At 71.1% G+C, this 226,353-nt stretch carries 213 protein-coding genes and 1 pseudogene (2 of these 214 running past the window's edge); 113 read left to right on the top strand and 101 right to left on the bottom strand.

Going from position 1 to position 226,353, the window contains the following annotated elements; genetic code table 11:
• From BM424_RS13275 to lpdA, 5 genes are all read right to left on the bottom strand, one after another.
• Positions 1-510 carry the 5' portion of a serine hydrolase gene (locus tag BM424_RS13275; protein ID WP_093416845.1) on the bottom strand. The gene continues 570 nt to the left of window position 1, outside the view, so 510 of the gene's 1,080 nt are visible here — the first part of the coding sequence; its start codon is at positions 508-510; its stop codon lies beyond the left edge, outside the window.
• 57 nt (positions 511-567) lie between these two features.
• The gene (gene lipB, locus BM424_RS13270) at positions 568-1,314 is read right to left on the bottom strand and encodes a lipoyl(octanoyl) transferase LipB (RefSeq protein ID WP_093416842.1); all 747 of its coding nucleotides are present in this window, start codon (positions 1,312-1,314) and stop codon (positions 568-570) included.
• Positions 1,315-1,359: 45 nt separating this feature from the next.
• On the bottom strand, positions 1,360-2,247 hold the full coding sequence (locus BM424_RS13265) for a TIGR01777 family oxidoreductase (protein ID WP_093416839.1): 888 nt from the start codon (positions 2,245-2,247) through the stop codon (positions 1,360-1,362).
• A 151-nt stretch (positions 2,248-2,398) separates the two neighbouring features.
• Positions 2,399-4,129 (bottom strand): 2-oxoglutarate dehydrogenase, E2 component, dihydrolipoamide succinyltransferase, encoded by a 1,731-nt coding sequence (sucB, locus tag BM424_RS13260; RefSeq protein WP_093416837.1) that lies wholly within the window; start codon positions 4,127-4,129, stop codon positions 2,399-2,401.
• 64 nt (positions 4,130-4,193) lie between these two features.
• Positions 4,194-5,564, bottom strand: coding sequence for a dihydrolipoyl dehydrogenase (lpdA, locus tag BM424_RS13255; RefSeq protein WP_093416834.1), 1,371 nt, complete (start codon positions 5,562-5,564; stop codon positions 4,194-4,196).
• Positions 5,565-5,801: 237 nt separating this feature from the next.
• Between lpdA and BM424_RS13250 the strand changes: the two genes are divergently transcribed.
• Positions 5,802-6,152 carry an oxidoreductase gene (locus BM424_RS13250; protein ID WP_093416832.1) on the top strand — a complete coding sequence of 117 codons (351 nt, stop codon included), beginning with the start codon at positions 5,802-5,804 and terminating at the stop codon, positions 6,150-6,152.
• Positions 6,153-6,245: 93 nt separating this feature from the next.
• Here BM424_RS13250 and BM424_RS13245 read toward each other — a convergent pair whose 3' ends face one another.
• Both BM424_RS13245 and BM424_RS13240 read right to left on the bottom strand, forming a co-directional pair.
• Positions 6,246-6,746: an OsmC family protein gene (locus BM424_RS13245; protein WP_093416829.1), complete on the bottom strand. Its 501-nt coding sequence runs from the start codon at positions 6,744-6,746 to the stop codon at positions 6,246-6,248.
• A gap of 121 nt (positions 6,747-6,867) precedes the next feature.
• Positions 6,868-8,355, bottom strand: a complete 1,488-nt coding sequence (locus BM424_RS13240; protein ID WP_093416827.1) for a leucyl aminopeptidase — start codon at positions 8,353-8,355, stop codon at positions 6,868-6,870.
• Positions 8,356-8,582: 227 nt separating this feature from the next.
• On the opposite strand from BM424_RS13240, the gene BM424_RS13235 reads away from it, so the two are divergent.
• Both BM424_RS13235 and BM424_RS13230 read left to right on the top strand, forming a co-directional pair.
• On the top strand, positions 8,583-9,839 hold the full coding sequence (locus tag BM424_RS13235) for an APC family permease (RefSeq protein ID WP_093416824.1): 1,257 nt from the start codon (positions 8,583-8,585) through the stop codon (positions 9,837-9,839).
• 7 nt (positions 9,840-9,846) lie between these two features.
• The gene (locus BM424_RS13230; protein ID WP_245775811.1) at positions 9,847-10,512 is read left to right on the top strand and encodes a ribonuclease FAU-1 family protein; all 666 of its coding nucleotides are present in this window, start codon (positions 9,847-9,849) and stop codon (positions 10,510-10,512) included.
• Here the strand turns inward: BM424_RS13230 and BM424_RS13225 are convergent.
• Complete coding sequence (locus BM424_RS13225) at positions 10,505-10,801, bottom strand: hypothetical protein (protein WP_093416821.1); 297 nt, start codon at positions 10,799-10,801, stop codon at positions 10,505-10,507. The genes BM424_RS13230 and BM424_RS13225 overlap by 8 nt on opposite strands.
• A gap of 135 nt (positions 10,802-10,936) precedes the next feature.
• On the opposite strand from BM424_RS13225, the gene BM424_RS13220 reads away from it, so the two are divergent.
• Complete coding sequence (locus BM424_RS13220; RefSeq protein ID WP_093416818.1) at positions 10,937-12,040, top strand: branched-chain amino acid aminotransferase; 1,104 nt, start codon at positions 10,937-10,939, stop codon at positions 12,038-12,040.
• A gap of 48 nt (positions 12,041-12,088) precedes the next feature.
• Here the strand turns inward: BM424_RS13220 and BM424_RS13215 are convergent, their stop codons facing one another.
• The gene (locus BM424_RS13215; protein WP_093416816.1) at positions 12,089-12,505 is read right to left on the bottom strand and encodes a pyridoxamine 5'-phosphate oxidase family protein; all 417 of its coding nucleotides are present in this window, start codon (positions 12,503-12,505) and stop codon (positions 12,089-12,091) included.
• Between the two features lie 82 nt (positions 12,506-12,587).
• Between BM424_RS13215 and BM424_RS13210 the strand changes: the two genes are divergently transcribed.
• Positions 12,588-13,526: an AraC family transcriptional regulator gene (locus BM424_RS13210; RefSeq protein ID WP_093416813.1), complete on the top strand. Its 939-nt coding sequence runs from the start codon at positions 12,588-12,590 to the stop codon at positions 13,524-13,526.
• Between the two features lie 46 nt (positions 13,527-13,572).
• On the opposite strand, the gene cobS is transcribed toward BM424_RS13210, so the two are convergent.
• The 3 genes from cobS to cobU form a co-directional block, all read right to left on the bottom strand.
• A complete protein-coding gene (gene cobS, locus BM424_RS13205; protein WP_093417100.1) occupies positions 13,573-14,310 on the bottom strand; it encodes an adenosylcobinamide-GDP ribazoletransferase in 738 nt (245 codons plus the stop codon).
• A complete protein-coding gene (cobT, locus tag BM424_RS13200; RefSeq protein WP_175548082.1) occupies positions 14,310-15,353 on the bottom strand; it encodes a nicotinate-nucleotide--dimethylbenzimidazole phosphoribosyltransferase in 1,044 nt (347 codons plus the stop codon). Before cobT ends, cobS begins: the two co-directional genes overlap by 1 nt.
• Positions 15,354-15,429: 76 nt before the next feature.
• Positions 15,430-15,969 (bottom strand): bifunctional adenosylcobinamide kinase/adenosylcobinamide-phosphate guanylyltransferase, encoded by a 540-nt coding sequence (cobU, locus tag BM424_RS13195; RefSeq protein WP_245775810.1) that lies wholly within the window; start codon positions 15,967-15,969, stop codon positions 15,430-15,432.
• 172 nt (positions 15,970-16,141) lie between these two features.
• Between cobU and BM424_RS13190 the strand changes: the two genes are divergently transcribed.
• On the top strand, positions 16,142-18,229 hold the full coding sequence (locus BM424_RS13190; RefSeq protein ID WP_093416809.1) for a tetratricopeptide repeat protein: 2,088 nt from the start codon (positions 16,142-16,144) through the stop codon (positions 18,227-18,229).
• A gap of 167 nt (positions 18,230-18,396) precedes the next feature.
• Here BM424_RS13190 and BM424_RS13185 read toward each other — a convergent pair whose 3' ends face one another.
• Positions 18,397-19,653, bottom strand: a complete 1,257-nt coding sequence (locus BM424_RS13185) for a nucleotide sugar dehydrogenase (RefSeq protein ID WP_093416807.1) — start codon at positions 19,651-19,653, stop codon at positions 18,397-18,399.
• 363 nt (positions 19,654-20,016) lie between these two features.
• Between BM424_RS13185 and BM424_RS13180 the strand changes: the two genes are divergently transcribed.
• Positions 20,017-22,881 carry an AfsR/SARP family transcriptional regulator gene (locus tag BM424_RS13180; protein ID WP_139274060.1) on the top strand — a complete coding sequence of 955 codons (2,865 nt, stop codon included), beginning with the start codon at positions 20,017-20,019 and terminating at the stop codon, positions 22,879-22,881.
• A gap of 488 nt (positions 22,882-23,369) precedes the next feature.
• The gene (locus tag BM424_RS13175) at positions 23,370-23,834 is read left to right on the top strand and encodes a cytidine deaminase (RefSeq protein ID WP_093416802.1); all 465 of its coding nucleotides are present in this window, start codon (positions 23,370-23,372) and stop codon (positions 23,832-23,834) included.
• A 26-nt stretch (positions 23,835-23,860) separates the two neighbouring features.
• Here BM424_RS13175 and BM424_RS13170 read toward each other — a convergent pair whose 3' ends face one another.
• From BM424_RS13170 to BM424_RS13155, 4 genes are all read right to left on the bottom strand, one after another.
• Positions 23,861-24,061: a DUF397 domain-containing protein gene (locus BM424_RS13170; protein WP_093416799.1), complete on the bottom strand. Its 201-nt coding sequence runs from the start codon at positions 24,059-24,061 to the stop codon at positions 23,861-23,863.
• A 45-nt stretch (positions 24,062-24,106) separates the two neighbouring features.
• Positions 24,107-24,292 carry a DUF397 domain-containing protein gene (locus tag BM424_RS13165; protein WP_245775809.1) on the bottom strand — a complete coding sequence of 62 codons (186 nt, stop codon included), beginning with the start codon at positions 24,290-24,292 and terminating at the stop codon, positions 24,107-24,109.
• A 211-nt stretch (positions 24,293-24,503) separates the two neighbouring features.
• The gene (locus tag BM424_RS13160) at positions 24,504-25,643 is read right to left on the bottom strand and encodes a glycerol dehydrogenase (protein ID WP_093416796.1); all 1,140 of its coding nucleotides are present in this window, start codon (positions 25,641-25,643) and stop codon (positions 24,504-24,506) included.
• Positions 25,644-25,797: 154 nt separating this feature from the next.
• Positions 25,798-26,436 (bottom strand): DUF3043 domain-containing protein, encoded by a 639-nt coding sequence (locus BM424_RS13155; protein WP_093416794.1) that lies wholly within the window; start codon positions 26,434-26,436, stop codon positions 25,798-25,800.
• Between the two features lie 210 nt (positions 26,437-26,646).
• Between BM424_RS13155 and BM424_RS13150 the strand changes: the two genes are divergently transcribed.
• Positions 26,647-27,009 carry a HesB/IscA family protein gene (locus BM424_RS13150; protein WP_093416791.1) on the top strand — a complete coding sequence of 121 codons (363 nt, stop codon included), beginning with the start codon at positions 26,647-26,649 and terminating at the stop codon, positions 27,007-27,009.
• Positions 27,010-27,067: 58 nt separating this feature from the next.
• Here the strand turns inward: BM424_RS13150 and BM424_RS13145 are convergent, their stop codons facing one another.
• Positions 27,068-27,283 (bottom strand): RNA-binding S4 domain-containing protein, encoded by a 216-nt coding sequence (locus tag BM424_RS13145; RefSeq protein ID WP_093416789.1) that lies wholly within the window; start codon positions 27,281-27,283, stop codon positions 27,068-27,070.
• A gap of 146 nt (positions 27,284-27,429) precedes the next feature.
• On the opposite strand from BM424_RS13145, the gene BM424_RS13140 reads away from it, so the two are divergent.
• Together BM424_RS13140 and BM424_RS13135 are read left to right on the top strand one after the other, a co-directional pair.
• Positions 27,430-28,362, top strand: coding sequence for a carbohydrate kinase family protein (locus BM424_RS13140; RefSeq protein ID WP_093417090.1), 933 nt, complete (start codon positions 27,430-27,432; stop codon positions 28,360-28,362).
• Positions 28,363-28,541: 179 nt separating this feature from the next.
• Positions 28,542-29,996 carry an alpha-amylase gene (locus BM424_RS13135; protein WP_093416786.1) on the top strand — a complete coding sequence of 485 codons (1,455 nt, stop codon included), beginning with the start codon at positions 28,542-28,544 and terminating at the stop codon, positions 29,994-29,996.
• Between the two features lie 325 nt (positions 29,997-30,321).
• On the opposite strand, the gene mmuM is transcribed toward BM424_RS13135, so the two are convergent.
• The 4 genes from mmuM to BM424_RS13115 form a co-directional block, all read right to left on the bottom strand.
• Positions 30,322-31,215 (bottom strand): homocysteine S-methyltransferase, encoded by an 894-nt coding sequence (mmuM, locus tag BM424_RS13130; protein WP_093416783.1) that lies wholly within the window; start codon positions 31,213-31,215, stop codon positions 30,322-30,324.
• An 80-nt stretch (positions 31,216-31,295) separates the two neighbouring features.
• Positions 31,296-32,192, bottom strand: coding sequence for a sugar ABC transporter permease (locus tag BM424_RS13125; RefSeq protein ID WP_093416781.1), 897 nt, complete (start codon positions 32,190-32,192; stop codon positions 31,296-31,298).
• Positions 32,192-33,109 carry a carbohydrate ABC transporter permease gene (locus tag BM424_RS13120; protein ID WP_093416778.1) on the bottom strand — a complete coding sequence of 306 codons (918 nt, stop codon included), beginning with the start codon at positions 33,107-33,109 and terminating at the stop codon, positions 32,192-32,194. Before BM424_RS13120 ends, BM424_RS13125 begins: the two co-directional genes overlap by 1 nt.
• Before the next feature lie 2 nt (positions 33,110-33,111).
• Entirely contained in the window at positions 33,112-34,341 is a 1,230-nt protein-coding gene (locus BM424_RS13115) for an extracellular solute-binding protein (protein WP_093416776.1), read from the bottom strand.
• Positions 34,342-34,531: 190 nt separating this feature from the next.
• On the opposite strand from BM424_RS13115, the gene BM424_RS13110 reads away from it, so the two are divergent.
• From BM424_RS13110 to BM424_RS13100, 3 genes and pseudogenes are all read left to right on the top strand, one after another.
• Positions 34,532-35,554, top strand: a complete 1,023-nt coding sequence (locus tag BM424_RS13110; protein ID WP_093416773.1) for a LacI family DNA-binding transcriptional regulator — start codon at positions 34,532-34,534, stop codon at positions 35,552-35,554.
• A gap of 90 nt (positions 35,555-35,644) precedes the next feature.
• Complete coding sequence (locus BM424_RS13105) at positions 35,645-37,201, top strand: glycoside hydrolase family 13 protein (RefSeq protein ID WP_093416771.1); 1,557 nt, start codon at positions 35,645-35,647, stop codon at positions 37,199-37,201.
• A 68-nt stretch (positions 37,202-37,269) separates the two neighbouring features.
• Positions 37,270-37,788: pseudogene (locus tag BM424_RS13100) on the top strand (M23 family metallopeptidase); the annotation flags it as partial.
• A gap of 249 nt (positions 37,789-38,037) precedes the next feature.
• Here the strand turns inward: BM424_RS13100 and asnB are convergent.
• On the bottom strand, positions 38,038-39,966 hold the full coding sequence (gene asnB / locus BM424_RS13095; RefSeq protein WP_093416766.1) for an asparagine synthase (glutamine-hydrolyzing): 1,929 nt from the start codon (positions 39,964-39,966) through the stop codon (positions 38,038-38,040).
• A gap of 237 nt (positions 39,967-40,203) precedes the next feature.
• On the opposite strand from asnB, the gene ctaC reads away from it, so the two are divergent.
• The 3 genes from ctaC (at position 40,204) to BM424_RS13080 (ending at position 42,026) form a co-directional block, all read left to right on the top strand.
• Positions 40,204-41,139 (top strand): aa3-type cytochrome oxidase subunit II, encoded by a 936-nt coding sequence (gene ctaC, locus BM424_RS13090; protein ID WP_175548063.1) that lies wholly within the window; start codon positions 40,204-40,206, stop codon positions 41,137-41,139.
• Between the two features lie 42 nt (positions 41,140-41,181).
• Positions 41,182-41,580 (top strand): cytochrome c oxidase subunit 4, encoded by a 399-nt coding sequence (locus BM424_RS13085; RefSeq protein ID WP_093416763.1) that lies wholly within the window; start codon positions 41,182-41,184, stop codon positions 41,578-41,580.
• A gap of 161 nt (positions 41,581-41,741) precedes the next feature.
• On the top strand, positions 41,742-42,026 hold the full coding sequence (locus tag BM424_RS13080) for an Lrp/AsnC family transcriptional regulator (RefSeq protein ID WP_093416761.1): 285 nt from the start codon (positions 41,742-41,744) through the stop codon (positions 42,024-42,026).
• Position 42,027: 1 nt separating this feature from the next.
• Here the strand turns inward: BM424_RS13080 and trpD are convergent, their stop codons facing one another.
• From trpD to BM424_RS13065, 3 genes are all read right to left on the bottom strand, one after another.
• Positions 42,028-43,062 (bottom strand): anthranilate phosphoribosyltransferase, encoded by a 1,035-nt coding sequence (trpD, locus tag BM424_RS13075; protein ID WP_425442005.1) that lies wholly within the window; start codon positions 43,060-43,062, stop codon positions 42,028-42,030.
• 172 nt (positions 43,063-43,234) lie between these two features.
• Positions 43,235-43,642: a hypothetical protein gene (locus BM424_RS13070; protein ID WP_093416755.1), complete on the bottom strand. Its 408-nt coding sequence runs from the start codon at positions 43,640-43,642 to the stop codon at positions 43,235-43,237.
• 118 nt (positions 43,643-43,760) lie between these two features.
• Entirely contained in the window at positions 43,761-44,198 is a 438-nt protein-coding gene (locus BM424_RS13065) for a hypothetical protein (RefSeq protein ID WP_245775808.1), read from the bottom strand.
• 86 nt (positions 44,199-44,284) lie between these two features.
• Here BM424_RS13065 and ctaE point away from each other — a divergent pair, with 86 nt between their 5' ends.
• The 5 genes from ctaE to BM424_RS13040 all read left to right on the top strand — a co-directional run bounded on the left by ctaE (position 44,285) and on the right by BM424_RS13040 (position 49,084).
• Positions 44,285-44,896, top strand: a complete 612-nt coding sequence (gene ctaE, locus BM424_RS13060; RefSeq protein ID WP_093416752.1) for an aa3-type cytochrome oxidase subunit III — start codon at positions 44,285-44,287, stop codon at positions 44,894-44,896.
• Positions 44,897-44,984: 88 nt separating this feature from the next.
• On the top strand, positions 44,985-45,791 hold the full coding sequence (qcrC, locus tag BM424_RS13055) for a cytochrome bc1 complex diheme cytochrome c subunit (RefSeq protein ID WP_093416750.1): 807 nt from the start codon (positions 44,985-44,987) through the stop codon (positions 45,789-45,791).
• The gene (qcrA, locus tag BM424_RS13050; protein WP_093416747.1) at positions 45,788-46,918 is read left to right on the top strand and encodes a cytochrome bc1 complex Rieske iron-sulfur subunit; all 1,131 of its coding nucleotides are present in this window, start codon (positions 45,788-45,790) and stop codon (positions 46,916-46,918) included. The genes qcrC and qcrA overlap by 4 nt, the downstream gene beginning before the upstream one ends.
• The gene (gene qcrB / locus BM424_RS13045; protein ID WP_093416745.1) at positions 46,915-48,567 is read left to right on the top strand and encodes a cytochrome bc1 complex cytochrome b subunit; all 1,653 of its coding nucleotides are present in this window, start codon (positions 46,915-46,917) and stop codon (positions 48,565-48,567) included. The genes qcrA and qcrB overlap by 4 nt, the downstream gene beginning before the upstream one ends.
• A gap of 91 nt (positions 48,568-48,658) precedes the next feature.
• Positions 48,659-49,084: a PPOX class F420-dependent oxidoreductase gene (locus BM424_RS13040; protein WP_093416743.1), complete on the top strand. Its 426-nt coding sequence runs from the start codon at positions 48,659-48,661 to the stop codon at positions 49,082-49,084.
• Positions 49,085-49,172: 88 nt separating this feature from the next.
• Here BM424_RS13040 and BM424_RS13035 read toward each other — a convergent pair whose 3' ends face one another.
• Positions 49,173-50,888: a DEDD exonuclease domain-containing protein gene (locus BM424_RS13035; protein ID WP_093417082.1), complete on the bottom strand. Its 1,716-nt coding sequence runs from the start codon at positions 50,886-50,888 to the stop codon at positions 49,173-49,175.
• A 76-nt stretch (positions 50,889-50,964) separates the two neighbouring features.
• On the opposite strand from BM424_RS13035, the gene BM424_RS13030 reads away from it, so the two are divergent.
• The 3 genes from BM424_RS13030 to BM424_RS13020 all read left to right on the top strand — a co-directional run bounded on the left by BM424_RS13030 (position 50,965) and on the right by BM424_RS13020 (position 55,144).
• Entirely contained in the window at positions 50,965-52,326 is a 1,362-nt protein-coding gene (locus tag BM424_RS13030; RefSeq protein ID WP_093416740.1) for an NYN domain-containing protein, read from the top strand.
• A 384-nt stretch (positions 52,327-52,710) separates the two neighbouring features.
• Positions 52,711-53,757 (top strand): C40 family peptidase, encoded by a 1,047-nt coding sequence (locus BM424_RS13025; protein ID WP_245775807.1) that lies wholly within the window; start codon positions 52,711-52,713, stop codon positions 53,755-53,757.
• Positions 53,758-53,854: 97 nt separating this feature from the next.
• Entirely contained in the window at positions 53,855-55,144 is a 1,290-nt protein-coding gene (locus BM424_RS13020) for a hypothetical protein (protein ID WP_245775806.1), read from the top strand.
• Positions 55,145-55,356: 212 nt separating this feature from the next.
• Here the strand turns inward: BM424_RS13020 and BM424_RS13015 are convergent, their stop codons facing one another.
• Positions 55,357-57,165 carry an AMP-dependent synthetase/ligase gene (locus tag BM424_RS13015; protein ID WP_093416737.1) on the bottom strand — a complete coding sequence of 603 codons (1,809 nt, stop codon included), beginning with the start codon at positions 57,163-57,165 and terminating at the stop codon, positions 55,357-55,359.
• A 262-nt stretch (positions 57,166-57,427) separates the two neighbouring features.
• On the opposite strand from BM424_RS13015, the gene BM424_RS13010 reads away from it, so the two are divergent.
• From BM424_RS13010 to BM424_RS12990, 5 genes are all read left to right on the top strand, one after another.
• Entirely contained in the window at positions 57,428-58,216 is a 789-nt protein-coding gene (locus BM424_RS13010) for a metallophosphoesterase family protein (protein ID WP_093416735.1), read from the top strand.
• A gap of 89 nt (positions 58,217-58,305) precedes the next feature.
• The gene (locus BM424_RS13005) at positions 58,306-58,746 is read left to right on the top strand and encodes an SRPBCC family protein (RefSeq protein ID WP_093416732.1); all 441 of its coding nucleotides are present in this window, start codon (positions 58,306-58,308) and stop codon (positions 58,744-58,746) included.
• Between the two features lie 8 nt (positions 58,747-58,754).
• Positions 58,755-59,972 carry an ArsA family ATPase gene (locus BM424_RS13000; protein ID WP_093416730.1) on the top strand — a complete coding sequence of 406 codons (1,218 nt, stop codon included), beginning with the start codon at positions 58,755-58,757 and terminating at the stop codon, positions 59,970-59,972.
• A gap of 6 nt (positions 59,973-59,978) precedes the next feature.
• Positions 59,979-60,335 carry a hypothetical protein gene (locus BM424_RS12995; RefSeq protein WP_093416727.1) on the top strand — a complete coding sequence of 119 codons (357 nt, stop codon included), beginning with the start codon at positions 59,979-59,981 and terminating at the stop codon, positions 60,333-60,335.
• Complete coding sequence (locus BM424_RS12990; RefSeq protein WP_093416725.1) at positions 60,329-61,243, top strand: ROK family protein; 915 nt, start codon at positions 60,329-60,331, stop codon at positions 61,241-61,243. Before BM424_RS12995 ends, BM424_RS12990 begins: the two co-directional genes overlap by 7 nt.
• A 24-nt stretch (positions 61,244-61,267) precedes the next feature.
• Here the strand turns inward: BM424_RS12990 and BM424_RS12985 are convergent, their stop codons facing one another.
• Positions 61,268-61,750, bottom strand: coding sequence for a hypothetical protein (locus BM424_RS12985; protein ID WP_093416722.1), 483 nt, complete (start codon positions 61,748-61,750; stop codon positions 61,268-61,270).
• Positions 61,747-62,508, bottom strand: a complete 762-nt coding sequence (locus tag BM424_RS12980; RefSeq protein WP_093416720.1) for an alpha/beta hydrolase — start codon at positions 62,506-62,508, stop codon at positions 61,747-61,749. Before BM424_RS12980 ends, BM424_RS12985 begins: the two co-directional genes overlap by 4 nt.
• 244 nt (positions 62,509-62,752) lie before the next feature.
• On the opposite strand from BM424_RS12980, the gene BM424_RS12975 reads away from it, so the two are divergent.
• The 5 genes from BM424_RS12975 to BM424_RS12955 all read left to right on the top strand — a co-directional run bounded on the left by BM424_RS12975 (position 62,753) and on the right by BM424_RS12955 (position 67,397).
• Positions 62,753-63,499: a lysophospholipid acyltransferase family protein gene (locus tag BM424_RS12975; protein WP_093416717.1), complete on the top strand. Its 747-nt coding sequence runs from the start codon at positions 62,753-62,755 to the stop codon at positions 63,497-63,499.
• A gap of 45 nt (positions 63,500-63,544) precedes the next feature.
• Positions 63,545-64,045 (top strand): polyadenylate-specific 3'-exoribonuclease AS, encoded by a 501-nt coding sequence (locus BM424_RS12970; protein WP_093416715.1) that lies wholly within the window; start codon positions 63,545-63,547, stop codon positions 64,043-64,045.
• A 154-nt stretch (positions 64,046-64,199) separates the two neighbouring features.
• A complete protein-coding gene (locus tag BM424_RS12965; RefSeq protein ID WP_093416712.1) occupies positions 64,200-65,225 on the top strand; it encodes a 6-phosphofructokinase in 1,026 nt (341 codons plus the stop codon).
• A gap of 157 nt (positions 65,226-65,382) precedes the next feature.
• The gene (locus BM424_RS12960; protein WP_093416710.1) at positions 65,383-66,828 is read left to right on the top strand and encodes an MFS transporter; all 1,446 of its coding nucleotides are present in this window, start codon (positions 65,383-65,385) and stop codon (positions 66,826-66,828) included.
• Between the two features lie 95 nt (positions 66,829-66,923).
• A complete protein-coding gene (locus BM424_RS12955; protein ID WP_093416707.1) occupies positions 66,924-67,397 on the top strand; it encodes a PPOX class F420-dependent oxidoreductase in 474 nt (157 codons plus the stop codon).
• 139 nt (positions 67,398-67,536) lie between these two features.
• Here BM424_RS12955 and BM424_RS12950 read toward each other — a convergent pair whose 3' ends face one another.
• Positions 67,537-67,761 (bottom strand): hypothetical protein, encoded by a 225-nt coding sequence (locus tag BM424_RS12950; protein WP_093416705.1) that lies wholly within the window; start codon positions 67,759-67,761, stop codon positions 67,537-67,539.
• A gap of 93 nt (positions 67,762-67,854) precedes the next feature.
• Between BM424_RS12950 and BM424_RS12945 the strand changes: the two genes are divergently transcribed.
• Both BM424_RS12945 and BM424_RS12940 read left to right on the top strand, forming a co-directional pair.
• Complete coding sequence (locus BM424_RS12945; protein ID WP_175548062.1) at positions 67,855-69,045, top strand: helix-turn-helix domain-containing protein; 1,191 nt, start codon at positions 67,855-67,857, stop codon at positions 69,043-69,045.
• Positions 69,046-69,204: 159 nt separating this feature from the next.
• Positions 69,205-70,590 (top strand): class II 3-deoxy-7-phosphoheptulonate synthase, encoded by a 1,386-nt coding sequence (locus tag BM424_RS12940; RefSeq protein WP_093416700.1) that lies wholly within the window; start codon positions 69,205-69,207, stop codon positions 70,588-70,590.
• 52 nt (positions 70,591-70,642) lie between these two features.
• Here the strand turns inward: BM424_RS12940 and mptB are convergent, their stop codons facing one another.
• Both mptB and pknB read right to left on the bottom strand, forming a co-directional pair.
• Positions 70,643-72,208 (bottom strand): polyprenol phosphomannose-dependent alpha 1,6 mannosyltransferase MptB, encoded by a 1,566-nt coding sequence (gene mptB / locus BM424_RS12935; RefSeq protein WP_093416697.1) that lies wholly within the window; start codon positions 72,206-72,208, stop codon positions 70,643-70,645.
• A 208-nt stretch (positions 72,209-72,416) separates the two neighbouring features.
• Positions 72,417-74,411 carry a Stk1 family PASTA domain-containing Ser/Thr kinase gene (pknB, locus tag BM424_RS12930; RefSeq protein WP_093416695.1) on the bottom strand — a complete coding sequence of 665 codons (1,995 nt, stop codon included), beginning with the start codon at positions 74,409-74,411 and terminating at the stop codon, positions 72,417-72,419.
• A gap of 147 nt (positions 74,412-74,558) precedes the next feature.
• Here pknB and BM424_RS12925 point away from each other — a divergent pair, with 147 nt between their 5' ends.
• A complete protein-coding gene (locus tag BM424_RS12925) occupies positions 74,559-74,924 on the top strand; it encodes an Rv2175c family DNA-binding protein (protein WP_175548061.1) in 366 nt (121 codons plus the stop codon).
• Between the two features lie 48 nt (positions 74,925-74,972).
• Here BM424_RS12925 and BM424_RS12920 read toward each other — a convergent pair whose 3' ends face one another.
• The 4 genes from BM424_RS12920 to BM424_RS12905 all read right to left on the bottom strand — a co-directional run bounded on the left by BM424_RS12920 (position 74,973) and on the right by BM424_RS12905 (position 78,857).
• Positions 74,973-75,395, bottom strand: coding sequence for a PPOX class F420-dependent oxidoreductase (locus BM424_RS12920; protein ID WP_093416692.1), 423 nt, complete (start codon positions 75,393-75,395; stop codon positions 74,973-74,975).
• 116 nt (positions 75,396-75,511) lie between these two features.
• Positions 75,512-76,972: a phytoene desaturase family protein gene (gene crtI / locus BM424_RS12915; RefSeq protein ID WP_093416690.1), complete on the bottom strand. Its 1,461-nt coding sequence runs from the start codon at positions 76,970-76,972 to the stop codon at positions 75,512-75,514.
• Positions 76,973-76,976: 4 nt separating this feature from the next.
• Positions 76,977-78,095 (bottom strand): polyprenyl synthetase family protein, encoded by a 1,119-nt coding sequence (locus BM424_RS12910; protein WP_245775805.1) that lies wholly within the window; start codon positions 78,093-78,095, stop codon positions 76,977-76,979.
• A 99-nt stretch (positions 78,096-78,194) separates the two neighbouring features.
• Entirely contained in the window at positions 78,195-78,857 is a 663-nt protein-coding gene (locus tag BM424_RS12905; protein ID WP_093416687.1) for a DUF3153 domain-containing protein, read from the bottom strand.
• Between the two features lie 110 nt (positions 78,858-78,967).
• Between BM424_RS12905 and BM424_RS12900 the strand changes: the two genes are divergently transcribed.
• A complete protein-coding gene (locus BM424_RS12900; protein WP_093416685.1) occupies positions 78,968-80,650 on the top strand; it encodes a DUF885 domain-containing protein in 1,683 nt (560 codons plus the stop codon).
• Positions 80,651-80,813: 163 nt separating this feature from the next.
• Here BM424_RS12900 and BM424_RS12895 read toward each other — a convergent pair whose 3' ends face one another.
• On the bottom strand, positions 80,814-81,374 hold the full coding sequence (locus tag BM424_RS12895; protein WP_093416682.1) for a GNAT family N-acetyltransferase: 561 nt from the start codon (positions 81,372-81,374) through the stop codon (positions 80,814-80,816).
• Positions 81,375-81,635: 261 nt separating this feature from the next.
• Between BM424_RS12895 and BM424_RS12890 the strand changes: the two genes are divergently transcribed.
• Genes BM424_RS12890 through BM424_RS12880 form a run of 3 tightly spaced genes read left to right on the top strand, consistent with a single transcriptional unit; the run spans position 81,636 to position 83,440 of the window.
• Positions 81,636-82,106, top strand: coding sequence for an SAV_6107 family HEPN domain-containing protein (locus tag BM424_RS12890; protein WP_093416680.1), 471 nt, complete (start codon positions 81,636-81,638; stop codon positions 82,104-82,106).
• A 22-nt stretch (positions 82,107-82,128) separates the two neighbouring features.
• Positions 82,129-82,863 (top strand): maleylpyruvate isomerase N-terminal domain-containing protein, encoded by a 735-nt coding sequence (locus BM424_RS12885; protein WP_245775804.1) that lies wholly within the window; start codon positions 82,129-82,131, stop codon positions 82,861-82,863.
• Between the two features lie 58 nt (positions 82,864-82,921).
• Positions 82,922-83,440: a GNAT family N-acetyltransferase gene (locus BM424_RS12880; RefSeq protein WP_093416674.1), complete on the top strand. Its 519-nt coding sequence runs from the start codon at positions 82,922-82,924 to the stop codon at positions 83,438-83,440.
• 3 nt (positions 83,441-83,443) lie between these two features.
• On the opposite strand, the gene BM424_RS12875 is transcribed toward BM424_RS12880, so the two are convergent.
• On the bottom strand, positions 83,444-88,009 hold the full coding sequence (locus tag BM424_RS12875; protein ID WP_093416672.1) for an ATP-dependent helicase: 4,566 nt from the start codon (positions 88,007-88,009) through the stop codon (positions 83,444-83,446).
• Positions 88,010-88,043: 34 nt separating this feature from the next.
• The gene (locus BM424_RS29730) at positions 88,044-88,166 is read right to left on the bottom strand and encodes a hypothetical protein (protein ID WP_281248770.1); all 123 of its coding nucleotides are present in this window, start codon (positions 88,164-88,166) and stop codon (positions 88,044-88,046) included.
• A 37-nt stretch (positions 88,167-88,203) separates the two neighbouring features.
• Between BM424_RS29730 and BM424_RS12870 the strand changes: the two genes are divergently transcribed.
• Positions 88,204-88,398 (top strand): DUF3046 domain-containing protein, encoded by a 195-nt coding sequence (locus tag BM424_RS12870; protein WP_093416669.1) that lies wholly within the window; start codon positions 88,204-88,206, stop codon positions 88,396-88,398.
• Between the two features lie 3 nt (positions 88,399-88,401).
• On the opposite strand, the gene BM424_RS12865 is transcribed toward BM424_RS12870, so the two are convergent.
• The gene (locus BM424_RS12865) at positions 88,402-89,148 is read right to left on the bottom strand and encodes a DUF4383 domain-containing protein (protein WP_093417069.1); all 747 of its coding nucleotides are present in this window, start codon (positions 89,146-89,148) and stop codon (positions 88,402-88,404) included.
• Positions 89,149-89,425: 277 nt separating this feature from the next.
• Between BM424_RS12865 and recA the strand changes: the two genes are divergently transcribed.
• The 4 genes from recA (at position 89,426) to BM424_RS12845 (ending at position 92,728) form a co-directional block, all read left to right on the top strand.
• Positions 89,426-90,481, top strand: coding sequence for a recombinase RecA (recA, locus tag BM424_RS12860; protein WP_093416666.1), 1,056 nt, complete (start codon positions 89,426-89,428; stop codon positions 90,479-90,481).
• Between the two features lie 17 nt (positions 90,482-90,498).
• The gene (locus BM424_RS12855) at positions 90,499-91,128 is read left to right on the top strand and encodes a regulatory protein RecX (protein ID WP_093416663.1); all 630 of its coding nucleotides are present in this window, start codon (positions 90,499-90,501) and stop codon (positions 91,126-91,128) included.
• 195 nt (positions 91,129-91,323) lie between these two features.
• On the top strand, positions 91,324-92,019 hold the full coding sequence (locus BM424_RS12850) for a hypothetical protein (protein ID WP_093416660.1): 696 nt from the start codon (positions 91,324-91,326) through the stop codon (positions 92,017-92,019).
• Positions 92,020-92,071: 52 nt separating this feature from the next.
• Positions 92,072-92,728 (top strand): HAD family hydrolase, encoded by a 657-nt coding sequence (locus BM424_RS12845; RefSeq protein WP_175548060.1) that lies wholly within the window; start codon positions 92,072-92,074, stop codon positions 92,726-92,728.
• Positions 92,729-92,824: 96 nt separating this feature from the next.
• Here the strand turns inward: BM424_RS12845 and eda are convergent, their stop codons facing one another.
• Entirely contained in the window at positions 92,825-93,448 is a 624-nt protein-coding gene (gene eda, locus BM424_RS12840; protein WP_175548080.1) for a bifunctional 4-hydroxy-2-oxoglutarate aldolase/2-dehydro-3-deoxy-phosphogluconate aldolase, read from the bottom strand.
• A 41-nt stretch (positions 93,449-93,489) separates the two neighbouring features.
• Entirely contained in the window at positions 93,490-95,334 is a 1,845-nt protein-coding gene (edd, locus tag BM424_RS12835; protein WP_093416654.1) for a phosphogluconate dehydratase, read from the bottom strand.
• A 179-nt stretch (positions 95,335-95,513) separates the two neighbouring features.
• On the opposite strand from edd, the gene BM424_RS12830 reads away from it, so the two are divergent.
• The gene (locus BM424_RS12830) at positions 95,514-96,107 is read left to right on the top strand and encodes a substrate-binding periplasmic protein (protein WP_175548059.1); all 594 of its coding nucleotides are present in this window, start codon (positions 95,514-95,516) and stop codon (positions 96,105-96,107) included.
• 56 nt (positions 96,108-96,163) lie between these two features.
• Here the strand turns inward: BM424_RS12830 and BM424_RS12825 are convergent, their stop codons facing one another.
• The 4 genes from BM424_RS12825 to BM424_RS12810 form a co-directional block, all read right to left on the bottom strand.
• Positions 96,164-97,036 carry an amino acid ABC transporter permease gene (locus BM424_RS12825; RefSeq protein ID WP_093416648.1) on the bottom strand — a complete coding sequence of 291 codons (873 nt, stop codon included), beginning with the start codon at positions 97,034-97,036 and terminating at the stop codon, positions 96,164-96,166.
• The gene (locus BM424_RS12820; RefSeq protein WP_093416645.1) at positions 97,033-97,683 is read right to left on the bottom strand and encodes an amino acid ABC transporter permease; all 651 of its coding nucleotides are present in this window, start codon (positions 97,681-97,683) and stop codon (positions 97,033-97,035) included. Before BM424_RS12820 ends, BM424_RS12825 begins: the two co-directional genes overlap by 4 nt.
• An 83-nt stretch (positions 97,684-97,766) precedes the next feature.
• Complete coding sequence (locus tag BM424_RS12815; RefSeq protein ID WP_245775803.1) at positions 97,767-98,642, bottom strand: glutamate ABC transporter substrate-binding protein; 876 nt, start codon at positions 98,640-98,642, stop codon at positions 97,767-97,769.
• Positions 98,643-98,709: 67 nt separating this feature from the next.
• Entirely contained in the window at positions 98,710-99,438 is a 729-nt protein-coding gene (locus tag BM424_RS12810) for an amino acid ABC transporter ATP-binding protein (protein ID WP_175548079.1), read from the bottom strand.
• A gap of 278 nt (positions 99,439-99,716) precedes the next feature.
• On the opposite strand from BM424_RS12810, the gene miaB reads away from it, so the two are divergent.
• A complete protein-coding gene (gene miaB, locus BM424_RS12805; RefSeq protein WP_093416637.1) occupies positions 99,717-101,201 on the top strand; it encodes a tRNA (N6-isopentenyl adenosine(37)-C2)-methylthiotransferase MiaB in 1,485 nt (494 codons plus the stop codon).
• The gene (locus BM424_RS12800; RefSeq protein WP_245775802.1) at positions 101,198-101,641 is read left to right on the top strand and encodes an Rv2732c family membrane protein; all 444 of its coding nucleotides are present in this window, start codon (positions 101,198-101,200) and stop codon (positions 101,639-101,641) included. The genes miaB and BM424_RS12800 overlap by 4 nt, the downstream gene beginning before the upstream one ends.
• A 57-nt stretch (positions 101,642-101,698) precedes the next feature.
• Here BM424_RS12800 and BM424_RS12795 read toward each other — a convergent pair whose 3' ends face one another.
• Positions 101,699-103,024, bottom strand: coding sequence for a DUF349 domain-containing protein (locus BM424_RS12795; RefSeq protein WP_093416632.1), 1,326 nt, complete (start codon positions 103,022-103,024; stop codon positions 101,699-101,701).
• Positions 103,025-103,356: 332 nt separating this feature from the next.
• On the opposite strand from BM424_RS12795, the gene BM424_RS12790 reads away from it, so the two are divergent.
• From BM424_RS12790 to BM424_RS12770, 5 genes are all read left to right on the top strand, one after another.
• Positions 103,357-104,067, top strand: a complete 711-nt coding sequence (locus BM424_RS12790; protein WP_093416628.1) for a class III extradiol ring-cleavage dioxygenase family protein — start codon at positions 103,357-103,359, stop codon at positions 104,065-104,067.
• Between the two features lie 29 nt (positions 104,068-104,096).
• Positions 104,097-105,008, top strand: coding sequence for a tRNA (adenosine(37)-N6)-dimethylallyltransferase MiaA (gene miaA / locus BM424_RS12785; protein ID WP_093416625.1), 912 nt, complete (start codon positions 104,097-104,099; stop codon positions 105,006-105,008).
• 9 nt (positions 105,009-105,017) lie between these two features.
• A complete protein-coding gene (gene dapF, locus BM424_RS12780) occupies positions 105,018-105,860 on the top strand; it encodes a diaminopimelate epimerase (protein ID WP_093416623.1) in 843 nt (280 codons plus the stop codon).
• 250 nt (positions 105,861-106,110) lie between these two features.
• Positions 106,111-107,484, top strand: a complete 1,374-nt coding sequence (gene hflX, locus BM424_RS12775; protein ID WP_245775829.1) for a GTPase HflX — start codon at positions 106,111-106,113, stop codon at positions 107,482-107,484.
• Positions 107,474-108,508 carry an NHL repeat-containing protein gene (locus BM424_RS12770; protein WP_093416618.1) on the top strand — a complete coding sequence of 345 codons (1,035 nt, stop codon included), beginning with the start codon at positions 107,474-107,476 and terminating at the stop codon, positions 108,506-108,508. Before hflX ends, BM424_RS12770 begins: the two co-directional genes overlap by 11 nt.
• A 61-nt stretch (positions 108,509-108,569) precedes the next feature.
• On the opposite strand, the gene lexA is transcribed toward BM424_RS12770, so the two are convergent.
• A complete protein-coding gene (gene lexA, locus BM424_RS12765; protein WP_093416615.1) occupies positions 108,570-109,280 on the bottom strand; it encodes a transcriptional repressor LexA in 711 nt (236 codons plus the stop codon).
• Positions 109,281-109,530: 250 nt separating this feature from the next.
• Here lexA and BM424_RS29460 point away from each other — a divergent pair, with 250 nt between their 5' ends.
• The 4 genes from BM424_RS29460 to BM424_RS12745 all read left to right on the top strand — a co-directional run bounded on the left by BM424_RS29460 (position 109,531) and on the right by BM424_RS12745 (position 114,399).
• Complete coding sequence (locus BM424_RS29460; protein ID WP_245775801.1) at positions 109,531-110,004, top strand: LysM peptidoglycan-binding domain-containing protein; 474 nt, start codon at positions 109,531-109,533, stop codon at positions 110,002-110,004.
• 260 nt (positions 110,005-110,264) lie between these two features.
• Positions 110,265-110,756 carry a transcriptional regulator NrdR gene (gene nrdR, locus BM424_RS12755; protein WP_093416612.1) on the top strand — a complete coding sequence of 164 codons (492 nt, stop codon included), beginning with the start codon at positions 110,265-110,267 and terminating at the stop codon, positions 110,754-110,756.
• 176 nt (positions 110,757-110,932) lie between these two features.
• Complete coding sequence (locus tag BM424_RS12750; protein ID WP_093417062.1) at positions 110,933-113,758, top strand: vitamin B12-dependent ribonucleotide reductase; 2,826 nt, start codon at positions 110,933-110,935, stop codon at positions 113,756-113,758.
• Positions 113,759-113,958: 200 nt separating this feature from the next.
• On the top strand, positions 113,959-114,399 hold the full coding sequence (locus BM424_RS12745; RefSeq protein ID WP_139274059.1) for a hypothetical protein: 441 nt from the start codon (positions 113,959-113,961) through the stop codon (positions 114,397-114,399).
• 62 nt (positions 114,400-114,461) lie between these two features.
• Here BM424_RS12745 and BM424_RS12740 read toward each other — a convergent pair whose 3' ends face one another.
• Complete coding sequence (locus BM424_RS12740) at positions 114,462-115,739, bottom strand: aspartate aminotransferase type Ic (protein ID WP_093416607.1); 1,278 nt, start codon at positions 115,737-115,739, stop codon at positions 114,462-114,464.
• Positions 115,740-115,938: 199 nt separating this feature from the next.
• Between BM424_RS12740 and BM424_RS12735 the strand changes: the two genes are divergently transcribed.
• On the top strand, positions 115,939-116,679 hold the full coding sequence (locus BM424_RS12735) for an SDR family oxidoreductase (RefSeq protein ID WP_093416604.1): 741 nt from the start codon (positions 115,939-115,941) through the stop codon (positions 116,677-116,679).
• On the opposite strand, the gene BM424_RS12730 is transcribed toward BM424_RS12735, so the two are convergent.
• A complete protein-coding gene (locus BM424_RS12730; protein ID WP_093416601.1) occupies positions 116,666-116,959 on the bottom strand; it encodes a hypothetical protein in 294 nt (97 codons plus the stop codon). The genes BM424_RS12735 and BM424_RS12730 overlap by 14 nt on opposite strands.
• Positions 116,960-117,107: 148 nt before the next feature.
• On the opposite strand from BM424_RS12730, the gene BM424_RS12725 reads away from it, so the two are divergent.
• Both BM424_RS12725 and BM424_RS12720 read left to right on the top strand, forming a co-directional pair.
• On the top strand, positions 117,108-118,889 hold the full coding sequence (locus BM424_RS12725; protein WP_093416599.1) for a Xaa-Pro dipeptidyl-peptidase: 1,782 nt from the start codon (positions 117,108-117,110) through the stop codon (positions 118,887-118,889).
• 191 nt (positions 118,890-119,080) lie between these two features.
• A complete protein-coding gene (locus BM424_RS12720; protein WP_139274058.1) occupies positions 119,081-120,181 on the top strand; it encodes a DUF4192 domain-containing protein in 1,101 nt (366 codons plus the stop codon).
• Positions 120,182-120,207: 26 nt separating this feature from the next.
• Here the strand turns inward: BM424_RS12720 and galE are convergent, their stop codons facing one another.
• The 3 genes from galE to BM424_RS12705 all read right to left on the bottom strand — a co-directional run bounded on the left by galE (position 120,208) and on the right by BM424_RS12705 (position 123,107).
• Entirely contained in the window at positions 120,208-121,170 is a 963-nt protein-coding gene (gene galE / locus BM424_RS12715) for a UDP-glucose 4-epimerase GalE (RefSeq protein WP_093416593.1), read from the bottom strand.
• 66 nt (positions 121,171-121,236) lie between these two features.
• Positions 121,237-122,415 (bottom strand): galactokinase, encoded by a 1,179-nt coding sequence (galK, locus tag BM424_RS12710; RefSeq protein ID WP_093416590.1) that lies wholly within the window; start codon positions 122,413-122,415, stop codon positions 121,237-121,239.
• Positions 122,412-123,107 carry an iron-dependent transcriptional repressor DtxR gene (locus BM424_RS12705; RefSeq protein WP_093416588.1) on the bottom strand — a complete coding sequence of 232 codons (696 nt, stop codon included), beginning with the start codon at positions 123,105-123,107 and terminating at the stop codon, positions 122,412-122,414. The genes galK and BM424_RS12705 overlap by 4 nt, the downstream gene beginning before the upstream one ends.
• A 122-nt stretch (positions 123,108-123,229) precedes the next feature.
• Here BM424_RS12705 and BM424_RS12700 point away from each other — a divergent pair, with 122 nt between their 5' ends.
• From BM424_RS12700 to BM424_RS12680, 5 genes are all read left to right on the top strand, one after another.
• The gene (locus BM424_RS12700; RefSeq protein WP_093416585.1) at positions 123,230-124,081 is read left to right on the top strand and encodes a sulfurtransferase; all 852 of its coding nucleotides are present in this window, start codon (positions 123,230-123,232) and stop codon (positions 124,079-124,081) included.
• An 86-nt stretch (positions 124,082-124,167) separates the two neighbouring features.
• A complete protein-coding gene (locus tag BM424_RS12695; RefSeq protein WP_093416582.1) occupies positions 124,168-125,343 on the top strand; it encodes an acetoin utilization protein AcuC in 1,176 nt (391 codons plus the stop codon).
• 12 nt (positions 125,344-125,355) lie between these two features.
• Positions 125,356-128,031, top strand: coding sequence for a bifunctional acetate--CoA ligase family protein/GNAT family N-acetyltransferase (locus BM424_RS12690; RefSeq protein WP_245775800.1), 2,676 nt, complete (start codon positions 125,356-125,358; stop codon positions 128,029-128,031).
• An 80-nt stretch (positions 128,032-128,111) separates the two neighbouring features.
• Positions 128,112-128,993 (top strand): alpha/beta hydrolase family protein, encoded by an 882-nt coding sequence (locus BM424_RS12685; protein ID WP_093416580.1) that lies wholly within the window; start codon positions 128,112-128,114, stop codon positions 128,991-128,993.
• A gap of 165 nt (positions 128,994-129,158) precedes the next feature.
• Positions 129,159-129,569, top strand: a complete 411-nt coding sequence (locus BM424_RS12680) for a hypothetical protein (RefSeq protein WP_245775799.1) — start codon at positions 129,159-129,161, stop codon at positions 129,567-129,569.
• Between the two features lie 191 nt (positions 129,570-129,760).
• Here BM424_RS12680 and BM424_RS12675 read toward each other — a convergent pair whose 3' ends face one another.
• On the bottom strand, positions 129,761-131,416 hold the full coding sequence (locus BM424_RS12675; protein ID WP_093416574.1) for a fumarate hydratase: 1,656 nt from the start codon (positions 131,414-131,416) through the stop codon (positions 129,761-129,763).
• A gap of 191 nt (positions 131,417-131,607) precedes the next feature.
• Between BM424_RS12675 and BM424_RS12670 the strand changes: the two genes are divergently transcribed.
• Positions 131,608-132,315, top strand: a complete 708-nt coding sequence (locus BM424_RS12670) for a tyrosine-protein phosphatase (protein ID WP_093416572.1) — start codon at positions 131,608-131,610, stop codon at positions 132,313-132,315.
• Positions 132,316-132,548: 233 nt separating this feature from the next.
• On the opposite strand, the gene BM424_RS12665 is transcribed toward BM424_RS12670, so the two are convergent.
• The 3 genes from BM424_RS12665 to BM424_RS12655 form a co-directional block, all read right to left on the bottom strand.
• Positions 132,549-133,520 carry a sigma-70 family RNA polymerase sigma factor gene (locus tag BM424_RS12665; RefSeq protein ID WP_093416569.1) on the bottom strand — a complete coding sequence of 324 codons (972 nt, stop codon included), beginning with the start codon at positions 133,518-133,520 and terminating at the stop codon, positions 132,549-132,551.
• A 297-nt stretch (positions 133,521-133,817) separates the two neighbouring features.
• Positions 133,818-134,243: a D-aminoacyl-tRNA deacylase gene (gene dtd / locus BM424_RS12660; protein ID WP_093416565.1), complete on the bottom strand. Its 426-nt coding sequence runs from the start codon at positions 134,241-134,243 to the stop codon at positions 133,818-133,820.
• Positions 134,240-135,754, bottom strand: a complete 1,515-nt coding sequence (locus BM424_RS12655; protein ID WP_093416562.1) for a N5-glutamine methyltransferase family protein — start codon at positions 135,752-135,754, stop codon at positions 134,240-134,242. The genes dtd and BM424_RS12655 overlap by 4 nt, the downstream gene beginning before the upstream one ends.
• 123 nt (positions 135,755-135,877) lie before the next feature.
• On the opposite strand from BM424_RS12655, the gene BM424_RS12650 reads away from it, so the two are divergent.
• Together BM424_RS12650 and BM424_RS12645 are read left to right on the top strand one after the other, a co-directional pair.
• On the top strand, positions 135,878-136,435 hold the full coding sequence (locus BM424_RS12650) for an isochorismatase family protein (RefSeq protein WP_093416560.1): 558 nt from the start codon (positions 135,878-135,880) through the stop codon (positions 136,433-136,435).
• A gap of 64 nt (positions 136,436-136,499) precedes the next feature.
• On the top strand, positions 136,500-137,078 hold the full coding sequence (locus BM424_RS12645; protein WP_093416556.1) for an HhH-GPD-type base excision DNA repair protein: 579 nt from the start codon (positions 136,500-136,502) through the stop codon (positions 137,076-137,078).
• 85 nt (positions 137,079-137,163) lie between these two features.
• Here the strand turns inward: BM424_RS12645 and atzF are convergent, their stop codons facing one another.
• From atzF to BM424_RS12620, 5 genes are all read right to left on the bottom strand, one after another.
• A complete protein-coding gene (gene atzF / locus BM424_RS12640) occupies positions 137,164-138,792 on the bottom strand; it encodes an allophanate hydrolase (protein ID WP_093417057.1) in 1,629 nt (542 codons plus the stop codon).
• 69 nt (positions 138,793-138,861) lie between these two features.
• Positions 138,862-142,425, bottom strand: a complete 3,564-nt coding sequence (uca, locus tag BM424_RS12635; protein WP_093416553.1) for an urea carboxylase — start codon at positions 142,423-142,425, stop codon at positions 138,862-138,864.
• On the bottom strand, positions 142,418-143,044 hold the full coding sequence (locus BM424_RS12630; RefSeq protein ID WP_093416550.1) for an urea amidolyase associated protein UAAP2: 627 nt from the start codon (positions 143,042-143,044) through the stop codon (positions 142,418-142,420). The genes uca and BM424_RS12630 overlap by 8 nt, the downstream gene beginning before the upstream one ends.
• Positions 143,041-143,871, bottom strand: coding sequence for an urea amidolyase associated protein UAAP1 (locus BM424_RS12625; RefSeq protein ID WP_093417054.1), 831 nt, complete (start codon positions 143,869-143,871; stop codon positions 143,041-143,043). The genes BM424_RS12630 and BM424_RS12625 overlap by 4 nt, the downstream gene beginning before the upstream one ends.
• An 11-nt stretch (positions 143,872-143,882) precedes the next feature.
• Positions 143,883-145,352, bottom strand: a complete 1,470-nt coding sequence (locus BM424_RS12620) for an amino acid permease (protein ID WP_093416548.1) — start codon at positions 145,350-145,352, stop codon at positions 143,883-143,885.
• 173 nt (positions 145,353-145,525) lie between these two features.
• Between BM424_RS12620 and BM424_RS12615 the strand changes: the two genes are divergently transcribed.
• Positions 145,526-146,176: a TetR/AcrR family transcriptional regulator gene (locus tag BM424_RS12615; protein ID WP_093416545.1), complete on the top strand. Its 651-nt coding sequence runs from the start codon at positions 145,526-145,528 to the stop codon at positions 146,174-146,176.
• A 100-nt stretch (positions 146,177-146,276) separates the two neighbouring features.
• Here the strand turns inward: BM424_RS12615 and BM424_RS12610 are convergent, their stop codons facing one another.
• Complete coding sequence (locus tag BM424_RS12610; RefSeq protein WP_093416543.1) at positions 146,277-146,948, bottom strand: lysophospholipid acyltransferase family protein; 672 nt, start codon at positions 146,946-146,948, stop codon at positions 146,277-146,279.
• A gap of 137 nt (positions 146,949-147,085) precedes the next feature.
• Here BM424_RS12610 and BM424_RS12605 point away from each other — a divergent pair, with 137 nt between their 5' ends.
• Both BM424_RS12605 and BM424_RS12600 read left to right on the top strand, forming a co-directional pair.
• Positions 147,086-147,433: a DUF3099 domain-containing protein gene (locus BM424_RS12605; RefSeq protein WP_093416540.1), complete on the top strand. Its 348-nt coding sequence runs from the start codon at positions 147,086-147,088 to the stop codon at positions 147,431-147,433.
• Positions 147,434-147,505: 72 nt separating this feature from the next.
• Positions 147,506-147,757 (top strand): DUF3039 domain-containing protein, encoded by a 252-nt coding sequence (locus BM424_RS12600; protein ID WP_093416538.1) that lies wholly within the window; start codon positions 147,506-147,508, stop codon positions 147,755-147,757.
• Between the two features lie 27 nt (positions 147,758-147,784).
• On the opposite strand, the gene BM424_RS12595 is transcribed toward BM424_RS12600, so the two are convergent.
• Positions 147,785-148,876: a YihY/virulence factor BrkB family protein gene (locus tag BM424_RS12595; RefSeq protein ID WP_245775798.1), complete on the bottom strand. Its 1,092-nt coding sequence runs from the start codon at positions 148,874-148,876 to the stop codon at positions 147,785-147,787.
• A gap of 322 nt (positions 148,877-149,198) precedes the next feature.
• On the opposite strand from BM424_RS12595, the gene BM424_RS12590 reads away from it, so the two are divergent.
• Both BM424_RS12590 and BM424_RS12585 read left to right on the top strand, forming a co-directional pair.
• Positions 149,199-150,968 (top strand): DEAD/DEAH box helicase, encoded by a 1,770-nt coding sequence (locus BM424_RS12590; RefSeq protein WP_093416533.1) that lies wholly within the window; start codon positions 149,199-149,201, stop codon positions 150,966-150,968.
• 185 nt (positions 150,969-151,153) lie between these two features.
• On the top strand, positions 151,154-152,365 hold the full coding sequence (locus tag BM424_RS12585) for a cysteine desulfurase-like protein (RefSeq protein ID WP_093416531.1): 1,212 nt from the start codon (positions 151,154-151,156) through the stop codon (positions 152,363-152,365).
• Between the two features lie 72 nt (positions 152,366-152,437).
• Here BM424_RS12585 and BM424_RS12580 read toward each other — a convergent pair whose 3' ends face one another.
• From BM424_RS12580 to ppgK, 3 genes are all read right to left on the bottom strand, one after another.
• Entirely contained in the window at positions 152,438-152,623 is a 186-nt protein-coding gene (locus BM424_RS12580) for a DUF7455 domain-containing protein (protein ID WP_093416528.1), read from the bottom strand.
• Positions 152,624-153,105: 482 nt separating this feature from the next.
• The gene (locus tag BM424_RS12575) at positions 153,106-154,488 is read right to left on the bottom strand and encodes an RNA polymerase sigma factor (protein ID WP_093416526.1); all 1,383 of its coding nucleotides are present in this window, start codon (positions 154,486-154,488) and stop codon (positions 153,106-153,108) included.
• Positions 154,489-154,911: 423 nt separating this feature from the next.
• Positions 154,912-155,673 carry a polyphosphate--glucose phosphotransferase gene (gene ppgK, locus BM424_RS12570; protein WP_093416523.1) on the bottom strand — a complete coding sequence of 254 codons (762 nt, stop codon included), beginning with the start codon at positions 155,671-155,673 and terminating at the stop codon, positions 154,912-154,914.
• An 87-nt stretch (positions 155,674-155,760) separates the two neighbouring features.
• Between ppgK and BM424_RS12565 the strand changes: the two genes are divergently transcribed.
• The gene (locus tag BM424_RS12565) at positions 155,761-156,564 is read left to right on the top strand and encodes an inositol monophosphatase family protein (RefSeq protein WP_245775797.1); all 804 of its coding nucleotides are present in this window, start codon (positions 155,761-155,763) and stop codon (positions 156,562-156,564) included.
• 117 nt (positions 156,565-156,681) lie between these two features.
• Here BM424_RS12565 and cei read toward each other — a convergent pair whose 3' ends face one another.
• Positions 156,682-157,383: an envelope integrity protein Cei gene (cei, locus tag BM424_RS12560; RefSeq protein ID WP_217649688.1), complete on the bottom strand. Its 702-nt coding sequence runs from the start codon at positions 157,381-157,383 to the stop codon at positions 156,682-156,684.
• Positions 157,384-157,863: 480 nt separating this feature from the next.
• Here cei and BM424_RS12555 point away from each other — a divergent pair, with 480 nt between their 5' ends.
• Positions 157,864-158,163: a DUF4193 domain-containing protein gene (locus BM424_RS12555; protein WP_093416518.1), complete on the top strand. Its 300-nt coding sequence runs from the start codon at positions 157,864-157,866 to the stop codon at positions 158,161-158,163.
• Between the two features lie 139 nt (positions 158,164-158,302).
• On the opposite strand, the gene BM424_RS12550 is transcribed toward BM424_RS12555, so the two are convergent.
• The gene (locus tag BM424_RS12550; protein WP_093416515.1) at positions 158,303-158,812 is read right to left on the bottom strand and encodes a DUF3093 domain-containing protein; all 510 of its coding nucleotides are present in this window, start codon (positions 158,810-158,812) and stop codon (positions 158,303-158,305) included.
• A 24-nt stretch (positions 158,813-158,836) separates the two neighbouring features.
• Here BM424_RS12550 and dut point away from each other — a divergent pair, with 24 nt between their 5' ends.
• From dut to BM424_RS12530, 4 genes are all read left to right on the top strand, one after another.
• Positions 158,837-159,331, top strand: coding sequence for a dUTP diphosphatase (dut, locus tag BM424_RS12545; protein ID WP_093416513.1), 495 nt, complete (start codon positions 158,837-158,839; stop codon positions 159,329-159,331).
• Between the two features lie 4 nt (positions 159,332-159,335).
• Complete coding sequence (locus BM424_RS12540) at positions 159,336-159,965, top strand: DUF3710 domain-containing protein (protein ID WP_093416510.1); 630 nt, start codon at positions 159,336-159,338, stop codon at positions 159,963-159,965.
• Positions 159,966-160,141: 176 nt separating this feature from the next.
• Positions 160,142-160,519 carry an OB-fold nucleic acid binding domain-containing protein gene (locus tag BM424_RS12535; RefSeq protein WP_093416508.1) on the top strand — a complete coding sequence of 126 codons (378 nt, stop codon included), beginning with the start codon at positions 160,142-160,144 and terminating at the stop codon, positions 160,517-160,519.
• Positions 160,516-161,223, top strand: coding sequence for a DUF3159 domain-containing protein (locus tag BM424_RS12530; RefSeq protein WP_093416506.1), 708 nt, complete (start codon positions 160,516-160,518; stop codon positions 161,221-161,223). Before BM424_RS12535 ends, BM424_RS12530 begins: the two co-directional genes overlap by 4 nt.
• 38 nt (positions 161,224-161,261) lie before the next feature.
• Here the strand turns inward: BM424_RS12530 and BM424_RS12525 are convergent, their stop codons facing one another.
• Positions 161,262-161,927, bottom strand: coding sequence for a potassium channel family protein (locus BM424_RS12525; protein ID WP_093416503.1), 666 nt, complete (start codon positions 161,925-161,927; stop codon positions 161,262-161,264).
• Complete coding sequence (locus BM424_RS12520; RefSeq protein WP_093416501.1) at positions 161,927-162,592, bottom strand: potassium channel family protein; 666 nt, start codon at positions 162,590-162,592, stop codon at positions 161,927-161,929. The genes BM424_RS12525 and BM424_RS12520 overlap by 1 nt, the downstream gene beginning before the upstream one ends.
• Before the next feature lie 234 nt (positions 162,593-162,826).
• Here BM424_RS12520 and BM424_RS12515 point away from each other — a divergent pair, with 234 nt between their 5' ends.
• Both BM424_RS12515 and BM424_RS12510 read left to right on the top strand, forming a co-directional pair.
• Complete coding sequence (locus tag BM424_RS12515) at positions 162,827-164,854, top strand: APC family permease (RefSeq protein WP_093416498.1); 2,028 nt, start codon at positions 162,827-162,829, stop codon at positions 164,852-164,854.
• Positions 164,826-166,067, top strand: coding sequence for a class I SAM-dependent RNA methyltransferase (locus BM424_RS12510; RefSeq protein WP_093416495.1), 1,242 nt, complete (start codon positions 164,826-164,828; stop codon positions 166,065-166,067). The genes BM424_RS12515 and BM424_RS12510 overlap by 29 nt, the downstream gene beginning before the upstream one ends.
• Here BM424_RS12510 and BM424_RS12505 read toward each other — a convergent pair.
• Positions 166,064-167,485: an ATP-binding protein gene (locus tag BM424_RS12505; RefSeq protein ID WP_093416492.1), complete on the bottom strand. Its 1,422-nt coding sequence runs from the start codon at positions 167,483-167,485 to the stop codon at positions 166,064-166,066. The two genes, BM424_RS12510 and BM424_RS12505, sit on opposite strands and share 4 nt — an antisense overlap.
• A gap of 156 nt (positions 167,486-167,641) precedes the next feature.
• Here BM424_RS12505 and BM424_RS12500 point away from each other — a divergent pair, with 156 nt between their 5' ends.
• Positions 167,642-168,526 (top strand): hypothetical protein, encoded by an 885-nt coding sequence (locus BM424_RS12500; RefSeq protein ID WP_093416490.1) that lies wholly within the window; start codon positions 167,642-167,644, stop codon positions 168,524-168,526.
• Positions 168,523-169,653 carry a hypothetical protein gene (locus tag BM424_RS12495; protein WP_093416487.1) on the top strand — a complete coding sequence of 377 codons (1,131 nt, stop codon included), beginning with the start codon at positions 168,523-168,525 and terminating at the stop codon, positions 169,651-169,653. The genes BM424_RS12500 and BM424_RS12495 overlap by 4 nt, the downstream gene beginning before the upstream one ends.
• Here BM424_RS12495 and BM424_RS12490 read toward each other — a convergent pair.
• Genes BM424_RS12490 through BM424_RS12480 form a run of 3 tightly spaced genes read right to left on the bottom strand, consistent with a single transcriptional unit; the run spans position 169,650 to position 171,653 of the window.
• A complete protein-coding gene (locus tag BM424_RS12490; protein ID WP_093416485.1) occupies positions 169,650-170,822 on the bottom strand; it encodes a WXG100-like domain-containing protein in 1,173 nt (390 codons plus the stop codon). The two genes, BM424_RS12495 and BM424_RS12490, sit on opposite strands and share 4 nt — an antisense overlap.
• 10 nt (positions 170,823-170,832) lie before the next feature.
• Positions 170,833-171,141: a WXG100 family type VII secretion target gene (locus tag BM424_RS12485; protein ID WP_093416482.1), complete on the bottom strand. Its 309-nt coding sequence runs from the start codon at positions 171,139-171,141 to the stop codon at positions 170,833-170,835.
• Positions 171,141-171,653: a YbaB/EbfC family nucleoid-associated protein gene (locus BM424_RS12480; RefSeq protein WP_175548057.1), complete on the bottom strand. Its 513-nt coding sequence runs from the start codon at positions 171,651-171,653 to the stop codon at positions 171,141-171,143. The genes BM424_RS12485 and BM424_RS12480 overlap by 1 nt, the downstream gene beginning before the upstream one ends.
• 242 nt (positions 171,654-171,895) lie before the next feature.
• Here BM424_RS12480 and dxs point away from each other — a divergent pair, with 242 nt between their 5' ends.
• The 3 genes from dxs to BM424_RS12465 all read left to right on the top strand — a co-directional run bounded on the left by dxs (position 171,896) and on the right by BM424_RS12465 (position 175,747).
• Complete coding sequence (gene dxs / locus BM424_RS12475; RefSeq protein WP_093416477.1) at positions 171,896-173,812, top strand: 1-deoxy-D-xylulose-5-phosphate synthase; 1,917 nt, start codon at positions 171,896-171,898, stop codon at positions 173,810-173,812.
• Between the two features lie 112 nt (positions 173,813-173,924).
• The gene (locus BM424_RS12470) at positions 173,925-174,611 is read left to right on the top strand and encodes a response regulator transcription factor (RefSeq protein WP_093417049.1); all 687 of its coding nucleotides are present in this window, start codon (positions 173,925-173,927) and stop codon (positions 174,609-174,611) included.
• Positions 174,612-174,613: 2 nt separating this feature from the next.
• Positions 174,614-175,747: a sensor histidine kinase gene (locus BM424_RS12465; RefSeq protein WP_093416474.1), complete on the top strand. Its 1,134-nt coding sequence runs from the start codon at positions 174,614-174,616 to the stop codon at positions 175,745-175,747.
• Positions 175,748-175,840: 93 nt separating this feature from the next.
• Here BM424_RS12465 and BM424_RS12460 read toward each other — a convergent pair whose 3' ends face one another.
• The 5 genes from BM424_RS12460 to BM424_RS12440 all read right to left on the bottom strand — a co-directional run bounded on the left by BM424_RS12460 (position 175,841) and on the right by BM424_RS12440 (position 182,630).
• The gene (locus BM424_RS12460) at positions 175,841-177,937 is read right to left on the bottom strand and encodes a 3-hydroxyacyl-CoA dehydrogenase NAD-binding domain-containing protein (RefSeq protein ID WP_093416470.1); all 2,097 of its coding nucleotides are present in this window, start codon (positions 177,935-177,937) and stop codon (positions 175,841-175,843) included.
• Positions 177,934-179,175, bottom strand: coding sequence for a thiolase family protein (locus BM424_RS12455; protein WP_175548056.1), 1,242 nt, complete (start codon positions 179,173-179,175; stop codon positions 177,934-177,936). The genes BM424_RS12460 and BM424_RS12455 overlap by 4 nt, the downstream gene beginning before the upstream one ends.
• Before the next feature lie 356 nt (positions 179,176-179,531).
• Positions 179,532-180,785 (bottom strand): ribonuclease D, encoded by a 1,254-nt coding sequence (locus BM424_RS12450; protein WP_425442003.1) that lies wholly within the window; start codon positions 180,783-180,785, stop codon positions 179,532-179,534.
• Between the two features lie 97 nt (positions 180,786-180,882).
• Positions 180,883-181,599 (bottom strand): response regulator, encoded by a 717-nt coding sequence (locus BM424_RS12445; protein WP_093264979.1) that lies wholly within the window; start codon positions 181,597-181,599, stop codon positions 180,883-180,885.
• Between the two features lie 431 nt (positions 181,600-182,030).
• The gene (locus BM424_RS12440; RefSeq protein ID WP_093416462.1) at positions 182,031-182,630 is read right to left on the bottom strand and encodes a DUF3000 domain-containing protein; all 600 of its coding nucleotides are present in this window, start codon (positions 182,628-182,630) and stop codon (positions 182,031-182,033) included.
• 220 nt (positions 182,631-182,850) lie between these two features.
• On the opposite strand from BM424_RS12440, the gene hemE reads away from it, so the two are divergent.
• Genes hemE through hemQ form a run of 3 tightly spaced genes read left to right on the top strand, consistent with a single transcriptional unit; the run spans position 182,851 to position 186,081 of the window.
• Positions 182,851-183,936: a uroporphyrinogen decarboxylase gene (hemE, locus tag BM424_RS12435; RefSeq protein ID WP_093416460.1), complete on the top strand. Its 1,086-nt coding sequence runs from the start codon at positions 182,851-182,853 to the stop codon at positions 183,934-183,936.
• The gene (gene hemG / locus BM424_RS12430; protein WP_093416457.1) at positions 183,936-185,381 is read left to right on the top strand and encodes a protoporphyrinogen oxidase; all 1,446 of its coding nucleotides are present in this window, start codon (positions 183,936-183,938) and stop codon (positions 185,379-185,381) included. Before hemE ends, hemG begins: the two co-directional genes overlap by 1 nt.
• Before the next feature lie 4 nt (positions 185,382-185,385).
• Entirely contained in the window at positions 185,386-186,081 is a 696-nt protein-coding gene (gene hemQ, locus BM424_RS12425) for a hydrogen peroxide-dependent heme synthase (protein WP_093416455.1), read from the top strand.
• Between the two features lie 56 nt (positions 186,082-186,137).
• Here hemQ and msrB read toward each other — a convergent pair whose 3' ends face one another.
• Positions 186,138-186,554 (bottom strand): peptide-methionine (R)-S-oxide reductase MsrB, encoded by a 417-nt coding sequence (gene msrB / locus BM424_RS12420; protein WP_093416452.1) that lies wholly within the window; start codon positions 186,552-186,554, stop codon positions 186,138-186,140.
• 68 nt (positions 186,555-186,622) lie between these two features.
• The gene (locus BM424_RS12415) at positions 186,623-186,916 is read right to left on the bottom strand and encodes a hypothetical protein (RefSeq protein ID WP_093417047.1); all 294 of its coding nucleotides are present in this window, start codon (positions 186,914-186,916) and stop codon (positions 186,623-186,625) included.
• A gap of 136 nt (positions 186,917-187,052) precedes the next feature.
• Here BM424_RS12415 and BM424_RS12410 point away from each other — a divergent pair, with 136 nt between their 5' ends.
• Entirely contained in the window at positions 187,053-187,823 is a 771-nt protein-coding gene (locus tag BM424_RS12410) for a DUF4389 domain-containing protein (RefSeq protein WP_093416450.1), read from the top strand.
• Positions 187,824-188,098: 275 nt separating this feature from the next.
• Here BM424_RS12410 and BM424_RS12405 read toward each other — a convergent pair whose 3' ends face one another.
• A complete protein-coding gene (locus BM424_RS12405; protein ID WP_093416447.1) occupies positions 188,099-189,655 on the bottom strand; it encodes an alpha/beta fold hydrolase in 1,557 nt (518 codons plus the stop codon).
• 271 nt (positions 189,656-189,926) lie between these two features.
• On the opposite strand from BM424_RS12405, the gene BM424_RS12400 reads away from it, so the two are divergent.
• Positions 189,927-190,850: an EamA family transporter gene (locus BM424_RS12400; protein ID WP_245775796.1), complete on the top strand. Its 924-nt coding sequence runs from the start codon at positions 189,927-189,929 to the stop codon at positions 190,848-190,850.
• 13 nt (positions 190,851-190,863) lie between these two features.
• On the opposite strand, the gene BM424_RS12395 is transcribed toward BM424_RS12400, so the two are convergent.
• Genes BM424_RS12395 through BM424_RS12355 form a run of 9 tightly spaced genes read right to left on the bottom strand, consistent with a single transcriptional unit; the run spans position 190,864 to position 195,750 of the window.
• A complete protein-coding gene (locus BM424_RS12395; RefSeq protein WP_245775795.1) occupies positions 190,864-191,760 on the bottom strand; it encodes a 2-dehydropantoate 2-reductase in 897 nt (298 codons plus the stop codon).
• An 11-nt stretch (positions 191,761-191,771) separates the two neighbouring features.
• Positions 191,772-192,875: an ATP-dependent DNA ligase gene (locus BM424_RS12390; RefSeq protein ID WP_175548054.1), complete on the bottom strand. Its 1,104-nt coding sequence runs from the start codon at positions 192,873-192,875 to the stop codon at positions 191,772-191,774.
• Positions 192,875-193,477, bottom strand: a complete 603-nt coding sequence (gene amaP, locus BM424_RS12385) for an alkaline shock response membrane anchor protein AmaP (protein ID WP_093416442.1) — start codon at positions 193,475-193,477, stop codon at positions 192,875-192,877. Before amaP ends, BM424_RS12390 begins: the two co-directional genes overlap by 1 nt.
• Entirely contained in the window at positions 193,474-194,010 is a 537-nt protein-coding gene (locus tag BM424_RS12380) for a DUF6286 domain-containing protein (RefSeq protein WP_093416440.1), read from the bottom strand. The genes amaP and BM424_RS12380 overlap by 4 nt, the downstream gene beginning before the upstream one ends.
• 3 nt (positions 194,011-194,013) lie before the next feature.
• Positions 194,014-194,379 (bottom strand): Asp23/Gls24 family envelope stress response protein, encoded by a 366-nt coding sequence (locus BM424_RS12375; protein ID WP_093416437.1) that lies wholly within the window; start codon positions 194,377-194,379, stop codon positions 194,014-194,016.
• A complete protein-coding gene (locus tag BM424_RS12370; protein ID WP_093416435.1) occupies positions 194,376-194,558 on the bottom strand; it encodes a hypothetical protein in 183 nt (60 codons plus the stop codon). Before BM424_RS12370 ends, BM424_RS12375 begins: the two co-directional genes overlap by 4 nt.
• A 31-nt stretch (positions 194,559-194,589) precedes the next feature.
• The gene (locus tag BM424_RS12365) at positions 194,590-194,856 is read right to left on the bottom strand and encodes a hypothetical protein (RefSeq protein WP_093416432.1); all 267 of its coding nucleotides are present in this window, start codon (positions 194,854-194,856) and stop codon (positions 194,590-194,592) included.
• A gap of 43 nt (positions 194,857-194,899) precedes the next feature.
• Complete coding sequence (locus BM424_RS12360) at positions 194,900-195,202, bottom strand: hypothetical protein (RefSeq protein WP_093417036.1); 303 nt, start codon at positions 195,200-195,202, stop codon at positions 194,900-194,902.
• A 35-nt stretch (positions 195,203-195,237) separates the two neighbouring features.
• Positions 195,238-195,750: an Asp23/Gls24 family envelope stress response protein gene (locus tag BM424_RS12355; RefSeq protein WP_093416430.1), complete on the bottom strand. Its 513-nt coding sequence runs from the start codon at positions 195,748-195,750 to the stop codon at positions 195,238-195,240.
• A 267-nt stretch (positions 195,751-196,017) separates the two neighbouring features.
• Here BM424_RS12355 and zapE point away from each other — a divergent pair, with 267 nt between their 5' ends.
• Complete coding sequence (zapE, locus tag BM424_RS12350) at positions 196,018-197,049, top strand: cell division protein ZapE (protein ID WP_093416427.1); 1,032 nt, start codon at positions 196,018-196,020, stop codon at positions 197,047-197,049.
• A 232-nt stretch (positions 197,050-197,281) separates the two neighbouring features.
• Here the strand turns inward: zapE and rocD are convergent, their stop codons facing one another.
• Both rocD and BM424_RS12340 read right to left on the bottom strand, forming a co-directional pair.
• Positions 197,282-198,508 carry an ornithine--oxo-acid transaminase gene (rocD, locus tag BM424_RS12345; protein WP_093416424.1) on the bottom strand — a complete coding sequence of 409 codons (1,227 nt, stop codon included), beginning with the start codon at positions 198,506-198,508 and terminating at the stop codon, positions 197,282-197,284.
• 113 nt (positions 198,509-198,621) lie between these two features.
• A complete protein-coding gene (locus tag BM424_RS12340; protein WP_093416422.1) occupies positions 198,622-200,247 on the bottom strand; it encodes a serine/threonine-protein kinase in 1,626 nt (541 codons plus the stop codon).
• Positions 200,248-200,477: 230 nt separating this feature from the next.
• Between BM424_RS12340 and BM424_RS12335 the strand changes: the two genes are divergently transcribed.
• From BM424_RS12335 to BM424_RS12320, 4 genes are all read left to right on the top strand, one after another.
• Positions 200,478-201,986 (top strand): sugar ABC transporter ATP-binding protein, encoded by a 1,509-nt coding sequence (locus tag BM424_RS12335; protein ID WP_245775794.1) that lies wholly within the window; start codon positions 200,478-200,480, stop codon positions 201,984-201,986.
• Positions 201,979-202,989 (top strand): ABC transporter permease, encoded by a 1,011-nt coding sequence (locus BM424_RS12330; RefSeq protein WP_093416417.1) that lies wholly within the window; start codon positions 201,979-201,981, stop codon positions 202,987-202,989. The genes BM424_RS12335 and BM424_RS12330 overlap by 8 nt, the downstream gene beginning before the upstream one ends.
• A gap of 32 nt (positions 202,990-203,021) precedes the next feature.
• Entirely contained in the window at positions 203,022-204,026 is a 1,005-nt protein-coding gene (locus tag BM424_RS12325) for a sugar ABC transporter substrate-binding protein (protein ID WP_093416414.1), read from the top strand.
• A 270-nt stretch (positions 204,027-204,296) separates the two neighbouring features.
• A complete protein-coding gene (locus BM424_RS12320) occupies positions 204,297-205,106 on the top strand; it encodes a serine hydrolase (RefSeq protein ID WP_139274057.1) in 810 nt (269 codons plus the stop codon).
• Here the strand turns inward: BM424_RS12320 and BM424_RS12315 are convergent.
• Positions 205,090-206,280 carry a low temperature requirement protein A gene (locus BM424_RS12315; RefSeq protein WP_245775793.1) on the bottom strand — a complete coding sequence of 397 codons (1,191 nt, stop codon included), beginning with the start codon at positions 206,278-206,280 and terminating at the stop codon, positions 205,090-205,092. The two genes, BM424_RS12320 and BM424_RS12315, sit on opposite strands and share 17 nt — an antisense overlap.
• A 345-nt stretch (positions 206,281-206,625) precedes the next feature.
• Between BM424_RS12315 and BM424_RS12310 the strand changes: the two genes are divergently transcribed.
• Complete coding sequence (locus BM424_RS12310; RefSeq protein WP_093417030.1) at positions 206,626-207,486, top strand: 3-hydroxybutyryl-CoA dehydrogenase; 861 nt, start codon at positions 206,626-206,628, stop codon at positions 207,484-207,486.
• 91 nt (positions 207,487-207,577) lie between these two features.
• Here BM424_RS12310 and BM424_RS12305 read toward each other — a convergent pair whose 3' ends face one another.
• Complete coding sequence (locus BM424_RS12305; RefSeq protein WP_093416409.1) at positions 207,578-208,228, bottom strand: GntR family transcriptional regulator; 651 nt, start codon at positions 208,226-208,228, stop codon at positions 207,578-207,580.
• A 115-nt stretch (positions 208,229-208,343) separates the two neighbouring features.
• On the opposite strand from BM424_RS12305, the gene BM424_RS12300 reads away from it, so the two are divergent.
• The 3 genes from BM424_RS12300 to BM424_RS12290 all read left to right on the top strand — a co-directional run bounded on the left by BM424_RS12300 (position 208,344) and on the right by BM424_RS12290 (position 211,949).
• Positions 208,344-209,525 carry a CaiB/BaiF CoA transferase family protein gene (locus BM424_RS12300; RefSeq protein WP_093416407.1) on the top strand — a complete coding sequence of 394 codons (1,182 nt, stop codon included), beginning with the start codon at positions 208,344-208,346 and terminating at the stop codon, positions 209,523-209,525.
• The gene (locus BM424_RS12295; protein WP_093416404.1) at positions 209,522-210,715 is read left to right on the top strand and encodes an acyl-CoA dehydrogenase family protein; all 1,194 of its coding nucleotides are present in this window, start codon (positions 209,522-209,524) and stop codon (positions 210,713-210,715) included. Before BM424_RS12300 ends, BM424_RS12295 begins: the two co-directional genes overlap by 4 nt.
• Positions 210,716-210,788: 73 nt before the next feature.
• Positions 210,789-211,949, top strand: a complete 1,161-nt coding sequence (locus BM424_RS12290; protein WP_093416401.1) for an MFS transporter — start codon at positions 210,789-210,791, stop codon at positions 211,947-211,949.
• 7 nt (positions 211,950-211,956) lie between these two features.
• On the opposite strand, the gene BM424_RS12285 is transcribed toward BM424_RS12290, so the two are convergent.
• Positions 211,957-212,760, bottom strand: coding sequence for an SAM-dependent methyltransferase (locus BM424_RS12285; protein WP_093416398.1), 804 nt, complete (start codon positions 212,758-212,760; stop codon positions 211,957-211,959).
• Between the two features lie 180 nt (positions 212,761-212,940).
• Here BM424_RS12285 and BM424_RS12280 point away from each other — a divergent pair, with 180 nt between their 5' ends.
• The 5 genes from BM424_RS12280 to BM424_RS12260 all read left to right on the top strand — a co-directional run bounded on the left by BM424_RS12280 (position 212,941) and on the right by BM424_RS12260 (position 217,987).
• Complete coding sequence (locus tag BM424_RS12280; RefSeq protein ID WP_425442002.1) at positions 212,941-214,023, top strand: S-(hydroxymethyl)mycothiol dehydrogenase; 1,083 nt, start codon at positions 212,941-212,943, stop codon at positions 214,021-214,023.
• Positions 214,024-214,058: 35 nt separating this feature from the next.
• Positions 214,059-214,688, top strand: coding sequence for an MBL fold metallo-hydrolase (locus BM424_RS12275; RefSeq protein WP_093416396.1), 630 nt, complete (start codon positions 214,059-214,061; stop codon positions 214,686-214,688).
• A gap of 234 nt (positions 214,689-214,922) precedes the next feature.
• A complete protein-coding gene (locus BM424_RS12270; RefSeq protein ID WP_093416393.1) occupies positions 214,923-216,164 on the top strand; it encodes a sensor histidine kinase in 1,242 nt (413 codons plus the stop codon).
• Between the two features lie 37 nt (positions 216,165-216,201).
• Positions 216,202-216,900, top strand: a complete 699-nt coding sequence (locus BM424_RS12265) for a response regulator (RefSeq protein ID WP_093416391.1) — start codon at positions 216,202-216,204, stop codon at positions 216,898-216,900.
• A 25-nt stretch (positions 216,901-216,925) separates the two neighbouring features.
• Positions 216,926-217,987, top strand: a complete 1,062-nt coding sequence (locus tag BM424_RS12260) for a Gfo/Idh/MocA family protein (RefSeq protein ID WP_093416388.1) — start codon at positions 216,926-216,928, stop codon at positions 217,985-217,987.
• Positions 217,988-218,165: 178 nt separating this feature from the next.
• Here the strand turns inward: BM424_RS12260 and BM424_RS12255 are convergent, their stop codons facing one another.
• A complete protein-coding gene (locus tag BM424_RS12255) occupies positions 218,166-218,453 on the bottom strand; it encodes a DUF397 domain-containing protein (RefSeq protein WP_093416385.1) in 288 nt (95 codons plus the stop codon).
• A gap of 114 nt (positions 218,454-218,567) precedes the next feature.
• On the opposite strand from BM424_RS12255, the gene BM424_RS12250 reads away from it, so the two are divergent.
• From BM424_RS12250 to ehuA, 6 genes are all read left to right on the top strand, one after another.
• The gene (locus BM424_RS12250; RefSeq protein ID WP_093417024.1) at positions 218,568-220,943 is read left to right on the top strand and encodes a phosphoketolase family protein; all 2,376 of its coding nucleotides are present in this window, start codon (positions 218,568-218,570) and stop codon (positions 220,941-220,943) included.
• Positions 220,940-222,028 carry an acetate/propionate family kinase gene (locus BM424_RS12245; RefSeq protein WP_245775792.1) on the top strand — a complete coding sequence of 363 codons (1,089 nt, stop codon included), beginning with the start codon at positions 220,940-220,942 and terminating at the stop codon, positions 222,026-222,028. The genes BM424_RS12250 and BM424_RS12245 overlap by 4 nt, the downstream gene beginning before the upstream one ends.
• 251 nt (positions 222,029-222,279) lie before the next feature.
• Positions 222,280-223,164 carry an ectoine/hydroxyectoine ABC transporter substrate-binding protein EhuB gene (ehuB, locus tag BM424_RS12240; RefSeq protein ID WP_093416380.1) on the top strand — a complete coding sequence of 295 codons (885 nt, stop codon included), beginning with the start codon at positions 222,280-222,282 and terminating at the stop codon, positions 223,162-223,164.
• A gap of 6 nt (positions 223,165-223,170) precedes the next feature.
• On the top strand, positions 223,171-223,872 hold the full coding sequence (gene ehuC / locus BM424_RS12235; RefSeq protein ID WP_093416378.1) for an ectoine/hydroxyectoine ABC transporter permease subunit EhuC: 702 nt from the start codon (positions 223,171-223,173) through the stop codon (positions 223,870-223,872).
• Positions 223,869-224,525 (top strand): ectoine/hydroxyectoine ABC transporter permease subunit EhuD, encoded by a 657-nt coding sequence (gene ehuD / locus BM424_RS12230; protein ID WP_093416375.1) that lies wholly within the window; start codon positions 223,869-223,871, stop codon positions 224,523-224,525. The genes ehuC and ehuD overlap by 4 nt, the downstream gene beginning before the upstream one ends.
• Before the next feature lie 4 nt (positions 224,526-224,529).
• A complete protein-coding gene (gene ehuA, locus BM424_RS12225; RefSeq protein ID WP_093416373.1) occupies positions 224,530-225,285 on the top strand; it encodes an ectoine/hydroxyectoine ABC transporter ATP-binding protein EhuA in 756 nt (251 codons plus the stop codon).
• 15 nt (positions 225,286-225,300) lie between these two features.
• Here ehuA and BM424_RS12220 read toward each other — a convergent pair whose 3' ends face one another.
• Together BM424_RS12220 and BM424_RS12215 are read right to left on the bottom strand one after the other, a co-directional pair.
• Positions 225,301-226,269, bottom strand: coding sequence for an LLM class flavin-dependent oxidoreductase (locus BM424_RS12220; RefSeq protein ID WP_093416370.1), 969 nt, complete (start codon positions 226,267-226,269; stop codon positions 225,301-225,303).
• A gap of 57 nt (positions 226,270-226,326) precedes the next feature.
• Positions 226,327-226,353, bottom strand: partial view of a PspC domain-containing protein gene (locus BM424_RS12215; RefSeq protein ID WP_093416368.1) — the 3' portion only. Its footprint extends 156 nt past the window's final position; only the last 27 of its 183 coding nucleotides appear in the window; its start codon lies off the right edge, out of view; its stop codon occupies positions 226,327-226,329.

Here is a 226,353-nt window from a genome sequence, read left to right as displayed (position 1 = left end):
GATCACCGCCTCGACCCCCAGCCGGTCGCGCAGCAGGTCGGGGGCGGCGCTGTCGCTGAACAGGATCATCACCGCGACCACGTCGTCCAGCGCCACCCGCTGCTCGGGATCGGCGGCGTGCAGCCCGGTGTCGCCGAGCGGGATGCCGAGGTGGCGCAGCGCGGCCGGGTGCGCGCCGCCGTCGACGGGCACGTAGTAGCGCTCCCAGTCGCCCACCCGGATCTGCTCGCGCGGATCGAGCCGGCCGGACGCGACGGCGTCGGCGTAGGCCGCCAGGTGCAGCACCTTGACCGCCGAGGCCAGCGGCCGGGCTTGGTCGGCGCGGTGGCTCAGCCCGCTGCCGCGCCCGTCGTCGAGCCGCAGGCTCACCTCGGCGCGATGCGCGGAGATCCAGGTCAGCCAGCCCTCGGCCGTGCTCAGATCCGGCGGTGCGGCGAGCGCCGGGCGGGCGAGCAGCAGGGGAGCCGCGGCTCCGGCCGCGACGAGCAGGCTTCGACGGGACAGCGACATGGCCACTCCTCCAGTAGTCCGTATTTCCGGAATACTAGAGGAGTGGAGTCGGTGTTGTCAGCGCAGGCTCGGATCCAGCGCCAGCGTGACGCCCGCCGCCGCGGGCCGGTCGCGCGGGATGTTGCGCTCGGTGAGCTCCAGACGGCCGTCCAGCGCGTCCTGCACGGCCTGCTCGACCAGCGGGAACGCCTCGTCGACCGAGACGTCGCGGCCCAGCTCCGCCGACAGCGACGTCGTCCCGGCGTCGGCGATCCCGCACGGGATGATCCGGTCGAACTCGCTGAGGTCGGCGTTGCAGTTGAGCTCCAGGCCGTGCATCGTCACGCCGCGCTGCACGCGGATGCCGATCGCGGCGATCTTGCGCTCCGGGCGGCCGTCCACGGCCGGCAGCCACACGCCGCTGCGGCCCTCGACCCGGCCCGCCTCCAGGCCGAACTGGTCGCACACGTGGATCAGCGCCTGCTCCAGGCGGCGCACGTAGTCCACGACGTCGATCGGGTCCGACAGCTGCACGAGCGGGTAGCCGACGATCTGCCCCGGGCCGTGCCAGGTGATCTTGCCGCCGCGGTCGACGTCGATGACCGGCGTGCCGTCGGTCGGGCGGTCCTCCGGCTGGGTCCGCTTGCCCGCGGTGTAGACCGACGGGTGCTCCAGCAGCAGCAGGGTGTCCGGGTTGCGGCCCTCTGCGCGACCGGTGGCCAGCTCGCGCTGCAGGTCCCACGCGTCCAGGTAATCGATGGTTCCCAGGTGCCGCACGGCCATCGGTTCGGACGATGCGCGACACGAAGAATTGGCACGACTCACGGCGTCAGGCTACGCCCCGGACACCCTCCGGCAGCCGAAGGTCGGCTACTTCCCGGTAGCCGCGGCCAGGGCCGCACCCAGCGTCGGGTGCTGGAACCCGAAGCCGTTGGCCTCCAGCACCGTCGGCATCGCGCGCTGGCCGGTCAGGGCGGTCTCGGCGAACTCGCCGAGGACGATCCGCAGCGCGAAACCCGGCACGATCCACGGCGCCGGACGCCCCAGCGCCTCGCCCAGCGCGCGGGTGAACTCGGCATTGGTCACCGGCGCCGGACCGGTCAGGTTCACCGGCCCCGAGATGTCCGGGTTCTCCAGGGCGAAGCGGATCGCCGCGATCTCGTCGTCCAGCGAGATCCACGGCATGTACTGCTTGCCCGACCCGAGCCGCCCGCCCAGCATCATCGAGAACAGCGGCTTGAGCGGGGCCAGCAGCCCACCGGACATCGAGATCACCAGCCCGGTGCGCAGCAGCACCACCCGGGCGCCGGCCTCGCTCGCGGGAGCCGTCGCCGCCTCCCACCGGCGGCACAGCCCGGCCAGGAAGTCCGACCCCGGGGGCGAGGACTCGGTGACCGGGTGCGATCCGGTGTCGCCGTAGAAGCCGACCGCCGAGGCGTTGGCCAGCACCGGGACCCCGGCCGCCGCCACCGCCTTCGCGATCACCTCGGTGGAGCGGACCCGGGCCTGCAGCAGGTGGCGCTTGCGCTCCGGATTCCACCGCTTGTCGCCGATGCCCGGCCCGCTCAGGTTGACCACCGCGTCCGCGCCGTCCAGCGCGTCGGCGTCCAGCTCGCCGGTCGCCGGGTCCCAGCCGCGCTCGTCCGGGGCGGTGGGCAGGCGGCGGACCAGCCGGACCACCTCGTGCTCGGCCTGGCGGAGCCCGGCCACCAGCGACGTACCGATCAATCCCGACGAACCGGCGACAACGACGCGCATGCCCGGCATCGTCCCGCACCGGGCCCGGGCGTGCGAACCCTTCGGACGCGAAAAGAGCGACCGCCCACCGGAACCGGTGAGCGGTCGCTTCAATTCGTTTCAGGTGCGGGACTCAGCCCGCACCGCCGAGCAAGGCGAGTGCGAACCCTCTTTAGAGACCCAGGTCGGCCTCGAACGCGCCCTCTTCCAGACGCTGCTTGAGCGTGGTCAGGAAGCGGGCGGCGTCGGCGCCGTCGACCAGGCGGTGGTCGTAGGACAGCGCCAGGTACACCATCGAGCGGATCGCGATCGTGTCGCCGCCGTTCTCGTCGGCGACCACGACCGGGCGCTTGACGACGGTGCCGGTGCCCAGCATGCCCACCTGCGGCGGGTTCAGGATCGGCGTGTCGAACAGCGCACCGCGGCTACCGGTGTTGGTGATGGTGAAGGTGCCACCGGAGAGCTCGTCGGGCTTGATCTTGTTGTTGCGGGTCCGCGCCGCCAGGTCGGCGATCTTGCGGGCCAGGCCGCCGAGGTTGAGGTCGCCCGCGTCGTGGATCACCGGCGAGACCAGGCCGCGCTCGGTGTCCACCGCGACCGACAGGTGCTCGGCGCCGTGGTAGGTGACCGAGCTGTTCTCCTCGTCGATCGAGGCGTTCAGCTTCGGGTGCAGCTTCAGCGCCTCGGCTGCGGCCTTGGCGAAGAACGGCAGGAACGAGAGCTTGACGCCCTCGGCCGCCTCGAAGCTGCCCTTGGCGCGCTCGCGCAGCCGGGCGATGCGGGTGACGTCGACCTCGATCACCGTGGTCAGCTGCGCCGCGGTCTGCAGCGACTCGACCATGCGGCGGGCCAGCAGCTGACGCAGGCGCGACATCTTCTGCGTGGTGCCGCGCAGCGCCTTGGCCTCCTCCGACGGCTCGACCGCGGTGGCCGGGGCGGAGGTGGCGGCGGCCGGAGCGGCCGGAGCCGTCGGGGCCGGGGCCTGCTTGGCGTCGATCGCGGCCTGCACGTCCTGCTTGCGGATCCGGCCGCCGACACCGCTGCCCTTGATCGAGGTCAGGTCGATGCCGTGCTCGTTGGCCAGCTTGCGCACCAGCGGCGTCACGTACGGCGCGCCACCGTTGTTCGCCGGCGCCTCCTCCTCAGCCGGAGCGGCCGGAGCAGCGGGAGCCGCCGGAGCAGCGGGAGCGGCAGGGGCCGGAGCGGCGGCGGCCGGAGCCGGGGTGGGCTCCGGGGCCGGAGCGGCCGGCGCCGGGGTCGGCTCGGGAGCCGGGGCGGCCGGGGCGGCGGCACCGGCGGCGCCGATCACCGCGAGCTTCGCGCCGACCTCGACGGTGTCGTCCTCACCGGCGGTGATCTCCAGCAGCGTGCCGGCCACCGGGGACGGGATCTCGGTGTCGACCTTGTCGGTGGAGACCTCCAGCAGCGGCTCGTCGACCTCGACCGACTCGCCGATCTGCTTGAGCCACCGGGTGATCGTGCCCTCGGCGACGCTCTCGCCCAGCGCGGGCATGGTCACGTCGGTGCCCTGCGCACCGCCCGCCGGAGCGGCGGGGGCGGCCGGAGCCGCGGGGGCCTCGGCGGCGGGCTCGGGCTCGGCGGCCGGGGCCGCGGGGGCCTCAGCGGCGGCCGGAGCCTCGGCGGCGGGAGCGGCGGGCGCCTCACCGGCGTCGCCGATGACCGCGAGCTCACCACCGATCTCGACGGTGTCGTCCTCCTGGGCGACGATGCGCTGCAGCACACCGGCGGCCGGGGACGGGATCTCGGTGTCGACCTTGTCGGTGGAGACCTCCAGGAGGGGTTCGTCGACCTCGACGGTCTCGCCCTCCTGCTTGAGCCACCGGGTGATCGTGCCTTCGGCGACGCTCTCGCCGAGCGCCGGCATCTGAACGGAGAAGGCCATCTGTTGCTGACTCCTCGTGGGTGTGGCGGGGTGCGGCTGTTCTGTCGCTGCGGTGCGGCTGCGCTCAGCCGTGCACGTGCAGCGGCTTGCCGGCCAGGGCGAGGTGGGCCTCGCCCAGGGCTTCGGTCTGGGTCGGGTGGGCGTGGACCAGCGGAGCGACGTCCTCCGGCAGCGCCTCCCAGTTGTAGATCAGCTGCGCCTCGCCGATGAGCTCACCGACGCGGTCGCCGACCATGTGCAGGCCGACGACGGGACCGTCGGTCGCGCGGACCAGCTTGACCGCGCCCTGCGTCTTGAGGATCTGGCTCTTGCCGTTGCCGGCCAGGTCGTAGGTGAAGGTCTCCACCGAGCCGTACTGCTCCTTGGCGGCGGCTTCGGTCAGACCCACCGAGGCGACCTCCGGGTGGCAGTAGGTCACGCGCGGGATGCCGGCCTCGTCGATCGGCTGCGGGTTCAGGCCCGCGATCTCCTCCGCGATGAAGATGCCCTGCTGGAAGCCGCGGTGCGCCAGCTGCAGGCCCGGCACGATGTCGCCGACGGCGAACACGCCCGGGACGTTGGTGCGCAGGCGCTCGTCGGTGCGCACGAAGCCGCGCTCCATGGTCACGCCGACCTGCTCGAAGCCGTGCCCGGCGGTGTTCGGGCCGCGGCCGACGGCGACCAGCAGCAGGTCGGCGTCGTAGGTCTCGCCGTTCTCCAGGCTGACCGACACGCCGTTGTCGTTCTGGGTGGCGCCGGTGAACTTCACGCCGGTCTTGAACTTGATGCCGCGCTTGCGGAAGGCGCGCTCCAGGCGCTTCGAGGCGAACTCGTCCTCGTTGGGCACCAGGTGCGGCAGCGCTTCCACGACGGTGACCTCGGCACCGAAGGAGGCCCAGACGCTGGCGAACTCCACGCCGATCACACCGCCGCCGAGCACGACGACCTTGTTCGGGACGAAGTCCAGGTTCAGCGCCTGCTCGCTGGCGATGATCCGCCCGCCGAGCTCCAGGCCGGGCAGCGACTTGGAGTAGGAGCCGGTGGCCAGCACCACGTTCTTGCCGGTGTAGCGGGTGCCGTTGACCTCGACGGTGTTGGCGTCGACGAGCGTGCCCGCGCCCTCGACCATCGTGACCTTGTGGGCCTTGGCCAAGCCCTGCAGGCCCTTGTACAGGCCCGAGATGATGGTGTCCTTGTACTTGTTGACACCGTCGATGTCGATGCCTTCGAGGGCTGCGCGCACCCCGAACTGGTCGGCGTCTCGGGTGGAATCGGCGACCTCGGCCGCGTGCAGCAGGGCCTTGGTCGGGATGCAGCCTCGGTGCAGGCAAGTCCCACCGAGCTTGTCCTTTTCAATAAGGACGACGGACAGGCCGAGCTCGGCCGCGCGGAAAGCGCAGGCGTAGCCGCCCGAACCGCCGCCGAGAATGACCAGATCGGCGGACGTGTCGGTCACTTCGCACTCCTCGACAGGGCGTCATTGACTTGCAGTCGGTTGCGTGACCTGGTGGGTCATGCACACCACCGGCCATCTTGTCACCACCCGACCGGCCGATGCGCGGTGGGCCGGGTGATCTGTGCTGCATTCGGCACCCGCGGTCGCGCATTCTCAGCTCGTTTTCACACTCCGCACATGTTCGCGGTGGCAAAATCGAACGAGACCGGCCTGAATTGGCTCGGGGAGGGGAGTGCCGTGGGATTTCTCGACCGGTTCCGCAGCCGCCGTCCCGGCACCGGGCGACGTGCCACTTCCGCGGACACCGACCACCTCCGCGACTGGGCGGCGCAGCACCGCGGTGTCGAGGGCTACCTCGAACCCCGCACCTTCGTCACCGAGACGACGCTGCTGCTCATCGCGCACGACGGGGAATGGACCCGTCGCCGGGTGGCCTCGCCGTCGGCGGCGGGACGATTCACCAAGCAGCTCGGAATTCCGCTGTACGAGGTCGCGAAAGTCGGATATCCGCAGCGGATGCGTGATTACCAGGCCCGGCAGCGCATTCTTCGCCGCCGCGCGCAACGCGCCGCCGACGAACGGCCGTGAACGCGCGATCGCGCATTTCCCGGATTCGCAGCGTCACGGCCGTCGCCGAGGGCTGAATCGATTCTCCCGTGATCGATCGCCGCGGGATCGATGTCAGTTCGCGACGCGGGTCGTCGGCGTGCACCGCACCGGGAAGGTCACCGACTTGGCGATGTAGCAGAGCTCGTGGGCGCGCGCGTGCAGCGCCTCGGCGACGTCGACCGCGGCGAGGTCGCAGACGGTGACCTCGGGTGCGAGCTCGACGGCCTCGAACTGGCCGGTGCCGTCGGAGTTCTCCGCGAGGATGCCGCGGGCCTGGTCGTGGTAGCCGGTGACCACGATGCCGGAGTCGGCCGCCAGGTGCAGGAACCACAGCATGTGGCACTGCGACAGCGAGGCGACGAGGAGTTCTTCGGGGTTGTAGCGGTCGGCGTCACCGAGGAACACGGGGTCGGCGGAGGCGTCGATGGAGTCCTTGCCGACGGCGCGGACCTCGTGGGTGCGCTCGTAGCTGCGGTAGGAGCTGGTGCCCTGGCCGGTGTTGCCGGTCCACACCACGTCGACCTGATAGCCGTGCCTGGTCGCGGTCAGCGTGGCCGGTTGCGATTCGGTCATTTACCCATCGTGACATCGGAGCACCCCTGGATGGTGACCTTTTCGTGACTCGAGTCACAAAAGCCGGGATTCCCGGCGGGAATCCCGGCTCCTGCGAACACCCAGGGTCAACGGCTCCGGATCAGCCGTTCTCGGCGATGTCGGCCAGCACCGCCGCGAGCGTGCGGACCGGGACGCCGGTGCCGCCCTTCGGCGTGTAGCCCCACGGCGAGTTGGTGTTGTACGCCGGGCCGGCGATGTCGATGTGCGCCCACTGCACGCCCTCGGCCACGAACTCCCGCAGGAAGATGCCCGCGGCGAGCATGCCGCCCCAGCGGTGGTTGGTGACGTTGGCCAGGTCGGCGAGCTTGGAGTCGAGGTCGGCGCGCAGCTCGTCCGGCAGCGGCATCGGCCAGCCGCCCTCACCGGCCGCCTGCGACAGCCGCGCGACGCGGTCGCGGAACGCGTCCTCGCCCATCACGCCCGGCGTGCGGTTGCCCAGCGCGACGACCTGCGCGCCGGTCAGCGTCGAGGTCTCGATGAGGTAGTCGGGCTCGTCCTCGCAGGCCCGCACCATCGCGTCGACCAGGATCAACCGGCCTTCGGCGTCGGTGTTGAGCACCTCGACGGTCTTGCCGCCGTACATCGTGAGGACGTCGCCGGGGCGGTAGGCGGTGCCCGAGGGCATGTTCTCGGCCATCGGGACGGTGGCGGTGATGTCCAGCGGGTAGTTCAGCTTGGCCGCCAGCACCATCGTCGCGATCACCGACGCGGCACCGGACATGTCCGAGGTCATGTTGTCCATGCCCGCGCCCGGCTTCAGCGAGATGCCACCGGTGTCGAAGGTGATGCCCTTGCCCACCAGCGCGACCTTCTTCGCCGCCTTCGGGCCCTTGTGCCGGATCCGCACCAGGCGCGGCGGGCGGGACGAGCCCGCGCCGACGCCGAGGATGCCGCCGAAGCCCTGCTTGCGCAGCGCCGCGTCGTCGAGGACCTCGACCTCCAGGCCCGCGCCCTTGGCCAGCTCGGTGGCGCGCTCGGCGAACGAGGCCGGGAACAGGTCGTTCGGCGGGGTGTTGATCAGGTCGCGGGCGATGTTGACGGCCTCGCCGATGGCCGTGCCGCCCTTGAGGGCGTGGGTGGCGGTGTCGGCCTTGGCGTCGGCGACCACGAAGTCCACCGCGGCCACCGGGCCGTCGCCGTTGCTCGACTTGTACTCGGTGAAGCCGTAGGCGCCCATCACCGTGCCCTGCACGGTGGCCGGCAGGTCGGCGGCGGGCAGCGTGGTGGCGGCGTGCTCGACGCCGGACAGGGCGCGGGCGGCGGCACCGGAGGCGCGCCGCACGGACTCGGCGGTCGGGCCGTCCTCGCCGGCCTTGCCGAGGCCGACGGCCACCAGCACGGTCGCGGCCAGGCCGGTCGCGGGCAGCTTGACGACCTCATCGGCCTTGCCGCTCGCTCCCAGCGCGGTCAGCACCTTCACCAGGTCCCCGTCGAAGGCGGTGGCGACCGGCTCCGCACCGGGCGCGAGCTGCAGGCCGTCGGCGCCGGAGACGGTGCCGATGACGAGCGCGTCCACGCTCAGCTTGGCCACCGCGGTGTCGGTGAGGGCGAGTTTCGGGGTCGTCACGTGGTCATCCTCCGGATCGGTGCTTGGTTCTCCCAGAGCCTTCCCGCACTCTAGAACGCCGACCCGACCGCTGATCGGCGTGTTCACCCTGGGCGTGGCGCACTGGCGGGAGCACGACACGGCCCGCGTGCGCCCGACGGCTCCGTCGTACTCTCCGTGACGGACGATCGCCATGAGTCAGCCGACAGGCGGCTGAAGTACTCGCACGCGTCTGCAAGGGTGGCCCGGTGACCCGACAGGTTGAATCGGTCGGCCGATTGACGACCGGTCGTGACGCGCTCCCGCTCGCGCTCAGCGGCATGATCGGCGTCGGCGTCCTGCTCGGACCGGCACCGGCGGCCGCCGCGGCGGGCCCGTGGGCGCTGCTGGGAGTGCTGGTCGCGCTGCTGACCGCGGTGTGCGCGGCGTCGGCCACGGCCTACCAGTCGAGCAGGTACCGGGGCCCGGGCGCGGCGTACGCGTGCGTGCGTGAGCGGATGGGCCTGCTGCCCGCCCGCGTCGGCGCCTCGGCGTACCTGGCCGCGCACGTCGCCGCGATGGCCGCGATCGCCCGCGTGATCGGCGAGTTCTTCCTGCCCTCCGCCAGCGCCCTGGTGGCGGGTGCGGTGCTGCTGCTGGTGGTGCTCGCGACGACCACCGGCCTGCGGATCCGGGGCGTGGCCGCGTGGTTGTGGGTCGGGTTGAGCCTGGTGGTGGTCCTGCTGGTGGTGGCGATCTGCTTCGCGATCACCCCGGCGGGCGGACCGGTCGCGCACGTCGAACCGGGCGCGTCCGACGACAGCGCGGTGGGCATCATCGGCGCCGGCGGTGTGCTGTTCCTCGCCTTCACCGGATTCGAGCGGCTCGCCGCGCCCGCCGACGAGGCGGACCGCGCGCCGTGGGTGTCGATCCGCAGCGCCACCCGGTTCTCGCTGATCGCGGTCGCCGCGCTGGTGGCGCTGATGATCGCGGCGCTGACCTACCAGCTGGGCTGGGAGCGGCTCGCGCTGTCGCCGATGCCGGTGCGCGACGTGCTCACCGCCGCCGCGGCCGCCGACCTGGTGCCGCTGGTGTGCGTCGGCGCGGCCGTCGCGCTGCTGCCGGTGCTGCTGGGGACGCTGGAATCCGCGCGCTCGACCGGGCTCGCGCTGGTGCGCGACCGCGAGCTGCCGCGCGCGTTCGGCCGCACCGGCCCGTCCGGCACGCCGTACCTGCTGGACCTGGTGCTCGGGGTCGCTGCGGTGATCGTCTCGCAGCTGGTCGACCCGATCGCGTTGCTGTCGTTCGCGGCCTGCGCGTTGCTGCTGCACTACGCTTTCGCCAACGCAGGCGCCCGTTTGCTGCTCTCCGATGGGCCCACATGGCCTATGCGGGGTGCGTGCCTTGGGATGGGTTTGTCGGTCGTGCTGGCGATGAGCATGCCGATCTCTGCGATGCTGACGACGCTCGGTGTGGTTGTTGTCGGTCCGTTGCTGGCGGGAGTCGTTTCACGCCGGTGGAAATGAGGCGGTCATGCCCAACGCGATGGTGAACGAGAAGACCTGGGACGCCCCGCGGCACCTGTGGGCCCCGGGTGACGAAGTGCTCTACAGCTTCTGGCGCCTGGACGGTTCGCTGGGCACCGTGCACCCGGCCCGCGTCGTCTCCGACGACGGCGAGGACCTGCTGTGCTGGGTGCTGCCGGACACCCCGATCCGGATCACGACCTCCCCGGACGGGAGGAGCCCGCGCGAGATGCCGCTCGCGGAGCGGTTCTCCGGTCCGCGGGTGCCCGCGCGCTCCACGTGGCGCGGGACGTCGACGCTGCGACTGGTCCAGGAGCACCGCTGGTCGTCGGTGTGGTGGTTCTTCGAGCCGTCCGGCGAGTTCCGGAACTGGTACGTCAACCTGGAGATCCCGCGCGGCCGCGACGAGCACGGCGTGCGCCGGGTCGACGGGGTGCTCGACGTCGAGGTGATGCCCGACGGCAGCTGGTCCTGGAAGGACGAGGACGAGCTCGAGGACGCGCTGGCCGCAGGCCGTTTCAGCACCGCCGAGCTGGCGGAGCTGCGCGCCGAGGGCGAGGAGATGATCTCCCGGGCCAAGGACGGCGCCTTCCCCTTCGACGGCACCTACTGCGACGCCCGCCCGGACCCCGCCTGGCCCCGCCCGGCACTGCCCGGATGGCTGCTCAGCTGATCGAGACGAACAGGAGCAGGGTGATCACCGCGATCAGGACCGTCTGACCGACGACCGTTCCGGTGGTCACCTGCTGGGGGAACCACTCCTGGTGCTTGTCGCGCCACCAGTAGCCCCAGCCCGCGACGCCGACGGCCGCGAGCACCAGCCCGAACCAGCCGATCCACGCGTAGCCGAGGGCCAGCAGCATGCCCGCGCCGAACGGCATCAGAGCGGCGATCACCGCTGCCCGGACGTCCTGCTGAACGGAGGTGGGCTGCGGCGCGGGGGTGTTGTCGGCCTGCGTCATGGCCTCATCATAAGTCGGGTTCGTTCCCGGATTCAGCAGAATCTCGGCGTCCGTTTCACAACGGCTCGATACTTGGATGACCAACCGAACCCGAGCCGGTTTTCACTGCTCCAGAGCACGCGATACCGTACGCGCATGAGCGGAGAACTGTCTTTCACCCGGAACCCCAACCCGCAACCGGCCTCAGCCGAGCGCCGCGCGGAGGTACTGGCGAATCCCGGGTTCGGCAAGTTCTTCACCGACCACATGGTGACGATCAAGTGGTCCGAGGACCAGGGCTGGCACGACGCCCGCCTGGAGGCGTACCACGCGCTGGAGTTCGACCCGGCCACGTCGGTCCTGCACTACGCGCAGGCGATCTTCGAAGGCCTCAAGGCCTACCGGCAGCCCGACGGCTCGATCGCGGCGTTCCGCCCGGACGCCAACGCCCGCCGCTTCCGCGACTCCGCCAAGCGGATCGCGATGGCCGAGCTGCCCGAGGAGCTGTTCGTCGAATCGCTGCGAGAGCTGGTCGCGGTCGACCGCGAGTGGGTCCCGAGCACCGGTGAGAGCTCGCTGTACCTGCGTCCCTTCATGATCTCCACGGAGATCGGGCTGGGTGTGAACCACCCGTCCAACAGCTACCTGTACTCGCTGATCGCCTCGCCGGCCGGCTCGTACTTCGCCGGTGGCGTCAAGCCGGTGACGGTGTGGTTGAGCCACGAGTACGTGCGCGCCGCTCCCGGCGGCACCGGCGCGGCCAAGTTCGCGGGCAACTACGCGGCGTCGTTCCTGGCGCAGGCGCAGGCCGTCGAGCAGGGCTGCGACCAGGTCGTCTGGCTGGACGCCTGCGACCGGCACACCGTCGAGGAGATGGGCGGGATGAACCTGTTCTTCGTGTTCGGCTCCGGCGCCGACGCGAAGCTGGTGACCCCGGCGCTGAGCGGCAGCCTGCTGCCCGGCGTGACCCGGTCCTCGCTGCTGGAGCTGGGCAAGGAGCTCGGCATGCAGGTCGAGGAGCGCAAGATCACCGTCGAGGAGTGGGAGAAGGCGGCCACCACCGGCGAGCTCACCGAGGTCTTCGCCTGCGGCACCGCCGCGGTGATCACCCCGGTCGGCCACGTCAAGCACCGCGACGGCGAGTTCGGCATCGCCGACGGCGGGCCGGGCGAGGTCACCATGAAGCTCCGCGAGAAGCTGACCGGGATCCAGTACGGCACGGTCGAGGACACCCACGGCTGGATGACCAAGCTGGGCTGACCTCCTCTTCCAGCGCCCCCTGCCGAGCGGCAGGGGGCGCTGTCGTTCCTAGAAGTCCAGGCGGGTGGCCTTGTCCGGGTGCAGGACGATGCGCAGCCAGGTCCCCTCGCGCAGGCCCGCGAGATCGTCCTTCCTGGCCGGGTCGTCGAGGTCCCAGTACCGGGCGGCGAGGCGTTCGACCAGCTCCGGGGCTCCGTCGGACTCGATGTCGGCGCGGCCGGAGACCGCCACCCAGCGCTCGCGCTCGGTGGCGGGAGCGGCGACGACCAGCGAGGCGCGCGGATCGCGTTGCAGCCGGGGCACCTTGGCCGAGGCGGGGTCGGTGAACAGCTCGATCGTGCCCTGGGCGGTGGCCTCGAACCACACCGGCCGGGGCTGCGGCGGGACGGGTCCGGCGGCCACCGTCAGGAAGCCGTGCAGCGGGCGGCGGAGGAAATCGCGGTCCTCGTCGGTCAACGTGCTCATGGCGTCGAGTCAACCGGGTCTGCTCGGACGACGACATGGGCGAGACGCCGAAGCACCTGCGTCATCGTCTAACGTCGCGGTCGTGGACGCGTTCGGTGATCTCTTCCGGGGGCTGCGGGCGCAGGGCTCGCTGTTCGGCAGCACGACCCTGACCCCGCCGTGGTCGCTGCGGTTCGTCGACGGTGCGCCGCTGACGCTGGTCACCGTCCTCGACGGGCACGGCTGGATCGTCCCGGAGGACGGCGAGCCCGAACCGCTCCGCGACCGGGACACCGTCGTGGTGCGCGGGTCGGGGACCTTCACCGTCGTCGACGAGGTGGGGACCTCGGCGGAACCGCTGGACTGCGGCGAGTTCTGCTCGGCGCCCGAGCAGGGCGGGACCCGGCACCGGCTCGGCTGGCACGACCCGGGGGAGGGCGCCGGGGCGACGTTGATCGTCGGCGCCTACCCGCTGCGCGGTGAGATCAGCCGCCGGCTGCTGGACGCGCTGCCGGTGGTGCTGCGGGTGGCCTCGGGCGGGACCGGTGATCCGGTGCTCGACCACCTGGCGGCCGAGGTCGCGGTGGACGCGCCGGGGCAGCAGCTGGTGCTCGACCGGCTGCTGGACTGGATGCTGGTGTGCACCTTGCGCGAGTGGTTCGACCGCCCCGGCGGTGAGCCGCCGGGCTGGTGGCGGGCGCAGCGCGATCCGGTGGTGGGGGAGGCGTTGCGGTTGTTGCACGCCGAACCGGCGGCACCGTGGACGGTCGCCGCGCTGGCCCGCCGGGCCGGGACGTCCCGCTCGACGCTGGCCAAGCGGTTCACCGACCTGGTCGGCGAACCGCCGTTGACCTACTTGAGCCGCTGGCGCATGACCCTCGCGGCGGACCTGCTCGCCGAGGACGGTGCCAGGACGATCGCCGAGATCGCCCGCACCGTCGGCTACGCCGACCCCTTCACCTTCAGCGCCGCCTTCAAGCGGTTGCGCGGGACGACACCCAGCGCTCACCGTCGTGCGGTGCTCACCACGGGACAGTTTTAGCCATAACCGTCCGGACATTTCGGGCATTGATCATGGACAGTTATGGCTAAAACTGTCCGCTGCCGAGCACCGCACCCACCAGGACCACGGTCGTGGCGAGCTCCGAGGCGGCGCCGAGAACGTCGCCGGTGATCCCGCCGAAGCGCCGCCGCACGTGCCGGGTGAACAGCACCAACACCCCCGCGGCCACGAGCACAGAGACCGCCGCGGCGGGGCTGACCAGCAGCGCGGCCAGCGCCGCGACGAGCCACCAGCCGATCACCAGCCACAGCGGCTGGCTGCCCGCCACGAGCGCGCCCATGCCCTCCGGGCGCGCCGACGGCACACCGCTGCGGCAGCACAGCACGAACCCCGCGCGCCCGGTGGCGCAGGCCAGGACCAGCGCCCACGGAGTCGCCGCGAGCTCACCGATGCTGACCGCCTGCACACCGATCACCAGGATCAGCGCGACCACCGCGAACGGCCCGGCGCCGCCGTCGCGCATCACCTGCAGCGCGCGCTCCGGCGGTCCGTAGCAGCCGAGCCCGTCGACGCTGTCGGCCAGCCCGTCCACGTGCATACCCCTGGTGACCAGCACCAACAGCGCCACCACGAGCAGTCCGGCCAGCAGCGGGGGAGCACTCAGGGCGCTGAGACCCCACAGGACCAGCGCCCCGATCCCGCCGACCAGCGCGCCGACCAGCGGGGCGAAGGAGATCGCCTGCCGGCACGCGCGGTCGTCGACCCGACCGGCCCGCACCGGCAGCACCGTCAGCCACGAGACCGCCAGGCGCAGCCCGTCGATCACGCCCCGGCCCCGGCGACGCCGGCTTCGTCGAAGGTGGCCATCTCGGCCAGCACCTTCACCGCCGCGGTCAGCACCGGCAGCGCGGTCAGCGCGCCGGAGCCCTCGCCCAGCCGCAGCTGCATGTCCAGCACGGGTTCGAGGTCGAGGTGCTGCAGCACCATCTGGCCGCCCGGTTCGGCCGACCGGTGCCCAGCCAGCCACCACTGCCGCGCCCCGGGCGCGAGCTCCTCGGCGACCAGCGCCGCGGCACCGACGACGACGCCGTCGAGCAGCACCGGGGTCTTGCGCACCGAGGCCTGGGCGAGGAACCCGGCGAGCGCGGCGATGTCGGCGCCGGTGGCGGTGCGCAGCAGCGCGACCGGGTCGTTGTGGACCTTGCGGGCGCGGCGCAGCGCGTCGCGGATCGCGGCGGTCTTGCGCATCCACGCCCGGTCGTCGATGCCGGTGCCGCGTCCGACGACGGCGACCGGCTCGGTGCCGGTGAGCAGCGAGATGAGCACGGCGGCGGGCGTGGTGTTGCCGATGCCCATGTCCCCGGCGATGAGCAGGTCGGCCCCGGAGTCGACCTCCTCGTCGGCGATGGCGCGCCCGGCCTGGATCGCCGCCCGCACCTCCTCGTCGATGAGCGCGTCCTCGCGGTCGATGACCCCGGAGCCGCGGCGCACCTTGTGCTCGCTGACCACCTGCGGGGTGTCGACGGCGACGGCCATGTCCACCACGCGCACGGTCGCCCCGGCGTGCGAGGCCAGGGCGTTCACGGCGGCGCCGCCGGCGAGGAAGTTGGCGACCATCTGCCCGGTCACCTCGGGCGGGTAGGCGGACACGCCGTGCTGCGCGATGCCGTGGTCACCGGCGAAGACGACGACCCGCGCGCGTTCGGGCGGGCTCGGCGGGCAGGCGCCCTGCCGCGCGGCGAACCACACGCCCAGCTCCTCCAGCCGTCCCAGGGAACCGGCCGGCTTGGTCAGCTGCGCCTGCCGCGCCGCGGCGTCCCGCGAGACCTGCTCGTCGGGCGCCGGGACCGGCGGGAACTCGATCATGCCGGGGTCGTTCTGTTCGGTGGACAAGCGAAAACCTCCGTGTTGAAAAACCGCAGCTCAGCAAGGCCCTGAACGCTCACCGGACGCGCAGCGGGCATCCGGCGATCAGCAGCAGCACCTCGTCGCACACCTCCGCCAGGCGGGCGTTGAGCGAGCCGAGCTCGTCCCGGAACAGCCTTCCAGACCGCGTACCGGGCACGACGCCGAGGCCGACCTCGGCGGACACCAGCACGACCCGGCCGGCGCACGCGGACACGGCCGCGACCAGCGCGTCGCAGTGCCCCGCGACGACCTCCAGCGCAGCCGGATCCCGCTCCCACGCCCCGGCGTCGTCGAGCACCCCGGTCAGCCAGGTCGCCAGATCGTCCACCAGCACGTGGTCCTCCGCGGACGCCTCGCCGAGAACCCGCCGCAACCCCTCGGGATCGGGCGCCTCCACGGTCCGCCACGCCGCGGGCCGCCGAGCCACGTGCTCGGCGATCCGCTCGTCCCACTCGGAGTCGGAGGGATCCCGCCGCCCCGTGGCCACGTACACCACGGCACCGTCCTCGGGCACCAACCCCTCGGCGTGCGCCGACTTCCCGGACCGAGCCCCACCCAGCACCAACGACCGCACGAAACCTCCCAGCACAACAACCGCCGAGACCGTACCCGGAGAACCCCCGCACCCCACCCCACCCGTGTCCCGCATCATTCACCGAATCGGAGTCACCACCACACATCGACGGCGGTTCCAGCAGGTGGTGCCGAGTGGCAGCCTTGGGACGTTTGGGGGAAGGGCGGTGGGGATGGACTTCGAGCAGACCGGCGCGATCGCCAACGCGGCCTCGGGGCACGGCGTGGGCAACCTGGTGCAGGCCGGCGTGGTGCACGGCGACGTCCACGTCCACGCGGCCGAGCGCACCAGAACCAGCCCTTCCCAGCGCCCGCGCGCGCCACGGCACTTCGTCAACCGGGTCGCCGAGACCGAGAAGTTCCAAGACCTGCTCTCCGGCGAGGCCCCCGGGCCGACCGTCGTGGTGATCAGCGGTGCCGGTGGTGTCGGCAAGAGCGCGTTGGCGGCGCGGTGGGTGCCGCTCTGCCGCAGCCGCTTTCCGGACGGGTCGCTGCACGCGGACCTCGGTGCGTTCTCGTCGTCGCGGCCGACGAGGGTGTCGCAGGTGCTGGAGAGCTTCCTGCGCTCCCTCGGTTGCGAGCCTGACTCCATCCCGGCAGACCTCGACCAGCTCGCCGCGATGTACCGCGACGTCACCGCGGGCCGGAAGCTCGTCGTGTGCTTGGACGACGCCTTCTCCGCAGCGCAGGTGCGACCGCTCATCCCGCCGGAATCGCTGGTGTTGGTCACCAGCCGCTACCGGCTGCCGGGGCTCGCCCTTGATGGAGCGCACTTCGTCGAACTCCCGCCGCTGCACGCGGCGGATTCGGTGGAACTGCTGCGCAGCGTCCTGGGAGAGCAACGCGTCGGCCGCGAGTCCGGAGCGGCTGAGCGCATGGCGGACCTGTGCGCGGGATTCCCGGTGGCGTTGATGGTCGCCGCGTCGCGGCTGACCGCGCACCGCAAGTGGACCCTGCGGCGGATGACCGCTGACCTGGAGGACGAGCGGAACCGCCTGCCTTCTTTGACCTTGCGTGGTGATGTCTCGGTGCGTGCCGTGTTCGACCTGTCCTACCGCAAGCTCAGCGCTGAGCAGGCCGAGTTGTACCGGGTGCTGTCCTGCCACCCCGGCACCACGTTCGGCGCGGACGTCGCCGCCGCTGCGGTGGAGCGTCCCCGCGAGGAGGTCGTGGACTCGCTGGAAGCGCTGGTGGAGGCGAGCCTGCTCGACGAGGTGGGCGACGACCGGTTCCGCTTCCACGACCTGTTGCGCCTGCACGCCTCGGATTGCGCGACCGAGGCGGGCCTGGACCGTCGCGAGGTGCTGGGTCGCTTCGTCGCCTGGTACCTGAACAGCGCTTATGCCGCCGACCGGCTCGTCACCCCGGGCCGCTGGTACCTCGGCGAGAAGCGCGATGCGGGACTGACGTTCACCTCTGCCACCGAGGCCCTGGACTGGCTGGACGAGGAACGGCTGAACCTGGTGTTCGCGCAGCGGGAAGCACGAGAGCAGGGCTGGCGAGAGGTGGTGTGGTGCTTCGGCGAGGCGATGTGGAGCTTGTTCGTCTACCGCAAGCACTACGGCGACTGGCTGGAGACCACGCGGCTCGCCGTGGACGCCGCATCCGGGGAGAACGTCCGCGCCGAATCCCGGCTGCGCGGTCAGCTCGGACACGCCTTGGGCAACCTGCACCGCTTCGACGAGGCCGAGCGCGAGCTGCTCGCGGCGGCGCGACTCGCGGAAGCAGCCGACGACCCGAGGAGCCAGGCCACCGCGGCCTCGCGTCTCGGCATCCTGGCGCGGCACTGCGGAAAGCTCGACGAAGCTCTCGTGTCGTTCCGCCGTGCGTTGGAGATCGACCTGCGCGTCGACGACCGCAGAGGTGCGGCCCTCCGGCTGCGGCGCATCGGTGAAACGCTCACTGCGCTGGGACGGCACGACGACGCGATCGCGGAACTGTCGCGCTCGGTGGACCTGATGCTCGAGCTGCCGGACCCGGGCGGAGCTGCACGCGTGTCGACCCGGCTGGGCGAGGCCTTCACGGCCGCGGGCAGGCCTCGCGACGCCGTCGGCCCGCTGCACGAGGCACTGGCGGTGCTACGCGAGATCGGCTCCGACTTCTACGTCGCCGAACTGCTCGTGGCCCTGGCCGCCGCGCATGAAGCGGCAGGCGAGATCGCGCAGGCCCGGACTCATTTGGGGGAGGCGTGCGAACTGCACGAACGCATCGGTGGTCCGCACGCCGAACCGCTCAGGAAACACCTGACCGAACTCGAATGACGGCCAGGCATCCCGGAAATCGCCGCAACACCTCCTCCGGCGAATCCGGTACGACCAGCACGTCGCCCAGTTCCCACCAGGATTCCTCGGCGATCGCGGTCCACACGACGACGAACCCGTGAACGCTCACGATTCCGCTGGCGTGCGGACCGGGCCGAAGAGCCTGGTCAGAGCCGACCATCGGCGATGACGATCGGCGTACCGGTGGAGCAGTCCAACACCGCGGTACCCGGCTCGGCCAGCACCGAGTGGTTGACCGACGAGTGCTTGGTCAACAGCACCACCACGTCGTACCCCGCCGCATCGGGCTTGGGGAGCGACCTCAGTGCCGGCCCGTCCCGCAGCTCCAGTTCCGGCACGAAGGGGTCGTAGTAGGCGACGTCCGCCCCGGCCACCACCAGCGCGTCGATCACCCGGACCGCGCAGGAGTTGCGGATGTCGTTGACGTCCGGCTTGTAGGTCACGCCCACGGCCAGCACCCGGCTGCCGGGCAGCGGACGCAGCCGCAACGCTCCCAACTGCTCCCGGATCGACTCGACGAGTCGGCCCGGGACGGTGTCGTTGACGTCGAGTGCGGCGTCGACGATGTGCGGAAGGAACCCCCGCCTGGTCCCGGTCGCCCGGAAGAACGCCGCGACCACCGGGATGCACGCCCCGCCCGCGCCGATGCCCGGGTTGTGCGGCAGGAACCCGTACGGCTTGGTGGCGGCTGCTTCGATCACCTTCGCGGGATCGACGTCATGCTTGTGGCAGACCTCCGCGAGCTCGTGCGCCAACGCGATGTTGACCAGCCGGAAGGTGTTCTCGAAGGTCTTGACGAATTCCGCGGTTTCGATCCGGTCCACCGGATGAACGTGCCCGAAGACGCTGCGCAGGAACGTCATCGCGGCTTTCGTGCAGGTGGGAGTGAGCCCACCGACCACCCTCGGCACCCCTTCGGCAGGGGTCTGTCGAGCAGGATCGATCCGGTCCGGCGCGTGCGCGATGTGGAAGTCGATCCCCGCGACGAGCTGCGAGTGCTGGGACAGGACCTTGACGATCTGCCGTTCGATCGTCCCCGGTGGGCAGGTGCTGTGCACCAGGACCAGGCTACCGCGCCGCAACGCCCGCCCCACGGACACCGCCGCTGCGCACAGCCACGACGTGTCGATGTGGCCGTCCTCGCGACAGGGACTGGGCACGCTCAGGCAGTAGACCTCGGCGGACGGCAGTTCGCCGTCGCCCTGGACGCGCAGCCGCCCGGATTCGAGCAGCGGCTGCAGATCCTCCCCTCCGGCAGCCCGCGCGCCGGGCCGCTCGATCTCGGCGCGACGTGCGGGTGAGGTCTCGACACCGCACACGCGATAACCCGCTCTGGCCACCGCGGCCGCGAGACTCAGGCCGACGAGCCCCAATCCCACGACCACGACATCAGTCCGGTTCATCTTTCCTCCGAATGCCCCGGCCGTAGAGCTCCCCGACAAGCCCTATCCCCATCGACCGGGTACGCGGACAAGCATCACCCGCGCGTGTCGTCCCGCTGTCGCCGCGCCTGCGCCGCACCCGTAGACGCGCAGGTCGATTCGATGCCGAAACCCATCGCGCGCTCCCTCCGGGGGCGGTGATGGGCGAATTCGCGTTGGTCTCGGGACCATGTCGCCGCGTTGTCGCCGTTCTGTCGCCGTCGAGCTTCCAAAACCACCCGTGAGCAGCAGACTTTCGCCTCGATGGACGTATGAGCGGAGGAACATCCGCGCAACACTGGGTGGCTCGGAAAGTTTGCGGAAGACACGGCACTGGGGGTGCTGGTGACCATCCAGTTCAAGATCCTCGGAACCACCAGCCTGCGCATCAACGGCACCTTCGACGACACCTGGGGAAAACGCCAGGAACGCGGGCTGCTCGGGGTCTTGCTGCTGGAAGCGGGGGAGCGACGCCTCACGCGGGATGAACTCGCCCGCTGGATCTGGGCGGACGACTCGGGCCGACGTCGTCGCAATCTCCAGCAGTTGGTCAGCAGGCTCAAGCGCACCCTCGAGGGGATCGGAGTTCCCGCGGAAGTGCGCACGAGCAAGGCCGGCCACTGGCTGGAGGTCGATCCGGAGAGCGTTGACTTCCACCACTTCCGACGAGCGATCAGGACCGCCGCCGAGGCTGCCGACAGCGGGGCCCACCTGGACGCGATCGGATTGCTCGAGGAAACGCTCGGGATGTGGACGGGAACTCCACTAGCAGACCTGGAAACGGAACCGGCGCGCAACTTCCGGCAGAGCGTGGCCCGCCCCGCGGAAATGGAGGCGAGATTCCGCCTGGTCGACAGCCGACTGGCGTTGGGACAGTTCGCGGACGCTCTCGCGGACATCGACGGTCCGATGGCTGCGGATGGCGTCAACCCTCGGCTCGTCGTGCAGCGGATGCGTGCGCTGGGCGGTCTCGGGCGCGCTACTGAGATCTCGGGCTATTACGTGCACTTCGCTCAGGAATACCGAGAACTAGTCGGGGAGGATGTGCCGGAGTGGGTCCGTCGCGAACATGACGCCCTGCTCGCCTCCGGAACGCCGCAGGTGAGGGTCATGAGCGATGGTCCCGATGATGAGGATGAAATCCCGGTCCTGGGTGATCTCCCCGCCGGCTCGTGGAGCTTTCACGGTCGTGCGGAGTTGCTGGACGATCTCAACGACGCGGCTCGAGAACGTCCGACTGGAGTGATCGCGCTCGATGGAGCGGCCGGGATCGGCAAATCGGCGCTCGCAGTCCACTGGGCCAGGCGAGCGGCCGGTGACCTGGTGGATCGCGTGCTCTACGTCGATCTGCAGGGATACCACGGGAAGAACCCGCTCACGGAGGACGAGATCGTCGGGACCTTGCTCTCGCAGCTCGGTGTTGTTGCCGAGCGGATACCCAGCAAGGACATGCGCGTGCACCGGCTCAGGCAGAAGCTGGCTCGGCGCCGTTACCTCGTCGTCCTCGACGACGCGAAGGACTCGCAGTACGTCAGGCCCCTGTTGCGATTCGTGCGTGAATCCCTGGTTCTGGTCACCAGCCGCAAGAAGCTCCACGGCTTGATACATCTCGACGGAGCTCGATCGTTCGAAGTGCCGCCGCTCGATGCCGCGGAGGTGTTCCGGTGGCTGCGGTCAGAGCTGCACTCGCGGTTCCTCGTCGAGCCGCACGCGGCGAAACGTCTCGTAGACCTGTGCGCGGGCATTCCCCTCGTCGTGCGGATCATCGCTCAACACGCATCGACGCGGTCGCGGCAATCGCTGGCGAGCCTCGCGGAGGAGTTGCACGCCGATCGCCGCGTCCTGCTCCGCCTGGGAGGAAACGACGACGAGGGTGCGACGATTGAGGCGGCGCTGGGGTGTTCTTACCGAGCGCTGACCCCGGCTCAGCAGACGCTCTTCCGGCTGCTCGGGCTCTACCCGGGCAGGGAGTTCGACAGCGGAGCCGCCGAGTCCTTGACGCAGTGGGAACCCACCGAGGTAGGGCAGGCGCTCGACGCGCTGGTGTCGTTGCACCTCGTTGAGCGTTCATCGGACCGCTACGAGATGCACGACTTGATTCGCACTTGTGCGGCGGGTTGGAACAGCGACCGCTCGATCACGGCAGCGGCAACGAGGCGACTCGCCGATTACGTGTTGTGGAGCGGGCTGCGAGCGCGCGAGACGGTCTTTCCCACCAGGAGCGCGCCGCCGCTCGACGGTTTCCGGCCGAGCCCGTGGGCTCGCACGTTCACCGGGGTTGAGGACGCTTTTCGATGGGCCGGGCGGAATCAGTCCGAGCTGTTGGCCGCCGCAGCCGACGCCCGTGACAACGGATTGCATGGTCATTGCTGGCGACTCGCGAACACCGTGTGGGAATTGCTGCGGCTGCCGGGCTGGATGGACGCGGCCAAGCAGCTCCTGACGATGGGTCTGGACTCAGCCCACGAGGACGACGATGCCCGTGCCGTTGCCGGGACGATGGGCAACCTTGGTTCGTGCTTGCTGTGGATGGGAGAGCGAGGCGAGGCCCGCGCGTTGTTGCAGAAGGCGATCCTGATGGCGGGCGACGCGGAGGATCTGGCTGTTCATCATGGTGCGCTGCAAAACTTCGCGCGCTGTGAAGCGGAGTCTCAGAACTACGAGGGCGCCCTCAGCACCTACAACGAGGCCTTGGGCATCGCATCGGCAGCGGGTGACCGATACCGCATCGGGAGCACCAAGCGCCGGATCGCTGAGGTTCAACGTCGTCAGGGCAAGCTCGACGACGCGGCCATGAACTGCAGGGAAGCGATCTTCCACCACGAGAAGGTCGGCGATTCCCAAGGGCAGGCGGATGCTCTGACCGAACTGGCGCTCATCTGCAAGGCCGGTGGTGACTCGACGATGAGCCGGGAGTACGCGCTGCGGGCTCTCCACCTCGGAGAGCTGATGCGCGACAAGGGAACCTGCGGTCGGGCTGCCCTGGTCGTGGCTCAGAGCGCGCTCGACAAAGCCTTCCTCAACGAAGGCTTGAGGTACGGCCGGATCGCGGCGGAACACTGCGAACAGATGCGTGACATCGACGGTGAGATCGGAGCCATCGAAGTGGTGATCACGGTCTTGCAGCGCAAGGGACGCCACGAGGCCGCAGCCGAAGGCCGGAGAAGGCTCAGAGAGCTACGCGCGGACATCGACCCGCTCAGCGCCTGACGTCTCGGCACCTCGCCTCGATCGAGTGCGGTTCGGCACTCGTCATGATCAATGTAGCACTACGTGCTGTACGTGGCCTAACACCACCCGCCGCTTGATGTCACTCGAAAGTGCGTAACATCACCCCTCCCGTGGATGAGTTGGTTGCAGGTTGCGACCGGCGCAAGGCTGAAGGGAGGGGAGTTGTCGCAACGGAGTGAAGAAAACTGGGGCGGAGGCTTGCCGAAGGACGGCTGAAGCTTCCGCCCCAGCTCGCAGGTGCATTCGATCGCCTGCGACAGGGTGACGGCCACCGCCGCACGCCATGCGTGCGGCGGCCGGGCCGGCGTTCGGTTTCCAAGTGCGTGCGCGGCTCTTCTCCGCTGAAAGCGGGTCCACGGGTTCCTGCAGCGTCGTGTTGTGAGCGGGCTTCGCTGTTTGCCTCGTTCGGTTCGTTCGGGTCGAAACCCTGGGCGCGCAACGGCGATCGTCGGCGACGATGTGGGCTCATGCCGTTGGTGGAGGGTAGGCGCGTGGTGGTGCGAGACGAGTTGCTGGCCAGGGCCGTCGACGAGTGCCGGGGGCTCATCGCGCGGCGGTTCCCCGGGGACGCGGAGCGGGGAGCGGCGGCGGTGCTGCTGGACGACGGTGAGGTGCTGACCGGGTCGAGTCCGGATTTCGGCAACGCCGGCGCGTCGCTCTGCCACGAGGTCGAGCCCTGCTGCGCGGCGTTCCGGCTCAACCGGAAGATCGTGGCTTCGGTGTGCCTGCACCGGGCTGAGGACGGGCGCCACCTCGTCCTCAGCCCGTGCGGGATCTGCCGCGAGCGGCTCGCCGACCACGGCCCCGACGTGCTCGTGGCCGTCCCGGGCCCCTCGGACCCGACCGAGCTCCGCTGGGTGTCCTTGAGGGAAGCCCTCCCGCACTACTGGCTCGCAGGCGCCTTCCCGGACGAAGCCCCGGACTGGCGTTGATCCGGCATCGCCACCCGCTCACCTGGTCAGGAGTCGAGTTTTCCGGACTTGAGGGTGGTTAAGAAGGTTCGGAAGGTGTGGGGCTCGAAGGTGAGCGTTCCGTCTTCTGGGGCTTTGGAGTCTCGGACGGCGGTGACGCCAGGGATGTTCAGGGCCAGCTCGACGCACTGGCCGGTATTGCCACTGCGGCTGCTCTTGCACCAGACGGCTCGTGACTGGTCGATCATGGATGACTTCCTCCTTCGCCGAGCCCGGAACGTGAGAGCCCACGGTCAGTGGTCGAACCGGCCATCTTTGACGGCCCTGACGAGCTCGCGAACGTTCACGTTCAACGTCGGGCCGTCCGGATCCTTGGAATCACGAATGCGGTCGAGCGAACGTGTCAGTTCAACGCAGTCGCCGTTGGCGCTGGAGTGGCTGGACTTTAACCAGTGGTCAGTAGTCATGATGGTGTCCATTCTGCGTCGATGACGTTCTTGATCAAAGCGGCCGAATCGACTGAGTCGAGCGCGATGCGGGCGATCTCGTCGATGGCGAACGGTCCGGCCGAACCCGGATGCCACGGGATTCGGTGCTCTCGGACGAGGAGATCCGGGACTTGGAGGTTGGGCTCGCATCGTACTGAGCCGTGGGGCCGGTCGGTACTTGGCGTACCGACCGGCCTTCGCCTCAGTGCTGGGTTGTGTAGGGCTTTGGGGTGGGGAGGTGGGCGTTGTTGCGGATTCTGGTGGCGTGGCGGTCGATCGAGGTGAGGGCTGCTGCGACGTCGTTCGGGGTGACCTCGAAGGGCATCGAGTGGATCGTTTCGCCTTCGGCGGTGGCTGCGGTGGCCACGGCGCGGATCGTGTCCGCGTCGTCGGGGCGGATGCCGACCTCGGTGAGGGTGGTGGGCAGGCCTGCGGCGGTGGTGAACTCGATGAACTCGCGCAGGTCGGACGGGGCGGCGCCCTCCAGGACCAGCTGGGCGACCGAGCCGAGGTTGACCTTCTGACCGTGGGCGAGGCCGTGCGTGGCGGCGACCGAGGTCAGGCCGTTGTGAATCGCGTGAGCCGCCGCCAGGCCGCCCGACTCGAAGCCCAGGCCCGACAGCAGCGTGTTGGCCTCGATGACCTTCTCCACCGCCGGGGTCACCTGCTTGTCGCGGACCGCGTCGATGGCCGGCAGCGCGTTCTCCCACAGCACGTCCCAGCTCAGCTGCGCCAGCGCGGTGCCGGTGACCGTGGGCAGGCCGCCCGCCATCGTCGGTGACCCCGATCTCGACGTGGCGCGGGCCTCCAGCCAGGTCGCCAGGGCGTCGCCGACACCGGCGATCAGGAACTCCGCCGGGGCGTTGGCGACGATCTGCGAATCGACCAGCACCAGATCGGGGTTGCGGGGGAAGAACCGGTACGCCTCGAACTCGCCGTCCTCGGTGTAGATCACCGACAGGGCGCTGCACGGGGCGTCCGTCGAGGCCACCGTCGGCGCGTTCGCCCAGCGCACACCCGCCAGGTGGCCCGCGGCCTTCACCGCGTCGATGGTGCTGCCGCCCCCGACCGCGACCACCACGTCGGCGCCCGACGAGGTGATCTCGCCGACCAGCCGGTCGACCTCCTTCGCGCTCGGGACGCCACCGAAGCCCCGGCGGTCCACCGGCAGGCCCGCTGCGGACAGCGACGCCTCCACGTCGTGGCCGACGAAGCCCCAGACCACGTCGTCGGCGACGACCAGCGGCTTCGAACCGATCTGCGCCACGTGCTCGCCGAGCCGGTGGATCGCTCCCGGGCCCTGCACGTACCGGGCCGGGCTGATCATCGTGCGGATCGTCATGGTCGCCGCTCCTTCGAGGCCGGGGATGAGACCGGCTGAGCGTAGGAGCGGCCGGGGCGCGGTGGTGGGCGGCGCGTGTCTCAACTTGAGACAGGTGAAGCACTGCGGCCCCGCTCACGACGGTGAGCGGGGCCGCAGCGGATGAGGTGCGAGGTCAGCCGAGCTTGGCGATGTCCTTCGGGGTGTAGCGGGGGCGCGGGACCCGCAGCTTGCGGATCTGCATCGCGCGGGTGAAGGCGTACCAGCCCAGGGCGAACGGCCGGTCCTTGTGGTCCGGGAACTTCGCGCGCACCCGCTTGTTGACGTAGCGGCCCAGCAGGCTGCCCTCGATCACCATCATGATCAGCAGGAACAGGCAGAACAGCGTCGCGTACTGCTGGACCAGCATGTTCTGCGCCAGCGTGGTGGCGAACACGATCAGCACCAGCGGCATGAACAGGCCCATCAGGTGCCTGCGGGTGTCCACCAGGTCGCGGACGAAGGCGCGGACCGGGCCCTTGTCGCGCGGCATCAGGTAGCGGTCGTCGCCCTGCATCATGCGCTCGCGGCGCTCGGTGGCGGCCTTGCGGCGCTCCTCCTTGTTGCCCCGGGCGCGCTTGACCGCCTCGCGCTGCGTCATCGGCGGCGGCGGGACCGGGCCGCGCCGCTTGCCCTCGGCCTCGCGCCGCTTCGGCGTGGGCTTGCCCTTCTTGGGGGTGTGATTCTGCGCGCGCTCCTCCGCGGACTGCTCGACGTCGGTCTCGGCGTCCGTGCTGGCGGTCTGCTCTGCGCTGCTGCGGCGAAGGAACCTCACACCCCCAGGTTATGTGACGCGCTCAGCGGGCTTGCAGGAGACCGTCCGGTACGTCCGTGCTCACCACGTCACACCTGATCGGCCCGCGCTTATGCCACCATGTAGGGAGGAGACAAAACCGTCCCCGGGTTCGCCCGCGGGAATACCCCGGATCCGGCCGTGGTTGAACGTCACGCCGGAATCGGAGAGCGAGACCACGAGGGAGTGTCCATGACCGCCCCGAACACCACTGAGACCGAGGCGCCCGCTCACGGTGTCACGCTGACCGACTCTGCTGCCCAGAAGGCCAAGGCCCTGCTGGACCAGGAGGGTCGCGATGACATGCACCTGCGCATCGCCGTCCAGCCGGGTGGCTGCGCCGGTCTGCGCTACCAGCTCTTCTTCGACGAGCGCAGCCTCGACGGCGACGCGCGCCGCGACTTCGAGGGCCTCGGCGTGGTCGTCGACCGGATGAGCGCCCCCTACCTGGAGGGCGCGGTCATCGACTTCGTCGACTCCATCGAGAAGCAGGGCTTCACGATCGACAACCCCAACGCGGGCGGTTCCTGCGCCTGCGGCGACTCGTTCCACTGATCGAGCCTCTTTCCGGCAGCGAGGCCGGCACCCGCTCGGGTGCCGGCCTCGCTGCTGTTCAGGCCGTGCTGACGACGCGGACGACCTCGTCGTCGAGCACGATCTCGTCGCCGTCGACGAGCTGACGGCCGCGGCGAGTCTCCACCGCCCCGTTGACCCTGACCAGGCCTTCCTCCAGCACGTCCTTGGCCTCGGCGCCGTGCTCGACCAGCCCGGACAGCTTCAGCAGCTGCCCCAGCCGGATCATGTCGTCGGAGATCTCCACATCGCGCATGCCCTCCATTGTCTGCCGCGCCCGCGTGGGCAGGGGGACGGACCTCGGCGCGAGCGCTACGGTTGACCCTTCCGTCACCTTCCGTAGTGAAATGGAGGCGCGCTGTGTCCGTCGCAGTGACCGGCAGCATCGCCAGCGACCACCTGATGCACTTCCCGGGCAGGTTCACCGACCAGTTGGTCGCCGACAACCTGCAGCAGGTCTCCTTGAGCTTCCTCGTCGACGACCTGGTGGTGCGGCGCGGCGGCGCTGCGGCCAACATCGCGTTCGCGCTCGGAGTGCTCGGCAGGCGGCCGGTGCTGGTGGGGGCCGTGGGCGAGGACTTCGCGGACTACCGCTCGTGGCTGGAGCGCCACGGCGTGAACTGCGACGGCGTGCACGTCTCCGAGTGCGCCCACACCGCGCGGTTCGTGTGCACCACGGACCAGGCCTTCAACCAGATCGCCTCGTTCTACGCCGGGGCTATGGCCGAGGCGCGCAACATCGAGCTCGCCCCGGTCGTCGCCGAGCACGACATCGACCTGGTGCTGATCAGCCCGAACGACCCGAAGGCCATGCTGCGGCACGCCGACGAGTGCAGGCAGCGCGGTTACCGCTTCGCCAGCGACCCGTCGCAGCAGCTCGCGCGGCTCAGCGGCGAGGAGATCCGGCGGATGGTCACCGGTGCCGACTACCTGTTCACCAACCACTACGAGTGGGGCCTGCTGCTGCAGAAGACCGGCTGGAGCGAGGACGACGTGCGCGGCGAGGTCGGCGTCCGCATCACCACGCTCGGCGCCGACGGGGCCGAGATCGTCGACCGGGACGGGCAGCGGCTCGAGGTGCCGGCGGTTCCGGAGGTGGCGCGGGCCGACCCGACGGGCGTCGGGGACGGGTTCCGCGCCGGGTTCCTCGCGGCCGTCGAGGCGGGGCTGTCGCTGGAGCGGGCCGCGCAGCTGGGCTCGCTGATCGCGGTGCACGTCCTGGAGGTCACCGGCACCCAGGAGTGGTCGCTCGACCACGGCCGGGCGCGCAAGCGCTTCGCCGAGACCTACGGGGAGGGCGCGGCCGCCGAAGTCGGGGCCGTGCTGCCGCTGTAGTCGCGGACCGGGTGGGTCCGGTGATACCGCGCGACCTTGATCACGAATTTCCTTGCAAGAATTTGCGAAGTGTTAGTGCTGGTAAATTGCCGGTTCCTTCGGCGTATTGACTTTACCGGCGCAAGAAAATGTGATCGTAGACGTTTGCCTCACCGCTCGACGACGCGAAGGAGAACGTCATGCGATTACCGGCGATAGTGCTGGCCGCGGCCGCGGTCGGCACCGCCCTGGTCCCCGCCGCGTTCGGTCAGGCGCCGGCACCGGCCCCCGCCCCGGCGGCCGCTCCGGTGGCCGGACCGATCGTCCAGATGTTCCAGTGGAACTGGGACTCGATCGCCGGCGAGTGCACGAGCTTCCTCGGCCCGAAGGGCTACGGCGCGGTCCAGGTCTCGCCGCCGCAGGAGCACATCGTGCTGCCCGAGGCCGGTCACCCCTGGTACCAGGACTACCAGCCGGTCAGCTACCAGATCGAGAGCCGCCGCGGGAACCGCGAGCAGTTCGCCAACATGGTCAAGACCTGCAACGACGCCGGCGTGCAGATCTACGCCGACGCCGTGGTCAACCACATGGCCGGGTCCGACGGCGACCACCCGGGCAGCGCGGGATCGGAGTTCACCAAGTACGACTACCCGGGCACCTACTCCGACGCCGACTTCCACGACTGCCGCCGCGACATCGCCAACTACGAGGACAAGTGGGAGGTCCGCAACTGCGAGCTCGTCGGTCTCTCCGACCTCAAGACCGAGAGCGACTACGTGCGCCAGCGTGAGACCGCCTACCTCAACGACCTGATCAGCCTGGGCGTGTCGGGCTTCCGGGTCGACGGGGTCAAGCACATGCCGCCGGAGGACGTCGGCGCGATCTTCGGCGGGCTCAACACCGTTCCCGGAACCGGGCAGAAGCCCTACGTGTTCCAGGAGGTCATCGCCGACTCCACCACCACGGCGGGGGAGTACACCGGCAACGGCGACGTCACCGAGTTCGCCTACCACGGCAAGGTCAGCGACGCCTTCAAGAACGGTTCGCTCGCGCAGCTGGCGAACCTGGGCGACTCGATGACCCTGCCCAGCGAGCAGGCCGTGGTGTTCATCGACAACCACGACACCCAGCGCAGCACGCCGACTTTGACCTACAAGGACGGCGCGGCCTACGACCTGGGCGTGGCGTTCGAGCTGGCCTACCCCTACGGCACGCCGCAGCTGATCTCCGGCTACGCCTTCGACAACTCCGACCAGGGCCCGCCCGCGGAGACCGACGGCACGACCAAGGCCGCGAACTGCGACGACCAGGCGTGGGTGTGCGAGCACCGGCACCCGATGATCGCCGGGATGGCCGGGTTCCACGGCGCGGTCGCCGGCACCGGTCTCAGCGACTGGTGGGACAACGGCGGCGGTCAGATCGCGTTCGGCCGTCAGGACAAGGGCTTCGTGGTGATCAACCGGGAGGGCGGCGAGCTGTCGCAGACCTTCCAGACCTCGCTGCCGGCGGGCAGCTACTGCGACGTCATGTCCGGTGAGCTCGCCGACGGTGCCTGCACCGGCCAGACGATCGAGGTCGGCGACGACGGCAAGTTCACCGCCACCGTCGCCCCTGACTCGGGCGTGGCCCTCCACGCCGGAGCCAAGCTCGGCTGAGCCCGTCGCCTCCCTCGGGTGGTGGGGAAGTTTTCATGAAAACCTCCCCACCCCTCGGGAACGACAGTTTTCATGAAAACTTCCCTCCCCCTGAGGACGGGAGACCGTCATCTCGACGTCTCCACCTCGGGGGAGGGACAGTTTTCATGAAAACCTCCCGACTCGTGGGGGAGGACAGTTTTCATGAAAACTTCCCCGTCCCTGGGGTCGGGAGTCCGTCGGGTCGACGTCTTCCGCCTCGGGGGTGGGGGCGTTTTCGTGTGAGTGTCGTGGTCTTTGGAGGGGACAGTTTTCATGAAAACTGTCGTTTTCCAGGGGGAGCGGGTCAGGATTCTGGGTCGAGGAGGGTTTCCGCTACCGCGGTGATGTCTTCCGGGCGGACTCGGCAGCAGCCGCCGACGAGCATGGCGCCCGCGTCGCGCCAGCGTCGGGCTTGGCGCGGGGAGAGGCGGGCGTCCCCGGTCCAGGCGTGGTGCTCGGCGTCCCAGCCCTCGCCGCTGTTCGGGTAGGCCACGAGGGGTTTTCCCGTTGCGGCGCGCGCGATTTCGAGCGCGGGCAGGACGTCCTCGGGGTCCGAGCAGTTGATGCCGATCGCGCTGATCGCATCGGACTCGGCCAGCGCGAACGCCTCCGACAGCGGCTGGCCGCCGCGCGTGCGGTCGCCCTCGACGGTGAACGACAACCACGCCGGGACGCCCAGGCCCTCCACGGCCTCGACCAGCACCTCGGCCTCGGAGACCTCCGGAACGGTCTCCAGAGCGAGGATGTCCGGGGCGGCGCTGACCAGCGTCTCCAGCCGGGGCAGGTGGAACTCGCGCAGCTGCTGCTTGGTCAGGCCGTAGTCGCCGCGATATTCGGAACCGTCGGCCAGCGTCGCGCCGTAGGGGCCGACGGAGGCGGCGACCCACCGGCGCTCGCCCGGCTCGACCTCACCGGCCAGCCGGGCCAGCTCGACGCTGCGGCGCATCAGCCGCTCCGCCGCCGAGCGGTCCAGGCCGCGCTCGGCGAAGCCCTCGAACGACGCCTGGTAGCTGGCGGTGGTGGCCACGTCGGCGCCCGCCCGGTAGAACGCGGCGTGCGCGGCGACGATCTCCTCCGGAGCATCGGTCAGCAGGCGGGCCGACCACAGCGCGTCGGCGAGCTCGTGCCCCATCGCCTCCAACTCCGTGGCCAACCCGCCGTCGAGCACCAACGGCCGATCGAGCCTGAATTCCACCATGCCGTCCAGCGTAGTGGTGTCGCGGAACGGTGACCCCTCCGAAACCCGGCGTGGGGCGTTCGAATCTCGCGGGGATGTCGCTAGCCCTTCACGCTGCCCGCCGCCAGCCCCGACACCAGGAAGCGCTGGACCGCGTAGAACACGATCACCGCGGGGACCGCCACCAGCACCGACGCCGCCGCGAGATGGCCCCACTCGGCCCGGTTCTGCTGCACGAACACCTGCAACCCCACCGCGAGGGTCTTCGACTCGTCGGCCGCCGACAGGAACGCCGAGGCGAACGCGACCTCGCTCCAGGCCACGATGAACGAGTAGAACCCGGTCACCGCCAGTCCGGGCCGCGCCAGCGGCAGCACCAGCCGCCAGAACACGCCCCACGGCGAGAGCCCGTCGACCCGGCCGGCCTCGTCGATGTCGGCCGGGATGCCGTCGAAGTAGCCCTTGAGCATGAACGTGCAGAACGGGATCGCGGTGCTGCAGTAGACCAGCACCAGCCCGAGTGAACTGCCCTGCAACCCCAGCGCGAGCAGGATGTTGTACAGCGGCACGATCAGCACCGCGAACGGGAACATCTGCACGACCAGGAACGACAGCAGCATCCAGTGCCTGCCCGGGAACCGGAACCGGCTCAGCGCGTAGGCGGTGCTCGCCGCCAGCAGCACGCCCAGCACCGTGGTCAGCGCCGCGATGAGCACCGAGTTGCCGAACCACGTCAGGAACGAGCCCTTCGCACCGGTGAGCACGTCGACGTAGTTGTCCAGGCTGGAGTCGTTGAGCAGCGACGGCGTCGCCTCGATCGCCTTCGCGTCCGGCTTGAACGACACCACCACGACCCAGAACACCGGGAACACCGCGATCAGCGACGCGACGATCAGCGCGCCGTGCAACCCGATGCTCGCCCACGCCGAACGCCGTCCCCGGCCCCGAGGCCGGGTCGTGGCCGAGGACGCCCGCAGGGACGCCGCGTCGATGCTCATCAAAGCTCCTCTCCTTGCCGCGCCATCGCGCGGCGGTAGATCGCGGCGAAGACCAGCAGCACCGACAGGATCAGCACGCCGTAGGTGGAGGCGATGGCGTAATCCCTGGTGGCGCCGGAGAAGAACCGCTCGAAGGCGTAGGTCACCAGAATCCGGGTGTGCGGGTTGTTGCCGGTGATCAGGTAGATGACCGGGAACATGTTGAACGTCCAGATCACCCCGAGCAGCACCACGCTGCTCGACACCGGCCGCAGTCCCGGCAGCGTCACGTGCACGAACCGCTGCCAGGGCGTGGCGCCGTCCATCTCGGCGGCCTCGTGCAGGTCCGGCGGGATGGCCTGCAGCCCGCCGAGCAGGGCCACCATCATGAACGGCACGCCCAGCCACACGTTGACCGCGATCACCGACACCAGCGCCAGGTCGGACTGCCCGAGCCAGATCTGCCCGGGCAGCCCCAGCGACTCCAGCACCCAGTTGACCAGGCCGTAGTCGGCGTTGAGCAGGTACCGCCAGGCGAAGGCGCTGATGAACACCGGCACCGCCCACGGCAGGATCAGCAGCACCCGGTACAGCCCGCGCCCGCGCATCCGGCGGTTGAGCAGCATCGCCAGGCCCAGCCCGATGCCGTAGTGGCAGGCCACGCACGCGAACGTCCAGATCGCGGTGCGCGCCAGCGTCGACCAGAACGACCCGAACGCCGCCGAGCCCGACAGCACGTTGAGGTAGTTGTCCCAGCCGACGAACGAGTACCGCGCCTCCCGGTCCAGCACCGGGTTGGCGATGGTGGTGTCGTTGATGTCGGTGAACCCGAAATACACGCCTTGCAGCAGCGGCAGCACGACCAGCAGCGCGAGGACCGCGATCACCGGCAGCACCATCGCGTAGCCGAACCAGTACCGGGCGAGGAAGTTCCGCATGATCAGCGCTTCGCGTAGTCGGTGAGGATCGTGGACTGGTAGGTCTGGGCGAGCTCGTCGAGCGCGGCCTGAGCGGGTTTGCGGCCGGAGAGCACGTCGCCGTAGGCGGTCTGCAGCGGTTCGAGGAGTTCGGCGTTCTGCGGGATCCACGCCCGCGAGTGCGTGCTGGCGGCCAGCGGGCGGAACGCGGTGACGATCGGGTTCGCCGCCACCGCAGGGTCGCCGTAGGCGGACTTGCGGGTGGGCAGCAGGCCCAGCTCGGCGGCGACCTCGGCCTGGTTGGCGGTGCTGCTCATGCAGGACACGAACTTCCGGGAGGCCTCGGTGGCGTCGCTGCCCTGCCGGATCACGTAGTCGTGCCCGCCGACCGGCGACGGGGTGGCCGAGCCGGGAACCGGGGCGATGCCGAGGTTGGCGGGGTCGGCGAACTCGGGGGAGGAGGTGAACTCCGAGACGGCCCACGGCCCGTCGATGACCATCGCGGTCTCGCCGGTGGTGAACGCGGTCTTCATGCTGGTGTAGGAGTTGGGCTGGTCCAGCGAGGTGCGCGCGGCCTTGGCGTCGAGCAGGTCCTTGGCGACCTGCACGCCGCGCACCGTCTCGGGGGAGTTGACGGTGATCATCCGCGCGTCGGGGTTCACCAGGTCGCCGCCGTGGGTGTAGATGAACGGCAGCGCGTAGTACTCGTCGTTGTTGAGGAACAGCGCGTTCTCGCCGCCCAGCTTCGGGGCGATGGCCTTGAGCTCGTCCCAGCTCTGCGGCGGTGCCACGCCGGCGTCCCGCAGCGCGCGCTTGTTGTAGAACAGCGCGAGCGCGTCGGTGACCTGCGGGACCGCGTAGGTCTTGCCCTCGAACCGCGTCGATTCCAGCGTGTTCGGCAGGTAGTCGGCGGTGTCGGTGGCCAGCGGCGTGCCGGAGAGGTCCTGGACGAGCCCGGCCTGGGCGAGTTGCGCGACCCAGCCGACGTCGGCGCGCAGCACGTCGGGTCCCTGGCCGCCCTGGGCGGCGGTCTTGTAGTTGTTCAGGGCCTGGTCGAAGGCGACCGTCTCCACGCGCACCCGGTAGCCGCCGGTGCGGCCGCACTCCCGGGCGATCTCGCCGAACACCGCGCTCTCGGCGGAGCCGCTGGTGTCCCAGTACACGACCTCGTTCGCGTCACCGGCCGATCCGCCGCACCCGGCCAAGGTGAGGGTGGCGACCAGGGCGGCGGTGACCGTGGTCTTGGGTCTCATGTCCAGACCTCCTCGTGCAAATTTTTGCGAGCGTCCGGCGTTAGATTGCATACCTGGAATGTGACGGTCGTCAAGGTGTTCGAGCAGAAATGGACAGCATTGCGGCAACCGGTAACGGAAGGTGATTGCAAATTCTTGCTCCGCCGTGCAGGATCGTGTCACGAACATCGGCAGCGGAGGGAGTCCGGCGTTGGCGGGTCTGGCCGAGATCGCGGAAGCGGCCGGGGTGAGCGTGTCCACGGTGAGCCGCGTGCTCAACCGCAAGTCCGGCATCGCCGAGGAGACCCGGCAGCGCGTGCTCGACGTGGTCAACCAGCTGCCGCACACCGCGCGGGGCGTCGGCGCGCTGCGGCGCACCGGGGTCATCGGCCTGCTGGTGCCGGAGCTGTCCAACCCGGTGTTCCCGGCCTTCGCCGAAGCGCTGGAAAGCCGTGCCGCGCAAGCGGGTTACGCCTCGCTGCTGTGCAACACCCGGGCCGCGATGAGCGAGCGCGAGTACGTCCAGATGCTCCAGGCGCGCGGCGTCGAGGGGATGATCTTCGTGTCGCCGGAGATCGCCAACCCGGACACCGACGAGCGCCGCACCCGCGGCTACTACGAGAAGCTGGGGCGCGAGGGCGTCCGGATGGTGTTCGTCAACGGCGGCGCCCCGAGTCTGGACGTCCCGGACATCACCGTCGACGAGCACCTGGCCGGGCACGCAGCGGCCCGGCACCTGCTGGAGCTGGGGCACCGGCGGATCGGCTTCGTCAGCGGTCCGTCGCGCGCGCTGCCCTCCCGTCTCAAGCGCGCGGGCTGGGCGGCGGCGCTGGAGGAGGCGGGCGTGGAGCCCGCCGCCGACCTCGTCGCGCACGGCGGGTTCTCCGCCGAAGGCGGCGCGGAGGCGATGGCCCGGCTGCTCGACGGGCCGGCGCCCACGGCGGTGCTGTGCTCGTCGGACGTGATGGCGCTGGGGGCGATGGGGGAGGCCAAGCGGCGCGGCCTGACCACCCCGGAGGACATCTCGGTGGTCGGGTTCGACGACATCCCGATGGCCGCCTACTGCCAGCCCGCGCTGACGACCCTGGCCCAGCCGATCCGCGACATGGCCGCGGCGGCCGTCGACGAGCTGCTGCGGCAGCTCGACCCCGACGGTGCTGAGCGCGGCTCGACGAGCTTCAGCCGGTTGTTCCGCCCGAACCTCATCGTGCGGGAGTCCACCCGGGGGCTGTGAGGACAGTTTTAGCCAGAACTGTCCATGATCAAAGTCCCTTTTGTCCGGTCAATTATGGCTAAAACTGTCCTGCTCCAGGAGGGAAGCACGATGGCTTGGTGGCGTGATGCCGTGGTGTACCAGATCTACGTGCGCAGCTTCGCCGATTCCGACGGCGACGGCATCGGCGACCTCGCCGGCGTCCGCCAACGGCTGCCGCACCTCGTGGACCTCGGGGTCGACGCGATCTGGCTGACCCCCTTCTACCCATCGCCGATGGCCGACGGCGGCTACGACGTCGCCGACCACTGCGGCGTGGACCCGCTGTTCGGCGACCTCGGCGACTTCGACGCCCTGCTGGCCGAGGCGCACGACGCCGGGCTGCGGGTGCTCGTCGACATCGTCCCCAACCACACCTCCGACCGGCACCCGTGGTTCGCCGAGGCCGTGGCCGCCGAACCCGGCTCGGCCGAGCGCGACCGCTACCTGATCCGCGACGGGCGCGGCGACGGACCGCCCAACGACTGGGAGTCCATCTTCGGCGGACCCGCCTGGACCCGGCTGCCCGACGGTCAGTGGTACCTGCACCTGTTCGCCCCCGAGCAGCCCGACCTGAACTGGCGGAACCCGCAGGTGCGCGCCGACTTCCGCAAGGTCCTCGCGTTCTGGCTGGACCGCGGCGTCGACGGGTTCCGCATCGACGTCGCCCACGGCATGATCAAGCACCCCGACCTGCCCGACACCGGGATGCACGAGCAGATCTCCCTGCTGGGACGCGGCGAGCTGCCCTACTTCGACCAGGACGAGGTGCACGAGATCTACCGCGACTGGCGAGCGCTGTTCGACTCCTACCCGGGCGGCCGGATCGGCGTCGCCGAGGCGTGGGCCTCGACCCAGGAGCGGCTGGCCCGCTACGTCCGGCCCGACGAGCTGCACCAGGCGTTCAACTTCGCGCTGCTGGAAGCGCCCTGGTCGGCGGCCGAGTTCCGGCAGGTCATCACCGAGTCGCTGGCCACCACCGCCCAGGTCGGCGCGACCACGACCTGGGTGCTGGGCAACCACGACGTCCAGCGGCCGGTGACCCGCTACGGCGACGGCGAGACCGGCCTGGCCCGCGCCCGGGCGGCCGCGCTGCTCAGCTTCGCGCTGCCCGGCTCGGTCTACGTCTACCAGGGCGAGGAGTTGGGACTTCCCGAGGTGCTGGAGCTGCCCGACGAGGTCCGCCAGGACCCGATCTGGACCCGCTCCGGCGGCACCGACGTCGGCCGCGACGGCTGCCGCGTGCCGCTGCCCTGGTCCGGCGACGAGCCCCCGTTCGGCTTCGGCCCCGGCGGGAGCTGGCTGCCCGCGCCCCGGGAGTGGGCGGACTCGACGGTCGAGGTCCAAGGCGCGGAGCCGGACTCGGTGCTGCGGCTCTACCGCGACGCCCTCGCGCGCCGCCGCGAGCTGCCTGCGCTCGGCGACGGCGAGCTGACCTGGCTGGACGCCCCCGACGGCGTGCTGGCGTTCCGCCGCGAACCGGGCTTCACCTGCGCCACCAACCTCGGCGACGCCCCGGTCGCGCTGGACCTGCCCGGTGAGCTGCTGATGAGCAGCGACGGGCTCGCCGCGTGGACCGGTGAGCTGGCGCCGAACACCACGATCTGGCTGGAAAACCGGGAAAGGTGAACGCCGCGTGGGTCTATTTCCGCCCAACTGAACGTGGTCACATGTGAATCACCAACAACACGGAGGTGATTCGCATGATGCGACGATTAGGCACGACCGCAGCAGCGGCGGCCCTGTCCGCCGTCGCCGTGGTCGGTTTCCAGGCGCCGGCCTCGGCCGCGCCGAACTTCCAGGTGCCCTTCAAGTGCGGCGTCGAGGTCACGGCCGCCACGTTCAGCGGGCACAGCCCGGCCAACTCGGTCGACTTCCAGCGCGACGGCATCACCGGCATGGCCGTCCTCGCCTCGGCGGGCGGGACCGTGACCCGGTCGGAGAACGAGGGCGACACCAGCTACGGCCGCTGGATCGAGCTCGACCACGGCAACGGCTGGCGCACCCGCTACGCCCACCTGTCCAGCCAGGGCGTCTCCGTCGGGGAGAAGGTCTCGGCGGGCGCCAAGATCGGCGAAGCCGGCGCCACCGGCGGCGTCACCGGCCCCCACCTGCACTACGAGCAGATCCTCGACGGAGCCGACCGCAAGGTCGTCCTCGACGGCAAGGCCGTCCCCTACTACGGCCACACCCCGTTCACCAGCAAGAACAACTGCTGACCCCAGTGCGATCGTTTCGGTCGGCCGGGATGTCGACGTCGGGCGCAGCCACCTCGGCTTCGTACGTTCGGCGAGCGGTTTCGTACGCTTCGGCCGCACCCGGCTCGGCCATGCGGTCCGCGCGGATCTTCTCCCACGATTCGTGGTTCATGGGATGAAGCTAGAGTTCGCCGACTTTTCACGATCAGGCGACACGACAACGGCCGGTCCTCCTCGGGTGAGGGGACCGGCCGTTGTGGGTTCGGGTCAGAGGCGCACGGGGTAGTGCGGCTCGGGGACCTCGGGGGAGAGGCGGCCCTCGATGAAGATGGCGTGCCAGAGCATGAACACCAGCAGGGCCCACAGGCGGCGGCTGTGGTCGAGGACGCCGGAGCGGTGCTCCTCCAGCAGCTGCAGGATCGCGCGGCGGTCCAGCAGGTGATCGGTCTGCGACTGCTGGATGATGTTGCGCGCCCAGTCGTGCATCTCGTCCTTGAGCCAGTGCCGGATCGGCACCGGGAAGCCCAGCTTGCGCCGGTTGAGCACGTGCGCCGGGACGACCTGGTACATCGCCTGCCGCAGCGCGTACTTGGTGGTCTCGCTCGTGATCTTCTGCTCCAGCGGCACCGTGCTGGCCACCCGGAAGACCTCCGGGTCCAGGAACGGCACCCGCAGCTCCAGCGAGTTGGCCATCGTCATCTTGTCGGCCTTGACCAGGATGTCGCCGCGCAGCCAGGTGAACAGGTCCACGTGCTGCATCCGGGTCACCGGGTCCCAGTTCTTCGACAGGGAGTACGGGGCGCCGGTGACGTCCTTGTGCGACACGCCCGGGTCGAACGCGCGCATGATGTTGCGCAGCTGGTCGTCGCGGAAGATCCGCGCGTTGCCGTAGTAGCGCTCCTCCAGGTCCAGCGCGCCGCGACGCAGCAGGTCCTTGCCGCGCACGCCCTCCGGGATCCGGGTGGAGACCTTGCCCATCGCCTTGCGCAGCGCGCCCGGCACCTTCTCGAACGGCGCCAGCGACAGCGGCTCGCGGTAGATCGTGTAGCCGCCGAACAGCTCGTCGGCGCCCTCGCCGGAGAGCACCACCTTCACGTGCTGGCGGGCCTCGCGGGCGATGAACCACAGCGGGACCAGCGCCGGGTCGGCCACCGGGTCGTCGAGGTACCAGGTGATCAGCGGCAGCGCCTCCATCATCTCCTGCGGGGAGACGGTGCGGACCACGTGCTTGACCCCGATCGCCGCGGCCGACTCGGCGGCCACGTCCACCTCCGAGTAGCCCTGCCGCTCGAAACCGGTGGTGAAGGTGATCAGGTTCGGGTTGTGCTCCTTGGCCAGCGCCGCGATCGCGGTGGAGTCGATGCCGCCGGACAGGAACGAGCCGACCGTGACGTCGGCGCGCATGTGCTTGGCGACCGAGTCGCGCATCACATCGACGATCTCGTTCTGCAGCCGCCGCACGTCGGCGTCGGTGTTGGCCGGGCGCGGCCGGAAGTTCGGCTGGAAGTACCGCTCGGTCACCACCTGGCCGCCGGGCGAGACGGTGAACGAGGTGCCGGACTCGACGCGGCGGATCTGCCGGTGCAGCGACTCGGGCTCCGGCACGTACTGCAGCACGAAGTAGTGCTGCATCGCCTTGTGGTCGAGCTCCTCGCTGATCTTCAGCGTGCTGGCCAGGCTGAGCAGGCTCTTCTTCTCGCTGGCGAAGGCCGTGCCGCCGGGGCCGGTGGCGAAGAACAGCGGCTTGATGCCGAACGGGTCGCGGGCGCCGTAGACGACCTTGCGCTCGCTGTCCCAGATCATGAACGCGAACATGCCGCGCAGCCGGCCGACCGAGTGCGGCCCCATGTAGTGGTAGGCCGCGACGATGACCTCGGTGTCGCCGTCGGTGCCGAAGCGGGCGCCGTACTGCTCGATGAGCTCGGCGCGCAGCTCCAGGTAGTTGTAGATCTCACCGTTGAAGGTGATGGTGTACCGCTGCGGGTTCTCCGGCGGACCCCAGGTCAGCGGCTGGTGGGAGTGCTCCAGGTCGATGATCGACAGGCGGTTGAAGCCGAGGACGACCTCACCGCCCTGCCAGGTGTCGCTCTCGTCCGGGCCCCGGTGGCGTTGACACGGCAGCGCGTTGGCCACGGCGTTCACGCTGTAACCGGCAGTTTCTTCGGTGGGACAGATGAGTCCAAGCAGGCCGCACACGCGTCTCGTGCACCTCTCCGAGTCGGGGGGAAAAGGCTGCGTCCAGTATGCAGAACCTTCGCTCGCGCGCTGCACGCGCGTGCTGAGGGTGCGATCAACGCCCCCGGAGCAGTATCGCGGCTACACCTGGGCTAGGCTCTGCCCAGGATTCCGGCGGCGGATCCGCGGTCGCCTGCGGGCGAGCGGGGGTCCAACCCAAGCCGCTTCGGTGAGTTTTGCACGAGGAGGCGTCGCGCAGTGGGCCTGAAGGAGGGGACCCGAGTGCCACGGCTGGTCAAGGTCGCTGGTCTGATCGGCCTGGTTGGTGTCGCGGCCACTGGCTGCACGACCGACGAGGTCCTGCGGTTCGGATGGCCACAGGGTGTCACCCCGCAGGCCGAGGCGATGCGGAACCTGTGGACCTGGTCGGTCATCGCAGCACTCGCGGTCGGTGTGTTGGTGTGGGGGCTGATCTTCTGGTCGGTCGCCTTCCACCGCAAGAAGAAGGACGACGAGCTGCCGCGGCAGTTCCAGTACAACCTGCCGCTCGAGCTCATCTACACGGCGATTCCGTTCGTGCTGGTGGTCGTGCTCTTCTACTTCACGGCGGTCACCCAGAACACGGTCCTGGCCAAGCCGGCCAACCCGGACCAGAACGTGAACGTGGTCGCGTTCCAGTGGAACTGGGAGTTCAACTACCCGGACTACAAGACGCCGGACGGGCAGCCGGTGCGCACCGTCGGCAGCAGCAGCGAGATCCCGCTGCTGGTCGTGCCGGTCGGCGAGCGCGTCGAGTACAACATCCGGTCCACCGACGTCATCCACTCGTTCTTCGTGCCGGAGTGGCACTTCAAGCGGGACACCTTCCCGTACCCGGAGAAGAACAACCAGGACAACGTCTTCCAGAACACCGTGGAGCGCGAAGGTTCGTTCGTGGGCCGGTGCGCCGAGCTGTGCGGCACCTACCACTCGATGATGAACTTCGAGGTCCGCGCGCTGTCGAAGGACAAGTTCGACCGGTACATGCAGCTGCGCACGCAGGTGAACCCGCGGACGCGTCAGCCGTACACCGCGGCCGAGGCGCTCGGCGAGATGAACTGCGGTGAGCTGTGCACGCCGCACGCGGTGACCGGTGTTCCGTTCAACACCGATCGCACCGGTGGTCAGCCCTCCGGCATCGGGACGAACAGCTAGGGGTGCCCTCGACGGGGCGTACGGCGTGAGAGCGAGGACTCCATGAAGGTCGAAGCGAAGATCTTCAACATCATCACCGTTTTCTTCTTCCTGTCCGCAGTGGTCTACGGGCTCTGGGCCAAGGAGCCGGTGGGCACCGTGGCGCTGATCCTGGTCGGCGGTCTGTCCCTGATCATCGGCAGCTACCTGTCCTTCGTGGCTCGCCGGATCGAGGACCGCCCCGAGGACAACCCGGACGCGGAGATCAGCGACGGTGCCGGCGAGCTGGGCTTCTTCAGCCCGGGCAGCTACTGGCCGGTCGGCCTGGCCGCAGGCGCGGCGTTCGCGGGCATCGCCCTGGCGTTCTTCCACGTCTGGATGATCGTGCTCGCGGTCGGCTTCCTGCTGATCATGGTCGCGGGCCTGGTGTTCGAGTACCACACCGGCCAGAGCAGCCACTGACGCGAAGTACTGCGCGAAGAGGCCCCTCGGTTCCGACCGAGGGGCCTCTTCGCGTTCAGCGGTCATCGGGGGCGGGGGAGGAGAACGCGGCTCCGCCGGGTGCTTCGGCACGGCCTAGGATTCGTCCGTCGAACCATCACGCTGCCGGGAGGACGTTCCTCGTGATCACCGCGATCGTGCTGATCAAGACCGCCGCCGACCGCCTCGCCGAGGCGGCTCAGGAGATCGCCGACCTCGACGGTGTGGACGAGGTGTACTCCTGCGCCGGGGACGTCGACCTCATCGCCATGCTCCGGGTCGCCAAGCACGAGGACCTGGCCGACATCGTCCCCGGCAAGATCAACAAGGTGGCGGGCGTCGAGGACACCGACACCCACATCGCCTTCCGCTCCTACTCCCGCAGGGACACCGAGGCCGCGTTCTCCATCGGCCTCGAGGAGGAGTGAGTCAGCGCAGCTCGGCGCAGAGGGTCGTCCAGCGGTCCAGGAGGGCCGCTGCGGCGCCGGAGTCGACGGCCTCGGCCACCCGGGCCAGACCGGCCTCGAACTGGGTCTGCAGGTCCGGTCCGGGACCGTCGTAGGCGACGCGGGCGCCGGCCGCGTTGAGCAGGACCGCGTCGCGGACGGGTCCCTTCTTCCCGGCCAGCAGGTCGCGCACGACCCGGGCGTTGTCCGCGGCGTCGCCGCCCTGGAGGTCCTCCGCGCGACTGCGGCTGATGCCGAAGTCCTGCGGGTCGAGCACGTCCTCGCGGACCGTGCCGTCGTGGACCACCCAGACCGTGCTGGCGGCCGTGGTGGTGATCTCGTCCATGCCGTCGTCGCCGCGCACCACCAGGGCCGAGTTGCCGCGGGCGGCGAAGACGTCGGCGACCACCGGCGCCATCCGGCGGTCCGCGCAGCCGATCAGGCCGGCGGCCGGGCGGGCCGGGTTGGTCAGCGGGCCGAGCAGGTTGAACGCGGTCGGGATGCCGATCTCGCGGCGCGGCGAACCGGCGTGCTTGAAGCCGGGGTGGAACACCGGCGCGAAGCAGAAGCCGATGCCGACCTCCTCCACGCAGCGGGTCACGTCCCGCGGCGCCAGGTCGATCGCCACGCCGAGCTCTTCGAGCACGTCGGCGGTGCCGCACTTCGAGGAGGCCGCGCGGTTGCCGTGCTTGACGACGGTGACCCCGGAGGCGGCCAGCACGATCGAGGCCATCGTGGAGATGTTCACGCTGCCGCTGCGGTCGCCGCCGGTGCCGACGATGTCCACCGCGCGCTGCGTGATGTCCAGGGTGCGGGCGTGCTGCAGCATCGCGTCGGCCATGCCGCGCACCTCGGAGGGCGTCTCGCCCTTGGCCCGCAGCGCGACCACGAAGCCGGCCACCTGGGCCGGGGTCGCCTCGCCGGACATGATCAGGTCCATGGCCCAGGCGGTGTCCTCCGCGGACAGGTCCGTACCCGCGACCAGGCTGCCCAGCAGCCCTGCCCAACTTCCCGCCATGGTTCCCACGATCTACTCCGTCGGTGTTGCCTGCTCGAAGAAACTACCCTGCCTCCCGCCGCCGCTCCTGATCCGCCGGTTATGGCGTGGATCGCAACGCAGTGACCGGATTTCAGCGGAAATCGGAGTCCCGACCTCCGCTGAAATCCGGTCACCGCGTGCGGAGGTGGGGTCAGGCGGGGACGGGCCTGCCCTGGGTGCGCAGGACCTCGGCGACCGTCTCGGCGGAGGCCAGCGGGTCCAGCGGGTGGACCAGGACGGCGTCGGCCTGGGACCAGGTCGCCAGCCACCGGTCGTCCTTGCGGCGGACCGCGACGACGATCGGCGGGCACTGCGCGATCTCGTTCTTGAGCTGCCGGGAGACGCCCATGCCGCCGGTGGGCTGCGCCTCGCCGTCCAGGATCAGCAGGTCGACCTTGCCCGCGTCGACCTCGCTGAGGACGTCGGCGACGGTGCCCGCCTCGACGTAGTGCAGCCGGTCCAGATCGGGGGCCGGGCGCCGCCCGACGGCGTTGATGATCGCCTCCCGGACCTCGGCGCGGTGGCTGAACACGAGAACGTTCGTTGTTGCGGTGCTCATCACTGGCTCCTCGTCGAGCTGGCGGGACGCCCGCACCCGGTCTGCGCAGCACGGGGTTGACGGGTCCGAATGCTAGCCGCCCGAGCGGGTGTGGCAGTAGTCACCTCGCCGGATTCGATCATTCCGATGCGGGCTGCAGCGCGTCCCAGCCGAAGGCGCCGCCGCCGTGCCGTTGCGCCAGCCCGGCCATCCGGGAGCTCTCCTGTGAGCAATGCAACGCATCCAATCGCTGCACACGGAGCGCGACCAACGGGCGCAATTCGGGCACGGAGAGCTCCTCCGCGCGGCCTCCGGGGCGCACGACCCACTCGTCCTGGGCCAGAACGGCCGTCACCGTGTCGACCACGTCACCCGGAAGTGCCAGGTGGTGCCGCAGCACCGCGGGCGCCTCGGGGTCCCAGCCGGTGGCCCGCTCCAACGCCGTCGAGGCGGGCTCGGTGTCGTCGTAGGACCGCACCACGACCACCAGTTCGGGATCATCGGCGCTGATCACGGGCTTGCGGGAGCCGCGGCGGCCGATTCCGGCGGCGGCCAACAGCGACCGAAGAGTTTTCACGTTGAGTTACCTCCAGATCGCAATCAGATCACCGCGCGGTCGTAGGGGAGGCCCCGAGGGCGCGAGCGGAAAAGCTGCAAGACATAATGCGTCGCGTGACAACGGCAGCGCCCTCAATCAGTCAACGCGTGCACTCGCTGAACCGACCCAACATGGTCAGCGTCGGCACCATCGTTTGGTTGGCCAGCGAGCTGATGTTCTTCGCTGGGCTCTTCGCCATGTTCTTCACGGTGAAGGCGCAGAACGAGGGCGAGTGGCCACCACCGCCCACTCACCTGAACCTCCCGTACGCCCTCCCGTTCACGATCATCCTGGTGGCGTCTTCGTTCACCTGCCAGTGGGGCGTGTTCGCGGCGGAGCGGGGTGACGTCTTCGGTCTCCGCCGGTGGTACGTGATCACGCTGATCATGGGCACGATCTTCGTGCTCGGGCAGGCCGGTGAGTACTACCAGTTGGTCACCGAGCACGCGACCACCATCGCGTCGTCGGCCTACGGAACGGTCTTCTACATGACGACCGGCTTCCACGGGCTGCACGTCATCGGCGGGCTGGTCGCGTTCGTCTTCCTGATCATCCGGACGAAGCTCAGCAAGTTCACGCCGGCCCAAGCCATCGCAGCGATCGTGGTGTCGTACTACTGGCACTTCGTGGACATCGTGTGGATCGGCCTCTTCGCCGTGATCTACCTCGTCCCGTGATCGCTCCTCCAGCGAGGAACCTCGATCGCCCGGCACGAACGAGGCCGAAACGAACACCCCGAACCGGACAGCAAGGGTTGCCGCACTCATGACCACCACTAAGAAACGGAACCGCGCGGGCTCGAAGCTCAAGCGGCGGATCTCCGGTGTACTGGCGCTGGGCATCGCGCTGGTGGGTGCCGGTGGGCTGTACACCGTCGTGACTCCCGAGCCGCAGACCGCGCACGCCGCAGCGGACCCGGCGCTGGTGAGGCAGGGCGAGCAGCTCTACAACAACGCCTGCATCAGCTGCCACGGATCCAACCTGCAAGGCGTGCAGGACCGTGGTCCCAGCCTGACGGGCGTCGGCGAAGCCGCCGTGCACTTCCAGGTCTCCACCGGCCGCATGCCGATGGTCCGCCAGGAGGCGCAGGCCATGCGCAAGCCGCCGAAGTTCAGCCCGGAGGAGATCGACGCGCTGGGCGCTTACGTGCAGACCTACGGCGGTGGGCCGGAGTCGCCGAAGCAGTCCGGCGAGGCGCTGCAGGGCGGTGACCCCGCCCGCGGTGGCGAGCTCTACCGCCTGAACTGCTCCTCCTGCCACAACTTCACCGGGCGCGGCATCGCGATGTCCTCCGGCAAGTTCGCCCCGAACCTGCACGAGGCGACCGAGCAGGACATCTACAACGCGATGCTCACCGGCCCGCAGAACATGCCGAAGTTCTCGGACCGGCAGCTCACCCCGGAAGAGAAGAAAGACATCATCGCCTACGTCAAGTCCGTGACCAACGGGAACAACAACCCGGGCGGCAATGACCTCGGCGGCTACGGGCCGGGACCGGAGACGGTGATCGCCTGGGTCGTGGGACTCGGCGCGCTGATCGGCCTCACCCTGTGGATCGGAGCCAGGGCATGAGTGACCAAGAGAACAAGGACTACACCGAGGCCGAACTGGCCGAGATGAGCCGCGACGAGAAGATGCGCCTGGGCCTGGCCCTGGACGACGTCGAGCTCGTCGAGTACCGGGACAACTGGCCGGTCAAGGGCACCCGCGCCGAGCGCCGGGCGGAGCGCAACGTCGCCGCCTGGTTCGCGCTGGCGGGCCTGTCCGCGCTGGCCTTCATCGCGGTGTTCATCTTCTGGCCGTGGGGCTACCAGCCGCCGAGCGACCCGACGGCGCACTTCATCTACTCGCTGTACAACCCGCTGATCGGTTTCTTCCTCGGCCTGTCGATCCTGGCCGTGGGCATCGGCGTCGTGCAGTACCAGAAGAAGTTCATCCCGCACGAGGTCGCGGTGCAGCAGCGCCACGACGGCCACGGCTCCAGCGAGGTGGACCGGCAGACGACCGCCGCGATCCTGGCCGACGCCGGGGAGCGCAGCGGCATCGCCCGCCGGAAGATGATCACGCGGTCCGCGGGCTTCGGCCTCGGGGCCTTCGGCCTCGGCGCCGGCGTGTTCGCCCTCGGCGGCATGGTGCGCAACCCCTGGTCCGAGGAGGGCCAGGCGTCGCTGCTGCACACCGGCTGGATGCCGGAGCACCCGGGCGAGAAGGTCTACCTGCGGCGCGACACGGGCAACCCGCACGACGTCTCGCTGCTGCGTCCCGAGGACATCGACGCCGGTGGCTTCGAGACCGTCTTCCCGTTCCGCGAGTCCTGGCGGCACAACGAGGAAGAGCTCATCACCTCGATGCGCAAGGGCGACGCGCCGGTCATGCTGATCCGGCTGCGCCCCGGCAGCAAGCCGGTCAAGCGCAAGGGGCAGGAGAACTTCAACTACGGCGACTACTACGCCTACTCGAAGATCTGCACCCACCTGGGCTGCCCGACCTCGCTGTTCGAGCAGCAGACCGGCCGCCTGCTCTGCCCGTGCCACCAGTCGCAGTTCGACGTGGTCAACACCTATGCGAAGCCGGTGTTCGGCCCGGCCACGCGTGCCCTGCCCCAGCTGCCGATCACGGTGGACGAGGACGGCTACTTCGTGGCGAAAGGCGACTTCATCGAGCCCGTCGGTCCGGCGTACTGGGAGCGTAAGTCATGAGTTCGATCACCACGCCCACGAAGGGAGAGAGCAAGCTGTACGGCAAAGTCGCGCACGCCGCCGACGAGCTGGACACGCGCTACCGGCTCGCTCCCGGCATGCGGCGGCAGCTGAACAAGGTCTTCCCGACGCACTGGTCGTTCCTGCTCGGCGAGATCGCGCTCTACACGTTCATCCTGCTGCTGATCACCGGCACGTACCTGGCGTTCTTCTTCGACCCCTCCATGCAGGAGGTCGAGTACCAGGGCGTGTTCACCAACCTGCGCGGCGTGGAGATGTCGCGGGCGTTCGAGAGCGCCCTGGACATCTCCTTCGAGGTCCGCGGCGGTCTGTTCGCCCGCCAGCTGCACCACTGGGCGGCGCTGCTGTTCATGGCGTCGATGGTGGCGCACATGCTGCGCATCTTCTTCACCGGTGCGTTCCGGCGCCCGCGTGAGACGAACTGGATGATCGGCGTCACGCTGTTCATCCTCGGCATGTTCGAGGGCTTCACCGGCTACTCGCTGCCGGACGACCTGCTCTCCGGTACCGGTGTCCGGATCGCCTCCGGCATCGCGATGTCCATCCCGGTGCTGGGCACCTGGGTGCACTGGATCCTGTTCGGCGCCGAGTTCCCCGGCACCGACCTGATCCCGCGGTTCTACCTGTTCCACGTGTTCCTGCTGCCGGGCCTGATCCTGGGTCTGGTCGCGGCGCACCTGGCGCTGGTCTGGTACCAGAAGCACACCCAGTTCCCGGGCGTGAAGCGCACCGAGAGCAACGTGGTCGGCGTCCGGATCATGCCGGTGTTCGCGGTCAAGGCCGGTGCGTTCTTCGCGATGGTCGTCGGCGTCTGCGCGATCATGGCCGGTGTCTTCCAGATCAACCCGATCTGGAACCTGGGCCCGTACATCGCCTCGCAGATCTCCGCCGCGTCGCAGCCCGACTGGTACATGATCTGGACGGACGGTTCGTCGCGTCTGTGGCCGGCCTGGGAGGTCTACCTGGGACCGTTCACGATCCCGGCGGTGTTCTTCCCGACCGTGCTGTTCATGGGCATGATCTTCACGACGGCGATCATGTACCCGGCCATCGAGCGCAAGCTCAGCGGCGACAGCGCGCACCACAACCTGCTGCAGCGTCCGCGCGACAACCCGGTACGCACCTCGCTCGGCGTCATGGCGCTGACGTTCTTCATGGTGCTGATGATCTCCGGTACGAACGACATCATCGCGTTCGAGTTCAACATCTCGCTGAACGCGATGACCTGGGCCGGCCGCATCGGCCTGCTGGTCGCACCGCCGATCGCGTACTGGATCACCTACCGGATGTGCCTGGGTCTGCAGCACAGCGACCGCGAGGTGCTCGACCACGGTGTCGAGACCGGCATCATCAAGCGGCTCCCGCACGGTGAGTTCATCGAGGTCCACCAGCCGCTCGGCCCGGTGGACGACCACGGTCACCCGCACGAGCTCCCGTACCAGGGCGCTCCGGTGCCGAAGAAGATGAACAAGCTGGGTGCCGCCGGCCACCCGGTCGAGGGCAGCCTGCTGCGCCCCGACCCGGCCGACGAGACCGCCGCTCTGGAGCAGGCCCGTCACGACGACGCGGCCCGCGAAGCCGAGGAGCGCGCGCAGCTCGCCGCCGGCAAGTCGCAGTCGGCGGAGTAAGCACTGCGGTCGAAGCGGCCCGGTACCCCGAGAGGGTGCCGGGCCGCTTCGCTGTCGGCGGGGGCCGACGCCGGTCGGTAGCGTCCCGGACATGGCTACGCTGCAGGATCCGAAGGTCCGCGAGTTCCTCTCCCAGGGCACCCGCACCGGGTTGCTCGGTTTCACGGCCGCCGACGGGCGCCCGCTGGTGACGCCGGTGTGGTTCGTCGTCGACGGCGACGTCCTGGTGTTCAACACCGGCAAGGACACCGCCAAGGGCAAGTCGATCCTCCGCGACCCGCGGCTCGCGCTGTGCGTCGACCTGCCCCAGCCGCCGTTCGCCTTCGTCCAGGTCCAGGGCACGGCGGAGATCTCGGAGGATCCCCAGGACCTCGTCGACACGGCCACCGCGATCGCCGCCCGCTACATGGGCCCGGACAAGGCCGAGGAGTTCGGCCGCCGCAACGGAGTCCCGGGCGAACTCGTCGTCCGCCTCCGCCCCACCAAGATCAACGCAGCCTTCGACATGACCGCCTGACCCCGTCCCCGGGTCAAATACCGCAGGATTCGACCGGTCAAAAACCGCAGGATTCGACCGGTCAAAAACTGCGGTATTTGACCCGGGGTCAGTCGACGGCGGCGTAGGGGGTTCTGCCGGTGGTGGCCTTGTCGAGCCAGGTGCGCCAGGTGGCGGCGGCTGAGGCCGGTTCGGTCCAGGGCGTGGTGGTGCGGACGAGGCGGGTACCGCCGGTGGTGAGCCAGCGGTAGAGGACCCGGGTCTCGTCGGCGGTGGCGCCGTGGAGGGGACCTGGGCCGTCCAGGACGGTTTCGGCCGAGGCCTGGAGCATGTCGACGACCGGCATCGGCGGGACGCCTCGGCGGGCGACTCCGGCGGAGGCGAGGCGGCCGTGACGGATGACCGCCAGGTGCCAGCCGCGACGCCCGTCCGGGCGGGCCGCGACCAGTTCCGGGATCGAGGCGAGCGCGGACAGCCGCTGGCCGCGGTCGAGCGACCGGACCAGGTCGGCGAGCCGGTCGCGGTGGGCGGCGGCGTCCTCGAAGCGCTCGGTGTCGGACAGCCGCTGCAGCTCCTCGCGCAGCCGCTCCAGCAGGTCCCCGCTGCGCCCGCGGATGACGTCGCGGATCGCGACCACCTCGGGCTCGTAGTCCTCGGCGCTCTGCAACCCGGCGCAGGGAGCGCCGCAGCGCCCCAGCTCGTGCAGCGCGCACGGGCGGAGGAGCTTGCGGGGCGAGAGCCGGTCGGTGCAGCGCCGCACGAGCGTCGCCGACTGCAGCGCCTCCACGGCGGCGCTCGCGGCGTGCCGGGACCCGAACGGTCCCAGCGCGTCCTCGCGCGGGGTGCGCACGATCGACAGCCTCGGGAACGCCTCGTCGGTGAGCACCACCCACCACGCGCGCTGCGGGAACTTCGAGCGCCGGTTGTAGCGGGGCTGGTGCGCCGAGAGCAGCCGCAGCTCGCGGACCTCGGCTTCCAGCGGGTGCGCGCACTCGACGTGGTCGACGCGCTCGGCGATGCCGACCATCTCCTTGACCCGCGCCCGGCGTTCGCCCGCGGTGAAGTACTGCCGGACCCGGCGCCGCAGGTCGGAGGCGGTGCCGACGTAGAGGACCTCGTCGTTGGGCCCCCGGAAGAGGTACACGCCCGGCGAGTTGGGCAGCGCGTCGGCGAGCCCGCGCTTGCGCTTCTGCTGCGGGGTGACGTCGGGCAGGTGCCCGAGCAGGTCCTCCAGGGTGCGCACGCCGAGCGGGCCGACGCGTTCCAGCAGCGAGTGCAGCACGTCGACGGTGGCGCGGGCGTCGTCGAGCGCCCGGTGCACCGGCTGGGTGCGCGCGCCCAGGACGCGGGCGAGGGTGCCGAGCTTGTGGTTGGGCGTCTCGTCGCGGGTCAGCACCCGGCGCGCGAGCCGCACGGTGTCGACGACCTGCGGTTTCGGCCACTCCAGCCCGAGCTTCTGGCAGCCGGCGCGCAGGAACCCGATGTCGAACGGCGCGTTGTGGGCGACCAGCACCGCGCCCCGGCAGAACTCCAGGAACGCGGGCAGCACGCTGTCCCAGCGCGGGGCGTCGTGCACCATCGCCTCGGTGATGCCGGTGATCGACACGACGGCGGGCGGGATGCCGCGCTCGGGGTTCACCAGGGTGGCGAACTCGCCGAGCACCTCTCCGCCGCGGACCTTCACCGCGCCGATCTCGGTGACCGCGTCGCCCTCCCGATCACCCCCGGTGGTCTCCAGGTCGACCACCACGAACGTCGCTGCGTGCAGCGGGATTTCGTCGCTGACGGCGATTTCGTCGAAGCTGAGCTGGCGGTGCGCGGACATCATCGGCACGTTACGTCCTCCTACCGACAACGCGGCGGTGGCACGGGTGGGGGACCGCGACGATTAGCCTGGGGGGATGGCGACGGCGAGTTCGGGACCGGACGGTCCCACCCCTGAGGAGTCCGCTGTGGACGGTGCACAGCGGACCTCCGGTGCCGCGCCTGTCGACGTCGACGACCTGCCGCCGCCGTTGCGCGCGCGCCTGGCCGATCTGGCCGCCGGGGCGCTCGACGAGATGCGCCCGTCGGACGTGCCGACGGCGCTGCGGCCGGTGGTGCGCTTCGCCCCGGCCAAGCGCGCCAAGCTGGGCCAGCCCGCGCTGCTGGCGGCGTTGCGCGACTCGTCGGTGTTCCGGACGTCGGTGCTGGACTGGTGCCGTCACCACCGGCCGGACGCGCTGTCGTTGCAGGACCCGGATCCGGTGGTGGTCGGGGCCGCGGCGGTGTTGCAGGGCGCCGCGATCGCGCCGCACTACGTGGAGCTGATCGGGTTCCGCAGCGAGCAGGGGCAGCTGCGGGCCGAGCGGGATTCGGCGCTGGCCAAGGTCGAGCGCCTGACCGCGGAGGTCGAGCGGCTCAAGGGCGAGCTGGCCGAGGCCCGGGAGTCGGCGGATCAGGCCGCGGGCAACGAGGAGGCCGACCGGCTGCGCAAGCGCCTGCGCGAGCAGGGAATGCGGTTGCGGGAGGCCAAGGACGCCGCCGAGGCGGCGCGCGAGGAGCTCGACCGGGCGCGCGCGGACCGCGAGTCGGCGATCGCCGAGATCGCCGCCGAGCGGGACCGGGAGCGGGAACGCGCGCGGGAGGACCGGCAGCGCGCCGATCGTGCCGCCGCCGAGGTGCAGGTGGCGCGGGAGAGCGCCCGCGAGGCCCGGCAGGGCGACGAGGTCCGGCTGGCGCTGCTGCTGGAGACCTTGGAGGGGGCGGTCGGCGGACTGCGCCGGGAGCTGGGTGCTTCGGGGTCGGGTCCGCGCCCGGCCGACGTGGTGCAGCGGGTGCGGGAGCAGTCCGCGGTCGCCGGTGCGGTGGCGGACGTGGCCGCGCTGGACCGGCTGCTGGGCCTGCGCGCGGTGCACCTGATCGTCGACGGCTACAACGTCACCAAGACCGGGTACCCGGAGCTGCCGCTGGCCGATCAGCGGGACCGGCTGGGGCACCAGCTCGCCGCGCTGGCCGCGCGCACGGGGGCCGAGGTCACGCTGGTCTTCGACGGAGCGGACGTGCTGGCGGTGCCGACGGCCGGGCCGCGCGGGGTGCGGGTCCTGTTCAGCGAGTCGGGCGTGCAGGCCGATGACGTGATCCGCGATCTGGTCGCGGCCGAGCCGGAGGGCAGGCAGGTCGTGGTCGCCACCTCGGATCGGGCGGTGGTGACCTCGGTGCAGCGGCGCGGCGCGTACGCGGTGTCCTCGGCGATGTTGCTGGCGCGGTTGAACAGGGTCTGACCGTTCGCCGATCGAACGGACCGCCTGGCGATGGCCGTGATGTGGCGGAAGTCATAGTGGATCACTCGCGCACGCTCCGTATCCCGAAGGTGGGCGTGTTGTCCTCACCGGTCCAGGTGATAAGTCCGAATGATCCGTCACGGTGAGCGAGCAACTATCCTCCGTTAGGGGAGATCAGGCGCGCTCAGCAGAAAACAGGACCCGCGTATAGACGTGCGGCTTCACCTTTCGTAACCTACCTGAGTCCTCGTGGCGATCAGTCGCTCAGACCGGGCGACACGCGAGGCGCCGCTGATTCGGTTTTGTCGGGGGAACCGGGCCGCGTTCCAGCGGGATTTCCGCGCGCGGTCAGGCGGTCGGACGCATGAAGGAGCTGTGCGCGACGTGGCGTCGCACGGAATCAAGCGCTCATTGCGAGGTGCCCTGGCCGCAACCGCGGTCGCAGCCGTCGTCGGCATGACCTCCGGCGGAGCCGCCCTCGCCGATCCGCCCCTCCCGAACACCGCCTCGGAAGCGGCCAAGCAGGTCCGCGAGCTCCAGCACCAGGCTGAGCAGCTCACCGAGGAGAAGAAGAAGGCCGAGGACGACCACGAGGCCAAGAAGGCCGAACTGGCGCGCTCCGAGGCGCAGGCCGCGCAGGCCGAGCAGGTCGCCAACCAGGCCCGCGGCGAGGAGGAGAAGTTCCGCGGCCAGGTCGACAAGCTGACCCACGCCTCCTACCAGGGCGCGCGGATGAGCAAGCTCTCCGCGCTGCTGGTGAGCGAGACCCCGGACGACTTCCTCGACCGCGCCTCCGCGCTGGACGCGCTGGCCAAGGACAACAACGACGCGGTCAAGGCGCTGGCGGCGGCCACGCACCAGGCCGAGGCGGCCGAGCGCACGGCCAAGGACGCGCGCAACCGCGCCGCGCAGGCCGAGCAGGACGCCGCGCGCATCTCCGAGGACCTGAAGAACAAGTCCAAGGCGATGCAGGACCAGATCGACAAGGTCGAGGAGAAGTACGCCGAGCTCAGCGGCACCGACCGCGACTCGCTGATCTCCGACGGCGACACCGGTGTCGGCTCCATCGCCGGCGCCGGCGCGGCGATCGAGGCCGTCAACGCCGCGCTGAGCAAGCAGGGCGCCTCCTACGTCTGGGGCGCCAAGGGCCCGAGCACCTTCGACTGCTCCGGCCTGATGCAGTGGGCCTACAAGCAGGCCGGCGTGAGCATCGGCGGTTCCACCAAGACCCAGGTCACCGAGGGCAAGTCGGTGTCGGCGAGCCAGCTCAAGCCGGGCGACCTGATCTTCTACTACAGCCCGGTCAGCCACGTGTCGATGTACATCGGCAACGGCAAGGCCGTGCACGCCCCGACCTCGGGCGACGTGGTCAAGGTCAGCGACTACAAGAAGATCGGCAACGTGACCGCGATCCGTCGCGTCGCGGGCTGATCCAGCACTCCTTCGGGGCCGGTGCCTTCGGGTACCGGCCCCGTCGCGTTTCCGGGCCACGTCGACCCCGGTGATGATCGGACTTACGATGCGAGCCGTGTCTTCGACCGGGAAAGCGCGCGGCTGGCTGGTGCTCGCCGCGTCGGCCGCGATGCTCGGCGGGCTCGCGCTCGTCGGCCTTCCCGAACCGGCCCCGGTCGCGCCGCGGCCCGCCCCGGCCGAGCACGCGGGTCTGGCGGCCCGGCTTCCCGCCCCTGAGATCGCCGTGCGCGAGCTGCTGGCCCGCCGGGAGGACGCGATCCGCAGCGGCGACGAAGCGGCCTTCGCGGCCACCGTGGACCCCGAGGCGCCTGCCGAGTTCCAGCAGCGGCAGATGCAGCTGTTCCACAACCTGCAGACGGTTCCGCTGACGTCGTTCTCCTATCGCCTCGACGGCGGTTCGCTGCCGCACGCCCCGGTGCCCGCCGCCGACGGGGTGCTGGCGTCCCGGGTGATGCTGCGGTACGCGCTGTCCGGCGCGGACTCGGTGCCGACCGAGCGCCCGCAGGGCTACCTGTTCGCCCGGCGGGGCCCGTCCTGGTACCTCGCCGAGGACACCGGCGTCGTGCCCGACGCCTGGCGCGGGCCGTGGGACTTCGGGCCCTGCCAGGTGCGGCGCACCGATCGCGGGCTGGTCGTCGGCCACGACGCGAAGGCCGTGGACCGGGTGGCGGCGCAGCTGGACTCGACGGTCGCCGACGTCACCGAGGTGTGGGGGAGCGGCTGGGCGCAGCGGGTGGGCGTGCTGGTGCCCGGTTCGCAGGAGGAGCTGCGGTCGCTGGTGGGACCGGAGTTCGCCGTCGACGGCATCGCCGGGGTGGCGGTCGCCGATCTGGTGGACACCCGGACGAAGCGGGTGGAGGGCGCCCGGGTGGTGCTCACCCCGCGCACCTCGGAGGAGCTGCCGGACGTGGCGCTGGGCGTGGTGCTGCGGCACGAGATCACCCACGTCGCGGCCCGCGCGGTCACCGCCGACGGCGCTCCGATGTGGATGCTGGAGGGTTTCCCGGACTACGTCGGCTACCGCAAGAGCGGGCTGACGCCGCGTGAGATCGCCCCGGAACTGGCCCGCGTGGTCCGCGAGGTCGGCCCGCCGCTGCGGTTGCCCACCAACGCCGAGTTCCACCAGTCCGGAAGCCGCCTGGACCTCACCTACCAGCAGTCCTGGTCGGTGGTGGAGTACCTGTCCCGGCGCATCGGCGAGGACCGCCTCATCGACCTCTACCGCCGCATCGCCGCGGCCACCACACCGGAGGCCGCGGAATCAGCCCTCGTGGACACGACCGGCCTCACCAGCCCCCAACTCCTCCAAGCCTGGGGCCAAGACCTCCCCCACACCCTCACCTGACCCGCACCCGCTCCCGCGCGGACTCCTCGATCAGATCCCTCCGCACGCACGAAAACGGCGGCACGACCCCGGGAATCAACCCGGTGATCGCACCGCCGAAGTTCACCCGAACCGGCCCCTCAAGTCAAATACCGCAGTATTCGACCGGTCAAAAACCGCGGTATTCGACGCGACGAATACCGCGGTTTTCGACCGGGGGTCCGTCGGTGGGGTTAGGAGTAGATGGCCTCGATGTCGGCCGCGTGGTTCTCGGCGACCTTGTTGCGCTTGAGCTTCATGCTCGGCGTGAGCTCGCCGGTGGCCTCGGTGAAGTCCTCGGTGAGGATGCGGAACTGCTTGATCGCCTCCGCCCGCGAGACCGCCTTGTTGGCCTCGTCGACCGCGCCCTGGACCTCGGCCCGCAGGGTCGGGTCGTTGACCAGCTCGGACATCGGCGTGTCGGCCGGACGGCCGTTGTTGGCCAGCCAGGACGGCACGAACTCCGGGTCCAGCGTGATCAGCACGCCGATGAACGGCTTCTGGTCGCCGACCACCATGCACTGGCTGATCAGCGGGTGGGAGCGCAGCGCGTCCTCCAGCACGGCCGGGGCGACGTTCTTGCCGCCCGCGGTGACGATGATCTCCTTCTTCCGGCCGGTGATGCGCAGGTAACCCTCGTCGTCCAGGGAACCCAGGTCGCCGGTGTGGAACCAGCCGTCCTCGATGGACTCCTTGGTGGCGGTCGGGTTGTTCCAGTACTCCTTGAACACCACGTCGCCCTTGATCAGCACCTCGCCGTCCTCGGCGATGCGGATCGTGGTGCCGGCCAGCGGGCGGCCGACGGTGCCGACCTTGAAGCCGTCCTCGACGTTGACCGCGGCGGCCGCGGTGGTCTCGGTCAGGCCGTAGCCCTCCAGCACCGGCACGCCGACACCGCGGAAGAAGTGCGCGAGCCGCTCGCCCAGCGGAGCACCGCCGGACACCGCCGCGATGCAGCGGCCGCCCAGCGCGGCGCGCAGCTTGCCGTAGACGAGCTTGTTGAACACCGCGTGCTTGATCTTGAGGCCGAGCCCGGCGCCGCCGGCGTCCAGCGCCTTGGAGTACTGGACCGCGGTCTCCTCGGCGGCGTCGAAGATCTTGCCCTTGCCGTCGCCGTGGGCCTTCTGCTTGGCGGTGTTGTAGACCTTCTCGAACACGCGCGGCACGGCCAGCACGAACGTCGGCCGGAACGAGCCGAGGTCGTTGATCAGGTCCTTGACGTCCGGGGTGTGGCCGAGGGTGACCTTGCCGTAGATGCACATGATGGTGATCGCGCGGGCGAGCACGTGCGCCATCGGCAGGAACATCAGCAGCGAGTTGCCCGGCTTGGTCAGCTGCGGGAACGCGTCGATGTCGGCTCGCACCTCGGCGAGCATGTTGCGGTGGGTCAGCACGCAGCCCTTGGGGCGGCCGGTGGTGCCCGAGGTGTAGATGAGCGTCGCCGGGTTCTCGGCGTTGACCGCCTTGCGGCGCTCGTGCACCTGCTGGTCGGAGACCTCGGCGCCGAGGGCGGTGAGCTCGTCGACGGCGCCGGCCGCGCCGCCGCTGGTCGGGCCCTCGATCTGCCACACGTGGCGCACCTCGGAGAGGCGGTCGATCACCTTGTCGACCTCGGCGCGGTGGGTCTCGGTCTCCACGATGGCCGCCGTCGCGCCGGAGTCGGTGAGGATCCACTCGGCCTGGTCGGACGAGGAGGTTTCGTAGATCGGGACTGTGACGCAGCCGACAGTCCAGATCGCGAAGTCCAGCAGCGTCCACTCGTAGCGGGTGCGGGACATCAGCCCCACCCGGTCGCCGGGTTCCAGCCCGGCTGCGATCAGGCCCTTGGCCACGGCCAGGACCTGCGCGGCGAAGTCGGCGGCGGTGACGTCGACCCAGGTGCCGTCCACCCGGCGGCGGAAGCTCACCGTGCTCCCGAAACGCTCCGCGTTGGCCCACACCATGTCGGTGAGGTTCTCGTCCTCTGCCACTGTCGTAGTGGCGGGTGCGCTGAACTCTCGCACGTCGAAACCTCCGGGAAAAAAGCCTGTCTAGTGGGCACAACCTAACGCTGATAGTTACTGGGCGGTAGCCCCCGTTATCTCAGGCCACACCAGCGGCCACAGCCTAGACCTCGCGGATTCGGATGATCGCCCACCGGTCACCGGCGTCACACATGCCGACGACCGGGCGGGCACGAACAAGTGCACTACGGGCGATGCGATCCGGCACCTCGGCGGATTAGGTTCGGGGGAGGCCCGTCGTCGGAAAAAAAAGGGGTTGAGGTTGCGCGTTCACGTCGTGACGGACGTTCACGGAAACGTCGAGGCGTTGAAACGCGCCGGGGACGGGGCCGACGCGCTGGTGGTGCTCGGCGACCTGATCGACTTCGTCGACTACCACGACCACGGCAACGGGATCCTCGGCCGGATCTTCGGCGCGGAGAAGGTCGCGCGGTTCGCCGAGCTGCGGCGCAGCCGTCGCGGACCGGAGTTCGGGGCCTACATCCGCTCGCTGTGGGCGAGCCTGACCGACCCGGCCGAGACGATCACCGAGGCGGTGCGCGAGCAGTACGCGGAGCTGTTCGGCGCGATGACCGCGCCCACCTACGCCACGCCCGGCAACGTCGACGCGCCGCACCTGTGGCCGGAGTTTGCCAACGAGGGCGTCCGGGTCTTCGACGGCGAGACCGTCGAGATCGGCGGGCTGACCTTCGGCTTCGTCGGCGGCGTCCGGCTGCCGGAGGGGGCGAGGCTGCGCACCCACTCGGCGTGGGTGCCCTACCTGCGCGTCGCCGAGGAGTACGACGCGGCGGTCGCCGGGCTGCCGCCGGTGGACGTGCTGTGCACGCACCAGCCGCCCGCCGTGCCGGAGCTGACCTACGACGTCGTCGCGCGCAACCAGGAGGCCGGTGCGCCCAGCGTCCTGGAGCGCATCCGCGCTGATCAGCCGCGGTGGTCGCTGTTCGGGCACGTGCACCAGCCGCTGTCGCAGCGGATGCGGATCGGGCTCACCGAGTGCGTCAACGCCGGGCACTTCAAGCGGACGGGGACGCCGTACGTGCTGCGGTGGTGATGCCCCTCGGGGAGGTGAGTTTCGCGGACTTCGCAGAAACCTTGCTCCTCGTTGACGTCGCGCCGGGGGCTACCCGGTAACCTGCGCGCATGGTCGATCAGTCCACCCAGTCCATCGAGATCGAAGCCCCCGCTGCGCGGATCATGGCGGTCATCGCGGATTTCCCGGCGTATCCGGAGTGGGCGGAAGCGGTCAAGGAGACCGAGGTGCTCTCCGAGGACTCCGCGGGCAACGCCGAGCGGGTCCGGTTCGTGCTGGACGCGGGCGTGGTCAAGGACACCTACACCAACGTCTACGACTGGGCGGCCGACGGCCTGTCGGTGAGCTGGGAGCTGACCGAGGGCCAGGTGCAGAAGGCCCAGCAGGGCAGCTACACGCTCAAGCCGCTCGGCGACGAGCGCACCGAGGTGACCTACAGCCTCGCGGTGACGCTGGCGATCCCGATGATCGGCATGTTCCGCCGCAAGGCCGAGAAGATGATCATGGATACGGCGCTCAAGGAGCTCAAGCGCCGCGTGGAAGCGAAATAGACCGCCCATTGCGCATCCTGCTGTTCACCGGAAAGGGCGGGGTCGGCAAGACGACCCTGGCCGCGGCCACCGCCGCGCGCGTCGCGGGCGAGGGCGGCAAGGTGCTGGCCGTGTCGACCGATCCGGCGCACTCGCTGGCCGACGCGCTGGGCGCCGACCTCGGTGCGCAGCCCCGCGAGGTCCGCGTCGGCGAGACCGGCGCCGCCCTGCACGCCGCCGAGGTGCAGACCCGGGGACTGGTCGACGGCACCTGGCGCGAACTGCGGGAACACCTGCGAACCCTGTTGCGCGGCGCGGGGATCGGCGAGGTCGACGCCGAGGAGCTCACCGTCCTGCCGGGCGTCGAGGACCTGCTGGCGCTGGCCGAGGTGCACCGGCTCGCCGGAACAGGCCTGTGGGACACCGTCATCGTCGACTGCGGCCCGACCGCCGAGACGCTGCGGCTGCTGGCCCTGCCGGAGTCCCTGGCCGGATATCTGGAGCGGCTGTTCCCCGCGCACCGCAGGGCCGTTCGCGGTCTGCTGGCCGGGATCGCGGGCAGCGATCAGGTCGACCGCTGGGACGCCGTGGCCGACGGGCTCGGCAGGCTCGCCGAGCAGCTGGCCGCGCTCAAGGACATGCTCACCGACCCCGGTACCAGCGTCCGCCTGGTGCTCACGCCGGAATCGGTGGTCGCCGCCGAGACCCGCCGGACGCTGACCGCCCTGGCGCTGCAGCGCATCCGCGTCGACGGGCTGGTCGCCAACCGCCTGGTCCCGCACCCGGGTCCGGCCCGCGGCGACGCGGCGAGCTGGTTGCGGACCCGCCGCCGGGAGCAGGAGCAGGTCCTCGACGAGCTGCGCGCGGCTACCGACCTGCCGCTGCGCACCGTGGAGCACCGGGCCGCCGAACCCGTCGGCACCGAGCAGCTGCTGGACCTGGGCGCCGAGCTCTACGGCGACGGCGACCCGCTCGCCAACGACGCCGACGTCCCGCAGATGCGCGTCGGTGGCGGCGGCCGGTCGCTGGACTCGGAGTACACGCTGCGCATCGGACTGCCGCTGCACCCGGCGGCCGAGCTGGACCTGGCCCGGATCGGCCCGGAGCTGGCGATTACCGTCGACGGTCGGCGACGGCTCGTGGCCCTGCCCGCTGTGCTGCAGCGGTGCGTGGTGACCTCGGCCGTGGCCGGTGACGACGGGCTGACGGTGCGGTTCCGTCCCGACCCCGATCTCTGGATGCGGTGAGGCGAGATGCGCGAGCACGATCGACTGCTCGAAGAGCTGCGGCTGCTGCTGGACGCGCTGGCCGGCAAGGCCGAGGAGTACCTGCGCGGCTGCGAGCAGACGCCGGAGCGGGGCGAGGCCGGCTGCGGCTGGTGCCCGCTGTGCGCGGCGATGGCGCTGGCCCGCGGGCAGCGCCCCGAGCTCCACGATCAGCTGCTGGGCATCGTGCAGCTGCTGCGCCAGGCGCTGATCGAGCACTCCGGGACCGCGGCGAACGAGACGCCCGCCGACGAGGAGACCGAACCGGAGGAGCCGAAGGTGCAGCGCATCCAGGTCGAGCGGGTCTCGGGACCGGTGCTGGCGGAGAGCGACGCGGTGTGCTGACCATCGGCGTGGACGTGGGCGGGACCAGTGCGCGCGCGGCCGTGGTGGACGAGCACGGCCAGATCCTGCGGACGCACCGGGTGCCGACCCCGAAGACCGGTTCCGAGCTCAACTCGGCGATCGCCGACACCGTCCGGGTGCTCACCGACACCTACCCGGTCGACGGCGTGGGCCTGGCGGTGGCCGGGTTCGTCAGCGAGGACCTGCGGATGGTGCGGTTCGCGCCGCACCTGCCGTGGCGGCACGTCGCCGTCGCCGACGAGCTCTCCCACCGCCTGGGCCTGCCGGTGGTGCTGGAGCACGACGCGAACGCGGCCGCCGTGGCCGAGCAGCGCTTCGGCGCCGCCGTCGGCGCCCGGGTGGCCGCGCTGGTGGCCATCGGCACCGGCATCGGCGGGGCGCTGGTGATCAACGGCGAGGTCTTCCGCGGCGCGTTCGGCGTCGCCCCCGAGCTGGGCCACCTGCGCCTGGTGCCGGACGGCCGCGAGTGCCCGTGCGGCAAGCGCGGCTGCTGGGAGCGCTACTGCAGCGGCACCGCCTTGGCCGCCACGGCCGCCGAGCTCGGCGCCACGAACCTGCCGACCGGTGTCGAGGTGGCCCGCGCGGCCGACGCCGGCGACGAGCTCGCGCTGCGCGCCGTGGACGACCTGGCGCGCTGGCTGGGGGAGGGGTTGGCGCTGGTCGCCGACGTCTACGACCCGGAGGTCGTGGTGATCTCGGGCGGTGTCTCGGACTCGGCGCACCTGTTCCTGGACCGGGCCCGCGAGCGCTACGCCGCCGCCGTCACCGGTTCCGGCCACCGCCCGCTCGCCCGCGTCCGCGTCGCCCACCACGGCGACCCGGCGGCGATGATCGGCGCGGCGGCCATAGCCCGCGAGCACGTCCTCACCGGACCGAAGGTCCGCTGATCGGGGCCCGGAGGAACGGCCGCCTCAGACCTGCGCGCCGTCGTCGTCCTCGTCCTGGGGCGGGGTCCGGCGCAGGCGGAACAGCAGCCAGCCGATCCCGGCGCTGATCAGCACCAGGCCCAGCGGGAGCTTCGCGGTCGCCCCGATGCCCGCGATGCCGGGCACGAGCAGCACCAGCAGGCCGACGACCACGATGCCGATGCCCAGGAACGTCGCCGCGCTCGGGATCGGCATCGGCGGGGGCTCCGGAGGGACGAAGTGCTCTTCCTCCTCCTCGGCCGGGGTCCAGTCGCGCGGCCCCTCGGACTGCGGCCGGGCGGCGGGTGTCTCGGCCGGTTTCGGGGCCTCGGTCGCGCCGGAGTCCTCAGCGGACCCGTCCTCGCCGGACCGCTCGTCGTCGCCGGGCCACTTCCCGAACTTCTCGTCGCGCTCCAGGTCGGCGACGATCTCCGCGAAGGCGGCATCGATGTCCTCCGGACCGTCGGAGGGGTTGTGGCGCGCGCTCATACGGTTTCCCCGACCCGTTCGCGATGGACACGGTGCACGAACTCGACGCTGTCGCCGAAGATCCGCGGCGCGTCGTGATCGAGGGTCGCGACGTGGTAGCTGTCGTCGAGCACCACCTCGGTGACGTCCTCGCTGCCCACCTCGTTCAGCACGATCGCGGAGTTCTCCGGCTCCACGACATGATCGACCGCCGAGTGCAGCAGAAGCAACGGTTGCCGCACGGATGCCAGATCGGCCCGCACCACGCCCCACAGCTGCTGCAGGCTCGCCATGCCGCGCAGCGGCATCCGCGAGTAGGCCAGCTCCACGACCCCGGGTTTGGCGATGTCCCCGGCGATCGCCGCCAGCGACGGCACCACGCGGCTGATCACCGGCAGCAGCTTGGCCTCCTTGCGCAAGGTCATCACCGACGGGTTGACCAGCACGATCCCGGCGATGTCCGGGTGCTGCTCGGCGAGCCGCAGCGTCAGCGTGCCGCCCATCGACAGGCCGAAGACGAACACCGTCCGGCACCGGCCGCGCAGCTCGTCGAGCGCCTGCTCGACGGCGCCGTACCAGTCGCGCCAGGTCGTGCGGTTGAGGTCCTGCCACCGCGTGCCGTGCCCGGGCAGCAGCGGGCAGCGCACGGACAACCCGGCCTCGGCCAGGTGCTCGGCCCACGCCCGCATGCTCTGCGGAGTGCTGGTGAATCCGTGGCACAGCAGCACGCCGATGTCCTCGGACCCCTCGTGCGCGAACGGTTCTGCCCCGACGAGCACGGACCCTGCACCTCCCACCGGCGTACCTCCCAATCCGGTCGCGCACCGCGGCACCGGTCAAGCCGGACCTATCGTCGCACGCGTCGCCGACGTTCGGGACCGGCTCGCCCGGACGATCCGCGGACCGGAATTCGTCCATACCAGGTGTGACGTGATCGGTTTCCGGGCGGGTGCGCATTGTGCGCAAAGTGGGTGCTCCGTAGGCTGAACAGCACCATTTCACGCGTGAGGAGGCGGCGGCGCCGTGATGTACTGGGTGATGAAACACCTACTGCTCGGTCCCCTCATGAAGTTGTTCTGCCGCCCGCGCGTCGACGGGGTCGAGCACGTTCCGCGCGACGGTGGCGCGATCCTGGTCAGCAATCACATGGCCGTCGCCGACTCGTTCTTCATGCCGCTGATGATGCCGCGCCGGGTGACGTTCCTGGCCAAGCGCGAGTACTTCACCGGCAAGGGCGTGCGCGGCAAGCTCAAGAAGGCCTTCTTCTCCGGCGTCGGCCAGGTGCCGATCGACCGCTCCAGCGGTGCCGCCGCGCAGGCCGCCCTCGACACGGGCGTGCGGCTGCTCAGCGAGGGCAAGCTGCTGGGCGTCTACCCGGAGGGCACCCGCTCGCCCGACGGCCGGCTCTACAAGGGCAAGACCGGTGTGGCGCGGATGGCGCTGGAGTCGGGCAAGCCGGTGATCCCGATCGCGATGTTCGGCACCGACAAGGTCAACCCGATCGGCTCCAAGATGTGGTGGCCGCACAAGGTCGTGGTCAAGGTCGGCGAGCCGCTGGACTTCTCCCGCTACGAGGGCATGGCCGGTGACCGCTTCGTGGAGCGCTCGATCACCGACGAGATCATGTACGCCCTGATGGAGCTCTCCGGCCAGGAGTACGTCGACGTCTACGCCGCGAAGGTCAAGGACGAGCTGGCCGCGCAGGGCAAGGACCTGGGCGGCTGGAGCAGCAGTTCCGCGTCCCGGCTGCCGGAGTCCAAGGCGGGCTGACGGGCCGAGCCCGAGCGCCGGAGCAGCGGCGCATACGCTTTCCGGGTGCGGTACTTCTACGACTGCGAGTTCATCGAGGACGGGCGGACCATCGATCTGGTGTCGATCGGTGTGGTCGACGAGACCGGTCGCGAGTTCTACGCGGTGTCCACCGAGTTCGACGCCGCCCGGGCGGGCGCCTGGGTGCGCCAGCACGTCCTGCCGCAGTTGCCGCCGCCGGCCGAGCAGGTGTGGAAGTCGCGGGCGCGCATCCGCGAGGACCTCTACAAGTTCCTGACCTCTCGCAGCGGGAACATCGAGCTGTGGGCCTGGTACGCGGCCTACGACCACGTGGCGCTGGCCCAGCTGTGGGGCCCGATGCCGACGCTGCCCTCGCGCATCCCCAAGTTCACCCGCGACCTGAGGCAGCGCTGGGAGGACGTCGGCAAGCCGAAGCTGCCGTCGGCCCCGGACAACGCGCACGACGCGCTCGCCGATGCCAAGCACAACCTGGAGCGCTGGAAGGTCATCGAGGAGATCCAGCGCAAGCGCGGATACCCGCTCTGAGCCGGGCACTCGCTGTGAACAGGTGAATACCGGAGGGTAATCGGGCCAAGTCCTTGCTGCACCGATCCAGTCCGTGAAACTCTGTCCCCGAGGGGGAGACGTGGATCACTCATGGGTTGGATTCGAGGAGGCGGCAACAGCGATGCCCGCTGGAATGCGTGTCGGAGTACTGACCGGTGGCGGCGACTGCCCGGGGCTCAACGCGGTGCTCCGCGCCGTGACCCGCAAGGGGATCTCGGTCTTCGGCCACGAGATCATCGGATTCCGGAACGGCTGGCTCGGTCCGATCGAGGGCCTGACGACGCCGCTGACGCTGGACAAGGTGGAGGAGATCCTCAACCGGGGCGGCACCATCCTCGGCTCCTCCCGCACCAATCCCTACCAGGTCGACGGGGGAGTGGAGCGGCTCAAGGCCACCGTCGCCGAGCATCGGATCGACGCGCTGATCGCCATCGGCGGTGAGGACACGCTCGGCGTGGCCGAGAAGCTCACCGCCGACGGCGTGCCGGTGGTGGGCGTGCCCAAGACGATCGACAACGACCTCGACGCCACCGACTACACCTTCGGCTTCGACACCGCGGTGCACATCGCGACCGAGGCGATCGACCGGCTGCGCACCACCGCCGAGTCGCACCACCGCGCGCTGGTCGTCGAGGTGATGGGCAGGCACGCGGGCTGGATCGCGCTGCACTCAGGTCTGGCCGGCGGCGCCAACGTGATCCTGGTGCCGGAGCAGGAGTTCAGCGTCGAGCGCGTCGTGGACTGGGTGCAGCAGCGCTTCGAGCGCCAGTACGCGCCGATCATCGTCGTCGCCGAGGGCGCCATCCCGGAGGGCGGGCAGGAGCTGCTGGCCGGCGGCGAGAAGGACGCCTTCGGGCACGTCCGGCTCGGCGGCGTCGGCACCTGGCTGGCCGAGGAGATCGCTCACCGCACCGGCAAGGAGTCCCGCGCGGTCGTGCTCGGCCACACCCAGCGCGGCGGCACCCCCACGGCCTACGACCGGGTGCTGGCCACCCGCTTCGGCCTGCACGCCATCGACGCCGTCGCCGAGGGCGACTTCGGCAAGATGGTCGCCCTGCGCGGCACCGACATCGTCCGGGTCCCGCTCCGCGAGGCCACGGCCTCCCTCAAGACGGTCCCCAAGGAACGCCTCGCCGAAGCAGAAGTCCTCTTCGGCTGATCCCCACGCGAACGCGGGGCACCCACCGCGGTGCCCCGCGTTCCAGCATGTGGACGAGGGTGCTCGTCCGGTTAGGCTCTTCCTTCGCCGTTCGAACGGTTCGTAGGCCCCTCGCCGGGGTCGCGGCCGTGTTCCCGTTCCCCGCGAAGGAGCCCGCGTGTCCACCCAATCCGCCGCCGAGCGCCCGCCGGTGCTCATCCGCTCGGCGCAGGACGTCACCGAACTGGTCAACTCGGGTGCGGCGCGCGGCAGCCACGCGAAGATGATCGTGCTGCTGGCGCTGGGCGGGATCTTCCTCGACGCCTACGACCTGACCTCGCTGGCCTACGGCATCACCGACATCAAGCAGCAGTTCGGGCTGAGCTCGTTCGGCGCGGGTGCGGTGACGGCGTCGATCAGCGTGGGCGCGATCATCGGCGCCTGGTTCGGCGGCGTGCTGGTGGACCGGCTCGGCCGCTACCGGGTCTTCATGGCTGACATGCTGTTCTTCGTCGTCTCCGCGATCGGCTGCGCGCTGGCGCCCAACGCCGAGGTGCTGATCGTGTGCCGGTTCCTGATGGGAATCGGCGTGGGCATGGACATCCCGGTCGCGATGGCGTTCCTCGCCGAGTTCTCCCGGTTGCGCGGCAAGGGCAGCAAGGGTGCGCGCACCGCGTCCTGGTCGACGGCCTGGTACGTGGCGACCAGCGGCTGCTACGTGGTGATCATGGCGCTGTACTTCCTGCTGCCGGACTCCCACCACGGTCTGCTGTGGCGGTTCACCGTCGGTTTCGGCGCGGTGCCCGCGCTGGTGATCCTGCTGGTGCGCAACAAGTACATGAACGAGTCGCCGTCCTGGGCGGCCGACAACGGCGATCTGCACCGCGCGGCGGAGATCCTCACCCGCTCCTACGGCGTGAACGCGACGGTCGCCGAGGACGCGGAGGTCCCGCGCAAGCCCGAGCGCAAGGGGCTTCCCGAGGTCAAGCGGCTCTTCGGGCCGCGGTACCGGGCACGCACCTTCCAGGCGCTGACGATCGGGCTGGCGCAGACCTTCGGCTACAACGCGGTCGCCTACGGGCTGCCGGTGATCATCGCGAGCATCCTGGCGCAGGGCGCGCTGAACACGATCAGCGCGTCGCTGGTGCTCAACCTGGTCTTCGCCGTCACCGGTGGGGTGCTGGGGATCCGGCTGGCGAACCGGGCCGGCGCGTGGAGGCTGACCTTCGTCGGCTTCGCCGTCCAGCTGGTCTCCCTGGTGGTGCTGGCGCTGATCGGCAAGCCCGACGGCGCGGCCTACGTGCTGTTCGCGATCGCCGCGCTGGGCGCGTTCATGTTCGCCCAGGCCTCCGGCCCGGGCGCGCACTTCATGAGCTTCGCGTCGCTGAGCTACCCGACGTCGATGCGCGGCACGGGCCTCGGCTTCAACCAGGGCACGCTGCGCGTCGGTTCGACGCTGGCGCTGTTCTTCTTCCCGGTGCTGAGCACGGCTCTGGGCAGCGGCGTCTTCTGGGTGATCGCCCTCGCCCCGCTCATGGGCCTGGTCGCCCTCCTCGCCAAGCGCTGGGAACCCGTCGGCCACGACGCAGACGCCCTGGAAGCGGAAGCGGCGGCGGTGCGCTGATCTTCGTTATGTGACAGCAACGCTGTCACGTTGACCGGGGACGGTGCGGCGACACAGGATTGAGGCACCACCGGCTCAACGGAAGCGAGTGCTCAATGTCGCGGCGCGGTCAGATCACCATGTCCGAGGACGAGGTCGTCGAGTTCATCGGCGAGCGCAGGGTCGTGATCCTGGCCAGCGTGAAGTCCGACGGGCGTCCGCACCTGGTGCCGATGTGGTTCGTGCCGAACGGCACGACGATCGAGGTCTGGTCCTACGGCACCTCGCAGAAGACGGTGAACCTGCGCCGCGACCCGCGCGCCACCCTGCTGCTCGAAACCGGCACGGACTACCGGGAACTGCGCGGCGTGTCGCTGGAGTGCGACGTCGAGGTCCTCGAAGGCCCCGACGAGATCGAGCGCCTCGGCCTGGCCATCGCGGTCCGCTACGGCCAGCTCACCGAAGCCCAGGCCGAGGACGAAGGGGTCCGCGAACTCATGCGAGGCCGAGCCGCCAAGCGCGTCGGCCTCCGCTTCACCCCCACCCGAACCATCACCTGGGACCACCGCAAGCTCGGCGGTGCGTACTGACGCGCGCTCGGACCGCACGTGCCGTCGTGGCCCGGGAGCGGGACAGTTTTAGTCCAAACTGCCGGGGCTCAGTGCCCGAAATGTCCGGACAGTTCTCACTAAAACTGTCCCCAGGTGACCAACCTCGCCCCGGAGGCGATCAGTCGGCGTACCCGGATTTGAGCGTGTCGTTGCAGGTCTGGCACGTGGGGGCGCAGATCCAGTCCATCTCGGACGGTGTTGCCAGGGCGAAGACCTCGCCGCAGTGCGCTGGTTCGGCGGAACCGGCGTCGGCTCTGCGCCCGCGGAACGCGTGCCGGGTCAGGCCGTAGCCGTGCGAGTCGTCCGCGACCGGGAGCCAGAAGTGGCGCGCGGCGAGGGTCATTCGTGCCTCCATCGCTGGTGATTACGTAACGTTGCGAGAATGACACTAGGAGTGACTTGCGGTCCTGAGGGACAACGCGGGGACAATGCTCGGGTGGAGGGTGCCGGGGTTCGGATCGCCGTGCTGCGCAAGCTCGCCGGGTGGACGCAGCAGCAGCTCGCCGCGCGCACCTTCGTGTCCACGAGCCTGGTCAAGAAGGTCGAGCAGGGGCGGACGCCGCCGAGTCCCGCGTTCCTCGCGGCCTGCGCGAAGGCCTTCGGCGTCGACGCCCGGGAACTGCACGGCGTGCGGGTGGCCGACGTCGTGGCCGATTTCCACAGCGAGCGGGCCGACATCCCCGAACTCCGGGAAGCGCTGCACGCCTTCGACGACCCGCAGCCCAGCGGACGCGAGCTGACCGGTCCGGAGCTGCGGACGGCGCTCGACGGAGCCGAAGAGCTCCGCGCCGCCCAGCGCTACGCCGAACTCGCTCGGGTGCTCCCGCAGGCCCTGCACCACCTCTTCGTCCTGGTCGGCGACACGTCACCGGGCACGGCCGACGGTGAGCGGGCGCGGGCGATGCTGCACGACACCTACCGGCTGAGCGCGTCCGTCGCGGGCAGGTTCGGGCATCCGGACCTCGCCGCGGTCGCGTCCGAGCGGCACGTGGCGATCGCGCCGGAGACCGGTGATCCGCTCCGCCAGGAGGTCTCGGCCTGGCACCGGTCCGGCCAGTTCCTCCAGGCCGGGCACCACGCGTCCGGTGCGCGGCTGCTCGATCGCGCGCTGACCCGCATCGCCGACCGGTCGGACCCGCGGGGACTCGGCGTGCGGGCGCAGCTGCACCTGCGCGCGGCGGTGCTCGCCGCTCGCGGTGGTGATGGCGACCGCGCTGACGAGCACGTTCGGTCGGCCCGCGAGCTGGTCCGGGCGGGAGCCGACGCGGCCCCCTACTGCAACACCGATGCGAGCGAGCTCAACGTCGACGTGCACTGGTGCGCGGTCCCGGTCGAGCGCTACGACGCGACCGAGGCCGTCAGCCGGGGTGCCCGGGTGACGATCGTCGACCCCGGGAGGCCGGAGCGTGTTGCGCGTCACCACATCGACCAGGCTCGTGCGTGGGCGTTGCACGGGGATCGGGATCGCGCGCTGGACGCGCTCCACTCCGCGCGCAGGGTTTCCCCGCACCAGGTCCGGGCGCATCCGTCGGTGCGGGAGACGGTGCGCGCGCTGCTCGCCGGGGAGCGGCGGCCTTCCGGTGGGTTGAAGGGATTCGCGCGGTGGGCCGGGGTCAGCGGGCTGTGAACCGCCGGCGGTTCGGCGGGGGAGGTGTGACGAGCGTGGCTCGTCGGTGGGCGGGCGGAATCTGAATCGACGCCGACCGGTAGCGGACGTCCCGGGTCCGAGTGTGAGACTGCGCTCCCGGCGGAAAACCAGTGGCACCGAGCGCCTATTCTTTACTGCGTGAACTGGACCGTCGACGTCCCCGTAGATGACCTGCCCGAGTTGCCTCCGCTGCCCTCGGAGATGCGCGCGCGTCTCGACGACGCCCTCGCTCGCCCGGCGGCCCAGCAGCCGACGTGGCCGGACCAAGAGGTCGGCAGCGTTCGCAAGGTGCTGGAGAGCGTTCCCCCGGTGACCGTGCCCACGGAGGTGGACCAGCTGCGTCGCCACCTCGCCGCGGTCGCGCGCGGCGAGGCCTTTCTGCTGCAGGGGGGTGACTGCGCGGAGACGTTCGCGGACAACACCGAACCGCACATCCGCGGCAACATCCGGACCCTGCTGCAGATGGCCGTCGTCCTGACCTACGGCGCGAGCATGCCGGTGGTCAAGCTCGGGCGGATCGCCGGTCAGTACGCCAAGCCGCGCTCCAGCGACACCGACGCCCTGGGCCTGCCGTCCTACCGCGGCGACATGGTCAACTCGCTGGTCGCCACCGAGGAGGCCCGGCGGCACGACCCGTCGCGGCTCATCCGCGCCTACGCCAACGCCAGCGCCGCGATGAACCTCTCCCGCGCGATGACCAGCGCCGGGATGGCCGCGCTGACCAAGGTGCACGACTGGAACAAGGACTTCGTGCTCAACTCCCCGGCGGGTGAGCGCTACGAGTCCGTCGCCGCCGAGATCGACCGCGGTCTGCGCTTCATGCACGCCTGCGGCGTCGACGACTCCAGCCTGCACTCGGTGGAGTTCTTCGCCAGCCACGAGGCGCTCGTGCTCGACTACGAGCGCGCGATGCTGCGCCTGGACACCAGCGGCGACCAGGCCAAGCTCTACGACCTGTCCGGCCACTTCCTGTGGATCGGCGACCGCACCCGCCAGCTCGACGGCGCGCACATCGCCTTCGCCGAGCTGATCTCCAACCCGATCGGCCTCAAGATCGGCCCGACGACCACGCCCGACCAGGCCGTGGAGTACGTCGAGCGGCTGGACCCGAACAACGAGCCGGGCCGCCTCACGCTGATCAGCCGGATGGGCAACGGCAAGGTGCGCGACGTGCTGCCCGACATCGTCGAGAAGGTCACCGCCTCCGGGCACCAGGTGATCTGGCAGTGCGACCCCATGCACGGCAACACCCACGAGGCCAGCACCGGCTACAAGACCCGCCACTTCGACCGCGTCGTCGACGAGGTGCAGGGATTCTTCGAGGTGCACAACCGGCTGGGCACCCACCCGGGCGGCATCCACATCGAGCTGACCGGCGAGGACGTCACCGAGTGCCTGGGCGGCGCCCAGGAGATCTCCGACTCCGACCTGGCCGGCCGCTATGAGACCGCCTGCGACCCGCGCCTGAACACCCAGCAGTCGCTGGAGCTGGCGTTCCTCGTCGCGGAGATGCTGCGCGGCTGAGCAGATCGACACGAGCGCGGTCCGGATTCGTCCGGGCCCCGCTTCGTCGTTGCTAGCGGCGGAGCTGCGGGGTGCGGAGGTCTCGGGTGAAGTCCCGGATCGGGCCGCTGAGGCCGAGCGGGTCGAAGCGCACCAGCGACACCCCGCCCAGCACGGCCGCGCCGATGCCGACCGCGACGAACGGCCAGTTGTACATCGCCTGCTCGCCGTCGGGGTAGTAGGCCAGCACCAGCGCGATCGAGGCGCCCACCACGTAGGAAAGGGCTCGCGGCGTCCAGGCGAACGCCGAGCCCAGCGCCAGCCCCCAGGTCAGGTACCAGGGCAGCACGACGGGGGAGAGCAGCGCGCCGCAGCACAGCACGATCGCCGCGCGCCGCACGGCCTCGGTGCCGCCGTCGCGCGCCTGCCACCAGTGCCAGGCCAGCAGCGCCAGCAGCAGCATCGAGCCCAGCGTCCGGGTGGTGCCCACGATGGGCCAGATGTTGAGCTCGCCGAACAGCGACAGCACGGTGTGCACCGCCTGTCCGACGGCCGTCGGCGCCGACAGGTAGTTCACGATCATCCCCGGCGCCGACAGCGCCGACAGCCAGCCGAAACCGACCTTCGCCAGCGCCGTGCACGCGCCGAAGACCACCACGAACACGCCCAGCGCGGGCACCACGGCGTGCACGAAGCGGCGCAGCCGGGGGCCCTCCAGCCGCTCGGCCCACAACCACACCAGGAACGGCAGGGCCAGGCCCGCGGTCGCCTTGACCGCCATCGCCGCCGACACCAGGCCGATGCCGAGCACGTTGCGGCCCCGGAGCATCGCCAGCGTCCCGGCCGCGAGCAGGCCGATCATGAGCATGTCGTTGTGCGGGCCGCCGACCAGGTGCACCACGGTCATCGGGCTCGCCGCCACCAGCCACAGCGCGACCGGCAGCCGCCCGCCCAGCCGCTCGACCAGGCCCGGCAGCGTGCAGATCAGCAGCACCAGGCCGCCGAGCAGCACCAGCCGCATCACGATGACGCTGGCGATCACGTCGTGGCCGGCGAGCAGGATCACGCCCTTGGCCACGCCGATGAACAGCGGCCCGTAGGGCGCGGGCGTGGTCTGCCAGGTGGGGTGGACGTTCTCCGGGATCGGCCCGGTCAGCATCGCCGGGCCCACGCCGTAGGGGTCGAGCCCGTGCAGCGCCAGCAGGCCCTGCCCGAGGTAGCTGTAGACGTCGCGGGTGAACAGCGGCGGTGCGACGAGGACGGGAGCCAGCCACGTGGCCGTCGCCCACAGCACCCCGCGCGAGGTGACCAGTCCGGCGAGCACGCCGCGCCCGAGCCGCACCCACGCCCACACGAGCAGGGCGAAGCCGAGGTAGACGGCGGTGATGGCGACGTCGCGGCCGTGGCCGTAGCGCAGCACCGACAGCGGGCCGTCGCCGAGGATCGGGTCGTGCATCAGGGTTCCGGCGGCGCCGATGGAACCGGCCAGCAGCAGGAGGGAACCGATCGCGCCCAGCGCGATGGTGCGCCGGGGCAGCGGACGTCCGGGGTGACGCCCGCCGAGACTGAACAGGTCGGCTGTCGTGGTGGTCCGCTCGGACCGTTCGGGTGCCGACTCCACGGAGACGCTCGGGGCCATTGTGCTCTCAATAGTTCCACAAGCGGCCGCCCATCCGGCTTTGACCAGGCCAGATCGCGTCGGAGCGGGTTCCCGGAGCTGATCTTCGAAACCCGGGTCGCCCCAGGTAGATCCGCACGTCGGAGAAACGTTACAAGTCGGACACGAGATCAGGATCACACGGCCGAGTGGAGATCTTGCCCTGAAGAGACGACCCCCGCTGCGGTGATCAGAACGCCGTGACGTGGATGGCCGAGCCCGGCTGCACCCGACTGCCCGGCAGCGGGTACTGGCCCAGGATGACCATGTCGTCCCGCTGGAACAGCGCCTGCACGCTCAGCTGCAACCCGAGCTGGGCGACCTGCGCCTGCGCCTCGGTGACCTTCATGCCGTTGAGGCTCGGCACCGGCACCGCGTTGGACACGATCACGCCGATCCGCGGCTTGCCGACCAGCTTCACCTCGGTGCCGATCGCCGGGTTCGTGGAGACCACCTTGCCCGCGTCGATGTCGCCGTCGAACTGCTGACCGGCGTCGTAGGGGTCGAAGCCCGCGTTGCTCAGCGTGGTGAACGCGTCCTCGCGGCTCATCCCGCGCACGTCCGGGACCTGCACCGGCGGCGGGCCCTTGCTGACGATCAGCGACACCTCGGAGTTGAGGTTCACCCGCGTGCCCGGAGCCGGGTCGACGCCGATCACGCGCCCCTCCGGGACGTTGCGGTCGTACCGGGAGTTGGAGGAGTCCTGCTGGGGCTGCAGCTTGGCGTTGCGGATCAGGTTCTCGGCCTCGGCGACCGTGATGCCCGCCTCGATCTGCGGGACCGCGGGCTTGCCGAGCGAGACCACGACGTCGACCGAGCCACCGCTGCGCACCTGCGAACCCTCGCTCGGGTTGGAGCTGAGCACGATGCCTTCCGGCACGTCGTTGTCGTTCTCCCTGGACACGTTCGCGCTCAGGCCCGCGCCCTCCAGGGACTGCACGGCCTGCTGCTCGGAGACCCCGACGACCTTGGGCACGGCGACGGAGGTGCCGAAGCCGAGCCAGAACGCGGCCCCGCCCACCAGCGCGGCCACCACCAGCACGACCAGGGCCCACATCGCGCCTCTGCGGCGTCCCCGGCGGCGCTGCGGGTCCACGCCCGCGCCGGGCGGCGGGGCGGCGTGGTAGTCGTCGGTGGCCGGGCGGGCGAGCGCGCGGGTGTGCTGGCGCGGCGGCTGCGCCGGCGGGACCTGCTCGATCCGCGTCGGCTGCGCGCGCACGGTCGGGAACTGCTCGGTCGGCGGGTCGGCGACCGGCGGCATCAGCGCGGTCCGGGCCTCGGAGGCCGGCACCGGCACGGCCACCGGCTCGATGCCCAGATCGGTCCGCGCCTGCTCCAGCTCGGCCAGGAACGCCCCGGCGTCGGCGGGCCGCTGCTCCGGGTCGCGCCGGGTGGCGCGCAGCACCAGCGCGTCGATCGCGGGCGGCACCTCCGGCGAGGTCTGCGCGGGAGACGGGACGTCCTCGTTGACGTGCTGGTAGGCCACCGACATCGCGGTGTCGCCGACGTACGGCGGGCGGCCCGTCAGCAGCTCGTAGAGCACGATCCCGGCCGCGTAGACGTCGGTGCGCGCGTCGGCGGCGCCCGTGGTGACCTGCTCGGGGGAGAGGTAGGCGACGGTGCCCAGGATGATGCTGCCGCTGGTGGTGCCCGCCTCGGCGGCGGCCCGGACCAGCCCGAAGTCGGCGACCTTGACCGAACCGTCGTTGCCGATGAGCACGTTCTCCGGCTTGACGTCGCGGTGCACCATGCCCGCGCGGTGCGCGGCGGCCAGCGCCGAGAGGACCGGCTGCATGACGCTCAGCGCCATCGCCAGCGGCAGCTTGCCGCCCCGGTCCATGATCAGGTCGCGCAGCGTGCAGCCCTCGACCAGCTCCATGACCAGGAACACGTGGTCGCCGTCGGCGCCGTGGTCCACGCCCTGGTCGTAGACGGCGACGACGTCGTTGTGGTGCAGCTTCGCCGCGGCGCGGGCCTCGCGCTCGAAGCGGTCGACGAACGAGCGGTCGCCGGAGTAGCGGCCGTCCATCACCTTCAGCGCCACCGGGCGCTCCAGCCTGGTGTCCAGGCCTCGGTAAACGGTGGACATGCCGCCGCGGGCGATGACGGAGTCGACCCGGTAGCGACGCTCGAGGAAGGCTCCGACGAGGCCGTTGCCCTGTCCTTGCCGCGTCTCAGATGTCATCGCTCGCCATTCCCCGGGTTCCTTGCCACCCCCGATTGTGGCAGGTACGCGCACGATACCGGTGCTCGGTCGGGCGATGGTGTTGATCAACGAGATTACCCGTGCGGTGCTCGGCACGCCGGGTGGTGATGTGGCAAGGTGTTCGACGTGGTTGCAATCCCTGCTGCCCCGGACGTGCTGGCTCCCGACGTGGAGGTTGTGCCGCTGACCGCCGTGGCTGAGAAGCTCGGCCGGTCCGTCACCCGGGTGCATCAACTCATTCGCGATGGTCATCTGCTCGCCCTGCGCCGGAACAAGGAGCTGGGCGTGCCCAGCGCCTTCTTCCTCGACGACGAGATCGTGAAGGGCCTGCCCGGCACGATCACCCTGCTCCGGGACGCCGGCTACCACGAGGACGAGATCCTGCGCTGGTTGTTCACCGCCGACGACACGCTCCCGGGCACCCCGATCGACGCGCTGCGCGGCGACCGGGGCCGCGAGGTCAAGCGCCGCGCTCAGGCGATGGGTTTCTGACGCCGCCGCGGGTGGCGCCCAGCGCGCGCCACCCGCGGCCGGTGCGGCTCAACCGGGCTGGTTGTTGTCCTTCATGGAGCCCCAGCCGTGCCACTTGTCGACCTCGATGTAGGCCGTGACCCGCGGGTTCTCCCGGTTCGGGTACTTGTCGCCGAGGTAGTGCTGGGCGAGCCGGTCGATGTCGACCAGGCCCTCGTCGTCCTTGAACTCGGTGACCCGGCCCACGATGGTCACGTGGGTGTACCAGTCGTCGGAGTCGAGGACGCTCAGCGTCACGCGCGGGTCGCGCCGGACGTGCTTGAGGCGAACCCGGCCGGCATCCATGTTGATCATCACTCGGCCGTCGTCCTCCCACAGGTACCAGGTGGGGGTCGAGACCGGCGTTCCGTCGGAGCGCAGCGTGGTGATCACGGACGGGTTGGCGCGGCGCAGCAGCTCGACGGCGTCGGGCGGCAGCGGCGGCTTGGACATGCGAACTCCTAGTTCACTGGGCGGTGTTGCGGGCCCGACGAGTTGATCACACAAGTGATCTCCGGGGCCCGCTCCGCATCATCGCCACCTCGCCGGGACCTCGCCAACCGGGGAGGTCAGCCCGTGATCCGCCGGGCGGCGAGCTTGCCCGAGATCAGCACCGGCGGAACGCCGACGCCCGGCGTCGTCCCGGACCCGGCGAGCACGACGTTGCTCATGCCCCGCACGAGGTTCGGCGGCCGGAACGGTCCGGTCTGCGCGAAGGTGTGCGCGGCCGAGAACGGCGTCCCGGCGGCGTGCCCCTGCGCCGCCCACTCCCGCGGCGTCACCAGCTCCGCGGTCTCGATCGCGGCGTCGAAACCCGCGAAACCCCGCCGTTCCAGCGCCCCCACCAGCTCGTCGCGGTAGCGGGGGCCGACGCGCTCCCAGTCGATCGGCCCGGTCCGCAGGTTCGGGCACGGCGCGAGCACGTAGTGCAGATCGCGGCCCTCCGGCGCCAGCGAGGGGTCGCTGGCGGTCGGCCGGGTGATCAGCAGCGACGGATCACTCATCGGGCGGCCGTCGCGGATGATCTCGGTGAAGGTGTCCGCCCAGGCCTCGCCGAACGAGATCGTGTGGTGCGCCGAACCCCAGTCGCGCGTGGTGCCCGCGTGCAGCACCACCGCCGACGGCGACCAGCGCAGCCGGCGCTTCGGGGCGCTGCCCAGCAGCCGGTGCACCACCGGCAGGTCCGGGGTGAGCACCACGGCGTCGGCGGGGATGCGCTCCTGGGCGGTGCGCACCGCCGAGATCCGCTCGCCGCTGCGCTCCAGCCCGGTGACCTCGGTGCCGTAGCGGAACTCCACCCCGGCACCGGCGGCCGCCTGGGCCATCGCGGTCGGCACCGCGTGCATGCCGCCGCGCGGGAACCACACGCCGTTGACCGTGTCCATGTAGGAGATCACCGCGTACAGCGCCAGCGCTCGGCGCGGGTCCAGCCCCGCGTAGAGCGCTTGGAAGGAGAACACCCGCCGCACCCGCTCGTCGCGCAGGAACCGCCCGATCGCCGGGCCGAGCCTGCCGAACCCGCCGAGCGCGACCAGCCGCGCCAGCTCCGGCGACACCAGGTCCAGCGGCGAGTCGAAGTTGGCGTCGATGAACCGGTGCATCTCCGCCCGGTAGACCTCGGTCAGCCAGCGCCGCAGCCGCCGGTAGCCCTCGGCCTCGCGCGGCCCGGCCAGCCGCCGCACCTCCTGCTCCATCGCCTCGGCGTCGGTGTGCACCGCCAGCGCCGAGCCGTCGGCGAACCGCGCCTGGTAGGCGGGGTGCAGCGGGATCAGGTCGAGGCGTTCGCGCACCGACGAGCCGACCGCGTGCAGCGCCTCGTCGAGCAGCTCCGGCATGGTCAGCACCGTCGGCCCGGTGTCGATCCGGTAGCCGTCGAGCTCGTGCAGCCCGGCGCGCCCGCCGGGCACGTCGGCGCGTTCCAGCACCGTCACGCGACGTCCGGCGCCCGCCAGGTGCAGCGCGGCCGACAGGCCCGCGAGACCGGCGCCGACGATCACCACGTGGTCGGTGCGACCGGTGACCGAGCGCACCGGATCAGTGGCTGCGGTCGGTGACCGCGATGGCCAGCTCGGCCAGCCGCGACGCCGCGGGCTCGTCGAGTCCGGCGGTGTGCAGCGCGAGCATCGCCGACCCGGTCAGCTCGGTGATCCGCTTCTCCACGGCGGCGACCGCGCCCAGCTCGGTGAGCACCTCGCGGGCCGCCTCCACCCGGTCCTCGGTGAGCAGCGGGTCGCCCAGCACCTCGTGCAGCAGGTCCAGCTCGTCCTGGGCCTCGCGCCTGCGGGCCTCGGCCACGGCCTCGGCGATGAGCACCGTGCGCTTGCCCTCGCGCAGGTCGTCCCCGGCGGGCTTGCCGGTGACCGCCGGGTCGCCGAACACGCCCAGCAGGTCGTCGCGCAGCTGGAACGCCACGCCGATGTCGGAGCCGAAGCGGCGCAGCGCCGCGAGCGCCTCGGGGGTCGCCCCGGCGATCTCGGCGCCGATCTCCAGCGGTCGCTGCACGGTGTAGGAGGCGGCCTTGAGCTGGCAGATCTTCAGCGCGGCCTCGGGCGACTCGTCGACGTCGACCTGGCCGAGCACGTCCAGGTACTGGCCGGAGAGCACCTCGGTGCGCATCGCCCGCCACGGCCGCAGCGCCCGCTGCATCGCCTGGGCGGGAATGCCGGAGGTGTGCAGCATGTCGTCGGCCCAGGCCAGCGCCAGGTCGCCGAGCAGCACGGCGGCGGCCATGCCGAACTGGGTGTCGTCGCCGGTGTAGTCGGAGTCGCGGTGCTGCTGCTGGAAGCGCCGGTGCACGGTCGGCTTGCCGCGCCGCGTGTCGGACTCGTCGATGAGGTCGTCGTGCACCAGCGCGCAGGTCTGGATCAGCTCCAGCGCGCTCGCCGCCTGCAGCATCGCCGCGGCCTCCGGCCCGTCGGCCGGGCCGCCGCAGGCCCGCCAGCCCCACCAGGCGAAGGTCGGGCGGATGCGCTTGCCGCCGCCGAGCACGAAGTCGTTGAGCTCGGCCACGGCCGCCCCGACGGCGGGATCGAGGTCGGCCGCCTCGTCGCGCCGGGCCTGCAGGTAGGCCGTCAGCGTCCGCTGGACGTGACCGGGCAGATCAGCTTCGAAGTCGGCGTTGCCGCCGGGGGCCCGCATGGTGGCCGAATACATGGGAGGCACACCTCCATCCTGCGCGATGCGTTCGCGCAGCTTCCTGCGGGGCCACGGCGTCGCTCCCCGTAGCTGGGAAAACTCCGGAGAGTGACGGATCTACAGGCGGGCTCCGGGCCTGGTTCGGAGGTGATTGCGCAAGGCCAGCGCGCCGACGAGAGCCGCCGAGACGATGGCGACGCCGCAGACGAGCAGCGCCCAGCCGATCCAGTCCAGGCCGGAGCCGGTGGTGAACTGGAAGGTCGCCTGCGGCTGGGTGATCTCGCCCGGCTGCAGCAGCCAGGTGACCGTGCCCGCGCTCTCCTCGCCGTTGGTGGTGGTGATCTCGCCGGGCGCGCTGATCTTCAGCTCGATGCCGGAGTCGGTGTCGGCCAGCGGCGTCAGGTCCGCCGATCCCTCGAAGACCACCAGCGAACCGGTGCGGTACATCTTCAGCGAGAAGCGCGAGTCCGTCGGGCTCATCGCGGAGGCGAGCTTCTCCACCTCGTCGTAGGAGAGGTCGTCGAACGACAGGGACGCGCCGACGCGGGTGCCCTCCTTGTAGGGGCTCACGTGCACGCGATCGGCGAGATCGGCCGGGGGCCGCAGCTCGAACGGCACCTTGCCGTCCGGGGTTTCGGTGGCCACCAGCACGTCGCCGGAGACCTTGTCCTGGCCGGAGATCGTCATGGCGGCCCGGACGTGCAGGCAGCCGCTGAGCAGCGTGCACAGCACGACGACCAGCATCAACTTCAGCGCGCGGCGCGGTGTGTTCCCCTCCACGCGAGGGATGCTGCCACCGAAGCGCGACCTTCGCCGTTCGTGTGATCGTCTCCGGTGTCCGCTTTTCGTCGTATCGCGTCGGTTCTTTCGGCGCGCGCTAGCGTGGCGGCATGGGAGTTGACCACAACGGCGTACACGCGATCAGCGACCGGTTCGTCGACGAGCTGGCGGCGCTGGATCCGATCGCGAGCACCTACCTGGGCGTGCCCGGTGGGGAAGAGGAGCTGACCGACTACTCGCCCGACGGACACCGGGCCCGCGCGGACCTGGCGGCCCGCAGCCTGGCGGCGGTGCGCGAGGCGACCCCGGCCGACGACTCCGAGCGGATCGCGCAGGCGGTGTTCACCGAGCGCGTGGGTCTCGATCTCGAACTGCACGAGATCGGCGCGGACATGTCCTCGCTGAACGTCATCGCCAGCCCCGCTCAGGAGCTGCGTCAGGTCTTCGACCTCATGCCGGGCGACACCGCCGAGGACTGGCGGACCATCGGGCGCCGGCTGGAGGCGATGCCGCGCGCGGTGCTGGGCCTGCGCGCCGGGCTCGCCGAAGCCGCCGCCTCCGGCGACGTCTCGGCCGCGCGGCAGGTCCGCAAGGTCGCCGAGCAGTGCGACACCTGGTCCGGGCGCACCGGCGGCGAGTCGTTCTTCGCGGCGATGGTCGGCCGGGCCCAGGGCATCGACGACTCGCTGCGCCGGGAGCTCGACACCGCCGCGGAGTCGGCCGCCGAGGCCTACGCGGGGCTGGCCGACTTCCTGCGCGGCGACCTGCTGCCCAAGGCGCCGGAGAAGGACGCGGTCGGCGAGGAGCGCTACCGGCTGTGGTCCCGCTACTTCACCGGCGCGAAGCTGGACCTGCGCGAGGCCTACGAGTGGGGCTGGCAGGAGTTCTCCGGCATCGAGGCGGAGATGAAGCAGGTCGCCGACCGGATCAAGCCGGGGGCGTCGCTGGCCGAGGCCGCCGCCGCGCTCGACGCCGACGAGCGCTACCGGGTGCGCGGGCAGCGCGAGTTCGAGCGGTGGATGCAGCGGCTGTCCGACCAGGCCCTGGCGGACCTGCGCGGAACGCACTTCGAGATCCCGGACGCCTTGATGCGGCTGGAGTGCAAGATCGCCCCGCCCGGTGGCGGTGTCGGCGCGTACTACACCGGTCCCACCGACGACTTCTCGCGCCCGGGCCGGATGTGGTGGTCGGTGCCTGCCGACCGGGAGGACTTCCCGACCTGGCGCGAAGTGTCCACTGTGTACCACGAGGGTGTGCCGGGGCATCACCTGCAGGTGGCGACCTCGGTGCACGAGGCGGAGCGGCTCAACAAGTTCCAGCGGCTGGCCTGCTTCGTGTCCGGGCACGGCGAGGGCTGGGCGCTGTACGCGGAGCGGCTGATGCGCGAGCTCGGCTACCTCTCCGACGACGGCGACCTGCTGGGCATGCTCAACGACCAGCTGTTCCGCGCCGCGCGCGTGGTCGTCGACATCGGCATGCACCTGGAGCTGGAGATCCCGGCCGGGACCGGGTTCCACGAGGGCGAGCGGTGGACGCCGGAGCTGGGGCTGGAGTTCATGCTCTCCCGCACCATCACCGACCCGGCGCAGGTCCGCGACGAGATCGACCGCTACCTGGGCTGGCCGGGTCAGGCCCCGTCCTACAAGCTCGGCGAACGCCTCTGGCGCGCCGCCCGCGACGAGGCCCGCCGGCGCCACGGATCGGCGTTCGACGTCAAGGCCTTCCACACCGAAGCCCTCAAGATGGGCTCGATGGGCCTCGACACCCTCCGAGACCAGCTCGCCCACCTCTGACGCGGCCGTCGAAAACCCCGGTTTTCATCGCGCGAAAACCGGGGTTTTCGACGTCGAGGACTAGGTCCTGCTATGCGGCGGAGTCGAATACTCAAGGAGCGGCGCACGGAGTCCGCGGAGCCGATCAGGTTCTGCTACCCGCACCGCCAAGCAAGGCGACCACTCACAGCGGCAGAGGACGGCCGAGGACGGCGAAGGGCCTGGGGTCGCCGGTGAAGCTGTAGTTGCGCAGGACGTCCTGGAAACCGACGCGCTGGTAGAGCTTCCAGGCGCGGGTCGGGCCCTCCGGGGTGGACAGCAGGACCTTGCCGCCGGGCGCGCCGTCGAGCAGCCTGCGCAGGATCTCCTCGCCGAGCCCGGCGCCCTGGGCGCTGGGGTGCACGTGCAGCTCGGTGAGCTCGAAGTAGTCCTCGAGCCACGCATCCGGGTCGCCGCCGGTGTCCTCCAGGCCGCGGCGGACCTGCTCGTGCCACCACTGGTCGGGGGCGCCGAGGTAGCCGTACCCGATGCCGGTGAGCTCGTCGTCCTCGTTGAAGGCGCCGATGCAGCGCCAGCCCGCGCGCAGCATGTGCGCCGACCACATCGGGGCGCGCTGCTGCGCGGTCACGGGCGGGTAGCCCATGGCGGTCACGTAGATGCGGAGGGCCTCGGGGAGTCTCGCTCGCAACTGTTCGGTGGTCAGTTCGACAACCCGGTCGCAGCTGGGGGAGGGCGCAGCGGTCACGGCCGAACACTAACTCCTCTCGCACGCGCGGTCCTTCTCGCTCCCGGACAAGGCGTTTCCGGTTCCGCTCCCATGATCACCGATGCCGGTTCTCCACTCGAACAGGTGAGCTATAGCGCATCGCTTGAGTCGATCATCGCTGGTCGCTAATCTGGTCATGTTCGAACGGCAGTTCGACGAACTTACGTTCGAACAACGGCCCGGCGGCGGGGTGGGGGAAGCGCCCCGCCACCGGGCCCCACAGCCGAAGGGAGAGAGCCGATGTCGCATCCCACCGACCTGTCGATCCCGTCCCCGCGCCACTCCGCCGAGAACCGCAGGTCCGCCGAGGACGGGCCCACGCCCGAGGCCGACACGCCGGCCGGTGCGCTCTCGCTGCTGCTGCACGCGCGGACCTGCCTGCACGAGGCCGAGAACGCCCAGCGCCCGGGCGAGCGGTTCATCGCCGCGCACCTGGCGGCGCTGCGTGCCGCCACGGCGGTGGTCGTGGCGCGCGCGACCTGCCGCGAGGGCAAGCGCCCGGCCAGCGTCTGGCAGCTGCTGACCGCGGCCGCTCCCGAACTGCGCGAGTGGGCGGCCTACTTCGCCGCGCACACCAACCGGCGCGCCGCCGCCGAGGCCGGAATCCCGACCACGACCGACGCGCACGCCGACGAACTGCTGGACAACAGCCGGGAATTCCTCGGCATCGTGGGACGAAGCCTGCTGGGGGCAACGCGTGAACGGTACTGACGTGGCACTCGAACACGAACGCATGCTCGACCAACTGGGGATCGAGGCGCAGCTGCTGACCGCCGCGACGCATGACGCGCACGTCGACGCGCCGGTGTTCAGCGCGTCCGGGCGCACCGTCGGCCAGACGGTCCGGCATCTCGGCGACCTGTGCGAGGACGTGCTGTCCTGGCTCGGTTCGCCGGAAGCGCACCGGCGCTGGGACCTCCCGCGCGAGCCCGACCTGCGGGAGCTGACCAACCGGTTCGCGGTGCGGATGGCCGACCTGCTCGCCGAGTTCGTCACCCGACCACCGCACGACCCGTGCCCGACCTGGTGGCCCGAGCAGCACACCGCGGCCTTCTGGGTGCGCCGGATGCTGCACGCCACCACCGCGCACCGGGTAGACGTGCAGACGGCGGCCGGGATCGAGCGCACGCCGATCGACCCGGAGGTCGCCACCGACGGCGTCGACGAGGTGCTGCGGGTCTTCTTCGGCTACCGGCTGCACTCGCTGCAGATCACCGCGACGCGGCCCTGCTCGGTGGGCGTGCACGTGCCCGGCCGGAACTGGTTGATCACCGCCGACCCGAGCGGCGCCGCGGTCACCAGCTCGCAGGACGTGGCGACCACGACGCCGGACGCGGTCGTCGGCGGCGATCCCAGCGCCGTCTACCTGTGGATGTGGGGCAGGCTGCCCAACCGCGCCGTCGAGACCAGCGGAGACCCCGACGCCATCGCCCAGCTCTGGGGCCTGCTCCAACTGGCCACCCGATGACCGCCCTCCGCCGCGAAATTCGGTTGCCCGGAACGAGAGGGAGACCCATCGTGGGCGGATGCTGATCCGCCGCGAGCTCGCCGCCGACCTCACCGGGATTCGCCGGGTCCACGCCGAGGCGTTCGCCGACGCCGCGAAGCCGCAGACCCTCCCGGTCGAGGTGGGGCTGGTCGACACCCTGCGCGCGAGCGCGGCGTGGCTGCCGGAACTGTCGCTGGTCGCCGAGCGCGACGGCGAGGTCCTCGGGCACGTCGTGTGCAGCCGGGCGCACGTCGGAGACGCACCGGTGCTCGCGCTCGGCCCGCTCGGCGTGCTCCCGGACGCGCAGCGCACGGGCGTCGGGTCCGCGCTGATGCACGCCGTCCTCGGCGCCGCCGACGCCCTCGGCGAACCGCTCGTCGGCCTGCTCGGGCACCCCGACTACTACCCGAGGTTCGGTTTCGAACCGGCCGCGAAGCACGGCATCACGCCACCGGTGCCCGAGTGGGCCCCGCACTTCCAGGTCCGCGCGCTGACCGCCCACGACGCGTCCGCGCGCGGCGAATTCGTCTACGCAGCACCGTTCCTGGAGCTGTAGGTCTCACGCCCGCAGGCGCAGGCCCTTCGGCGTGGCCCGGAACCCCGCCTCGGTGAGGACCTCGGCCAGCTTCGAGCCCCAGGCGCCCTCGCCGTCGGCGCGCTCCACCGCGAGCTGGTCCAGCCAGCCCTCCCGCACCACCCGGGCCAGCCCGGCCGCGGCCTCCCGCAGCGCGGACTCGTCCTCGGTGAACGACAGCAGCGACTTGCCGCCGCGCTCGACGTAGAACACGGCCTCGCCACCGACCAGCACCACCAGCGCGCCCGCCTTGCGGCCGGGCCGGTGCCGGGTCTCGCCCATCGCGGCGGGCCAGTCGAGCGCGCCGCCGTAGGGCTGGGCCGGATCGGCGGCGGCCAGCACCACCGCCTCGCCGCCCGACTCGTCGTCACCGGCGAGCGACCGCAGCCGGTCGATGGCGCCCGGCACCGCGAACTGCGCGGCACCCAATCCCTCGATCACGTAGCCGCGACGGCAGCGCCCGGACTCCTCCATCGCCCGAAGAACCTTGTACACGGCGGAGAAACCACCCGTCACCCGCTCGACGTCGAGCGCACCCCGGGTCAGCACCCCGTGCCGCTCCAGGAACGCCTCGGCGCGCGCGTGCGCGCGACGCGTCGGTTCGGCGGCCGGCCGCGGCGCCAGCGACCAGCGCCCCGACACCGTCGGCGGCCCGCTGCGCGGCGGCATCGACGGACGCCCCGCCCGCAGTCGCGCGTACCGGCCGCGCGGCGCGCTCCGGCGCGGCTTGTGCGCGGCACCCCGGCCGGAGACCAGGGCCCGCAGCGGGGCCAGCGTGTCGTTGGTGACCGTCCCGGCCCACACCAGGTCCCACAGCGCGGCCGTGACCGCGTCGTCGGCCGGAGCGCTCTCCTCCTGCTCCAGCAGCAGCGCCCCCGCCCGGTCGGCCAGCTGCCGGAAGAACAGCGCGCCGCCCTCCAACGACGACACCACGGCGCGGTGCAGCGGCGAATCCGGTGGCTCCTCGGGAAGATCCGGCAGCAGCAGGTCCGCCACGTCGGTGGGCGCCAGCGCGATCCACCCGTCACCACCGGCCAGCGACCCCGAGCCCACCCAGCTCACCTCACCGGTGGCGGTCAGCTCGTCCAGCAGCGCGGGGGAGTAGCCGGGTAGCCGCGCGGGCAGCACCAGCGACTCCAGCGCGCTCGCCGGAACCGGCACCCCGGCCAGCTGCTCGACCACCGCGTACACGTCGTCGACGGTCGGAGCCGTCCGCAACCGGGCGCCGATGCCGTGCCACACCGGCAGGAACCGGCCCAGCGCAGCGGGTTCCACCGGTTCGACCTCGGCGCGCAGCCGGGCCAGCGACGCCCGCCGCAACCGGCGCAGCACCTCCGCGTCGCAGTACTCCAGCGCACCGCCGCCACCGGACTCCAGCGGGCGCAGCTCGCCGCGCACCAGACGTCCGGAACCGCTGAGCCGGTCCAGCACGCCGTGCACCACCGCCACGCCGAGCCCGAACCGCTGGGCGGCGGCCTCGGCGGTGAACGGGCCGCGGCACCGCGCGTAGCGGATCAGCAGGTCGCCCAACGGGTCGGCGACCGGTTCGGTGAACGCCTCGGGCACGCCCACCGGCAGCGCGACGCCGAGCGCGTCGCGCACCTTGCCGGCGTCCTCGATCGGGATCCAGCGCTGCTCCCCGGCCATCCGGACCTGCAGCACGCGGCGCTGCGCGGCCAGCTCCTCCAGCCATTCCGGCCGCACACCGCGCTTCTCGGCCTCCGATGTGGACAGATCGCCCAGGAAGTGCAGCAAGTCGACCGCGCCTTCGGCGTCCCGCGGGTGGCGGTCCGGGTCGAGGCGCTGCAACTGCTGCTCGATCTCCTCCAGCGACTCCGGATCCAGCAGTTCGCGCAGGGCTTCGGAACCCAGCAGCTCGGCGAGCAGCGTCGAGTCCAGGCTCAGTGCCGCCGACCGGCGCTCGGCCAGCGGAGCGTCGGTCTCGTAGAGGAACATGCCGATGTAGCCGAACAGCAGGCTGCGCGCGAACGGCGACGGCGTCGGCGTCTCCACCTCCACCACGCGCACCTTGCGGGCCGCCACCTGCTGCATCAGCTCGGTCAGCCCCGGCACGTCGTAGACGTCCTGGAGGCATTCCCGCATCGCCTCCAGCACGATCGGGAACTGCTCGTACTGCGCGGCCACGGCCAGCAGCTGCGCCGACCGCTGCCGCTGCTGCCACAGCGGGGTGCGGCGGCGCGGATCGCGGCGCGGCAGCAGCAGCGCGCGGGCCGCGCACTCCCGGAACCGGGCGGCGAACAGCGCCGACCCGCCGACCTCGTCGGTGACCAGCTGCTGCGCTTCTCCGGGCGGCAGCAGCACGTCCTCGGCGGTGGGCAGCACCTCGGCCCCGGACTCGTCGATCGCGTCGGCCAGCCGGATCACGATGCCGTCGTCGGACGAGGCGATCTGCGGTTCGACGCCCCGCCGCTCCCGGATCCGCGCGCCGACGGCCAGCGCCCACGGGCCGTTGACCTGGGCGCCGAAGGGGGAGTGCACCACCATCCGCCAGTCGCCCAGCTCGTCGCGGAACCGCTCGACCACGATCGTCCGGTCGTCGGGCACGTGCCGCGTGGCCCGCCGCTGCTCGTCCAGGTAGGACAGCAGGTTGTCGCAGGCCCACTCGTCCAGCCCGGCGGCGGTGATGCGGTCCCGCGCGGTCTGCGCGTCGGCGCCGGTCAGCTCGCGGACGAAGGCGCCCAGGGCGCGGCCGAGCTCCAGCGGGCGGCCCGGCTGGTCGCCGCGCCAGAACGGCATCCGCCCCGGCTGGCCCGGCGCGGGCGTGACCACGACTCGGTCGTGCGTGATGTCCTCGACCCGCCACGCGCTGGTGCCCAGCAGGAACGTGTCGCCGACGCGGGACTCGTAGACCATCTCCTCGTCGAGCTCGCCGACCCGCACACCGCCGCGGCCGGCTTCCTCGTCCCCCGGCGTGGTCACGGTGAACAGACCTCGGTCGGGGATGGTGCCGCCGGAGGTCACGGCGAGCCGCTGCGCCCCCGGCCGGGCGCGCAGCTCGTCGTTGACCCGGTCCCACACGATCCGCGCGCGCAGCTCCCCGAACTCCTCGCTGGGGTAGCGCCCGGCCAGCATGTCCAGCACGGCGTGCAGCGCCGAATCCGGCAGGCCCGCGTAGGGCGCCGACCGGCGGAGCAGGGCGGCGAGCTCGCTGACCGGCCAGTCGTCCATCGCCGTCATCGCCACGATCTGCTGGGCCAGCACGTCCAGCGGGTTGCGCGGGTAGGCGATCGACTCGATGAGCCCGTCGGCCATCCGCTCCGACACCACCGCGCACCCGACCAGATCACCCCGGAACTTCGGGAACACCACGCCGCGCGACACCGCGCCCACCTGGTGGCCGCCGCGGCCGATGCGCTGCAGCCCGGACGCCACCGTCGGCGGCGTCTCGACCTGGATCACCAGGTCCACCGCGCCCATGTCGATGCCCAGCTCCAGCGACGAGGTGGCCACCACGCACGGCAGGGTCCCGGACTTGAGTTCCTCCTCGACGACGGCGCGCTGCTCCTTCGACATCGACCCGTGGTGCGCCTTGGCCACCACCGCCGGGGCTCCCGCGCCGACCCCGGAGCCGCCGATCGCCTCGGCGGGGAAGCGGGACATCGGCTCCGGCTGCTCGGCGGCGAGCTCGTTGATGCCCGCCGTGAGCCGCTCGGCGAGCCGCCGGGAGTTGCTGAAGACGATGGTCGAGCGGTGCTGCCGGATCAGCTCCAGGACGCGTTCCTGCACCGACGGCCAGATGGAAATGTGCTGGTCGGGCGCCTGATCGCCGTCGTCGCCGGACGTCGCGCCGAGCTCGGCCATGTCCGGCACCGGCACCTCCACCCGGACCTCGACCTCCTTGGGGTGGGCGGGCTGCACGGTGCGCACCGGCCGGCCTCCGGCGAGGTAGGTGCTGACCTCCTCGACCGGGCGCACGGTCGCCGACAGGCCGATGCGCTGGGCGGGACGTTCCAGCAGCGCGTCGAGCCGCTCCAGCGACAGCGCCAGGTGCGCGCCGCGCTTGGTCCCGGCCACGGCGTGCACCTCGTCGACGATCACCGTCTCCACCCCGGCCAGCGACTCGCGCGCCGCCGAGGTCAGCAGCAGGAACAGCGACTCGGGGGTGGTGACCAGCACGTCCGGCGGCTTGCGCGCGAAGGATCTCCGCTGGTCGGCGGGGGTGTCGCCGGTGCGGATGCCGACCTGGACGTCCGGCGGCTCGCCGCCCAGGCGCTGGGTGGCCTGCCGAATCCCGGCCAGCGGCGCGCGCAGGTTGCGCTCCACGTCGACGGCCAGGGCCTTCAGCGGCGACACGTAGAGGACCCGGCAGCGCTTCTTCGGGTCGGCGGGCACGTCCTCGGCGGCGAGCCGGTCGAGCGCGGACAGGAACGCGGCGAGCGTCTTGCCGGAGCCGGTCGGCGCCACCACCAGGGCGTGCTCGCCCGCCGCGATGGCCTCCCACGCGCCCCGCTGAGCCTCGGTGGGCGCGTCGAAGGCCCCGCGGAACCAGTCGCGGGTCGCCGCGGAGAACCCCTCCAGCACGTCGTTCACGTCCCCATGCTGGACCACACCACCGACAGGCGGCCTAGCGGCGGTTCTGCCAGAAGAAGCGGATGGCCAGGACGATCACCGCGATCAGGGTCGCGGCGATCACGAGCTTGCCCAGGGGTGTGGACATGCCGGTCGGGTCGGCCTGCAGGAGCAGCACACCACCAGGCTACGGGCGAGACGTAGGCTGGTCGACGATGCGCCACACCGCTTTCCGCCAACGCATGGCCGAGGAGTTCGGCCGGGTCAGGTCCGAGATGCTCGCCCAGGACCACGTCTTCTCGTCCTTGGGCGGGCGCACCGTCGACCAGGCCTTGGAGGCCGGCTGCACGACCAAGGAGGTCTGGGCGGCGGTCTGCGAGGCCTTCGAGGTCCCGCCCGAGCGGCGCTGACCCTCAGCTCGCGGGGCTGGGCTTCTCCGGTTCCTTCTCGTCCTGGAAGTCGGCCCAGGGGTTCTGGGCGCTGATCTCCTGCTCGTCGGTGCGGCCGGACTCGCGGTAGTGCTCGTAGGCCCGGCGCCGCTCCTGGCGCAGGTGCTTCATCCGCTCGGCGGCGACCCGTCGCTGCTGCTCGGGGGTGGCGTGCCCCTCGGCGACGGCCATCTCGTCGTTGCACAGCGGTTCCAGCTCGGAGATCCGCCGCTCGTCAGCGAGCACCGAGCGGGGGTCCTCCTGCACCGGCGGTTCGTGGTGCCGGTAGCGCACGTAGGGGTTGTCCTGCGGCAGTCCGCCGCTGACCCGGCCGTAGAAGCCGAAGAACATCAGCACCAGGCCCGCGATGAAGCTGAACACCACGTTCTGCATCTCGAAGGCGAAGATGTTCCACGACGTGCTGATCAGGCCCAGGTTGACCAGCCCGGACAGGAAGAACAGCACCCCGATGACGGCCGTGGTGGTGGAGGAGACGGCCCCGCCCCAGGCGGCCGCGGCGACCAGGACCGCGCCGACGACGATCGAGACGACGGCGAGCAGGCCGTTGCTGGACAGGCCCAGCACGTCGATGCCGTCGGTGGTGAACAGCGGCACCCGGTTGGCCAGCCCGAGCACGCCGAAGGCCATCAGGCACGCGCCGAAGACGGCGGCGGCGACCCGGTAGAAGCGGTTCAGCGGGTGCTCCGGCGGAAGGTAGCGATCCATGCGCATGGTGAGCACCTCCTGGAATAACTCGAGGTCGTTCCGAGTGTGCTCGCGCGATTCGCTGATCGCATCATCACACGACCAGGTGATTCGACCGGCGTGTCGGTGCGATGCTCGAACATCCGTTCGCTTAGTATGGGTGCCACGGGACCGGGAGCGCCCGCAAACCCCGCGAGCCGGATTGTCGGTCCCAGCCCGTAGCGTCTGAAACGACGTGAACGACTCGCCCGCACTGGAGAGTCGCCGAAGACCCGACTCGAAGACTTCACCGAGGTGGACCCCGATGGCAGCAGCGACACCGGACAAGGGCAAGGCGCTGGAGCTGGCGCTCGCCCAGATCGACAAGCAGTTCGGCAAGGGATCGGTCATGCGGCTCGGCGACGACTCGCGGCCGCCGGTCGAGGTCATCCCGACCGGTTCCATCTCGCTCGACGTCGCGCTGGGCATCGGCGGCCTGCCGCGCGGCCGGATCGTGGAGGTCTACGGCCCGGAGAGCAGCGGTAAGACCTCGGTCGCGCTGCACGCCGTGGCCAACGCCCAGAAGCTCGGCGGCACGGCGGCCTTCGTCGACGCCGAGCACGCGCTGGACCCGGAGTACGCCAAGGCCATCGGTGTCGACACCGACGCGCTGCTGGTGTCCCAGCCCGACACCGGTGAGCAGGCGCTGGAGATCGCGGACATGCTGATCCGCTCCGGCGCGCTGGACATCATCGTCATCGACTCGGTGGCCGCGCTCGTGCCGCGAGCCGAGATCGAGGGCGAGATGGGCGACAGCCACGTGGGTCTGCAGGCCCGGCTGATGAGCCAGGCGCTGCGCAAGCTCACCTCCGCGCTGTACAACGCCAAGACCACCGCGATCTTCATCAACCAGCTCCGCGAGAAGGTCGGCGTCATGTTCGGCTCCCCGGAGACCACCACCGGTGGTAAGGCGCTGAAGTTCTACTCGTCGGTGCGACTGGACGTGCGCCGGATCGAGACGCTCAAGGACGGTTCCGACGCGGTCGGCAACCGGACCCGCGTGAAGATCGTCAAGAACAAGGTCGCGCCGCCGTTCAAGCAGGCCGAGTTCGACATCATCTACGGCGTCGGCATCAGCCGCGAGGGCTCGCTGATCGACATGGGCGTCGAGCAGGGCATCATCCGCAAGTCCGGCGCCTGGTACACCTACGAGGGCGACCAGCTGGGCCAGGGCAAGGAGAACGCCCGCAAGTTCATGCGCGAGAACCCCGACGTGGCCAACGAGATCGAGAAGCGGATCAAGGAGAAGCTCGGCATCGGCGCCACCCTCGACGCCGAGAACTCCGAGGCCGCGGCCGAACCCGCCCCGGTCGAGTTCTGATCCGCGCCTTGGCACGGATGAACGACGAAGGACAGCGCCGGGGGAGCGGTCGTCGCACCCCCGGCGCCGGACCTCGGGACGCCTCGCCGGACGGGGTTTCCCCGGACGGGGCCGCTCCGGGGCGGGAGAAGCCGCCGCGCAAGCCGGACGATTCCGCGGCCCAGGCTCGCGACGTGGTGTACCGGTTGCTGGCCAGCCGGGCGCGCAGCCGTCTCGAACTGCGGCAGGCCTTGCTGCGCAAGGACATCGACGAGGAGATCGCCGATGCCGTGCTGCAGAAGTTCGTCGACGCCGGCTTGGTCGACGACGCCTCCTTCGCCGAGGAGTGGGTCAACCAGCGCCAGCGCTCGCAGGGCTTGGGGCGCAAGGCGCTGGGTTTCGAGCTGCGTCGCAAGGGCATCGACGAGCACCTGGTGGAGTCCGCTCTGTCCACGGTGGACAGCGATGCGGAGGCCGAGCGGGCCCGCGAGCTCGTGCAGCGCAAGCTGCGCGGCATGGGTTCGGTCGAGCACACCGCGAAGATGCGCCGCTTGGTCGGCATGCTCGCCCGCAAGGGCTACTCCGAAGGTCTGGCCTACCGGATCGTCAAGGAGGAGATCGAGAACGCCGGCGACCCCGCGGCGGACTCGGACCTCGACCTGCCCTGACCCGGTCCCGGCCCGGACCCGTGTCCGGCTGATGCGTTCCGGCTGACTCGATTCCGGGGCGCTGGAACGGTTCTGGGCCGTTGGGGTGAAGCCGGACGAATCCCGCGATCAGGGCGGATCGGTCTTCCTAGGCTGCTGCGTCAGCGCGGACCGGCGCAGCGGACGTCGGCGCGCTCGACGGACTGGGGGACACCAGTGGGTCAAGCCGCGAGCACCCGGAACCCGTACTTACCGCCGCCCAAGCCGAAGTTCGGTGTCCTGGCGATCGCGGCGCTGCTGCTCGGCGCCCTGGCGCTGTGCGGATCGGTCCTGCCCATCAGCGCCGTCGCGACGGTGGCGGTCGCGCTCCTCGGCCTGGTGGTGGCCGTGATCGCGCTGGTCGGGGACCGGAAGGTCCTCGCCTCGATCGGTGCGGTGCTGTGCGTGGCGGCACTGGTGCTCTCGGGTGCGGCGGTCGTCGACCGCTTCGCCGGGAACCGGACGCCGAGCCCGGCGGCTCCCGCCCCACCGGTCCGGTTGCCGTTCGGCGAGCGGCACACCTGGCCCGACGGCCGGACGATCAGCGTCCTGCCGCCGGTCCCGTACGTCGAGACCAGCGAGTTCTCCCGCCCTCCCGAGGGCATGCGGCACGTCCAGTTCGCCGTCGCGGTGCACAACGGCGGTCCGGACGCCTACCACGTCGTGACCGCCACGATCACCGTCACCCATCGCGGACGCGTCGCCAAGCAGCACTTTGGCGCGGGCGACCCGGTCCCGGTCGCGCAGCTGTCACCGGGCGGCGACATCGCCTACGACGTGGTCTTCGAGATCAGCAGCGAGCCCGGTGAGCTGCAGGTCGAGGTGCAACCGGCCTACTCCCAGGAACCGGTGCGGTTCACCGGAGTTCTCTGACCGTGGGACGCGGGTACCAGAAAGTCGGTGGTGCGTCGTAGGGTCCGTGGTCATGACCAAGTCGAGCCCCCAGCACATCGTGTGGGACTGGAACGGAACGCTCCTCGACGACAACCACGCCGTGGTGTCCGCGGTCAACGAGGTGTGCACGGCCTTCGACCGCGAGCACATCGACATCGACGAGTGGCGCTCGCTGTACGAGCGGCCGCTGTCGAAGTGCTACGAGCAGCTGCTGCGCCGCGAGCTGGACGACCAGGACTGGGCGCGCATCGACGTGCTCTACCACGACAACTACCGCGGGCTCCTCGACACGTGCGGCATGGCCGAAGGGGTCCCGCACGCCTTGGACGACTGGGCCGCGGCGGGTGGCTCGCAGTCGCTGCTGTCGATGTGGTTCCACGACGAGCTGGTCGACCTCGTCACCGCCAGGGGACTGCACGAGCGCTTCGCCCGGATGGACGGCCTGCGCAGCTCGATCGGCGGCGGTTCGAAGGCCGCGCACCTGCGCGAACACCTGCGGGCCCAGCAGCTGGACCCGGCCGAGGTGGTCCTCATCGGTGACGTCCTCGACGACGCCCACGCCGCCGACGAGGCGGGCGCCCGCTGCGTCCTCGTCACCACCGGGGTCATGGACCGCGCCAAGCTGGAGACCGCCGGCCACCCGGTCGTCGACTCCATCCCCCAAGCCCTCGCCCTCCTCACCCCGTGACGAAAACCCCGGTTTTCACGCGACGAATGCGGCAGTTTTCGACGCGATGAAAACCGGGGTTTTCGACGAGGGCACCTGCTCGGGAGCGGGTGCCGGTCAGCGGAGGGCGGCGGCTTCGGCGGCCAGCTGCTCGATCCGGGCCCAGTCGCCCGCGGCGAGCAGGTCCTTCGGCGCGAGCCAGGAACCGCCGACGCAGCCGACGTTGGGCAGCGCCAGGTAGTCCGGGGCGGTCGCCGGGCTGATTCCGCCGGTCGGGCAGAACCGCAGCTGCGGCAGCGGACCGGCGATGCCCTTGAGGAACGGCACGCCGCCGCTGGGCTCGGCGGGGAAGAACTTCATCGCGCTCGCCCCGCGCTCGGCCAGCCGCATCGCCTCCGACACCGTTCCCGCACCCGCCAGGTACGGCACGCCGGAGGCGTCCAGGTCGTCCAGCAGCCGGTCGGTCGTGCCCGGCGTGACCAGGTAGCGGGCACCGGCGTCGGCGGCCTGCTTGGCCTGCCCGATCTCGGTGATGGTGCCGGCCCCGGCGACCATGTCGGGAACCTCGGCGGCGATCCGCTCGATCGCGGGGAGCCCGGCCGGGGTGCGCAGGGTGACCTCGATGGTCCGGATCCCGCCGCGCAGCAGCGCTTCGGCCAGCGGAACGGCGTGCTCGACGTCGTCGAGAGCCACGACCGGCACCACGGGAGCCAGGTCGAACACGTCGGCTGCGGTGTTCATCTTCGATTCCAATCGCGTCAGGGCGGTGGTTCCGCCGCTGGTCATGCTCGCACCTGGTCGGTTCGCGGCTGCGCCTGCCCGAACACGCTCGCGCCCTGGTCGGCGCGGCCGACGGCCTGGCGGAACGCGGCGAACAGCTCGCGCCCGGTGCCGAACGGAGCGGGGTTCGCACCCGCTGCGGGCTGCCGGGCGGCGAGCTCGTCGTCGGGCACGAGGGCTTCCAGCGTGCCGCGGTCGGCGTCGAGCCGGAGCACGTCGCCGTCCTGGATCCGCGCCAGCGGTCCGCCCGCGGTGGCCTCCGGGGTGAGCTGGATGGCGGCCGGGATCTTGCCGGAGGCGCCCGACATGCGGCCGTCGGTGACCAGCGCGACCTGGTGGCCGCGATCCATCAGCACCCCCAGGGCGGGGGTGAGCCCGTGCAGCTCGGGCATGCCGTTGGCCTGCGGGCCCTGGTTGCGGATGACCACGACGACGTCGTGGTCGATCTCCCCGGCGGAGAAGGCCGCGCTGAAGGCGTGCTGGTCGTCGAAGACCCGCGCCGGTGCGGTCACGGCGCGGTGCTCGGCGGCCACCGCCGACACCTTGATCACCGCGCGGCCGAGGTTGCCCTCCAGCACCCGGAGGCCGCCGTCGGGCGCGAACGGTTCGTCGACGCCGCGCAGCACCTCGGTGTCGAGGCTCTTCGCGGGCGCGTCCCGCCACACCAGCTCGCCGTCGTCGAGGAACGGCTGCTGCCGGTAGCGGTCGAGGCCGGGGCCCGCGACGGTGCGCACGTCGGCGTGCAGCAGGCCCGCGTCGAGCAGCTCACCGACCAGCGTCTGCACGCCGCCCGCCGCCGCGAAGTGGTTGATGTCGGCCGAACCGTTCGGGTAGACCTTGCCCAGCGACGGCACGACCGCCGACAGGTCGGAGAAGTCGTCCCAGGTCAGCTCGATCCCCGCGGCGGCGGCGATGGCCGGCAGGTGCAGCGTGTGGTTGGTGGAGCCGCCGGTGGCCAGCAGCGCGACGACCCCGTTGACGATCGCCTTCTCGTCGAGGACTTCGCCGATCGGCGTGCGCTGCTCGTCCTGGCCGAGCCGCACGACCTGCCGCCCGGCCTCCTCGGTCAGCGCCTTGCGCAGCGGGGTGCCCGGCGGCACGAAGCTCGACCCGGGCAGGTGCAGGCCCATGACCTCGACGACCAGCTGGTTGGAGTTGGCGGTTCCGTAGAACGTGCAGGTGCCGGGGGAGTGGTAGGAGGCGGACTCGGCCTCCAGCAGGTCCTCCCGGGTGGCCTTGCCCTCGGCGAACAGCTGCCGGATGCGGCTCTTCTCCCGGTTCGGCAGCCCGGACGGCATCGGCCCGGCGGGCACCAGCAGCGTCGGCAGGTGCCCGAAGGACAGCGCCCCGATCAGCAGGCCAGGCACGATCTTGTCGCACACCCCGAGCAGCAGCGCCCCGTCGAACATCTCGTGGGACAGCGCGACGCCGGTGGCCATCGCGATCACGTCGCGGGAGAACAGCGACAGCTCCATGCCGGTGCGGCCCTGCGTGATGCCGTCGCACATCGCGGGCACGCCACCGGCGAACTGCGCGACGCCGCCCGCCTCGCGGACGGAGTCCTTCAGCCACGCCGGGAACTCGGCGTAGGGCTGGTGCGCGGAGAGCATGTCGTTGTAGGCCGACACGATCGCCACCCCGGGCTTGCGCGCGCCGCGGATGGCGAGCCGGTCCGATCCGCTGCAGGCGGCGAAGCCGTGCGCGAGGTTGCTGCAGGGCAGTTCGGCGCGGACGGGGCCTTCCGCGGCTGCGGCGGTGATGCGGTCGAGGTAGGCGGAGCGGGTCTGCGCACTGCGTTCTGCGATGCGGCGAGTGACCTGATCCACGACGGGATGCAGCGGCGCCATGATCGCCTCCGAGGTTGAGCTGGACAAACGGGCGACGACGTTGGCGCCACATGGCGCCGGTCACACTAGTGGGTGTGGCCTGGATTTCACAATCGATCCAGTAGAGGGGAATGCGTTCCCGCAGGCCACGGCGGGTGCGCGATCATGGTCGGCGACGCCCCGATGGTGAAGGAGTGGTTGTGAGGATTCGCCTGCTCTCAGTGGCGGCGCTGGCCGTCGTTCTGGCCGGATGCGGGCACGCGGAACCCGCCGCGCCACCACCCGCTCCGCCCGTCCAGCAGCCTCCGGCCCCCGCGCCGGACCCCGCCGCGGGAAGCGACGTGGAGCTGGGCAGCTCGCCGACGCTGACGGCGATCAAGCAGCGCAAGAAGCTGATGGTGGGGGTGCGCGCCGACCAGCCCGCGTTCGTCACCCGCGACCCGGCGGGCGGGTACCGGGGCTTCGACGCCGACCTCGCCCGCGACCTGGCCCAGCGGATGGGCCTCAACCCCGACACCCAGGTGCAGTTCCGCCGCCTGCCCCCGACGCTGCTGCGCGACGCGGTCGGCGCGGGCAACGTCGACGTCCTGCTCGGCGGCACCGCCGACGTCCCGCAGCTCACCCAGATCCCCTACGCGGTCACCGACACCGAGCGGAACCTGGTCATCAAGTCCGACGACCCCAAGCTCGCCGACGAGCTCCGGGGAATGCTCCAGGCCGCGGTCGCCGACGGCACCTGGCAACGCCTCGCCGACGCGAACCTGACACCCCAGGGCATCTCGGCCCGGCCATGACGAAGCGGGGCGCCTCCCACGCGGTGTGGGAGGCGCCCCGCTTCATCGGGTGGAGCTCACACCCGGGCGGTCTCGGCGCCCTCGGCGGCCTCGACCTTGCCCAGCTTGCCCTTGCGGCCCTGGCTGAGGCGGCGCTCGGTGTAGGTCGCCAGCCTGCTCAACGCGTAGTTGATCAGGATGAAGATCGCGCCGACCACGACGTAGGTCTGGATCGGGTTGCTCAGGTTCTGGATGATCACCTGCGCCTCCCGGACCACGTCGACGTAGGCGACGATGAAGCCCAGCGAGGTGTCCTTGACGATCACCACGAGCTGGCTGATCAGCGCGGGCAGCATCGCCCGGAACGCCTGCGGCAGCAGCACCGAGCTCAGCACCTGACCCCGGCGCAGTCCGATCGCGTAGGCCGCCTCGCTCTGCCCCTTGGGCAGCGCCAGGATCCCGGCGCGCACGATCTCGGCGATGATCACCGAGTTGTACGCGGTCAGGCCGATCACCAGGAACCACATCGGCGGCAGGTCCAGGCCGACCGAGGGCAGCACCCGGAAGGCGAAGAAGACCATGATCACGACCGGGATGCCGCGCAGCAGCTCGACCACGCCGACCACCAGCCAGCGGTACCAGGGCGCGCTCACGACCCGGGTGATCGCCAGCAGCGTGCCGATGACCAGCGAGAACGCCATCGCCAGCGCGGCCGCGGTGAGCGTGCCCAGCAGGCCGGTGCCCAGCAGGCCCCACAGCGCGGTGAACGTGCCGTTGGTCGGGTCCAGCAGCGGACCCCACTTCTCGGCGGTCAGCTGCCCCTGCGTGCCCAGCGTGTAGAGCACCCAGCCGACGACCGCGAGCAGCAGCAGGCCGACGACCGCGCTGGCCACCAGCGAGCGGCGCTTGGCCTGCGGTCCGGGGGCTTCGTAGAGAACCGAGTTGGTCATCGCGCGATCGCCACCTTCCGCTCCAGGTATCCCAGCAGCAGGCCGGCCGGGATGGTGAGCACCAGGTAGAACAGCACCACGCCGAGCAGCACCGGCAGCGCGGCCAGGCCGCGCGCCGAGGTCAGCGTGTCGCCGACCGAGAACAGGTCGCCGCCGACGCCGAAGGCACCGACCAGCGCCGAGTTCTTGATCATCGCGATGATCACGTTGCCCAGCGGGGGCACCACGGTGCGCACCGCCTGCGGCAGCACGACCAGCGACAGCGACTGGCCGAAGGTCAGGCCCACCGCCCTGGCGGCCTCGGCCTGACCGGGCGGGACGGCGTTGATCCCGCTGCGGATCGCCTCGCACACGAACGCCGAGGTGTACAGCGCCAGGCCGATCGTGCCGAACCAGAAGTAGGAGCCGTTGATCCCCAGCTCCGGCAGCCCGAAGGCCATGAAGAACAGCACCACGGTCAGCGGGCAGTTGCGCAGCACGGTGACCCAGCTGGTCCCGGCCGCCCGCAGCGGCGGCAGCGGGGAGACCCGGAAACCGGCCGCGATGGTGCCGATGACCAGCGCGAGCAGACCCGCCAGCAGGCAGATCTCCAAGGTGCGCACGAGGCCGCTCAGGTACAGCGGCAGGTTGTCGATGATGACTTGCACAGATTCCACTCCGGCCGAAGAGATGGGGCCCAAGAGATGAGGGTGCCGACCCGATCGGGCGGCACCCTCATTCCGCGATCAGGTCAGCTGCAGGGGTCGGGCTGCGGCAGGTTCGGCGTCTGCGGCGACACCTTCCCGGCCGTGGCCTGCCAGGCCTTCGCGTAGGTGCCGTCCTGGCCGGCCTGCGCGAGGGTCTTGTCGATGAACTCGCAGAACTTCGTGTCGCCCTTCTTGATGCCGATGCCGTAGGGCTCCTCGGTGAAGGGCTTCTGCACGAGCTTGAACTGGCCGCCGCTCTTCTCGACCAGGCCCATCAGGATCACGTTGTCCGTGGTCACGGCCTGGACCTGGCCGGTGCGCAGCGCGTCGGCGCACTTGGAGTAGACGTCGAAGAGCACCAGGTTCTGCGGGTCGACGTACTCCTTGATCTTCTCGGCCGGGGTCGAGCCGGTCACCGAGCAGACCTTCGCGCCGGTGGGCCGCAGCGTCTCCGGACCGGTGATCCGGGAGTCGTCGGACTTGACCATGATGTCCTGACCGGCGGTGTAGTACGGCCCGGCGAAGCTGATCCGCTGCTTGCGCGAGTCGTTGATGGTGTAGGTCGCCACCACCATGTCGACCCGGCCCTGCTCGATGATCTCCTCGCGGGTCTTGCTCGGCGCCTCGACCCACTGGATCTTGTCGGCCGGGATGCCCAGCTTGGCCGCGACCAGCTTGGCCATCTCGACGTCGAAGCCCTGCGGCTTGCCCTCGAGGTCGTTCAGGCCGAACAGCGGCTGGTCGATCTTGGTGCCGATCCGGATGGTGCCCGCCTGCTTGAGGTTGGCCATCGTGGTGCCGGGCTCGAACTGGGCGTTCTGGTCGACCGGGATCTCCGGAGCGCCACCGCCGCCGGCGAGCTGGTTCTCACCGCCCCCGCCGCAGGCGGACAACGCCAGGGCCAGCGATGCCGTCAGCACCGTGACCAGACGAAACCTCTTGCCTCGCATCTGCTTAACGCCTCTCTGTGCAGTGGGTGGTGACACTTCAGTGGGTGAGGATCTTGCCGAGGAAGTCCTTGGCCCGGTCGCTCTTCGGCTCTCCGAAGAACTTCTCGGGCTCGGCGTCCTCGACGACCTCGCCATCGGCCATGAACAGGACGCGGTGCGCGGCGCGGCGGGCGAAACCCATCTCGTGCGTGACGACGACCATCGTCATGCCCTCGTCGGCCAGGCCGGTCATCACGTCGAGCACCTCGTTGACCATCTCCGGGTCCAGCGCGGAGGTCGGCTCGTCGAAGAGCATCACCTTCGGCTTCATGGCCAGCGCCCGGGCGATCGCCGCCCGCTGCTGCTGACCGCCGGAGAGCTGCGCCGGGTACTTGTCGGCCTGGTCGGCGATGCCCACGCGCTCCAGCAGCTTCGTGGCCTCGCGCTTGGCCTCGTCCCGGTTCTGCCCGCGCACCTTGATCGGCCCGAGCGTGACGTTGTCCAGGATCGTCTTGTGCGCGAAGAGGTTGAACTGCTGGAAGACCATGCCGACGTCGGCGCGCAGCTCGGCCAGGGCACGTCCCTCGGCGGGCAGCGGCACGCCGTCGATCTCGATCGAACCGGAGTCGATCGGTTCGAGCCGGTTGATGGCGCGGCACAGCGTCGACTTGCCGGAGCCGGAGGGACCCAGCACGACGACGACCTGGCCCCTGGGCACCTCGAGGTCGATCGACCGCAGCACGTGCAGTGAGCCGAAGAACTTGTCGACCGCGGACATCCGGATCATCGGAGCGTCCGTGGGGGCTGCGGTCATTCAGTGCTCCCGAATGCGTCGTATGTGGATTTCGTTGGCCGAAACTTAAGCCTGCCGCGTGGCCGGAGTCCAGTGGTTGGGATCGATACGTTGTTTCAACTCAGTTACGCAATGCAGTTGTGGTTGTCGACGTAACGGCTTAACCGGAACATCTTCGTCGCTCTCCGTAGTTGGTTGGTGTGTCCCGGTGCCGCTCCATCATCGGTCCGGGCGGGTGAATCGGCGATCTGACCAGGCGCTACCGTGGAACGGTGAGCACGAAGACGTACGAGATCCGCACTTTCGGCTGCCAGATGAACGTGCACGACTCCGAGCGGCTCGCGGGCATGCTGGAGGACGCCGGATACGTGCGGGCCGCCGGCGGCGGGGAGACGCCCGCCGACGTGGTCGTGTTCAACACCTGCGCGGTGCGCGAGAACGCCGACAACCGGCTCTACGGCACGCTCGGCCACATGCGTCCGCAGAAGGACATCAACCCCGACATGCAGATCGCCGTCGGGGGCTGCCTCGCGCAGAAGGACCGCGACACCATCGTCAAGAAGGCGCCCTGGGTCGACGTCGTCTTCGGCACCCACAACCTCGGTTCGCTGCCGACGCTGCTGGAACGCGCGCGGCACAACCAGGAGGCCGAGGTCGAGATCCTGGAGTCGCTGGACGTCTTCCCGTCCACGCTGCCCGCCCGGCGCGACTCCGCCTACTCCGGCTGGGTCTCGGTGTCGGTCGGCTGCAACAACACCTGCACCTTCTGCATCGTGCCGTCGCTGCGCGGCAAGGAGAAGGACCGCCGTCCCGGCGAGATCCTCTCCGAGGTCGAGGCGCTGGTCTCCGAGGGCGTGCTCGAGGTGACCCTGCTGGGCCAGAACGTCAACGCCTACGGCGTGGAGTTCGGGGACCGCTTCGCCTTCGGCAAGCTGCTGCGCTCCTGCGGTGAGATCGACGGCCTGGAGCGGGTTCGCTTCACCTCGCCGCACCCGCGCGACTTCACCGACGACGTCATCGAGGCGATGGCCGAGACGCCCAACGTCTGCCCGCAGCTGCACATGCCGCTGCAGTCCGGCTCGGACCGGATCCTCAAGGCGATGCGCCGCTCCTACCGCAGCGAGCGCTTCCTCGACATCGTCGGCAAGGTCCGCCAGGCCATGCCGGAGGCGGCCATCACCACCGACATCATCGTCGGGTTCCCGGGGGAGACCGAGGAGGACTTCGAGGCCACGATGGACGTCGTGCGCCGCGCCCGGTTCTCCAGCGCCTTCACCTTCCAGTACTCCAAGCGCCCGGGCACCCCCGCCGCCGACATGCCCGACCAGCTGCCCAAGGAGGTCGTCCAGCAGCGCTACGACCGGCTGGTCGCGCTGCAGAACGAGATCTCCTGGGACGAGAACAAGAAGATCGTCGGCCGCGAGGTCGAGCTGCTGGTCGCCGAGGGGGAGGGGCGCAAGGACGCCGAGACCCACCGGCTCACCGGCCGCGCCCGCGACGGCCGCCTGGTGCACTTCACGCCCACCGGCGCCCTCGACGGCGAGATCCGCCCCGGCGATCTCGTGCGCACCACGATCACCCGCGCCGCCCCGCACCACCTGGTCGCCGACACCGAGATCACCGGCCACCGCCGGACCCGCGCCGGCGACCACTGGGAAGAGGGCGTGCGGCCCAAGACCTCCGGGGTCAGCCTCGGGTTGCCCTCCATCGGCGCCCCGGCCCCGCAGCCGGCGGCCCAGCAGGGATGTGCGTGTTGAGCGAGGAACAGGACGTCAAACCCCGCATCGCGGTGCTGCGGCGCTTCGACCCGGGCCCCAAGGCCCTGATCATCGCCATGGTGATGCTCGTGCTGGTGGTGAGCGCGCTGCTGCCGTGGGCCGGTGACAGCGCGGGCTGGCAGGTGCTGGCCGGGCAGACCGACCCGGAGCTGAAGGTCGGCCTGCTGCCGCGGCTGTTCGCGATCAACTCCACCATCATCGGACTCGGCTTCGGAGCCCTGGCGCTGATCACCCGCTTCTGGGGAGCGGCGTTCGTGGCCGGTCTCGCCGGTGTGGTGGTCACCTTCGAGGGCATGATCGCGATCTGGTCGCGGCAGACCAGCGGCACCGAGGGCCCGGGCGTCGGCCTGCTCCTCGCGGTCGCGTGCATGCTGGTCCTGGCCGTCCAGTGGATGCGCATCGTCTGGTCCCGCGACTGAGACCTCGCGCGAACGAGCCCCGCACCGGATCAGGTGCGGGGCTCGTTCGCGTTGTGATCAGCGGCTCGCGATGGCCTGCTCCGCGGCGTGCAGCCACTCGCGCCACTGCGCGGCCTGCTCGTCGGCCTTCTTCGCCTGGCGCTCGTCGCCCTTGGCCCGGGCCTTCTCGGCCTGCGCCTCGAACTGCTCCACGCGGCCCCGGAACTGGTCGACGCGGGCCTGGGCCTCCGGGTCGGTGCGACGCCACTGGGCGTCGGCGGCGTCGTGGACCTTGTCCGCCACCGCGCGCAGCCGTCCCTCCAGCTCGCGCATCCGCTCGCGCGGCACCTTGCCGATCTCGTCCCAGCGCTCCTGCAACCGCTGCAGCTGCGACTGCGCCGCCTTCAGATCCGCCGACGGATCGATCTGCTCGGCCTCGACCAGCAGCTCCTCCTTCAGCTTCGCGTTGGCGGCGTACTCGGCGTCGCGCTCGGAGAACGCCGCCGAACGACGGCTGAAGAACCGGTCCTGGGCGGCGCGGAAGCGCTGCCACAGCGCCTCGTCGGTGTCCTTGGGTGCGCGCCCCGCGGCCTTCCACTCCTGCATCAGCTGCTTGTAGCGGTTGGCCGTCTCGCCCCAGTCGCTGGACTCGGTCAGCGACTCGGCCTCCTCGACCAGCTCCTGCTTGTGCGCCTTCGAGGCCGCGCGCTGGCGGTCCAGCTCGGCGAAGTGCGAACCGCGACGGCGGCTGAAGGCATCGCGGGCCTTGGAGAACCGCCGCCACAGCTGCTCGTCGGTCTTGCGGTCGACGCCGCGGACCTTCTTCCACTCCTCGAGGATCTGCCGCAGCCGGTCGCCCGCCGACTTCCAGTGCGTCGACTCGTGCGCGATCTCCTCGGCCTCGGCGACCAGCGCCTCCTTGCGGGCGATGGCCTCCGCGCGGGCGCGCTCCTTCTCGTGCTTGGCGCCCTCGACGGCTTCCTCGGCCCGGGCCACCAGGTGCTCCAGGCGCGCCGCCAGCGCGGTGAGATCACCGATCACGGCCGCGTCGGGAAGCGCCTCCTGCAGGTGCTTCGCGCTGGTCAGCGTGTGCTTCGGGTCCCCGGCGTGGGTGCCCAGCCGGGTCTCCAGCAGCTCGACCTCGGTGACCATGTCGTCGAACTTGCGGGCGTAGAGGGCCAGGCCTTCGGCCGCATCACCGGCTTGCCAGGAACCGATCGCCCGCTCGCCGTCGGCGGTGCTCACGTACACCGTGCCGTCGGCGTCCACCCGTCCCCACTTGGTCGGGTCCGAGGAGGCTTTCGGTACTGCGGGCGCGACCGCGGGTGACCCGGTGCTGCTGCTGGTCGAGTCCGCGACCGCCTTGCTGGCGACCGACTCGGGGGTCGTGTCCTGGTGCGTCATGGCCGGCTTCCTCCTTGCGTGCCCGCTCCGATGCCCGTGTCCGGCACGGGCGCCCCGCATCGGCGGGGCCCAGCAAGCGTTAGCCCGAACCGTCGGATGGTCCGGCTTCCGCTGGCGCATTCAAACAGGTCAGCAGCCGATCCGGTACTCCGCGCCCGAATCAGTGCCCGGCCGAAACCTCGCGACGTCGTGACCTGCACGGCTTCATTGTCATCGGAGGACCACCCGGCGGCAGCGAGCAGGGTGCCGATGCCGCGCATCGGACCGTCTCGCCGCCCACCGCGGCCACCCGCTCCAGCCAACTCGACCGTGACCTCTTAACGTGCACGGATGTGATCACCCGCGTCGCCGTCGTGCCGTACCCGCCGCTGCTGGTTCCCGCCCTGACCGTGCGGGCCGATGCCGAAACCGAGCGGTTGCGGGGCGCCTGTTTGCGCGCCGTGTCCAGTCTGGCGGATTCGAGCGCCGAATGGGTGGCCGTTGGCGTAGATCCATCCGGCCCGATCCGATTCAGTTCGAACACCGCGGGCACCTTCGCCGCCTACGGACGGGACGTGCGCGTCTCGCTCGGAGATGCCACGCCCGGAGATGGGGTCGAACCCGACCCGGACCTGCCGCTGCCCGCTCTCATCGCGGGCCTGCTGCGCGAGCAGGCGGGAGCCCGGGCCGTCGACGTGCGGCTGCTGGCCCCCGGCACCCCGGCCGAGCAGTGCCGCGACCTGGGCGCCGAGCTCGCCGGAGCCGACACCGCGCTGCTGGTCCTGGCCGAGGGCAGCAACTGCTCCGACGAGCGCTCCCCGCACCGGCCCGACCACCGGGCGGCCCCGCTCGACGACCTGCTGGCCACCGCGCTTGCCGGCGTCGACGCCCAGGCCCTGATGGAGCTGGACCCCGCGCTGTGCGCCGAGGTCGGGGTGCCTCGCGAGGCCCTGCAGGTGCTACCGGGAGTGGTCGCCGACGGCACCTGGAGGGGTGAACTGCTCTACTCGGGCACCCCGTTCGGGGTGACCTACGAGGTCGCCACCTGGACCAGGGCCGACTGAGGCGCCGGGCGAGCTCTTAAGGTTCTGGTGTGTCCCCGCTCCCGCACCCCGTCGCCGTCGTCGGCCCCACCGCGACCGGCAAGTCCGACCTGGCAGTAGCGCTCGCCGAACGCCTCGACGGCGAGGTGATCAACGCCGACGCGATGCAGCTCTACCGAGGCATGGACATCGGCACCGCCAAGCTCACCGCCGAGGAACGACGCGGCATCCCGCACCACCAGCTCGACGTCCTCGACGTCACCGAGACCGCCTCCGTCGCGGCCTACCAGCGCGCCGCCCGCGCCGACGTGGAGGACGTCCTCGCGCGCGGCCGCACCCCGATCCTCGTCGGCGGCTCCGGGCTCTACGTGCAGGCCATCGTCGACGACCTGTCCTTCCCCGGGACCGACCCGCAGGTGCGCCAGAAGTACGAGGACGAGCTGGCCCGGCTGGGACCGGTCGCGCTGCACCGCAGGCTCGCCGAGCTCGACCCCGCCGCCGCGACGGCCATCCTGACCAGCAACGGACGGCGCATCGTGCGCGCGCTGGAGGTCATCGAGATCACCGGACGGCCGTTCTCGGCGAACCTGCCCACGCCCGGCCCCGCCCGCTACGGCACCGTGCTGATCGGCCTGGACCGCCCCGCCGAGGACCTCGACGACCGCGTCGACGAGCGCGTGACCCGCATGTTCGACGCGGGCCTGGCCGACGAGGTGCGCCACCTGGAGGAGCAGGGCCTGCGGCACGGCCGCACCGCCTCCCGCGCGCTGGGCTACCAGCAGGTGCTCGCCGAGTTCGACGGAGCGGGCGACATGACCGCCGCGGCCGCCGAGACCGCGCGGCTGACCCGCCGGTTCGTGCGGCGGCAGCGGTCCTGGTTCCGCCGCGACGACCGCATCCGCTGGTTCGACGCCGCCGAGGCCTCCCTTGCCGACGATGTCCTTGCCCTGGTGAATCCGTAGACTGGCCACGTGCACGCCTTCGCAGGACCCGAGTACATCAAGGGCCACGGGACGCAGAACGACTTCGTCATCCTCCCCGACCCGGACGGTGAGCTGGAGCTCACCGAGCACCGGGTGCGCGCGCTGTGCGACCGGCAGCGCGGCCTGGGAGCCGACGGCGTGCTGCGCGTGATCCGCGCGGCCAACCTGCCCGACGCCCCCGCGGACGTCGCCGGTGACGTGTGGTTCATGGACTACCGCAACGCCGACGGCTCCATCGCCGAGATGTGCGGCAACGGGGTGCGGGTCTTCGCCCGGTACCTCGTCGAGTCCGGCCTCGCCGAACCCGGCGAGCTGCCGGTCGGCACCCGCGCGGGCATCCGGCCGGTGCGCACGCACGACGACGGCCGGGTGACCGTCGAGATGGGGCAGGCCAAGATCTTCGGCGAGTCCGACACCGCCGTGTCCGGCCAGGTGTTCTCCGGGGTCGCCGTCGACGTCGGCAATCCCCACCTGGCGTGCGTCGGCGACCACGACCTCGACGCGCTCGACCTCGAGACCGCCCCGCCGCACGACGAGCACCTGTTCCCGGACGGCGTGAACGTCGAGTTCGTCCGGCCGCTGGGCGGCGACGAGGTGCGCATGCGGGTGCACGAGCGCGGCGTGGGCGAGACCCGCTCCTGCGGCACCGGCACCGTCGCCGCGACCGCCGCGGCCCTGCACGCGGCGGGTCAGATGACCGGGCGCCGGATCGTGTACGTCCCCGGCGGCACCGTCGAGGTCGAGATCACCGCCGACGGCTCGACCCTCACCGGACCGGCCGTCCTCGTCGGCGGCGGACGGCTCGACGCCGGATGGTGGCAGAACCCGTGACGACTCCCGCACCGACCGCTCCTCCGAACGCGCAGGTCAGAGCCTCGCGAGCGGGTGCGGACCAGCGCTGCGCATGAAAATGGGTCGCGCAGCGTGGGACAATGACCCTGAGATGAGAGATTCCTTGACCGCATCCCCAGAGCTCGACCAGGACGCAGGACTCGACCAGGACCCGGCGTGGGACCAGGACCTGGCCGACGTCGACGATTTCGAACCCATCCTCGACGGGGACGAGCCGTCCACCGGCGAGATGGAGCTGGAGGAACGCGCGTCCCTCCGGCGGATCTCGGGTCTGTCCACCGAGCTCGAGGACATCACCGAGGTCGAGTACCGGCGGCTGCGCCTGGAGCGCGTCGTGCTCGTGGGCGTGTGGACCGAAGGCGACGCCGAGCACGCCGACGCCTCGCTGGCCGAGCTCGCGCGCCTCGCCGAGACCGCGGGGTCGGAGGTGCTCGACGGCATCATCCAGCGCCGCGACCGGCCCGACCCGGGCACCTACATCGGCTCCGGCAAGGTCCGCGAGCTGCGCGACCTGGTCGCCTCGCACGGCGCCGACACCGTCATCTGCGACGGTGAGCTCTCGCCCGGCCAGCTGCGGCAGCTGGAGGAGAAGCTCAAGGTCAAGGTCGTCGACCGGACCGCGCTGATCCTCGACATCTTCGCCCAGCACGCGCGCTCCAAGGAGGGCAAGGCGCAGGTCGAGCTGGCCCAGCTGCAGTACTTCCTGCCGCGCCTGCGCGGTTGGGGTGAAACGATGTCCCGTCAGGCCGGTGGCCGGGCGGGCGCCAACGGCGGCGTGGGCACCCGCGGTCCCGGTGAGACCAAGCTGGAGACCGACCGCCGGAGCGTGCACAAGCGCATCAGCAAGCTGCGCAAGGAACTCGCGGCGATGAAGACCGTCCGCGGCACCAAGCGCAGCCGCCGCGAGTCCAACGAGGTCCCGGGCGTGGCCATCGCCGGCTACACCAACGCCGGCAAGTCCAGCCTGCTCAACGCCCTGACCGGCGCCGGCGTGCTGGTCGAGGACGCGCTGTTCGCCACCCTCGACCCGACCACCCGCAAGGCGGTCACCCCGGACGGCAGGCCGCACACGCTCACCGACACCGTCGGGTTCGTCCGGCACCTGCCGCACCAGCTCGTCGAGGCGTTCCGCTCCACCCTGGAGGAGGTCGCCAGCGCCGACCTGCTGGTCCACGTCGTCGACGGCTCCGAGTCCTCGCCGCACGAGCAGGTCGCCGCCGTGCGCGAGGTGCTCAGCGAGATCTCCGAGGAGCACGCCTCGGAGATGCCGCCGGAACTGCTGGTCGTCAACAAGATCGACTCGGTGGACGCGACCAGGATGGCCGAGCTGCGCCGCCTGCTCCCGGAAGCCGTGTTCGTCTCCGCGCACAGCGGCAAGGGCATCGAGGGCCTGCGCGAGATCATCGCCGACCGGCTGCCCCGCCCGGAGCTGTTCGTCAACGCCCTGATCCCCTACACCCGGGGCGACCTCGTGGCGCGGCTGCACAACGACGGCGAGGTCGTCGTCGAGGAGCACACGCCGGAGGGCACCCGCATCCAGGCCAAGGTCCGCCCGGACCTGGCCTCGCTGATCGAGCCGTTCGCGGCCGACGGTGCGGCCTGACCGAGCCAGCGGCCTGACCGGGGCCGCGCTGCTCGCCGCGTGCGTGATCGTCACCGGCATGCCCGCGCACGCGCAGTCGGCACCGGTCGACGTGTGCGACGTCGAGGACTCCGATCTGGCCGAGCTGTCGGGCCTGGCCTCCGACGGCAGCCACTGGTACGCCGTCGGCGACGGCGGATCGGCGGTGCAGGTGTTCGTGCTCGACCCGCAGACCTGCGAGGTCGTGTCCGAGCGCACCAGCCCGGTCGACCCCTACGACGTCGAGGACCTGGCGCTGGCGCCGGACGGGTCGGTGTGGCTCGCCGACACCGGCGACAACCGGCACGACCGGAAGACCGTCGCGCTGCACGTGGTGCCCCCGGGCGGCGGCTCGACGCTGTACCGGATGTCGTACCCGGACAGCCCGCACGACGCCGAGGCGCTTCTGCTCGATCGCGCGGGAGTGCCCTACCTCGTCACCAAGGAACCGCTCGGCTGGGCGGGCGTCTACCGGCCCGCGCAACCGCTGGACCCGAACGCGACCGTCCCGATGGAGCGGGTCGGCACCGTGTCGTTGCGCGCGACCAAGACGCCCGGCGGGCCGCTGGACGGATCGATGGGATCGGTTCTGGTCACCGGCGGTTCGGTGAGCGCCGATGGCACGCTGGTCGCGCTGCGCACCTACACCGAGGCCTACGTGTACCGCTCGCCCAACGCCGATGTGCTCGAGGCGCTCCGCGGCGAACCCGTCCGCATCCCGCTGCCGAACGAGGAACAGGGCGAGGCCATCGCCTGGGAACCCGACGGCGGGCTGCTGTCGGGTTCGGAGGGCAACGAGCCGATTCGCCGCGTCTCCGGCGCGGACGGAGGACCGTCCGACGAGACCGAGGCGAACCCGGCACCCGGTGGCGGCGACCAGGCACAGTCCGATCAGGATCAGCCGGCGAACGAGGACGGCATGTCCACCGGGCGCTCGCTGCTCTTCGCCGGGGTCATCGCCGCCCTGCTGGTGTACCTGGTGGGCTGGCGCCGCAGGCGTTCCTGACACCCCGCTCCGGAGCGGAACCGGCCCGGAGCGGACTGCTGACCGCTGTCGGAGTCTTCGGTCAGAGGCGGCGCAGGACCGCGACGACCTTGCCGAGGATCTGGGCGTCGTCACCGAGGATGGGCTCGTAGGCCGAGTTGTGCGGCATCAGCCAGACGTGATCGTCGGTGCGCTTGAGCGTCTTGACCGTGGCCTCGCCGTCGATCATCGCCGCGACGACCTCACCGTTGTCGGCCTCGGGCTGCTGGCGCACCGCGACCCAGTCCCCGTCGGTGATCGCCAGGTCGACCATCGAGTCGCCGACGACCTTGAGCAGGAACAGGGTCCCGTCGCCGACGATCTCCTTCGGCAGCGGGAAGACGTCCTCGATCGACTCCTCGGCGAGGATCGGCCCACCGGCCGCGATGCGGCCGACGACCGGCACGTAGGCCGGCTTGGCCTGGGCCTCGTTCTCGGTCTCGCCGCCGACGAGCACGCCCACGGTGCGCGGGCGGTGCGGGTCGCGGCGGAGGAAGCCCTTCCGCTCCAGCACGCGCAGCTGGTAGGCCACCGACGAGGTGGAGGTTAGGCCGACCGCGTCGCCGATCTCCCGGACGCTCGGTGGGTAGCCGTGCTCGCTCATCCACTCCCGGATGGCCTCGAGGACCTTCAGCTGGCGGTCGCTGAGCTCCTCGGCCGCGGTGGCCTGTTCCGGCACGGTGTCCACCTCGGCAGGGGAGTCCTTGATGTCGTGTACGCGGCCCCCGACAGAGCCGGTCGCATTCGTCGCCACCGCTGCCTCCTGAATCCGTGTGAACTGCGGTGCTGGTGTGGGTCGAGCGGTGCGTCGCCCCGGCTCCGGTCGCCGGAGACGGCGATTCGCCGCTCGCTTTCCACAGTAGACGGGACAAACACGGAGATCAAACACCTGTTCGAGTTAATTTCAGGCGGGGGTCTCGCGTTGAAGGCCACTCTTGGTACACAATCGCACGGAGGTTCGATCGAACAACCTTTCGATCATGGTTTTCCGCGCGGGAGGCGACATGACCACGTTCATCGACACAGTACGGCGAGTTCGGCCGGTTGAGCGGGAAACGCTCGCCGTGCGGCCGGAAGTCGAACCGATCGTGTCGCCCCGCCGGCGCACCGCGGACCGTCGCCCACATGGGCGGGTGATCCAGGTGGCCGGTCGCGGCCGGGTCGGCGGGTCCAGATCGTGCGCGCGGCCGGTGCGCGAGATCGGCAGAGCCGGCGAGTGGGTCGTGCTCGGCGGCGTCGCGGCCGCGACCTTCCTGGTCGTGCTGATGGTGGGGCTGTTCGGCGCGGGCGACGCGCCGGTGACCGGAGGTACCACCGTCGTGCAGGTGCGAACGGGGGACACTCTCTGGGGCATCGCGACGCGGATGGCGCCCGGCCAGGACCCCCGCGCGGTGGTCGACCGCATCGTCGAGCTCAACGGTCTCGGGGGCGCGTCCGCCGAAGCGGGGCGTCACCTGGTGGTGCCGGTCGGTAGCTGACCGAGCCACTAGATGTTGTGGTTCGCCGGGTTTTCGCAGCTGGCGCGAGGGGAGCGTCATCCGGCCGGGCGATAAGGGTGTGTCGGTTTGCAACGCGGTCAGACGCGGGTTTAAAGTCGACCACAACATCTAGTAGTTACGTCCATGTGGTTAGTCCATAGATTGGGCTTCCGGTCTTCCGGGTACTCCATGGGCGTACGTGGTCGCGGGCCGGTGGGAGTCGGTCGGCGGCCGCCCAGGGGGAAGGGGGTGCATGGCCGGTGCGGTGCCCGTTCTGCCGCGGCGATGACTCCAGGGTCGTGGACTCGCGCGAGGTCGAGGACGGCCAGGCGATCCGTCGTCGGCGGTCCTGCTCGGCGTGCGGTCGGCGGTTCACGACGATCGAAGAACTGGTGTTGTCGGTCGTGAAGCGGTCGGGCGTCACCGAACCCTTCAGCCGGGACAAGGTGGTGACCGGCGTGCGCCGGGCCTGTCAGGGGCGTCCGGTAGAAGAGGACGCGCTGCAGCAGTTGGCGCAGCAGGTGGAGGAGGCGATCCGGTCCTCCGGCATCGCCGAGCTGCCCAGCCACGAGGTCGGGCTGGCCATCCTCGGTCCGCTGCGGGAGCTGGACGAAGTCGCCTACCTGCGCTTCGCCAGCGTCTACCGCGCGTACTCCTCGGTGGAGGACTTCGAGAAGGAAATAGCCGACCTGCGGGCCGCGAGGGAGACCCAGCGGGACGGCGAGCAACGAGACGTGGAGAGCGGCGGTTGAGCAAGCCGCGACGGCGCGCGTCCCGCAGAGGGGGCGGAAGCGCGAAACGCCATTCGGCGTCCCGGGCGGGCACGCCGAAGAGAACAGAGCCGCGACCGAACCGGACGGGGAGCCCGGACGGGGCCGACACAACGCGATCGACTGAGCGAGCGATGAAGAACGAAAAGGGGCAGGTCATGACAGAGACCGTCGGTAGCCCGGCCGGCGCAGCGGGGGAGCCGGAAGCAGGTGCCCGCGAGGGCATCCGGGTGGAGCGCGTCTACACCACCGAGGGGGTGCACCCCTACGACGAGGTGAAGTGGGAGCGCCGCGATGTGGTGATGACCAACTGGCGGGACGGGTCGGTCAACTTCGAGCAGCGCGGGGTCGAGTTCCCCGACTTCTGGTCGTTGAACGCGGTCAACATCGTCACCAGCAAGTACTTCCGCGGTGCGGTGGGCACCGATGAGCGCGAGAGCAGCCTGCGGCAGCTGATCGACCGGGTCGTCAAGACCTACGTCGCCTCCGGCGTCGAGAACGGCTACTTCGCCACCGACGCCGATGCCGAGATCTTCGAGCACGAGCTGACCTACATGCTTCTGCACCAGGTCTTCAGCTTCAACTCGCCGGTCTGGTTCAACGTGGGCACCAGCTCCCGCCAGCAGGTCTCGGCCTGCTTCATCCTGTCGGTCGACGACACGATGGAGTCGATCCTCGACTGGTACAAGGAAGAGGGCCTGATCTTCAAGGGCGGTTCCGGCGCCGGCCTGAACCTGTCCCGCATCCGCTCCTCCAAGGAGCTGCTGTCCTCCGGCGGCACGGCCTCCGGCCCGGTGTCGTTCATGCGCGGTGCGGACGCCTCCGCGGGCACCATCAAGTCCGGTGGCGCGACCCGCCGCGCGGCCAAGATGGTCGTCCTCGACGTCGACCACCCCGACGTCGAGGAGTTCATCGAGACCAAGTCGCGCGAGGAGCACAAGATCCGCGCGCTGCGCGACGCCGGTTTCGACATGGACCTGGGCGGCGCGGACTCGAACTCGGTGCAGTACCAGAACGCGAACAACTCGGTGCGCGTCTCCGACGAGTTCATGCGCTCGGTCGAGAGCGACAGCGACTTCGGCCTGCGGTCCCGCACCGACGGCGAGGTGATCAGCACCGTCAAGGGCCGCGAGCTGTTCCGCAAGATGGCCAAGGCCGCGTGGGAGTGCGCCGACCCGGGCATCCAGTACGACGACACGATCAACGACTGGCACACCTCGCCGGAGACGGGCCGGATCACCGCGTCCAACCCGTGCTCGGAGTACATGCACCTGGACAACTCCAGCTGCAACCTGGCGTCGCTGAACCTCATGAAGTTCCTGCGCGATGACCTGACCTTCGACGCCGAGCTGTTCTCCAAGGCCGTCGAGTTCGTCATCACCGCGATGGACATCTCGATCTGCTTCGCCGACTTCCCGACCGAGTCGATCGGTGTCACCACCCGCAAGTTCCGCCAGCTGGGCATCGGCTACGCCAACCTCGGCGCGCTGCTGATGGCCACCGGCCACGCCTACGACTCCGACGGCGGTCGTGCGCTGGCCGGGGCGATCACCTCGCTGATGACCGGCACCGCCTACAAGCGCTCGGCGGAGCTGGCCGGTGTCGTGGGCCCGTACGAGGGCTACGCCCGCAACGCCGAGGGCCACCAGCGGGTCATGCGCAAGCACGCCGCGGCCAACGACCTGGTGCGCACCTACCACCACAACGACAAGACCGTGCACAAGCTGGCCACCGAGGTCTGGCAGCAGGGTCTGGAGATCGGTGGCCGCAACGGCTGGCGCAACGCCCAGGCGTCGGTGCTGGCCCCGACCGGCACCATCGGCCTGATGATGGACTGCGACACCACCGGTGTCGAGCCCGACCTGGCGCTGGTGAAGTTCAAGAAGCTGGTCGGCGGCGGCTCGATGCAGATCGTCAACCAGACGGTGCCGCGCGCTCTGCAGGCCCTGGGCTACCAGGAGGAGCAGATCGAGGCGATCGTCGAGTACATCGCCGAGCACGGCCACGTCATCGACGCGCCGGGTCTGCGCCCGGAGCACTACGAGGTCTTCGACTGCGCGATGGGCGAGCGCTCGATCGCGCCGATGGGCCACGTCCGGATGATGGCCGCGGTGCAGCCGTTCATCTCCGGCGCGATCTCCAAGACGGTCAACATGCCGGAGTCGGCGACCGTCGAAGAGGTCGAGGAGCTCTACTTCGAGGGCTGGAAGCTGGGCCTGAAGGCGCTGGCGATCTACCGCGACAACTGCAAGGTCGGCCAGCCGCTGTCGGCGGGCAAGGGCGACAAGGGCGAGTCGGAGAAGGCGGTCGAGAAGCAGATCGAGTACCGCCCGGTCCGCAAGCGCCTGCCGAAGAAGCGCCCGAGCCAGACGGTCTCGTTCACCGTCGGCGGTGCCGAGGGCTACCTGCACGCCGGTTCGTACCCGGACGACGGGCTGGGCGAGATCTTCGTCAAGCTCGGCAAGCAGGGCTCGACCCTGGCCGGTGTGATGGACGCCTTCTCGATGTCGATCTCGGTGGGTCTGCAGTACGGCATCCCGCTGGAGTTCTACGTCTCGAAGTTCCAGAACCTGCGCTTCGAGCCGGCCGGCATGACCGACGACCCGGACATCCGGATGGCCAGCAGCGTCCTGGACTACCTGTTCCGCCGCCTGGCGCTGGACTACCTGCCCTACGAGAAGCGCGCCCAGCTGGGCATCTTCACCGTGGACGAGCGGGAAGCCCAGGTCAACAACGCGGAACCGGCTCCGGCGTCGGACAACGTCGACCTGGACACCATGCGGTCCACGGTGGACTACGCGAAGGCCGAGGAGAAGTCCGAGTCCAAGGAGGAGGTCCGCGCGGGCAGCTCCACCGAGCTGCTCGAGCTGCAGCTGGGCAAGGCCGCTGACGCGCCGCTGTGCATGACCTGCGGCACGAAGATGCGCCCGTCCGGCTCCTGCTACCTCTGCGAGGGCTGCGGCTCCACCTCGGGCTGCAGCTGAGCCTGAGAGCTGAATGACCGAAGTCCGGGGCGGGTGTGACCAACACACCCGCCCCGGACTTCTTTCGTGTCAACGGTGTTCGCGTTTGTCCAGGTGAGGCGTTCACGGCCGGGGGAGTCCGGCGAAGCGGGCTCCGGAAGAACCCGGCGGGGCCGCGCTTGTTCGGCACGCTCATCCGCACCGAACAAGCGGAGGTGCAGATGCGGGCACGCAACCTGATGAAGAACGCGATTCTCTTCGCGGCACCGGGGATTCACGTCCTGACCGTCACCGGGCTCCCGGACCCGGAACGATCCGTGACCACCCTGGCGGCGATCGATTTGGCCGGGGACCTGGCGCTGGAGGACCCCGAGGCCGAGCAGTACCTCGACGAGCTGCTGGACGAGGAGGCGGCGGTGTCGCTCGTCCTGCACTCGCTGAGCGAGGAGGTCGCGTTCACCGATGCGCGCGGCGAGGACGTGCTGGTCAAGCACGTGTACGGCTGGTTCATCGAGGGCGGTGTGATCTCACCGGTCACCGCGGCCGAGGCGTTCGACCTCGGCTGCGTGGACCCGGAGACCGGAGATCCCATCCCGCCGGAGCCCGGTGTCGTCTACGAGGACGCCTGGCCGTTGGTGCTGGAGGGTGAGAGCTCCGGCTGATCGCGGTGAAAAAGGCCGGTGCGGTTCCCGAGGAACCGCACCGGCCTTCTTCACGTTCGGGGTCAGGACTGCTTGTCCGCCAGCAGCTTCTCGGTGGCGACCAGGCGGACGCAGACGGCCAGGCCCGCGGTGGCGGCCTCGACGTCGGCGAGCTCCGGGAAGGTCGGCGCGACGCGGATCACCGAGTCGGACGGGTCGTCACCGTAGGGGTGGGTCGACCCGGCCGGGGTGAGCGCGATGCCGGCTTCCTTGGCCTTGGCGACGACGGCCTTCGCACAGCCCTCGGGAACCTCCAGGCTGATGAAGTAGCCGCCGGCCGGGTTGCTCCAGCGGGCGAGACCGGTCCCGCCCAGCTCGGCGCTGAGGATCTTGTCCACGGCTTCGAACTTGGGCCGGATCAGCGCGGCGTGCTTGCGCATGTGCGCGCGCAACCCGTCGCGGTCGCCCAGCAGCCGGGCGTGCGCCCGCTGGTTGACCTTGTTCGGGCCGATGCTGCGCTTGGAGGTCGACGCCAGCCACCACTCGATGTTGGCGGGGGAGGAGCCGAAGAACGCCACGCCCGCGCCCGCGAAGGTGATCTTCGAGGTGGAGCCGAACACCAGCGCGCGGTCCGGGTTGCCGTTCTCGGCGCACAGCGCCAGCAGGTCGGCGATCTCGGCTTCGTCGTCGGTGAGGTGGTGCACCGCGTAGGCGTTGTCCCAGAAGATCCGGAAGTCCGGGGCCGCGGTGCGCATCGCGGCCAGCCGCCGCACGGTGTCGTCGGAGTAGACGGTGCCGTCCGGGTTGCTGTACTTCGGCACGCACCAGATGCCCTTGATCCGGGAGTCCTCGGCGACGAGCCGCTCGACGACGTCCATGTCGGGGCCGTCCGAGGTCATCGGAACGGTGATCATCTTGATGCCGAGGCGCTCGGAGAGCGCGAAGTGGCGGTCGTAACCGGGAACCGGGCACAGGAACGCGATCTCCGGCTCGGCGACCCAGCGCTGTGAGCCGCCGGGAACGCCGTTGAGCAGCGCGAAGACCAGCGCGTCGTGCATCAGCTCGAGGCTGGAGTTGCCGGCCGCGAGCAGCTGCTCGACCGGCACCTGCAGGTCGGTGCTGAAGATCCGGCGCAGTTCGGGCAGGCCGTTGAGGCCGCCGTAGTTGCGCAGGTCGGCGCCGTCGGCGTCGGTCCCGCTGCCGAGGTCGAGCAGCTCGTTGGAGAGGTCGAGTTGCTTCGGCGAGGGCTTTCCTCGGGTGATATCCAGTTTCAGGCCACGCGCCACGAGGTCTGCGAACTCCTGGCGGGCGCGGTCGCGCTGGGCGGTCAGCTCTTCGATGGTTGAAGCTGGATCGGGCACCGGTGAATCCTTCGCCGTATCGGGTAACGAGCAGGAAACAGCCTAGTCGTTGTGGCGGGCCGGTGTGAGCACGACCTGCGGTCGAATCCGCACCGCACGGCGCCTCTATGACCTGGGTCACCGAATGCGCTGGTCATGGCGTCACGTTCACGGCTCCCGGCTCGTCTGACCGGTGAGACTTCGAGGAGAGGAGCGCGGCGTGGGGAAGTCGATCTTGGTCACCGGCGGGACCGGAACGCTGGGTGGCGCGCTCGTGCGCCGATTGCGGGCGGACGACGAGGACGCGACGGTGCTCAGCCGCCGTCCGGGCATCGGGAGGGTGGTCGGCGACCTGCGCACCCGGCAGGGCGTCGCCGACGCGGTCGCGGGCGCGGACGTGATCGTGCACTGCGCGACCACCAACAGCGGCCACGACGTGCAGGCCACCCGGAACCTGGTCGATCTCGCCCGCCGCTCCGGCCGGCCGCACGTGGTCTACATCTCCATCGTCGGCATCGACCGGATCCCGTTGTCCTACTACCGGGCCAAGCTCGAATCCGAGCGGCTGATCGGCGAATCCGGCCTGCCGTGGACGATCCTGCGCACCACCCAGTTCCACGACCTCGTCGCCAGGTTCAGCTCGGTGCAGCGCCGTTCGCCGCTGGTGGCGGCGCTGTCCGGCGTGCGGTTCCAGCCGATCTCGGTGCGCGACGTCGCCGAGCGGCTGGCCGAGCTGGCCCGCGGCGACGCGGCGGGGCGCGTGGCGGACATGGGTGGCCCGCAGGTGCGCACCCACGAGGACCTGACCAGGGCGTACTTCCAGGCCAACGGCCTGAGCCGGAGGGTGCTGCGACTGCGCCCGCCGGGCTCGACGTTCCGGGCGCTGCGGTCCGGGGCGAACCTCGTCCCGGACCGCGCGGTGGGCCGGGTGACCTTCGAGGAGTTCCTCAGCGGCGGGTGAGCAGGTGCGCCGCGGTGGCCGTCGCCGCGGTCACGGCGAACACCGACGGCCAGGCACCGATCTTCTTGGCCAGCGGGTGCGACCCCGCGAGCGCGGTCCCGTAGGTCGCGCCCAGTGCCAGCGCGGGCACGACACCGGCCCGGCGTCGGCAGATCTCCATCGCTCCCAGACCGGCGCCCGCCGCGACGACTCCGCCCCAGTGCCGGTGCTGCGAGGCGCGGGCCACCGCGAAGCCACCGATCAACCCGGCCGAGGTCAGCACGCTGGAGGGAATCGACATGAGCACTCCTAGGTCTTCCGTTCGGATGCTTCGACCTTACTGCCGGTCAGGTGGTTGTGGCGGGAACGCGCCGCATCGGTGATTGACTCGCCGATCCGCGCTAAGAACAGTGCCGATATCGTCCCCTTTTCCAGTTTCGGGAGCCTGCATGCGGCGCGTTCGGACGGGTTTGCTCGCGGCGATCATCGCCCTGCCCCTGGTCGGCTCTCTTGCGGCGGCCCAGCCACCGCAGGGGCCGGTGTTCGCCGACGGTGAAGCGCAGCCGGTGTTCGACCCGGCACGCGCGGTCCGGCAGGACCTGTTCGTCACCGCGCCCGTCGACAGCGACCACGACGGCGAGCAGGACCGGGTGCACGTCCAGGTGGTCCGGCCCGCCGAGTCCGACCAGGGGCTGCGGGTGCCGGTGGTCTACCAGGCCAGCCCGTACTTCTCCGGCGGCAACGACGTGCCCAACCACAACGTCGACACCGAGCTGCACGTGCCGGAGCGCTCCGGTTCCCGGACGACGCTCAGCGCCGCCGGTGACGAGCGCATCGCGGCCGCCGCCGACATCGACTGGGCTTACGAGCAGTACCTGCTGGCCAGGGGCTACGCCGTGGTCTACGCGGAGTCGCTGGGCACCGGCGAGTCCACCGGTTGCCCGACCACCGGGGGCGAGAACGAGACGATCGGCGCGAAGTCCGTGGTGGACTGGCTCAACGGCCGGGCACCGGGCCGCGACGCGTCCGGTGCCGAGGTGCCCGCGACCTGGTCGACCGGCAAGGTCGGCATGATGGGCGTCTCCTACAACGGGACCCTGCCCAACGCGGTCGCCGCCACCGGCGTCGACGGGCTGGAGGCGATCGTGCCGATCGGGGCGATCTCGAACTGGTACGACTACTACCGCTCCGATGGCGCCGTGGTCGCACCCGGCGGTTACCAGGGCGAGGACGCCGACGTGCTGGCCGAGTACGTCCACACCCGCGCCGACCGCGAGCCCTGCCGGCCGGTGATCGACGGGCTCACCGCCGAGCAGGACCGGATCACCGGCGACTACAGCCCCTTCTGGGACCGGCGCAACTACCTCGACGACGTCGACCGGGTGCACGCGGCGGTGCTGTCGGTGCACGGGCTCAACGACTGGAACGTCAAGACCCGCCAGGCCGCCCAGTGGTACGAGGCGCTGCGGGAGCACGACGTGCCGCACAAGATCTGGTGGCACCAGTCCGGCCACACCGACCCCGTCGAACTGCGCGAGCAGGACTGGCTGCGGACCCTCAACCGGTGGTTCACCCGCTACCTGCACGGCGTGCCCAACGGTGTCGAGGACGAGCCCCGCGCCACGGTCCAGCGCGAGGACGGCAGCTGGACCGAGGAGGCCGAATGGCCTGCTCCGGGCGCAGCCGAGACGGTGCTGCGCCCGTCCGCGGGCGGCCCGCAGCGCGGCGGTCTGAGCGTCGGAACCGCTGTTCGGCAGGGCGTGGAGGGGCTCACCGACGACGCGGGGCAGAAGGCCGAGGACCTCGCCGCCGCCCCGAGCTCGCCGAACCGGCTGGCCTACTTCACCGAACCGCTCGCCGAGCGCGCGCGGATCAGCGGCGAGGTGCGCGCCGAGCTCGGGCTCACCTTCGACCGGCCTGCCGCCAACGTGACCGCGCTGCTGGTCGATCAGGCCCCGGACGGGTCGGTCTCGGTGGTCACCCGGGGCTGGGCGGACCCGCAGAACCGCGAGGCCCTGGACCGGACGACGCCGATCGAACCGGGCCGCCCGTACGAGATCACCGTGCGGATGCAGCCCGACGACTACGTGTTCGCGCCGGGACACCGGCTCGGCGTCGTGCTGCTCTCCAGCGATCACGACTTCACGCTGCGGCCGCGTCCGGGAGCGGGGCTGGCGCTGGACCTGGCGCGCACGCGGATCTCGGTGCCCGTCGTCGGGCGGATTTCGTGACGGTTCTTCGCGAAAACCGCTGTCATGACCGAGGGTGATGCCCGGTCCGGTGGAAGTTTGACCTGACCGGGCGTCGCTGATCGGCGTGATTTCAAGCGTTTCAACCCCGATTCGTCCACAGCGGACGAAGTTGTCCGCAGATTGCCGAATTCCCTTTCGGCCGAGGCATTTTCGTCCGCATCGTGGTGGACATGACGACGCGATTGAACACCCAGCTCTCGCTGAGCGATCCCGGGGACGTGCTCGCCGCGATCCCGCACATGCTCGGCTTCCACCCGACCGACTCGTTCGTGCTGATCACCATGCACGACCTGACCGGGACACCGAGGTTCGGCGCGACCATGCGCGTCGACCTGCCGTGCCCCTCGCAGGCCTGCACGTTCAGCGAACTCCTGCTCACCGGGCCCGTGAGCCGACAACAGGCCGAAGGCGTGTTCATGGTCGTGATCGGGGACCGGCCCAACCTGGCCGCGTGCCCGGAGACCTGCGGCGGCTCCTGCCACGCCACCGACACCCCCGGCGACGGCTCCGGCACGCCGCTGGCCGACGTCGTCGAAGTCCTCCGGAAAACGTTGCTGCAGGCGGGAATCATCACCGCCCACGCGGTGCACGTCCCGGAGATCGCGGTCGGCGAGCCGTGGACGTGCTACTACGACCCGGACTGCCGCGGCGTCGTCGCGGACCCGAAGGAATCCCCCATGGGAGCGCTGATGGCCTCCGAGGGGGCCGTCACCTTCGGCAGCCGCGACGAGCTGCGCGAGCTCGTCGCGCCCGAATCACCGGAAGTGCTCAACCGCTGGTCGGCGAAGCTCGACGCGCTCGTCGAGGACGCCATCGACTCCTACGACCCCTCACGCCACGACCGCGACGTGCGCACGGTCTTCGCCGCGATGCGGCGCATCGCGGCCGGTTCGGCGCTCACCGAGGACGACCTGCTCGGGGTGCTGCAGGCGGTGTCGGACGTGGGGGTCCGCGACGTCGTCATCGGCGCGGCGCTGACCGAGCTGGCGCGCCCGGCCGAGGAGCTCTGGCTCACCCTCGTGCGCAAGGCTCCCGAACCCGAGGTGGTGGAAGTCGCCGCGCTGCTGGCGTTCTCGGCCTACGTCCGCGGCGAGGGCTCGCTGGCCAGCGTCGCCCTGGAGCGCATCGAGAAGGTCAAGCTCGACCACAACCTCGGGGTTCTGCTCCGGCGGGCGCTGGACGCGGGGGTCCCGCCGGCGGAGCTGGCCCGCATCGCCCGAGGTTCGGCCGATGACGTCCAGCTCCTGCTCGACGAGGAAGGACCCTGCTGATGTGCGCGAAGAAGCGGAAGAAGCGCTCAGGACGCGTGGCGGGCGCGGGTGAACTCCCACGCGTCACCGACGATCACGCCGAGGTCGGCTCGCTGGGGCTGCCACCCCAGCTCGTCCCGGGCGCGCCGGCTGGAGGCCACCAGCGTCGCGGGGTCGCCGGCCCGGCGGGGCGCGACGGCGGCGGGGATCGGGTGCCCGGTGACCTCGCGGCAGGTGTCGATGACCTGCTTGACCGAGAAGCCCGTGCCGTTGCCCAGGTTGTAGATGCGGTGCTGGCCGCTCGTCGCGTTTTCCAGCGCCAGCAGGTGGGCGTCGGCGAGGTCGGTGACGTGGATGTAGTCGCGGACGCAGGTGCCGTCGGCGGTGGGCCAGTCCTCGCCGAAGATCTGCACCTGCTCGCGCTGGCCCAGCGCCACCTGCAGCACGATCGGGATCAGGTGGGTCTCCACGGCGTGCCGCTCGCCGAAGGCGCCGTGAGCACCGGCGACGTTGAAGTACCGGAGGCTGACCGCGCCGATGCCGTGGGCGGTCGCGTACGACGTGATCGCGTGATCGATCGCCAGCTTGGTCGCACCGTAGGTGTTGGTGGGCCGCGTCGGGAGGTCCTCGGTGATCGGGGAGGCCTCCGGTTCGCCGTACGTCGCCGCCGTGGAGGAGAACACCAGGCGCGGCGTGCCGTGTTCGCGCATCGCGTCCAGCAGGCGCAGCGACGTCACGACGTTGCCCTGCCAGTACTTCTGCGGCTGCTCCATCGACTCGCCGACGAGCGACTTCGCCGCGAAGTGCAGCACGCCGTCGAACCGCTCGGCGAGCAGCTCACCGGCCGCCGAGGCGATGTCCGCCTCGACGAACTTGCAGCCGTCCGGGACCGCGTCGGCGTGCCCGGTGGACAGGTCGTCGACCACGACGACCTCGTGGCCTGCTTCCACCAGGCGTGCCGCGCACACGCTTCCGACGTAACCGGCACCGCCTGTGACCAGGAGCTTCAACTGCGCACTGCCTTCCGTGGGAGAACCTATCGACTCAGCGGGAAGCGGTGGCCGAGGACCGGGTCGTCACCGGTCCCGCCCCGCACCGGCGGAGGGTATCGCGATGAACACGCGCGGTTCCGTCAGGCTCCGCTCGGCGAACGCGGCGCGGACGGCCGCTTCGACGCGGGCCCGCTCGGAAGTGGGGATCAGGGCGATCGCCGAACCGCCGAAGCCCCCGCCGATCATCCGCGCGCCCAGTGCGCCGGCCTGCACCGCTGCGTCCACTGCGACGTCGAGTTCCAGGCAGGAGACGCGGTAGTCGTCGCGGAGGCTGGCGTGGGAGGCGTTGAGCAGCGGGCCGACCTCGGCGTAGCCGCCGGAACGCAGCAGCTCGACGGTGCTCAGCACCCGCTCGTTCTCCGTCACCACGTGCTTGACCAGCGGCTGAAGCTCGTCCGGAAGCTTCTGGTTCGCCGCAGGCAGCTGCGCCGCCGAGATGTCCCGAAGTGCCTTGACCCCGAGCAGGTCCGCCGCCCGCTCGCATCCCTTCCGGCGTTCTCCGTAGCCGGATTCGCTGTGCGAGTGCTTGGCGCGGGTGTCGATGACGAGCAGTTCGAGCCCCGCGCTGCGGGGGTCGAACGGGACCTGCTCGGCGTCGCCGGAGCGGACGTCGAAGAACAGCACGTGGGACTCGACGCAGCGCAGCGACGCCGTCTGGTCGAGCAGGCCGGTGGGCGCCCCGACGTAGTCGTTTTCCGAGCGCTGCACCAGCCGGGCGATCTCCGCCAGGCTCGGCGCGCCCGGATCGCCCGGTGGCAGGCCAAGATGATCCAGCATCGCCAGCGCCAGGGCGCACTGCAGCGCGTGGGAGGAGGACAGACCGGCGCCGGTGGGGACGTCACCGACGATCATCAGGTTCAGGCCGGGGACGGCGTGGCCGGCTTCGCGCAGGGCCCATGCGACGCCTGCGGGAAACGCCTGCCAGCCGGTGGAGGAGCCGGGCCGGAGGTCGTCGACGACCAGCTCGTCCGCCTGGTGGAGCTGACCGTCGTCGCCCCACGTCGCGGCCACGAGCTTGCGGTCGTCGCGCGGCCCCAGGGCCACCGCGACCCGGTGCGGGATCGCCATCGGGAGCACGAAACCGTCGTTGTAGTCGGTGTGCTCGCCGATCAGGTTGACCCGGCCGGGTGCGGACCACACCGCGCTGGGCGCGCGGCCGTGCTCGGCGGCGAAGAGCTCCGCCGCTCGGGTGGAGACGTTCACTTGGCCGTCACCATGACCGCGTGCGCGATGCTGGAGGTCAGCTCGGCGGCACCGCTCTGGCCCCGGACCTCGATCGGCTTGTTCGCCCCGACCACCGACATGATCTCGACCTCGTTGCCCGGGACGACCCCGACCTCCTTCAGGTCGGTCATCAGATCCGGGTCCAGCTGCACGTGCTCGGAGATCCGGCGGATGACCGCGCGGCCACCGCCGTTGCGGGCGATCTCATCGACGCGCTGGAGCTCGCCCTCGGAGCCGCCGTCGACGTGGTCGACGCCGAGGTCGTCCAGGCCGGGGATGGGGTTGCCGTAGGGGGAGGTGGTGGGGCCGCCGAGGAGCTTGACGAGCTTGCGCTCGACGGCCTCGCTCATCACGTGCTCCCAGCGGCACGCCTCGTTGTGCACGTGCTCCCACTCGAGACCGATCACGTCGACGAGGAGCCGCTCGGCGAGCCGGTGCTTGCGCATCACGCTGATCGCGCGGGCGCGGCCGGCCTTGGTCAGCTCGAGGTGGCGATCCTCGGCGACCGTGAGCAGGCCGTCGCGCTCCATGCGGGCCACCGTCTGACTGACGGTCGGTCCGCTCTGCTCCAGGCGCTCGGCGATCCGCGCGCGCAGCGGCACCACGCCCTCTTCCTCGAGGTCGTAGATGGTGCGGAGGTACATCTCAGTGGTATCGATGAGATCGTTCACGTCGGCTCCCCATTCAAGTCCCAACCACGATGCTAGTCGCTGCCAGCGACAACGGTCAGTGGCCGGGGAGTTGACAGCCAGGATCAGCGACCGACCTCGTCGGCGGGCTTCGAAAGGCCGTCATGCATCCCTTGATCAGTACCGATGATCTCATGACCGCACTGGGTGCCCAGCCGCACCCGACCCTGTTGGACGTGCGGTGGTCCCTGCTCGGTCCACCGGGCCGCGACGACTACGCGGTGGGGCATTTGCCCGGAGCGGTTTTCGTGGACCTGGACGGCGAGCTGGCCGCCGAGCCCGGCCCGGCCGGGCGGCATCCGCTGCCCGATCCGGCCGCGCTGCAGGAGGTGCTGCGCCGTGCGGGGGTCGATGCCGACCGCCCTGTCGTGGTCTACGACGCCGACAACGGTTCGGCGGCGGCGCGCGCGTGGTGGTTGCTGCGCTGGGCCGGGCACCGGTCGGTGGCCGTGCTCGACGGCGGCTACGCGGCGTGGACCGCCGAGGGCAAGCCGACCACCACCGATGTCCCCGGACCGAGTGATGGCGGGTTCCGGGTGCGTCCCGGGTCGATGCCTGTGATCGACGCCGACCAGGCTGCTGCGCTGGCCCGCGACGGCGTGCTGCTCGACGCCCGGGCCCCGGAGCGCTACCGGGGCGACGTGGAACCGATGGACCCGCGGGCCGGGCACGTCCCGGGCGCGCGCAACGCGCCGTTCGGCGAGCACACCGGTTCCACCGGCAAGTGGCGTTTGCCCGCGGAGCTGGCCGAGCGCTTCGCCGACCTGGGCGTCACCGGTGACACCGCCGTCGGCGCCTACTGCGGCTCGGGCGTCACGGCCTGCTCGGTGCTGCTGGCGCTGGAACACGCCGGCGTCACCGATGCCCAGGCGCCTGCCGCGCTCTACGCGGGCTCGTGGTCGAACTGGGCGGCGGACCCGTCACGACCGGCGGCGACCGGGCCGGAGCCCGGCTGAGCCCTCGGCGCGCACGCCATCCCGCCGGGCATTTCGGACGGTCGAGCCCCTGTGTCGGGGCGCTGCCGGGAGGTAGCGTCCCGCACATGGGTTCTCAGTTGGCCGTGGTCTGGGACGAGTCGGTGCTCGAGTACGACCTGGGCGGGCACCATCCGCTGCATCCGATCCGCCTGGACCTGACCATGCGGCTGGCCAACGCGCTCGGCGTCCTCGACGGCGTGGAGACGATCAAGCCCGAGCCCGCCACCGAGCAGGACCTGCTGCGCGTGCACACCGCCGAGTACATGGCCGCGGTGCGCGCCGCACCGCTGAGCGCCTGGGAGGTCGGGCACGGCCTGGGCACCGACGACAACCCGGTCTTCGACCGGATGCACGAGGCCTCCGCCCTGATCGCGGGAGCGTCGATCAAGGCCGCCGAGCAGATCGTCTCGGGCGCGGCGGACCGGGCGGTCAACATAGCCGGCGGCCTGCACCACGCGATGGCCGATCACGCCGCCGGGTTCTGCGTCTACAACGACTGCTCGGTGGCCATCGCCTGGATGCTGGAGCAGGGCGTGGAGCGCATCGCCTACCTCGACGTCGACGTGCACCACGGCGACGGGGTGCAGGCGGCCTTCTACGACGACCCGCGGGTCATGACGATCTCGCTGCACCAGCACCCGGTGACGCTGTGGCCGGGAACCGGTTTCGCCACCGAGGTCGGGCGCGGCAACGCCGACGGCAGCGCGGTCAACATCCCGCTGCCGCCCGGCACCGGTGACGCCGACTGGCGCCGCGCCTTCCACGCGGTGGTCCCGTCGGTGCTGGACCAGTTCCGGCCGCAGGTGCTGGTCACCCAGTGCGGGGCCGACGCGCACCGCGACGACCCGCTCGCCGACCTGGCGCTGACGGTCGACGCGCAGCGCGCGACCTACCAGGACCTGCGCGAGCTGGCCGAGAGCTACGCCGGCGGCAAGTGGCTGGCGCTGGGCGGCGGGGGCTACTCGCTGTTCCGGGTGGTGCCGCGGGCCTGGACGCACCTGCTGGCGACGCTGCTGAACCGGGATATCGCGCCGGAGACGACCATCCCCGAGGATTGGATCGCGCACGCCGTCCGGCGTGCTCAGAACGTGCCGATGCCGACGTCGATGTCGGACGGGGCCGACCCGTCCTTCGAGCGCTGGTCGGGGGTGACCGCCTCCGCGGTCGACACCGCGATCCGCGACGCCCGGCACGCGGTGTTCCCGCTGCTCGGCCTGGACCCGGCTGACAGTCGCGACTGAGGAGTGCCCGAAGTGGACGAAGAGCCGAGAGAGGAGACCGGGCCGGAGCAGGACTACCCCCGGCAGTGGGAGGCCGACGTCGTCCTCTCCGACGGCGGCACGGTGCACATGCGGCCGATCACCCCGGCCGACAAGGACAAGCTGATCGCCTTCCACGGGCGGCTCAGCGATCGCACCAGGTACTACCGCTACTTCGGCCCGTACCCGCGGATGCCCGAGCGCGACGTCCGGCGGTTCACGCAGGTCGACTACGTCAACCGGGTCGCGCTGGTGGCGCTGCTGGGCGACGACATCGTCGCCGTCGGCCGCTTCGACCGGCTCGGCGAGCAGGAGTCGGCGGAGGTCGCGTTCGTCGTCGAGGACGGGCACCAGGGGCGCGGTCTGGGATCGATCCTGCTGGAGCACCTCGCGGCGGCGGCGCAGGAGTGCGGTCTGCGGCGCTTCGTGGCCGAGGTGCTGGCCGAGAACTCCACGATGGTGCGGGTCTTCCGCGACGCCGGCTACCAGGTGAGCCGGGCGATGGAGGAAGGCGTGGTGCACCTGGAGTTCGACATCGACCCGACCGAGGAGTCCGTGGCGGTGGCCCGGGCTCGCGAGCAGGCCGCCGAGGCGCGCAGCGTGCACAACCTGCTGCGGCCGCGGGCGGTGGCGGTCATCGGCGCCTCCACCGACCACCGCAAGATCGGTCACGCGGTCCTGACGAACCTGCTCACCGCCGACTTCACCGGCCCGGTGTACCCGGTCAACCCCGAGCACCGCGCGGTGCGCGGAGTGCGCGCCTACGCCTCGGTGCTCGACATCCCCGACGAGGTCGACCTGGCGGTGGTGGCGATCCCGGCCGCCGGCGTCAACGAGGTCCTCGACGACTGCCTCGCCAAGGGTGTGAAAACGTTGGTCATCGTGTCCTCCGGGTTCAGCGAGACGGGTCCCGAGGGGCGCGAGGTGGAACGCGAGATGGTGCGGGCCGCGCGGGTGCACGGCATGCGCGTGGTCGGCCCGAACGCGCTCGGCGTGGTCAACCCGGACCCGGAGTTCCGGCTCAACGCCAGCCTGGCGCCGCAGCTGCCCGGGCGGGGCCGGACCGGGTTCTTCTGCCAGTCCGGTGCGCTGGGCGTGGCGATCCTGGAGACCGCCACCGAGCGCGGGCTCGGGCTGTCGACGTTCGTCTCGGCGGGCAACCGCGCCGACCTGTCCGGCAACGACCTGCTGCAGTACTGGCAGACCGATCCGGCCACCGACGTGGTGCTGCTGTACCTGGAGTCGTTCGGCAACCCGCGCAAGTTCGGCCGGTTGGCGCGGCGGCTCGCCCGCAGCAAACCGGTCGTGGTGGTCAAGTCGGGTCGCAACTCGGTGCGCGCCGGGCTGGCGGCCTCGACGGTGGAGATCGACGAGACGAGCGTGCAGGCGCTGTTCGAGCAGTCCGGCGTGATCCGCGTCGAGTCGGTGGCGCAGATGTTCGACACCGCGCTGCTGCTCGCGCACCAGCCGCTGCCGCAGGGCGACCGGGTCTCGATCGTGGGCAACTCCTCGGCGCTGGGCATGATCGCCGCCGACGTGGCGCAGGCGCAGGGGTTGCAGCTGGCGCACGAGCCGGTCGACGTCGGGGCCTCGGCCGAGCCCGACGAGTTCGCCGCCGCGGTGCGCGACGCCGCGCTGCGCGATGACGTCGACGCGCTGATCACGGTGTTCGCCCCGCCGGTGGCGGTGCCCGGCTCGACCTACGCGCGGGCGCTGCGGGAGGCGTTGCACGAGGCCGACGCGACCCGCTCCAAGCCGGTGGTGACCACGTTCCTGGCGGCCGAGGGCGTGCCGGACGAGCTGCGGGTGCTCGGACCGGACGGCACGACGGGCAAGGGGTCGGTGCCGTCGTACCCGAGCCCTGAGCGGGCGGTGCTCTCGCTGGCGCGCGTGGCCCGCTACGCGCAGTGGCGCGCCGCCCCGAAGGGGCACTTCGTGCGCCCGGAGGTGGCCGCCGAGAAGGCGCGCGAGCTGGTCGAGCAGTGGCTGGTCGAGGGCGTGTCCGAGCTCGACGACGACCGGATGGTGCGCCTGCTGGAGTGCTACGGCATCGAGCTGGTGCCCTTCCGCAAGGTCGCCGACGTGAACGCGGCGGTCGCGGCGGCCGAGGAGCTGGGCTACCCGGTGGTGCTGAAGTCGACCAGCACCGATCTGCGGCACCGCAACGACCTGGTCGGCGTGCGGCTGGACCTGACGGGTCCGGACGCGGTGCGCACGGCCTACGCCGACGTGCGGCGGGTGTCCGGTGCCGAGGAGGTCTACGTGCAGCGGATGGCCGGGCGCGGCACCTCCTGCGTGATCGACCTGCTCGACGACCCCTCGTTCGGCACGTTGGTGTCGTTCGGGCTCTCCGGCGTGGCCAGCGAGCTGCTGGGGGACAAGGCCTACCGGGCGCTGCCGCTGACCGATGTGGACGTGGCGACCCTGGTGCGCGCGCCCCGCGCGGCGCCGCTGCTGGTCGGTTACCGGGGCGTGGAGCCCGCGGACCTCTCGGCGTTGGAGGACCTGGTGCTGCGGGTGGCGACGCTGGCCGAGGACCTGCCCGAGGTGCGGTACCTGGCGTTGCAGCCGGTGCTGGCCTCGCCGACCGGGGCGTCGGTCACCGGGGCGAAGGTGTCGTTGGGCGAATCGCCCGCCGCTCTGGACACCGGACCGCGTCGCCTGCGCTAGGGCCACCTGCGTTGGGGCCGACTGCGACGGGAGCCACAGACCCGCAGATCGAAACCGGGTGGTTCCGTTAATCTGGGGCCGTGGATGAGGTCACGACCCGGAAAGTCGACACACCGGCACCCGTGCTCGGCGTGGTTCCCGCGGGCCAGTACCGCATCAAGGTGCGCGCGGTGCAGCAGGACGACCCGACCGCGCCCGTCGCGGTGCTGGCGCCCGCCATGGGCGTGCCGGCCGGCTACTACCGGCCGTTCGTCGCCGAGCTGCACCGGCTCGGCATGACCGTGGTGTCGTTCGACGTGCGCGGCCAGGGCGAGAACAAGCCCCGGGCGCAGCGCGGCGTGCACTTCGGGTACCAGGACTTCGTCGACGACCTCGACGCCGTGCTCGACCTCGTCGAGTCCGTCTTCCCCCGCGCTCCGCGGTTCGTCCTCGGGCACAGCCTCGGCGGCCAGATCGCGCTGCTGCACACCGCCGCCCACCCCGGCCGGATCAGCGGCGCGGCCCTGATCGCCACGGGGTCGGTCTGGTACCGCGGCTACCCGAGCCTGGCCAAGTACTACTACTCGCTGCTGGGAACCCAGACGATCGCGCTGGCCTCGACGCTGCTGGGCTACTGGCCCGGCTACGTCTTCGGCGGCAAGCAGGCGACCGGGCTGATGCGGGACTGGGCGCGCCAGGCGCGCACCGGCCGCTGGCGGCTGCGCGGCTCCGACCTCGACTACGACGCGGCCATGGCCGAGGTGACCACCCCGCTGCTCACGGTGACCGTGGCCAACGACGAGCTGGCCCCGAAGACGGCGATGGACGACCTGGTCAAGCACTCCACCCGCGCCGAGCGCACCAGCCGCCACTACACCGCCGACGACGCGGGAGGACCGGTGGACCACTTCAAGTGGACCCGCAGCTCCGCCGAGCTGGCCGCCTGGATCCAGGACTGGATGAACGGCGTCCTCGAGCGCTGACCGGCGTTCCGGCGACGAGGCCGGGAGTTCGGCCCGGCCGGGTGAATTGTGTGAAATCCGAGGACCGATCCACCTCGGCCGGGACGCAACCCGAAGCTCCCGCGCGTCCGTCTACTGGGCATGAGACGCCTACGAACCGCAGTGGGCGCGGGGAGTCTGCTACTGGTGCTGGCAGCCTGCGCCCAACAGCCGACCAACGACGTGGGGTTCGGTGGTCAACCGCCGGCGCCACCCGGACCGGTTCAGCCGAAACCTGAACCGGAGCGGACGCCGGTGGCCGCAGAGGCCATCGACCTCTCGCAGCTACCGCGAGGATATCCGAAGAAGGTCTGGACCCAGGACAACGGTACCGCAGTGGTCGCCACCGGTCAGGAGGGCGGCTGCAGCAAGGTGCACGCCGAAGTGGCGGAGCAGACCGCCGACCACGTGAAGATCCTCCTGGTGGAGGAAACCCCGGATCCGCCGGGAATCTGCACGATGGACCTGCGGTACCCGCCGGTGGCGGTGAGCCTCAGCGCGCCGCTCGAAGGGCGAAAGGTGGTCCTGGAGCAGAAGGATGTGAAGGTTCCGCGCTGATTCGGCTGCAGCGCGGCGGTAACCTGCCGCCGCCGCGCGTCGGAAGCGGTTCGCCGCCGGAGGTGGGGCTCCACGGCGCACCGGGTTCGGCAGCCCGTCTTTCGCGGGATCAGCACAGCGGGATGACCGCGGCCGCTCGGGTTCACCCGCGCCTCGTGCGCGGGTGAACCCGGGACCGGTCGTGCGAAACCTCAGCGACCGAAGGAGATCTGCAGCGTCGGCTGCGTGGAGTTGGCGAAGAAGTCGTTGCCCTTGTCGTCGACGACGATGAAGGCGGGGAAGTCCTCGACCTCGATGCGCCACACCGCTTCCATGCCCAGCTCGGGGTACTCCAGCACCTCGACCTTGCGGATGCAGTCCTGCGCCAGCCGCGCCGCCGGACCACCGATCGAACCGAGGTAGAACCCGCCGTGGGTCTGGCACGACTGGGAGACCTGCTTGGACCGGTTTCCCTTGGCCAGCATCACCATCGAGCCGCCCGCGGCCTGGAACTGCTCCACGTAGGAGTCCATCCGGCCGGCCGTGGTCGGACCGAACGAACCCGAGGCGTAGCCGTCGGGCGTCTTGGCCGGGCCCGCGTAGTACACCGGGTGGTCGCGCATGTAGTCGGGCATCGGCTCGCCGGCTTCCAGCCGCTCGGCGATCTTGGAGTGCGCGATGTCGCGCGCCACCACCAGCGGGCCGGTCAGCGACACGCGCGTCTTCACCGGCAGCTTCGACAGCTCCGAGCGGATCTCGTCCATCGGCCGGTTGAGGTCGATCTTGACGACCTCATCGGAGAGCTGCTCGTCGGAGACCTCCGGCAGGTACTTCGCCGGGTCGCGCTCCAGCTGCTCCAGGAACACGCCCTCCGGCGTGATCTTGGCCTTGGCCTGCCGGTCCGCCGAGCAGGACACCGCCACGCCGACCGGCAGCGAAGCGCCGTGCCGCGGCAGGCGGATCACGCGCACGTCGTGGCAGAAGTACTTGCCGCCGAACTGCGCGCCGATGCCGAACTGGCGGGTCATCTCCAGGACCTGCTGCTCCATCTCGACGTCGCGCAGCGCGTGGCCGGAGCCCGAGCCCTCGCGCGGCAGCTCGTCGAGGTAGCGGGCCGAGGCCAGCTTGGCGACCTTGAGGTTGTACTCGGCCGACATGCCGCCGACGACGATCGCCAGGTGGTACGGCGGGCACGCCGCGGTGCCCAGTGAGCGCAGCTTCTCCTCCAGGAAGCGGCCCAGGCGCGTCGGGTTCAGCAGCGCCTTGGTCTCCTGGTAGAGGAACGTCTTGTTGGCGCTGCCGCCGCCCTTGGCCATGAACAGCAGCTCGTAGAACGGGTCGGTGCCCGGCTTGTTGAACAGCTCGATCTGGGCGGGCAGGTTGCTGCCGGTGTTGCGCTCCTCCCAGAAGTTCAACGGCGCCATCTGCGAGTAGCGCAGGTTGAGGTCCTGGTAGGCGTTGAAGATGCCGCGCGCCAGCGACTCCTCGTCCTGGCCGCCGGTGAGCACCGTCTCGGTGCGCTTGCCGATGACGATCGCCGTGCCGGTGTCCTGGCACATCGGCAGCACCCCGCCGGCCGACACGCAGGCGTTGCGCAGCAGATCGGTGGCCACGAACCGGTCGTTCGCGCTGGCCTCCGGGTCTTCCACGATCGACTTCAGCTGGGCGAGGTGCGAGGGACGCAGCAGGTGCTGGATGTCCTTGATCGCCTCGGCGGCCAGCGAGGTCAGCGTGGCGGGCTCGATCTCCAGGAAGCGGCGCCCAGCGGCTTCGACGACCTTGATGCCTTCATCGGTCACCAAGCGGTACTCGGTGTCGTCGGGGCCGAGGGGGAGCACCTCGGTGAAGTCGAAATTCGTGGTGGTCACGTCGCGGCTCCTTTGCGCGCGTTCGGGTTACGCGTGCACTCATGTAACCGCGCAGCGGATCACGACGTCCACACGGGTCGGCAATGTGTGACGGAGACCCGTGCGGGGGACCTGTGAGGAGCACCTGGTCGAAACGCGCCCGGGTTGAGATTCTCGAACCCGGATCGCTGCCGTCCCGCCTCGGAGGCCTCATGGCGCTCGACGAACTGGTCAACCTGCGCGACCTCGGCGGTCAGCCCACCGGAACCGGTGCGCTGACCAGGCCCGGGGTGGTCTACCGCAGCGACGCCCCGCGTCTCGGCGACCGCGACCCGGGCGGGCTGCCCGGGTGGCCGCCGCGCGTGGTCGTCGACCTGCGGGAAGCCGCCGAGACCCGGGACGAGCACCCGATGGCCCCGGCCAGCCTGGTGCACCGCGTGCGCGTGCTGGAGGGCCTGGACAAGCCGGACGAGGACGACGAGTCGGTGCACGAGCTGACCACGCTCTACCAGGGGATGCTGCTGGGCGCGCCGACGAAGCTGGTGGAGGTCTTCCGGCACGTCCTGGAGGCTGACGGCCCGGCGCTGGTGCACTGCGCGGCGGGCAAGGACCGCACCGGGGTGGTCTCGGCGGTGCTGCTCAGCGCCGCGGGCGTGCGACCGGACGCGATCATCGCCGATTACGTGCGCACCGACGAGAACATGCTGCGCGTGCTGCAACGGCTCGAAGAGCTGCCGGAACTGCCGCCGGGCGTGGACGAGGAGGCGGTCGCCGAGCTCATGGCCACGCCGACGCAGGCCATCGAGAGGGTGCTGGAGGTCTTCGACGAGCACCCGGACGCGGCCGCGGGCTGGCTGGCCGGCCACGGCGTCACCGACGACGAGCTGCACCGCTGGCGGGAGAAGTTCCTGGAGGAGTAGGTGAGGAGGTCGGACCCGTCCTTTCGACGAGTCCGGCCTCCTCCAGCAAGCGGTGGAGGACCCCACCGCTCAAGTCGCGGAAGAAGATCTTCGCTCCGCGGGGCCGCTCGGGTCAACGAGCCGTTCGGGTGCAAAGTGACGCCGCGCTCCCCCGAAACGGGCACCGGACGCCTCAGGAGTCACATCCGTGACGAAAAAGGGGCGCCCTTCGTCGTGAAGGGCGCCCCGATGGGTCAGCTGGCGTAGGCGCGGAGCTTGTCGGCGCGGTCGCCCTGGCGCAGCTTGGACATGACCTCGCGCTCGATCTGGCGGACCCGCTCGCGGGACAGGCCGAAGGCCTTGCCGATCTGGTCCAGGGTGCGCGGCTGGCCGTCCTCGAGGCCGTAGCGCATCCGGATGACCGCCTGCTCGCGCTCTTCGAGCGTGGACAGGACCCGGCGCAGGTCGTCCTGCAGGAAGCCGGAGATCACCGCGTTCTCGGCGTCGGCGGACTCGGCGTCCTCGATGAAGTCGCCCAGCGGGGCGTCCTCCTCGGTGCCCACCGGCATGTCCAGGCTGACCGGGTCGCGGGAGTGGTCCATCAGGTCGAGGATCTTCTCGACCGGGATGCCGGCCTCCTCCGAGAGCTCCTCGTCGGTGGCCTCGCGGCCCAGCTTCTGGTGCAGGTCGCGCTTGATGCGGGCCAGCTTGTTGACCTGCTCGACGAGGTGGACGGGCAGCCGGATGGTGCGGCTCTGGTCGGCCATGCCCCGGGTGATGGCCTGCCGGATCCACCAGGTCGCGTAGGTCGAGAACTTGAAGCCCTTGGTGTAGTCGAACTTCTCCACCGCGCGGATCAGGCCCAGGTTGCCCTCCTGGATGAGGTCCAGCAGGGGCATGCCGCGGCCCGTGTAGCGCTTGGCGAGGCTGACGACCAGGCGGAGGTTGGCCTCCATCAGGTGGTTCTTCGCTCGCCGACCGTCCCGGACGACGGCATTGAGGTCCGAGCGCCGCTCGGGGGAGAGGTTCTTGCCGGTTTCCAGCAGGTGCTTGGCGAAAACCCCGGCCTCGATGCGCTTGGCGAGGTCGACCTCTTCCTGTGCGGTGAGCAGCGCGGTGCGCCCGATGCCGTTGAGGTAGACGCGCACCAGGTCGGCCGATGGACCCTGGGTGTCCAATTCTTCGGCGACGGCGACGTCTGGCTTGGTGGTCTGCGGGACGGTCATGAGCTCCCTCCCTGGCGGGCTGGCTAGCGGGGCGCAATTCACACCGGCGCATCGGTGCGCGGTGTGCAGGACGCGTACGCTCGGGATTACCGGGGCTTCCGCGCCTACGTTCTTCTCCGGGTGCCGAGTCGGTGCCGGACTGTTCGGTCACCGCGGACGGCATGGCCGTCGAAGCTTCGTTACCTGGAAAACGACGGGCGCGACGAATTCGTTCCCGAAGTTCTCGATTCGAAGACGTCGCGGCCGTCACATCGGTTGTGCCCTGAGTCTGAGGATTTCCTGAGAGCTCTCGTTACATTAGACCTCAACCAGAAGTGTGAATGGCCCGTCGTTCACACTTTCGACGGCCATCATCGCGCCGAACACCCCGGTGGACACCCGCGCGCCCCGCTCCCGGAGCTCCGCGACGACCTCCTCGACCAGCGGTTCGGCCTGCTCGGGCCGGGCGGCCTCGGTCCACGACGGGCGGCGCCCCTTCCGCGTCGACCCGTAGAGGGTGAACTGGCTGACCACCAGCAGCGGGGCACCCGTCGTCGCGCAGGACTCCTCGTCCCGGAGCGCACGAATCTCGTGCAGTTTCCGGGCCATTTTTGCGACTTCCTCACGTCCGTCGGAATGGGTCACACCCAATAGGACCAACAGCCCGGGTTCTTCGATCTTCCCGACGACTTCGCCCTCCACCGTTACCGAGGCGCGAGTGACCCGCGTGACGATTGCCCTCATTGATCAACACCTCGCCATTCGGCCGGAACGACCATTCCGTGCCGGATGAGTTCCCGCACCATCGGAATCGCGGCGGAGGTCAACTCCTCCGCATCTTCGCCGTAGCCCATCGCCAGCAGTTCCAGCAGTTCCTCCAGCGGCAGCGCACCGCGGAATCCCGCCAGCAACCGGACGCCGAGCTCGTCGATCTCGTGCTGCCACCCGGGACCGTCGGTGCGGTGCAGGCGGTGCACCATCGGCTCCCAGCCCTCGTCGCCGGGCTGGGAGACCTGCTCCAGGACGGTGCTGTCGGCGGTGACCAGCCGGGCGGCCAGCAGGTCGTCGTCGGAGTCGTGGTCGCGCAACCAGTCGACGCGGCGCAGCCACGCGTCGGACTCCGGGCCCAGCGGGTCGTCGAACGCGTGCCGCAGGTCCTCGCAGACCACCTCACCGGGACCGTCGGTGCGGCGCAGGGTGATGAACCCGAAACCGATGCCGATCACGTCGTTGGCCTCGAACCAGTCCAGCCACTCGGCGGCCTTGCGCAGGCCCTGCTCGGAACGCAGGTCGTAGCCCGCGTCGCGCAGCCAGGTGCCCACGTACAGGTCCGGGTCGGCGACGTCGCGCTGCACGAACCACGCGTCCACCCCGGCGCCCGGCGGCAGCCACGAGGCCACCCGGTCCTCCCAGTCCTCGCCCTCGCGGTGCACCCAGGAGGCCAGCAGCTGCCCGGTGCCGCCCTCGTTGAGGAACGACGGCAGCTGGCGCACCACCAGCGCGCTCGCGTCGTCGCCGGCCAGCCCGGAGTCGCGGTAGGTGAAGTCGGTGCGCGGCGGGCCCACCACGAACGGCGGGTTGCACACGACCAGGTCGAACTTGCGGCCGCGGGCCGGTTCGAACCACTCGCCCTCGCCGATCTCGGCGTCGACCCCGTTGAGCCGGAACGTCGCCTCGGCCAGCGCCAGCGCCCGCTTCGAGACGTCGGTGACGGTGATGCTCCGCGCGTGCGTGCTGGCGTGCAGGGCCTGCACGCCGCAGCCGGTGCCCAGGTCGAGCACCGAGCCCACCTGCCGCCGGGTCGTGGCCCGCACCAGGCTCAGCGACGCGTGACCGACCCCCAGCACGTGGTCCGGGTCGACGGGACGCCCGCCGCGCAGGTCGGAGTCCAGGTCCGACACCACCCACCAGGAGTGCTCGCCCTCGCCGTAGGGGCGGATGTCCAGGCCGGCGCGCAGCAGCTCGCCGTCGGCGGTCAGGATGCCGGCGGCCAGCGCGTCGTCGACGCTCAGCGAGCCGAGCGCGGCCCCCGCGTCGTCGCGGGTCTCGGCCTGGCCGAGCAGGAACAGCCGGACGAGCGTGCCCAGGGTCCCGGCGCCCTCGGTGGCGCGCAGCGCGGGCACCGGTTCGCCGCGCCCGAGCGCGGCGTGCGCGGAGTGGCCGAGCAGGTCGAGGACGCCGTCGGCGTCGTAGGAGGCGGCGCGGAAGGCGTCGCGGAGTCGGTCGATGCGGTCAGCGGACAGATCTGGAATCACGCCCTGAATCCTCACACGGCCGCCGACCGGCGCATCCGCTCACTCGACCGGGGACGTTCGCGGCGGCGGGCGCTGTCGGTGCCGCGACCTAGCATCGGGGCATCGGCGAACGGGGGAGAGATCATGACGACTCTGCAGAACAGGCCGAACACCGCGCTACTGGTCATCGACGTGCAGAACGGCGTGGTCGCCGACGCCCACGACCGGAATCGGGTCGTGGCCAACATCGGTGATCTCGTGGACCGCGCCCGGGGCGCCGGGGTGGACGTGGTGTGGGTCCAGCACCACGACGACGGCCTGACCCGCGACAGCGAGAGCTGGGACCTGGTGCCCGAGCTCGACCGGGCCGCCGCCGAATCGCTGGTGCACAAGTCCTACGGCGACGCCTTCGAGGACACCGACCTGGAGGAGGTGCTCGCCGAGCGCGGCATCGGGCGCGTGATCGTGACGGGCGCGCAGACCGACCAGTGCGTCCGGTGCACCTTGCACGGCGCCTTCACCCGCGGCTACGACGCGACGCTGGTCAGCGACGCCCACACCACAAGCGACCTGACCCGCTACGGCGCGCCCGCGCCCGAGGAGGTCATCGCGCACACCAACCTGTACTGGCAGTACCAGGCCGCCCCCGGCCGCACGGCCGGGACGATCACCACCGCCGAGGTCGACTTCACCACCGCATGAGCGAACGAGACCTCGGCGAGCCCTTCCGGGCGTTGTGGGCGGTTGTGCGTGCCAGGATGGGGGCATGCCGAACAAGCTCAACCTGACCGGCGACGCCGAGGCCGACAAGCTCCTCTCGGACGACCCGTTCGCGCTGCTCACCGGGATGCTGCTGGACCAGCAGGTGGCGATGGAGCTCGCCTTCGCCGGTCCGAAGAAGATCGCCGATCGGATGGGCGGGTTCGACGTCGTCAAGATCGCCGAGTGCGATCCCGAGGAGTTCGTCGAGCTCTGCGTGCAGAAACCGGCGATCCACCGCTACGGCGGGTCGATGGCCAAGCGCGTCCAGGCGCTCGCGCAGCACGTCGTCGAGCGCTACGACGGCCGGACCGAGCGGATTTGGACCGACGGCGACCCCGACGGCAAGGAAGTCCTCAAGCGGCTCAAGGCCCTGCCCGGCTACGGCGACCAGAAGGCCCGCATCTTCCTCGCCCTGCTCGGCAAGCAGCGCGGCGTCCAGCCGCAGGGCTGGCGCGAAGCCGCCGGCGCCTACGGCGACGAGGGCTCCCGCCGCTCCATCGCCGACGTCGTCGACGAGCAGACCCTCCAGGAGGTGCGCTCCTTCAAGAAGGAGCAGAAGGCCGCCGCGAAGGCCGCGAAGTAACCACGGGGCAGTTTTTGCCCTAACCGTCCGGGGTTGATGCCCGAAATGTCCGGACAGTTATGGCTAAAACTGCCCTCAGCCGGGTTCAGCGTTCCGCGAGGTAGTTGCGCCAGCCGCCGTGGTGCGTGATGTCCTCCGCGTCGTGCAGGGCGGCGGGCTCGCAGAGGAAGCCCCGGACCGTCGAGCCGTCGGACAGCTCCACCGCTCCGATGGTCATCGGCGCGGGCAGTGCTGCGACGAAGGACCCGAACGCGGACGCGGTGAGCTCCCAGACCTCGACCTCGACGGCCTTGCCCGCCTCGGCGCGCACCAGGCCCGGTTTCGGCGGTGTCGTGCGCAGAGCGTGCAGCCGGTAGACCGGCGCTGTCGTGGTGGTGCGCACCAGGCGGGCGTTGCGGTCGGTGAGCTGGTGGTTCAGCGGCTGACCGCTCAGGTGCGCCCCGGCGACCGCCAGCAGCACCGGTTCGGTCTCCGCCAGCAGGTCCGCGACGTGCGCGAGGGCGCGGTCCTGGTGCGCGGCGCCGACCAGCGTCACGCCGAACGGCAGACCACCTACCCGGCCCGCCGGGATCGCCAGTGCCGCGAGCCCCAGCAGGTTCGCGAAGTTGGTGAACCGCCCCAGCGCGCTGTTCACCCCGACCGGATCGGCCGCGACCTCGGCGATCGTGGGATGTCCCGTGGTGGTCGGCAGCAGCAGCGCGTCCACCCCGCGGAGCTGGACCTCGGCCTCGGCCGCGAGCTCGGCCAGCCGCCGCTGATCGGTGAACGCCCGGTGCGCGGGGATCTGGCCTGCCGCGGAGATGATCTCGCCGACCACCGGATCGACCTCGTCGCGGTGGGCGTCGACGAACTCGCCGACCGCCGCGTACCGCTCGGCGACGAACGCGCCCTGGTACAGCAGTTCCGCCGCGCGCAGGAACGGTGTGAGATCGACGTGCACCAGCTCCGCGCCCGAGGCCCGGAACCGCTCGCTTACGTCCGCGAACGCCTCCGCCCAGCCGGGCGCCAGCCGGCCGAGGTCCTCGGGGGCCGGGACGCCGATGCGGTGCGGGGCGGCCGGGGTCGACGCCGGGACCGGCGGGGCGAGCACGTCCAGCGCTCGGTGTGCCTCGCCGACCGTGCGGGCGAAGACCGTCACGCAGTCGATGCTCGCGCACGCCGGCACCACGCCCTCGGTGGAGATCAGTCCGTTGGTGGGCTTCAGCCCCACGATCCCGTTCAGCGCGGCCGGGACCCGGCCGGACCCGGCGGTGTCGGTGCCCAGCGCGAGATCGGCGATGCCCAGCGCGACCGCGACGGCCGAGCCGGAGCTCGACCCGCCCGAGATGCGGTCGGGATCGACGGCGTTGCGAACGGCACCGTGCGGGGACCGCGTCCCGACCAGGCCCGTCGCGAACTGGTCGAGGTTGGTGGTGCCCAGCACCAGAGCACCCGCCGCGCGCAGCCGCGCCACCGCCGGGGCGTCGGCGGCGGGCCGGTAGGCGTAGGCGGGGCAGCCCGCGGTGGTGGGCAGCCCGGCGACGTCGATGTTGCCCTTGACCGCGACCAGCTTCCCGGCCAGCGGGAGCGCTTCGCCCGCGCGCAGCCGGGCTGCGATCTCGACCGCTTCGTCCAGCAGTTCCGGTTCGGGCCGCAGGTCGATCCACACCTCGGGTCGATCGACCTCGGCGATGCGCCGGTAGGCGGTCCGCACCCGGGCGCGCAACGACTCCAGTGACGACACGGCATCTCCTTGCTTGAGCGGGGTGGTGGGACACCCCGAGGGATGTCCCACCACCGGGTGTCAGGGGGCGAGGGTGAGCAGGGGCGTGCCGGGGCCGACCTGGTCCCCGGGCGCGACAAGGAGCTCGGCGATCGTGCCGGTCGCGGGGGCCGTGATCGGGGCTTCGGTCTTCATGGCCTCCAGCGCGAGCAACGACTCGCCGGCCTCGACGCGCTGACCCGGCCGGACGTCGGTGCGCCAGACGGTGGCGACGAACGGCGCCTCCACCACCTGCCCGCCCGCCGGGGCCTCGACCGTCGCGGTCGTCGCGGGCGCCAGGTCCGGTTCGGGTTTCGGGTCGAACTCGCCCGCGGCCTCCCAGGCCTGACGCTCCGCCTCGAACGCTTCGGCCTGCGTCCTGCGGAACTCGTCGATGCTCTCGGCGTTCTCGGCCAGGAACCGCTCGTGGTCGGCCAGCACGAACTCGCCGTCGGTGATGTCGAGCTCCAGTCGTCCGGCCGCGCAGTCGGCGCGCAGGTCCAGCAGCTCCTCCGCCGAGACCGGGTACCACTTGATCCGGTCGAAGAACCGCAGCAGCCACGGCGTTCCCGGCTCGAACGAGCCGCGCTGCTGCCACCCGCTCCACACCTGCACCGTGCGGCCGACGAACTGGTACCCCCCGGGGCCCTCCATGCCGTAGATGCACAGGTAGGCGCCGCCGATGCCGACCGAGTTCTCCGCAGTCCAGGTGCGCGCCGGGTTGTACTTCGTGGTGATCAACCGGTGCCGCGGGTCCAGCGGGGTGGCCACCGGCGCGCCCAGGTAGACATCCCCCAGACCCAGCACCAGGTAGTCGGCGTCGAACACCGTCCGGTACACGTCGTCCACGCTGGCCAGGCCATTGGCGCGGCGGATGAACTCGATGTTCCACGGGCACCACGGCGCGTCGTCGCGGACACCGGCCATGTAGCGCTCGATGGCCTCGCGGGTGGCCGGGTCGTCCCAGGACAGCGGCAGGTGCACGGTCCGGCTCGGCACCCGCAGCCGCGAGGTCGGCGGCAGCTCGGCCTCCAGCTCCCGGACCAGCCCGAGGGCCTTGTGCACCGGCAGCTCGTCCGGGTCGACGTGCAGCTGCAGCGAGCGGATGCCGGGGGTGAGGTCGACGATGCCGCCCAGCCGCTGCTCGCGGAGCTTCTCGGCCAGCGCGTGCACCCGCATCCGCAGCGCCAGGTCCAGCTTCATCGGGCCGTACTCGATCAGCAGGTTGTCGTCCCCGCTGCGGCGGTAGGTCACCGACGGGCGCGTCTCGTCGGCTTCCAGCGTCCCCAGCACGCCGCCGTCGTCCACCGCGGGGCGACTCGCCGCCAGGCCCGAATCGGGACGTCGTCGCAGCTCAGCGGCGTGGTCGGGGCTGATCGGCGTGAACCGGACGGTGTCGCCCGGGCGCAGCTGGCCGAGCTTCCACCGCTCGCCGGTGGCCACCGTGGCCGGGCAGACGAAACCGCCGAGGCTGGGTCCGTCCGGGCCGAGCAGGATCGGCAGGTCGCCGGTGTAGTCCACCGCCGCCACCGAGTACGGGGTGTCGTGGATGTTGGACGGGTGCAGTCCCGCCTTGCCGCCGTTGCTGCGCGCCCACGTCGGACGCGGCCCGACCAGCCGCACGCCGGTGCGCGCGGAGTTGAAGTGCACCTGCCAGTCGGTGGCGTAGAAGGTCTCGACGTCCTCGGTGGTGAAGAACTCCGGAGCCGCGTGCGGCCCCTCCAGAGCACCGATCACCCAGGCCTGGGCCAGGTGCGGTCGCTGCTCGACGGGAACCGGACCGGCCGGTTCGCCGGAGGCAGCGCCGGGTTGCAGCACGTCGCCGACGCGCAGCGCGCGACCACCGTGCCCGCCGAAGCGGCCGAGCGTGAAAGTGCTGGCGCTGCCGAGGAATTCCGGTACGTCGACACCGCCCGAGACCAGCAGGTAGGTGCGCAGTCCTGGCCCTTCGGTGGCTCCGATGTCGAGCACCCCGCCGGCCGGGACCTCGAACGGTTCCCACATCGGCATCGCCGCGCCGTCGATGGTGACCGGGGCGGGCGCGCCGGTGACGCAGACCGTGACCGGGTGCGAGACCCGCAGCGCCGGACCGTCCACTGTGCACTCCAGGCCGGGTGCGCCCTCCGGGTTTCCCAGGGCGGTGTTGCCCAGCCGGAACGACAGGTCGTCCATCGGCCCGCACGGCGGCACCCCGACGTGCCAGAACCCGATCCTGCCCGGCCAGTCCTGCACGGTGGTCATGGTCCCGGCCCGGCGCACCTCGATCGACGGTTCGTCGTCGCTGACCTCGGCCAGGGTGGCCGTGTCGTGGACGACGTCGCGGAACCGCGGCTCGTCGAGCGCCGCGCGCAGCAGCCCGAGGTTGGTGCGGATCCCGTCGACGCGAGTCGCGCGCGCCGCCCGCGCGGCCGCCTCCAGCGCCTCGGCGCGGGTCTCGCCGGTGACCACGAGCTTGCCGAGCAGCGAGTCGTAGTGGGAGGTCATCTCGGTCCCGGTCTCCACCCACGTGTCCGCCCGGACCCCGGCGGGGAAGTGCACGCGGGTGAGCAGCCCGGCGCTGGGCCGGTGGTCGCGAGCCGGGTCCTCGGCGCAGATCCGCAGCTGCACGGCGTGCCCGCGCGGTCGCGGCGGCGCGTCGAGCATGCCCGAGTCACCGCCCGCCACGCGCAGCATCCACGCCACCAGGTCGATGCCGAAGACCTCCTCGGTCACCGTGTGCTCGACCTGCAACCGCGTGTTGACCTCGAGGAACGCCACCTCGCCGCGCTCGACGTCGTAGACGAACTCCACCGTTCCCGCCGAGCGGTAGTACACCGACGAGCACAGCGTCAGCGCCGCCTCGGTGATCTGCCTGCGGAGGTGTTCCGGCAGATCCGGTGCCGGGCACTCCTCGACGACCTTCTGGTTGCGGCGCTGCAGCGTGCAGTCCCGGTCGCCCAGCGCCAGCACGTGCCCGCTGCCGTCGCCGAAGACCTGCACCTCGACGTGTCGCGCCCGCTCCACCAGTCGTTCCAGGAAAACGCCTGCGGTGGCGAAGTTCTTGGCGGCCACGTCCTGCACCGACTTCCACGCCGAGCGCAGCTCGCCGGCGTCGCGGCAGGCGCGCATGCCGATCCCGCCGCCTCCGCCGGTGGCCTTGAGCATCACCGGGAATCCGATCTCCTCGGCGGCCGCGACGGCCTCCTCCGCCGTGGACAGCAGGCCGGTGCCCGGCAGCAGCGGCACCCCCGCGCTGATGGCCTGCTCGCGCGCGGTGTGCTTGCTGCCGAACAGCTCCAGCTGACGCGGTGTCGGGCCGACGAACGTGATGCCCGCGTCCTCCACGGCGCGGGCGAAACCCGCGTCCTCGCTGAGGAATCCGTAACCCGGGTGGATCGCGTCGGCGCCGGTGCGGCGCGCGGCGTCGAGCACGCGTTCCGCCGACAGGTAGCTCTCCTCGGCCGGAGAACCGCCCAGCAGCACCGCTTCGTCGGCCAGCCGGACGTGCGGGGCGCAGCGGTCGGCCTCCGAGTGCACCGCGACGGTCGCGATGCCCAGTTCCCGCGCGCTGCGCAGGATCCGGACCGCGATCTCGCCCCGGTTGGCGACCAGCAGCTTGTCAACCACGCGGCACCTCGCTCTCGGAATCGGTGACCACCATCCGCACCTCGGACGGCTTGAAGCCGTTGCACGGGTTGTTGATCTGCGGGCAGTTCGACACCAGCACCAGCACGTCGGTCTCGGCGCGCAGCGCGACCCGCAGGCCCGGCGCGGAGATGCCGTCGACGATGCCGAGCGTGCCGTCGTCCTCGACCGGCACGTTCATGTACCAGTTGACGTTGCCCACCAGGTCGCGCTTGCCCAGACCCCACCGGGACCCCTCGATGAGGAAGTTCTCCGCGCATCCGTGCTGGTGGTAGGTGTGGTGGCCGTACCGCAGGGTGTTGGACTCCTTGCTGCAGGCGCCGCCGATCGTGTCGTGCCGCCCGCAGGTGTCGGCCACGACCGTCATCAGCGGGTCGTCCTCGTGGCTGCGTAGCACGCTGCCCGTGGTGAGGAAGATGTTGCCCTGCCCCGCGACGGTGGTGCCGGCGCTGTAGCGGCGGGAGGTGTCGGCGGCGTCGTAGACGAGGAAGTCCACGGCCTGGTTGCCCTGCAGGTCGATGATGTGCAGCACGTGCCCGCGCTCGACGACCGCCGAGAAGGGGGCGCGCGGGGCGACGACCTGGTCCAGCACGGTGCTCATGCGATCCCCCTCGCGGTGAGGTAGTCGGCGGTGTTGGCGAAGGCCCGGCGGCCCTCCGGGGTGCGGGTCCACAGGGCGTCGTCCGGGCCGGTGGGGGCGCCGCGCCAGGCCAGGACCTCCAGCGTCGAGGCGGTGTAGTCCGGGCGGGGGTCCAGCGGGTGCGGGGTGTTGGCGATCGAGACGATCACCGGCATCTCCACCCGCAGCGTCACCGACGCACCCGCCCCGGCGCCGCCGGTGAACTCCAGCCCGCCGTCGCCGGCGACCCGGATGCCCTTGAGCAGCGCCAGGCTCGGCGGCACGTCGCGCGGGCCGAGGCCGTGCTTGGCGAGAGCGAGCTTGAACAGCTCGCGCCCGGCGGGGGAGTCGCTGTGCGGCTCGCCCGCCCCGTAGCGGGCGGTGTTGCCCGCGAGCGTGGACGCCGAGCACAGCGCGTCGTGCGCGCCCGAGGCGTCGGCGACGATCGCGGCCAGCACCCGGGCCTGGTCGGACAGCAGCAGGTCGCCGGATCCCAGGTAGGCGTTCCACTGCACCTTCACGGTGTCGTTGACGTTGAGCCGCTCGATCGGCTCGAAGGCGTTGTGCAGCAGCAGGTTCGCGCAGGCGTCACCGCGCGGGTCGGTCAGCCGCAGGTGCGTGCCGCGGGCCAGGACCTTGTGGGTGTAGCCGCCGCCTGCGACGGTCTCGGCCCACACCAGCGACTCCGGTGCGACGTCCTCCGGCGGGCTCGGCCACGCCGACGCGGGCAGCACCGGCATCGCTTCGGCGGTGGCCCCTTCCTGCGCCCGCGCGTGCTCGCGGGCTCCGTACGTGGTCGCGGTGGTCACGTTCGCCTCCTTCATGCTTCGACGGGTTCGGGAGTCGGTTCGGCGCGGCGACGGCACAACCAGCCGGTCAGCACCGCGAGCGCGAGGAATTCGAGGGGGAACAGCAGCAGCCAGGCGGAACCGGTGCCGGCGGTGTCGTAGACCTCGGGGCGCGGCCAGGCGATGTTGACGATCATCACCACGCCCCACACGACCGCGGCGAGGTTGACCGGCAGCGCCCAGCGGCCCAGCGAGAACAGCCCGGGTTGCGCGACGAACTCGCCGCGCAACCGGCGGCGCAGCAGCGGCAGCGTCACCAGCAGGTAGGCCACGTAGACCACGACGACCGAGGTGCCGGTGATCGCGCTGAAGATCGTCGGGTTGCCCAGGTTGACCAGCAGCAGCGCGATCGCGATCGCGCCGGAGGCCAGTGCGGGGAGCAGCGGGGTGCCGGTGCGCGGGTGCACCCTGGCCAGTCGCGCGGAGGCGGGCAGCGCTCCGTCACGGGCCATCGAGTAGCAGAGCCGGATGGTGCCGGTCTGGATCGTCAGGGTGCACACCACCACCGCGATCGCCACGTCGGCCAGGAAGACCCGGCCCAGCACGTCGCCGAAGACCGCTTGGATGACGTACGGCAGGCCCTGGTCGGCGAGGTTGCCGTCGGTCAGGCTCGGCGCGGCCATGAGCGCCACCAGGATCACCGCCAGGCCGCCGAGGCCGGAGATCAGCAGCGCCCGCAGCACCGCTCGGGGCGCCGCCTTGCGTGCGTTGACGGTCTCCTCGGCGACCGAGGCGGCGGTGTCGAAGCCGTACAGGACGTAACCGGCCATCAGCGCCGAGGCCAGCAGTCCCGCGCCGGTCCCTGTGTCCGGCAGCGGCTCGGTGACCACCTGCGGGCCGCGCACGGCGAACAGCGCCAGCCCGACGACGAGCACCGCGACGCCGGCGAGCTCGGCGGCCACGCCGATGTCGTTGATGCGCGCCATGACTCGCACCCCGGCGGCGTTGGCGGCCGTGGTGCACACGATCAGCGCGCTGCCCAGCAGCACCGCGTTGGTCGCCCCGGTCGGGGAGGTGATCGACGGATCGCCGCCGACCAGCTGGAACCCGCTCCACACCGACGGCAGCACGACCTGCAGCGCGATCGCCGCCGCGGCCAGCGCCACCGTGCAGCCCAGCAGCATCATCCATCCGGCCAGCCAGCCCGCGAAGCCGCGGGAGACGTGCTTGGCCCACTGGTAGATGGACCCGGCCAGCGGGTACCGGGCGGCGAGCTCGGCGAAGTTCAGCGCCACGAGCAGCTGGCCGACGATCACCACCGGCCAGGTCCAGAAGAACATCGTGCCGCCGAAGGAGTAGCCGAGCCCGAACAGCTGGAAGACGGTGGTCAGGATCGACACGAACGAGAACCCCGCGGCGAACGCGCTGAACGAGCCCAGCGTTCGCCTCAGTTCCTGCCGGTAGCCGAAGGCGGTCAGCTCATCGGTGTGGGTGGCTGTCATGCGACCTCCCCGAGGTCTATTTCTGTCGCACGACAGAAATTAGGGAGCCGCGGAGACGTGCACGTGCCGACGAGGTCACGTCTGGGTTAGGCGGTGTGAGAACCGCGTTTCGGGAAGCGGTGGGGCCGCCTGTCGGCTGCTCGGGTCGCGGTGTCGTCGGGGATGATGGGGGTGTGCGAACGAGGGTGGGGCGGCCCAGGGCGGGATCGGCGGGAACGGGTGATTCCCGGGAGGACCTGCTGACGGCGGGCGCTGCGCTGTTCACCGAGCGGGGTTTCGCGGCGACGACCACTCGCGCGCTGGCCGAGCGGGCCGGGCTGCGGCAGGCGGCGCTGTACCACTACTTCGAGACCAAGGAGGACGTGCTCGCGGCGCTCCTGGAACGCACCGTTCGGCCGTCGGCGGAGTTCGCCGCCGCGCTGCTGCAGCGCCCCGAGGACCCCGCCGTGCGGTTGTGGGCGCTGTGCCGCACCGACATCGCGCTGCTGGCCGGGGGCGAGCACAACCTGGGCGCCCTGTACCTGCTGCCGGAGATCGCCGGGCCGCGGTTCGAGGAGTTCCGCCGCCAGCGCGCCGAGCTCAAGGACGCCTACCGGGTTCTGGTCGAAACCCTCGCCGGACCGGAGGAGACCTCGCGCGCGGACTTCGTCTTCGGCGTCGTCGAGAGCGTCATCCTCCTCCGCCGCGACGCGCACCGCCTCGACCCCGACGACTTCGCCCGCGCCGGTGCCGACGCCGCCCTGCGCGCCGCCGGTGTCGGCGACGAAGGCCTGCCCGAGATCCGCGAGGCCGCCGACACCCTCCGCCGCCGCACCCGCACCTGACCCACCGAGGTCGAATACCGCAGGATTCGTCGGGTCAAAAACCGCAGGATTCGACCCGACAAATCCTGCGGTATTCGACCCTGGGGAGGAGAAGTGGAGGTCAGGCGGCTGCTGCGCCCGGCTTCTGGTACTTGTCGACGTACTCCTGGTCGGAGAGCTCGGCGATGGAGTACATGATCTCGTCGGTGATGGAGCGCAGGACCGGCAGCGAGGACTCCATGCCCGCGTAGCGGGAGAAGTCCAGCGGATCGCCGAAGCGGACCGTGACCGGAGCCAGGCGGGGGATCTTGGTGCCGCGCGGCTGCAGCTTGTCGGTGCCGGTCAGCGCCACCGGGACGACCGGGGCTCCGGTGCTCAGCGTGAGCCGGGCGACGCCGGTGCGGCCCCGGTAGAGGCGGCCGTCGGGGGAGCGGGTGCCCTCCGGGTGGATGCCGAAGGCGCCGCCGTCGCGCAGCACCTGCTCGGCCGCGCCGATCGCCTCCATCGCGGCCCGGCCGCGCCCGCGCTCGACGGGGATCGCGCCCAGCGAGCTGAACAGCCACCTGCTCAGGCCGCCCTTGACGCCGGTGCCCTGGAAGTACTCGGCCTTGGCCAGGAACGCCACCGGCCGCGGCAGCACCAGCGGGACGATGAAGCTGTCGAGCACGGCGAGGTGGTTCGGCGCGAGGATCACCGGGCCCGTGGCGGGCACCTTGTCCGCGTCGATGACCTCCGGCCGGTAGACGGATCGCGCAACCGCACCCACGACCCGCTTGCTCACCGCGTACAGCATCGTCCTGCCTCTCCCGCTGGTTCTCGCTCCCGCATCGAATCTAACCCCAGGAGGTTTCGGGCGCGGGTCTCGCGGGTCAACCGGTGGGGGCAATCGGTCTCCCCCGGGGGTATCGGCGGGCAGGCGCGGGTGGGAGCATGGAACTCGGAGGTAGCGTCGTGAACACTTCACATCGTGACGACACCCCGGTGCTGATCACCGAGGCCCAGCCGTCGATGGACGATCAGCAGGCGATGCGTCGCCGCCGATACGCGATCATGATGGCCAGCCGCATCCCGTGCTTGGTCGGGGCGGTGGTCGTGTTCCAGCTGTGGCAGCTGTGGTGGTTGTCACTGATCATCCTGGCGATCTCCATCCCGCTGCCGTGGATGGCGGTGCTGATCGCCAACGACCGGCCCGCGCGCAAGACCGAGCACGTCAACCGGTTCCGCCGCTCGCACCGCAGCCTCGAATCCCCAGGACACCAGGTCATCGAGGGCGCCTGACCTTCGCTTTCGCCGAGACCGGTGCGCCACCGCTGCGGACAGACGCATGCGGTGTGCGGCATCATTGGTGCCATGAGCACGATGACGCTGCCGGAGACCGACACCCGGAACGAGACCGCTGACCAGGAAAGCGATGATCGTCCCGAGGTATTCCACTACGTGCAGAAGGACAAGATCGCCGAGAGCGCGGTCATGGGCACCTTCGTGGTGGCGCTGTGCGGCGAGGTCTTCCCGGTGACCAAGTCCGCCAAGCCGGGCTCGCCGGTCTGCCCGGACTGCAAGGAGATCTTCGAATCCCTGCCCCCGGGCGGTGGCGACGAGTAGGACGGGTGCTCCCCGAACCGCCGCGGGTCAGCCGCCGTGCGGTTCGGGCTGACCTGCGCGCTTGAACGCGACCGGCTTGCCGTTGGCCGGCGGTTCCGGATCCGACGGCGGCTCCGACTCCGTCGAGGAGCTCGGCTTCTCCGGGGTCTCCGGTTCCGGCGGGGGAGTGTTGTCCTCGCGCCAGGCCCGGTAGCCGTCCTCGGTGTGCATCCGCTGCGCCAGCCGCCGCATCTCCAGGCGGCGCCAGCGACGACGTTCCCGGCGCGTCATCTTCGCCGGCCACATCTCCTGGATCGCGTTGTTGAACTCCGCGCCCATGATGATCGCGAACCCGATGAAGAACGCGAACAGCAGGAACGCGATCGGCGTGGCCAGCGCGCCGTAGGTGTAGCCGGTGCTGGTGATCCAGGTGATGTACACCCGCAGCCCGTAGCTGGCCACCAGGAACAGCACCATCGCCAGCAGCGCGCCCGGCACGCCCCGGTGCCAGGGCAGCTTGCGCGGCAGCGCCACGCTGTAGAGCGTCGCCAGCGCGATCACCAGCGCGGCGGCCGTGGCCGGGTAGTAGATGGCGTGGATCAGCCAGGTGACGTCGTCCTGCAGGAAGTGCGGGAACACCGTCGGCAGCCACTCCGGGCCCAGGGCGATCACCGGCAGCCCGACGATCGCCAGCAGCAGGCCCACCAGGTACAGCAGCAGCGCCACGATCCGCTGCCAGACGCTGTTGCGCACCAGGTACTGGTCGTAGGCCTGCGTGATCGAGTCCACCAGCGACGCCAGCGCCGACGACCCGGCCCACAGCGACAGCAGGAAACCCATCGAGGCGATCTCGCTGCGCCCCTTGGTGAGGATGTCCCCGACGGTCGGGCCGATGATCTGGTCCACGACGCTGCTGGTGAACACGGTCGAGCAGAACGCCAGGATCTTGTCGTGCACCGCGTCGACGATCGCGGGACCGAACCAGTCGCCCAGGTAGCCCAGGCTGCCCAGCAGACCCAGCAGCAGCGGCGGCAGCGACATCGTCTGCCAGAAGGCGGCCGCGGCCGACTCCGAGAAGATGTTGTCCCACCACGCCTTGTCCAGGGTGCGCGCGATCAGGCGCAGAGGACCGCGGCGCACCGGGACCTCGTCCCGCGCTGCGGTCGCGCTGCGCCCCCGACTGTCTGGCGAACCTGGCGAACCCATCTCGCCTACAAGGATGCTGCATGCCCGGCGCGCGCAGGCGTCGAGGTGTTGAAACCGGAGTGTCGGAACCGTCTCGATCGGCCGAACCGGTGTTGATCGAACCGCGAAGGTAAGCTGCACGGCGGCCCGCCACAAGTTGATCGGTGCTGGTTGATCCGGTTCCGGTGGCTCCGGGGGAGCGTGGCGGTCGCGGGGCTCAACGGATGTGCCCGCACCATCCGGTTTGGGGAGACGAGGAAGGGAGCGGCGAGCCGGCGTGTCCGAAACGCAACTCGACTATTCCGTCCGATCTGTTCTGAGCGACCCCTCGCAGGCGCCGTCCCGGCCACTCCGAGCCTGGCAGCGGCGAGCCCTCACCAAGTACCTGGCCAACCGGCCGCAGGACTTCCTGGCGGTCGCGACGCCCGGCGCGGGCAAGACGACCTTCGGGCTGCGGGTGGCCGCCGAGCTGCTGGCCGACCGGACCGTCGAGCAGGTCACCGTGGTCGCGCCCACCGAGCACCTCAAGCACCAGTGGGCGCTGGCGGCCGGGGGCGCCGGGATCCCGCTGGACTCGAACTTCCGCAACGCCGACGGCGTCACCTCCAGCGACTACCGCGGCGTGGTGGTCACCTACGCGCAGGTCGCCGCGCACCCCAACCTGCACCGGGTGCGCACCGAGCGGCGCAAGACGCTGGTGATCCTCGACGAGGTGCACCACGCCGGTGACGCCAAGTCCTGGGGTGACGCGATCCGCGAGGCCTTCACGCCCGCGGTCCGGCGGCTGTCGCTGACCGGTACGCCGTTCCGCAGCGACGACTCGCCGATCCCGTTCATCGGCTACGAGCCCGACGCCGACGGCTCGCTGCGCAGCCGCGCCGACCACTCCTACGGCTACTCCGACGCGCTCGCCGACGGCGTCGTGCGGCCGGTGCTGTTCCTGGCCTACTCGGGCGAGGCGCGCTGGCGCACCAACGCCGGGGACGAGTTCAGCGCCCGCCTCGGCGAGCCGCTGACCGCCGAGCAGACGGCGCGGGCGTGGCGGACCGCGCTGGACCCGGCCGGGGAGTGGATCCCGGCCGTGCTCAAGGCCGCCGACACGCGGCTGGAGCAGCTCCGCCAGGGCGGCATCCCGGACGCGGGCGGGCTGGTGATCGCCACCGACCACCCGACGGCCAAGGCCTACGCCAAGGCGCTGCACGAGATCACCGGTTCGGAGCCGGTGGTGGTGCTCTCCGACGATCCGCAGGCTTCCTCGCGGATCGGTGAGTTCGCCGAGTCCGACGACAAGTGGATGGTCGCGGTGCGGATGGTCTCCGAGGGCGTCGACGTGCCGCGCCTGGCCGTCGGCGTCTACGCGACCAGTGCGTCCACGCCGCTGTTCTTCGCCCAGGCCATCGGCCGCTTCGTGCGGTCGCGGCGACCCGGCGAGACGGCCAGCATCTTCCTGCCCAGCGTGCCGGTGCTGCTGGAGCTGGCCAGCCAGCTGGAGGCGCAGCGCGACCACGTCCTGGGCAAACCGCACCGGGAGAAGGACGGCTGGGACGACGAGCTGGTCGCCGCCGCCAACGCGCAGCGCGACGAGCCCGGCGAGGAGGAGAAGGCGTTCACGTCGCTGGGCGCCGAGGCCGAGCTGGACCAGGTGATCTACGACGGCTCGTCGTTCGGCACGGCCGCGTTCAGCACCACCGAGGAGGAGCAGGACTACCTCGGTCTGCCCGGTCTGCTGGAACCGGACCAGGTCAAGGCGCTGCTGCGGCAGCGGCAGTCGCAGCAGCTGCAGGACGTCGGCAAGCGCGAAGCCGAGGCGAAGGCGGCCAAGGCCGCCGAGCAGGCGGAGCAGGCGGCGCGCCCGCAGAGCGTGCAGGAGCGGCTGCAGAAGCTCCGCAAGGAGCTCAACACCCTCGTGTCGCTGCACCACCACCGCACCCGCAAGCCGCACGGCAAGATCTACAACGAGCTGCAGAAGGCCTGCGGTGGCCCGCCGACGGCGATGGCCACCGTCGAGCAGCTCGAGGAGCGCATCGCGACGCTGCGCTCCTGGTGATCCCGCGGCCCGGGTCCCGAGGACCTCGGCAGGGGACAGTTTTAGCCATAACTGTCCGGGCATTTCGGACATTGATCATGGACAGTTATGGCTAAAACTGCCCCATGGCAACGGACGTCGGCATGGCGACCCGGGGGCGGAGGGCGATGATCTTGGTGGGGTGTCCGGTCTTCTAGGGTCGCGGCATGGGATTCGACGTGGACAAGATCCGGGCGCAGTACCCGGCGCTGGCCGACGGCCGCGCGTGGTTGGACGGGGCGGCGGGCACGCAGGTGCCCGAGCCGGTGATCGAGGCGATCAGCGACGCCTACCGGGCGGGGCTCTCGAACGTGGGCGGGCCGTACGAGTCGAGCCGCCGCTCGTCCGGGATCGTGGCCGAGGCCCGCGCCGCGGTGGCCGACCTGGTGGGCGCGCCCGATCCGGCGTGCGTGACGTTCGGGCCCAGCATGACCTCGCTGACCTACCGCTTCGCCGGTGTCCTGGCGCTGGGCTGGAACCCGGGCGACGAGATCGTCGTGACGAACCTGGACCACGACGCCAACGTCCGGCCGTGGGTCCAGCTCGCCCAGCGGGCCGGCGCGACCGTGCGCACCGCCGAGATCGACCCGGCGACCGGTGAGCTGCCGGTCGACGACGTCGTCGGGCTGATCGGGGAGCGCACCAAGCTCGTCGCCGTCACCGCGGCCTCCAACGTCCTCGGCATCATGCCGGACCTCAAGCCCATCACCGACCGGGCCCGCGAGGTCGGCGCGCTGTCCTACGTCGACGGGGTGCAGCACTGCCCGCACGCGCACGTGCGCATCGCCGACCTGGGCGCGGACTTCTACGCCACCAGCGCCTACAAGTGGGCGGGGCCGCACCTGGCCGCCGTCGTGGCGGCCGACCCGTGGGGCCTGGAGAACCTGCACCCCGACAAGCTCAAGCCGTCGCCGGAGAGCTCCCCGGAGCGCTTCGAGCTCGGCACCAACCCGTTCGCCGCGATGGCCGGCGTCGTCGCCGCCGTCGAGCACCTGGCGGACCTGGACACCGACGCGACCGGCACCCGCGCCGAACGGCTCGCGATCTCGCGGGAGGCCGTCGCCGCCCACGAGGCGCGGCTGGCGACTCGCCTGTTCGACGGTCTGGCCGGGGTGAGCGGCGTGCGGCGGCACGGTGCGCCGCAGGGCCCGACGACGCCCACGGCGTTCTTCAGCGTCCAGGGCAAGGCCCCGGCGGAGGTCTCCGCGGCGCTGTCCGAGCGGGGGCTCAACGTCTCCGCCGGCCACTCCTACGCGTGGGAGCTCGTGCACGCCCTCGGCATCGGCCCTGAGGGCGGCGTCCGGGCGAGCCTGTCGCACTACTCGACCACCGAGGAGGTCGACCGCCTGCTGACCGCCCTGGGCGAGCTCAGCGCCTGACCGCGGCCCGAAACGCACCGGGCCCCCGCAGCGCGCGGCTGCGGGGGCCCGGTGACCTGGCTGATCAGGTTGTCACTGCTCGTCCTGCTGGAGGTCGGCCTGAACGTCCTTCAGTCCGGCCTCGTAGGCGCGGGCGTGGTGCCCGCAGAACAGAAGCTCGCCACCGGACGGCAGTACGGCGCGAAGCTTGGCAGCGGCCCCGCAGCGGTCGCAGCGGTCGGCGGCGGTCAGCTCGGGGCGGGTGAGCGTTCCCGGCATCGATATCTCCCTCCGTCCCGGCGTCGGATTTCATCCCGACGCCCTCGATCCTGCTACGACCACCGGTGTCCTACTGGCTGCAGGGTCGGTGCTCGTTGGCTCCACTCTTCCAGACGTTCTGGCCGGAGTCAGTGTTCCCGCGCGGGCTAGCGACGGTCGTCACCATGAAGTACCCGGTTGCAGCAGCCGACCTTGCGGAGCGTGATCAACAGTCGCAGTGCTGCTCTGACCTGCGATGACGCGAAGGTCGACGGATCTAGCTGCGCAAACGTCGCGGCGAGTCAAGAGCATTCGCCGTGCTGCGGATCACAAATATGACGATCTGTGGTCGCTCGTGTTCCTCTGGAAGCGAACAGCAAATCTCAGCCCGCGGACCGGAATTCGGCCTCGGAAGCGTCGAGAACGCCTTCGGCGGGCCGAAGTGGACGCACGAAAACGGCCGCCGATCCCGGAGGATCGACGGCCGATTCCGGACAATCCGGTCAGTCCAGGTAGTCCCGCAGGACCTGGGACCGCGACGGGTGGCGCAGCTTCGACATCGTCTTGGACTCGATCTGCCGGATCCGCTCCCGGGTCACCCCGTAGACCTGGCCGATCTCGTCCAGCGTGCGCGGCTGGCCGTCGGTGAGGCCGAAGCGCAGCCGGACCACGCCCGCCTCGCGCTCGGACAGCGTCGCCAGCACCGACTGCAGCTGGTCCTGCAGCAGCGTGAACGACACCGCGTCGACCGCGACGACCGCCTCGGAGTCCTCGATGAAGTCACCGAGCTGGCTGTCGCCCTCGTCGCCGATGGTCTGGTCGAGCGAAATGGGCTCCCGGGCGTACTGCTGGATCTCCAGCACCTTCTCCGGGGTGATGTCCATTTCCTTGGCGAGCTCTTCCGGCGTGGGCTCGCGACCGAGGTCCTGCAGCAGCTCGCGCTGGATGCGGCCGAGCTTGTTGATGACCTCGACCATGTGCACCGGGATGCGGATGGTGCGAGCCTGGTCGGCCATCGCACGCGTGATGGCCTGGCGGATCCACCAGGTCGCGTACGTGGAGAACTTGTAGCCCTTGGTGTAGTCGAACTTCTCGACCGCGCGGATCAGACCGAGGTTGCCCTCCTGGATCAGGTCCAGGAACGCCATGCCGCGGCCGGTGTAGCGCTTGGCGAGGCTGACCACGAGCCGGAGGTTGGCCTCCAGGAGGTGGTTCTTGGCGCGCTCGCCGTCCCGCACGATCCAGCGCAGGTCGCGCCGCATCTGCGTGGTCAGCTGCTCGCCGGACTCCTCGATCTGGCGCAACCGCTCGGCACCGTAGAGGCCGGCCTCGATGCGCTTGGCCAGCTCGACCTCTTCCTCGGCGTTGAGCAGCGCGACCTTGCCGATCTGCTTGAGGTAGGCCCGCACCGAGTCCGCGGACGCGGTGAGCTCGGCGTCCTTGCGCGCCTGCCGGAGCGCTTCGGACTCCTCCTCGTCCCAGACGAAGTCGCCGGACTCCTTGGAGTCCTCGTCCGGAACCGGTTCTTCGGGGATCTCCACCTCGACGTCCGCGAGATCGCCGACCTCCGGGGAGGTCAGGTCGGTCTCGATCGGCTCGTCGATCTCCATGCCCTCGCCGTTGCCCTTGGCGGAAGCCGACTTGGCCGTCTTCTTCGCCGGGGTCTTGGCGGTGCTCTTCTTGGCTGCGGTCTTGCGTGTCGTCGACTTCGCACCCGTGGAGCTCTTGGCAGTGCTCTTGCGCGCGGCAGGCTTCGTCTGCTCGACGTCAGACGAAGCAGCCGCCTCCGAAGCTGGGGTGGCCTGGGACTGGCCCGACTCGGCTTGGGCGCCGCCGGCGGTTGCGGCGGTGCTGGAGCGTCGGGTTGCGGTTTCTGCGGCTGCCACGTACGCCCTTTCGCGACGGTCGATCAGGGCTGGCCGGAGGGCGCGAAACCTCGGCCGCCAAAGGTCGGGGAACAGCCCACCAGATTCGGCGTCCTGGCTGACGAACAATCACCCGGAATACCGGGTGATCGGCTCGCCGCCGCACCGGTTCCCGCCGTCGGTGTCGGTGTTGCACCAGCGGGCGGGCTCACCAGCGTTCACCAGCCAAAAGGACTTCGAACCAAGTGGGTCGCGTTCCATTGTAACCGCGATGCGGGGGTGCGGTTCCGCTGCAAGGCGGAGTTCGCGGGTCCCGATGTGTGCTAGGCACGGCTCCGGTTCCCCGTTTCGAGCCGTGCCGAACACTCCGACGGGGGTCGCTCGATCAACCCCGTCGCAGCCGGGCCCAGCGCGCGGTCGTCGCTGTGCCCGGCAGCGGTCGGATCAGCTCTTCTCGCTGCTCGCGGCGGCCATCGCGGCGCCGACGATGCCGGCGTCGTTGCGCAGCGCCGCCGCCACCACCGGGCTGCGGGTCTCCAGCAGCGGAATCCACTTGTGGCCCTTCCGGCTGACACCGCCACCGGCGATGAACAGGTCCGGCCAGATGAACTTCTCCAACGACTGGATGTAGCGCGTCACCCTCGGCGCCCATTCCTCGTAGGAGAGCTCCAGGTCGTCCTTGATCGACGCGGCGGCCTGCGACTCGGCGTCGTGGCCGTCGACCTCGATGTGGCCGAACTCGGTGTTGGGCACGAGCTTGCCGTCGATGAACATCGCGCTGCCGATCCCGGTGCCGAAGGTCAGCACCACGACCTGGCCCTGGTGCCCGACGCCCGCGCCGACCCGCATCTCGGCGACGCCGGCCGCGTCGGCGTCGTTGAGCACGACGATCTCGTCGCGGGAACGTCCGAGGCGCTCCGCGAACAGCGACTGGGCATCGGTACCGATCCAGCCCTTGTCGATGTTGGCGGCGGTCAGCGCCGTGCCGTCCTTGATGACGCAGGGAAGCGTGACTCCGACCGGGCCGGTCCAGGCGAACTTCTCGACGATCTCGGCCACGGAATCGGCAACCGCGTCCGGGGTCGAGGGTTGCGGCGTCGGGATGCGCATGCGCTCCTCGGCCAGCACTCCGGCATCGATGTCGACCGGCGATCCCTTGATGCCGGATCCGCCGATATCCACGCCGAACCCGCGGGCTGTCGCCATGGCTGATCCTTCCTATTCGATTCAGACCAAGGTGTGGAGACCTTAACGGGACTGTGTTGCGATGTCTGCGTGGGATTGGCAAATGATGTGGACGCAACAGCTTTGTCCGAGGTCGCGGTGCGGATCGCGCGCGAGGCCGCCGAATTGGCTCGCACCGTGCGTGATGAGGCGGTGACCGATGGTGTCGACACGAAGAGCACCGAGACCGATGTCGTCACCACGGGCGACCGCGCGGTGGAGCGCCTGGTGCGCGAGCGCCTCGGCGAACTGCGTCCGGGCGAGTCGGTCCTGGGCGAGGAGGAGGGCGGCGACGGAGCGCTGGACGGGCTGCGCTGGGTCGTCGACCCGATCGACGGGACTGTGAACTATCTCTACGGATTCCCGTTCTACGCCGTCTCGCTGGCGGCGCAGCTCGACGGCCGCTCGATCGCGGGTGCCGTCGTCGAACCCGTCTCCGGGCGGGTCTGGAGCGCCGCGGTCGGCCGGGGCGCCTTCCTCGACGGCAAGCGGCTGCGCGTCTCCGGCGCCGACCGGCTCGACCTGGCGCTGGTGGGCACCGGCTTCGCCTACGACGTGCGGCGGCGCACCGCCCAGGCCCGGGTCGTGGGGGACCTGCTGGGGCAGGTGCGTGACATCCGTCGCGCCGGAGCCGCCTCGCTGGACCTGTGCGCGGTCGCGGCGGGCTGGCTGGACGCCACCTACGAGGTCGGCCTCAACCGCTGGGACTGGGCGGCCGGGGCGCTGGTCGCCGAGGAAGCCGGCGCGACGCTGCGGCTGCCGACGGCGGGATCCACCGACGGGCTCGGCGACGAGATGCTGGTGTGCGCCACCCCGGGCGTGGCCGACGGGCTCACCGCCGCGCTGCGCGCCGCCGACGCCGGCGGGGTCTGAGGCGCGGGCCCCGACGCGAGGGGCCGAAGACGACCGTGGCGGGAACCCGCCATTCTCGGCCGGGTTCCCGCCACGGAATCGATGAGCGGCTGTTGCCGCCTCTGTGGTGAATCGTTATCAGCAGTGCACGTCGCGCGCCTTGCTGAGCAGGTCCTCGCTGATCTTCGGCGGGGTGACCTCCTGCTGCGCGCTCTCCTGCTGGTCGCGCTGCGGCACCCAGTTCTGCAGCTGCTGCAGGATCTGCTTGGCCTCCTGGGTGCTCTTGATGTCGTCGAAGTCCGAGCCCAGCGCGTAGTCCACGCCCGCGTCCTCGCGCTCGTCGCGCACCAGCTGCGCGCACGGCGCGATCAGGCTCAACGTGCGCGCCGCGCTCTGCCCGGCCGCGCCGAAGCGGATCTGGCCGTGGCACTTCAGGTCGTAGTTGACGTAGACGGAGTCGTTGTCGGCGCCGGCCGGGGTGAAGCCGAGGCTGCCGAGCTCGTCACCGACCATCGTGGCCTGGCGGCTCTCGCCGTTGCCGTTGAGCACCCGCACGTGCACGTCCTGCGGCGGCACCGGGGTGGTGGAGTCCAGCGCGTCGCGCTGCAGCATGGTGCCCAGCGGGACCTGCGCGGGCTGCCCGCTGACCTCGGGCGGAGCGGTCGGAGCTCCGGGCGGGTTGCAGGTGGTGGCGGCGTCGATGTCCTCGACCGAGCCGAAGACGCGCGTCCACAGCAGTCCGGACAACACCACCAGCGCCACCAGCACGACCAGCGCGGGCAGCGGTCGACGCCGGCGATACCCGACCCGACGACCCGACCTTGCACCTACGGCTGCCACGTCCGCCCTCCCTGGATGCCTCGGATCCGCGTGCTCCCGTCCGCACTGGATCAGCCTAGGGGTTGAACCTGTGGTGCGCGGTGTTGGTAGCCGCTGCCGTGTCTTGATCTTCCCGTGATCGTCGCGATGCCGATGCCGCCCGGGAAACCGCGAGCGCATCGCATCACGAGGCGATCGGGAGAGCAACCGGGCGGGCCGGTCGGCGGAGCCGTCCGGCACCTCGGATCTTGATCTACGATGCCCGCCGGATGCGCGTAATGCCACACCTACGGGTGACCTGCTGCGTGTTCGCAGATGTAATGAGCTACCCTCTCGGCGCCTCACGGAGTGCCGAGTTGAGGCGAGTCGCTCTTTACGGGGGAACTAGACGCGTTGCAGGGCGAGACCGCGATCACTGTCCCATCGGGCACAAATTCGGGTCCTGGAACGTTTACCAGCGGCACACCATTGCAGTCTCCACTAACGCAGGGGTGAATCACGATGGCGACCGACTACGACGCTCCTCGCCGCGAGTCCGAGGACTTGGCGGAGGACTCGTTGGAGGAGCTGAAGGCGCGACGCAACGATGCGCAATCCGGCGTCGTCGACGAAGACGAAGGGGCGATCGCGGAGAACTTCGAACTGCCGGGCGCTGACCTGTCCGGCGAGGAGATGACCGTCAAGGTGCTCCCGAAGCAGGCTGACGAGTTCACCTGCTCAAGCTGCTTCCTCGTTCATCACCGCAGCCGACTGGCCGAGACCAAGAACGGTCAGTTCATCTGCCGTGATTGCGCCGCCTGAGGCGTATTCGACGACGTACAAGCGGGAAGTAGCTGGGCACACGCGGGGCGTGTGCCCAGTGTTTTTCCCGGGGAGAGGTTCCGCGGACCGCCGTGCTCGGAGCAATCGGCTGGGCCGGTTGCCCGGCGCCGGTGCGCGTTCAGGACTCGCCGCTCAGGACGGCCCGGAGCTGTTCCGGCCTGCGGGTGCTGATCACCCAGTACGGGGTGGGGTCGTCCGGGTCGTCGAGCCAGACGCGCACCGAGGTCCGCACCCAGGAGCGGTGCACCAGGAACGCGGCGGGGTCCAGGTTCGGGCCGAGCGCGCGGCGCTGCTCGGACGCGGAGACGATCTCGACCTCGTCGATGAACCGCAGCGGCAGGTGGGCGTCGCCCACCCACAGCTCGTCGTCGACGACCTCGATCTTGAGCCTGCCCAGCCACAGCGGCACAACGATGGCCAGCGGCACCAGCACGACGTAGGGCAGCCAGGCCCGCACGCCCGGGTAGCCCATGTGCACCTGCGCGGCCATCAGCACCGCCGCGATCAGCGGCAACGGCCAGGTCCACCAGGACGCGTACAGCCGTTCGCGGAACACGGCTCGCCCCTTCGCGTTCGCCTGACCGGGGGTGTCCCCGTTGGTGATGGCTGCTTCTGCGCTTTCCGACACGTGTTCAGGGTAGTCTCGCCGCCCGTGTCGAACGTGAAGGTCCTGCTTACCAGAGTCGACCCCGACGTGCCGCTTCCCGAATACGCCAAACCGGGGGATGCCGGTGCCGATCTGGTAACCACCAGTGATGTGGTTCTCGAACCGGGTGAACGAGCCCTCGTGGGCACCGGAGTCGCCGTGGCGCTGCCGGAGGGCTACGCGGGTTTCGTGCACCCCCGCTCCGGCATGGCCGCCAAGACCGGCCTCAGCGTGGTCAACACGCCCGGCACGATCGATTCCGGGTACCGCGGTGAGATCAAGGTCTGCCTGATCAATCATGATCGGGTGCAGCCGGTGTCGCTGCGACGAGGTGACCGGATCGCCCAGCTCGTCGTGCAGAAGGTCGAGCACGCCGTGTTCGCCGAGGTCGACGAGCTCCCCGAGTCGTCGCGCGGTGCCGGTGGCTATGGCTCCACAGGTGGTCACGAGGTGCTGACGGCGTCGGGAACGACCGGTGCCGGTCACAGGACGGAGGTCTGAGGGGATGTTCAGAAGGGGCCGGGGCAAGTCCAAGCGCGACGCGGCCGTCGAGGAGGAGGCGATGCCGGAGCCGCAGGCTCCCGCCCGCGGGCCGTACGACGAGAGCGAGGCGCCCGAGTCCGGGGTGGAACGGCTGGACCTCGGCTCGGTCCGGGTTCCGGTGCCCGAGGGCGGCCAGCTGCAGGTCGAGGTCGATCCGTCCGGCCCGGTCCGCGCGGTGCACCTGGTCACCCCGGTCGGCAGGCTGACGGTGAGCGCCTTCGCCGCGCCCCGCAGCGGCGGTCTGTGGGACGAGGTCGGCAACGAGCTGGCCGACCAGCTGCGCAAGGACGGCGCGCGCGTGCACACCGAGCAGGGCGACTGGGGCGTCGAGCTGGTGGCCGACTCGCCGAAGGCGGCGCTGCGGTTCGTCGGCGTCGACGGCCCGCGCTGGCTGCTGCGCGGCGTGGCGGCCGGTCCGGCGGAGTCGGCGAAGGAGTGCGCGCGCCTGCTCTACGGCGTGCTGGACGACACCGTGGTGGTCCGCGGGACCGAGCCGATGCCGGTGCGCACGCCGCTGCCCATCGAGCTCCCCGAGGCGATCCTGCGGCACATCCAGCAGGCGCAGACCGAAACGCCGAACGGCCAGGTCTGAGGCGGTCGGGTGAGGTGGTCGCACCACCTCACCCCTCGCCCGGACGAGTGAGGCGGAAGTCCCTTGTGGGCTGGGTTTCTTAATCCCGCCGGGCGTGGGTTTCCGCCTACCCGGGCGGTTACGCTGGGACGTGCACGGGCTGCGGATTCGAGCCCCGAGGCGCACAGGAGCGCTAGATGAGCAAGACCGAAGGCGGCTACTGGAAACGCTTCGTGCGGAGACTGACCAGCGATGTCGCCGAACTGGACGCCGACGACCTCTCCGATCGGTCGCAGGCGGGCGGTGCGCAGCGGGCCAGCGACTGCCGGTGCGGGCAGGAGGCCGTGGTGCTGGGCCGGGTGCGCAGCGTCGAGCTCTGCCCCAAGACGTCCGCTCCCACCCTGGAGGCCGAGCTCTACGACGGCACCGAAGGGGTGACATTGGTGTGGCTCGGCCGGAGGCGCATCGCCGGGATCGAGCCAGGCCGTATCGTCAAGGCCCGTGGCCGGATCGCAGTCCGGGACGGTCGCAAGGTGCTGTACAACCCCTACTACGAGTTGCAGAACACCGCATGAGCGAACACGACGCCTCGGCAGCCGGGATCAACCCCCGGCAGGCCGATGACGACCGGCGGCCCGAGGGCCAGGCCGGTGTTTCCGAGCAGACCCTGCTGGAGCAGATGGGCGGTGTCAGCGGGCTCGCCTACTCCGCTGTGCCGATCGTCGTGTTCGTGCTGGTCAGCTCCTTCACCTCGATGATGCCGGCGATCTGGGCCTCCATCGGGGTCGCCGTGGCCATCGCGATCTTCCGGCTGGTGCGCAAGGAGCCGCTGCAACCGGCGATCTCCGGCGTGCTGGGCGTCGCGGTGTGCTCGTTCATCGCCTACCGCTCCGGCGAGACCAAGGGCTTCTTCCTGCTGGGGATCTGGACCAGCCTGATCTACGGCGGCGTGTTCCTGGCGTCGGTGCTGGCGCGCTGGCCGCTGGTGGGCGTGGCCTGGTCGGCGCTCAACGGGCTGGGCATGAACTGGCGCAAGCAGCGCCGCGCGATGCGCGCCTACGACATCGCCACGCTGTCCTGGACCGCGGTGTTCGCCGCGAAGTACGTGGTGCAGCAGTGGCTCTACGACAACGACCAGACCGGGTGGCTGGCCTTCGCCCGGATCGCGATGGGCTACCCGCTGACCGGCATCGCGCTGATCGTCACGGTGTGGGCGATCCGCAGGGCCAAGAAGGTCGCCGAGGAGCAGGCGGCCGCGGCGCAGATCTCGCAGGCGTGAGAAAGGGGCGGTTCCCGCGGGAACCGCCCCTTTCTTCGTCACTCCGGCTGGTCGTGGATGACCGCGCGGATCTCGCTCTCCACGTTGCTGGTGGCCACGAACAGCATCTCGTCGCCGGCCTCCAGCGGGTCGTCGGCCTGCGGCACGATGACCCGGCCGCCGCGCAGGATGCTCACCAGCGCCGCGTCGACCGGCAGCTTCAGGTCGCGCACCCGGCGCCCGGCCAGCGGGGTGGACTCCGGCAGCGTCACCTCGACGAGGTTGGCCTGACCCTGGCGCAGCGTCATCAACCGGACCAGGTCGCCGACGTTGACGGCCTCCTCGACCATCGCGGCCAGCATCCGCGGCGTGGACACGGCCACGTCGACGCCCCAGGCGTCGGTGAACAGCCACTCGTTGCGCGGGTCGTTGACCCGGGCGACGACGCGGCGCACCGCGAACTCCGTCTTCGACAGCAGCGAGACCACGAGGTTGACCTTGTCGTCGCCGGTGGCCGCGATGACCACGTCGCAGGACTGCAGTCCCGCCTCCTCCAGCGACGCCAGCTCGCAGGCGTCGGCGAGCATCCACTCGGCGCCCGGGATGAGCCTCGGGTGGTAGTTGGCGGTGGTGCGCTCGATGAGCAGCACCTCGTGCTCGCCCTCGAGCAGCTCCCGCGCGATGGACTGGCCGACCGCGCCGGCTCCCGCGATCGCGATGCGCATTACTCGCTCTCCTCGGGTGTGCGTCGGGCCGCTGCGGTGACGTCGGTGACGGTGCCCGACAGCGCCGCGACGTAGACGGTGTCGTCGGCCTGGATCACGGTCTTGCGGTCGGGGAGCACGCCGCTGCCGAACCGCATGATGAACGCCACCCGCGCCCCGGTCGCCGACTCGACCTCGGAGACCTTCCGGCCGACCCAGCTCTCGTGCAGCGGCAGCTGCAGCACCGCGACCGTGCCGGACGGTTCCCGCCACGCGGTGGCCACGCCCTCGGGCAGCAGCATCCGCAGGAAGCGGTCGGTCGTCCACGGCACCGTGGCCACCGTCGGGATGCCCAGGCGCTGGTAGACCTCGGCGCGCTTGGGGTCGTAGATGCGGGCCACGACGTGCGCCACGCCGAAGGTCTCCCGCGCCACCCTGGCCGAGACGATGTTGGAGTTGTCCCCGTTGGACACCGCGGCGAAGGCGCTGGCCTGCTCGATCCCCGCTTCTTCCAGGATGTCCCGGTCGAAGCCGTTGCCAGTGACCTGCTGACCGCGGAAGTCCCTGCCCAGGCGGTGGAACGCCTGCGGGTCCTTGTCGACCACGGCCACGGTGTGATCGAGCCGTTGCAGGGCGGCGGCCAGGGAGGCCCCGACCCGGCCGCAGCCCATGATCACCACGTGCACGACCTTGTCTCCTCGCTGCGCGGATGTGCTCTGTCGGGCGACTCTCTTCGGTCGCCGCTGACCGTACCCGGACGGGTGCGATCGGAGGACCGCCACGACCGTCCGGTCACGGGCTGGTGCACCGTACCGGGTGACCGCCGCTGGGGCTCATCACGCCACCCCGGATGTGACCTGAGAGCAATTCGAAAGGCCGCATTCATCGGTCCCCGGCCCCCACCGCTTACGCTCTGCACCGTGTCCAAGCTCGCAACCGCGGCGAAACGGTTGATCGTCGGTCGCCCGTTCCGCAGCGATCGCCTCGCGCACACGCTGCTGCCCAAGCGCATCGCGCTGCCGGTGTTCGCCTCCGACCCGATGTCCAGCGTCGCCTACGCGCCGGAGGAGATCCTCCTGGTGCTGTCGGTCGCCGGGGTGTCGGCCTTCGCGATCAGCCCGTGGATCGGTGCTCTGGTCGCGCTGGTGATGATCGCGGTGGTGGCGTCGTACCGGCAGAACGTGCACGCCTATCCCTCCGGTGGCGGTGACTACGAGGTCGCCACGGTCAACCACGGCCCCCGGTGGGGCCTGATGGTGGCCAGCGCCCTGCTCGTCGACTACATCCTCACCGTCGCCGTGTCGATCTCCTCGGCCGCGGCGAACATCGGCTCGGTGATCCCGTTCGTCGCCCAGCACAAGGTGCTCTTCGCCGTGGGCGCGATCGCGCTGCTGACCGCGATGAACCTGCGCGGCATCCGCGAGTCGGGCACGTTGTTCGCGATCCCCACCTACGCCTTCGTGATCGGCGTGCTGGGCATGATCTGCTGGGGCTTCTTCCAGACGCTCGTGCTCGGGTCGGACCTGCGCGCCGAGAGCGCCGGGTTCCAGCTGGTGCAGAACGAGAGCCAGTACGCCGGCGTGGCCTTCGCCTTCCTGATCCTGCGCGCGTTCTCCTCCGGCAGCGCGGCGCTGACCGGTGTCGAGGCGATCAGCAACGGCGTCCCCGCCTTCCGCAAGCCCAAGTCCCGCAACGCCGCGACCACGCTGGCGCTGATGGGCGGGCTGGCGATCCTGATGTTCCTCGGCCTGATCATGCTGGCCCGCGTCACCGGTGCCGTCGTCGCCGAGGACCCGGCGCACCAGCTCCTCGGCGCGCCCGACGGCTACCAGCAGAAGACGCTGATCGCGCAGCTGGCCGGGGCCGTGTTCGCCGGGTTCCCGCCGGGCGTGTGGTACCTGGTGTTCTTCACCGGTCTGATCCTGGTGCTGGCCGCCAACACCGCGTTCAACGGTTTCCCGGTGCTGGGCTCGATCCTGGCGCAGGACCGGTTCCTGCCGCGCCAGCTGCACACCCGAGGCGACCGGCTGGCCTTCTCCAACGGCATCCTGTTCCTGGCCTTCAGCGCGATCGTGCTGGTGTTCGCCTTCGAAGCCGAGGTGACCCGGCTGATCCAGCTCTACATCGTGGGCGTGTTCGTCTCGTTCGTGCTCAGCCAGAGCGGCATGATCCGGCACTGGAACCGGCTGCTGCGCTCGGAGACCGATCCGGCGGCGCGCAGCAGGATGCGCCGGGCGCAGGCCACCAACGCCTTCGGCCTGTTCATGACCGCCAGCGTCCTGGTGATCGTGCTCATCACGAAGTTCACCCACGGCGCCTGGATCGCCATCGCCGCGATGGCCGCCATCTACGTGCTCATGACGGCGATCCGCAGGCACTACGACCGGGTCACCGACGAGCTGGAGGAGTCCGAGACCGACGCGGTGCTGCCCTCCCGCAACCACGCGCTGGTGCTGGTCTCCAAGCTGCACCTGCCGACGATGCGGGCCATCGCCTACGCGCGCGCCACCCGGCCGGACGAGCTCGAAGGTGTCACCGTCAACGTCGACGAGGAGGACACCCGGGAGCTGACCGCCGAGTGGGAGAAGCAGAACCTGCCGCTGCCGCTGAAGGTCCTGGAGTCGCCGTACCGGGAGATCACCCGGCCGGTGCTGGAGTACGTCAAGCGCATCCGGCGGGACAGCCCGCGCGACGTGGTGACGGTGTTCATCCCCGAGTACGTCGTGGGCCACTGGTGGGAGCAGCTGCTGCACAACCAGAGCGCGCTGCGGCTCAAGAGCAGGCTGCTGTTCCAGCCGGGAGTGATGGTCACCAGCGTGCCGTGGCAGCTGGCGTCGTCGACGAAGGTGCGAGCGCAGCGGATCACCTCGATGCCCGGCGCGACGCGCCGAGGCCTGGGGAGCAATGGAAAGGTGAGCGGTGACCGAAAAACCGGACTGGACCGGTAGGCGCCTGGAGGTCGAGATCGGCCCGGTGGCCCACGGCGGCCACTGCGTGGCCCGGCACGAGGGACGGGTGGTGTTCGTCCGCCACGCCCTGCCCGGGGAGACCGTGATCGCCGAGGTCACCGAGGACAACGGCGGTGGTTTCTGCCGGGCCGACGCCGTCGAGGTGGTGCAGGCCGCGGCCGGGCGGGTCAGCCCGCCGTGCCCGCTGGCCGACATGGCGCTGGGCCCGGACCGCTGCGGCGGGTGCGACTTCCAGCACGCCGACGGCGAGACGCAGCGCGCGCTCAAGGCCGCGGTGATCACCGAGCAGCTGCAGCGGATCGCCGGCCTGGACTGGCCGGTGGAGGTCCGCGAGCTGCCCGGCGGGTTGCTGCGCTGGCGCACCCGCGCGCGGCTGGCCGTCGACCGCAAGGGCAACGCGGGTTTCCGCCCGAACCGCAGCCACCGGGTGATCCCGGTCGCCGACTGCCCGATCACCGTGGAGGGCGCCGTCGAGGAGCTGGCCGACCGCCGCTGGCGGCCGGGCGCGGAGCTGACGGTGGCCGCCGACGGCGAAGGGGAGCTGCACGTGACGGCCCTGGACCGCAAGCCGCAGCGGCGCCGCGGGCGTCAGCAGGCGGTGGCCCGGCAGGTCGCGGGCAGCGGTGTGGCGCACGAGTCGGTGCGCGGCCGCTCCTTCGAGGTGGCCGCCCAGGGCTTCTGGCAGGTGCACAAGGCCGCCCCGGAGACCTTCACCGAGGTCGTGGCCCGCTTCGCCGCGGTCCCCTCCGGCGGCACGGCCTGGGACCTCTACGGCGGTGTGGGCCTGTTCGCGGCCGAGCTCGCCGAGCAGGCGGGCCCGACCGGCTCGGTGCTGCTGGTGGAGTCCTCGCGCCGGGCGGTGGAGGACGCGGTGGCCAACCTCCGCGACCAGCCGCAGGTGCAGTTCCGCGCGGGCACCGTCGAGCGCGTCCTCACCGACGAGGACCTGCCGGACCCGGACGTGGTCGTCCTCGACCCGCCCCGCAAGGGAGCGGGCCGCGAGGTCGTGCAGGCCGTCACCGCCCGCGCCCCGTCCCGGATCGTCCACGTCGCCTGCGACCCGGCGGCCCTGGCCCGCGACGTCTCGCTGTTCGCCGAGAACGGCTACCGCATGGTCGAGCTGGAGTCCTACGACGCCTTCCCGATGACCCACCACATCGAGTGCATCGCCCTCCTGGAGCGGGAGAGCTAAGCCCAGGCCGCCAGCAGGTCCGCGGGCCCGAGGGTGGTGACGCCGTCGGGCCCGCGGCCGCTGCGCGCGACGGCGAGCATCGGCGTGTCCTGCTGCGCGCCGGGGAGCTGGTCGCGATGGTGGATCAATCTCGCCAGGTCGCGGGTGTCGAACGGCTTGTTCTCCAGCCACTTCACCGAACCGACGAACGTGATCTTCTTCGCGATGGGGGAGCGGTCGGCGCCGACGAGGTCGATCTCCGGGTCGTTGGTGCGGGTCCAGTACCCGCCCACGACATCGGTGCCGTCCGGCAGGAGGTCGTCGGCGAGCCGCCAGAGGGCATCGCGGAGCACCGGCTCGATCGCCCGGCCTCGCCACGAGGTCCAGCTCTTGCGGATGGTGTCGACGACGCGGTCGCCCCGGCCGCGTTCGACAGCGGCCATCCCCGGTCCGAGGAAGGACAACCAGAAGCGCAGGTACGGGTCGGTGACCCGGTAGCGGGTCTCGCGGCTCGGCTTGGTCGACAGCGGCAGTTCGGCGGCGACCATGTTCCTGCCGGCCAGCAGTTCCAGCGCTCGGGTCACCGCACCGGGATTGAGCTCGCCGGCCGCCTGCCCGATGGTGGTGAAGGTGCGCTCGCCGTGGCCGATCGCGCTGAGGACCGTTCGGGCTTGCGCCTGCGTGGGGAACTCCGCGGCGAGCGACCGCTCGGCACTGACCAGCAGGGCCGAGGTCGGCCGGCGCAGCGCGTCTTCGAGGTAGTCCCACGGAGTCGCGCCGGTCGGCCATTCCTCGAGGATCAGCGGCAGACCGCCGCTGATCAGGAAGGCGTCGAAGGCATCGGCCGGCGAGAGGTCGAGCGTGGTCGCGACGTCGTGCGGTGACAGCGGGGGCACGACCATCTCGGTTCCCCGCTGGTAGAACGGCCGTCCGTAGGTGTTGAGCTGTTCCATCATGGCGATGTCGGACCCGATGAGGATCAGTAGGACGGGCAGTTTCGACAGCTCGCGGTCGAAGGCCTTCTGCAAGGCGCCCTCGAAGGTCGGGTCTTCGCGCACCACGTAGGGCATCTCGTCGAGCACGACGATGCTCGGCGTCTCTTTCGGGAGAGCGTGCGCGAGCGCGCTGAAGGCGGCGTCCCAGGACTGCGGCGTGCCGAAGCCGGCGAAGCGGTGCGCCTCGGGCAGGTCCGACGCCGACACCTCGGTCGCGAAGCCGTCCAGGTCCCCGTCGCGCGAACCGCCGACGGCGGTGAAGAAGACGTGCGGATGCCCGGACCGCTCGACGAACTCCTCCACCAGGCGCGATTTCCCGACTCGTCGTCGACCGCGCAGGAGCACGGCGCGTCCTGGTCGCCCGGTCCTGCTGCCCTTCTGGACCGGGGCGATCAGGTCGTCCAGCATGCCGAGCTCGGCCCGGCGTCCGATGAATCCGTCCACGTCGACCTCGATGCTTTCTCCAAAGAAACTTTCATCAATGATAGTTACTTCAAAGAAAGTATTCTAGCCGCTCCTCGTGGGATTGTCCGGGTTCGGGGTTTTCGCCGGTCGGGGAACTCGGGCGGTTAGGGTTGCCGCTGGTTGAGGAGGTGGGCCGTGTTCGGTGAGGTGCCTGGGCGGGTCGATCCGCGGGTGGCCGAGGCCGTCGGAGGTCGCTGGTCGCGCGCGAAGTTGTGGCTGCGGCTCGCCGTGGTCTGGTGCGTCGTGTCAGCTGGGCTGAGCGTGGTCGCGGCGTTGTGGTCCGCTGCCACGCGCTGGTCGGTGCTGCCCTGGGTGGCGCCCCTGAACACGCGGGACACGCCGGACATCGTGTTCTCGCACGGAATCATCGTCGCGCTCGCAGTGGTGCCGCTGGTGTTGGCCGCGCGCATGCTCAAGCCCGACCCGGACGGGATCGACTGGCGCCTGAAACCAGATTTCTGGATCTTCCTCGGAATCCTCGTCGGGGTTGTCGAGGGGGTCGTTCTGATGGGGACGGCGGTCGTGGTGACCGACTCGCCGTGGTGGGCTCGCGTGGGTGGCCTGATCATCGGCTTCGCCGTGCCGCTGGTGGCGACCTTGCTGGCTCGGCGGGCGATCCTCGCGGAGCCGCTGCGGGAGATCGGGGGCAGCGAGTTCGTGCTGGTGAGGAGCCTCCGGTCGCCGCAGGGCGGGGGAGAGGACTCCGTGAAGATCACCGGTGACGCGCTGCGGATCTCGGTGCGCACCGCTGCCGGACGACCCGCCGGTCAGGCCGCGACGAAGGACGTCCGGCTCGCCGACATCACCGAGATCGGGGTGCGGCCCAGCCGTCCCGACGACGGTGCCTGGGCGCCGCTGGCCGACGGGCGCGGCGCCTCGCTGCCGGAGGGCGACGTCCTGGTCCTCCGCACCCGGACCGACACCCAGCTGCTCCCCGCCGACCCCGAACTCGCCGAGCTGCTGCGGGCGCGAGCCGCCCTGCACGGCGCGGAACCCGCACGCATCGAGGACTGGACATGACCGCGCAGCACATCCCGGAAGTCCTTCCGGCCCCGCCCGAGACCGGCACCGAGGTCACCCCGGTCCCCGGCGAACCGAGCACCGCGCCGGAGGTCGTCCCGGGCCGCGTCGTGCAGGCCTTCGGCCTGGGGGCGCTGGCCGTCGTGGTGATCCCGCTCGGGTTCGTCGTGTGGGCGATGCGGGAGCTCGTGCCCGGCGTCGGCATCGCCGGGGTGGCCGGCATCGCGGTCGCGACCGTCGCCTGGCTGCTCGACGTGCGCACGCCGCGCCGCTGGGTCGGGTGGGCCCTGCTCTCCGGGTTCGCCGCCGCCTACGCGAACCTCTCGCTGGCCCCGCTCGGACTGCTCGCGCTCGTCGCCGTGGTGGTGTGCCCGCTGCTCGCGCGAACCGCGCAGAAGCGCCTCACCGCACCGGGTTTCGACCTCGCCGAGCGCGACGTCGAAGTCGGCTTCCCGCTCTACCGGCACCAGCCCGCGCGGCTGCGGGTCGAACGCGACCGGGCCGTCCTCGCGCTCGGCCGGATGGCCGGCGGTGGCCACGTCGACCAGGCGATCCCGCTCGCCGAGGTGTCGCTGGCCCAGCCCGGCGAGATCGTCGGCGGGGACGCGTGGCCGCTGCCGGGCGCGACGGCGGTCCGGCTCGTCGAAGGACCGGCGGTGCGCGTCGTGGCCGGGCGGCAGCAGTGGGTCGTCAACGTCGAGGACCCGCGCCTGGTCGCCGCGATCCTGCGCAGGCGGCAGAGCGCCGCGTGGTCGCTGCGGACCGGTCCCCAGGACCTCGGGTCCTGGCACGCGCTGCGCAGGTGGGCCACCAAGCAGAACACGACGTTCCGCAACGGCAAGCAGTCCCAGTCCTACCGGGTGTTCCGGCCGCTGTTCGGGTTCTTCTTCGGCGTGCTCGGCCTGATGCTGCTCACCATGCAGATCACCGGCAACGCCGGGACGCCGAGCGCGTGGCTCGCCGCCGCGGCCATGCTGGTCGTCGGCGCGGTGCTGGTGGTCGGCTGGATCCGCCAGCGCACGCGACTCGCCCGCGCCGAACTCCACTCGCTGCCGCCGAACAGCCCGGACTGGGGCGACCAGCGACCCGAGGTCGCCCCCATCCCGGGCTGGAGGCCCTGGACCTAGCCCGGGCCGTCGGGGAGGTCGAGCTTCTCGGGCCTGCGCTGCTCGGTGGTGTCGACGTCGCCGTAGGGGTTGCCGTTGACGTTGTTCGGGCCGCCCTCGACGTTGGCGTGCTGGCCGACCGTCGCCGAGTTGACGTCGTTGCTGTAAGGGCTGTCGACGTTGGCGCCGACCACGGCGCCCTCGTCGGTCTCGAAGCGCCAGCCCTGCGTGTTCGAGCCCGACACCCACTCGCCGCCGTCGCCGGTCGCGGCCCGGCCGTTGCCGTCCCAGGTGGCGTTGAGGCCCTCGTGGCGGCTCTGCATCCCGCCGGTCGCCCCGCTGATGCCACCGGAGATCGCGCCGGAGGTGATGTCGTTGAGCCCCGGCGCCTCGCCGTGGAAGCCCTGGTTGATGGCGTTGCCGAGCACGCCCGAGACCGAGCCGCGGGCCGCTCCGTAGGCGGCGGCCTCGGTGAAGTTCTTGGTGGCGTTGCCGGTCAGGTCCTTGCCGATCTGCTGGCCGATGCCGGGGGCGAGACCGTCCACCAGGCCGCCCGCCAGGCCCGCCGCGACGCCGGAGACCGCCGCGTTGCCGGTGTTGGACCAGTCCCAGGACTGCCGGTCGCCCTTGGCGAACTGGATGCCCTGGATCGCGGCGTCGACGCCCACGTTGATCCCCACGTTGAGCAGGATCTGCTGGCCGATCTTGGTCAGCAGCTGCTGGAAGAACGTCCGCACCGTCAGCTGCGTGGCGGCCTGGGCGATCGGGATGCCCGCGGTGCTCGCGCCGAACGTCGCCACAGCCGAGGCGATCATCGCCGCGATCTGCGCGGCCAGGATGATCAGCGCGGCGATGATGCTCATCTTGGTGTACTCGATCTCCAGCGCCGCGCTGTCGGCGCCTTCGCCGAGCGCTTCGCAGAGCTTCTTCAGCTCCGGCAGGTGACCCGACCCGCCGTCGCAGAAGTCCTTCATGAACGACTCGAAGGCGTCGTGCGTGTCGCCCTTCATCGTCGCCAGGGCCGCGCTGACCGCGCCCTCGGTCTCGCCGATCACGCCGTCGATGTCCACGCCGCACTGCGTCCACGCCTCGGCGACCCTGCGCAGCGCCGTCTCGTCGCCCTCGGGCCAGCTCGCGCCGACCACGATCGGGAACAGCCAGCTGACCTCACCCGGGATCTCGATGCCCACGTCGTCCCCCTCAGCCCTGGCTCTTGATGCCGTCGGCGTTCGCCCGGTCCACGTCGTCCCAGGTCCGGGCGGTGGCGTCGAGCTCACCGCGGACCTGGTGCAGCGCCTCGGCCAGGCCCTTGATGCCGTCGGTGCCCTGCTGGGACCCGGGCTCGTAGTTCTTGGCGAACTCCTGGCCGGCCTCGTCGGCGCCCCAGCACCGGCCCTCGGCCTGCAGCACGCCGTTGAGCTTGTCCAGCGCCGACTTCAGCTTGTCCGACGCCGCGTCGAACTTCGGCGAAGCGCCCATCAGCGCCTCGGGGTCGACCTCGAATCCCATTACCAGCTGTCCCTTCGGAAACGGGACCGGGGTTCGAAGTCGTCCCAGTCCTCCTCCACCGGCGCCTTGGACGCACTCGACGGGGTGTTCGGTTCCGGCATTTCCGGAGCGGACGGGATCAGCTGCGCCAGCGAGGGCGCCTCCGGGAACAGGTCCGGCAGGTCGGGGACGTTCTCCTGCAGCGGGGCGACGGCCGCGTCGGCCCGCGCGCGGGCGTCCCGGGCGGCGGACTGGGCGGCCTCGGTGAAGCTCCGGGCGAGCTTCTCCGGCGTGCTCGTGCGCAGCGCCGAGGCCGACAGCTGCGTGTCGGTGACCACGCCCGCGGCGTTGACCCGGACCGTGACCAGCCCGTCCGCCGAGGTGGCCGCACCGGTCGCGGCCAGGGCGTCTTCCTGGGCCTCCCGCAACTGGGCGGTCTGCCGTTGCAACCCCTCCAGCAGCGAGCTCACCTGCTCGCGCATCGCGGCGTTGCGCGCTTCGAGCTCCGCCCTGCGGCCGTCCGGACCAGTCATGTCGCCTCCCCTGGGATCAGACGAAAGGTAGCAACACCGCTTTCCGGGGGATACCTGCCACACGAACGTCACATTCGCAGGTGGGGCGCGTGCTGAGAGCATCGCCGCAGGTGCGCGACCACACCCGGTCGCCGCATGGCCCCTCCGTAGACTGGGGCGCACTATGCAGACGGAGCCAGGTTGCCGGCCAGGCCCCGGATTGCCCTTGTGACCGACCGGCACGACAAGCGAGGTGGAACACGGTGACGCTGCTGGGGTCCGTGCGCAGTCCGGCCGACGTCAAGCGCCTGACGCACACCGAACTGGTGGAACTGGCCGATGAGGTCAGGCAGTTCCTGATCCAGAAGGTGTCGCGGACCGGTGGGCACCTGGGGCCGAACCTGGGAGCGGTCGAGCTGACCCTCGCGCTGCACCGGGTCTTCGACTCCCCGAACGACGCGCTGCTGTTCGACACCGGGCACCAGGCGTACGTGCACAAGATCGTCACGGGGCGCCAGGACGGCTTCGACCAGCTGCGCAAGCGGGACGGCCTGTCCGGCTACCCGTCGCGCGCCGAGAGCGAGCACGACTTCGTCGAGAACAGCCACGCCTCGACCGCCCTGTCCTACGCCGACGGCCTTGCCCGGTCCTTCCAGGTCACCGGGGCCGACCGGCACGCGGTGGCGGTCGTCGGCGACGGCGCCCTCACCGGCGGCATGTGCTGGGAGGCGCTGAACAACATCGCCGCCGACCCCGAGCGCCCGGTGGTCATCGTTGTCAACGACAACGGCCGCTCCTACGCGCCCACCATCGGCGGGCTCGCCGAGCACCTCGCGGCGCTGCGGCTCAACCCCAGCTACGAGAAGGCCCTGGAGTCCGGCAAGCGCACGCTGCGCAAGATGCCGGTCGTGGGCCGCTCGCTCTACACCGGCCTGCACGCCGCCAAGAGCGGCATCAAGGACGCGATCAGCCCGCAGGTCATGTTCTCCGACCTCGGCCTGAAGTACCTGGGCCCGGTCGACGGCCACGACATGCGCGCCATGGAGCACGCGCTGCAGATGGCCAAGTCCTTCGGCGGACCGGTGATCGTGCACGCCGTGACCCGCAAGGGCAACGGCTTCGCCCCGGCCGAGAACGACGAGGCCGAGCAGATGCACCAGGTCAAGGTCATCGACCCGGAGACCGGCCTGCCGAAGAAGCCCGCGCCCAAGAGCTGGACCGACGTCTACGCCGACGAGCTGGTCTCGATCGGCGCCGAGCGCTCCGACGTCGTGGCCATCACCGCGGCCATGCTGGGGCCGACCGGGCTGAAGAAGTTCGCCGAGGCCTACCCGGACCGGTGCTTCGACGTGGGCATCGCCGAGCAGCACGGCATGACCTCCGCCGCCGGTCTCGCGATGGGCGGCCTGCACCCGGTGTTCGCGGTGTACTCGACGTTCCTCAACCGCGCCTTCGACCAGCTGCTGATGGACGTGGCCCTGCACAAGCAGGCGGTCACCGTGACGCTGGACCGCTCGGGCATCACCGGCGACGACGGCGCCAGCCACAACGGCATGTGGGACCTGTCGATCCTCGGCCTCATCCCCGGCATCCAGGTGGCCGCACCGCGCGACGCGGTGACGTTGCGCGAGGAGCTGCGCGAGGCCGTCGCCGTCGACGACGGGCCGACGGTGCTGCGCTTCTCCAAGGGCTCGGTCATCGAGGAGGTGCCGGCCGTGGAGCGGACCGGCGGCGTGGACGTGCTGCGCGCCGACGACCGCTCCGACGTGCTGCTGGTCGCGGTCGGCGCGTTCGGCAAGCTCGCCGTGGCCGCCGCCGAGAAGCTGTCCGCGATGGGCGTGGGCGTCACCGTCGTCGACCCGCGCTGGGTCGTGCCGGTGCCCTCGAAGGTCGTGGAGATGGCCGCCGAGCACCGCCTGGTGGTCTCGCTGGAGGACTCGGGACGGCACGGCGGGTTCGGCTCGTCGCTGGCCGCCGCGCTGCGCGACGCCGAGCTGGACGTGCCGCTGCGCGACCTGGCCGTGCCGAACAACTTCCTGCACCACTCCTCGCGGGAGGAGGTCCTGGCGGACCTCGGCCTCACCGAGACCGACATCGCGACCAAGGTCAACGGCTGGCTGTCGGGCCGTCGCGGCGCGCAGCTCCGCGTCGCCACCGAAGCCGACGCCGCCCACGGCTGACCAGGTGGTTCCCGATTTCAACGGAAGTCAGGTCTCTGACTTCCGTTGAAATCGGGTCACCCCGGCGCTGACCTCGACGGGTGCGGGCGGCTGCTGTGGCAGGGTGGGTTTCGTGCGAATCCTGGTCGTGGAGGACGAGAAACCGCTGGCCGAGGCGGTGGCGAGGGGACTGCGGCGCGACGGCATGGCCGTCGACGTCGCCTACGACGGCGAGAGCGGGCAGGAGAAGGCCTCGATCACCCGCTACGACGTCGTCGTGCTCGACCGCGACCTGCCCGGCATGTCCGGTGACGACCTGTGCCGCGACCTGGTCGGGTCCGGCGGCCTGACCAGGGTCATCATGCTCACGGCCTCGGGCACGGTCGCCGACCGCGTCGCCGGGCTGTCGCTGGGCGCCGACGACTACCTGGCCAAGCCCTTCGCGTTCCCCGAGCTCATCGCCCGGGTGCGCGCGCTGGGCCGCCGCGCCACGCCCGCCCCGCCGCCGCTGCTCACCGCCGACGACCTCGAACTCGACCCGGCCCGCCGCACGGTCACCCGCTCCGGCGGGGAGATCGAGCTGACCCGCAAGGAGCTCGGCGTGCTGGAGGTGCTGCTGTCGGCCGGCGGCGCCGTGGTCAGCTCCGAGGAACTGCTGGAGCGGGTCTGGGACGAGAATGCCGACCCGTTCACCACCACCGTGCGGGTCACGATGATGACCTTGCGCAAGAAGCTGGGGGAACCCGGCATCATCGAGACCGTCGTCGGCTCCGGCTACCGGGTGCCGTCGGCGGCGGGTGCCGAGCACGCCAGGGACTGATCGTGGGTGCGCTCACCCGGCGCGGACCGGGACTGCGGGTCCGGCTGACGCTGCTGGCGACCTCGCTGGTCGCGCTGGTCAGCGCGGTCCTGCTGTGGCTGGGCTGGGTGCTGGTCGGCAACGTCGTCGCCGCCGTGCCGCGGCTCCCGGCGGGAACGCCGGTGCGGGTCGGGGGAGTGGAGGTGCCCGCCGAGCTGCTCGGCGAGGCGCTGCGCGACTCGGCCCGGCAGCAGGTGCTGATCATCGGCGGGTTCGCGTTCGTGGCCGTGGTGGCCGCGGCGGCGCTGCTGGCGTGGCTGGTCACCGGCCGGGTGCTGCGACCGCTGCAGGAGGTCACCGAGACCGCGCAGCGGTTGTCGGCGGAGTCGCTGGACGAGCGGATCGCGCTGAGCGGTCCTCGCGACGAGGTCGCCCGCCTCGCCGACACCTTCGACGCGATGCTGGACCGGTTGCAGGCCGCGTTCGACTCCCAGCGCCGGTTCGTGGCCAACGCCAGCCACGAGCTGCGCACCCCGCTGTCGGTGGTGCGCACCGAGCTGGACGTGACCCTGTCGGACCCGGACGCCGACGAGGCCGAGCTGCGCCGGATGGCCGACGTGGTCCGCGAGGCCACCGCCCGCGCGGAACGCCTCGTGGAGGCGCTGCTGCTGCTCGCCCGCACCGAGGGCGTGGAGCTGGCGGTCCGGGAACCGGTCGACCTCACCGAGGTCGTCGGCCGAGCGCTGCGCGTCGTCGAACCGGAGGCCCGGCAGCGCGGGCTGACCGTGCGCAACCGCATCGCCCCGGCCTGCGCGGTCGGGGACCCGGCGCTGCTGGAACGGGTCGCGGGGAACCTGCTGGAGAACGCCGTCCGGCACAACGTCGACGGCGGCTGGCTGGAGGTCAGCACCTGCGGGGACCCGCAGTGGACGACCCTGCGCGTGGCCTCGTCGGGACCGCAGATCCCGGCGGAGTCGGTGGACGCCCTCTTCGAGCCGTTCCGCCGCGCCGGCGTTCAGCGCACGGCCCGCAACGGCACCGGCCTGGGCCTGTCCATCGTCCAGGCCGCCACCACGGCCCACCGCGGCACGATCCACGCCGCGGCGCTGCCCGCGGGCGGCCTCGCAATCACGATCCGACTCCCCGCCGGGCCGTGATCCTCGCAGAGCCGCAGCACCCGGTAGCCCGACCTCACGCAGCAGAACGGGGGCCGGAGCGCGTGCTCCGACCCCCGCCGCGTTCTCCTCGGATCAGGCGGGCAGGGAAGCCACGCCCGGCGTGAGGAAGCGCTTGCCGTTGACCTTCTCGGACACGCCCGCGCGGTCCAGGTACGGCGTGATGCCGCCCAGCCAGAACGGCCAGCCGGCACCGAGGATCATGCACAGGTCGATGTCCTGAGCCTCGGCGACGACGCCCTCGTCGAGCATGATCCGGATCTCCTCGGCCAGCGCGCCGAGCGCGCGGTCGCGGACCTGCTCGCTGGTGGAGGGCGCATCGCCCTGCTTCCACAGCTCGGCGACCTCGGGGTCGACGACCACGTTGCCGGACTCGTCGAAGGTCCACACCGCGGTCTTGCCCGCGTCGACGAACCGCTGCAGGTTGTCGCTGATGCCGAAGCGCTCCGGGAACGCCGCGTGCATGGTGCCGTTGACGTGCTGGGCGACGGCCGGGCCGACCAGCTGCAGCAGCACCATCGGGCTCATCGGCAGACCGAGCTCTTCGAGGGCGTTGTCGGCGACCTCGAAGGGCGTGCCCTCGTCGACAGCGGCGATGACCTCGCCCATGAACCGCGTCAGCAGCCGGTTCACCACGAACGCCGGGGCGTCCTTGACGAGCACCGAGGACTTCTTCAGCTTCTTGCCGACCGCGAACGCGGTGGCCAGCGAGGCGTCGTCGGTCTTGCCGCCGCGCACGATCTCCAGCAGCGGCAGCACCGCGACCGGGTTGAAGAAGTGGAAGCCGACGACCCGCTCCGGGTTCTTCAGCTTCGAGGCCATCTCCGTGATCGACAGCGACGAGGTGTTGGTCGCCAGGATCGCCTCGGGGGAGACGTGCTCCTCCAGCTCGGCGAAGACCTTCTGCTTGACCGTCATCTCCTCGAAGACGGCCTCGATGACGAAGTCCGCGTCGGCGAAGGCCTTCTTGTCCAGCTCACCGGTCACCAGCGCCTTGAGGCGGTTGGTGGCGTCCGGCGACAGGCGGCCCTTGCCGGCGAGCTTGTCGATCTCGCCGTGGATGTAGGCGACGCCCTTGTCGATGCGGTCCTGGTCGATGTCGGTGATGACCACCGGCACCTGCAGCCGCCGCACGAACAGCAGCGCCAGCTGACCGGCCATGAGACCGGCACCGACCACGCCGACCTTGTTCACCGGGCGGGCCAGGCCCTTGTCCGGGGCACCGGCCGGGCGCTTGGCGCGCTTCTGGGCCAGGTCGAACGAGTACAGCCCGGCGCGCAGCTCGTCGGACATCAGCGCGTCGGTCAGCGCCTCGGTCTCGGCCGCGTAGCCGGCGTCGATGTCGTTGTTGCGGGCCAGCTCGATCAGCTCGACGGTCTTGGTCACCGCGGGCGAGGCGCCCTTGGTCTTGGACTCGACGATCTGCTTGGCGCGCGCCACCGCGTCGTCCCAGGCCTGACCGCGGTCGATCTCCGGGCGCTCGACGGTCTTGTCGCCGTTGACGACGCCGACCAGCCAGCGCAGCGACTCCTCGAGGAAGTCCGCGCCCTCCAGCAGCTCGTCGAAGATGCCCAGCTGCAGGCCCTTCTTCGGGTTGAGCATCTTGTTCTGGCTCAGCGCGTTCTCGATGATCACCGTCACGGCCGCGTCCGGGCCGATCAGGTTCGGCAGCAGCTGCGTGCCGCCCCAGCCCGGGAACAGGCCCAGGTAGCACTCCGGGAACGCGATGGCGCCCGCGTTGGAGGCCACGGTCCGGTAGTGGCAGGACAGCGCCAGCTCCAGGCCGCCGCCCAGCGCCGCGCCGTTGACGAAGGCGAACGTCGGGATCGTCGACTCGGTGAGCCGGCGGAACACGTCGTGGCCGGTCTGCGCGATGGCCTGCGCGTGCTCGCGCTGCGACACCTGGCCCACGCCGGTGAGGTCGGCGCCGACGGCGAACACGAACGGCTTGCCGGTGACCGCGATCGCGGCGGGCTCGGCGGCGAACGCCTCGTCCAGCGCGGCGTTCAGGCTGCTCAGACCACCCGGGCCGAAGGTCGACGGCTTGGTGTGGTCGTGGCCGTTGTCGATGGTGATGAGCGCGAGCTTGCCGGTCAGACCGGGAACGTCGACGAGGCGGGTGTACGCCTTGGTCACGACCTCGTCGGGGAACAGCGCCGCGAAGTCAGTCACTGCTCGCCTCCTGCGTTGTAGTTCGGGTTCTCCCAGATGACCGTTCCGCCCATGCCGATGCCGATGCACATGGTGGTGATGCCGTAGCGGACCTCGGGGTGCTCTTCGAAGTGGCGGGACAGCTGCGTCATCAGCCGCACGCCGGAGGAGGCCAGCGGGTGACCGCAGGCGATCGCGCCGCCCCACGGGTTCACGCGCGGGTCGTCGTCGGCGATGCCGAAGTGCTCCAGGAAGGCCAGCACCTGCACGGCGAAGGCCTCGTTGATCTCGAACAGCCCGATGTCGTCGATCGTCAGACCGGCGCGCTGCAGGGCCTTCTCGGTCGCCGGGACCGGGCCGACGCCCATGACCTCCGGCTCGACACCGGCGAAGGCGTAGCCGACCAGGCGCATGCCGACCGGCAGACCCAGCTCCTCGGCGGTCTCGGCGTCGGCGAGCAGGGCACCGGTGGCGCCGTCGTTGAGGCCGGCGGCGTTGCCCGGGGTGACCCGGCCGTGCGGGCGGAACGGGGTCTTGAGACCGGAGAGGGTCTCGACCGTGGTGCCCGGGCGCGGCGGCTCGTCGGTGGTGGCCAGGCCCCAGCCCTCGTCGGAGCGGGTGGCGACCGGAACCAGGTCGGGGGCGATCTTGCCGGCCTGCATCGCCTCGTCGTAGCGCTGCTGGCTCAGGGCCGCGTACGCGTCGGTGCGCTCCTTGGTCAGCGACGGGTAGCGGTCGTGCAGGTTCTCGGCGGTGGAGCCCATGACCAGCGCGGACGGGTCGACGATCTTGTCGGACACGAAGCGCGGGTTGGGGTCGGCGCCCTCACCCATCGGGTGGTTGCCCATGTGCTCGACGCCGCCCGCGATGACGACGTCGTAGGCGCCGAAGGCGATGCCGCTGGACACGGTGGTCACGGCGGTCATGGCGCCGGCGCACATGCGGTCGATGGCGAAGCCCGGCACGGACTTGGGCAGCCCGGCCAGCAGCGCCGCGGTGCGGCCGATGGTCAGGCCCTGGTCACCGATCTGGGTCGTCGCGGCGATGGCGACCTCGTCGATGCGCTCCGCCGGGAGTTCCGGGTGGCGGCGCAGCAGTTCCCGGATGACCTTGACGACCATGTCGTCCGCGCGCGTCTGGGCGTACTGGCCCTTCGAGCCGGCCTTGCCGAACGGCGTGCGTACGCCGTCGACGAAGACCACGTCCCGAACCGCTGGGCGGCTGCGGCTGTCGGCGGGTGCCGACGCAGGTGCGGCCACGGCGTGCTCCTCACTGGCTTGGTGGATGGTGCTCGGCCGGGGTCCGCGGGAGGGCGGCGCCTTACCGGCCGGTAACCGCACTCTAGCGCTTATTACCCACCGGTAACCACGTGCCTGCCCCTGTCGGCTGTCTCACATGCTGACCAGCCCGAACCCGGCGCGCTTGATCCTTCCCGAGGGCGCACCCGTCCGCAGAGCGAGGCAGGGGGCAGTTTTAGTCCAAACTGTCCGGACAATTCGGGCATCACCTGCGGACAGTTCTGGCAAAAACTGCCCTGCTCCAGCACCCCCTCGCCCCGGAACCCCGCGATCCCGGGTGCGGTGATCCGGGAGTCCGGGATCCGGGGTGTCCGGGGTCAGGAGTTCTGGGTGGGGGTGGCGTGGAGGGCTTCGGCGAGGGCTTCCGCGGTGAGGGCGATCTGCCACTCCCGGGCGCCTTTGTCGCGCAGCAGCTCGGTCACCGACTCGACGCTGAGGTCCTCCGGCGGGGTCCAGCAGGTGCGCCGCACCAGGTCGGGCAGCAGCAGGTTCTCGACCGGCAGCGAGTGCTCCTCGGCGATCGCGTTCAGCGCCGCGCGGGCCGCGGTCAGCCGCGCCGCGGCGGCGGGGTCGCGATCCGCCCAGCGGTTGGTCGGCGGCGGCCCGTCGTTCGGCGTCGACGCGGCGGGCAGCTCGTCGTTGCCCAGCCGCCGGGCCGAGCGCAGCGCTTGCAGCCACATCGACGCGCGGCGGCGCTGCTGGCGCCCGCCGAAGACCGGCATGGCCACCAGGTCGCTCTCGGACTTGGGGTTGGACTGCGCCGCCAGCACGATCGAGGAGTCCGGCAGCACGCGGCCCGGCGCGATGTCGCGCTCGCGGGCGAATTCGTCCCGGGCCTGCCACAGCGCGCGCACCGCGGCGAGCTGCCGGGGGCTGCGGACCTTGTGGATCCCGGAGGTGCGGCGCCAGGGTTCGGCGCGCGGGGGAGCGGGGGCGGCGGTGCGGACGGCCTCGAACTCCTCGAAGGCCCAGTCCAGCTTGCCCTGCCGCTGGAGTTCGTCGTGCATCTCGTCGCGCAGCGCCACCAGCAGCTCCACGTCGAGAGCGGCGTAGACCAGCCAGTCCTCGGGTAGCGGCCGTCTTGACCAGTCGGCGGCGCTGTGGCCCTTCTCGAGCTGGTAGCCGAGCATGCGCTCCACCAGTGCGCCCAGCGAGACGCGGTCGAAACCGGCCAGCCTGCCCGCCAGTTCGGTGTCGAACAGCTTCGAGGGGTGCAGGTCGAGTTCGGCCAGGCACGGGAGGTCCTGGGAGGCGGCGTGCAGCACCCACTCGGTGTCGGCCAGGGCCGGGATCAAGGGGTCGAGCGCGCCTTTGAGGGCGATCGGGTCCACCAGCGCGGTGCCCGATCCCTCACGACGCAGCTGCACCAGGTAGGCGCGCTGCGAGTAGCGGTAACCGGAGGCGCGCTCGGTGTCCACCGCGACCGGCCCGGTTCCCGCGGCCAGCGCTTTCGCGGCCGCTTCGAGCGCGGCCGGGGTGTCCACCACCGGCGGCACGCCGTCGGCGGGTTCGGTCAACAGCACCGGCTCCGGGCGGCCGGATCCGACGGTCTCGGGGCTTGCAGCTTCCACGGCCAACAGACCTTACGTGCTTTGGCCCGTGTCGTGTGGCTGGTCCGCCCGACGTTGTCGGTTCCGGCCGCACCGGTGCTGGTGTTTCAGCGATCCGTCACCGGATCACGCCGGCGCGCATGGCCAGCGCGACCATCTGCGCCCGGTCGCCCGTGCCCAGCTTGCGCCCGATCCGCGACAGGTGAGACTTCACCGTGAGCGCGGACAGGTTGAGGGCCTCGCCGATCTCCTTGTTGGATCGGCCGTCGGCCACCAACTGGAGAACTTCGACCTCGCGCCCGGACAGCTCGCGAGGTGTGTTGTCCGTACCCGGAACGCGGGTACCGGCGGCGAGCACCGGAGCCACGCTGGGGTCGGCGTACACACCGCCGTCGAGCACGCGGCGCACGCCGTCGGTGACCACCATGGGCGAGGCCGACTTCAGCAGGTACGCCTGAGCGCCTGCCTGGAAGGCGGCCCGGACCGCATAGGGGTCATCGGACGAAGCGAGCACCACGATCCGCGGCCATCCCTGGCTCCGGAGTTCGGTGACCAGTTCGATGCCGGTCCCGTCCGGGAGCCCGAGATCGAGGATTGCGAGGTCGCACGGACCGGTCGCCAGGGCGCGAGCCCTGGCTTCGGCCATGGATGCGGCCTCGTGCACCGTGCCGGCGCCCATCTGCAGCAACCGAGCGGCGATCGCCTCTCGGAGCAGCGGATGGTCATCCACCACGAGCACCGTGAACAGCTCTTCCCGCGGGTGCGGGACCATGTTGGCCGGCAAAGCGCCGGCAGGCGTGGTTCGAGCGGCCTGACCTAAGCCGACGGCAGCCACGTCACTACCTCCCTGGAGTCGGTCGTGCCCCCCGACCGGCACCGGGACTCTCGACCAATCAGCCGCGCCACTGATCGACCGAAAGTGGTGTCGTCGGGGTGAGCGTAACCGCCCAAGCGGGTCAGCGGGACGATCAATCGGGTATCTATCCCGATCGAGTTGTGACGACACCATACTTTTGTCGCACTTTCGGGTGACTCAGAGCAACGACCGTAACGGCGGAGCGTGGCCACGCGACATATTTCGAATGCGCATGGTGAAAATCTTGCACCGACAAGCATCTCGAAGAAGCCGAACGAACTTCGCGAATGAAAATCGGACATCGGCGTGTCGCGCTTCGGCGTGTCGGATTCTCGGGGCTGCGGGAGGGCCGCGAGCCGAACGCTACGCGCTGCGCGGACCCGCCGCAGCCGATGATCGGGCGACCACGATCAGTCCTGCCGCGCTGCGCCGTTCGGGCGCCTGCCGAGCAGTGCAACCCCTTCCGGCGGAAGACCGGCAGCGCTGGCCATGAGTTCGTGGAACGCCTCCCCGTGCGGCCGGAGGTCGATGCCCCCGTCGCCGAACACCGAGGGTGTCGGGGTCCAGGAGCCGCGCAGCTCCAGATCGTGGCTGCGGGACGGGCCGGCGATGTCGCCGAAGCGCGCCGAGGAGGTGAGGGTGACGGTGCCGCCGAGCGCGGTGAACGACGCCCCGGCGTTCTCCAGCCCGTCGGTGAGCCACGACCAGCCCACGGCGGGCAGCAGCGGATCATCGGCGACCTCGGGATCGAGCTCGGCACGCAGGTAGACCACCAGGCGCAGCACGCCGTCCCAGGCCTCCTGGCCGTCCGGGTCGTGCAGCAGCACGAAACGCGCCGTCGCCAGCTCACCGGCCGGTCCGTTCGCCTCCGCGGCCAGCGCGTGGGCCCACGGGGCCAGGCGCTTGGGCGGACCGACCTCGCTGAGCTCGATCTCGGCACGCGGCTGAGGCGACGTCAACGCGGCAACCGCCTGCCGGAAAACTTCGGGCGCCGCCGACATCTCCGTCACGGCGACGACTCTAGATGCCGCCCGCCGCGCGTGGGTGGAGGCGCGCCGGGAACGATCATCGGACGACCGGACCGAGGCTGCGGGCGCCCGGAGTGGGAGCGCGGGCGGCGTGCGAAGATTGTCGGCGCAAGCCCGGCCGTCCGTCGTGGCAGATCCGCTCCAAGACCGCCCGCAGACCGCACCGGGATCCGACGATTCGACGTACGGACACCGACCTTCGATGACGAACTCCGCACCGGTCTCCACTCGCCGGGACCTCGCCGACGCCCCTCTGCTCGTGGCCGCTCGCGGCGGACAGCCCCGGCACACGCCGGTCTGGTTCATGCGGCAGGCCGGGCGGTCGCTGCCCGAGTACCGCCGCGCCCGCGAGGGCACCCCGATGCTGCAGGCCTGCCTGACGCCGGACCTGGTCAGCGAGATCACCCTGCAGCCGGTCCGCAGGCACGGCGTGGACGCGGCGATCCTGTTCAGCGACATCGTGCTGCCGCTCTACGCGGCGGGCGTGGGGCTCGACATCGTGGCCGGGACCGGGCCGGTGGTGAGCGAGCCGATCGAGGGCCCGGCCGACGTCAGCGCGCTGCCGTCGCTGGAGGCCGGACAGGTCGAGCCGGTCGCCGAGGCGGTGCGCCTGCTGGTCTCCGAGCTCGGCGACACGCCGCTGATCGGCTTCGCGGGCGCGCCGTTCACGCTGGCCTCCTACCTCGTCGAGGGTGGCCCGAGCCGCAACCACGAGCGCACCAAGGCGCTGATGCACTCGGACCCGCAGACCTGGCACGCGCTGCTGGAGAAGCTGGCCGACACCACCCTGGAGTTCCTGCGGGTGCAGGTCGGGGCCGGGGTCGACGCCATCCAGCTCTTCGACTCGTGGGCGGGCGCGCTCTCGCTGCGCGACTACCGCGAGTTCGTGCTGCCGCACAGCCGCCGCATCTTCGAGGGCGTCGCCGAGCTCGCCGACATCCCCAAGATCCACTTCGGGGTCGGCACCGGTGAGCTGCTCGGCGCGATGCGCAACGCCGGGCCGGACGTGGTCGGCGTCGACTGGCGCGTGCCGCTGGACACCGCCGTCGCCCGCCTGGGCGCCGCCGAGCCGGGTGCCGCCAAGCCGGTCGTGCAGGGCAACCTCGACCCGGCCGTGCTGTTCGCGGGCTGGGACGCCGTCGAGCGCGAGGTGCACCGCATCCTCGCCGAGGGCCGCGAGGCAGGCGGGCACATCTTCAACCTCGGTCACGGCGTGCTGCCGACCACCGACCCGGAGGTCCTGACCCGGGTCGTCGAGCTGGTGCACACCACGACCTCGCAGCGCTGATGGCGCGCCGCGTCGCGGTCGTCGGCGGCGGGGTCGCCGGGCTGACGGCCGCCTACCGCCTGCGCCGGGAGCTGGGTGCCGCCGCCCGGATCGTGCTGGTGGAGCAGACCTCCCGGCTGGGCGGCAAGCTGCGCACCGTCGAGCTCGCCGGGCGCGGCTACGACCTGGGAGCCGAGGCGTTCCTGGCCCGGCGGACCGAGGTGCTGGACCTGGCCGAGGAGCTGGGCGTGCGCGCCGACGTCGTGCACCCGGCCCGCGCGGCCGCGACGGTGCGCGCCGGAGGCCGGACGCAGCGGCTGCCCGGCGGCACCGTGATGGGCGTGCCCGCCGAGGCCGACTCGGTCGCCGGGGTCCTGTCCGAGGACGGGATCGCCGCGGTGCGCGCCGAGAGCGCCATGGCGCCGATCGAGCTCGACGGCGCCGACATCTCGGTCGGCCACCTGCTGCGCGCCCGGGTCGGCGACGAGGTCGTCGACCGGCTGGTGGAGCCGCTGCTCGGAGGCGTCTACGCGGGCGACGCGAACCGGCTGAGCCTGCGCGCCACGATCCCGGCGCTGGCCAAGGCCCTCGACGACGGCGCGGGCCGGGTCACCGAGGCCGCGCGCTCGTCGCTCCCGGCGCCGAAACCCGGTGCGTCGCAACCCGTCTTCGGCGCGTTCCGGGGAGGCTACCGGGAGCTGCTGGACCGCCTGGTGGTCGCCGCCGACCCCGAGGTGCGGCTGGGGTTGCCGGTCCGCGCGCTCGCGCGCAGCGGCGACGGCTGGCGGCTGGAGATCGGGTCGGCGCCCGCGCCGGAGCACCTCGACGTCGACGCCGTCGTGCTCGCGGTGCCCGCCCCGGCCGCGCGAAAACTGCTGCAGGAGCCCGTTCCCGAGGCGTCGGCGAAGCTCGCCGAGGTCGAGCTGGCGTCGATGGCCGTGGTCGGTCTCGCCCTGCCGCCGGGCACCGCGCTGCCCGAGCACGACGGCACCCCGGCCTCGGGCACGCTGATCGCGCGCGGCGAGCGGCACGACGGAGGAACCCCGTTCACCGCCAAGGCCTTCACCTACTCCAGCGCCAAGTGGGAGCACCTGCGCGGCGCCGGGGGAGAGGTGCTGGTGCGCGGTTCGGTCGGGCGCTTCGGCGAGACCGAGGACCTGCGCCTGGACGACGAGGAGCTGCTGCGCCGGGTCCGCGCGGACCTGGCCGAGCTGACCGGGATCACCGCCGAGCCGGTGGATTCGGTGGTGCTGCGCTGGGGCGGCGGGCTGCCGCAGTACGGCGTCGGGCACCTGGACCTCGTCGCCGACGTGGAGCGCGAGGTGGCGCGGGTGCCGGGCCTGGCGATCGCCGGGGCCGCGCTGCACGGCGTCGGCGTGCCCGCGTGCGTAGCGACCGGTGAGGCGGCAGCGACCAGCGTCACGCGGGACCTGCTGCAGGCCGGTCCCCGCGAAGTGGGACGATGAGACCATGGCGCGGCTGAATTACGACGAGCTCAACGACACCATCCGCTACACCATGTGGTCGGTCTTCCGGATCGAGCAGGGAACCCTGCCCGAGGACCGGGACAAGGCCGCGCAGGTGACCCGGGAGTACCTGGAGTCTCTGGCCGAGTCCGGTGTCGTGGTGCGCGGCGTCTACGACGTCTCGGGTCTGCGCGCCGACGCGGACTTCATGATCTGGTGGCACGCCGAGGGCGTCGAGGCCGTCCAGGCCGCCTACACCGGGTTCCGCCGCGAGACCCCGCTCGGCCAGTCCTCCGAGCCGGTCTGGAGCAACGTGGCGCTGCACCGGCCCGCGGAGTTCAACAAGAGCCACATCCCGGCGTTCCTGGCCGGCGAGGACCCGAAGAAGTACATCTGCGTGTACCCGTTCGTGCGGTCCTACGAGTGGTACCTGCTGCCCGACGACGAGCGCCGCAAGATGCTCGCCGACCACGGCAAGGAGGCCCGCGACTACCCGGACGTGCGCGCCAACACCGTCGCGTCGTTCGCGCTGGGCGACTACGAGTGGATGCTGGCCTTCGAGGCCGATGAGCTGCACCGCATCGTCGACCTGATGCGCCACCTGCGCGCCACCGAGGCCCGGCTGCACGTCCGCGAGGAGGTCCCCTTCTACACGGGCCACCGCGTCGACGTCACCGACCTCGTCACCCGCCTCCCCTGAGACGTGGAGCAAGAGGGCCCGGCACTCCAGGAGTGCCGGGCCCTTTCTCTCGCTGATCAGCTCTCGACGAGGCGGACCGCGATGGAGTTGATGCAGTAGCGCTGGTCGGTGGGCGTGGGGAAGCCCTCACCGGTGAAGACGTGGCCGAGGTGGCCGTGGCAGGAGGCGCACAGGACCTCCGTGCGGACCATGCCCATGCTGCGGTCCTCGCGCAGGATCACCGCGTCGGAGTCGGCCGGGTCGTAGAACGAGGGCCAGCCGCAGTGCGACTCGAACTTCGTCTCGCTGCGGAACAGCTCCGCGCCGCAGCCCCGGCACTCGTAGACGCCGGTGGTCTTGGTGTCGACGTACTCGCCCACCCACGCCGGTTCGGTGGCGGCCTGGCGCAGCACCGCGTACTCGTTCGGCGTGAGCTGCTCCCGCCACTCCTGCTCGCTCTTGGTGACCTGGGGAGTGCCTGCAACCGGATCCATGCTTCCACGCTAATGCGATCGAAGATCGATTGCTAAGCGCCCCTGCTCCGGGGAGGCGCAGGCCACGATCAGCCGAAGAACACCCCGAGCACGTAGACCAGCGCGTTCCACACCGTGAACAGCACGCCGAACAGGATCAGCACCACCACCGACACCGCCAGCAGCCTGCGGTGGCCGCCGGTGCGGTTGGCGCTCTGGGCGAACTCGTCGACGCCGCGCAGCATCCCCTCCACGGTCGCCTCGGAGTGCGGCCGGTCCATCCGCGCGCGGTGCTCGGCGAACGCGCGGACCTCCGGATCCTCGTGGTCGAGGTCCGCCAGGTCGCCGAAGCGTGCGGGTTCGTCCGGGTCGCGGCGCTGCATCGGCACACCGTATCGCCTGCTCGGGGCGAGCGGAATCGCCGCGTTCACCGAATGGGGGGCGTGGCGCGAGCGCTCGTGAGACACGCTCATCACCTACGCTCGGAAGGTTCCACTGTGGAGTGCTGGGAGGGCGCAGATGAGCGAATCGACCGAGGCCGCCGACGGCCGGTTCCTGCCGGAACTGCAGATCACGCAGCCGGAGCGGCAGCGCCGGTGGACCGTGCTGCTGCGGTTCCTGCTGCTGATCCCGCACTTCATCGTGCTGTGGGCGCTGGGCATCGCGGCCGCCGTGGTGGCGTTCATCGGGTGGTTCGCCGCGCTGATCCTGGGGCGGCTGCCCGAGTGGATCTCCGGCTTCCTCTCCCTCTACGTCGCCTACGGCATCCGGGTGAACGCCTCGCTGTGGCTGCTGGTGGACCGGTACCCGCCGTTCGTGGTCGGCGACCCGGAATTCCCGGTCGACGTCGAGATCCGGTCGGGCAGGCTCAACCGGTGGGCCGTGCTGTTCCGGTTCATCCTGATCATCCCCGTGTCCCTGCTGTCGGGCCTGCTCGCCTACGGCTGGGGAGTGCTGGCGTTCTTCCTGTGGCTGATCGTGCTGATCATGGGCCGGACCCCGCGCCCGATCTTCGACGCCTCGGCCGCCGCGCTGCGCTTCACGCTGCGCACCAACGCCTACACCTACATGCTCACCGGCTCCTACCCGAAGCGGCTGTTCGGCGACGCCCGCGAGGAGGGCGAACCGGCGAAGGTCTCCTCCGGAACCCGGCCGCTGGTGATGTCCCGGGGCGGCCGGATCCTGCTGATCGCGTTCATCGTGCTCGGGGTGCTCGCCATCGTCGGCAACGGCGCGGTGAGCGCCACGCAGCCTTACCCCTCCGAGTACGAGTACGACTACGCCGGCTGATCGACCCGGCGCCGTCGCCGGTCACCGACCGCAGCCGCCGCGTTCCGCTCGTCGGGCGACGTCGGTTCGCTCTAGCAGCGGTGTTCCGCCCGCCGGAGCGGCGAGGAACATCAACAGGTGCTGGTACCCCACACCGATCGGAGGTCGGGAATGGTCGGCACGGACGCACCGCACCAGGGCGGGTGCAGCTGCTGCGGCAGCTGCAGCGGCCCCTCCTGTGGCTGCTGCTCCAGCTGCGGCTGAAGCGGCGGTGGCTTGCCCGGGGTGTTGCGGGATCACTCCGGGCAGGCCATGCCCTCGGTGGGCACGACGCCCTGGACCAGGAACCGGCTGACGGCGTCGGTCACGCACGTCGAGCGCGCGATCGCTCCGTGCCCGGCGCCCTGCCAGCGCATCGCCACCCCGGTCGGCAGCTCGTCGGCCAGGTGATCGGTGCCCACCGCCAGCGACCTCGGGTCGTGCGCGGTGGTGATCACCGGGATCGGCGGCAGGTCCGCGCGGCGCGGTGACGGCAGCGGCTGCTGCGGCACCGGCCACGACCCGCACCACACCACGCGCTGCGCCGCCGCCCCGCCGAACAGCGGGAAGCGCCCCACCCAGTCCTGCGCGATCTCGGTGCTGCGCTGCGGCGGCACGCGCAACGTCGTGTCGTTGCAGCTGGTGATGAGATCGCCGTCGAACCACGGCGGGTTCACGCCCTGCGGGCTCACCAGCGGCGCCGACAGCTCCGCGAGCCGGGTGCCGTCGCCCCGGGTGCCCGCCGCCAGCGCGTCGGCCAGCGCGGGCCAGCCGTTCCGATCGCCCAAGCCCTGCAAGACCGCCTGGATCACCCGGCCCGCCGGCACCGACGTGCCCGGCGCGGGCAGCGGTGCGGTGCGGGTGCGCTCCACCAGATCGGTGACCGCCTGGCGGGGGTTCGGGCCCAGCGGGCAGCCGCGGCCGGTGCAGTCCTCGGCGAAGGCGTCGAAGGTCTGCTCGGCGGCCTGCGCCTGGTACTCGGCTTGCCCCATCGAATCCCGCGTCGGGTCCGGGGCGCCGTCGATGACGAAGCGGCCCACCGAGGTCGGGTAGCGCTCGGCGTAGGTGGTCAGCAGCCGCCCGGCCTCGCCGCGCCCGATCGCGTGCAGCCTCGGCACGCCCAGCTCCAGGCGCAGTTCCTCCAGGTCGGAGGCGGTGCGCCAGGTGTCGTAGGCCTGCAGCCGCTCGTCGAGCTTGAGCAAGCACTCCTGACTGGCCTTGAGCACCGACTCCAGCAACTGGTCCAGCTGCGAGCGCTCCGCGGCGCGCGGGTCGAAGCCGATGACCTGCTCGCGCTGCTGCGGCGGGACGCAGTCCGCGGGCTCGGACTCACCGGTCCCGCGCCGGTCCATGCCGACGATGGCGAAGGTGTTGCGGATCTCCGGCGGCAGCTGGGTCGCCAGCCGCGCGGCGAACGTCGTCCCGGGCTCGCCGCCGACGTCGCCGACCACGACCAGCGGCACCTTCCCGGAGCCGGTGCGGATCAGCGAGTTGCGCGCGGTGCCGCGCTCGGGGGCCTCCGGCGCGTCGAGCGTCGAGAGCAGGCGCGCGCAGGAGAACGTCATGCCCGCGGGCAGCGAACCGAGCTCGGAGCGGGTCTGGTCGGTGCAGTCCTGCCAGTTCAGCGAGTCGTTGGCCGCCGCCCCCAGCGGCGGCACCGGCTGCGGCTTCGGGGGCTGCGGCGCGGGGGCCACCTGCTGCTCGCCGTCGTGGTAGGCGACGGCGGGGCGTTGCGAGGGCCCGGCCGAACAACCGGCGACCACCAGCAGCAACGGCAGCAGCGCGGCCCCGGCCCGGTTGATGCAGCGCGGCACGGGAACTCCTAAGAACTGTGTCGTGGTCGCTTTGCTCGGCGGTGCGGGCAGCGGCTCGGAAGCCGCGTCGGTGCCGGCTGGGTCCCACACTTGGAGCACCATCCGAAGCCCGCCCCACGTGCCCGCAAGCCGAAGCATCCCATGATCGACGTGTGGCCCTGGTGAGGGGAGCGCCCGCGGGGTGGTGAAGGTGACCACCTGTGCGGGTTCTGGTGGGTCGTTCGCCGGGTTAACGTGCTGGGGATCGTTCTGCGAATCGTGAAGGAGCGTCGTGCAGGTCGCCTGGGGACCGGGGGAGGAACGCGGGTTCAGCGCGAGCCGGGTGTCGGCCGCCGCGCTGGGGGCGGTGCCTCCGCCGATGCTGGTGCTGGTCGGGGTGATCAGCGTCCAGGTCGGGGCCGCGTTCGCCAAGCAGCTGTTCAGCGTGGCCGGGGCGTCCGGGGTGGTGACGCTGCGGCTGGTGTTCGCCGCGCTGATCCTGCTGGCGGTGTTCCGCCCGGCGCTGCGGATGGACTGGCCGACGCTGCGCGTCGTCATCGGCTATGGCGCCGTGCTGGCCGGCATGAACATGTGCATCTACCAGGCGTTCGAGCGGATCCCGCTGGGCGCGGCGGTGACCATCGAGTTCCTGGGGCCGCTGACGGTCGCCCTGTTCGGCTCGCACCGCAAGCTCGACGTCGTGTGGGCGCTGCTGGCCGGGACCGGCGTGTTCCTGCTGTCCCGCGTCGAGGGCGGGCTCGACTGGACCGGCGTCGCGTTCGCGCTGGCGGCGGGCGCCTGCTGGGCGGGCTACATCCTGCTGGGCGCCAAGCTCGGCAGCCGCACCTCCGGGACCTCCGGGCTGGCGCTGGCGATGGGTTTCGGCGCCCTGGTGGCGATCCCGATCGGCGCGGTCGACTCCGGTCCCGCGCTGCTGAACCCGACGGTGCTGATCGTCGGCCTGCTGGTGGCCCTGATGTCCTCGGTAGTGCCCTACACCCTGGAGCTGGAGGCGCTGCGCCGGATGCCGCCGCGCGTCTTCGGCATCCTCATGAGCACCGAACCCGCCGTCGCCGCCCTGGCGGGCCTGGTGGTGCTGGGCGAGCTGCTGACCGGCTGGCAGTGGCTGGCGATCTGCTGCGTCGTGATCGCCTCCGTCGGCTCGGTCGCCACCACCCGGAGGACCCCGGAGGACAGCGACCCGCCCGCGAACTGACCCGCCCGGGACCTCAGACGCCCGGGATCGGGGCCGGTCGGATCGCGCGCAGCAGGGTGAGCAGGGTCCGGTTGAGCGGGACCGCGATGCCGTGCCGGTCGGCGGCGCGGACGAGGGTGCCGGTGATGTGCTCGTGCTCCAGCGGGAGACCGGCGATCCGGTCGTAGAGCATCGAGGTGCCGTTCGTCGGGGGCATCCGGTCGGTGTAGTCGATGAGGACCTTGTCCGCGTCCTGCTGCGTCAGCGACGCGCCCTCGGCCTGCGCGACCGCGACCGCCTCGGCGAGGATGCCCGCGGCCAGTTCCCGGACCTCGTCGTCGGCGAGCACGTCGAGGCGGCGCAGGGTCAGCGCGGTGATCGGGTTCGGCGCCACGTTGGTGAGCATCTTGCGCCACGCCGCGGTGTGGAAGTCGTCGGTGGCCCGCAGCTTCACCTCCGAGCCCTCCAGCAGCGCCACGAAGCGCGACCCGAGCTCACCGCCCTCGACCTGCATGGTCGCGGGGGAGCGGCGGACGACGCGGCCGGGGCTGGTGCGCTCGGCGCCGACGTAGATCAGCGCGGGCAGCACCGGCGCCCGCAGCCCGAGCTCGGCGACCGACTCGCGGTGGGCGATGCCGTTCTGCACCACCACCAGCGGCGTGCGGCCGTCGTCGAGCTCGTGCAGCCACGGCGCGGTGCCGGGCACGTCGTGGACCTTGGTGGTGAGCACGATCCAGTCGTGCTCACCGGCCGATCCGGGATCGGTGGCCACCCGCACCGGGATCTCGGAGGTCCCGTCGGGGGTCTCCAGCACCAGCCGTTCGAACGGGGTGCGCACGCACATCGTCACCTCGTGGCCCGCGGCGTGCGCCGCTTCGGCGATCACGCCCCCGATGCCACCCGAACCGATCACCGCAATCCGTTGTGCCACGAGGCCGGAGGTTACTCGTCCGAACGATCCGCGCGGTGCGCGGAGCCGAACAGCACCGAGTCGAGGTCGTAGCGCGCCGGTTCCTCCAGCTGCGCGTAGTCGCAGGACTCGGGATCGCGGTCGGGACGCCAGCGCACGAACTGCGCGGTGTGCCGGAACCGCGCCGGGCGCCCGCCCTCGGTGTGGTCGTAGGAGACCTCCACGACCCGCTCCGGGCGCAGCGGCACCCACGGTTGCTCGGTGCTGTTCCAGCGGTTCACCGACCCCGGGAGCCGCCGCCCGGTGGCGTTCTCGCCGACCCACGGGTGCTCGCCGCCGGTGATGAGCTCGGCGAGCTCACCGGCCAGCTCGCGCCGCCGCGCGGCGGGGAACGCGCCGACGACGCCGACGTGGTGCAGCACCCCGCGCTCGTCGTGCAGCCCCAGCTGCAGCGAGCCGACCGCGGTGCCGGGTTCGGTGTTGGCGTGCCAGCGCAGGCCCGCGACGACGCAGTCGGCGGTGCGCGAGTGCTTGATCTTGAGCATGGTCCGCTTGCCCGGCGCGTAGGGACCGTCGAGCGGCTTGGCGACGACACCGTCCAGCCCGGCGCCCTCGAACAGCCGGAACCACTCCTCGGCCAGCTCCGGGTCCTCGGTGGCCGGCGTGGTGCGCAGCCCCGGCCGGTCCAGGCCGAGACCGGTCAGCAGCTCGCGGCGCTCGGACTGCGGCGACGAGGTGAGGTCCCGGTCGTCGAGGGCCAGCAGGTCGAAGGCGATGAACGCGGCCGGGGTGCGCTCGGCGAGGGTCTTGACCCTGCTGGCGGCGGGGTGGATGCGCTCGCTGAGCAGGTCCCAGTCCAGCCGGTCGCCCTCCTCGTCGCGGCGGATCACCACCAGCTCGCCGTCGAGCACCGCGGGCCGCTCCAGCTGCTGGGAGAGGGTCGACCGCACCTCCGGGAAGTAGCGCTCCAGGCCGCGCCCGGTGCGCGACTGCAGCAGCGGCTCCGATCCCGGTTCGACGAAGGCAAGGCAGCGGAAGCCGTCCCACTTCGGCTCGAACAGCAGCCCCTCGCGGTGCGGGACCCCGTCGACGGGGCTGGCCAGCATCGGTTTCACCGGCGGCCGCAGCGGCAGCATCAGCGCACCCGCTGCTTCGGACCCCGGTCGAGGCGCAGCCGGATCGCGGTGGGCAGGGTCTCGCGGCCCAGCGCCTGGCGGGCGCGGGCGAGGACCTTCTCGTCCAGCTCCTCCCACACGTGCCGGACGTTGGTGCCCTCCTTGAGCGACAGCGTCAGGCGCAGCGACGGCGACCGGTCGGTCCCGGCCATCCGCACCCGCGCCCGCGTGACGCCCGGGACCTGCTCGGCGTCGGTGCGCACGGCGTTGGCCAGCGCGCCCGCGGTGACGTCCAGGTCACCGGCGTCGCTGCGCTCCAGCCGCACGTCCGGGCGCTGCTCGGGGCGCAGCGAGCGCACCACCCACCACAGGCCGATCACGAACAGCACCAGCCCGGCGACCAGGCCGATCGCCCCGGCGAGCTGCGCGTGGTCGCCCAGCCAGCCGGTCAGCAGCGGGTCGGCCACCGGCCGCCGCGCGCGGAACACGCCCAGAGCACCGGAACCGACCACCAGCGCCGCCGCGCCGACCAGCAGCGACAGCACGCCCAGCAGGACCACCGCACCGCGCTCGAACGCGGCGCTGCGGCCGATCGGCGTGCTGCTCGGCTTGATCTCGGTCATCGGCGCTCCTTGGGCGTGGACACCGACACCAGCACCTTCGGCGTGCTCGGCAGCGGCAGGTCGCCGACCGCGCGCTCGGCGGTGGAGGTCAGCCGTTCCCGCAGGTCCCCGGGTTCGCGGAAGCGCGCGGCGGCCTTGACCCGCACCCGCTTGGCGCCCGCGGTGACGGTGGCGCCCGCGACCCCGTCCTGGTCGCGGACCTGGTGGCCGACCAGCCGCGCCAGCGAACGCCGGTCGGTGGTCACCGTGACCTCCGGCGCCGGGTCGTGCAGCCGCAGCTCGCGGTGGCCCGAGGCGATCGCGGCGATCAGCAGCACCACGCCGAGCACGACGAGGGCGGCGGCGATGATCCGCACCGGCGGGTCGGCCCACGAGAACCCGCTCAGCGCATCGCGCACCGCCGCGGGACCGACGATCAGCCCGCGCGCACCGGGCCGGATCAGCGACCACGCCGACTCGATGGCCAGCAGCGCGCCGAACGCGGCCACCACGACGCCGGCCACGGCGGTGATCAGTCGTACGAACACGCGCATCGCTCACTCCACCCTGGGCGGTGCGGCCGGTGGGACCAGGGCCGACACGGTCACGTCGACGCTGCGCACCCGGCACCCGGCGATGCGCGCGAGCTCGGTGCCGACGCGCTCGCGCATCGACGCCACGGTGTCGCGCACCGGGTTCGGGTAGCGCAGCGCCACGGTCAGCCGGACCCGCAGCGCGTCGTCAGGGCCGCTGACCTCGGCCCCGGCGGTGTGCTTGCGGCCGCTGCGCGCGCTGCCCGGGTCGACGTCGGCGGCGTGCGCGGCGATCTTGCGCAGCACCGACCGGTTGACGTGCAGGCTGCCGCGCTCGCCGGAGTCCTCGTCGGGGACGGTCTCCTCGGGGCTGGTCGCGGTCGCGGTCATCGGCGGTCCTTGGCGCGGCCCAGCAGGTCGCCGATCTCCAGCTCGCCGTCGAGGATCCGGCCGATCACCAGACCGACGACGCCGATCAGCAGCGCGATCAGGAACCCGCTGAAACCGCCGACCGCGGCGGCGGTGCCGAGGATCAGTCCGGAGATCAGTCCGGTCTGCGTCGCATTCATCTCCGAGCCTCCTGTGGAAGAAACGAGCGGGTCATCGAACTCGGGGTGGGGCGTGGTGGCGCCGCCACCGGCACCGGGCGCGGTGCAGCAGGCCGCGGACCCCGCGGGGCCTCACCTCGACGACGATCGGCGCCCAAAACCGGGGGTCGTCGTCGCGGGCATCGTCGGGAAGGCGGGCGCGCAGCCGGGCGAGCCCGGCGGCGAAGGCCTCCGGGTCCCCTCCCACGTCCGGGTGGTTCTCCCGGACGAACGCGCGGATCTCGGCACGCGTCGCCGGATCGTGCTGCACGTCCACCATTCTGCGCCTCCCCTCCGGTCCGTCCGGTTCACCCGGCCCCGGCTCACCCCGCCTCCGGGGCGTCGTCGCCGGCGTCCACGTCCGAGACGTGGATGTCCACCCGGGTCCCGCCGAGCCGTTCGGCCAGCGCACCGCGCAGGTCGTCCACGGTCTCGGTGAGCGGGCGGTCCAGCCGCAGCACCACGCCGATCTCCACCGGCCCGTCCTCGGACATCCGCACGCCGGTGATGCGGTGACCGGGGAAGTAGGACGCGATCTCGCCGAACGCGCCGCCGTGCAACCGCGCCACCGACGGGTGCGCGAGCACCGCATCGGCGAGCTCCTGAGCGGTGTGCTGCTCCGGCACCTGGGCCTCCTCGGCGGTGTGGGTGGGGAACGGCGTCACTCCACGCGCGAGGGCGCGGGCTGCGACGCCTCCTCCTCGTCCTCGCTGGGCAGGTGGATGTCGTTGACGACGATGTTGACCTCGATGACGTCGAGCCCGGTCATCCGCTCCACCGCGGTGATCACGTTGCGCCGCACCGCGCGGGAGAGGTCCACGATGGACGCTCCGTACTCGACGACGATGTCCAGGTCGACCGCCGCCTGCTTCTCGCCGACCTCGACCTGCACGCCCGAGGTGGAGGAGGTGCCGCTGCCGCCCGGGATCCGGTCGCGCAGGGCGCCGAAGGCCCGCGAAACTCCGCCGCCCATCGCGTAGACGCCGGAGACCTCGCGCGCGGCGATCCCGGCGATCTTCTGCACCACCGAGGCGGCGATGGTCGTCTTGCCCTGCGAGGTCTCGTCGGCGAGCCGTGCGGGCGAACCCCCGGTGCGCGTCTCCGGAATGCGCCGCTCGGTGCTCGATCCCGACTGGGTGGCCTGACCGGACGGCGTGCCGCTGTTCTGGGCCATGGAAATGCAGCTCCTTCCCGGTAACGCCGAAGCGATTCGGCGAGGTGTGACGCGAATTCTGGTCGCACCTGATCCGAGGGTGTCCCAGGTGCGGGAACGGCACCATTCGGTGCCGGGCGACGGTGCCCCATCCGTCACTCGCGCATTCTTCCGCAACGCGGGAGCGGCGGCGAACCGGCTCCCGGACGCGGTTGATCACGCGACGGTGAGCAGGAGCACGTGCCGGTGAGAGCTGGCGCGGCGGGCCCCGGTTATAGAGTCGGTCGCATGAATTTCGCCCGTCTGGTCGACCGCCGTCCAGAGATCACCCCGGACGAGCTGGTCCAGGCGATGACGCCGCCTCCGCGCTTCGAGGCGGCCCGCTTCGAGACCTACATCCCCAACCCCGAGGAGCCCAGCCAGGCCGAGGCCGTGCGGGACTGCTCGGCTTTCGCCCAGCGCATCAACGCTTCCGCCAGCGGTGGCGGCGGTTGGCTGCGCGGGATGTTCGGGGGCAGGAAGAAGACCGACGGCGACAAGCGCGGGCTCTACCTCGACGGCGGGTTCGGCGTCGGCAAGACCCACCTGCTGGCCTCGTTGTGGCACGCCACCGAGGGCACCAAGTCCTACGGGACCTTCGTCGAGATCACCAACCTGGTCGGCGCGCTGGGCTTCGCCGAGACCGTGCGGCGGCTCTCCGAGCACCGGCTGCTGGCCATCGACGAGTTCGAGCTGGACGACCCGGGCGACACGATGCTGGTGACCCAGCTGATCGCGAAGCTCACCGACGCCGGCGTGCACGTGGCGGCCACGTCGAACACGCTGCCGGACAAGCTCGGCGAGGGTCGGTTCGCGGCGGTGGACTTCCTGCGGGAGATCCACGCGATGTCCAACCGGTTCGGCGTGGTGCGGGTCGACGGACCGGACTACCGGCACCGCGGTCTGCCCGACGCGCCGCCGCCGATGGCCGACGACGAGCTGTCGCGGCTGGCCGAGGCCACCGACGGGTCCACGCTCGACGACTTCGACGAGCTGTGCGGGTTCCTCGCGGGCCTGCACGCCTCGAAGTACGGCAGGCTCGTCGACGGCATCACGGCCGTGCACCTCTCCGGTGTGCACGCCGCCCCGGACCAGGACGTGGCGTTGCGGCTGGTGGCGCTGGCCGACCGCCTCTACGACCGCGCCATCCCGGTCCGCGTCTCCGGAACCCCGCTGTCGGGCCTGTTCACCGAGGAGATGCTGCAGGGCGGCTACCGCAAGAAGTACCTCCGCGCGATCAGCCGCCTCACAGCCCTCTCCCGAGACCTCACCAAGTCCTGACCCCACCCGAGGCCCTGACCCCACCCGAGATACCGCGTCCTGGGGTGCTGCGTGGGGCGCGGTGCTGCGGAGGAGACAGTTTTAGCCATAATTGTCCCGACATTTCGGACATTGATCATGGGTGATTATGGCTAAAACCGTCCACTGCCCACGGTCGTCGTCACCGTGACCACAGGCGGTGGGCGAGCGCGGGCGGTGGGCGAGTACCGGCATCAGCGAAGCGGCGGAGCGGTCACTTCGCGAGGACTTCGGCGATGGCGTCGATGCCGGTGTCGAGGTCGTCGCGGGTGATCGTCAGGGGCGGGGCGATGCGCAGCGTGGTGGCCTGGGTTTCCTTGCAGAGGACGCCCCCGGCCATCAGCGCTTCGCTCGCCTGGCGGCCGGTGGGGCCGCCCGGGGCGATCTCGACGCCCGCCCACAGGCCGCGGCCGCGGACCTCGGCCACACCGGACAGTCCGGCGAGGCGTTCGTGCAGGTGGGCGCCCAGTTCGCGGGAGCGCTGCTGGAACTCCCCGGTGCTCAGCAGGCGGATCACCGCGCGGCCGACGGCCGCGGCGAGGGGGTTGCCGCCGAAGGTCGAGCCGTGCTGGCCCGGCTGCAGCACGCCGATGACGTCGTCGCGGCCGACCACGGCCGAGACCGGGAGGATGCCGCCGCCCAGCGCCTTCCCCAGCGTGTACAGGTCGGCGCGGACGCCGTCGTGGGCGCTGGCCAGCAGCTCACCGGTGCGGGCCAGGCCGGACTGGATCTCGTCGCAGATCAGCAGCGCGCCGTGCTCGTCGCAGGCGCGCCGCAGCCGCGGCAGGTAGTCCGCGGGCGGCACGATCACGCCGGCCTCGCCCTGGATGGGCTCGACCAGCACCGCGGCGGTCCGCTCGCTGATCGCGGCCTCCACCGAGGACGCGTCGCCGTAGGAGGTGACGGTGAACCCGGGCGTGTAGGGGCCGAACTCGGCGCGCGCCTCCGGGTCGGTCGAGAACGACACGATCGTGGTGGTGCGGCCGTGGAAGTTCGACCCGGCCACGATGATCTCGGCCTGGTTCTCCGGCACGCCCTTGACCTGGTAGGCCCACTTGCGGGCGATCTTGATCGCCGACTCGACGGCCTCGGCGCCGGAGTTCATCGGCAGCACCCGGTCGGTGCCGGTGAGCTCGGCGAGCTCGCGGCAGAACGGCCCGAGCTGGTCGTGGTGGAACGCGCGGCTGGTCAGCGTCAACCGGCCCAGCTGCTCGGTGGCCGCGGCGATCAGGTCGGGGTGGCGGTGGCCGAAGTTCAGCGCCGAGTAGCCGGCCAGGAAGTCCAGGTACCGGCGACCGTCCACATCGGTCATCCAGGCGCCCTCGGCCTCGGCGATCACGACCGGCAGCGGGTGGTAGTTGTGCGCGCTGTAGCGCTCGTCGAGCGCCAGGAACTCCTCGGCGCGGGACTGGGTGTCGAGGTGCGGGTGGACGGTAGCCATGGGCACAAGGCTATGACGGCGGTCCAGTGGATTTCAGTCGTCGAGCCTTGCTTGTTGCGTCGGTTCGTTGCGTAGATCCGAGTGAATTCGGCGATGCGTTGCGCTTGCGGGCGTCACAGGATGCGCGAGTCGTAGCGGCTCGGGGCGTACTGCTCCAGGGCGGTGCGCAGCCGCCGGGCCTCCTGCCGCCGGGCGATGAACCCGCCGGTCGCGCCGATCGGGTAGATCCGCCCACCACCGTGGTAAGGCCGCACCCGATGCCACAGCGTGGAGCTGGGCGCCGAACCGTCGGCCAGCCACAGCGCCAGCGCCGTCGACTTGCCGCGACCGACCACGCCGACCCGCGAGACCTGCCCCCAGGCGTACTCCCGGGTCAGCCCGAACCGGTGCACCACGACGCCGTCGCCGTTGACCTTCAACCGCAGGCTCGGCGCCAGCATCCGCCCCACCGACCAGATCGCGCCGAACACCAGCAGCCCGGCGCCGAGCAGGAACAGCGGTTCCCGGTCGACGCTGACGCGCTCGGCGAGGTAGGCGACGCCGACCAGCAGCGCCGCGAAGAACGCCGCCCAGAAGCCGGCGGACACCCGCCCGGCGGTGCGGAACTCGGGGCCGGGCCCGTCCCGGCGCACCTGGACGACCTGCGCCTGGGTGGCGCGCTTCTGCGGCGCCGCAGGCGTGATCGGCTGCCGCATCGGCGAAGCCGGAGCCGCCGCGACGGGCGCGGCAGGAGCGGCTGAGGGCGAGGCGGCGGAAGGGGCCGGAGCGGACGGGGCGGGTGCGGACTGGGTGTAGGTCCGGGTCTGCTGCTTCGGCGGGTTCGGCGGCGCGGGCGGTGCCGGGGGAGCGTCCGGTGCCTGCGCGGTGCGCTGCAGCTCGGTGGCGTGCTGGGCGATCACCGCGGTGATGGGTTGCGGCAGCCAACCGCTGCCCTGGGGGCTGGTCTCACCGATCCGGTCCAGCATCTGCGTCGGGGTCGGCCGGTCCGCCGGGTCCTTGGCCAGGCACTCCGCCAGCAGCGGCCGGAGTCCGTCGGGCACCTTCTCCAGGTCGGGCTCGGCGTGGGCGACCTTGTACAGCAGCGAAGCCGTGCTCTCCTCGCCGAACGGCCCGCAGCCGGTCGCGGCGAACACCAGCACCGCGCCCAGCGAGAACACGTCGCTGGCGGGTCCCACGTCGCCGCCGAGCGTCTGCTCGGGCGAGAAGAACCCCGGCGTCCCGAGGAAGATGCCGGTGGCGGTCAGCGAATGCCCGGTCATGGCGCGGGAGATGCCGAAGTCGATGACGCGCGGCCCGTCCGGCCCCAGCAGGACGTTGGCGGGCTTGAGGTCGCGGTGCACCAGCTCGGCGTTGTGGATGGCCACCAGCGCCTCGGCCAGCCCCGCGCCCAGGCTGCGCACGGTGGCCTCGGGCAGCGCCCCGTGGTCGGCGACCGCCTGGTGCAGCGTCGGCCCCGGGACGTACTCGGTGGCCAGCCACGGCTGCTCGGCGTCCGGGTCGGCGTTGACGACCGCGGCGGTCCAGAACCCGCCGACCGCGTGCGCGGCGTCGGCCTCGCGGCGGAACCGCTCGCGGAACTCGGGGTCCTCGGCGAGGTCGGCGCGGATGACCTTGACCGCGACCACGCGACCGCCGCGCGAGCGGCCGAGGTAGACCCCGCCCATCGCGCCGCGGCCCAGGCGGGCCAGCAGCCGGTAGTCGCCGACCGTGGTCGGGTCGCTGGCCAGCAACGGCTGCACGGCGTCCTCGCCCCCTAGATCATCGATGTCGCATTCGCGCTGTCCCCGACCGAGAGCTTACGTACCCAGCGCATCCCTGTCCGGGAGTCGCCCGGATTCCGGGTGACACGCCGCGTCGGTAATCGGTTACTTGGCTTCGTTCCAGCCCTTTCACGATGAGCTGCGCTGTGGGTATGATCCGGCGCACCGTGACCTGGAGCACGATCAACGACGATCGAGGGAGGCACGCCGTGACAGCCAGCGGACGACGCCCGGCGGTGGCGCTGCGCGGCGTCGGCAAGCGGTTCCCCGGGGTGGTCGCCGTCGACGGGGTGACGCTGGAGATCGAACCCGGCGAGGTGCACGTCTTCGCAGGTGAGAACGGTGCCGGCAAGTCCACGCTGATGAAGCTGATCGCCCAGGTCGAGCCGCCCACCAGCGGTCGCGTCGAACTGGACGGTGAACCGGTCGTCCACCAGGGGCCGGGTGCGGCGCGGCGGCTCGGGGTGTCCATGGTGCACCAGGAGTTCGCCCTCGCCCCGGACCTGTCGGTAGCTGAAAACCTCTTCATCGGGCACGAACCCGGCCGCAGCGGCTGGATCTCCCGCGCGGCCGAGCGCCGCGACGCGCGGGAGCTGCTCGCCCGCGTCGGCCTGGACGTCGACCCGGGGCGGCGGGTGTCGCTGCTGTCCACAGCGGAGCAGCAGCGGGTCGAACTCGCCAAAGCCCTGGCGGTGCGGGCGAAAGTGCTCATCCTCGACGAGCCGACGGCCAGCCTCACCGAACGCGAGACCGAGGAGCTGTTCGGCATCGTCCGCGAGCTCACCGGGCAGGGCATCGCCGTCCTCTACATCTCGCACCGGCTCGACGAGATCTTCGAGATCGGCGATCGGGTGACCGTGATGCGCGACGGCGCGGTCGTGGAGACCGCGCCGGTCGACGGCCTGGACGAGGCGCGGTTGGTGCAGCTCATGGTCGGCCGCGACGTCGCCAACCTCTACCCGCGCACCCACCGGGCGCCCGGCGAGGTGCGGCTGGAGGTCGACGGGCTCAGCCGCGGCGAGCAGGTGCGCGACGTGTCCTTCCAGGTCCGCGCCGGCGAGATCGTGGGACTGGCCGGATTGGTCGGTGCGGGCCGAACCGAGTTGGCGCGCGCGGTCTTCGGCGCCGAACCGCCCGATCGCGGAACGATCACAGTGGACGGTCGCGCGCTGCGCATCCGCGGCCCGGCCGACGCCATCGCGGCCGGCATCGGCTACCTCACCGAGAGCCGCAAGGAAGACGGTCTGGCGCTGCAGCTGGGCGTGGACAAGAACATCACGATGGCCAAGCTGCCGATGCTGCGCTTCGGGCTCATCGACCTGAAGGCGGAGCGGGACATCGCCGAGCGCGAGCGGGAGTCGCTGCGCATCCGGGTCCCGCGCGTCGGGCGGCAGGCGCAGACGCTCTCCGGCGGCAACCAGCAGAAGGTCGTGCTGGCGCGCTGGCTGGAGACCGGTGCCGACGTGCTGTTCTTCGACGAACCCGGCCGGGGCATGGACGTCGGCGCCAAGTCGGAGATGTTCCAGCAGCTGGATTCCCTGGCGGAGCAGGGGAAAGCGGTCGTGCTGATCTCCAGCTACCTGCCGGAGCTGCTGAACATGTGCGACCGGATCCTGGTGATGCGCGGTGGCCGCATCACCGGGGAGGTGCAGCGGACGGAGTTCTCCGAGGAACGCGTGGTCGCGCTCGCGACCGGAGCGAAGGGCAACCATGACTGAGCAGACCAAGGCACCGTCCACAGGGGACCGCGGGCTGCTGGGCGGCCTGGGCGACCGGCTCTCCGGAGCGGTCTCGCAGGTCGCGGCCGCGGGCGCGCTGATCGTCGTGTTCATCGTCCTGTCGATCGTCGCGCCGTCGTTCCTCACCGCCGACAACCTGTTCAACCTCGGGTCGCAGACCTCGGTGAACGCGGTGATGGCGGTGGGCGTGACGCTGGTGATCATCACCGGCGGCATTGACCTGTCGGTGGGATCGGTGGCCGCGCTGTCCGGGGTGATCGGCGTCCTGCTGATGGCCGAGTACGGGTTCAACCCGCTGCTGGGCATCGTCGGCGGGCTGGTCGTCGGCGCGCTGGCCGGGCTGGTCAACGGGCTGCTGGTGTCGGTGGTGGGGCTGCCGCCGTTCATCGCCACGCTCGGGATGCTCAGCGTGGGGCGGGGTTTGGTGCTCATCGCCACCGGCGCGGTCGCGGTGTTCGGGGCGCCGGACTCGTTCCGGCTGCTCGGGCAGGGCGTCATCGGCATCCTGCCGATCCCGATCGCGCTGATCATCCTGGTGGCCGTGCTGGGCTACGTGGTGCTCACCCGCACCCGGCTGGGCCGCTACGCCTACGTGATGGGCTCGAACATGGAGGCCGCGCGGCTGTCCGGCGTCCCGGTCAAGCGCTACATCACCTCGGTGTACGTGCTCTCGGGCGCGTTGGCCGGGCTGGGCGGCATGATCGCGGCCTCGCGGATCAACTCGGGTCAGCCGAACTTCGGCGAGGGCCTGGAGCTGGACGTGATCGCGGCGGTCGTCATCGGTGGCGCCAGCCTCATGGGCGGGCGCGGGACCGTGCTGGGCTCGCTGATCGGGGCCTTCCTGGTCGCGGTCATCCGCAACGGCGCGGTGCAGCTCAACATCGGCACCTTCTACCAGAACGTGCTGATCGGCGTGATCATCTGGCTGGCGGTCTGGTGGGACCTGTACCAGCGCCGCAAGCTCGGCGGCGACGCCGGATAGCCCTGTTTCGCGATGAGCAAAGGAGCTCTGCGGTGAAGAAGGTTCTGACGGCAACGTGCGTGCTGCTGACGCTGGCGGCCACCGGCTGCAGCGTCGGGGTGCGGGAGCAGACCGGAGGCGGCGGGCAGGACGGCGGTCCGATCAAGATCGCGGTGGTGCCCAAGGCGATCGGCTTCGACTTCTGGGAGAAGGTCCGCGTCGGCGCGGAGTGCGCCGGTTCCAAGCAGCAGGGCGTCGAGCTGCACTGGGACGGCGTGAGCGCGGAGAGCGACGTCAGCGGCCAGCAGAGCCTGCTGCAGGACATGCTCGCCCAGGGCGACGTGAAGGGGCTGGTGTACGCGGCCACCGACGCCAAGGCGCTGTCCGACGTCACCAAGACCGCGCAGGGGCAGGGCACCACGGTGGTCAACATGGACTCCGGGACCACCCCGCAGCCGCCGGACGTGCCGGTGTTCGCCACCAACAACGTCGCCGCCGCCGAGCAGGGCACCGAGGAACTGGCCAGGCAGCTGGGCGACCGGGGCAAGGTGGCCTTCATCGAGTTCCAGGCGGGGACCAGCACCAACGAGACCCGCGGCCAGGGCTTCAAGAACGGGCTGGCCAAGCACCCGGGCCTGCAGCTGGTGGCGCAGCAGTCCAGCGACAGCGACTACAACAAGGCGCTGCAGGTCACCCAGGACATCCTGACCGCGAACCCGGACCTCAACGGCATCTACGCGGCCAACGAGCCCAGCGTGCTCGGCGCGGCCGAGGCGGTCCGGCAGTCCGGCAAGGCAGGCCAGGTCAAGATCATCGGCTGGGACACCTCCGAGGGCCAGATCCAGGCGCTGCGGGACGGCGTGATCACCGGCCTCATCGCCCAGAACCCGTTCAAGATGGGCTACGCGGCGGTCAACGAGGCGATCGCCAAGATCCGCGGTTCGGCTCAGCAGGCCCCCGACACCGACACCGGCGCCACCCTCATCACCAAGGACAACCTCGACTCCCCGGAGATCCAGAAGCTCCTCAACCCCACCTGCGACAACCCGCCCCAGTAACCCGCTCAGGTCAAAAACCCCGGTTTTCGCGCGACGAAAACCGGGGTTTTCGACGCGATGAATGCGGCGGTTTTCGACCGGGGGAGTGGGGTGATCCAGCTGCGGGGGCGGGTGGGGTGTGCTGTGGTGGGACCTGAGGGGGTTTCGCGGACGCGGTTCGCGTGTTCTTTCCGCGCCTGACCACGACATCCCGGGGGTTTCGTGTTCGGTGGGCATCGGGAGTCGACACGACCGCAGCGCCGGCGCGCGGCGGGGGTGGCCGGTGCCGTCGTGGGGGTGCTGGTGAGCGGGTGCTCGCCGTCGGCGGTGGCCACGTGGCACGGGATCGGCCAGGAGCAGGTGAGCACCTACGAGACCGTCAACCGGCCCACCGGGGCGCCGGCCGCCGCCATCGAGGCCGTCGACCGGCTCAGCGCGGAGCAGGGCGACTCCATCGGGATCGCCGTGCTGGACCGCTCGACCGGCGAGCTGTCCTGGGGCCGGGACGGGGCGCGGCAGATGTACTCGGCGTCGCTGTCGAAGGTCATCGTGGCGGTCGAGCTGCTCGAACGCGGTTCCGTCGGCCCGGAGGACCGGGAACTCCTGCAGCGGGCGCTGGGGCCCAGCGACGACGAGGCGATGAACGCCCTCTGGGACCGCCACGGCGGGACCTCGCTCATCACCGACGCCGCCGAGCGGATGCGCCTGCAGCAGACCCGGCCGCCCGCCGACCCCGGCCGCTGGGGCGACACCCTCACCTCGGCCCGCGACATCGCCGCGGTCTTCCAGCACCTGCTCGGCCGGATGTCGTCCGACGACCGCGATTTCGTGCTCGACGCGCTGCACGCGGCGCCGGAGGAGGCGGCCGACGGCGTCGACCAGAACTTCGGGCTGATGGCGATGCACGCCCAGGCGGTCAAGTCCGGCTGGATGTGCTGCCAGCTGGGCAAGGTCTGGGTGCACAGCGCCGGGGTCGTCGACCCCGGCCGCCGGCGCTACGCCGTCGCCCTGCTCAGCGACCAGCCCAGCGCGGTCGGCTACGACGAGGCCATCTCCGACCTCACCGAAGCCGCCCGCGCCGCACTCACTCCGCTGCGCTGACCGGTCGCCGCTGTGTGAGCAGCCCGACGGTGAGGATCAGTGCCAGCAGCACGCCCAGCAGCAGCACCGTCAGCGAGATGCCGAGGGCGTGCGCCAGCAGTGCCGTGGCCAGCAGCAGCACCGCGCCGATCACCGAGATCAGCGTCGTGGACCTGCCCGCGTCGGCGTAGCCGGTGTGCAGCAGGCCGATGAGCAGCAGGTACACCACCAGCGGCACCGCCAGGGTCAGCGCCGCCGAGACCTCGTCCACGTGCGCCTTGTGCGCGTGGGCGTCGATGGCGACCTCCAGACCGGCGCCGACCGCCGCGACCGAGGCGAACACGAAGATGTGGCTGTACCCCCAGGTCAGCGCGTTCTTCACGCTCTCCCGCAGGTGCTGCACGGCGGAGTGCTTGAAGTAGATCCACCACATCGCGAAGATCATCAGCAGGCCGCCGATGCCGATCTCCAGCAGACCGGCCGACCACCCGCCGTCGGCGACGTCCTCCTGCATCGCCGCGGTCACCGCCAGCACCACCTCGCCCAGCGAGATGATCGTGAACAGGCCGTAGCGCTCGGCGATGTGGTGCGGGTGCCAGTTGGTCTGCGAGTGGCGCTCGGCCACGGCGGGCACGGCCAGCTCGGCCGCGACCAGCACCAGGAAGCCGATCTCGCCGTAGGGGTGCGGCAGCAGCAGCCGCAGGAGCCAGCCGACCTGCACGATCGCGATGCCGCCCGCGTAGCGCAGCGTGCACCCGCGGCTCTCCGGGTGCTCGGCGGCGGCGCGCAGCCACTGCGCGATCATCGCCACCCGCATCACCACGTAGCCGAAGGTGACGATCCGGAAGTCGTAGTCGTGGAACGTCGCGGGCACCCCGGCGGCCAGCACCAGCACGCCGCCCATCTGCAGCAGCGTCAGCAGCCGGTAGGGCACGTCGTCGGTGTCGTAGGCCGAGGCGAACCAGGTGAAGTTCATCCACGCCCACCAGATGGCGAAGAAGACCATCATGTAGCCGAAAGCGGTGGGCGCGAAGTGGCCCTCGGAGAGCCCGTGGTGCAGCTGCACGGCGGCCTGGCCGACGGCCGCCACGAAGCACAGGTCGAACAGCAGCTCCAGCGGCGTCGCCGCCCGATGACCTTCCTCGGGATCGCGCGCGACCATCCGGCCCCGCAGCGGCGGCAGATTGTTGCTCATGGTGGCGGAGTATGACAGCCAGTGGTGCTGATCAGCGTTCCCGCAGGTGGTGGCGTTGTGCGACCGAAACAATCGTCCACTGTGCATGACCGGAGCGCATGCGCCCGGACACGGACAGTGCGGTAGCCTCGTGGGCGCAAGGGGGTCAGGGTCGGACAGTCGGGGGACGACCGGGAGCCGGGTCCGCACGCCAGGACCCGGCTCTCCGCGCATTTCGCCCCGGAGAGGTACCTCCGATGTGCCCTCCAGCACTGTTGATCGGTCCCGTTCGGCGGTTTTTGGCATGATCCGACGCGGATAGCGTCGTGTGACGGCAGTGCGGCCGGGACCGGAAGGAACTGTGTGGTGACCAAGATCGAACGCCTGGGAGTCGTCGGTGGCGGGCAGATGGGCGGGGGCATCGCCGAGGTCGGCGCCCGCGCGGGCCTGGACGTGATCGTCCGCGAGATCGATGACGACGCCGCCCGGGCCGCTCGCTCTCGGCTGTGGAAGTCGCTCAACCGCGCGGTCCAGAAGGGCAAGATGACCGAGGCCGAGCGCGACGCCACGCAGGAGCGCCTGCACTTCACCACCACGCTCGCCGACCTCGACGACCGCGACATGGTGATCGAGGCGATCGCCGAGGACGAGGGCCTCAAGCTCACGCTCTTCGCCGAGCTCGACGAGCTGCTCACCAACCCGGACGCGATCCTGGCCTCCAACACCTCGTCGATCCCGATCGCCAAGCTCGCCGGCGCCACCAAGCGCCCCGACAAGGTCATCGGCGTGCACTTCTTCAACCCGGTGCCGGTGCTCAACCTCGTCGAGCTGGTCCCGTCGCTGCTGACCAGCGAGGAGACCGTCGAGCGGGCCGGGTCCTTCGCCACCGAGCAGCTCGGCAAGCAGACCATCCGCGCCGAGGACCGGTCGGGCTTCATCGTCAACGCCCTGCTGGTGCCCTACCTGCTCTCGGCGATCCGGATGTTCGAGGACGGGCACGCCAGCGCCGAGGACATCGACAACGGCATGGTGCAGGGCTGCGCCCACCCGATGGGCCCGCTGCGGCTGTCGGACATGGTCGGCCTGGACACCCTCAAGGCCATCGCCGACTCGATGTACGAGGAGTACGCCGAGCCCACCTACGCCGCCCCGCCGCTGCTCAAGCGCATGGTCGACGCAGGCCTCAAGGGCAAGAAGAGCGGCCAGGGCTTCTACGAGTACGAGTGAGCCAGTGATCGTCCTGCTCGGCGGTGCGGGCTGAGTTCCGCAGCTGGAACACCCGTCACCGCCGGGCGGAACGACCGCAGCAGCAGTTCTTTCAGTCCTGCTCGCCGATGGTGCTGCGGAGAGCCTCGACGGCGTGGTCTCTGTGTTCGGCGAGCAGGCGGATCAACTCGTCGGCGCGGCGGTTCTCGGCCGCGGAGATGATGGCTTCGTGCTCGCGGCGCACGCGTTCGCGGTTGGTGCCGGAGTTGTAGTAGACCGCGCGGTAGGCGTCGGTGGCGTCCCACAGCGTGCGCACCACGCGCAGCAGGCGCGGCATCCCGGCGGGTTCCAGCAGTGCGAAGTGGAAGCGGCGGTTGGCCGCGATCATCGCCACCAGGTCGCCGTCCTCGGCGGCCTTCTCCACGTCCTGACCGGCGTCGGTGATGCGCGTCAGGTCGGCGTCGGTGAGCCGTTCGGAGGCGACCCGGGCGGCCTCGGCCTCCAGCAGCTCGCGCATCCGGTAGACCTCCAGCAGGTCGGCCAGCGACAGCTCCGCCACCGAGTAGCCCCGGTGCGGCTGGTAGACGACCTGGCCCTCGGCTTCGAGCGTCTTGAGCGCCTCGCGCAGCGGCACGCGGCTGACTCCCATGCCCGCCGCGATGGTGTCCTGGCGGATCGGCTGCCCCGGCGCGAGCTCGCCGGACACGATGGATCTGCGCAGCTCATCGAGGACGAACGCCTGGGTCGTGGGGGGTCTGCGCATCGCGGAACTCCAGCGTCGGGTGCGGACGCGCGGGCACCGAAATCGGGTTTGACCGCGTCTCGAGCAACTGTATATTGGATCCGAATTTCCGGTCGCGCAAGCCGTCGGAGGGGTCATGGAAACGCTGCCGCTGGACGGCGTGCTCGTCGCGGATTTCAGCCGGGTCCTGGCCGGGCCCTACGCGACGATGCTGCTGGCCGACCTCGGCGCCACCGTGATCAAGGTGGAACGCCCCGGCACCGGCGACGACACGCGCTCCTGGGGTCCACCGTGGACGGACAACGGGTCCGCCTACTTCGAGTCGGTCAACCGCAACAAGCGCAGCGTCGCCCTCGACCTGTCCGACCCGGACGACCGGGCGGCCGCGCACGAGCTGGTGCGGCGGGCCGACGTGCTGGTGGAGAACTTCAAGGCGGGTTCGCTCGCGCAGCACGGCCTGGACCACGACTCCGCGCACGCGCTCAACCCGGGCCTGATCTACACCTCCATCTCGGGCTTCGGCTCGGCCGAGGGCGCCGAGCTGCCCGGCTACGACTTCGTGGTGCAGGCGCTCGGCGGGCTGATGAGCATCACCGGCGAACCGGATCGGCCACCGGTGAAGGTCGGCGTCGCCCTCGTCGACGTGCTCACCGGCAAGGACGCGGCGCTGGGCATCATGGCCGCGCTGCGCCACCGCGAGCGCACCGGGCTGGGCCAGCACGTCGAGGTCAACCTCATGTCGAGCCTGCTGGGTTCGCTGGCCAACCAGATGTCGAGCCTGCTCACCACCGGCATCGCCCCGCAACGGATGGGCAACCGGCACCCGAGCATCGCGCCCTACGAGACGCTGCGCTGCGAGGACGCGTTCCTGGCCGTGGCCGTGGGCAACGACGCGCAGTTCCGCAAGCTCTGCGACGGCCTGGGCCTGGTGTCGATGCCCGACGAGCCGGAGTTCGCCACCAACGCCCAGCGCGTCGCCCACCGCGAGGAGATGGTGCGGCGGCTGGAGAACGTGCTCGGCGCCCGCCCGGCCGCCGACTGGCAGCGGCGGCTGCAGGGCCTGGGCATCGCGTGCGGCCAGGTCAACGACCTGTCCGGAGCGGTGCACTACGCCGAGTCGCTGGGCCTGCGACCGATGGTCGACCCGGGCGGCGGCGCGGCGATGCAGGTGCGCTCGCCCATCGACTTCTCCGGTCACGGCACCGCCGAGGTGACCCCGCCACCGCTGCTGGGTCAGCACGACAAGGAGGTCCTCGCGTGGCTGCAGGACCCCGAGCAACCGCTTCCCCCGATCTCGTCCAGGAGGGACCCGCAATGAGCACCGGTGGCACCCGCCCGAAGTTCGACCCGCACGACCCGCTGGGCATCGACGCCGAGTTCACCCCGGAACAACTGGCGATCCGCGACAGCGTCCGCGCCCTGTGCCGCGACCACGTGCAGCCGCACGTCGCCGAGTGGTACGAGAACGGCGAGTTCCCGCAGGCCCGCGAACTCGCCCGCGAGCTCGGCAAGCTCGGCGTGCTGGGCATGCACCTGGAGGGCTACGGCTGCGCCGGTCTGTCCGCTGTGGACTACGGGATCGCCTGCGAGGAGCTGGAGGCCTGCGACTCCGGGCTGCGCTCGCTGGTGTCGGTGCAGGGCTCGCTGGCGATGTTCGCGATCTGGCGCTGGGGCTCGGAGGAGCACAAGCAGACCTGGCTGCCGCGGATGGCGGCGGGCGAGGCGATCGGCTGCTTCGGCCTGACCGAGCCCGACCACGGATCCGACCCGTCGTCGATGCGCACCGCCGCTCGCCGCGACGGCTCCGACTGGGTCCTCAACGGCCGCAAGATGTGGATCACCAACGGCAGCATCGCCTCGGTCGCCGTGGTGTGGGCGCAGACCGACGAGGCCGTGCGCGGTTTCGTGGTGCCCACCGACACGCCGGGCTTCTCGGCACCGGAGATCAAGCACAAGCTGTCGCTGCGCGCCTCGGTGACCGCCGAGCTGGTGCTCGACGACGTCCGGCTGCCCGCCGACGCCGTGCTGCCCGAGGTCACCGGCCTGCGCGGGCCGCTGTCCTGCCTCAACGAGGCCCGCTACGGCATCGTGTGGGGTTCGGTCGGGGCCGGGCGCAGCTGCCTGGAGGCGGCGCTGGACTACGCGACGAGTCGCGAGCAGTTCGGCCGGCCGATCGGCGGTTTCCAGCTCACCCAGTCCAAGCTCGCCGACATGGCGGTGCGGGTGCAGAACGGCAGGCTGCTGGCGCTGCACCTGGGCAAGCGCAAGGACGCCGGGCAGCTGAGCCCGCAGCAGGTCAGCTTCGGCAAGCTCGACAACGTCCGCGGCGCCCTGGAGGTCGCGCGCACCGCGCGAACCGTGCTGGGCGCCAACGGGATCTCGCTGGAGTACCCGGTGATCCGGCACATGACGAACCTGGAGTCGGTGCTGACCTACGAGGGCACCAGCGAGATGCACGCGCTGACCATCGGCCAGGCGATGACCGGGATCCCCGCCTTCCGCGGATGATGAGTACGTCACCTTAGCCTTGCTAAGGACTGATCGGCGTCGGAGGCTGACGGGACCTGGACTAGGGGGTCGGATGTCAGCCGTGGCGGTCGGGCAGCGCAGCGTCGGGATACCGCGGGTGCTGTCCTCGGTGGCCGCGGTGGTGACCGTCGGCGTCTTCCCGGTGTTCCTCGTCGGCGGGCTCGGCGTGCAGCTGCAGCAGGACCTGCGCTTCGGCGCGGCGCTGCTGGGCGTGGGCGCGGCCGGGTTCTTCGGAGTCGCCTCGGTGTCCTCGCGCGGCATGGGCTGGGTGGTCGAGCGCATCGGCGCCCGGCTCGGGATGCGCATCGGCGCGCTGGGCAGCTCGGTGTGCCTGTTCGGGCTGGCCGCCGCGCCGAACGCGGTGTGGCTGATGGCCCTGCTGTGGCTGGCGGGCCTGCCCAACTCGCTGGCCCAGCCCGCGTCGAACCTGCTGATCGCGCAAGGCATTCCGGCGCACCACCGGGGAATGGGCTTCGGGGTCAAGCAGTCCTCGATCCCGGTCGCCACGCTGCTGGCGGGCGTGGCGGTGCCGGCCATCGCGCTCACCGTCGGCTGGCGCTGGGTGTTCCTGATCGGCGGCGTGATCGGGCTGGTCGCGGCGGCCGTCGTCCCGGCGCTGCCGCAGGCCGAGCGCTCCGCGGCCACCCGCCCGGGCGCGGGCGGGGCGGGCGCGAACTTCACCTCGCTGCTGCTCATCGCGATCGCCGGTGGCCTGGGCTCGGCGGCGGCCAACGCGCTGGGCGCGTTCGTCACCACCACCGCGGTCGAGGTGGGGTTCAGCCCGTGGTCGGCCGGGCTGGTGCTGTCGGTGGGCTCGGCGGTGGGCCTGACGATCCGCCTGGCGGCCGGTGTGGCCGCCGACCGGCGGAACCCCGACCTGATCCGCGTGATCACGGTGATGCTGCTGATCGGGTCGCTGGGGTTCGGGCTGATGGCGGTGGCCTCGCCGCCGGTGTTCCTCATCGGCGTGGCCGTCGGCTTCGGCGCCGGGTGGGCCTGGCCCGGACTGCTGAACTTCGCCGTCGCCAAGATCGCCCCGGATCGGGTGGCCAGCGCGACCTCGTTCACCCAGACCGGTATCTACTTCGGCGGCAGCCTCGGCCCGTTGCTGTTCGGCCTGCTGGCCGAGCACGCCGGTCTCGCCGGGGCCTGGATCGCCGCCGGGCTCTGCGCGATCACCGCGGCGGTCCTGCTGCTGTTCGTCCGGCGCTGACCGGGGCTCAGCCCTTGCGGGCGATGCCGCCGTGCACGAGCCGGTACGGCGAGGGCGCGGGCGAGCCCGGGTCGGGCCGCCAGTCGGCGAGGCAGGACGCGCCCGGCGGGACCGGGGTGAAGTCGCCGAAGTAGGCCTCGATGCTCGCGGTGTCGCGCAGGTGGATCGGGTCGGAGGTCTCCTCGTAGTGCTCGGCCAGCACGCGCGCCGGGGCGGGGTCGTGGCTGTCGGTGACGTGCGAGATCACCAGGTGGCTGCCGGGGGCGAGCACGTCCCGGTAGGTGGCCATCAGCTCCGCGGGCCGGTCGGACTCGGGGAGGTAGTGCAGCACCGAGGACATCACCAGCCCGACCGGTTCGTCCAGGTTCAGCAGGGCGCGGACCTCCGGTGAGGTCAGGACCGACTGCGGGTCGCGGATGTCGGCGCGGGTGATCGCCGCGTTGATCTCGGCGGCCAGCAGGGGTTTGCTGTGCGCGACGGTGAGCGGTTCGTTGTCCACGTAAACCACCCGGAAGTGGCGCGTGCGTCGGCGTGCCACCTCGTGCACGTGCCCGATCGTCGGGATTCCCGAGCCCAGGTCGAGGAACTGGCGGACGCCGTGGGCGAGCAGGTACTCGACCGCGCGCCGCAGGAACGCGCGGTTCTCCCGGTACGTTCCGCCGATGCCCGGCAGCGCCGCCTCGAGCCGCTCCACGATGGAGCGTTCGACGCCGAAGTTGTGGCAGCCGCCGAGGAACGCGTCGTACATCCGGGCCGAGGCGGGACGGTTGATGTCCATCTCCCGGATCGCCGTGCTGCGCGTGTCCACCATGCTCGTCCTTCCCTCTCCCCTGAAATCGTACAGTAATCGCATTGTCACAATGCGTGTTCGCAACGATCGGGGGCACTGATCAACGCGCTCTTGTGATGGCAGGTCGCGCATATGACGATGTGGCGGGGTCAGCACCCAGGAGTTCGAGCACCCAGACGATGTGGTCCCGGGAGGCAAGTCGTGTCCGACGTGCAGGCGGTGGTTTCGACCGGCAAGGGCAGTCCGGTCGAGGTCGTGACGATCAAGGTCCCGGACCCGGGTCCGGGTGAAGCGGTGGTGCGGGTCCAGGCCTGCGGGGTCTGCCACACCGACCTGCACTACCGCGAGGGCGGCATCAGCGACGACTACCCGTTCCTGCTCGGGCACGAGGCCGCCGGCGTCGTCGAGCAGGTCGGCGAGGGCGTCACCGACGTCTCGCCCGGTGACTTCGTGGTGCTCAACTGGCGCGCGGTCTGCGGCGTCTGCCGGGCCTGCAAGCGCGGCCGCCCGCAGTACTGCTTCGACACCCACAACGCCGCCCAGCCGATGACGCTGGCCGACGGCACCCGGCTGGAGCCGGCGCTGGGCATCGGCGCGTTCGCCGAGAAGACCCTGGTCCACGCCGGGCAGTGCACGAAGGTCGATCCTTCGGCGCGAGCCGCGGTGGCGGGCCTTCTGGGCTGCGGGGTGATGGCCGGGATCGGCGCGGCGGTCAACACCGGCGGCGTGGGCCCGGGCGACACGGTCGCGATCCTGGGCTGCGGCGGTGTCGGCGACGGCGCGGTGGTCGGAGCCGCGATGGCCGGGGCGCGGCGCATCATCGCCGTGGACACCGACCCGAAGAAGCTGAGCTGGGCCGAGGGCTTCGGCGCCACCCACACCGTCAACGCCGCGGAGAACGACAGCGTCGAGGCGATCCGCGAGCTCACCGGTGGTTTCGGCGCCGACGTGGTGATCGACGCGGTCGGCCGGGTGGAGACCTTCAAGCAGGCGTTCTACGCTCGCGACCTGGCCGGGACGGTGGTCCTGGTCGGCGTGCCGACCCCGGAGATGACGCTGGACCTGCCGCTGCTGGACGTCTTCGGGCGCGGCGGCGCGATCAAGTCCTCCTGGTACGGCGACTGCCTGCCCGAGCGCGACTTCCCGATGCTCATCGAGCTCTACCAGCAGGGCAGGCTGCCGCTGGAGAAGTTCGTGACCGAGGAGATCGCCCTGGACCAGGTGGAGCAGGCGTTCGAGAAGATGCACCGCGGCGAGGTCCTGCGCTCCGTGGTGACCTTCTGAACGAAAACGACCCCGATTTCCCGGTGGTGTGAACAATGACGCTGCGAATCGACCACGCGGTGACGTCCGGAACGTTCTCGCTGGACGGGCAGACCTTCGACGTGGACAACAACGCCTGGGTCGTCGGCGACGACTCGGAGTGCGTGGTGCTCGACGCGCCGCACGACGTGGCCGCGATCCGGGAGCTGGTCGGCGACCGGACGGTCCGCGCCGTGCTGTGCACGCACGCCCACGACGACCACGTGCGCAAGGCGCCGGAGCTGGCCGACGCCGTCGGCGCCCCGATCCACCTGCACCCGGACGACCGGGTGCTGTGGGACATGACCCACCCCGATCGCGAGCCGGACCGCGAGCTCGCCGACGGCGAGGTGATCGAGGTCGGCGGTGGCGAGCTGCGGGTGCTGCACACGCCGGGCCACGCGCCCGGCGCGGTGTGCTTCCACGCGCCCGGCCTGGGCGTGGTGTTCACCGGCGACACGCTGTTCGCCGGTGGTCCCGGGGCGACCGGGCGGTCCTACTCGGACTTCGGGGTGATCACCGGGTCGATCCGGGACCGGCTGCTGCCGCTGCCCCCGGAGACCGAGGTGCGGCCCGGGCACGGGGAGTCGACCACGATCGGCGAGGTGCGCGGTCAGTTCGACGAGTGGGTGGCGCGGGGCCACTGACGTGCTGGGTCGCTGATCAGTCGTCGGTGCGAGGTGGGTCGTTCTACACTCACACCTTCGACTGATGAGCTGGGGCCGGGTGGCGGGCAAGATCTGGAGCCCGCCGCCCGCAGCACCGGTCTGGCGGGAGCGGCGTGCCGCGGAGCCGGGACGTCCGGTTCCGGTGTTCGCGGCAGGCGTTGCCGGCGGAGCCGTGCGCGGTTCCGCGAGCCCCGTTGCAGACAGGCAGGTGCGATGGTCGACCAGGTCGCCGGAAGACTGGTGTTCTCCCGCTCCCGCTCGGGGTTGTGGGCCTGGGCGCTGAACCACCGCGTGACGCTCTTCGACGTCTCGTTCGTGCTGGCCGCGTCGGTGCTCTACGTCTTCGACGCGGCGCTGGCCGACCACCCGCCGTCGATCCCGTGGTGGGTGCCGATGGCCATCGGCGGTCCGGCCGGGCTGCTGCTGACGCTGCGCCGCCGCGCGCCGTGGACCGTGCTGCTCCTGCTGGTCGCCACGGCGGTCGGGCTGACCGCGTTCCAGCTCAGCATCGGTGCGCTGAACCTGGTCATCCAGGTGGCGCTCTACACGGTGTGCGTGCGCACCACGCCGTCGATGATGGTGGCCGCCGCGGCGCTGGCGATGTGCTACCCGGTCTCGGACGCGATCGCCTACGGGATGGGTCCGCTGATGGGGGCGCTGCGGGTGATCGGCGCCGTGGTGAACCTGGTGATCGTGGTGGGCCTGGCCTACGCGGTGCAGATCGGGCGCAGGCGCGCCGAGCAGCTGGAGCGCACCCTGGCGCTGCTCGACGACGCGCGCGATCAGCTCGCCGCCGACGCGGCCTCGATCGAACGCGCCCGCATCGCGCGGGAGTTCCACGACATCGTCTCGCACAACCTGTCGGTGGTGGCGTTGCGCGCGGGCGTGGCGCGGGCGGTGATCGACCGCGACCCCGACCACGCGCGGCAGACCTTGCAGGAGCTGGAGAGCAGTTCGCGCGGGGCGCTGGGGGAGATGCGCGACATGCTCACCGCGCTGCGGGAACGCGATTCCAGCGGCAAGGAGACCATCGACTGGCAGCCCACGCCGACCCTCGACGGGCTGGACGCGCTGGTCGACTCGGTTCGCGGCGGGCAGGTCACCTGGAAGCTGGACCGGCGCGGGCCGGTGCGCGAACTCGGCGCGGGCGTGGAGATGACGGCCTACCGCATCGTCCAGGAGGCGATGACCAACGTCCTCAAGCACGCGGGGTCCGGGCGTGCGCGGGTGCTCGTCGAGTACGCGGCGGCGACGTTGCGGATCGAGGTGACCAACGAGTTGGCCGCGACCGAAGGCGAGGTGCAGCGGCCGGTGTCCCAACAGTCGGGTCACGGGTTGATCGGGCTGAGGGAACGCGTTGCGCTGCTGGGCGGAACTTTGACAGCACATCCGGTCATGAACGGATTTCGGCTCGAGGCCGTGTTACCGTGCCCGGAAAATTCGGACCTGACCTGAGCCGTAAATGTCAGGCCGCCAGGACTAGGAGGCGTCGGTGGGAACTGCGGAGACGACCGTCCTGGTTGCCGATGACCAGGCGATGATCCGCGCCGGGTTGGTCGCGCTGCTGTCCAACGAGCCGGGTCTGCGGGTCCTCGCCGAAGCGTCGGACGGTGATTCGGCGGTGGCGGCGGTGCGCCGCAGGCGCCCGGACGTGGTGCTGCTGGACGTGCGGATGCCCGGTAAGGACGGCATCGCCGCTGCGCAGGAGATCCTCGCCGAGACCGACGGCGCGACGTCGGTGATCATGCTGACGGTGCACGACCTCGACGAGTACGTCTACGGCGCGCTGCGCGCCGGCGCCAGCGGTTTCCTGCTCAAGGACGCCAGTCCCGAGGAGCTGGTCAAGGCCGTGCACACCGTCGCCGCCGGTGAGGCGCTGCTTGCGCCCCGGGTGACCAAGCGGCTGCTCCAGCGCTTCGCCGCGCTGGGCGTGCGCGATGCGCGCAGCGAGCTGTCGGTGCTCACCGAGCGCGAGGTGGACGTGCTGCTGGAGGTCGCGCGCGGCGGTTCCAACGCCGAGATCGCCCGCAACCTCGGGCTGGCCGAGCTGACGGTGAAATCGCACCTGTACCACGTGATGCAGAAGCTGCAGATCTCCTCGCGCACGCAGCTGGTGATCCTCGCCTACGAGACGGGCCTGGTCTGCCCGGGCCAGGACAACGCGCGGCCCCCGAGCCAGGTCTCGGTCTGAGCTCACCGGCGTGTCTAATGGGGACATGCACGGCTCGGAACAGCACGAACTCAAGGTCGGACTCGTCGGCTACGGCTCGGGCGGGAAGATCTTCCACGCGCCGCTGATCGCCGCTCACCCGCGGTTGCGGCTGGACGCGGTGGTCACCGCGAACCCGGAGCGCCAGGCGCAGGTGCGCGCGGACCTGCCGGGAGCCGAGCCGGTGGCCGACCTCGACGCGCTGTTCGCCCGCGAGCCGGATCTGGTGGTCATCACCACGCCGAACCGCACGCACGCCGAGCTGGCCAGGACCGCGCTGGACGCGGGCGTGCCGGTGGTGGTGGACAAGCCGTTCACACCGACCGCGCAGGAGGGTCGCGAGCTCGTCGAGCACGCGCGCGAGCGGGGGCTGCTGCTGACCGTGTTCCAGAACCGCCGGTGGGACAGCGACTTCCGCACGGTCCGCAAGGTGCTGGACGGCGGCGAGCTGGGGCGGGTCCACCGGTTCGAGTCGCGCTTCGACCGCTGGGCGCCGCAGCCGAAGCCGACCTGGCGCGACTCCGGCGGTGCCGAGGACGTGGCCGGGCTGCTCTACGACCTGGGCAGCCACCTCATCGACCAGGCGCTGCAGCTGTTCGGCCCGGTCGCCTCGGTCTACGCCGAGATCGACACCCGCCGGCCGGGCGTGCGCGCCGACGACGACTCGTTCGTCGCGCTGACCCACGTCAACGGCGTGCGCTCGCACCTGTGGATGAGCAAGCTCGCGGCGGTCCCGGGGCCGCGGCTGCGCCTGCTCGGCGACCGGGGCACCTTCACCAAGCACGGCACGGACCCGCAGGAAGCCGACCTGCGCGCGGGCAAGCGCCCGGTCGACGACATGTGGGGCCGCGAACCCGAGGACATCCGGGGCGAACTCGGCGACGGCGAGACCACCCGCACGATCCCCAGCGAACCGGGCACCTACCAGGCCTTCTACGACGGAGTCGTCAACTCCCTGCTCACGGGCGCCCCGGCCCCGGTCGACCCGGCCGATGCCATCACGGCCCTCGACATCATCGCCGCAGCCCAACGCTCAGCCGAGAACCACACCCTCGAACCCCTCACCTGACCCGCTCCCTCCCCTCCGCCCTCCGGGCCCGGGTCTTCGCGGCGGTGCTGACGTTGCCAACGGCCGTTGGCAGGGGACAGTTTTAGCCATAACTATCCATGATCAACATCCGTTTTGTCCGGACAGTTATGGCTAAAACTGCCCCCTGCCGAACAAAGAACCCTCCGCCGAGCAGTGCTCAGCGGTCGTAGCGCCCTGCTTTGAGGGTGGTGAGGAACGAGGCCCACTGGGTGGGGGCAGTGGTGAGGTGGTCCCCGCCGGGGTTCTTGCTGTCGCGGATGCCGACGGTGGTTGGGGTGATCGCGACCTCGACGCATTGCCCTGCGTTCGCGCTGCGTGAGCTCTTTCGCCAGGTTGCGTTCGCAAGTCGCTCACTTGCGTCTCCTCTGGGCGCCGGTCTGCTCCTCGGCGTTCGTACGCATGAGCGAGAGTGATTCGCGTTGTGAGGAGGTTGAGGGGTGGTCACTCTTCGTCACGCCGAGTTGCGCGTGGGGCGTGGTCGACCACGCTGAGTGCGTGGGTCGACGTTCGGGGGGCCGGGATGAGCAGTGACGCGGAGGTCGCCGAGGTGGGTTGGACGATGACGCCCGCGGTGAGCGAGCACCTGGATCCCCAGGAGCTCGACGGGCTGCACCTGTGGTGGCGGGCGGCGAACTTCCTGTCGGCGGGCCAGATCTACCTGATGGACAACCCGCTGCTGCGGGAACCGCTGCGAGCCGAGCACATCAAGCCGCGGCTGCTGGGGCACTGGGGGACCACGCCCGGGCTGAACTTCATCTACGCCCACCTCAACCGGGCGATCCGGATGCGCGACCTGGCCATGATGTACGTGATCGGCCCCGGCCACGGCGGGCCCGGCCTGGTCGCGGCGTCGTGGCTGGAGGGCACCTACAGCGAGATCTACCCGGACGTCGCCCAGGACAACGACGGCCTCAAGCGGCTGGTCACCCAGTTCTCCTTCCCCGGCGGCGTTCCCAGCCACGTCGCGCCGGAGACGCCCGGGTCGATCCACGAGGGCGGCGAGCTCGGGTACTCGCTGTCGCACGCGTTCGGGGCGGTGTTCGACAACCCCGACCTGATCGTGCCGTGCATCATCGGCGACGGCGAGGCCGAGACGGGTCCGCTGGCGACCAGCTGGCACGGCAACAAGTTCCTCAACCCCGCCACCGACGGGGCGGTGCTGCCGATCCTGCACCTCAACGGCTACAAGATCGCCAACCCGGCGGTGCTGGCGCGCATCCCCGACGAGGAACTGCTCAGCATGCTGCGCGGTTTCGGCTACGAGCCCTACCTCGTCGCCGGTGACGAGCCGGCGCCGATGCACCACCTGTTCGCCGCGACGCTGGACCGCTGCCTCGACGAGATCGCCGCGATCCAGCGCCGCGCCCGGCGCGACGGGTCCGGGCAGCGCCCCCGCTGGCCGATGATCGTGCTGCGCACCCCGAAGGGCTGGACCGGGCCGGACACCGTCGACGGCAAGCACGTCGCCGGCACCTGGCGCGCCCACCAGGTGCCGATCTCCGACCCGCGCGGCAACCCGGAACACCTGTGGCAGCTCGAATCCTGGATGCGCAGCTACGAGCCCGCCGACCTGTTCGAGTCCTCGGGCGCCCCGGTGCGCGCGATCCGCGACCACAACCCGGTCGGGGATCGGCGGATGAGCGCCAGCCCGCACGCCAACGGCGGTCACCTGCTGCGGGCGCTGCGGCTGCCCGAGTTCCGGGACTACGGCGTGGAGGTCGATGAGCCGGGCGCCGCCACCGGCGAGGCGACCCGCGTGCTCGGGCGGTTCCTGCGCGACGTGATGCGGTTGAACGACACCGAGCACAACTTCCGCATCTTCTCCCCGGACGAGAACAACTCCAACCGGCTGGGCGCGATCCTCGACGTCACCTCCCGCACCTGGGAAGCGGAGATCCTGCCCGGAGACGACTCGCTGGCGCGCGACGGACGCGTGATGGAGGTCCTCTCCGAGCACACCTGCCAGGGCTGGCTGGAGGGGTACCTGCTCACCGGCAGGCACGGGTTCTTCTCCTGCTACGAGGCCTTCGCGCACATCGTGGACTCGATGGTCAACCAGCACGCCAAGTGGCTCAAGGTCACCGGCGGACTGGCCTGGCGGCAGCCGATCGCCTCGCTGAACTACCTGCTCACGTCGCACGTGTGGCGGCAGGACCACAACGGTTTCTCGCACCAGGACCCGGGTTTCATCGATCACGTGGTGAACAAGAAGGCCGAGGTGGTGCGCGTCTACCTGCCGCCGGACGCCAACACGCTGCTGTCGGTGGTCGACCACTGCCTGCGCAGCCGCGACTACATCAACGTGGTGGTCGCCGGCAAGCAGCCCGCGCCGCAGTACCTGGACGTCGAATCGGCGGTGGTGCACTGCACGAAGGGAATCGGGATCTGGGACTGGGCCTCCAGCGACGCCGACGGCGACCCGGACGTGGTGATGGGCTGCGCGGGCGACGTGCCCACGATGGAGACCCTCGCCGCGGTGGACCTGCTGCTGCGGGAGTTCCCGGACCTGCGGATCCGCGTGGTCAACGTGGTCGACCTGATGCGGCTGCAGGACGAGCGCGAGCACCCGCACGGCCTGTCCGACGCCGAGTTCGACAGCCTGTTCACCCGCGACCGCCCGGTGATCTTCAACTACCACGGCTACCCGTGGCTGATCCACCGGCTGACCTACCGCCGCCACAACCACGAGAACATGCACGTGCGCGGTTACAAGGAGGAGGGCACGACCACGACGCCGTTCGACATGTGCGTGCTCAACCAGATCGACCGGTTCAACCTCGCCATCGACGTCATCGACCGGGTCCCGCGGCTGGGCCCGCGCGCGGCGTACGCGCGAGAAGCGTTGAAGACCAAGCTGATCGAGCACCGGCACTACGTGTCCACGCACGGCGAGGACATGCCGGAGATCCGGGACTGGGTGTGGCCGGGCCGGTGAGGGTGCTGACGGTCAACGCCGGTTCCAGCAGCCTCAAGCTGGCGCTGCTCGACGGCGACGAGCTCGTCGACGAGCACCACGCCGAGCGCTGGGACGGCGAACCCGGGCCGATCGCGGAGTTCCTCGACACCCATGGCGCCGAGGTCATCGGGCACCGGGTGGTGCACGGCGGCGACCGCGTCACCGAGGCGACGATCGTCGACGACGACGTGCAGTCCTACCTGGAGTCGCTGACCGAGCTGGCGCCGCTGCACCAGCCGCGCGCGGTGGAGGGGATCCGGGTGGCGCGGCGGGTCGCGCCCGAGGTGCCGTCGGTGGTGTGCGTGGACACCGCCTTCCACGCCCGGCTGCCCACCGCCGCCGCGACCTACGCCCTGCCGCGCGAGTGGAACGAGCGGTACGGGGTGCGGCGCTACGGTTTTCACGGCCTCTCGCACTCCTACGCGGTGCGGCGCGGAGCGGAGCTGGCGGGGCTGGAACCCGGGCGCGGGAAGGTGCTCAGCTGCCACCTGGGGGCCGGTGCGTCGATGGCCGCGGTGCTCGACGGCCGCAGCGTGGACACCACGATGGGGTTCACGCCCGAGGAGGGGCTGGTGATGAACACCCGCAGCGGCAGCATCGACCCCGGGCTCCTCGGCTGGCTCATCGACGCGAGAGGTGTTGCGCCGCAGGAGGTCTTCGAGGCGCTGGCGACTCGGTCCGGGATCGCCGGGCTGTCCGGGGGATCGGGCGACCTGCGCGACGTGCTGGACGCGCGGGAGAACGGGGACCACGACGCCGCAACGGCTTTCGACGTCTACCGGCACAGCCTGGTGCGGCACGCCGGGGCGATGCTGGCGGTGCTCGGCGGGCTGGATCTGCTGGTGTTCACCGGCGGCATCGGCGAGCACCAGCCGCCGGTGCGCGCGGCGGTCGGCTCGGCGCTGGTGTTCGCCGGGGCGGCGATCGACCCGGCGCGCAACATCCACGCCGAGGAGGGGGAGATCAGCGCCGCCGGGGCCGGAGCGCGCAGCGTGGTGGTGCGGGCGCGGGAGGACCTGGAAATCGCGCGGCAGTCACGCGTCGCGGTCGCCGTCGGCGGATGATGGTCAGACCTTCACCCGTCCGTGTTGAATCGGAATCCGAACCCCTTTCCTCCGCTTTCTGGGGCGCTCGTCCGACATTCTCGTGTTTGCGCTGGAAATGCCGCGCGACGTGCCGCTGAGCCGCAATTTTCGGAAACCGCTTGGTAACACGTCGCGGCCCGTTCTCGCGTTGACAGGGACAAACGCGCGTCTTACGGTCTCTGCCCAACCGCATCACTCGAATGGGCGATGCACTAGGGAGGTTTGGGCCGATGCTCAGGACCGAAATGTCCCGACGACAACTGCTCCGCGCCGGTGCCGCGGCCGCGGTCGCCCTGCCGGCCGCCGGAGCCCTCGCCGGGTGCAGCTTCACCCAACCCGGCACCGGGCAGCCCACCGGGTCCACTCTGGACCGGCTCAAACAGCAGGGATACGCCCGGATCGCGATCGCCAACGAACCTCCCTACACCCAGATCAACCCCGACGGCAGCGTCACCGGAGCCGAACCCGACGTGGTCGCCGCCGTGCTCAAGCGCATGGGAATCCCGCGCATCGAAGGCGTCGTCACCCCCTACGAATCGATGATTCCGGGGCTCAACGCCAACCGGTGGGACATCATCGCCGCGGGATTGTTCATGAAGCAATCCCGCTGCAGCCAGATCAGCTACTCCGAACCGCAAATCGTGTCCACCGAATCGTTCGCGGTTCCCGCCGGGAACCCCAAGAAACTCACCACGATCGCGGCCGTGAAAGCCGATCCCGCGCTCAAGATCGCGGTGCTCCCCGGCGGATTCGAGGACGGCGCGCTCAAGACCGCCGGAGTGCCGGCCGCGCAGCTCGTCAACATCCCCGACGGCCGCAGCGGGATCGAGGCCGTGCAGGCCGGCCGGGCCGACGCGTTCTTCCTGCCGACCCTGTCGCTCGAAGCCCTCAAGACCGAGGGCATCGAGATCACCGGCGCCATCAACGACGTGCAGCAGACCGGCTCGGGTGCCGGGTTCCGCCAAGCCGACGGCGACCTGGTCGCCGCCTACGACGAGCAGCTCAAGGCGCTCAAGGGCACCCCGGAGTTCGACCAGATCCTCGGCAAGTGGGGCTTCTCCGGCGAAGCCGCGCGAGGGGTCACCCGCGACCAGCTCTGCTCCGTGGCGGGCTAGCCGCCGATGTCGGAGATCCTCCCGTACTTCCCGCTGCTCGGCGAGGGCCTGCTCATCACCATCGCGCTCACCCTCGCGGGCATGGTGCTCGCGGTGGTGGTGGCCTTCGCCGCCGGGATCGCCCGGATGTCGCACCGCCGCTGGCTGCGCTGGCCCGCGGCGGTGTTCGTCGAGAGCTTCCGCGGCACCTCGATGCTGGTGCAGCTGTTCTGGTTGTTCTTCGCGCTGCCGTTCTTCGGCGTCCAGCTCGTGCCCTTCGCCGCCGCGATCCTCGCGCTCGGGCTCAACGAGGGCGCCTACGGCGCGGAGATCGTGCGAGGCGCGATCACGGCGCTGCCGCGCGGGCAGCGGGAAGGCGCCATCGCGCTGAGCCTGAGCCCGTACCAGCGGATGCGGTTCGTCATCCTGCCGCAGGCGGTTCCGGCGATGATCCCGCCGTTCGGCAACGTCATGGTCGACCTGCTCAAGAACACCTCGCTGGTGTCGCTGGTGACCGTGGCCGACCTGACCTTCACCGCGCAGATGGTCCGCAACACCACCGGCGCCACCGCCGCGGTGTTCGGCACGATCCTGGTGCTCTACTTCGTCGTGGCCTACGCGCTGTCGCTCGGCTCGTCCTGGCTGGAACGCCGCGTCGACCCGACCCGGCCGGCCGGGTCGCGGGGCTTCTGGCAGCGGGTGCTGCCGGATCGGCGGGTGATGTCGTGATCTGGGACTGGTCGTTCGCCGCGCAGATCGTGCCGTTCCTGCTGCAGGGGCTGTGGGTCACCGTGCAGATCACCCTGATCGGCATGGCGATCGCGCTGGTCGTGGGGCTGTTCGTGGCGGTGGTGCGCTACTCCGAGGTGCCGGTGATCAGCAAGCTGTTCACCTTCTTCGTGCTGTTCGTGCGCGGCACGCCGCTGCTGGTGCAGGCCTACTTCGCGTTCTTCGTGCTGCCGAGCGTCGGTGTGCAGTTCTCGCCGATGATCACCGGCATCGTCGTCATCGGCCTCAACTACAGCGCCTACACCGCCGAGGTCTACCGCGCGGGCATCCAGAGCGTGGCGACCGGGCAGTGGGAGGCGTGCACGGCGCTGAGCCTGTCGACCTGGCAGCGCTGGCGGTTCGTGGTGCTGCCGCAGGCCATCCGCGACGTCATCCCCGCGCTGGGCAACTACCTGGTGCAGATGTTCAAGGACTCGGCGATCCTGCACGCCATCACCGTGTTCGAACTGCTCGGGCACGCGACCGCGGTCGGGTCCAGCAGCTACCGCTACCTGGAGCCGATGACGATCGCCGCCCTGCTGTTCCTCGCGGTCAGCCTCCCGGCGGCGAGGCTGATCACACGATTGGAGCTGCGTCTTGCCCACCCCAGATGAGCCGATGATCTCCTTCGCCGGCGTGGGGAAGTCTTTCGGGGACAACCACGTGCTGCGCGAGCTCGACCTGACGGTGGCACCGGGGGAGAAGGTGTCGATCATCGGGCCAAGCGGCTCCGGGAAGACCACCATCCTGCGGCTGCTCATGACCCTGGAGAACCCCGACAGCGGGCTGATCGAGGTCGACGGGGAACCGCTGTGGGACTGCAGGGAGGGCGCCCGGTTCGACGCGAAGAAGCAGGCCGAGGTGCGCCGCACGATCGGCATGGTCTTCCAGCACTTCAACCTGTTCCCGCACATGACCGTCCTGGACAACGTGACGCTCTCGCCGGTGCAGGTGCTGGGCATGAGCCGCGAGGAGGCGGGGCAGCGGGCGGTCGAGCTGCTTCAGCTGGTCGGCCTGGACAAGCACATGGCGCACAAGCCGGGCCAGCTGTCCGGCGGTCAGCAGCAGCGCGTCGCCATCGCCCGCGCCCTGGCGATGCGGCCGAAGGTGATGCTCTTCGACGAGGTCACCTCGGCGCTGGACCCGGAGCTCATCGGCGAGGTACTGGCGGTCATCCGCGACCTCGCCCACACCACGGCCATGACGATGCTGCTGGTCACCCACGAGATGCGCTTCGCCGAGGAGATCTCCGACCGCGTCCTCATGTTCGACTCCGGATCCGTCGTCGAATCCGGACCCCCGTCGCAGATCCTCCAGAACCCCCAGCACGAACGAACCCAGCGCTTCCTCAAGGCCGTCCTCGAACGCAAGTGACCGCGGGTGATCGCCTCACCCGGTGAGGGCGGCGAGGTGGCGGTAGGAGTCGAGGCGGGCTTCGGGGGAGTGGGCGGTGGTGGTGACCAGGAGCTCGTCGGCTCCGGTGGTCGCGACGAGGTCCTTGAGGGCCACCGCGACCTCGTCCGGGGTGCCGTAGGTGTGGCCCTGCATGGCTCGGGTGAAGTGGGTGCGCTCGCGGTCGGTCATGTCGCGGGCGAGGATCCGGTCCGGGTCGTCCAGCGGTGGGAACTCGCCGCGGGTGCGGGACCAGACACCGGCCCAGGCCTCGGGGACGAGCAGGCGGCGGGCGTCCTCCGTGGTGTCGGCGACCGCGATGGAGCGGGCCACGACCACGTGCGGCTCGGCCGCGCGGGGCGACGGGCGGAAGCGCTGCCGGTAGTCGTCGATCGTGCGCAACATCTGGTTCTCGCCCAGCGGTGAGGCGATGACCAGCGGCAACCCGAGCTCGGCCGCGCTGGTGGCGGTGCGAGTGGCCAGCACGAACACCGGCAGGTCGAGGCCCTCGGCGGGGATCGCGTGCACCCCGGCGACGCCGCCGTCGAGGTAGGCCAGCAACTCGGCGAGCTGCTCGGTGAAGCCGCTCGCGTCCTCGACGCCCAGCGCCTTGCGGATGCCTCCGGTGAACCCCAGCGACCGTCCCAGGCCGACGTCGACGCGGTCGCCGAACAGCGACGCGAGCACGCCGAACTGCTCGGCGACGACCAGCGGGCGGTGGTTGGGCAGCATCACGCCACCGGTGCCGACCCGGATGCGGCTGGTGGCGGCGGCGACGGCCGAGGCCAGGACGGTGGGGGCGGCTCCGGCGACGCCGGGCACGCCGTGGTGCTCGGCGACCCAGAACCGGTGGTAGCCGAGCCGCTCGACCTCCTGCGCGAAGCGCACCGTCTCCCGCAGCGCCTCCTGGGCGCTGCCGCCGACGGGGATGTGCGAGCGGTCCAGCACGGACAGGCGGGGACTCACCTCAAGTGCAACGCCTGCCGGAACCAGAGATTCCGGCAGGCGCGTGTGACCTCCCCGTCAGCGAGCCTTCGGCAGCAGGATCCA

The organism is Saccharopolyspora flava, from assembly GCF_900116135.1.
Lineage (GTDB): Bacteria > Actinomycetota > Actinomycetes > Mycobacteriales > Pseudonocardiaceae > Saccharopolyspora > Saccharopolyspora flava.
The sequence above is the reverse complement of the archived record's forward strand: the minus strand, read 5'-3'. Positions and strand labels throughout refer to the sequence as shown.

Excerpts from the sequence above, each read along its gene's own strand:
- BM424_RS12540 (WP_093416510.1), top strand. The coding sequence starts at position 159,336 with ATGTTCAGAAGGGGCCGGGGCAAGTCCAAGCGCGACGCGGCCGTCGAG.
- hemG (WP_093416457.1), top strand. The coding sequence starts at position 183,936 with ATGGCGCGCCGCGTCGCGGTCGTCGGCGGCGGGGTCGCCGGGCTGACG.
- trpD (WP_425442005.1), bottom strand. The coding sequence starts at position 43,062 with ATGGCGGGAAGTTGGGCAGGGCTGCTGGGCAGCCTGGTCGCGGGTACG.
- BM424_RS12955 (WP_093416707.1), top strand. The coding sequence starts at position 66,924 with ATGTCGCGGCGCGGTCAGATCACCATGTCCGAGGACGAGGTCGTCGAG.
- pknB (WP_093416695.1), bottom strand. The coding sequence starts at position 74,411 with ATGACATCTGAGACGCGGCAAGGACAGGGCAACGGCCTCGTCGGAGCC.
- BM424_RS12250 (WP_093417024.1), top strand. The coding sequence starts at position 218,568 with ATGACGCCCGCGGTGAGCGAGCACCTGGATCCCCAGGAGCTCGACGGG.
- ctaE (WP_093416752.1), top strand. The coding sequence starts at position 44,285 with ATGCGTCGCGTGACAACGGCAGCGCCCTCAATCAGTCAACGCGTGCAC.
- dtd (WP_093416565.1), bottom strand. The coding sequence starts at position 134,243 with ATGAGGGCAATCGTCACGCGGGTCACTCGCGCCTCGGTAACGGTGGAG.
- BM424_RS13190 (WP_093416809.1), top strand. The coding sequence starts at position 16,142 with ATGGACTTCGAGCAGACCGGCGCGATCGCCAACGCGGCCTCGGGGCAC.
- recA (WP_093416666.1), top strand. The coding sequence starts at position 89,426 with ATGGCAGCAGCGACACCGGACAAGGGCAAGGCGCTGGAGCTGGCGCTC.
- BM424_RS13170 (WP_093416799.1), bottom strand. The coding sequence starts at position 24,061 with ATGATCGACCAGTCACGAGCCGTCTGGTGCAAGAGCAGCCGCAGTGGC.
- BM424_RS12415 (WP_093417047.1), bottom strand. The coding sequence starts at position 186,916 with ATGCAGCGCCGCGACCCGGACGAACCCGCACGCTTCGGCGACCTGGCG.
- zapE (WP_093416427.1), top strand. The coding sequence starts at position 196,018 with ATGAATTTCGCCCGTCTGGTCGACCGCCGTCCAGAGATCACCCCGGAC.
- BM424_RS13245 (WP_093416829.1), bottom strand. The coding sequence starts at position 6,746 with ATGACCGAATCGCAACCGGCCACGCTGACCGCGACCAGGCACGGCTAT.
- BM424_RS12870 (WP_093416669.1), top strand. The coding sequence starts at position 88,204 with ATGCGCCACACCGCTTTCCGCCAACGCATGGCCGAGGAGTTCGGCCGG.
- BM424_RS13085 (WP_093416763.1), top strand. The coding sequence starts at position 41,182 with ATGAAGGTCGAAGCGAAGATCTTCAACATCATCACCGTTTTCTTCTTC.
- BM424_RS12695 (WP_093416582.1), top strand. The coding sequence starts at position 124,168 with ATGGGTTCTCAGTTGGCCGTGGTCTGGGACGAGTCGGTGCTCGAGTAC.
- rocD (WP_093416424.1), bottom strand. The coding sequence starts at position 198,508 with ATGGCTACCGTCCACCCGCACCTCGACACCCAGTCCCGCGCCGAGGAG.
- BM424_RS12730 (WP_093416601.1), bottom strand. The coding sequence starts at position 116,959 with ATGTCGATTCCCTCCAGCGTGCTGACCTCGGCCGGGTTGATCGGTGGC.
- BM424_RS12375 (WP_093416437.1), bottom strand. The coding sequence starts at position 194,379 with ATGACCGCGACCGCGACCAGCCCCGAGGAGACCGTCCCCGACGAGGAC.
- BM424_RS12950 (WP_093416705.1), bottom strand. The coding sequence starts at position 67,761 with ATGACCCTCGCCGCGCGCCACTTCTGGCTCCCGGTCGCGGACGACTCG.
- BM424_RS12725 (WP_093416599.1), top strand. The coding sequence starts at position 117,108 with ATGCGGCGCGTTCGGACGGGTTTGCTCGCGGCGATCATCGCCCTGCCC.
- BM424_RS12855 (WP_093416663.1), top strand. The coding sequence starts at position 90,499 with ATGAACGACGAAGGACAGCGCCGGGGGAGCGGTCGTCGCACCCCCGGC.
- BM424_RS29460 (WP_245775801.1), top strand. The coding sequence starts at position 109,531 with ATGACCACGTTCATCGACACAGTACGGCGAGTTCGGCCGGTTGAGCGG.
- BM424_RS12380 (WP_093416440.1), bottom strand. The coding sequence starts at position 194,010 with ATGCGCGTGTTCGTACGACTGATCACCGCCGTGGCCGGCGTCGTGGTG.
- BM424_RS12920 (WP_093416692.1), bottom strand. The coding sequence starts at position 75,395 with ATGTCCAAGCCGCCGCTGCCGCCCGACGCCGTCGAGCTGCTGCGCCGC.
- BM424_RS12750 (WP_093417062.1), top strand. The coding sequence starts at position 110,933 with ATGACAGAGACCGTCGGTAGCCCGGCCGGCGCAGCGGGGGAGCCGGAA.
- BM424_RS12620 (WP_093416548.1), bottom strand. The coding sequence starts at position 145,352 with ATGACAGCCACCCACACCGATGAGCTGACCGCCTTCGGCTACCGGCAG.
- BM424_RS13040 (WP_093416743.1), top strand. The coding sequence starts at position 48,659 with ATGGCTACGCTGCAGGATCCGAAGGTCCGCGAGTTCCTCTCCCAGGGC.
- hflX (WP_245775829.1), top strand. The coding sequence starts at position 106,111 with ATGGAGCTGGAGGAACGCGCGTCCCTCCGGCGGATCTCGGGTCTGTCC.
- BM424_RS13115 (WP_093416776.1), bottom strand. The coding sequence starts at position 34,341 with ATGAGACCCAAGACCACGGTCACCGCCGCCCTGGTCGCCACCCTCACC.
- BM424_RS13070 (WP_093416755.1), bottom strand. The coding sequence starts at position 43,642 with ATGAGCACCGCAACAACGAACGTTCTCGTGTTCAGCCACCGCGCCGAG.
- BM424_RS12985 (WP_093416722.1), bottom strand. The coding sequence starts at position 61,750 with ATGAGCGCGCGCCACAACCCCTCCGACGGTCCGGAGGACATCGATGCC.
- BM424_RS13030 (WP_093416740.1), top strand. The coding sequence starts at position 50,965 with ATGGCGACGGCGAGTTCGGGACCGGACGGTCCCACCCCTGAGGAGTCC.
- BM424_RS12965 (WP_093416712.1), top strand. The coding sequence starts at position 64,200 with ATGCGTGTCGGAGTACTGACCGGTGGCGGCGACTGCCCGGGGCTCAAC.
- mptB (WP_093416697.1), bottom strand. The coding sequence starts at position 72,208 with ATGGCCCCGAGCGTCTCCGTGGAGTCGGCACCCGAACGGTCCGAGCGG.
- BM424_RS12300 (WP_093416407.1), top strand. The coding sequence starts at position 208,344 with ATGGAAACGCTGCCGCTGGACGGCGTGCTCGTCGCGGATTTCAGCCGG.
- BM424_RS12315 (WP_245775793.1), bottom strand. The coding sequence starts at position 206,280 with ATGAGCAACAATCTGCCGCCGCTGCGGGGCCGGATGGTCGCGCGCGAT.
- BM424_RS12825 (WP_093416648.1), bottom strand. The coding sequence starts at position 97,036 with ATGACCAACTCGGTTCTCTACGAAGCCCCCGGACCGCAGGCCAAGCGC.
- BM424_RS13265 (WP_093416839.1), bottom strand. The coding sequence starts at position 2,247 with ATGCGCGTCGTTGTCGCCGGTTCGTCGGGATTGATCGGTACGTCGCTG.
- BM424_RS12720 (WP_139274058.1), top strand. The coding sequence starts at position 119,081 with ATGACGACGCGATTGAACACCCAGCTCTCGCTGAGCGATCCCGGGGAC.
- mmuM (WP_093416783.1), bottom strand. The coding sequence starts at position 31,215 with ATGGTGGAATTCAGGCTCGATCGGCCGTTGGTGCTCGACGGCGGGTTG.
- BM424_RS12645 (WP_093416556.1), top strand. The coding sequence starts at position 136,500 with ATGCCGAACAAGCTCAACCTGACCGGCGACGCCGAGGCCGACAAGCTC.
- ehuA (WP_093416373.1), top strand. The coding sequence starts at position 224,530 with ATGATCTCCTTCGCCGGCGTGGGGAAGTCTTTCGGGGACAACCACGTG.
- hemE (WP_093416460.1), top strand. The coding sequence starts at position 182,851 with ATGACGAACTCCGCACCGGTCTCCACTCGCCGGGACCTCGCCGACGCC.
- BM424_RS12390 (WP_175548054.1), bottom strand. The coding sequence starts at position 192,875 with ATGCTGCCGCTGCGGCCGCCGGTGAAACCGATGCTGGCCAGCCCCGTC.
- BM424_RS13140 (WP_093417090.1), top strand. The coding sequence starts at position 27,430 with ATGCACTTCCCGGGCAGGTTCACCGACCAGTTGGTCGCCGACAACCTG.
- BM424_RS12865 (WP_093417069.1), bottom strand. The coding sequence starts at position 89,148 with ATGCGCATGGATCGCTACCTTCCGCCGGAGCACCCGCTGAACCGCTTC.
- BM424_RS12260 (WP_093416388.1), top strand. The coding sequence starts at position 216,926 with ATGCACGGCTCGGAACAGCACGAACTCAAGGTCGGACTCGTCGGCTAC.
- amaP (WP_093416442.1), bottom strand. The coding sequence starts at position 193,477 with ATGACCGAGATCAAGCCGAGCAGCACGCCGATCGGCCGCAGCGCCGCG.
- BM424_RS12910 (WP_245775805.1), bottom strand. The coding sequence starts at position 78,095 with ATGTATTCGGCCACCATGCGGGCCCCCGGCGGCAACGCCGACTTCGAA.
- BM424_RS12885 (WP_245775804.1), top strand. The coding sequence starts at position 82,129 with ATGCTCGACCAACTGGGGATCGAGGCGCAGCTGCTGACCGCCGCGACG.
- BM424_RS13230 (WP_245775811.1), top strand. The coding sequence starts at position 9,847 with ATGCCCAACGCGATGGTGAACGAGAAGACCTGGGACGCCCCGCGGCAC.
- BM424_RS12795 (WP_093416632.1), bottom strand. The coding sequence starts at position 103,024 with ATGACGCACCAGGACACGACCCCCGAGTCGGTCGCCAGCAAGGCGGTC.
- BM424_RS12485 (WP_093416482.1), bottom strand. The coding sequence starts at position 171,141 with ATGGGATTCGAGGTCGACCCCGAGGCGCTGATGGGCGCTTCGCCGAAG.
- BM424_RS13160 (WP_093416796.1), bottom strand. The coding sequence starts at position 25,643 with ATGACGATCCGCACGATGATCAGCCCGGCCCGGTACGTGCAGGGCCCG.
- BM424_RS12305 (WP_093416409.1), bottom strand. The coding sequence starts at position 208,228 with ATGCGCAGACCCCCCACGACCCAGGCGTTCGTCCTCGATGAGCTGCGC.
- BM424_RS12580 (WP_093416528.1), bottom strand. The coding sequence starts at position 152,623 with ATGCCGGGAACGCTCACCCGCCCCGAGCTGACCGCCGCCGACCGCTGC.
- BM424_RS12810 (WP_175548079.1), bottom strand. The coding sequence starts at position 99,438 with ATGATCCGGATGTCCGCGGTCGACAAGTTCTTCGGCTCACTGCACGTG.
- BM424_RS13135 (WP_093416786.1), top strand. The coding sequence starts at position 28,542 with ATGCGATTACCGGCGATAGTGCTGGCCGCGGCCGCGGTCGGCACCGCC.
- BM424_RS12555 (WP_093416518.1), top strand. The coding sequence starts at position 157,864 with ATGGCGACCGACTACGACGCTCCTCGCCGCGAGTCCGAGGACTTGGCG.
- BM424_RS13145 (WP_093416789.1), bottom strand. The coding sequence starts at position 27,283 with ATGCGCGATGTGGAGATCTCCGACGACATGATCCGGCTGGGGCAGCTG.
- BM424_RS13225 (WP_093416821.1), bottom strand. The coding sequence starts at position 10,801 with ATGACGCAGGCCGACAACACCCCCGCGCCGCAGCCCACCTCCGTTCAG.
- BM424_RS12330 (WP_093416417.1), top strand. The coding sequence starts at position 201,979 with ATGACTGAGCAGACCAAGGCACCGTCCACAGGGGACCGCGGGCTGCTG.
- msrB (WP_093416452.1), bottom strand. The coding sequence starts at position 186,554 with ATGGATCCGGTTGCAGGCACTCCCCAGGTCACCAAGAGCGAGCAGGAG.
- BM424_RS13165 (WP_245775809.1), bottom strand. The coding sequence starts at position 24,292 with ATGGACACCATCATGACTACTGACCACTGGTTAAAGTCCAGCCACTCC.
- eda (WP_175548080.1), bottom strand. The coding sequence starts at position 93,448 with ATGAACACCGCAGCCGACGTGTTCGACCTGGCTCCCGTGGTGCCGGTC.
- qcrC (WP_093416750.1), top strand. The coding sequence starts at position 44,985 with ATGACCACCACTAAGAAACGGAACCGCGCGGGCTCGAAGCTCAAGCGG.
- BM424_RS12845 (WP_175548060.1), top strand. The coding sequence starts at position 92,072 with ATGACCAAGTCGAGCCCCCAGCACATCGTGTGGGACTGGAACGGAACG.
- ehuB (WP_093416380.1), top strand. The coding sequence starts at position 222,280 with ATGCTCAGGACCGAAATGTCCCGACGACAACTGCTCCGCGCCGGTGCC.
- BM424_RS13005 (WP_093416732.1), top strand. The coding sequence starts at position 58,306 with ATGGTCGATCAGTCCACCCAGTCCATCGAGATCGAAGCCCCCGCTGCG.
- BM424_RS12665 (WP_093416569.1), bottom strand. The coding sequence starts at position 133,520 with ATGACCGTCCCGCAGACCACCAAGCCAGACGTCGCCGTCGCCGAAGAA.
- BM424_RS12355 (WP_093416430.1), bottom strand. The coding sequence starts at position 195,750 with ATGGCCCAGAACAGCGGCACGCCGTCCGGTCAGGCCACCCAGTCGGGA.
- BM424_RS12880 (WP_093416674.1), top strand. The coding sequence starts at position 82,922 with ATGCTGATCCGCCGCGAGCTCGCCGCCGACCTCACCGGGATTCGCCGG.
- ppgK (WP_093416523.1), bottom strand. The coding sequence starts at position 155,673 with ATGGCGACAGCCCGCGGGTTCGGCGTGGATATCGGCGGATCCGGCATC.
- BM424_RS13220 (WP_093416818.1), top strand. The coding sequence starts at position 10,937 with ATGAGCGGAGAACTGTCTTTCACCCGGAACCCCAACCCGCAACCGGCC.
- edd (WP_093416654.1), bottom strand. The coding sequence starts at position 95,334 with ATGGCGCCGCTGCATCCCGTCGTGGATCAGGTCACTCGCCGCATCGCA.
- BM424_RS12525 (WP_093416503.1), bottom strand. The coding sequence starts at position 161,927 with ATGCGCATCGCGATCGCGGGAGCCGGCGCGGTCGGCCAGTCCATCGCG.
- BM424_RS12995 (WP_093416727.1), top strand. The coding sequence starts at position 59,979 with ATGCGCGAGCACGATCGACTGCTCGAAGAGCTGCGGCTGCTGCTGGAC.
- BM424_RS12650 (WP_093416560.1), top strand. The coding sequence starts at position 135,878 with ATGACGACTCTGCAGAACAGGCCGAACACCGCGCTACTGGTCATCGAC.
- BM424_RS12530 (WP_093416506.1), top strand. The coding sequence starts at position 160,516 with ATGAGCGAACACGACGCCTCGGCAGCCGGGATCAACCCCCGGCAGGCC.
- BM424_RS12370 (WP_093416435.1), bottom strand. The coding sequence starts at position 194,558 with ATGAATGCGACGCAGACCGGACTGATCTCCGGACTGATCCTCGGCACC.
- BM424_RS12290 (WP_093416401.1), top strand. The coding sequence starts at position 210,789 with ATGTCAGCCGTGGCGGTCGGGCAGCGCAGCGTCGGGATACCGCGGGTG.
- BM424_RS12480 (WP_175548057.1), bottom strand. The coding sequence starts at position 171,653 with ATGACTGGTCCGGACGGCCGCAGGGCGGAGCTCGAAGCGCGCAACGCC.
- BM424_RS12410 (WP_093416450.1), top strand. The coding sequence starts at position 187,053 with ATGAGCGAATCGACCGAGGCCGCCGACGGCCGGTTCCTGCCGGAACTG.
- qcrB (WP_093416745.1), top strand. The coding sequence starts at position 46,915 with ATGAGTTCGATCACCACGCCCACGAAGGGAGAGAGCAAGCTGTACGGC.
- BM424_RS12285 (WP_093416398.1), bottom strand. The coding sequence starts at position 212,760 with ATGGTGGACACGCGCAGCACGGCGATCCGGGAGATGGACATCAACCGT.
- BM424_RS13215 (WP_093416816.1), bottom strand. The coding sequence starts at position 12,505 with ATGAGCACGTTGACCGACGAGGACCGCGATTTCCTCCGCCGCCCGCTG.
- BM424_RS12670 (WP_093416572.1), top strand. The coding sequence starts at position 131,608 with ATGGCGCTCGACGAACTGGTCAACCTGCGCGACCTCGGCGGTCAGCCC.
- BM424_RS12585 (WP_093416531.1), top strand. The coding sequence starts at position 151,154 with ATGGGATTCGACGTGGACAAGATCCGGGCGCAGTACCCGGCGCTGGCC.
- BM424_RS13185 (WP_093416807.1), bottom strand. The coding sequence starts at position 19,653 with ATGAACCGGACTGATGTCGTGGTCGTGGGATTGGGGCTCGTCGGCCTG.
- BM424_RS13125 (WP_093416781.1), bottom strand. The coding sequence starts at position 32,192 with ATGAGCATCGACGCGGCGTCCCTGCGGGCGTCCTCGGCCACGACCCGG.
- BM424_RS13175 (WP_093416802.1), top strand. The coding sequence starts at position 23,370 with ATGCCGTTGGTGGAGGGTAGGCGCGTGGTGGTGCGAGACGAGTTGCTG.
- ehuC (WP_093416378.1), top strand. The coding sequence starts at position 223,171 with ATGTCGGAGATCCTCCCGTACTTCCCGCTGCTCGGCGAGGGCCTGCTC.
- BM424_RS12890 (WP_093416680.1), top strand. The coding sequence starts at position 81,636 with ATGTCGCATCCCACCGACCTGTCGATCCCGTCCCCGCGCCACTCCGCC.
- BM424_RS12365 (WP_093416432.1), bottom strand. The coding sequence starts at position 194,856 with ATGGTGGACGTGCAGCACGATCCGGCGACGCGTGCCGAGATCCGCGCG.
- BM424_RS13150 (WP_093416791.1), top strand. The coding sequence starts at position 26,647 with ATGACCGCCCCGAACACCACTGAGACCGAGGCGCCCGCTCACGGTGTC.
- BM424_RS13120 (WP_093416778.1), bottom strand. The coding sequence starts at position 33,109 with ATGCGGAACTTCCTCGCCCGGTACTGGTTCGGCTACGCGATGGTGCTG.
- BM424_RS12700 (WP_093416585.1), top strand. The coding sequence starts at position 123,230 with ATGCATCCCTTGATCAGTACCGATGATCTCATGACCGCACTGGGTGCC.
- BM424_RS12745 (WP_139274059.1), top strand. The coding sequence starts at position 113,959 with ATGCGGGCACGCAACCTGATGAAGAACGCGATTCTCTTCGCGGCACCG.
- sucB (WP_093416837.1), bottom strand. The coding sequence starts at position 4,129 with ATGGCCTTCTCCGTTCAGATGCCGGCGCTCGGCGAGAGCGTCGCCGAA.
- BM424_RS12630 (WP_093416550.1), bottom strand. The coding sequence starts at position 143,044 with ATGAGCACCGTGCTGGACCAGGTCGTCGCCCCGCGCGCCCCCTTCTCG.
- hemQ (WP_093416455.1), top strand. The coding sequence starts at position 185,386 with ATGGCGCGGCTGAATTACGACGAGCTCAACGACACCATCCGCTACACC.
- cobT (WP_175548082.1), bottom strand. The coding sequence starts at position 15,353 with ATGATCGAGTTCCCGCCGGTCCCGGCGCCCGACGAGCAGGTCTCGCGG.
- BM424_RS13105 (WP_093416771.1), top strand. The coding sequence starts at position 35,645 with ATGGCTTGGTGGCGTGATGCCGTGGTGTACCAGATCTACGTGCGCAGC.
- BM424_RS13035 (WP_093417082.1), bottom strand. The coding sequence starts at position 50,888 with ATGTCCGCGCACCGCCAGCTCAGCTTCGACGAAATCGCCGTCAGCGAC.
- BM424_RS12605 (WP_093416540.1), top strand. The coding sequence starts at position 147,086 with ATGGAACTCGGAGGTAGCGTCGTGAACACTTCACATCGTGACGACACC.
- BM424_RS12270 (WP_093416393.1), top strand. The coding sequence starts at position 214,923 with ATGGTCGACCAGGTCGCCGGAAGACTGGTGTTCTCCCGCTCCCGCTCG.
- BM424_RS12610 (WP_093416543.1), bottom strand. The coding sequence starts at position 146,948 with ATGCTGTACGCGGTGAGCAAGCGGGTCGTGGGTGCGGTTGCGCGATCC.
- BM424_RS12495 (WP_093416487.1), top strand. The coding sequence starts at position 168,523 with ATGACCGCGCAGCACATCCCGGAAGTCCTTCCGGCCCCGCCCGAGACC.
- BM424_RS12275 (WP_093416396.1), top strand. The coding sequence starts at position 214,059 with ATGACGCTGCGAATCGACCACGCGGTGACGTCCGGAACGTTCTCGCTG.
- BM424_RS12900 (WP_093416685.1), top strand. The coding sequence starts at position 78,968 with ATGGGAGTTGACCACAACGGCGTACACGCGATCAGCGACCGGTTCGTC.
- qcrA (WP_093416747.1), top strand. The coding sequence starts at position 45,788 with ATGAGTGACCAAGAGAACAAGGACTACACCGAGGCCGAACTGGCCGAG.
- BM424_RS12600 (WP_093416538.1), top strand. The coding sequence starts at position 147,506 with ATGAGCACGATGACGCTGCCGGAGACCGACACCCGGAACGAGACCGCT.
- BM424_RS12535 (WP_093416508.1), top strand. The coding sequence starts at position 160,142 with ATGAGCAAGACCGAAGGCGGCTACTGGAAACGCTTCGTGCGGAGACTG.
- BM424_RS12295 (WP_093416404.1), top strand. The coding sequence starts at position 209,522 with ATGAGCACCGGTGGCACCCGCCCGAAGTTCGACCCGCACGACCCGCTG.